Source organism: Streptococcus sp. HMSC10A01 (assembly GCF_001807785.1).
Lineage (GTDB): Bacteria > Bacillota > Bacilli > Lactobacillales > Streptococcaceae > Streptococcus > Streptococcus gordonii.
The window spans coordinates 135617-312868 of record NZ_KV790965.1; the positions used below are offsets into that span (position 1 = coordinate 135617).

171 protein-coding genes, 4 tRNA genes, 1 other RNA gene, 3 pseudogenes and 1 other annotated feature are annotated in these 177252 nt (G+C 40.1%); of the genes and pseudogenes, 148 read left to right on the forward strand and 31 right to left on the reverse strand.

The window, feature by feature from the left end:
* Positions 1 to 388: 388 nt before the first annotated feature.
* Positions 389 to 2587, reverse strand: coding sequence for an LTA synthase family protein (locus HMPREF3108_RS02260; RefSeq protein ID WP_070493130.1), 2199 nt, complete (start codon positions 2585 to 2587; stop codon positions 389 to 391).
* 239 nt (positions 2588 to 2826) lie between these two features.
* Between HMPREF3108_RS02260 and HMPREF3108_RS02265 the strand changes: the two genes are divergently transcribed.
* The 21 genes from HMPREF3108_RS02265 to HMPREF3108_RS02360 all read left to right on the forward strand — a co-directional run bounded on the left by HMPREF3108_RS02265 (position 2827) and on the right by HMPREF3108_RS02360 (position 22549).
* Positions 2827 to 3990, forward strand: coding sequence for a class I SAM-dependent rRNA methyltransferase (locus HMPREF3108_RS02265; RefSeq protein WP_060553432.1), 1164 nt, complete (start codon positions 2827 to 2829; stop codon positions 3988 to 3990).
* On the forward strand, positions 3987 to 4664 hold the full coding sequence (aroD, locus tag HMPREF3108_RS02270) for a type I 3-dehydroquinate dehydratase (protein WP_012130463.1): 678 nt from the start codon (positions 3987 to 3989) through the stop codon (positions 4662 to 4664). The genes HMPREF3108_RS02265 and aroD overlap by 4 nt, the downstream gene beginning before the upstream one ends.
* Entirely contained in the window at positions 4654 to 5511 is an 858-nt protein-coding gene (locus HMPREF3108_RS02275; RefSeq protein ID WP_060553434.1) for a shikimate dehydrogenase, read from the forward strand. The genes aroD and HMPREF3108_RS02275 overlap by 11 nt, the downstream gene beginning before the upstream one ends.
* A gap of 77 nt (positions 5512 to 5588) precedes the next feature.
* The gene (gene aroB, locus HMPREF3108_RS02280; protein WP_060553436.1) at positions 5589 to 6656 is read left to right on the forward strand and encodes a 3-dehydroquinate synthase; all 1068 of its coding nucleotides are present in this window, start codon (positions 5589 to 5591) and stop codon (positions 6654 to 6656) included.
* A gap of 88 nt (positions 6657 to 6744) precedes the next feature.
* The gene (gene aroC, locus HMPREF3108_RS02285) at positions 6745 to 7911 is read left to right on the forward strand and encodes a chorismate synthase (RefSeq protein ID WP_048778653.1); all 1167 of its coding nucleotides are present in this window, start codon (positions 6745 to 6747) and stop codon (positions 7909 to 7911) included.
* Between the two features lie 16 nt (positions 7912 to 7927).
* Entirely contained in the window at positions 7928 to 9034 is a 1107-nt protein-coding gene (locus tag HMPREF3108_RS02290) for a prephenate dehydrogenase (protein WP_070493133.1), read from the forward strand.
* 17 nt (positions 9035 to 9051) lie between these two features.
* Positions 9052 to 9390 (forward strand): YlbF/YmcA family competence regulator, encoded by a 339-nt coding sequence (locus tag HMPREF3108_RS02295; protein WP_008809305.1) that lies wholly within the window; start codon positions 9052 to 9054, stop codon positions 9388 to 9390.
* Between the two features lie 115 nt (positions 9391 to 9505).
* The gene (locus tag HMPREF3108_RS02300) at positions 9506 to 10420 is read left to right on the forward strand and encodes an L-lactate dehydrogenase (RefSeq protein WP_020992603.1); all 915 of its coding nucleotides are present in this window, start codon (positions 9506 to 9508) and stop codon (positions 10418 to 10420) included.
* A gap of 137 nt (positions 10421 to 10557) precedes the next feature.
* Positions 10558 to 11841, forward strand: coding sequence for a 3-phosphoshikimate 1-carboxyvinyltransferase (gene aroA / locus HMPREF3108_RS02305; protein WP_070493136.1), 1284 nt, complete (start codon positions 10558 to 10560; stop codon positions 11839 to 11841).
* On the forward strand, positions 11834 to 12319 hold the full coding sequence (locus tag HMPREF3108_RS02310) for a shikimate kinase (protein ID WP_048775197.1): 486 nt from the start codon (positions 11834 to 11836) through the stop codon (positions 12317 to 12319). Before aroA ends, HMPREF3108_RS02310 begins: the two co-directional genes overlap by 8 nt.
* A complete protein-coding gene (gene pheA, locus HMPREF3108_RS02315) occupies positions 12310 to 13137 on the forward strand; it encodes a prephenate dehydratase (protein WP_048775195.1) in 828 nt (275 codons plus the stop codon). The genes HMPREF3108_RS02310 and pheA overlap by 10 nt, the downstream gene beginning before the upstream one ends.
* Before the next feature lie 14 nt (positions 13138 to 13151).
* The gene (locus tag HMPREF3108_RS02320) at positions 13152 to 14483 is read left to right on the forward strand and encodes an LCP family protein (protein ID WP_048775192.1); all 1332 of its coding nucleotides are present in this window, start codon (positions 13152 to 13154) and stop codon (positions 14481 to 14483) included.
* An 85-nt stretch (positions 14484 to 14568) separates the two neighbouring features.
* Complete coding sequence (gene rlmD, locus HMPREF3108_RS02325) at positions 14569 to 15939, forward strand: 23S rRNA (uracil(1939)-C(5))-methyltransferase RlmD (protein ID WP_048775190.1); 1371 nt, start codon at positions 14569 to 14571, stop codon at positions 15937 to 15939.
* Positions 15940 to 16153: 214 nt separating this feature from the next.
* A complete protein-coding gene (gene aac(6') / locus HMPREF3108_RS02330) occupies positions 16154 to 16582 on the forward strand; it encodes an aminoglycoside 6'-N-acetyltransferase (RefSeq protein WP_048775188.1) in 429 nt (142 codons plus the stop codon).
* A gap of 57 nt (positions 16583 to 16639) precedes the next feature.
* Positions 16640 to 17248 carry a Type 1 glutamine amidotransferase-like domain-containing protein gene (locus tag HMPREF3108_RS02335; RefSeq protein WP_048775186.1) on the forward strand — a complete coding sequence of 203 codons (609 nt, stop codon included), beginning with the start codon at positions 16640 to 16642 and terminating at the stop codon, positions 17246 to 17248.
* Positions 17249 to 17426: 178 nt separating this feature from the next.
* On the forward strand, positions 17427 to 18170 hold the full coding sequence (locus tag HMPREF3108_RS02340) for a CPBP family intramembrane glutamic endopeptidase (protein ID WP_049489667.1): 744 nt from the start codon (positions 17427 to 17429) through the stop codon (positions 18168 to 18170).
* Positions 18171 to 18326: 156 nt separating this feature from the next.
* Positions 18327 to 19133: an alpha/beta hydrolase gene (locus HMPREF3108_RS02345; RefSeq protein ID WP_060970421.1), complete on the forward strand. Its 807-nt coding sequence runs from the start codon at positions 18327 to 18329 to the stop codon at positions 19131 to 19133.
* 11 nt (positions 19134 to 19144) lie between these two features.
* Positions 19145 to 19273 (forward strand): ADP-ribosylglycohydrolase, encoded by a 129-nt coding sequence (locus HMPREF3108_RS10435; RefSeq protein WP_082756380.1) that lies wholly within the window; start codon positions 19145 to 19147, stop codon positions 19271 to 19273.
* A gap of 104 nt (positions 19274 to 19377) precedes the next feature.
* Positions 19378 to 19995, forward strand: coding sequence for an SAP domain-containing protein (locus HMPREF3108_RS02350; RefSeq protein ID WP_048778687.1), 618 nt, complete (start codon positions 19378 to 19380; stop codon positions 19993 to 19995).
* Between the two features lie 40 nt (positions 19996 to 20035).
* Positions 20036 to 20890: an ADP-ribosylglycohydrolase family protein gene (locus HMPREF3108_RS02355; RefSeq protein WP_048778689.1), complete on the forward strand. Its 855-nt coding sequence runs from the start codon at positions 20036 to 20038 to the stop codon at positions 20888 to 20890.
* 117 nt (positions 20891 to 21007) lie between these two features.
* Positions 21008 to 22549 carry a streptosactin export ABC transporter GggC gene (locus HMPREF3108_RS02360; protein WP_070493140.1) on the forward strand — a complete coding sequence of 514 codons (1542 nt, stop codon included), beginning with the start codon at positions 21008 to 21010 and terminating at the stop codon, positions 22547 to 22549.
* Between the two features lie 236 nt (positions 22550 to 22785).
* Here the strand turns inward: HMPREF3108_RS02360 and HMPREF3108_RS02365 are convergent, their stop codons facing one another.
* The gene (locus tag HMPREF3108_RS02365) at positions 22786 to 23649 is read right to left on the reverse strand and encodes an Rgg/GadR/MutR family transcriptional regulator (protein ID WP_070493143.1); all 864 of its coding nucleotides are present in this window, start codon (positions 23647 to 23649) and stop codon (positions 22786 to 22788) included.
* 89 nt (positions 23650 to 23738) lie between these two features.
* Between HMPREF3108_RS02365 and HMPREF3108_RS10595 the strand changes: the two genes are divergently transcribed.
* The 8 genes from HMPREF3108_RS10595 (at position 23739) to HMPREF3108_RS02400 (ending at position 30779) form a co-directional block, all read left to right on the forward strand.
* Positions 23739 to 23891 carry a hypothetical protein gene (locus tag HMPREF3108_RS10595; protein ID WP_176744508.1) on the forward strand — a complete coding sequence of 51 codons (153 nt, stop codon included), beginning with the start codon at positions 23739 to 23741 and terminating at the stop codon, positions 23889 to 23891.
* A gap of 1 nt (position 23892) precedes the next feature.
* The gene (locus tag HMPREF3108_RS02370; protein ID WP_070493145.1) at positions 23893 to 25479 is read left to right on the forward strand and encodes an ATP-binding cassette domain-containing protein; all 1587 of its coding nucleotides are present in this window, start codon (positions 23893 to 23895) and stop codon (positions 25477 to 25479) included.
* A 191-nt stretch (positions 25480 to 25670) separates the two neighbouring features.
* Entirely contained in the window at positions 25671 to 26342 is a 672-nt protein-coding gene (locus HMPREF3108_RS02375) for a CPBP family intramembrane glutamic endopeptidase (protein ID WP_070493148.1), read from the forward strand.
* 274 nt (positions 26343 to 26616) lie between these two features.
* Positions 26617 to 28374, forward strand: a complete 1758-nt coding sequence (locus HMPREF3108_RS02380) for a glycoside hydrolase family 13 protein (RefSeq protein WP_070493151.1) — start codon at positions 26617 to 26619, stop codon at positions 28372 to 28374.
* A gap of 83 nt (positions 28375 to 28457) precedes the next feature.
* Positions 28458 to 28955 (forward strand): hypothetical protein, encoded by a 498-nt coding sequence (locus HMPREF3108_RS02385; protein WP_070493154.1) that lies wholly within the window; start codon positions 28458 to 28460, stop codon positions 28953 to 28955.
* A 46-nt stretch (positions 28956 to 29001) separates the two neighbouring features.
* Entirely contained in the window at positions 29002 to 29550 is a 549-nt protein-coding gene (locus HMPREF3108_RS02390; protein WP_070493282.1) for a ClbS/DfsB family four-helix bundle protein, read from the forward strand.
* 26 nt (positions 29551 to 29576) lie between these two features.
* Positions 29577 to 30422 carry a DUF4300 family protein gene (locus HMPREF3108_RS02395; protein WP_070493157.1) on the forward strand — a complete coding sequence of 282 codons (846 nt, stop codon included), beginning with the start codon at positions 29577 to 29579 and terminating at the stop codon, positions 30420 to 30422.
* 45 nt (positions 30423 to 30467) lie between these two features.
* A complete protein-coding gene (locus HMPREF3108_RS02400; RefSeq protein WP_070493160.1) occupies positions 30468 to 30779 on the forward strand; it encodes a hypothetical protein in 312 nt (103 codons plus the stop codon).
* A 96-nt stretch (positions 30780 to 30875) separates the two neighbouring features.
* Here HMPREF3108_RS02400 and HMPREF3108_RS02405 read toward each other — a convergent pair whose 3' ends face one another.
* The 3 genes from HMPREF3108_RS02405 to HMPREF3108_RS02415 all read right to left on the reverse strand — a co-directional run bounded on the left by HMPREF3108_RS02405 (position 30876) and on the right by HMPREF3108_RS02415 (position 33102).
* Positions 30876 to 31466, reverse strand: a complete 591-nt coding sequence (locus HMPREF3108_RS02405; protein ID WP_048775160.1) for a hypothetical protein — start codon at positions 31464 to 31466, stop codon at positions 30876 to 30878.
* 119 nt (positions 31467 to 31585) lie between these two features.
* Entirely contained in the window at positions 31586 to 32386 is an 801-nt protein-coding gene (locus tag HMPREF3108_RS02410; protein WP_048775159.1) for a hypothetical protein, read from the reverse strand.
* Positions 32387 to 32397: 11 nt separating this feature from the next.
* Positions 32398 to 33102, reverse strand: coding sequence for an ABC transporter ATP-binding protein (locus HMPREF3108_RS02415; protein ID WP_008809279.1), 705 nt, complete (start codon positions 33100 to 33102; stop codon positions 32398 to 32400).
* A 262-nt stretch (positions 33103 to 33364) separates the two neighbouring features.
* On the opposite strand from HMPREF3108_RS02415, the gene HMPREF3108_RS02420 reads away from it, so the two are divergent.
* The 5 genes from HMPREF3108_RS02420 to HMPREF3108_RS02440 all read left to right on the forward strand — a co-directional run bounded on the left by HMPREF3108_RS02420 (position 33365) and on the right by HMPREF3108_RS02440 (position 41423).
* Positions 33365 to 36466 (forward strand): DNA polymerase III subunit alpha, encoded by a 3102-nt coding sequence (locus HMPREF3108_RS02420; protein ID WP_048775156.1) that lies wholly within the window; start codon positions 33365 to 33367, stop codon positions 36464 to 36466.
* Between the two features lie 71 nt (positions 36467 to 36537).
* On the forward strand, positions 36538 to 37548 hold the full coding sequence (pfkA, locus tag HMPREF3108_RS02425; protein ID WP_045635228.1) for a 6-phosphofructokinase: 1011 nt from the start codon (positions 36538 to 36540) through the stop codon (positions 37546 to 37548).
* A gap of 52 nt (positions 37549 to 37600) precedes the next feature.
* Complete coding sequence (gene pyk / locus HMPREF3108_RS02430) at positions 37601 to 39106, forward strand: pyruvate kinase (protein WP_045635229.1); 1506 nt, start codon at positions 37601 to 37603, stop codon at positions 39104 to 39106.
* An 89-nt stretch (positions 39107 to 39195) separates the two neighbouring features.
* Complete coding sequence (gene lepB, locus HMPREF3108_RS02435) at positions 39196 to 39753, forward strand: signal peptidase I (RefSeq protein ID WP_045635230.1); 558 nt, start codon at positions 39196 to 39198, stop codon at positions 39751 to 39753.
* A 335-nt stretch (positions 39754 to 40088) separates the two neighbouring features.
* Positions 40089 to 41423 (forward strand): Nramp family divalent metal transporter, encoded by a 1335-nt coding sequence (locus tag HMPREF3108_RS02440; RefSeq protein ID WP_045635231.1) that lies wholly within the window; start codon positions 40089 to 40091, stop codon positions 41421 to 41423.
* Between the two features lie 321 nt (positions 41424 to 41744).
* Here the strand turns inward: HMPREF3108_RS02440 and HMPREF3108_RS02445 are convergent, their stop codons facing one another.
* On the reverse strand, positions 41745 to 42932 hold the full coding sequence (locus HMPREF3108_RS02445; protein WP_045635232.1) for a cation diffusion facilitator family transporter: 1188 nt from the start codon (positions 42930 to 42932) through the stop codon (positions 41745 to 41747).
* Between the two features lie 188 nt (positions 42933 to 43120).
* Between HMPREF3108_RS02445 and pcrA the strand changes: the two genes are divergently transcribed.
* The 19 genes from pcrA (at position 43121) to HMPREF3108_RS02540 (ending at position 61254) form a co-directional block, all read left to right on the forward strand.
* Positions 43121 to 45409, forward strand: coding sequence for a DNA helicase PcrA (gene pcrA, locus HMPREF3108_RS02450; protein WP_048777878.1), 2289 nt, complete (start codon positions 43121 to 43123; stop codon positions 45407 to 45409).
* The gene (locus tag HMPREF3108_RS02455; RefSeq protein WP_048777876.1) at positions 45406 to 45804 is read left to right on the forward strand and encodes an NUDIX hydrolase; all 399 of its coding nucleotides are present in this window, start codon (positions 45406 to 45408) and stop codon (positions 45802 to 45804) included. Before pcrA ends, HMPREF3108_RS02455 begins: the two co-directional genes overlap by 4 nt.
* Before the next feature lie 98 nt (positions 45805 to 45902).
* Entirely contained in the window at positions 45903 to 47183 is a 1281-nt protein-coding gene (locus tag HMPREF3108_RS02460; protein WP_048777873.1) for an O-acetylhomoserine aminocarboxypropyltransferase/cysteine synthase family protein, read from the forward strand.
* 36 nt (positions 47184 to 47219) lie between these two features.
* Positions 47220 to 47639 (forward strand): GNAT family N-acetyltransferase, encoded by a 420-nt coding sequence (locus HMPREF3108_RS02465; RefSeq protein WP_048777871.1) that lies wholly within the window; start codon positions 47220 to 47222, stop codon positions 47637 to 47639.
* A 173-nt stretch (positions 47640 to 47812) separates the two neighbouring features.
* Complete coding sequence (locus HMPREF3108_RS02470; protein ID WP_048777869.1) at positions 47813 to 48424, forward strand: TetR/AcrR family transcriptional regulator; 612 nt, start codon at positions 47813 to 47815, stop codon at positions 48422 to 48424.
* Between the two features lie 18 nt (positions 48425 to 48442).
* Positions 48443 to 50209, forward strand: coding sequence for an ABC transporter ATP-binding protein (locus HMPREF3108_RS02475; RefSeq protein ID WP_070493163.1), 1767 nt, complete (start codon positions 48443 to 48445; stop codon positions 50207 to 50209).
* Positions 50202 to 51947: an ABC transporter ATP-binding protein gene (locus HMPREF3108_RS02480; protein ID WP_070493166.1), complete on the forward strand. Its 1746-nt coding sequence runs from the start codon at positions 50202 to 50204 to the stop codon at positions 51945 to 51947. Before HMPREF3108_RS02475 ends, HMPREF3108_RS02480 begins: the two co-directional genes overlap by 8 nt.
* A 136-nt stretch (positions 51948 to 52083) precedes the next feature.
* On the forward strand, positions 52084 to 53214 hold the full coding sequence (gene hemW, locus HMPREF3108_RS02485; RefSeq protein WP_070493171.1) for a radical SAM family heme chaperone HemW: 1131 nt from the start codon (positions 52084 to 52086) through the stop codon (positions 53212 to 53214).
* Between the two features lie 3 nt (positions 53215 to 53217).
* Positions 53218 to 53958 (forward strand): acyl-[acyl-carrier-protein] thioesterase, encoded by a 741-nt coding sequence (locus HMPREF3108_RS02490; RefSeq protein WP_070493174.1) that lies wholly within the window; start codon positions 53218 to 53220, stop codon positions 53956 to 53958.
* Positions 53959 to 53969: 11 nt separating this feature from the next.
* The gene (locus HMPREF3108_RS02495) at positions 53970 to 54740 is read left to right on the forward strand and encodes a TIGR01457 family HAD-type hydrolase (protein WP_060553491.1); all 771 of its coding nucleotides are present in this window, start codon (positions 53970 to 53972) and stop codon (positions 54738 to 54740) included.
* On the forward strand, positions 54733 to 55353 hold the full coding sequence (locus tag HMPREF3108_RS02500) for a TIGR01906 family membrane protein (protein WP_060553492.1): 621 nt from the start codon (positions 54733 to 54735) through the stop codon (positions 55351 to 55353). Before HMPREF3108_RS02495 ends, HMPREF3108_RS02500 begins: the two co-directional genes overlap by 8 nt.
* A 23-nt stretch (positions 55354 to 55376) precedes the next feature.
* A complete protein-coding gene (locus HMPREF3108_RS02505; RefSeq protein ID WP_070493177.1) occupies positions 55377 to 56333 on the forward strand; it encodes a CPBP family intramembrane glutamic endopeptidase in 957 nt (318 codons plus the stop codon).
* Positions 56334 to 56439: 106 nt separating this feature from the next.
* Positions 56440 to 57129 (forward strand): hypothetical protein, encoded by a 690-nt coding sequence (locus HMPREF3108_RS02510; RefSeq protein ID WP_060553494.1) that lies wholly within the window; start codon positions 56440 to 56442, stop codon positions 57127 to 57129.
* Between the two features lie 123 nt (positions 57130 to 57252).
* Entirely contained in the window at positions 57253 to 57525 is a 273-nt protein-coding gene (gene rpsP, locus HMPREF3108_RS02515; protein ID WP_008809260.1) for a 30S ribosomal protein S16, read from the forward strand.
* An 18-nt stretch (positions 57526 to 57543) separates the two neighbouring features.
* Positions 57544 to 57783, forward strand: a complete 240-nt coding sequence (locus HMPREF3108_RS02520) for a KH domain-containing protein (protein WP_008809259.1) — start codon at positions 57544 to 57546, stop codon at positions 57781 to 57783.
* A gap of 176 nt (positions 57784 to 57959) precedes the next feature.
* Entirely contained in the window at positions 57960 to 58511 is a 552-nt protein-coding gene (locus HMPREF3108_RS02525) for a putative immunity protein (protein ID WP_012000708.1), read from the forward strand.
* Complete coding sequence (locus tag HMPREF3108_RS02530) at positions 58508 to 59857, forward strand: TrkH family potassium uptake protein (RefSeq protein WP_012000707.1); 1350 nt, start codon at positions 58508 to 58510, stop codon at positions 59855 to 59857. Before HMPREF3108_RS02525 ends, HMPREF3108_RS02530 begins: the two co-directional genes overlap by 4 nt.
* Positions 59858 to 59867: 10 nt before the next feature.
* Complete coding sequence (locus HMPREF3108_RS02535; RefSeq protein ID WP_045635245.1) at positions 59868 to 60533, forward strand: potassium channel family protein; 666 nt, start codon at positions 59868 to 59870, stop codon at positions 60531 to 60533.
* A gap of 166 nt (positions 60534 to 60699) precedes the next feature.
* Positions 60700 to 61254 carry a GNAT family N-acetyltransferase gene (locus HMPREF3108_RS02540; protein ID WP_012000706.1) on the forward strand — a complete coding sequence of 185 codons (555 nt, stop codon included), beginning with the start codon at positions 60700 to 60702 and terminating at the stop codon, positions 61252 to 61254.
* 253 nt (positions 61255 to 61507) lie between these two features.
* Here the strand turns inward: HMPREF3108_RS02540 and HMPREF3108_RS02545 are convergent, their stop codons facing one another.
* Positions 61508 to 61966 (reverse strand): hypothetical protein, encoded by a 459-nt coding sequence (locus HMPREF3108_RS02545; RefSeq protein ID WP_070493180.1) that lies wholly within the window; start codon positions 61964 to 61966, stop codon positions 61508 to 61510.
* Positions 61967 to 62164: 198 nt separating this feature from the next.
* Between HMPREF3108_RS02545 and rimM the strand changes: the two genes are divergently transcribed.
* From rimM to HMPREF3108_RS02565, 4 genes are all read left to right on the forward strand, one after another.
* Entirely contained in the window at positions 62165 to 62683 is a 519-nt protein-coding gene (gene rimM / locus HMPREF3108_RS02550; RefSeq protein ID WP_060553497.1) for a ribosome maturation factor RimM, read from the forward strand.
* Entirely contained in the window at positions 62673 to 63404 is a 732-nt protein-coding gene (gene trmD / locus HMPREF3108_RS02555; RefSeq protein ID WP_045635248.1) for a tRNA (guanosine(37)-N1)-methyltransferase TrmD, read from the forward strand. Before rimM ends, trmD begins: the two co-directional genes overlap by 11 nt.
* Positions 63405 to 63728: 324 nt before the next feature.
* Positions 63729 to 64661: a metal ABC transporter solute-binding protein, Zn/Mn family gene (locus HMPREF3108_RS02560; protein ID WP_045635249.1), complete on the forward strand. Its 933-nt coding sequence runs from the start codon at positions 63729 to 63731 to the stop codon at positions 64659 to 64661.
* A gap of 8 nt (positions 64662 to 64669) precedes the next feature.
* Positions 64670 to 68014 (forward strand): pneumococcal-type histidine triad protein, encoded by a 3345-nt coding sequence (locus tag HMPREF3108_RS02565; protein ID WP_070493183.1) that lies wholly within the window; start codon positions 64670 to 64672, stop codon positions 68012 to 68014.
* A 159-nt stretch (positions 68015 to 68173) separates the two neighbouring features.
* On the opposite strand, the gene pepT is transcribed toward HMPREF3108_RS02565, so the two are convergent.
* Complete coding sequence (gene pepT / locus HMPREF3108_RS02570; protein WP_070493186.1) at positions 68174 to 69400, reverse strand: peptidase T; 1227 nt, start codon at positions 69398 to 69400, stop codon at positions 68174 to 68176.
* 142 nt (positions 69401 to 69542) lie between these two features.
* On the opposite strand from pepT, the gene hemH reads away from it, so the two are divergent.
* Positions 69543 to 70637: a ferrochelatase gene (hemH, locus tag HMPREF3108_RS02575; RefSeq protein WP_070493189.1), complete on the forward strand. Its 1095-nt coding sequence runs from the start codon at positions 69543 to 69545 to the stop codon at positions 70635 to 70637.
* Positions 70638 to 70723: 86 nt separating this feature from the next.
* Complete coding sequence (locus tag HMPREF3108_RS02580) at positions 70724 to 70948, forward strand: hypothetical protein (RefSeq protein ID WP_048780199.1); 225 nt, start codon at positions 70724 to 70726, stop codon at positions 70946 to 70948.
* 153 nt (positions 70949 to 71101) lie between these two features.
* Here HMPREF3108_RS02580 and HMPREF3108_RS02585 read toward each other — a convergent pair whose 3' ends face one another.
* Both HMPREF3108_RS02585 and HMPREF3108_RS02590 read right to left on the reverse strand, forming a co-directional pair.
* Positions 71102 to 71749: a PAQR family membrane homeostasis protein TrhA gene (locus HMPREF3108_RS02585; protein WP_012000697.1), complete on the reverse strand. Its 648-nt coding sequence runs from the start codon at positions 71747 to 71749 to the stop codon at positions 71102 to 71104.
* Positions 71724 to 72188, reverse strand: a complete 465-nt coding sequence (locus HMPREF3108_RS02590) for a DUF1836 domain-containing protein (protein WP_048780198.1) — start codon at positions 72186 to 72188, stop codon at positions 71724 to 71726. The genes HMPREF3108_RS02585 and HMPREF3108_RS02590 overlap by 26 nt, the downstream gene beginning before the upstream one ends.
* 120 nt (positions 72189 to 72308) lie before the next feature.
* Here HMPREF3108_RS02590 and yaaA point away from each other — a divergent pair, with 120 nt between their 5' ends.
* On the forward strand, positions 72309 to 73037 hold the full coding sequence (yaaA, locus tag HMPREF3108_RS02595; RefSeq protein WP_048780195.1) for a peroxide stress protein YaaA: 729 nt from the start codon (positions 72309 to 72311) through the stop codon (positions 73035 to 73037).
* Between the two features lie 226 nt (positions 73038 to 73263).
* Here yaaA and HMPREF3108_RS02600 read toward each other — a convergent pair whose 3' ends face one another.
* Complete coding sequence (locus HMPREF3108_RS02600) at positions 73264 to 73812, reverse strand: NADPH-dependent FMN reductase (RefSeq protein ID WP_125397155.1); 549 nt, start codon at positions 73810 to 73812, stop codon at positions 73264 to 73266.
* A gap of 84 nt (positions 73813 to 73896) precedes the next feature.
* A complete protein-coding gene (locus HMPREF3108_RS02605) occupies positions 73897 to 74343 on the reverse strand; it encodes a MarR family winged helix-turn-helix transcriptional regulator (RefSeq protein ID WP_045504806.1) in 447 nt (148 codons plus the stop codon).
* Between the two features lie 81 nt (positions 74344 to 74424).
* On the opposite strand from HMPREF3108_RS02605, the gene HMPREF3108_RS02610 reads away from it, so the two are divergent.
* The 9 genes from HMPREF3108_RS02610 (at position 74425) to HMPREF3108_RS02650 (ending at position 84098) form a co-directional block, all read left to right on the forward strand.
* A complete protein-coding gene (locus HMPREF3108_RS02610; protein ID WP_048780190.1) occupies positions 74425 to 74913 on the forward strand; it encodes a cell wall elongation regulator TseB-like domain-containing protein in 489 nt (162 codons plus the stop codon).
* Entirely contained in the window at positions 74910 to 76088 is a 1179-nt protein-coding gene (locus HMPREF3108_RS02615; RefSeq protein ID WP_048780189.1) for a pyridoxal phosphate-dependent aminotransferase, read from the forward strand. Before HMPREF3108_RS02610 ends, HMPREF3108_RS02615 begins: the two co-directional genes overlap by 4 nt.
* Positions 76089 to 76238: 150 nt before the next feature.
* A complete protein-coding gene (locus HMPREF3108_RS02620; protein WP_256262213.1) occupies positions 76239 to 76553 on the forward strand; it encodes a hypothetical protein in 315 nt (104 codons plus the stop codon).
* 233 nt (positions 76554 to 76786) lie between these two features.
* Positions 76787 to 77257: a hypothetical protein gene (locus HMPREF3108_RS02625; protein ID WP_048780185.1), complete on the forward strand. Its 471-nt coding sequence runs from the start codon at positions 76787 to 76789 to the stop codon at positions 77255 to 77257.
* Between the two features lie 198 nt (positions 77258 to 77455).
* Positions 77456 to 77821: a VOC family protein gene (locus tag HMPREF3108_RS02630; protein WP_048780183.1), complete on the forward strand. Its 366-nt coding sequence runs from the start codon at positions 77456 to 77458 to the stop codon at positions 77819 to 77821.
* Positions 77822 to 77842: 21 nt separating this feature from the next.
* Positions 77843 to 79189 carry an asparagine--tRNA ligase gene (gene asnS, locus HMPREF3108_RS02635; RefSeq protein WP_048774645.1) on the forward strand — a complete coding sequence of 449 codons (1347 nt, stop codon included), beginning with the start codon at positions 77843 to 77845 and terminating at the stop codon, positions 79187 to 79189.
* 156 nt (positions 79190 to 79345) lie between these two features.
* Complete coding sequence (locus HMPREF3108_RS02640; protein WP_070493192.1) at positions 79346 to 80533, forward strand: MFS transporter; 1188 nt, start codon at positions 79346 to 79348, stop codon at positions 80531 to 80533.
* Positions 80534 to 80629: 96 nt separating this feature from the next.
* On the forward strand, positions 80630 to 82372 hold the full coding sequence (locus HMPREF3108_RS02645) for an ABC transporter ATP-binding protein (RefSeq protein WP_070493195.1): 1743 nt from the start codon (positions 80630 to 80632) through the stop codon (positions 82370 to 82372).
* Complete coding sequence (locus tag HMPREF3108_RS02650) at positions 82362 to 84098, forward strand: ABC transporter ATP-binding protein (protein ID WP_070493198.1); 1737 nt, start codon at positions 82362 to 82364, stop codon at positions 84096 to 84098. The genes HMPREF3108_RS02645 and HMPREF3108_RS02650 overlap by 11 nt, the downstream gene beginning before the upstream one ends.
* A gap of 75 nt (positions 84099 to 84173) precedes the next feature.
* Here HMPREF3108_RS02650 and HMPREF3108_RS02655 read toward each other — a convergent pair whose 3' ends face one another.
* From HMPREF3108_RS02655 to HMPREF3108_RS02665, 3 genes are all read right to left on the reverse strand, one after another.
* Positions 84174 to 85700, reverse strand: a complete 1527-nt coding sequence (locus tag HMPREF3108_RS02655; RefSeq protein ID WP_070493201.1) for an ATP-binding cassette domain-containing protein — start codon at positions 85698 to 85700, stop codon at positions 84174 to 84176.
* A 381-nt stretch (positions 85701 to 86081) separates the two neighbouring features.
* Positions 86082 to 87050: an NAD(P)/FAD-dependent oxidoreductase gene (locus tag HMPREF3108_RS02660; RefSeq protein ID WP_048780171.1), complete on the reverse strand. Its 969-nt coding sequence runs from the start codon at positions 87048 to 87050 to the stop codon at positions 86082 to 86084.
* Between the two features lie 112 nt (positions 87051 to 87162).
* Positions 87163 to 88479: an FAD-containing oxidoreductase gene (locus HMPREF3108_RS02665; protein WP_048780169.1), complete on the reverse strand. Its 1317-nt coding sequence runs from the start codon at positions 88477 to 88479 to the stop codon at positions 87163 to 87165.
* 192 nt (positions 88480 to 88671) lie between these two features.
* Between HMPREF3108_RS02665 and HMPREF3108_RS02670 the strand changes: the two genes are divergently transcribed.
* The 6 genes from HMPREF3108_RS02670 to rpsU all read left to right on the forward strand — a co-directional run bounded on the left by HMPREF3108_RS02670 (position 88672) and on the right by rpsU (position 92907).
* On the forward strand, positions 88672 to 89025 hold the full coding sequence (locus HMPREF3108_RS02670; RefSeq protein ID WP_045773326.1) for a DUF1304 domain-containing protein: 354 nt from the start codon (positions 88672 to 88674) through the stop codon (positions 89023 to 89025).
* 109 nt (positions 89026 to 89134) lie between these two features.
* On the forward strand, positions 89135 to 89512 hold the full coding sequence (locus HMPREF3108_RS02675; RefSeq protein WP_008809223.1) for a BlaI/MecI/CopY family transcriptional regulator: 378 nt from the start codon (positions 89135 to 89137) through the stop codon (positions 89510 to 89512).
* 14 nt (positions 89513 to 89526) lie between these two features.
* Positions 89527 to 90969, forward strand: a complete 1443-nt coding sequence (locus HMPREF3108_RS02680) for a M56 family metallopeptidase (protein ID WP_061602123.1) — start codon at positions 89527 to 89529, stop codon at positions 90967 to 90969.
* 209 nt (positions 90970 to 91178) lie between these two features.
* Positions 91179 to 91910 (forward strand): polyphosphate polymerase domain-containing protein, encoded by a 732-nt coding sequence (locus HMPREF3108_RS02685; protein WP_070493204.1) that lies wholly within the window; start codon positions 91179 to 91181, stop codon positions 91908 to 91910.
* Positions 91911 to 91920: 10 nt separating this feature from the next.
* A complete protein-coding gene (locus HMPREF3108_RS02690) occupies positions 91921 to 92604 on the forward strand; it encodes a DUF4956 domain-containing protein (RefSeq protein WP_045635274.1) in 684 nt (227 codons plus the stop codon).
* A 126-nt stretch (positions 92605 to 92730) separates the two neighbouring features.
* Entirely contained in the window at positions 92731 to 92907 is a 177-nt protein-coding gene (gene rpsU, locus HMPREF3108_RS02695; RefSeq protein WP_000048054.1) for a 30S ribosomal protein S21, read from the forward strand.
* Positions 92908 to 93018: 111 nt separating this feature from the next.
* Here the strand turns inward: rpsU and mscL are convergent, their stop codons facing one another.
* Entirely contained in the window at positions 93019 to 93399 is a 381-nt protein-coding gene (mscL, locus tag HMPREF3108_RS02700; protein ID WP_045635275.1) for a large conductance mechanosensitive channel protein MscL, read from the reverse strand.
* Positions 93400 to 93604: 205 nt separating this feature from the next.
* On the opposite strand from mscL, the gene dnaG reads away from it, so the two are divergent.
* The 8 genes from dnaG to HMPREF3108_RS02740 all read left to right on the forward strand — a co-directional run bounded on the left by dnaG (position 93605) and on the right by HMPREF3108_RS02740 (position 99747).
* Positions 93605 to 95386: a DNA primase gene (gene dnaG / locus HMPREF3108_RS02705; protein ID WP_305366742.1), complete on the forward strand. Its 1782-nt coding sequence runs from the start codon at positions 93605 to 93607 to the stop codon at positions 95384 to 95386.
* A gap of 2 nt (positions 95387 to 95388) precedes the next feature.
* Positions 95389 to 96501 carry an RNA polymerase sigma factor RpoD gene (gene rpoD / locus HMPREF3108_RS02710; protein ID WP_008809216.1) on the forward strand — a complete coding sequence of 371 codons (1113 nt, stop codon included), beginning with the start codon at positions 95389 to 95391 and terminating at the stop codon, positions 96499 to 96501.
* Between the two features lie 52 nt (positions 96502 to 96553).
* Positions 96554 to 96892, forward strand: a complete 339-nt coding sequence (locus tag HMPREF3108_RS02715; RefSeq protein WP_012000664.1) for a metal-sulfur cluster assembly factor — start codon at positions 96554 to 96556, stop codon at positions 96890 to 96892.
* A gap of 114 nt (positions 96893 to 97006) precedes the next feature.
* Positions 97007 to 97355: a transfer-messenger RNA gene (ssrA, locus tag HMPREF3108_RS02720) on the forward strand.
* A gap of 8 nt (positions 97356 to 97363) precedes the next feature.
* Positions 97364 to 97451: transfer RNA gene (locus tag HMPREF3108_RS02725), tRNA-Ser, on the forward strand.
* A 215-nt stretch (positions 97452 to 97666) separates the two neighbouring features.
* A complete protein-coding gene (locus tag HMPREF3108_RS02730) occupies positions 97667 to 98047 on the forward strand; it encodes a CidA/LrgA family protein (protein WP_008809214.1) in 381 nt (126 codons plus the stop codon).
* Positions 98040 to 98738 carry an LrgB family protein gene (locus tag HMPREF3108_RS02735; RefSeq protein WP_045504804.1) on the forward strand — a complete coding sequence of 233 codons (699 nt, stop codon included), beginning with the start codon at positions 98040 to 98042 and terminating at the stop codon, positions 98736 to 98738. Before HMPREF3108_RS02730 ends, HMPREF3108_RS02735 begins: the two co-directional genes overlap by 8 nt.
* Positions 98739 to 99177: 439 nt before the next feature.
* Positions 99178 to 99747, forward strand: a complete 570-nt coding sequence (locus HMPREF3108_RS02740; protein ID WP_008809212.1) for a TlpA family protein disulfide reductase — start codon at positions 99178 to 99180, stop codon at positions 99745 to 99747.
* Between the two features lie 150 nt (positions 99748 to 99897).
* Here HMPREF3108_RS02740 and mnmE read toward each other — a convergent pair whose 3' ends face one another.
* Entirely contained in the window at positions 99898 to 101271 is a 1374-nt protein-coding gene (gene mnmE, locus HMPREF3108_RS02745) for a tRNA uridine-5-carboxymethylaminomethyl(34) synthesis GTPase MnmE (RefSeq protein ID WP_070493210.1), read from the reverse strand.
* 232 nt (positions 101272 to 101503) lie between these two features.
* Between mnmE and rpiA the strand changes: the two genes are divergently transcribed.
* From rpiA to HMPREF3108_RS10445, 9 genes are all read left to right on the forward strand, one after another.
* Positions 101504 to 102181 carry a ribose-5-phosphate isomerase RpiA gene (gene rpiA, locus HMPREF3108_RS02750; RefSeq protein ID WP_070493214.1) on the forward strand — a complete coding sequence of 226 codons (678 nt, stop codon included), beginning with the start codon at positions 101504 to 101506 and terminating at the stop codon, positions 102179 to 102181.
* Between the two features lie 12 nt (positions 102182 to 102193).
* Entirely contained in the window at positions 102194 to 103405 is a 1212-nt protein-coding gene (locus HMPREF3108_RS02755) for a phosphopentomutase (protein WP_070493217.1), read from the forward strand.
* A 116-nt stretch (positions 103406 to 103521) separates the two neighbouring features.
* Positions 103522 to 104331, forward strand: a complete 810-nt coding sequence (locus HMPREF3108_RS02760) for a purine-nucleoside phosphorylase (RefSeq protein WP_070493220.1) — start codon at positions 103522 to 103524, stop codon at positions 104329 to 104331.
* Between the two features lie 200 nt (positions 104332 to 104531).
* Positions 104532 to 105518: a chloride channel protein gene (locus tag HMPREF3108_RS02765; protein ID WP_371106293.1), complete on the forward strand. Its 987-nt coding sequence runs from the start codon at positions 104532 to 104534 to the stop codon at positions 105516 to 105518.
* A gap of 598 nt (positions 105519 to 106116) precedes the next feature.
* Positions 106117 to 106830: a purine-nucleoside phosphorylase gene (gene deoD / locus HMPREF3108_RS02770; protein WP_012000655.1), complete on the forward strand. Its 714-nt coding sequence runs from the start codon at positions 106117 to 106119 to the stop codon at positions 106828 to 106830.
* Entirely contained in the window at positions 106827 to 107588 is a 762-nt protein-coding gene (locus HMPREF3108_RS02775; RefSeq protein WP_070493223.1) for a hypothetical protein, read from the forward strand. The genes deoD and HMPREF3108_RS02775 overlap by 4 nt, the downstream gene beginning before the upstream one ends.
* Positions 107589 to 107599: 11 nt before the next feature.
* Positions 107600 to 108331, forward strand: a complete 732-nt coding sequence (locus HMPREF3108_RS02780; RefSeq protein ID WP_070493226.1) for an NAD-dependent protein deacylase — start codon at positions 107600 to 107602, stop codon at positions 108329 to 108331.
* 130 nt (positions 108332 to 108461) lie between these two features.
* Complete coding sequence (locus HMPREF3108_RS02785) at positions 108462 to 109481, forward strand: hypothetical protein (protein ID WP_045773342.1); 1020 nt, start codon at positions 108462 to 108464, stop codon at positions 109479 to 109481.
* A gap of 38 nt (positions 109482 to 109519) precedes the next feature.
* Positions 109520 to 110494 carry a hypothetical protein gene (locus HMPREF3108_RS10445; RefSeq protein ID WP_052721552.1) on the forward strand — a complete coding sequence of 325 codons (975 nt, stop codon included), beginning with the start codon at positions 109520 to 109522 and terminating at the stop codon, positions 110492 to 110494.
* 53 nt (positions 110495 to 110547) lie between these two features.
* Here HMPREF3108_RS10445 and HMPREF3108_RS02795 read toward each other — a convergent pair whose 3' ends face one another.
* A complete protein-coding gene (locus HMPREF3108_RS02795) occupies positions 110548 to 111456 on the reverse strand; it encodes a LysR family transcriptional regulator (protein ID WP_012000652.1) in 909 nt (302 codons plus the stop codon).
* Positions 111457 to 111538: 82 nt separating this feature from the next.
* Here HMPREF3108_RS02795 and HMPREF3108_RS02800 point away from each other — a divergent pair, with 82 nt between their 5' ends.
* From HMPREF3108_RS02800 to nt5e, 10 genes and pseudogenes are all read left to right on the forward strand, one after another.
* Positions 111539 to 112450, forward strand: a complete 912-nt coding sequence (locus HMPREF3108_RS02800; protein ID WP_176744509.1) for a dihydroorotate dehydrogenase electron transfer subunit — start codon at positions 111539 to 111541, stop codon at positions 112448 to 112450.
* A gap of 11 nt (positions 112451 to 112461) precedes the next feature.
* Positions 112462 to 113400, forward strand: coding sequence for a dihydroorotate dehydrogenase (locus tag HMPREF3108_RS02805; RefSeq protein WP_070493230.1), 939 nt, complete (start codon positions 112462 to 112464; stop codon positions 113398 to 113400).
* A gap of 249 nt (positions 113401 to 113649) precedes the next feature.
* Positions 113650 to 114342, forward strand: coding sequence for an orotidine-5'-phosphate decarboxylase (gene pyrF, locus HMPREF3108_RS02810; protein WP_061582895.1), 693 nt, complete (start codon positions 113650 to 113652; stop codon positions 114340 to 114342).
* A 78-nt stretch (positions 114343 to 114420) separates the two neighbouring features.
* Entirely contained in the window at positions 114421 to 115050 is a 630-nt protein-coding gene (pyrE, locus tag HMPREF3108_RS02815) for an orotate phosphoribosyltransferase (RefSeq protein WP_070493233.1), read from the forward strand.
* 134 nt (positions 115051 to 115184) lie between these two features.
* Positions 115185 to 116735 carry a glycosyltransferase family protein gene (locus HMPREF3108_RS02820; protein WP_070493285.1) on the forward strand — a complete coding sequence of 517 codons (1551 nt, stop codon included), beginning with the start codon at positions 115185 to 115187 and terminating at the stop codon, positions 116733 to 116735.
* Positions 116736 to 116741: 6 nt separating this feature from the next.
* Positions 116742 to 117494, forward strand: a complete 753-nt coding sequence (locus HMPREF3108_RS02825; RefSeq protein WP_045635290.1) for a DUF4336 domain-containing protein — start codon at positions 116742 to 116744, stop codon at positions 117492 to 117494.
* 34 nt (positions 117495 to 117528) lie between these two features.
* A complete protein-coding gene (locus HMPREF3108_RS02830; protein WP_070493236.1) occupies positions 117529 to 118182 on the forward strand; it encodes a uracil-DNA glycosylase in 654 nt (217 codons plus the stop codon).
* 8 nt (positions 118183 to 118190) lie between these two features.
* Positions 118191 to 118655, forward strand: a complete 465-nt coding sequence (locus tag HMPREF3108_RS02835; protein WP_005589656.1) for an NUDIX hydrolase — start codon at positions 118191 to 118193, stop codon at positions 118653 to 118655.
* Between the two features lie 12 nt (positions 118656 to 118667).
* Positions 118668 to 119965 (forward strand): annotated as a pseudogene (locus HMPREF3108_RS02840) (dihydroorotase).
* Between the two features lie 141 nt (positions 119966 to 120106).
* Positions 120107 to 122287, forward strand: a complete 2181-nt coding sequence (gene nt5e / locus HMPREF3108_RS02845; RefSeq protein ID WP_008809190.1) for a cell surface ecto-5'-nucleotidase Nt5e — start codon at positions 120107 to 120109, stop codon at positions 122285 to 122287.
* 17 nt (positions 122288 to 122304) lie between these two features.
* Here nt5e and plsY read toward each other — a convergent pair whose 3' ends face one another.
* A complete protein-coding gene (gene plsY / locus HMPREF3108_RS02850; RefSeq protein ID WP_048780123.1) occupies positions 122305 to 122949 on the reverse strand; it encodes a glycerol-3-phosphate 1-O-acyltransferase PlsY in 645 nt (214 codons plus the stop codon).
* 162 nt (positions 122950 to 123111) lie between these two features.
* Here plsY and parE point away from each other — a divergent pair, with 162 nt between their 5' ends.
* The 12 genes and pseudogenes from parE to HMPREF3108_RS02905 all read left to right on the forward strand — a co-directional run bounded on the left by parE (position 123112) and on the right by HMPREF3108_RS02905 (position 132869).
* Positions 123112 to 125055: a DNA topoisomerase IV subunit B gene (gene parE / locus HMPREF3108_RS02855; RefSeq protein ID WP_008809188.1), complete on the forward strand. Its 1944-nt coding sequence runs from the start codon at positions 123112 to 123114 to the stop codon at positions 125053 to 125055.
* Positions 125056 to 125106: 51 nt separating this feature from the next.
* Positions 125107 to 125457 (forward strand): hypothetical protein, encoded by a 351-nt coding sequence (locus HMPREF3108_RS02860; protein ID WP_048780120.1) that lies wholly within the window; start codon positions 125107 to 125109, stop codon positions 125455 to 125457.
* Positions 125458 to 125495: 38 nt separating this feature from the next.
* A pseudogene (locus tag HMPREF3108_RS11050) lies at positions 125496 to 125582 on the forward strand (N-acetyltransferase); the annotation flags it as partial.
* 20 nt (positions 125583 to 125602) lie between these two features.
* A complete protein-coding gene (locus HMPREF3108_RS02865; protein ID WP_048780117.1) occupies positions 125603 to 126421 on the forward strand; it encodes an aminoglycoside 6-adenylyltransferase in 819 nt (272 codons plus the stop codon).
* A 242-nt stretch (positions 126422 to 126663) separates the two neighbouring features.
* The gene (gene parC, locus HMPREF3108_RS02870) at positions 126664 to 129114 is read left to right on the forward strand and encodes a DNA topoisomerase IV subunit A (RefSeq protein WP_061595894.1); all 2451 of its coding nucleotides are present in this window, start codon (positions 126664 to 126666) and stop codon (positions 129112 to 129114) included.
* Positions 129115 to 129266: 152 nt separating this feature from the next.
* On the forward strand, positions 129267 to 130289 hold the full coding sequence (locus HMPREF3108_RS02875; protein ID WP_048780111.1) for a branched-chain amino acid aminotransferase: 1023 nt from the start codon (positions 129267 to 129269) through the stop codon (positions 130287 to 130289).
* 98 nt (positions 130290 to 130387) lie between these two features.
* On the forward strand, positions 130388 to 130618 hold the full coding sequence (locus HMPREF3108_RS02880; protein ID WP_008809182.1) for a DUF2969 domain-containing protein: 231 nt from the start codon (positions 130388 to 130390) through the stop codon (positions 130616 to 130618).
* 53 nt (positions 130619 to 130671) lie between these two features.
* A tRNA-Tyr gene (locus HMPREF3108_RS02885) sits at positions 130672 to 130752 on the forward strand.
* A gap of 49 nt (positions 130753 to 130801) precedes the next feature.
* Positions 130802 to 130873, forward strand: a tRNA-Gln gene (locus HMPREF3108_RS02890).
* Between the two features lie 162 nt (positions 130874 to 131035).
* Positions 131036 to 132241: a 30S ribosomal protein S1 gene (gene rpsA, locus HMPREF3108_RS02895; RefSeq protein WP_008809181.1), complete on the forward strand. Its 1206-nt coding sequence runs from the start codon at positions 131036 to 131038 to the stop codon at positions 132239 to 132241.
* A gap of 85 nt (positions 132242 to 132326) precedes the next feature.
* Positions 132327 to 132398, forward strand: a tRNA-Arg gene (locus HMPREF3108_RS02900).
* Positions 132399 to 132451: 53 nt separating this feature from the next.
* Positions 132452 to 132869: pseudogene (locus HMPREF3108_RS02905) on the forward strand (NUDIX hydrolase).
* 46 nt (positions 132870 to 132915) lie between these two features.
* Here HMPREF3108_RS02905 and HMPREF3108_RS02910 read toward each other — a convergent pair.
* Complete coding sequence (locus tag HMPREF3108_RS02910; protein WP_008809179.1) at positions 132916 to 133902, reverse strand: L-lactate dehydrogenase; 987 nt, start codon at positions 133900 to 133902, stop codon at positions 132916 to 132918.
* A gap of 196 nt (positions 133903 to 134098) precedes the next feature.
* Between HMPREF3108_RS02910 and gyrA the strand changes: the two genes are divergently transcribed.
* From gyrA to radC, 3 genes are all read left to right on the forward strand, one after another.
* Positions 134099 to 136552, forward strand: a complete 2454-nt coding sequence (gyrA, locus tag HMPREF3108_RS02915) for a DNA gyrase subunit A (RefSeq protein WP_070493239.1) — start codon at positions 134099 to 134101, stop codon at positions 136550 to 136552.
* A 3-nt stretch (positions 136553 to 136555) separates the two neighbouring features.
* A complete protein-coding gene (locus HMPREF3108_RS02920; protein ID WP_070493242.1) occupies positions 136556 to 137311 on the forward strand; it encodes a class A sortase in 756 nt (251 codons plus the stop codon).
* Between the two features lie 83 nt (positions 137312 to 137394).
* Entirely contained in the window at positions 137395 to 138075 is a 681-nt protein-coding gene (radC, locus tag HMPREF3108_RS02925) for a RadC family protein (RefSeq protein WP_048780106.1), read from the forward strand.
* 19 nt (positions 138076 to 138094) lie between these two features.
* Here the strand turns inward: radC and HMPREF3108_RS02930 are convergent, their stop codons facing one another.
* From HMPREF3108_RS02930 to HMPREF3108_RS02955, 6 genes are all read right to left on the reverse strand, one after another.
* Positions 138095 to 138742: a redox-sensing transcriptional repressor Rex gene (locus tag HMPREF3108_RS02930; RefSeq protein WP_012000628.1), complete on the reverse strand. Its 648-nt coding sequence runs from the start codon at positions 138740 to 138742 to the stop codon at positions 138095 to 138097.
* A gap of 103 nt (positions 138743 to 138845) precedes the next feature.
* Positions 138846 to 139079: a DUF4649 family protein gene (locus tag HMPREF3108_RS02935; RefSeq protein ID WP_048780103.1), complete on the reverse strand. Its 234-nt coding sequence runs from the start codon at positions 139077 to 139079 to the stop codon at positions 138846 to 138848.
* 34 nt (positions 139080 to 139113) lie between these two features.
* Positions 139114 to 139461: a DUF1831 domain-containing protein gene (locus tag HMPREF3108_RS02940; protein WP_048780101.1), complete on the reverse strand. Its 348-nt coding sequence runs from the start codon at positions 139459 to 139461 to the stop codon at positions 139114 to 139116.
* On the reverse strand, positions 139451 to 140578 hold the full coding sequence (locus tag HMPREF3108_RS02945) for a cysteine desulfurase family protein (RefSeq protein WP_048780099.1): 1128 nt from the start codon (positions 140576 to 140578) through the stop codon (positions 139451 to 139453). Before HMPREF3108_RS02945 ends, HMPREF3108_RS02940 begins: the two co-directional genes overlap by 11 nt.
* Positions 140579 to 140587: 9 nt before the next feature.
* Positions 140588 to 141544: a ribose-phosphate diphosphokinase gene (locus HMPREF3108_RS02950; RefSeq protein WP_096755428.1), complete on the reverse strand. Its 957-nt coding sequence runs from the start codon at positions 141542 to 141544 to the stop codon at positions 140588 to 140590.
* Positions 141545 to 141615: 71 nt separating this feature from the next.
* Positions 141616 to 142185: a CYTH domain-containing protein gene (locus HMPREF3108_RS02955; RefSeq protein WP_070493245.1), complete on the reverse strand. Its 570-nt coding sequence runs from the start codon at positions 142183 to 142185 to the stop codon at positions 141616 to 141618.
* A gap of 98 nt (positions 142186 to 142283) precedes the next feature.
* Here HMPREF3108_RS02955 and HMPREF3108_RS02960 point away from each other — a divergent pair, with 98 nt between their 5' ends.
* The 5 genes from HMPREF3108_RS02960 to mutY all read left to right on the forward strand — a co-directional run bounded on the left by HMPREF3108_RS02960 (position 142284) and on the right by mutY (position 146859).
* Complete coding sequence (locus HMPREF3108_RS02960) at positions 142284 to 142949, forward strand: GTP pyrophosphokinase (RefSeq protein WP_048780094.1); 666 nt, start codon at positions 142284 to 142286, stop codon at positions 142947 to 142949.
* Positions 142933 to 143757 carry an NAD kinase gene (locus HMPREF3108_RS02965; protein ID WP_048780091.1) on the forward strand — a complete coding sequence of 275 codons (825 nt, stop codon included), beginning with the start codon at positions 142933 to 142935 and terminating at the stop codon, positions 143755 to 143757. Before HMPREF3108_RS02960 ends, HMPREF3108_RS02965 begins: the two co-directional genes overlap by 17 nt.
* Positions 143747 to 144634, forward strand: coding sequence for an RluA family pseudouridine synthase (locus HMPREF3108_RS02970; protein WP_048780090.1), 888 nt, complete (start codon positions 143747 to 143749; stop codon positions 144632 to 144634). Before HMPREF3108_RS02965 ends, HMPREF3108_RS02970 begins: the two co-directional genes overlap by 11 nt.
* 21 nt (positions 144635 to 144655) lie before the next feature.
* A complete protein-coding gene (gene pta, locus HMPREF3108_RS02975; protein WP_045635309.1) occupies positions 144656 to 145633 on the forward strand; it encodes a phosphate acetyltransferase in 978 nt (325 codons plus the stop codon).
* Positions 145634 to 145698: 65 nt separating this feature from the next.
* Complete coding sequence (gene mutY / locus HMPREF3108_RS02980) at positions 145699 to 146859, forward strand: A/G-specific adenine glycosylase (protein ID WP_061593164.1); 1161 nt, start codon at positions 145699 to 145701, stop codon at positions 146857 to 146859.
* 42 nt (positions 146860 to 146901) lie between these two features.
* Here mutY and HMPREF3108_RS02985 read toward each other — a convergent pair whose 3' ends face one another.
* The 5 genes from HMPREF3108_RS02985 to HMPREF3108_RS03005 all read right to left on the reverse strand — a co-directional run bounded on the left by HMPREF3108_RS02985 (position 146902) and on the right by HMPREF3108_RS03005 (position 151104).
* Positions 146902 to 147249, reverse strand: a complete 348-nt coding sequence (locus HMPREF3108_RS02985; RefSeq protein WP_061593163.1) for a DUF6568 family protein — start codon at positions 147247 to 147249, stop codon at positions 146902 to 146904.
* 110 nt (positions 147250 to 147359) lie between these two features.
* The gene (locus tag HMPREF3108_RS02990) at positions 147360 to 149078 is read right to left on the reverse strand and encodes a phospho-sugar mutase (RefSeq protein WP_070493248.1); all 1719 of its coding nucleotides are present in this window, start codon (positions 149076 to 149078) and stop codon (positions 147360 to 147362) included.
* A gap of 239 nt (positions 149079 to 149317) precedes the next feature.
* Positions 149318 to 149881, reverse strand: a complete 564-nt coding sequence (locus tag HMPREF3108_RS02995) for an ECF transporter S component (RefSeq protein ID WP_046165527.1) — start codon at positions 149879 to 149881, stop codon at positions 149318 to 149320.
* Positions 149865 to 150416: a phosphopantothenoylcysteine decarboxylase gene (gene coaC / locus HMPREF3108_RS03000; protein ID WP_070493251.1), complete on the reverse strand. Its 552-nt coding sequence runs from the start codon at positions 150414 to 150416 to the stop codon at positions 149865 to 149867. Before coaC ends, HMPREF3108_RS02995 begins: the two co-directional genes overlap by 17 nt.
* Positions 150391 to 151104, reverse strand: coding sequence for a phosphopantothenate--cysteine ligase (locus HMPREF3108_RS03005; protein WP_070493254.1), 714 nt, complete (start codon positions 151102 to 151104; stop codon positions 150391 to 150393). Before HMPREF3108_RS03005 ends, coaC begins: the two co-directional genes overlap by 26 nt.
* Before the next feature lie 151 nt (positions 151105 to 151255).
* Here HMPREF3108_RS03005 and HMPREF3108_RS03010 point away from each other — a divergent pair, with 151 nt between their 5' ends.
* The 26 genes from HMPREF3108_RS03010 to HMPREF3108_RS03135 all read left to right on the forward strand — a co-directional run.
* Entirely contained in the window at positions 151256 to 151780 is a 525-nt protein-coding gene (locus HMPREF3108_RS03010) for a hypothetical protein (protein WP_070493257.1), read from the forward strand.
* Positions 151781 to 151962: 182 nt separating this feature from the next.
* Positions 151963 to 153633 (forward strand): formate--tetrahydrofolate ligase, encoded by a 1671-nt coding sequence (locus tag HMPREF3108_RS03015; protein WP_070493260.1) that lies wholly within the window; start codon positions 151963 to 151965, stop codon positions 153631 to 153633.
* Positions 153634 to 153704: 71 nt separating this feature from the next.
* Positions 153705 to 154232 carry a GNAT family N-acetyltransferase gene (locus HMPREF3108_RS03020; protein ID WP_048780073.1) on the forward strand — a complete coding sequence of 176 codons (528 nt, stop codon included), beginning with the start codon at positions 153705 to 153707 and terminating at the stop codon, positions 154230 to 154232.
* Between the two features lie 5 nt (positions 154233 to 154237).
* A complete protein-coding gene (locus tag HMPREF3108_RS03025; protein ID WP_048780071.1) occupies positions 154238 to 154846 on the forward strand; it encodes a DUF5052 family protein in 609 nt (202 codons plus the stop codon).
* Positions 154847 to 154849: 3 nt separating this feature from the next.
* Positions 154850 to 155509 carry a DNA alkylation repair protein gene (locus tag HMPREF3108_RS03030; protein WP_048780069.1) on the forward strand — a complete coding sequence of 220 codons (660 nt, stop codon included), beginning with the start codon at positions 154850 to 154852 and terminating at the stop codon, positions 155507 to 155509.
* A gap of 472 nt (positions 155510 to 155981) precedes the next feature.
* Positions 155982 to 157058 (forward strand): aspartate-semialdehyde dehydrogenase, encoded by a 1077-nt coding sequence (locus tag HMPREF3108_RS03035; RefSeq protein ID WP_070493263.1) that lies wholly within the window; start codon positions 155982 to 155984, stop codon positions 157056 to 157058.
* A gap of 209 nt (positions 157059 to 157267) precedes the next feature.
* Complete coding sequence (gene dapA / locus HMPREF3108_RS03040) at positions 157268 to 158203, forward strand: 4-hydroxy-tetrahydrodipicolinate synthase (protein ID WP_045503149.1); 936 nt, start codon at positions 157268 to 157270, stop codon at positions 158201 to 158203.
* A 240-nt stretch (positions 158204 to 158443) separates the two neighbouring features.
* The gene (locus HMPREF3108_RS03045; protein WP_008808609.1) at positions 158444 to 158782 is read left to right on the forward strand and encodes an ATP cone domain-containing protein; all 339 of its coding nucleotides are present in this window, start codon (positions 158444 to 158446) and stop codon (positions 158780 to 158782) included.
* Between the two features lie 144 nt (positions 158783 to 158926).
* Entirely contained in the window at positions 158927 to 159778 is an 852-nt protein-coding gene (gene ylqF, locus HMPREF3108_RS03050; protein WP_048780065.1) for a ribosome biogenesis GTPase YlqF, read from the forward strand.
* Positions 159765 to 160529, forward strand: coding sequence for a ribonuclease HII (locus HMPREF3108_RS03055; protein WP_048780062.1), 765 nt, complete (start codon positions 159765 to 159767; stop codon positions 160527 to 160529). Before ylqF ends, HMPREF3108_RS03055 begins: the two co-directional genes overlap by 14 nt.
* A gap of 17 nt (positions 160530 to 160546) precedes the next feature.
* Positions 160547 to 161365 carry a PRD domain-containing protein gene (locus tag HMPREF3108_RS03060; RefSeq protein ID WP_048780060.1) on the forward strand — a complete coding sequence of 273 codons (819 nt, stop codon included), beginning with the start codon at positions 160547 to 160549 and terminating at the stop codon, positions 161363 to 161365.
* Positions 161362 to 161940: a sugar O-acetyltransferase gene (locus HMPREF3108_RS03065; protein ID WP_048780058.1), complete on the forward strand. Its 579-nt coding sequence runs from the start codon at positions 161362 to 161364 to the stop codon at positions 161938 to 161940. Before HMPREF3108_RS03060 ends, HMPREF3108_RS03065 begins: the two co-directional genes overlap by 4 nt.
* A gap of 126 nt (positions 161941 to 162066) precedes the next feature.
* On the forward strand, positions 162067 to 162909 hold the full coding sequence (dprA, locus tag HMPREF3108_RS03070) for a DNA-processing protein DprA (protein WP_048780056.1): 843 nt from the start codon (positions 162067 to 162069) through the stop codon (positions 162907 to 162909).
* Between the two features lie 83 nt (positions 162910 to 162992).
* Positions 162993 to 165086 (forward strand): type I DNA topoisomerase, encoded by a 2094-nt coding sequence (topA, locus tag HMPREF3108_RS03075; protein ID WP_141639689.1) that lies wholly within the window; start codon positions 162993 to 162995, stop codon positions 165084 to 165086.
* 109 nt (positions 165087 to 165195) lie between these two features.
* On the forward strand, positions 165196 to 165879 hold the full coding sequence (locus HMPREF3108_RS03080) for a SatD family protein (RefSeq protein ID WP_048780052.1): 684 nt from the start codon (positions 165196 to 165198) through the stop codon (positions 165877 to 165879).
* A complete protein-coding gene (locus tag HMPREF3108_RS03085) occupies positions 165863 to 166570 on the forward strand; it encodes a DUF3307 domain-containing protein (RefSeq protein ID WP_045503124.1) in 708 nt (235 codons plus the stop codon). The genes HMPREF3108_RS03080 and HMPREF3108_RS03085 overlap by 17 nt, the downstream gene beginning before the upstream one ends.
* A gap of 19 nt (positions 166571 to 166589) precedes the next feature.
* Entirely contained in the window at positions 166590 to 167084 is a 495-nt protein-coding gene (locus tag HMPREF3108_RS03090; protein WP_070493267.1) for a phosphoribosylanthranilate isomerase, read from the forward strand.
* 149 nt (positions 167085 to 167233) lie between these two features.
* Positions 167234 to 168568: a methylenetetrahydrofolate--tRNA-(uracil(54)-C(5))-methyltransferase (FADH(2)-oxidizing) TrmFO gene (gene trmFO, locus HMPREF3108_RS03095; protein ID WP_070493287.1), complete on the forward strand. Its 1335-nt coding sequence runs from the start codon at positions 167234 to 167236 to the stop codon at positions 168566 to 168568.
* A gap of 77 nt (positions 168569 to 168645) precedes the next feature.
* Positions 168646 to 168781, forward strand: a sequence feature (ribosomal protein L10 leader region).
* A gap of 37 nt (positions 168782 to 168818) precedes the next feature.
* A complete protein-coding gene (gene rplJ, locus HMPREF3108_RS03100) occupies positions 168819 to 169319 on the forward strand; it encodes a 50S ribosomal protein L10 (protein ID WP_012000594.1) in 501 nt (166 codons plus the stop codon).
* Between the two features lie 72 nt (positions 169320 to 169391).
* Positions 169392 to 169760, forward strand: coding sequence for a 50S ribosomal protein L7/L12 (gene rplL, locus HMPREF3108_RS03105; protein ID WP_008808621.1), 369 nt, complete (start codon positions 169392 to 169394; stop codon positions 169758 to 169760).
* Positions 169761 to 169981: 221 nt separating this feature from the next.
* Positions 169982 to 170443 carry a hypothetical protein gene (locus HMPREF3108_RS03110; RefSeq protein ID WP_048780047.1) on the forward strand — a complete coding sequence of 154 codons (462 nt, stop codon included), beginning with the start codon at positions 169982 to 169984 and terminating at the stop codon, positions 170441 to 170443.
* Between the two features lie 263 nt (positions 170444 to 170706).
* Positions 170707 to 172443 (forward strand): ABC transporter ATP-binding protein, encoded by a 1737-nt coding sequence (locus HMPREF3108_RS03115; protein WP_048780045.1) that lies wholly within the window; start codon positions 170707 to 170709, stop codon positions 172441 to 172443.
* Between the two features lie 9 nt (positions 172444 to 172452).
* Positions 172453 to 174231, forward strand: coding sequence for an ABC transporter ATP-binding protein (locus HMPREF3108_RS03120; protein WP_048780043.1), 1779 nt, complete (start codon positions 172453 to 172455; stop codon positions 174229 to 174231).
* A gap of 55 nt (positions 174232 to 174286) precedes the next feature.
* A complete protein-coding gene (locus HMPREF3108_RS03125) occupies positions 174287 to 174841 on the forward strand; it encodes a GNAT family N-acetyltransferase (protein ID WP_008808625.1) in 555 nt (184 codons plus the stop codon).
* A 149-nt stretch (positions 174842 to 174990) separates the two neighbouring features.
* Entirely contained in the window at positions 174991 to 176319 is a 1329-nt protein-coding gene (brnQ, locus tag HMPREF3108_RS03130) for a branched-chain amino acid transport system II carrier protein (RefSeq protein WP_070493270.1), read from the forward strand.
* 324 nt (positions 176320 to 176643) lie between these two features.
* Positions 176644 to 177252, forward strand: a 609-nt coding sequence (locus HMPREF3108_RS03135; RefSeq protein WP_141738446.1) for an SSURE domain-containing protein, incomplete at its 3' end; no start/stop codon positions are given.

Below are 177252 nucleotides of genomic sequence, written 5' to 3' on the forward strand. Positions count from 1 at the left end.
CCTTCACGGGAGCGTGGATTGAAATTTCTGCCATAGTAGGCCTCCTGCATTTGATATTCGTCGCTCCCTTCACGGGAGCGTGGATTGAAATAATTGATTCTTCTTTTCGTTGGCTAACAATATCTTGTCGCTCCCTTCACGGGAGCGTGGGAAATTTTGAATGGTGATTGAGAGGTGCGAACATCATGTGTCGCTCCCTTCACGGGAGCGTGGATTGAAATAAAATGATTGATCGTGTAACTCGTCTATGCTATAAGGTAGCTTCCTTCATTTTGAAAATTTTCATGAACCCAAGATACTTATTTATTATTTATATAATATATTTAGTTGTTCTCTTTCATATCTATCCAAAAAAAACCACCTATTAGGTGGTTTTTTTCAGTATCTATCACTGCTTACTAGAAGAACTTGAGCTGCTTGAGCTGTCGCTGCTGGATTCAGAACTGTCTTCTGAGGAGCTGGTGCTTTCAAATTGTTCTGGGTGGAGCGCTCGATAGCTTGGAGCATCAAAGAGGTCAATGGTCGATTCGCCCTTACGTTGGCTATAGAGACTGGTTGATTGGTCTCCTTTTTCTTCCTCGATTTTCTTCAATGCTTTGAAAGAGTGGTTGTAAGAGTATTTCTTGACATCTACCTTGCCCAAGTCATTACCCTCGTAGAAGCGAATCAAGTCACCGGTTTGAATAGCGTCACTAATCTTCAGCTGAGTATTGGCAGCATTACGAATGTCATCCAGTTCTTTTTTGATGGTTTCGTCTGGATTGGTAATTTCCTCACCGGTTTGAGTGTAGTAAGTCCGTCCATTGAAGCTAGTGTATTTTGGTGTGACAAAGTTATTGCTGGATCGGAAAGCTGTAATTTGCTGATGCTGAGTTGATAGCATATCCTGGCCGACCTGAAGGTAGTTTTTAGAGTCAATACCCAGCAAATGCTCCAATGTTGGCAGCATATCTACTTGACCACCGTATGTATCTATTATCTTTCCTTTGTCCATGCCAGGAATTACGACCATGTAAGGGACGCGTTGCATCATGGCATTGTCGTAGTTGGACCAAGTCTCAGAAGTCTTTCCTACAAGAGGGGCCAAGTTAGGATTACGGGTTTGGGAAATTCCAAAATGGTCTCCATAGAGAACGATAATAGAGTTGTCATAGAGGCCGGATTTTTTGAGATAATCAAACAAGGCCTTGACAGAAGAATCTAAATAGTTGGCAGTAGCAAAGTAGCCATTGATAGTCTCATCCTTGGTCTTAGCCAGCGGGAATCCAATCTCGTCACCAATCAAGCTAGTCGTGTAAGGATAGTGGTTGGAAACCGTGATATATTTAACATAGAAAGGCTGCTGTAGGCGCTCCAGGTATTTGATGGAATCTTTCAGCATAATCTTGTCATTTAAGCCGTACTGGAAGGAGTTAGTGTCGTCCTGCTTAGTAAAGTAAGACGCGTCGAAGAAATAGTTATAACCCCATTGTTTATAGGCTGTATTGCGGTTCCAGAAGCTTCCAGCATTACCATGGAAAACAGCAGAAGTATAGTCGCCGTTTTTGGAAAGAATAAAAGGTGCAGCTTGCTGGGTATTAGTACCACCGTAGTTAACCATGAAGGAGCCTTGGTTGAGACCGAAGAGCCCAGTTTCAATCATGGTTTCAGCATCAGAAGTCTTACCAGCCTTAACCTGGTTGAAGACATTTGAGAAAGCTAGAGTCGAATTGGAGTGGTAGAGGGAGTTGAGAAAAGGTGTCACCTCGTACGATTTTCCATCTGCCTGTAGCTTATAGTCGATCAGGAATTGCTGGAAGCTTTCCAGATGGACATAGATAACATTGCGACCTTTGGCAATACCAAAGTAATCCTTGTTAGGTTCTGCATAGTGATTCTGAATGTATTCTTCTACAGGCTTCAAATCTTCAGCAGAGGCTTTAGAGCGCTCTTTGTTGGCTTGATAGGTTTGATTTCCGCTGTAGCCTAGAAAGGCTGGAAGTCCTAATGCCCGAACGACATAGTAGTTTGAGAAACCACGGGTCAGGAGCTGAGGACGGTCAATTTCCGCCAAAAAGAGATTGGCTGTAAAGAGCATAGTAGAAAGTGCTGTGATGGCAAAGCTAGCTCTCTTATTAAATGGACGATGGTCAACCCTGATGAGCTTTTTATACATGAGGTAGCCCAGGATCGGAAAATCAATCAGATAGATGATATCCCATGGTCTAAATAGGCCGAGGGCAGCTTCACCCAAGCCAGCAGAAACACTGCTGGAAGCCATCATAGTATTGACGGTTACAAAGTCACTGAATTCGCGGTAGTATACGGCATTTGAAAACAGCCAGATAAAGAGCAAAATATAAACAAAAATTGAAAATCCATAGAATATGGTGCTTCTTTTGAAATAAAGCGCTAAGCCAATAAATAATAAGCCTAAGGGGATAGGATTTACAAAGGCTAAGAAGGCCTGATAAAATCCTTGGATATCCAAATTAAAGTCGACAGTGTATGCCCACATGGTTTTTAACCAGTAGAAGCAAAGCAAGGTCAAGACAAAACCTAGTCTGGTACTCATGAAATTGAGTAATTTCCTAGTCATTTTTTTCACAAAAGTACTTCCTTGTCTTATTTCCTAAATTTTTCTGTATCGTATTAAGTATATCACATTTTGTTTTATAGGGTGAACGAAAAGTATATGCTTTGTCTAAATTAACAATCAAGCAGAATTTGCTGAGGAAGATGGCTAAGAGGGCGTAGAAGGATAAAATAGAGGGAGCTAATGTTACTACGGGCTTGCTTTACGTAATTTTTTTGAAATATTTCTCAATATTTGATATAATTTAGAATATGAAAAAGCTTACGGTTTCTCGTTATAAGGAAGAAAAGATTCGGCAGGGTGCCCTGCTTTTAGAAAAAGAAGACTTTCCAGAGCTATCTTTTGATCATCAAGCTGTGGAGCTGGTATCAAGCCAAGGAAAGTTTCTGGGCTGCGGTTATATTTCAAAGCAGAACAAGGGACTTGGCTGGCTTGTTTCTAAGCAAAAAGTAGATTTTGATAAAGATTTTTTTATTTCCTTATTTGAGAAAGCCAAGGAAAAACGTCGTTTTTACCGTCAGGCGGAGGATATTACTGCATACCGCCTCTTTAATCAAGAGGGTGATGGTTTTGCAGGATTGACTGTTGACCAGTACGGGGACTATGCTCTCTTTTCTTGGTACAATCCTTTTGTCTTTTCTTTAAAGGAAGAAATCCTTCAAGCTTTTCAAGAAGTCTTTCCAGAATTAATGGGAGCTTATGAAAAAATTCGTTTTAAGGGGCTGGACTATGAATCAGCCAATGTCTATGGAGCTGAAGCACCAGAGGTCTTTACGGTTTTAGAAAATGGTGTGGCTTATCAAGTATTTCTAAATGATGGTCTCATGACTGGGATTTTTCTAGATCAGCATGAGGTTCGGGCCAGTCTTGTTGACGGCTTAGCCCTTGGGAAAAGCTTGTTAAATATGTTTTCCTACACAGCTGCTTTTTCTGTTGCAGCTGCTATGGGAGGTGCTAGCCAGACGACCTCAGTTGATTTGGCAAAACGTAGTCGGGAACTGTCCGAAGCACATTTTCAAGCCAATGGGTTGACTTTGGACAATCATAGGTTTGTGGTTATGGATGTTTTTGATTATTTCAAATACGCCAAGCGACATGGCCTCAGCTATGATGTTATTGTGCTAGATCCACCAAGCTTTGCCCGTAATAAAAAGCAGACTTTTTCTGTCGCGAAAGATTACCATAAGCTTATCAAAGAATCACTGGAAATTTTAAATCCAAAGGGAGTGCTGATTGCCAGTACCAATGCGTCCAATGTGACGCGTGCTAAATTTAAAAAAGAAATTGAAAAAGGTTTTGCAGGAAAGCACCATCGTTATATCAAAGAATATGGTTTGCCAGCAGACTTTAGTTATAATAAGAAAGACGAAAGTAGTAATTACTTAAAAGTTTTTACGATTAAGGTAGAAGAATGAAGTTAGTTGTCTCTGTCACCCCTAGAAATTTAGAAGAAGCTCAACAGATCGACGCGCAACGTTTTGTAGATGCGGATTTGATCGAGTGGAGAGCAGATTTCTTGGAAAAAGAAGAAATCTTAAAGGTTGCACCAGCTATTTTTGAAAAATTTGCTGGCCGTGAACTGATTTTTACACTTCGGACCAAGGATGAAGGTGGTCATATTCAGCTATCTGATGACGAATATGTGGAAATGATAAAAAAGGTAGCCCAGCTCTATCAACCAGATTATGTGGATTTTGAGTATTTCTCCCACAAGGACAAAATCGATGAAATGCTGGAATTTCCAAACTTGGTCTTGAGTTATCATAACTTTGAGGAAACTCCTGAAAATATGATGGAAATCTTGTCCGAGCTGACTAGCTTAACGCCTAAGGCTGTCAAAGTATCAGTGATGGCTAATAGTGGTCAGGATGTTTTGGACTTGATGAACTATACTCGTGGCTTTAAGACCTTAAATCCTGAGCAGGAATATGTAACCATTTCTATGGGAAGGGTTGGACGCATCTCACGAATTGCATCTGATTTGACGGGTTCTTCTTGGTCTTTTGCTAGTTTAGATGAAGCAACAGCGCCAGGTCAGATTTCTTTGAGCAGCATGAAAAAAATTCGGGATATTTTAAATGAAAATTGATGGACACACTCGTTTGGCTGCTGTCATAGCTAAGCCAATCAAGCACAGTATTTCGCCCTTTATTCATAATATGGCTTATGACCTTACAGATACCAATGCGGTTTATCTGGCTTTTGAGGTGGACAGGGAAAATCTGGAACAGGCTGTTGAAAATATTCGGCTTCATCAGATGTTGGGAGCCAATATTTCTATGCCCTATAAGCAAGAGGTGATTACTTATCTAGATGAGCTTGATGAGTCAGCCTTGCTTATTGGCGCGGTCAATACAGTAGTCAATCAAAATGGTCGACTTATCGGATATAATACAGATGGGCTTGGTTTTTTCAGAAGTTTGTCTAACTTTCATATCAAGGGAAAAAATCTGACAATTCTTGGCGCTGGAGGTGCGGCTTCTGCTATTATTGGTCAGGCTGTGCTGGATGGTGTAGAAAAGGTCTGTGTCTTTGACCTCAGAGATAGATTGGCAGGACATCAAGAGAAAATAGAACAGCTGTCTCGTCGTCTGGGTCATCCTATTCAATTACTAGCTGTTGAAGATCTAGTAGCTCTTTCTGATGCAGTCAATCAATCAGATTTATTTATCAATGCGACAGGTCTGGGAATGGATGGAAAATCACTACCTATTCCAAGCGATTTTGCTTTTCCAAAGGGACTGCTAGTAGCCGATATGACCTATTGTCCGGCTGAGACACCATTTCTGCGCTTGGCTAGAGAACAAGGCCTGCAGACTGTAAATGGTCTGGGTATGTTGCTCTATCAAGCAGAAAAAGCATTTGAACTAATGACAGGTAAAAAGATGCCATCTGAAGAAATCAAAAAAGCCTTGTTAGAAAAATTGGAAATATAGTTTATAGTAGATAGTGTGGGACATTCTTGGACTTTGTAGGCTTTGGGTGTCCATTTTCATATATAAAGGAGGCGCTTATGAAACTAAATGTAAATCTTCCTCATCATCCCTATGATATCATCATCGAAAATGGGGCATTATCTCAGGCTGGAAATTGGCTGAGTCAGCTTTGGCAGCCTCAGAAACTAGTAATTATCACAGATAATCGGGTGGCTAGACTTTACGCAGAGAAGGTTAAATTGAGTTTGGAAGCTGCTGGCTTTAAGGTCTTTACCTTTGATTTTCTTGAAGGTGAAGCTAGTAAAAATCTAACAACTGTTAATAAAGCCTATGAATTTTTGGCAAAGGTCGGTCTAACTCGTAGCGACGGTATCGTGGCCTTGGGTGGTGGAGTTGTTGGTGATTTGGCAGGCTTTGTTGCTTCGACCTACATGCGAGGCATTCATTTCGTTCAGATTCCGACCAGTCTGACAGCTCAAGTGGACTCCTCTATCGGTGGTAAGACAGGTGTCAATACGCCTTGGGCCAAGAATATGGTTGGGACTTTTACCCAGCCTGATGGAGTTCTGATTGACCCTCAAGTTTTGCAGACTTTGGGGAAACGTGAATTGATCGAAGGTATGGGCGAGGTGGTCAAGTACGGCTTGATTGAGGATAAGGAACTCTGGGATGAGCTGTCAGAAATGGATGGCAGTCCAGAGTCGATTTTGGAGCATGCGGAGAGCATCATTTACCATTCCTGCGATGTCAAGCGTAAGATTGTGGTTGAGGACGAGCTGGATAATGGCGTCCGCCTCTATCTGAACTTCGGTCATACCATTGGGCACGCTATTGAAGCGACAGCGGGCTATGGTCAGGTCATGCACGGTGAAGCTGTTGCAATTGGCATGGTACAGGTTTCTCGTGTCGCTGAAAAGCAAGGCCTTATGCCAGCTGGGATTACTGAAGACATCATCCATATGTGTCAGAAGTTTGGCTTGCCGGTGGATTACCAGCCATGGAATGAGAATGCTCTCTATCAGGCACTGACCCATGATAAGAAGGCTAGAGGCAACTCTATCAAGCTAGTACTGGTGCCCGAGCTAGGTTCAGCAAGCATTCACCAGATTCCGCTGGAAGAGATGAAAGAATTTCTGAAGAAATAAGTGCCAGATGGAACCTGAGACAATTGGGGAGTCTAGATGAAGACAAACGGGCTGCCCAGCTTTTCCATCCCAGAATAGGAGAAAATGTATGAGATACTTAACAGCAGGAGAATCCCACGGACCACGTCTGACAGCTATTATTGAGGGAGTGCCGGCTGGTCTTCCTCTGACCGCTGAATACATCAATGCTGAGCTCAAGCGCCGTCAGGGTGGATACGGCCGTGGAGCCCGCATGAAGATTGAAAGCGACCAAGTTGAGATTACGTCCGGGGTTCGGCATGGACTGACCATGGGCGGTCCAATCACTCTCAATGTCACAAATCTGGATCATCAGAAGTGGTTGGAGATCATGAGTGTGGCTGATGTGGATGAAAAGAAAAAAGGGCTACGTAAGATTACCAAACCACGCCCTGGTCATGCGGACTTGGTTGGTGGTATGAAATACCGCTTTGACGATTTGCGAAATTCCCTAGAGCGTTCTTCAGCTCGCGAAACGGCTATGCGTGTGGCAGTCGGAGCAGTAGCCAAGCGTTTACTGGAAGAAATCGGTGTAGAGGTAGCCAGCCATATCGTGACCTTCGGAGGCATTGATATTGATGTCCCGAACAATCTGACTGTAACAGAAATCAAAGAAAGAGCCGCCCAGTCAGAGGTTTCCATTGTCAATCCCGAGCGAGAAGAAGAGATCAAGGCCTACATTGATCAGGTTAAGAAAGACGGGGATACCATTGGTGGTGTCATTGAGACAGTCGTTGGCGGTGTGCCGGTCGGTCTAGGCTCCTATGTCCAATGGGACAAGAAGTTGGATGCCAAGATTGCTCAGGGAGTTGTGTCCATCAACGCTTTCAAGGGAGTCGAGTTTGGCGTGGGCTTTGAAGCCGGCCGTCTCAAAGGTAGTCAAGTCATGGATGAAATCCTCTGGTCCGAGGAGGATGGCTTCACTCGCAGAACCAATAATCTAGGTGGCTTTGAGGGCGGTATGACCAATGGTCAGCCAATCGTGGTGCGAGGTGTTATGAAGCCTATTCCAACCCTTTACAAGCCACTGATGAGTGTGGATATTGAGACCCACGAGCCCTATAAGGCGACAGTGGAGCGGAGTGATCCTACGGCTCTGCCAGCGGCAGGTGTTGTCATGGAAAGCGTGGTGGCAACAGTTTTAGCCACCGAAGTTCTGGAGAAATTCTCTTCGGACAATCTGGAAGAACTCAAGGACGCAGTAGCTCGCCATCGGGAATTTGTCAAGAACTTTTAGAAGTAAGGAGAAGGGCATGGAGAGAAAAACAGTCTATATCGCAGGCCTGGGACTGATTGGAGCTTCCTTGGCTCTGGGCATCAGGCGAGCTCATCCTGAGATTGAAATTCTCGGCTACAATCGAAGTGAGGAATCGCGAAGTGTTGCCTTGGAACGTGGAATGGTAGATCGGGTAACGGATGATTTTGTCACCTTTGCTCCATTGGCTGATGTGATTATTCTAGCTGTGCCCATCGAGCAGACCATAGCATTTATCAAGGAACTAGCGGAGCTGGACCTGAAAGAAAATGTTATCATCTCAGATGCTGGATCGACCAAGGCCGAAATTGTGGCAACAGCAGAAAAGTATCTGCAGAATAAGCCCGTCCGTTTTGTTGGTGCTCATCCTATGGCCGGAAGTCACAAGACCGGAGCCAAGGCTGCTCATGTCACCCTCTTTGAAAATGCCTATTATATCTTCACGCCCTCTAGTCTGACCAAGCCTGGTACGCTTGAGGAAATGAAAGACTTGTTGAGCGGTCTCCAGGCCCGCTTTATCCAGGTGGATGCAGCAGAGCATGACCGAGTGACCAGTCAAATCAGCCATTTTCCGCATATTTTAGCCTCCAGCCTTATGGAGCAAACGGCAGCTTATAGCCAAGAGCATGAGCTGACTCAGTCTTTTGCCGCCGGTGGTTTTCGTGATATGACGCGAATTGCAGAGAGCGAGCCGGGCATGTGGACCTCTATTCTCTTGACCAATCCTCAAGCCATCTTGGAGCGGCTGGAAGATTTTAAAAACCAGCTAGACAAGGTAGCTGCAGCGATTGAGGCTAAGGACGAGACCGCAATCTGGGAATTTTTCGATCGAGGACGGCAAAGTCGCAAACAGATGGAAATTCATAAGCGAGCCGGTGTTGACAGCTTTTACGATCTTTTTGTCGAGGTGCCTGATGAAGAAGGAGCCATTCTTAGCGTCTTAGAACTACTGAGAGGGATCTCTGTTGTCAACATTCGTATCAACGAGGAAAACCGAGAAGATATCAACGGTATTCTGCAAATCACCTTTAAAAATCGTCAAGATTTAGAAAAATCTGCTAAAATAGTAAGAGAAAATACAAGATATCAGGTATTTTTAAATTAAAGAAATGGAGAAATACTATGTCAAATATTTATGATTTAGCCAATGAACTCAACCGTACTTTCCGTGAACTACCTGAGTACAAGGCAGTTTTGGAGAGCAAGGCAGCCATTGATGCAGATAGTGAAGCCAAGTCTCTTTTTGACGATTATATTGCTTTTCAAGGAAAAATCCAGCAATTAATGCAGACAGGACAAATGCCGACACCAGAGTTGCAAGAAGAAATGAAGTCATTCGGAGAAAAAATCCAAGCCAATGCAATTGTGACTGAGTTCTTCACGAAGCAGCAACAACTTTCTGTTTACTTGTCTGATATTGAACGTATTGTCTTTGAGCCAATTCAAGATTTGATGAAATAAAAGCTGACAGTCTGTTTTCTCTTCTGAGTCTACAGGCTTTTTGCTTCAAAAACTTGATTTTTGATGCTTTCTGAGTATAATGAATCATAACGAAAAGGAAATGAGAGGAATTTCTATGTCACGAAAAGTTGCTATTATTGGGATGGGAAATGTTGGAGCTGCGGTCGCTCATGGTTTGATTGCACAAGGAGCTTTTGATGATTATGTGCTGATTGATACTAATGAAGCTAAGGTCAAGGCTGATGCATTAGACTTTCAAGATGCTGCAGCCAATCTCAATCATCATGCTAATATCACAGTTAATTCTTATGAAGCTTTAGCGGATGCTGATGTTATTATTTCAGCCTTAGGAAATATTAAATTACAAGACAATCCAAATGCTGACCGATTTGTAGAATTGCCTTTCACTTCAAAAGAGGTGATTGAAGTTTCCAAAAAAATCAAGGAAGTAGGCTTTAAAGGGATTTTGATTGCCATCACGAACCCAGTTGATGTTGTGACCAGCCTATACCAGCATTATACAGGCCTTCCGAAAGAAAGAGTGATTGGGACAGGTACCTTGCTGGATACTGCTAGGATGAAGCGGGCAGTTGGAGTCCGTTTTGGAGTCGATCCTCGTAGCGTTTACGGCTATAATCTGGGCGAGCATGGAAATTCCCAGTTTACCGCTTGGAGCCAAGTTCGAGTTAAGGGGCAATCTATTAGCAAGCTGACTTCAGAAGAAGTTTTAGAAGAAATTGCTACAGAAGCAATGAGGGGTGGTCACACCGTCTTTTACGGGAAAAAGTACACTTCCTACGGGATTGCTAGTGCGGCTATCCGTTTGGCTTTGGCTGTCATTTCAGATGCCCATGAAGAACTGCCTGTGACAAATTACTATGCACCGCTTGATACTTATCTAAGTTATCCTGCTCTTGTTGGTCGTTCAGGCATTATCGAACAGTTGCAATTGACTTTGACAGAAGAGGAAGAAGCTAAATTAGCTCGTTCGGCCCAATTTATTCAAGATAAGTTTTCAGAACATATTTAATCAGTCAAAAAAGGACCTAATCCTATAACACTCTAATAGATTTAGAGTGTTTTTTGTCTTTAGAAAAGGCTGATCTTCATTTGTTTTCATGCTCTATTTGTGTTAAAATGAAAGGAAACAATTGTGCGAGGTATTCCATGAAACTAAGGACAAATGCAAAAGGTTTAAGAGGAAGTTTGCGTGTGCCAGGTGATAAGTCTATCAGCCATCGCTCCATTATTTTTGGAAGCTTGGCCAAGGGTGTCACCAAAGTTCATGATATTTTGCGTGGAGAGGATGTCCTCTCAACTATGCAGGTTTTCCGAGAGATGGGAGTTCAAATCGAGGATAAAGGAGATCTTGTTGAAATCCATGGCTGTGGCTTTGATGGTTTGCAGGAACCTCAGCGTCCACTTGATATGGGGAACTCAGGTACCTCTATGCGCTTGATTGCTGGCGTTTTAGCTGGTCAGAACTTTTCTGCTCAGATGGTAGGAGATGACAGCTTGTCTAAGAGACCCATGGATCGTATCAGCCTACCTTTGCGACAGATGGGAGTTGAGATTGCTGGCCAAACAGAGCGCGATTTACCTCCTTTGACCATTCATGGCAATCCAAGCCTAAAACCCATTCAATATCAATTGCCTATTGCTTCGGCTCAGGTTAAATCAGCCCTCATTTTTGCAGCTCTGCAAGCACAAGGGGAGTCTCTGATTATCGAAAAAGACTTGACACGAAACCATACGGAAGATATGCTCTTACAATTTGGCGGTCAGCTAAAGGTGGACGGCAAGGAGATTCGAGTAGCTGGTAAACAAGAACTGCAAGCTCAGGAAGTTGTTGTTCCTGGAGATATTTCTAGTGCAGCTTTTTGGCTCGTAGCTGGTTTGGTTGTGCCCAACTCCAAAATTACTCTAACCAATGTCGGTATCAATGAGACTCGGACAGGCATCTTAGATGTGATCCAAGCTATGGGAGGCAAGTTGTCAGTGTCTGAGGTTGATGAAGTAGCCAAGTCGGCAACCATCACTGTTGAAAGCTCGGAACTTCATGGAACAGAAATCGGTGGAGAACTAATTCCTCGCTTAATCGATGAGTTGCCTATTATTGCTTTGCTAGCGACACAAGCTGAGGGACAAACCTTGATCCGAGATGCTGAGGAGTTGAAAGTTAAAGAAACGGACCGCATTCAGGTTGTAGCTGATGCACTCAATGGTATGGGAGCGGACATCCAGCCGACAGCGGATGGAATGATTATCCAAGGGAAAACACCTTTGAAAGGAGCTTCCGTTCATACATATGGAGATCATCGAATTGGTATGATGACTGCCATCGCAGCACTTTTAGTAAAAGATGGAAACGTGGAGCTTGAGAGGGCAGAAGCAATCAATACTAGCTATCCAGACTTTTTTGCTCATTTGGAGGGATTGTTAAGTGACTAAAATACTATTAGGTTTTATGGGAGCAGGAAAGACGACAGTTGGTCGTATACTGGATCCTAATTTTCACGATATGGACGAGTTAATCACTGATGAGATTGGTATGTCAATCAATGATTTTTTTGCCGTAAAAGGTGAGGACGCATTTCGAAAGATCGAAGCAGAGATGCTAGAGAATCTATTGACGAACCAGGCTGAAATAATTTCTCCTGGTGGAGGAATTGTGGTCAATCCACATAATCGAGGCCTGCTTGAAAAGAATCCATACAATATTTATCTACGAGTGGATTTTGATACTCTGTATCAGCGCATTGAGAATGATCTTACCATGCAGCGGCCGCTCTACTTAAACAACACACGAGAAGAATTTAAGAAAATATTTGAAGAGCGTTTGCCTCTCTACGAAGAAGTTGCCACGCATATTATTGATGTGGAAGGAAAAACACCAGAAGAAATTGCGGAGATGATTCGATGCTTGTAGGCTATCTTGGGCCCAAGGGCTCTTTTTCTCATCAAGTGGCTCAGAAGGCTTTTCCAGAAGCACATTTAGAGCCCTATCCAAACATCACAGAAGTCATCAAGGCTTATGAAAGAGGTCAGGTAGACCTATCCATTGTTCCAGTTGAAAATTCGATTGAAGGAAGTGTTCATGAGACTTTGGACTATCTCTTTCATCAGGCGCAGATTCAAGCTGTAGCAGAGCTGATTCAACCAATTAAGCAGCAGCTCCTAGCCTGTCAGACTGATGGACCGATAGAGACAATCTTTTCTCACCCACAAGCTCTTGCTCAGTCTAAGACTTATATTCAGGAGCATTATCCATACGCAAAGTTGGAAGTAACTGCTAGTACAGCTGCAGCAGCACGGCTAGTAGCAAAACATCCAGAGGAGCCTTATGCTGCTATTGCACCAGAAAGGGCAGCTGAGGAGTATGGCTTACAACTTGTGGCAAGAGATATCCAAGAAATAAGCGAAAATTTCACACGTTTTTGGGTTTTAGGACCTAAGAAACCTGAGTTCGCTTTGGAAAAACTTGCTCCCAAACAGACCTTGGGCTTGACCTTGCCGGATAATCTACCGGGGGCTCTCTATAAGGCCTTGTCTGTCTTTGCTTGGCGAGGGATTGATTTGACCAAGATTGAAAGTCGACCTCTAAAGACAGCACTGGGAGAATATTTCTTTATCATTGATGTCAATGGTGAACAGGAGTCTCTGCTCCAATTTGCTCTGGAAGAATTAACAGCTATCGGAATTACTTATAAAATTTTAGGACAGTACAGTGTCCATCTTATTGCATAAATGTCGGGGGAAATATGGCGAAACAACAAGACAATCTGAGCCATCATGAACAATTACGTTTAGATTATTTATATAAAAACTTTCATTACTTAAACGAGCGGGAACAGGAAGAATATAACTATCTGATGCGTAAGGCTCAGGGAGAAATTTTTGTGCCTAGCTACAGAGAAGAGGAAAAACCTGTTTCTGACAAGTTAAAAGAATCTTTACCTGTTTACCCAAATAGAACAAGCCGCAGAAAGGATCGGCAACAGTCTGAAAAAGCTGAGAGGCCTAAAAAACGGCGAATAGAAAAGCCAAGTCAGACTGAACTAGGTCCTGAGGGAGAGGAAAAGAAACCCAAAAAACGCAAGAAAAAATGGACCTTTGGTCGTGTCTTGAAATGGGTGCTTACTTTTATCGTTCTCGTATTGGCTGGAATGCTTGTCATGTTTATCAAAGGAGTCTGGTCAGTACCAGCTGAAAACAAACCGACAGCTGAAGTCTTTCATGGTGAAGATAGTCCAAATGGAACCAATATCCTTATTTTAGGGACAGATGGTCGTGTTGGGCAGACTTCTGATGAAACGAGAACTGATACCATCATGGTTCTCAATGTTGGGGGCAAAGATAAGAAACTGAAATTAGTCAGCTTCATGCGAGATACTCTCGTTAATATTGAAGGTGTTAGCCAGCCCGGCGAGTATGATCAGAAGCTCAACTCAGCCTATACCATTGGTGAGCAAAATAACCACCAGGGGGCAGAATTGGTGCGTGAAATGCTCAAGGATAATTTTGATATCAATATCAAATACTATGCTCTGGTAGACTTTTCAACCTTTGCGACAGCTATTGACACGCTCTTTCCAGAAGGCGTTGCTATGAATGCTCAATTTTCAACGATTGATGGCCAGCCTGTAACGGAAGTAGAAGTCCCAGATGACCTCAATATGAAGGATGGCGTGGTTCCCAATCAAACGATTAAAGTCGGTCCGCAACGGATGGATGGCAGAACCTTGCTTAACTATGCGCGTTTTCGTAAGGACGACGAAGGTGACTTTGGTCGGACCCGTCGCCAGCAGGAAGTATTGACAGCAGTGATTCAGCAATCCAAAAATCCAATGAAACTCTTTTCAGGCTCAGAAGCTTTGGGTAAGGTCTATGCAATGACCTCTACAAATCTACCTTACACTTTCCCTTTGACCAATAGCTGGTCTCTCTTGAGTGGGGCAGCTGGTGGAGTTGAACGTGTCACCATTCCTGACTTAGGCGACTGGCAAGATGCCTATGATATGTACGGTGGCCAAGGTCTCTTGATTGACTTTGAAGCCTATAAGGCCAAATTACAGCAAATGGGCTTGAGATAGATATCTATGATATAATGGAAGGTAGGACAAGTTTCTACCTTTTCTTTTTGGAAATGGCAGAGCGATAAAGCAGAAAGAGAAAAATATGTTAAAGAAAAATGATATTGTAAAAGTTGAAATTGTGGATTTGACCCATGAGGGAGCAGGAGTTGCCAAGGTCGATGGCTTGGTTTTCTTTGTAGAAAATGCTCTTCCAACTGAAAAAATCATTATGCGGGTTCTCAAAGTCAATAAAAAGATTGGTTATGGGAAAGTTGAGGACTATCTTACTAAATCCCCACACCGCAATCAAGACCTAGATCTCGCATATCTACGTACTGGGATTGCTGACTTGGGGCATCTTGCCTATCCAGAGCAGCTCAAGTTTAAAAGCAAGCAAGTCAAGGATAGTCTCTACAAGATTGCTGGCATTACCGATGTGGAGGTCGCTGAAACGCTCGGCATGGGACATCCAGTCAAGTATCGCAATAAGGCACAGGTGCCCGTTCGTCGAGTGAATGGTGTCTTGGAAACTGGTTTTTTCCGTAAAAATTCGCATGATCTCATGCCCCTTGAAGATTTCTTTATCCAAGATCCTGTCATTGACCAAGTCGTAGTAGCTCTTCGAGACCTGCTCCGTCGTTATGATTTGAAACCTTATGATGAAAAGGAACAGTCTGGCTTGATTCGGAACCTTGTTGTGCGACGCGGGCACTATTCAGGACAAATCATGGTCATTTTGGTGTCGACTCGTCCCAAAGTTTTCCGTGTTGAGCAGTTGATTGAACAACTAATTAAGCAGTTCCCAGAGATTGTGTCTGTCATGCAAAATATCAACGACCAAAATACCAATGCGATTTTTGGTAAGGAGTGGCGCACTCTTTATGGTCAGGATTACATTACTGACCAAATGTTGGGGAACGACTTCCAAATCGCTGGTCCATCCTTTTACCAAGTCAATACAGAAATGGCAGAGAAGCTTTATCAAAAAGCTATTGACTTTGCAGGGTTAAAAGCAGATGATGTGGTTATCGATGCCTATTCAGGTATCGGAACGATTGGTTTATCTGTCGCTAAGCATGTCAAAGAAGTCTACGGTGTTGAAGTGATTCCAGAAGCAGTCGAGAATAGCAAGAAGAATGCTGCATTAAATAATATCATAAATGCCCACTATGTCTGCGATACAGCTGAAAATGCCATGAAGAATTGGCTCAAGGAAGGTATTCAACCAACTGCCATTCTTGTTGACCCACCACGCAAGGGATTGACCGAAAGCTTTATCAAAGCAAGCGCCCAAACAGGAGCTGACCGCATTGCTTATATTTCATGTAATGTCGCAACTATGGCGCGTGATATCAAACTCTATCAAAAATTAGGATACGAGTTGAAGAAAGTACAGCCGGTTGACTTATTTCCGCAGACGCATCATGTTGAGGCGGTATCACTGCTTGTACGAGCTGATTCATCAGCGAAGTAGAAGTAGATGCTCCTCCCATGGGATAGGACTCGTAGAATGAGGAGGAAAACCGATGAAATGATACGGTAAGTCCGAACCGCTGAGTGCATGGCTCTGCTCTTCCGATCTGAGACAGTCGAAAAGTAGAAGGGGATGGTATTGGTATCAATCAATGAGTAACAAAGTAACAGCATGATTCGAAACATTTGCTTGTAATTTGCGGAGGAACATCTATATGGATGGAATAACAAAAGATTTTATAAAAACGGCTAAACTAATAAAACAATTATGGCCCCAATTGACCGATAAAGAAGCTTTTGATGAAGTAAAAAAATATACGAATGGCAAAAATACTGCAATCTTTACTGAAGTTGAAGGTGACACAATTGTAGGTCTAGCACTATGTTCACTCAGATTTGATTATGTTGAAGGTTGTAAATATAGTCCTGTTGGATTCTTAGAAGGGATTATTGTCGACGAGGAATATCGTTTAAAGAATATTGCTAAAAATCTCTGTACAAAATGTGAGGAATGGGCGAAAAATAAAGGATGTAAGGAATTTGCAAGTGACTGTAGTTTAACGAATACGGATTCTATAAGATTTCATCTCAATATTGGATTTCAGGAGGCAAATAGAATTATTCACTTTAAGAAGAAATTATAATTTAGAAACGTGAATAAACTTGTTTAAATTTTATGTCTCTTTAGAAAGTGTGTTAACTTGAAAGAACAAATTTTTTTGATGGGTGGGAATCCCCCAATAACGAAATATAGCATTGTTGATAAATTTGTATTATCAAGCAAGATTGAAAGAATTGTTATTTTTACAGTTTTTCGAGATAATTGGCAACCCTATATGAAAAAGTACACGGAAGTTTTCCAAAGTCAATTTCCTAATCTAAACACTGATTACTTACTTTTGGACACTGAGCAGATTGATTTTGATAGCTATTTAGATGCTGATCTAATCATCATCGGTGGAGGAAATACGGAAAAATATATAGCTACTTATGTCAATCAGGAGTTCAAAAATTATATCGATCATATGCTTAATAAAGGGGCAAAAGTTATAGGGTTTTCTGCAGGAGCCCTATTATTAGGAGAAAAAGTCTATGTCTCACCTAATGATAATTCAGATCATCAGATAAAGATAAAAAATGGATTAGGACTCTTTAGTCAGTTTTTAATTAGTGTCCATTATGATTCCTGGAATGATAAAGCTAATAAGGATAGAGCAGAAGAACTCGTCAGTGTTCCCATAATTCCACTAAATGATCATTCCTGTCTTGTATTGGATAAACTTGGAAACATTATTGAAAAAATTGACTAGTTTTAATCATGCGAATCTGAATCTACGAAACTAAAGTATTGACGAAATGAATAGTGAAAAGCCTTGATTGTAAGGCTTTTTTGTGTTTTTATGATAGAATATAGGTAGTTATAATCGATAGCAACTAAGAAGCAGTAAAAATATTATTCATAAAATAATCAAGATTAGGAAGAAAAAAATGACAGAAATTGATAAAAGGAATTTAAAAAATTATCTTTGTTTTACATTTGGAATTACTTATATATCTTGGGGGCTTCTTGCCATATTTACACAATCTTATATTTTGGGATTAGAGACATTTATAGGAAGAATATTACATATAGTTGGTGCACTTGGACCAGCTATTGCAAGTGGCTTTTATTTAAAAAGTAATAATATAAAATTTAAACATTTTTTATTTAATAAGATAGAAAATAGTAGTATTTATTTCATTTATCATATGTTAGCAATTTTGATACTATTTTCTGTATCTTCCTTAGAATTAAACGGAGTATCAATTTATCTTATGCCATTATTCTTTATACAACTAATTTTTTTTGGTGGTGGACATGAAGAATTAGGATGGAGAGGAATATTACAACCATTACTTGATAAAAAATATACTTATTGGCAATCTAATTTGATTGTAGGATCAATTTGGGGAATATGGCATCTGCCTTTATGGTTTATAGTTGGAGAAAGTCATCAAGGATTTCCTTTTATTTTATTTTTTATATATACATTATTTTTAAGTTTTGTTTTAGGGCTTCTTTACCGTCAAACGAAATCTGTGGGATACTGTGTATTATTTCATGCATTCGCAAATTTGTTAAATCTCTATTTTGTGTTAAAAATTAATCTTATTTTTATTATCATTTTTATTGGTTATTTGATTTATACTATATTGGCGAGTAATAGAATTAGTAAGGAAACAACATTTTAAAATTTAGATCAGGATATCCATTATTGAAAGTAACGTGTGGTCATTCTAGATAATCAATGTTAGAGACTTTTCTATTTGATGAGACATCACTGCTTGTACAAGCTGATTGAACAAGGGAAATTAGCTAGTGAAAGTCCTACAGTAAGGAGTTTAAACATGAAATTCCATGAATTTGGTAATAAGAATTTGCCTCCTATCTTACTAATACACGGTGGTGGCAGTTCTTGGTGGAATTACCTTCGTCAAGCACGTATCTTGTCAGAAAAATACCGTGTTATTTTACCTACTTTGAATGGTCACGGCGAAGAATATCAACTTGATTATGTTTCTACTGAAGATTCTGCTTTGGAGATTCTAGACTATATCAAAGCAAACTGTGGTGGGAAATTGTTTGCAATCGGTGGTGTTTCACTTGGTGGTCAAATTGCCATGGAGCTTTTGTCTTTAGACAGTGAAATTGCTGAGAAGGCCATCATAGATGGAAGCCTCTGTATTCCTCAACCAAGGTTAGCTAAAATCAGCATTTTTCTAGTGTCTCTATTTGGTAAACTGATGTTCAATAAATTCTCTTGCAAACTTCAGTTAAGCATGATGAACAAACTCTATCCTAAACTGGCTTATCCAGAGGAAATAAAAGCTTATTATTTAGAGGATTTGCCAAGGACGCCTGTCAAAACATTGGTGACCATTTACAAAAACTATATGGGATGTTACAAGCTGAAAGATATGATTTCTGCTAGCAAGGCTCAGGTTCTGTATATCTATGGTGAAAAAGAATTGAACTGTGTGAAAGAATCAGCGAAATTATTTCATCAGCTACATTCAAATACAATTTTGTATGAAGCAAAGGGCTATAACCACGGATATTTATCGGCTTATCTGCCTCAAGAGTGGATTGATTTGGTTGAGCTATTTTTAAACAGAAATTCATTGGAAATGTTTAATAAATCTGATATTCAATAGGGAGGAATCTGATGCTAGGAGCAATTATTGGAGACATTGTAGGTTCTGTCTATGAGTGGGATAATATTAAGACAAAGGATTTCCCTTTATTTCGGAAAGACTGCTTTTTTACAGATGATACGGTAAGTCCGAACCGCTGAGTGTGTGAGTTTGTTAGTGAAACGTAGCTAATCCTCAGAATAAAGAAACTAAAACTCCATTATTTTGAGATGAAAACCTAAATTGACTTTAAGGAGGTGTTATATTGATAGAGATCAGACCTGAGTTTGATAAAATCACATCCTTTGATGAATTTAATAAATACTATTGGTATCGTGATGAACTTTCACAGATATGCAAGTCATTAGGACTTGAAAATAGAGGTACAAAACAAGAACTCAATGATATTATTGAGCAGTACTTTAAGGGGAATTTGATTAAAAAATCATCAATAAAAAGCAAGAAGAAACGAGTAGAAGTCGTTACCTTAGATACGTCCTTACTTGAATGCGGATTCTCCTTTAACGCACACTTTAGAGAATATTTCTCAACTTTAACAGATGTTTCACCATTCAAATTTACTGCTGATATGGCTACTGCTTGGAGAAAAGTAAAAAGAGAACATGATTTAAGTTTTACCATTCAAGATATGCTAAAAGTTTATTATGGAAATTCAGACTATGCCAAGTATGATCATTCGGTTTGTCAATGGAATCAATTTTTAAAGGATTTCTGTGCAGACGAAAATAATCGTAATTACTCGAATAAACTAAAAGTAGCCTCTATTCTATGGAAAGAAGTTAGAAATTCAAGTAATGAAAAAATTTATTCAAAGAATCTTTTGACCGAATATGCTGATAAAGTAAAAGAGTATGGCAAGTAGAAATGTCAGTCGAAACCAATAGTTCACAAGGAGGAATCTGATGCTAGGAGCAATTATTGGAGACATTGTAGGTTCAGTTTACGAATGGAACAATATTAAAACGAAGGATTTTCCCTTATTTCGTGAGGATTGTTTTTTCACAGATGATACTGTTATGACCTGCGCCGTCGCAGAAGCAATCATGAATGGTGGTCAGAAAGATGACTTTATTGACGCCATGAAGAAATATGGCAAAATGTATCCCGATGCGGGCTACGGTGCTCGGTTTAGTAGTTGGATCAATAGTGACAATCGTGATCCTTACAATAGCTTTGGAAATGGATCTGCTATGCGTGTTTCTCCCTGTGCTTGGGTTATGGACTGTGGTTTTTGTGCCAGAACAGGAGCCTGGCCTTCTAGAAGATCTCTTGCACGACTTTCTGCTGAGGCGACTCATAACCATCCAGAGGGCATCAAGGGAGCTATGGCAACGTCGGATGCTATCTTTATGTGTCGCTATTACTTTGGAGGCTACTGTGGGGATTATGAGCAACCAATCAATGATAACACTTCAGAATGTAAGAGACTCATCAAGGAGCATATAGAGGAGGAGTATGGGTATAACCTTTCTCAATCACTAGATGAAATCCGTCCTACGTATCGTTTCAATGAAACGTGTCAGGATACAGTTCCTCAGGCAATCATTGCATTTCTGGAAAGTAGAGACTTCGAAGATGCTATAAGAAATGCCATCTCCCTTGGTGGCGATAGTGATACTCTTGCTGCAATAACGGGGAGCATAGCTGAGGCAGCATATGGTATTCCTGATTGGATCAAGGAAAAGGCCTATTCCTATCTAGATGAGCCGTTAAAGGATGTCATTAGCCGATGGAAAAAGTTCATTCCAGGAGGATAATAAAGGCTTTTGGTGTTACATACACATTTTATACAAAATATTAAGCCCTTATATCCCTGTCTAGAGATAAAAAAATCCCATCTAAGTTGGTAAATAACTTCAGGAGGTTGATACGCTATGCTTAAATCTTATGTAACTAAAAAGTATTTATTCTCCTATTTTGTGGCGATTATGATTACTTGGCTGGAGGCTGTCATTACACCAGCTTTAATTCAGTATATTGTCTCTAGTTTTACCAATCACCAGTTGCATTTGCTGTGGCAGGTCTTGATTTGGGGGATTGTGGGGAATTTGATTCTCTTACTAGGTTTGGCGGGGAAACGTTATTACTATGCACGAGTGCTGACGGACTTTAAGTCGGGGATTAAGCAGGCTATCTTTCAGACTTTCTTATATAGCCGTCGGATAGCGGATGAAGAGGTTTTGTCCGACCTGGAAAATGATGTGAAACAGCTAGAAGATAATTATATTGAGCCTACTGTCATTATCATTTCTTCTTTGGGATTTACAACTGTCTCTATCTGTTATGCTCTCTGGACTAATTTTTATCTGGGTTTGCTCTTTATCATTTTTTATTCGATACCTGTCCTTTGTAGTAGCATAGGTTCCAAACGCTTGGATGCGATTTCTGAGCAGAAGTCCATAGCTAACCAAAGCTATGTCTCTCAAGTGACCAATATGATTGCAGGTGCTCGTCCCATACGGCATTATCGGGGACAAAGCTTATTTTACAAACGGTTTAACAAAGATTTACACAAGACTTTAGAGCAAGAAGTCGCCTATGAAAAGCAACGGACTTTAAACAGTCTCTTTATCAATGGGATTGATGCCTTTTGCTCGGTTGCGCCTATTGTCATTGGTGGTTTCATGACTTATTATAACTACCTATCTGCAGCCAGCTTTGTTGGGATTTACCTAGTATCGCATAATATTGGCTACCAATTTCAAGAGCTATCTTACTTTATCAATACTAGAAAATCAGCCAAGTCTCTCTGTGATAAATATCAAAACTTGCTGGGAGATGAGTTGACGATGCCTTCTGTTCTTGAAGGTTCCGTCTTTCCTATCCAGCTAGAGCAGGTTAGTGTAGAGCGTGATGGTCAAGAAATCCTAGCCCCTTGTGACCTTACCATTGAGGAAGGGGAAAAGATTGCCATTATCGGAGAAAGCGGGTCTGGGAAAACAACCTTACTGAACCTCATCTATGGAGAAATTATGCCTAGTCAAGGTCGGATCCACTATCACGGACAAGAGCTAAGCTCAGATGAACTCTATCAGGCAGGAGCCTACATTCTCCAGTCTAGTCATGTCTTTGATGGATTGACACTAGAGGGAAATATTGCTCTGGGGCAAGAACTTGATTCTGTAAGGATGGAAGAGATTCTGCAGCAAACCGGATTGAAAGCTCTCCAAGGCAAAACACCCAGCAATCAAACCTTGTCAGGTGGTGAGAAGCAGCGGCTAGAAATTGCCCGCGCGCTTTATCACAATCGCCAATTTATCCTGGCTGATGAGGTCAAGGCCAATCTGGACCTTAAAAACCAAGAGAAAATCAGCCAGCTTCTCTTCTCTCTCCCACAAGCAGTCGTAGAAGTGATTCATCACTATAGTGAAGAGGACTTGAAGCGATATGATAAGGTGATAAAACTAGAGAGATAGGTGGAGGTATAGATTTCAAAAAGGAGTGGCAGAGGCCACTCCTTTTTGTGAGTTGGTGAATAGGATATGAAAAGTCTACACTATATTAGACATAGAATTTCCATTCTAGTGGAAAACATTTTCTATATGCTGTTGGTTAAGTGTAAACTATTTATTTTATGCTGAGTATGAATAGATCAGAGGTGATTGCAACTTGAAAACTAGTATAATTGCTGGAAATTAAAAAGATTTCTTCACTAACCCAAATTAGAATGTTGCCTAGTAATTTTTTTAAAGTAATCATCCCATTCATTCATTGTTTCAGGACTGAGAATGATATTAACTGTTTCTAGGATTGTACTATGTGTTTCTATGGCTTTTTCCCTATTTCCCCATAGATAGTCATACATAGCTTGAAGTTCATGTAGATAAAGCTTTTCAAATAAAAAGTAGTTTGGATATTTCTTTTGGAACAGTAAGCATAAAAGTTTTTGACTTGCTACTTGCTCTTTTCGTTCAATAAAAGCAGAAAGGCAGTTTAGGACTGTATCAATTTTGATTCGATCAAGGTTATTTTTTGGTGATTGAGGAATACTATCTAGAATGGTATTAGTAAATACTAGCAGAGCTTCAGTTGTGAAATATGGGACGAGATTTCCAAATAATCCTACGTCAAGGTTCGTCCAATATTCTAATGAAAAAAAGTAGTCAGTCAACTGAAGTATGACCTCTTGTCTAACTGTCTCCTGTTGTAGTTCACAGATCATAACCTCAAGAACGAGTGAGATAATAAGATAAATATATTGCTCTTTTTTCGAAGATAACTCAAAAAGCTCTTTTTTTACTTTAGAGAGTGTCTGAATATCGTTATTACTCAAAGCATCCTCTATTTGTTGTATTATTTTGTAAAAATCATCATCCTGAAAATCCTTCCACTCAAAAAATTCATTAATTTCAACTATCATGAATCCTAACAGTTTAAAGAGTACATCTTTAGAAAGGTTCGTATGGCCGTTTTCAAAGTCAGAAATACTTGTTGCAGAGCTAGCAATTTTGCCGAGTGTTTTCAGGGAAAGTTTTCTTTGCTTTCGAATAGCTTTAAATTTTTCTCGATTATTCATGTTCGGATTTCCGAAATTTCTCCTTTTTAAGTTTCTAACATTATATAATAGAAGCATTAAAAATGAAAGGAGAAGAAGCATGGTTGTAAATGAAATTATTAATACGCGCTTGTCCAAAGCGTGATATTTTTAACCAACGTAGCTTTGATGAAAAATGCAAACGAATGCAACAAAATATTATACAAAATTTTGAACTCGCTATCTTATCTAATAAAGTAAACTACAAATTAAAGGTTGAATGATATGAAGACAATTCTAGAGAATATCTCAAAATTAAAATTGTTTGTCTATATACTATTTTCTATGCTCTATTCTTTACAAGGCTTACTCACGTCTTTTCTCATACAGATTGCAGGGGAAATTGACGTGAATAATACTCAGATGGTTCTAACATTTGGACTGGGTGGAGTGCTACTATTTATATTTGTTTATGCTTGTATGTATATAAATAACATCTTAGTACGTACAATAATTGAAGATTTTAATGTCCTAATTTCTAAAAAGGCTATTGAAAATTTTTATCAAAAAAGATTAAATTATACCTCTGAGGAGCTAAACTCCTTTTTGACACAGGATATTCCAATGTTTTGGCAGGAATACTTAGTTCCTTTGATAGTTTATCCCATCTACGTATTATCTATTCTTGCTTCAGTGTCATATCTCCTCATACAAAATATCCAAGTAGGTCTGCTATATACAATCGGGGGATTTTTAATGATTATACCTCAGTTTATATTTAATAAAATGTTGCAGAAGAGAGGAGAGGAGCTAAGTACAGCGAGAGTAAATAGTATGACATCTATCACAGATTTTACAAAAGGAATAGATACAATTCGTAGTAATCAAGCAAGTAAACAGTTTTCATCCCATGTTTTGGACGAAATCAGGAATACGGAGAAAAAACAATACCGATATTTTACGAGTCATAATCTGGTCATGTTTTGGACGGGTCCTCTGAAAGGAATTGGATTAGTGATTCCACTAATGATAGGTTTGTTTTTAGTTAAGTCAACTTCTATCACACTTACAACTTTACTAGCCATGATGACTGCGTCCATGAATTTAATTTCTCCATTACAACAACTTTTAGAAGGAACCTCTAGCTTGCAGTCAGCTAAGTTTATTAGGGATAAGATGGTTTTCATTTTAAGTATGAGAAATAATGATGATGAAGAAATAGAAATTAAAACTTCAAAGGAAAAATTGAGGATTTATGGTAAAAATCTTAGTAAGTCATTTGAAGATAAGCTCATTTTTGAACGATTATCTTTGGACATTCCTTTTGGAAAAAAGATTTTACTGTCAGGAGTAAGTGGTAGTGGAAAAACAACCCTGTTTAAAATTTTAAGTGGTGAAGATACTGAATTTTCCGGAAATTTATATTTTGAAAATGAAAAAGGAACTTGTTATGAACCATCCTATAACAAGGTGTCTCTAATACATCAAAAACCGTATATATTTAATGGTAGTTTAAGAGATAATTTAACGTTATTTCAGGAAATTTCTGATAGTAATTTGCTTGATGTTTTGCAGAAAGTGAATCTTCTAGAAGAGATGGGGAATAATCTTGAGACTCAACTTGATGGTCAAAACTTATCTGGTGGTCAAATGATGAAATTAGAGATTGCGAGATGCTTGCTCAGACTTAAGCCGATCTTACTTGTTGATGAAGTGACTGCTTCATTGGATGATATGAATGCTCAAGAAATTCGTGCACTGATTTATTCCCAAAAATGTACTATTTTAGAAATTGCTCATAAATTTACAGAAGATAATTATGATGATATAATCAGGATAGAGGATTATAAGTCTAGTGATCCTAATCAATAAAAGGTTGCCGATAGCTATCAAATGCCTTGTTATTCTAAATTACTTGATATGACATTTCAACTAGACTTCTATATACAAAAAATGGTTATAAAGTAAGGTTCACAGCTATTGATCCCGATTAGGAAATTGGAATTTATATTGTTCGATAAAAATATTGATGTCGTCTTACTAAATCAAGGAGCAATATTGTTATGACTGATTCTGCTAAAATAGGTAAAAAGTATTTTTATACTACTATCATTGGTTTGTTTCTAATGGCAGTATTGTCTTTGACAAAGATAATACCTGAACTTTCTTTATCAGGTCTCACCGTACTGATTGGTATTCTCTTTTTCTTTGTTCTTGAACATTTTGATAAAAAATCACATATAGAATCGGGCTTGCGCTTTAAATCATTTTTCGATGATCTTAAAAAACAAGGAGTAATTCTTTTGGTCTTGTTTCCTGTAGGATCCGCTGTGGCAACATTGCTTATCGGCGATATGGTATTTAAGGGCGCTTTTACTAGTCATGTTCTGGGAAGAACGAATGGTATGTTATCCTTTGATAAAATACCACTCCTTATGGTTCAAATAGTAATCGCAGCCTTGGGGGAAGAAATTGCATGGAGAGGTTTCTTTCTTGGTAAGTCAATGAGAATTCTACCATTTTGGCTTTGTGCCATTCTGTCTTCTTTATTGTTTGCGATAGCCCATATTTCTAGTGGTAGTGTTGGACTTGTAAGCTATGATATTTTCATGATTTCTGTTGATAGTATCATCTATGCAATGATTTATAAAAAGTCTGGGAATTGTTTGATTTCTGCACTTTCTCATATTCTCGGCAATGCAACAGGAATTCTTTTGCTAATGATGTATATCTAGAAAGATTTTAATGTCATCTAGCTAATAAAGAATTTTCATTTTAGGACGGTAATGGCCACTATCAGTAAAAGTGGGCTAGATGACTTGATTTAGAAAAGTAAGGAATCTTTCTAAAAACTTGAATAACTAAAAGCCTTGTCTCCAAGGCTTTTTAATATTCCCTTTCCCAAACTTGAACAATAGCTTGCAATCATTTTTTTAAAATAGTATACTAGACTCAAGCTATGAAAACGTTTGCTTTAAAAATTGAAAGAGAAAGTTTAGGAGACAAAATATGGAATTAACAGCCATTTATCACAGACCGGAGTCAGAGTATGCCTATCTTTATAAAGAAGGTCAAGTGCATATCAGAATTAGGACTAAGAAAGAGGATATAGAGAAAATCGTTTTGCACTATGGGGATCCCTTTATCTTTATTGAAGATTCTTATGAAGACGCGAAAGATATGGTCAAGGTGACCTCTGATGCCTTATTTGATTATTGGCAAGTAGCTGTCTCTGTGCACTTTGCTAGGCTCCAGTATATTTTTGAGCTTAAGGATAAAAAAGGTCAAAGCGTCTTGTATGGAGATAAAGGTTTCACTGACAATAGTCCAGAAAACCTTCATTACGAAGGCAATGGCTTTAAACTCCCTTATATTCATGAGATTGATGGCTGCCAGGTTCCTGACTGGGTTTCAAAAACGGTCTGGTATCAGATTTTCCCAGAACGTTTTGCAAATGGAAATGCTGAACTTACGCCAGAAGGAGCTCTAGATTGGGATTCGTCAATCACACCTAAAAGTAGTGATTTCTTTGGTGGAGATTTACAAGGAATTATTGACCATCTGGATTATTTGCAAGACCTAGGTATTACAGGGCTTTACCTCTGTCCCATCTTTGAATCGCCAAGTAATCATAAGTACAATACGACGGATTACTTTGAAATTGATCGACACTTTGGGGATAAGGAGACTTTCCGTCAACTGGTGGACCAAGCTCATCTGCGTGGGATGAAGGTCATGCTGGACGCGGTTTTCAATCATATGGGCGATCAATCCGCTCAATGGCAGGATGTTCTCAAGCATGGTGAAAAGTCAGCTTACAAAGACTGGTTCCACATTCAAGAGTTCCCAGTGACGAATGACAAGCTTGTGAATCCCAAAGAACTGCCTTATCATACCTTTGCCTTTGCCAGCTATATGCCTAAGTTGAATACGGCAAATCCTGAGGTGAAAGACTATCTCTTAAGCGTTGCGACCTATTGGATTGAACAGTTTGATATTGATGCTTGGCGGCTTGATGTGGCTAATGAGGTTGATCATCAATTCTGGCGAGATTTCCGCAAGGCTGTTTTGGCCAAAAAGCCTGACCTTTACATTCTTGGAGAGGTTTGGCATACGTCTCAGCCTTGGCTAAAAGGCGATGAGTTTCACGCTGTCATGAATTATCCCCTATCCGATAGTATCAAGGACTACTTTTTGAGCAGGAGCAAGAAGACCAGTCAATTCATAGCTGAGATGAATTGCCAGTCCATGTACTACAAGCAACAGATTTCTGAAGTTATGTTTAATCTCTTGGATTCGCATGATACAGAGCGCATTTTGACGACAGCTCAAGGGGATATCCAGCTGATCAAATCCGCGCTTGTCTTTCTCTTTTTACAAAGAGGGGCGCCTTGTATTTATTATGGGACTGAGCTAGAATTGGGCGGAGGTATGGACCCGGATTGTAGAAGGGTCATGCCTTGGGACCGTGTTTCTAATAGCAATGACATGCTCAATTTTATGAAGGACTTGATTCAGCTTCGCAAGGAAATTGCGGACATTATTCAGCATGGGAAATTTACCTTAGAAGAAATCGCTCCTGATGTGCTGGCTTTAGAATGGCAACATGATCATCAAGTAATCCGAGCCATTTTTAATCAGTCCAATGAGAATTATCTGTTAGACAGAGATTCAGCTGATTTGGTGAGTCATTGCCAAACTGATGATGAGACACTTGTCATCTTACCAAAGGGATTTGTAGTTTATTGTGATGAGTCTAAAAGGTAATGGTGTAGAAACATAGGAACTCGGACAAACAAGATATTTAATCCTTCTTTTTTAAGTGTTGGAATTTTTCATGGTGGTGTAAGATGAAATCAAAAGAGCTTCTGAAGAAAAAGTTGATTAATCTAGCTAGCGGGGAATTGGCAGCTGTTTTAGTATTTTGGATGAATTTTTTCTTGCTTAAAAAGTGGATTCTCACTACTAAAGCCTTCGTTTCTATTTCTTTCTCTTTATTTCTGCTAACTTTTATCTTGATACAAGGTTCCATTTTTTGGTGGATTTTAATCAAGAGGATTTCCAATCCAGGATTTGCTGAAAAGTATACTGGAAAGATTTACAAGATATTGAAGAAATTGGATTTTATTTTACTAGCTACTGGAATTTTTGTGATATTATTGAATCACGGAGAAGTTTCCACGTTCATTATTTCTTTTTCGATTTGGATGTTTGCTCTTATAGAGTGGGTAAATTACTATCTATTGCAATTGTCCTACAGCTTGAATCCTGCTGTTTTATGTAGATACATCAGATATAGGAAATTGAAAAAGAGTAAAATAGCAAAGGAAATTGAGAAAATCTTATAATGCTGATGATTTCCAAGAACTGAAAGTTGCAAAGGAGTTCAATCTTATGCCTAGACCGAAAACTAAAGAAGATTTGATGCTAGCTGCTAAAGAAAACTTTGAGAAGTTACAAACTCTCATTTCCAAATTGTCTGATCAAGAGCTAAATACGCCTTTTGATTTTTCTCGGGATGAAAAGAAGAAAGAGGCCCATTGGAGACGAGATAAAAATCTAAGAGATGTTTTGATTCACCTCTATGAATGGCATCAGCTATTGTTGAATTGGGTGCATTCCAATCAAAAGGGTCAAGAGCAGCCCTTTCTTCCTGCGCCCTATAACTGGAAGACTTATGGAGAGTTGAATCTGGAATTTTGGAAGAAGCATCAAAAGACTTCTCTAAAAGAGGCAACTGAGATCTTTCATCAGTCCCATCAAGATGTTTTGGACTTAGCAGACACATTTACAAATGAAGAATTGTTTTCAAAAAATGTCTATAAATGGGTCGGAGGGACAGTACTAGGTTCCTATTTTGTAAGTGCTACCTCTAGCCATTATGACTGGGCCATGAAAAAATTGAAGGCTCATCAAAAAAATGTAAAGCAAAATAGTCTGTAGAAGACAAGAATTAGAGAGAAATAAGAATGAAGAAATACAGCAAAATAATCATGTCCTGCGCTTGCCTGGCTATGGCTTTGGGGCTGGCAGCATGCGCTAGTTCCCAGAAAAATAATCAAACAAACCAAAATACACCAACCTATTCAAATCTAAACAGTAAAAAGAGTGTCGAGGAAGTGAAGAGTTTGTTATCAGCTCATTTGGATAAAGACAGTGTCGATAACTTTGTCAATCTAGTCAATGACTACAATGGCCTTGTCGGATCGACCGGATTAAGGGGCGATTTCACTAAGTTTACCAAAACAGAATATGATGTAGAAAAAATCAATCCTCTATGGCAAGCCAAGAAGGGCGATTTTATCGGGACAAATTGTCGGATCAATACCTATACTTTGCTGAAAAATAGCATCGAAATCCCTCAAGTGAAAAAAGATGACGAACTCTTGTTCATAGATAATGACGCGATTGACAAGGGGAAGCTCTTTGATGCCAAGGATAAGGAAGAATTTAATATTCTGTTTTCAAGAGTCAAGACTGAAGCAACTCAAGATGTCAAAGTCCATGCTAAGAAGATGGAGGAATACTTCAAAAAGTTCAAGTTTAATGAAAAGGCACGAATGCTCTCTGTCATTGTTCACGATAATCTTGACGGTGATTCTCTCTTTGTAGGTCATGTCGGTGTCTTGGTTCCAGACAAAGACGGATATTTGTTTATCGAAAAGCTAACCTTTGAAGAGCCCTATCAGGCAATCAAATTTGCGACCAAGGAAGATGTCTACAAATACTTGCAGACCAAATATAAAGACTACACAGGGGAAGGTTTGGCCAAGCCCTTTATCATGGACAATGATAAGTGGGTAGAGGGTAAATAGTGTGCTCTGTTAGCATTAAGAAAATAGAAGAGGGAGATTTAGCGTATGGAATTAAAAGATTTTACAGAAAAAGAGCAGGAGCAGATCGATCAAGGGCTCAGCACTGCAGAAATTTCCGATAAGGAAGTTGCTAAAAAGATTCTGGCACTCGTGCCTGAGGAATGGATTAAGAGGATTCCTTTCTTCGTGAGAGGGCATGCGACGACCAAGACCGTTGAACGAGTTGCTAAGCAATATCCTGAACTATACGCTGTCGCTAAGCAACAAGGCGAACTTCCCGACAAAGAAAGAGAAGAATTGCGCGCCATTATGACAAGCATTTTTGAAGAAAAGATGAATAAACATAAGATTAAGTAAGCGAATTTCAAGGTGGTCTGAAAAAAGTCTTACTTAATACTTGCATACAAAAAACAAGTGACGGCATCAATAAAAGATGCGGTCACTTGTTTTATATTATTTATTTTCAACCTCGTTTTGGAAAACTAGGTTAGGTTTCAATTCTAGTACCTTTTCAAAAAAAGCCATCAAGTATTGGTATTTGTTAGGATCAATAATTCCCAAACCAATCTGTTGTTGCTCCGTCCCATTTTTTGCATAAAGGAAGAAATTTTTAGTTTTTACATTGCCAGCATGAACCCACTCTATCTTTAAAGTGATGGACTCAATTTCATCTAAGTAAACAGGCATAAGGAGTCTCTTTTTAACGAGAAAGAGAGCGTCTCGGTAGAGATAAAGAGAGTTAAAATCATCTTTAACGAGTGCCTTTTCTTGGATGAGCTGGTGCTGGTCTGCAAGCTCAGGATAGCGTTCGTAAATGCTTTGATATTTTTCTCGGATTTTTTGCGGTGCTTTTAATGCTAAGTGGCCAAAAGCAATAACGATTCCTAAAAGAATAATTCCAAAGATTCCAGAGAAAACAAGTCCAACAGTGTCATTCTTTTGGAGAGCAGATGGGAGATTAAAAAGAAGAAATATCAGGCCAAGACTCCCCAAAATGACCCAGATTAGTGAAGACGTAACAGAAGCTTTGATTTCTTTTTGCATGAAAGCAACTCCTTTAAATAAAATATACAGTCTTATTGTAACACGAATAAGCGCCCTTGAAAACTAGAGTAAAAGAACAATCAGAAATTTCTGATTGTTCTTTTGATGATTTAAGATTTTTATTCAAGGTTTAGCTTAGTTCGAGTAATATAGTAAACCCCAAAATAGAAAAGAAGAAGTTTTATAATCTCATAAGTATAAGCAGACAGGAATGAGAACTGAATAGGCGGTTCGGAATAAGAACCAACATATTGTGCATAGGTAATCGCATAGATGAAAGGATTTGTGAAATAAAGCTGACGATTCAGTACTCCTATTATAATCCATAGAACAAAGGCTGCTACAAAGGACATTAAAATGCGATGATTTTGGAAAAGCTGTCCAATGGAAATAGACAAGTATAGGAATAATACAAAAGAAATCGAACCTAGAAGCAAATAGAAGGCTATTTGAAGAGTAGGAATCAATGGAATGTAGGAAAGAAGAAGACCAATTTTATTGAGGACATCAACCCCTGAACCAAGAGCTACAAGAAAAGCCATCCAGATGATGCTTAGGAAAATTCCCAAGACGCTCGCAATATACCAAATAGTTGCCATTGTCATTTTTGAAAGGATGATTTGGTGGGCATTTGCGGGCAGTGTCCAAGTCAAGTATGCTTCACGACCAAAAATATTTTGATAGAAACGTCTAATGGTAATGACTAGGTTAGAAATAACAAGTGCTGTACAGGTTGAAAAGAATACAATAGTAAAGAATGAATAGACTGCTGAGACAGCATCATCTGACGTAATTCCAGTAGATATACTGTTAGACAGCATCAGACCAAATATTGATGAGACAATAGCCAGAATTAAGAACAAGACGCCATATAATTTTCCGGCTGCTTTAAATTCATATTTTAATAATTTCCCAAACATAAATCTCTCCTTTAAATTCTAAACTGATCACGGAAGATATGGTCAATAGTGTTGTCATGTTTTCTGCGAAGCTCATTAGCATCTTCCTGCAACAAGATTTCCCCATCTTTGATAAAGATGACATCATCAAGAATATCTTCGATATCGGAAATCAAGTGGGTAGAGATCAACACAGAAGAATTCTCTGAACGGTTTTGAATAATTGTCTTCAAAATATAGTCTCTGGCTGCCGGATCCACACCACCAATTGGTTCATCAAGAACGTAGAGATCAGCCTTTCGACTCATAACTAGGATCAATTGAACCTTTTCTTTATTACCTTTTGAAAGATTCTTCAAACGACTTTTTTCGTCTAAATTGAGATCTTCTAAAAGGTGGTTGGCCTTTTCTTCATCAAAGTCAGAATAGAAGTCTTTGAACATAGCAAATACTTCTTTAATTTTCATATTATCACCAAGATAAGTTGTATCTGGTAGATAAGAGACAGCCTTTTTCGTTTTTGGAGAAGGTTTTTCTCCGTTGATAAGAACCTGTCCAGAAGTCGGTTGCAGAAGACCATTGATAAGTTTGATGATAGTTGTTTTTCCACTACCATTTGGTCCTAGCAAACCAACAATACGTCCAGGTTGGATATCCAAGTTAACACCAGAAAGAGCTTCAGTCTTTCCATAATTCTTTTGAACATGCTCCAAACGAAGCAAAGATGAAGTTGACATATAAACCTCCTAAAAGATACAAAGCTAACAAGACAGCATCATGCGGTATTGATATTAGATTTGATTCTTAGTTGCCAGTACAATTAGTATTATTTGGGCTAAAAATCAATATGCTTTTAAGATATTATATAGTTTGTTAAAAAAAAAATCAAATTTGTTCGGAGATTCCATAGATTCTCTAAGGCTTTTTTTGTCATTGGTTTCTTCTTTTTTTAAATTCTAGTATAATAGGAACTAAAGATTACAAGCGAAGGAGAGGCCAGTGATTGCACAGTTAGATACTAAAACAGTATACAGTTTTATGGACAGCCTCGTCTCAATTAAAAAATATGTGGAAAAGGCGAAAGAATTTGGTTATAGTCACTTAGGGATTATGGATATGGATAATCTCTACGGAGCCTATCATTTTTTAGAAGAAACAAAAGTAGCTGGAATTCAGGGGCTTTTAGGTCTGGATTTGAACTTAGTCAAAGATGGACAGCCTTTGTCCTTACGATTGTTGGCGATAAACAGCCAAGGTTATCGGAATTTGATGAAGGTTTCAACTCTCATCATGCTTGATAAAAAAGAGTGGTCAGATATTCAGCATTTGATGCAAGGTTTGGCTCTGATTGTTCCTGCTTATCCTGGAATTGATGATTTAGATCTGGGAAAAGATTATTACATTGGGGTTTCTCCAACGACTCCTCTTCAAGATTTTTCAAGGCCTACGCTACCTCTTTATACTGTCCGCTATTTTGATACAGGAGACTTGGAAACCTTGCAGATGCTGAGGGCTATTCGAGAGAATGTTAGTCTGAGAGAGGTAGGGGATTTGCCAAGCGGTCAGCATTTTTTGCGACCCGAGCAACTTAGGGACGCTTTTGAGAAGACCTTTCCAGAGAGTTTGGAAAATCTTGAAAGACTAGTTCAGGATGTCCATTATGATATCGATACAGAGTTAAAATTGCCACGTTTTAATCCGGAGCGTCCAGCAGTGGAAGAACTACGTGAGCGCTCAGAAGCTGGGCTGAAAAAACGAGGCTTAACAAGCTCTCTCTATCAGGAACGCCTCAATCAGGAACTTGCTGTTATTCATCAGATGGGCTTTGATGATTATTTTCTCATCGTATGGGATTTGTTGCGTTTTGGACGTAGTCAGGGTTATTACATGGGAATGGGGCGAGGCTCTGCAGTAGGAAGTCTGGTGGCTTATGCTTTAGAAATCACAGGAATTGATCCTGTCAAAAATAATCTACTCTTTGAACGCTTTCTAAATCTGGAACGCTACACTATGCCTGATATTGATATCGATATTCCAGATGTATACCGGCCGGAATTTATTCGTTATGTCCGTGATCGTTATGGTACACTTCATGCTGCCCAAATCGTGACTTATTCGACCTTTGGAGCTAAGCAGGCCATTCGTGATGTTTTCAAACGCTTTGGTGTCGCAGAGTATGAGCTGACCAACATCACTAAGAAGATTCGCTTTGGAGATAGTCTGAGTACAGCCTATGAAAAGAATATTGCATTCCGACAGATTATCAATAGCAAGTTAGAGTATCAAAAGGCCTTTGACATTGCTAAAAAAATCGAAGGGAACCCCCGCCAGACCTCTGTTCATGCGGCGGGTGTTGTAATGAGTGACAATGATTTGACAGACCAGATACCACTCAAATATGGCGAGGATATGTATATTACTCAGTATGACGCCCACGGAGTCGAGAGCAATGGACTTCTCAAGATGGACTTTCTAGGTTTGCGCAATTTAACCTTTGTCCAACGAATGAAAGAAGCTGTCATAAAGAAATATGAGATAGACATCCAAATTGAGTCCATTGATCTGGAGGATAAAAAAACTTTACAACTTTTCGCTACTGGTGATACCAAAGGAATCTTTCAATTTGAACAGCCAGGAGCCATCAGTTTACTCAAGCGAGTTCAGCCTGTTTGTTTTGAAGAAGTAGTCGCTACAACCTCTTTGAATCGACCTGGTGCTAGTGATTATATTGACAATTTTGTCAAGAGAAAGCATGGTCGTGAAGCTGTTGTCTCAATTGATGAAAGCCTAGATGATATCCTGTCTCCAACCTATGGTATCATGCTCTATCAGGAGCAGGTCATGCAAGTTGCCCAGCGCTTTGGGGGCTTCAGTCTAGGAAAAGCCGATATCTTACGCCGAGCCATGGGTAAGAAAAATGCTGTAGAAATGCATAAGATGGAGGAAGAGTTTGTCTTAGGCGCAATGAAGCTTGGACACTCAGAAAAGAAAGCTAAAGAAGTCTTTGCCATCATGGAGAAATTTGCTGGCTATGGCTTTAACCGAAGTCATGCTTACGCTTACTCAGCCTTAGCCTTTCAGTTGGCCTATTTCAAGGCTCATTATCCAGAAGTTTTCTTTGATGTTCTCTTAAATTATTCTAGCAGTGACTATGTTACGGACGCACTTAGCTTTGGATTTAAGCTTGCTCCCTTGACCATCAATACAGTCCCTTATCGCGATAAATTTGAGGAAAATCAAATCTTTCTAGGTCTGAAAAATATTAAGGGACTTCCTCGTGATCTAGCTTACTGGATTATTGAAGAGCGACCTTTTACTGGAATTGAGGATTTTCTGCTACGCTTACCATCCCAGTATAGGAAAGAGTCTTCTTTGATTCCTCTGATTCAGATTGGCCTTTTTGATAGTTTTGAGTCTAACCGTCAAAAGATTATCTCCAATCTAACAAACCTCTTCATTTTTGTGGAAGAGCTGGGAAGTCTCTTTGCTGATAGCAGTTATTCATGGACAGAGGCTGAGGATTATAGTCAGTCTGAAAAGTTTGAGTTGGAACAATCTATTCTTGGCGTTGGCTTATCAGATCATCCTTTAATGACCATTGCCAAAGCGACAACAGAATCCTTTTCTTGGATAGGAGATCTAGCTGAAAACAGCAGGGCAAAAATTCTTGCTCAAGTCCAGTCTATCAAAGTTATTCGGACGAAAAATGGTGAGAATATGGCCTTTTTGCAGGTCACTGACACCAAAAAGAAACTGGATGTGACCCTGTTCCCAGAAACTTATAAGTTACTAGCGAATCGTATAAAAGAAAAAGGTATTTATTTTTTAACGGGGCGTATTCAGGAAAGGGATGGTCGTTTGCAAATGATTTTATCTGAGGCGGTAGAAGCTAGTTCAGAACGGTTTTGGATTCAGCTAGAAAACCATGAACATGATCTTCAGATTGCAGAAATCCTCCAACGATTTCCGGGATCGATTCCAGTTGTTTTACACTACGAAATTGATGGTAAAACAATCGCTGCACCGCATTTCCAAGTGGAAAAATCAAAGGATTTGCAAGAGGATTTACAAAAATTTACAATGAAAACGATTTATCGCTAAAAAAGGAAGAATTTTCCCTAAGATTGTGGTATAATCAGTTAGAATGTTAAAAGAAAAAGGAGCATAAACGAATGAAACGTATTGCTGTTTTGACCAGTGGTGGAGATGCCCCTGGAATGAATGCTGCCATCCGTGCAGTAGTTCGTAAAGCAATTTCTGAAGGAATGGAAGTATTTGGTATCTATGATGGATATGCTGGTATGGTTGCTGGTTCGATTCAACCATTAACAGCTGCATCGGTAGGGGATATCATTTCTCGAGGCGGTACTTTCCTTCACTCTGCTCGTTATCCTGAGTTTGCGCAAAAAGAAGGGCAACTTAAGGGAATTGAGCAATTGAAAAAGCATGGAATTGAAGGTGTCGTGGTTATTGGTGGTGACGGTTCTTACCACGGTGCTATGCGTTTGACAGAGCATGGCTTCCCGGCTGTTGGTGTACCAGGTACAATCGATAATGACATCGTTGGTACTGATTTTACAATTGGTTTTGATACAGCAGTAACAACAGCAATGGATGCGATTGACAAGATTCGTGATACTTCATCTAGTCACCGTCGTACTTTTGTTGTTGAAGTAATGGGACGTAATGCTGGAGATATCGCGCTATGGGCAGGTATTGCTACTGGTGCAGATGAGATTATTGTTCCTGAAGAAGGTTTCAAATTTGAAGAGATTGTGGCTAGCATCAAACGTGGATATGAGGAAGGTAAGAAGCACAATATCATTGTTCTTGCAGAAGGTGTTATGTCAGCGGATGAATTTGGTGAAAAATTGAAAGCTGCTGGTGATACAAGTGACCTTCGTGTAACTGAGCTTGGTCACATTCAACGTGGTGGTTCTCCAACTGCTCGTGACCGTGTTCTTGCTTCTCGCATGGGAGCACATGCTGTTGAATTGCTTAAAAAAGGAATCGGTGGTGTAGCCGTCGGTATCCGCAATGAGAAAATGGTTGAAAATCCAATTCTTGGAACAGCAGAAGAGGGTGCACTCTTTAGCTTGGCGCAAGATGGTAAGATTATCGTCAACAATCCGCACAAGGCAGATCTTGCTTTGTCTAGTCTAAATCGTAGTATTTCTATTTAATTTGTTATAAAGGTCAGAATGGCCAAATATATAAAAGGAGTTTCATAAGATCATGAACAAACGCGTAAAAATTGTTGCAACATTAGGTCCTGCGGTTGAAATCCGTGGTGGTAAAAAATTCGGTGAAGACGGATACTGGGGTGAAAAACTTGACGTTGAAGCTTCAGCTCAAAATATTGCTAAATTGATTGAAGCAGGAGCAAACACTTTCCGTTTCAACTTCTCACACGGTGACCACCAAGAACAAGGTGAGCGTATGGCGACTGTTAAACTTGCTGAAGAAATTGCTGGACAAAAAGTTGGTTTCCTTCTTGACACAAAAGGACCTGAAATCCGTACAGAATTGTTTGAAGGTGACGCAAAAGAATATTCATACAAAACTGGTGAAAAAATCCGTGTTGCAACTAAACAAGGAATCAAATCAACTCGCGAAGTGATTGCTTTGAACGTTGCTGGTGCCCTTGACATCTACGATGATGTTGAAGTTGGTCACCAAGTTTTGGTTGACGATGGTAAACTTGGTCTTCGTGTTTTCGCAAAAGACGATGCAACTCGTGAATTTGAAGTAGTCGTTGAAAATGACGGTATCATTGCTAAGCAGAAAGGTGTAAACATCCCAAACACTAAAATTCCTTTCCCAGCACTTGCTGAGCGCGACAATGCTGATATCCGCTTCGGTCTTGAGCAAGGAATCAACTTCATCGCGATTTCATTCGTACGTACTGCAAAAGACGTCGACGAAGTTCGTGCAATCTGTGAAGAAACTGGTAATGGTCACGTTCAATTGTTCGCTAAAATCGAAAACCAACAAGGTATCGACAACTTGGATGAAATCATTGAAGCGGCTGACGGTATCATGATTGCTCGTGGTGACATGGGTATTGAAGTACCATTTGAAATGGTTCCAGTTTACCAAAAAATGATCATCACTAAAGTGAATGCTGCAGGTAAAGTTGTTATCACAGCTACAAACATGCTTGAAACAATGACTGAAAAACCACGTGCAACTCGTTCAGAAGTTTCAGACGTATTTAACGCTGTTATCGACGGAACTGATGCAACAATGCTTTCAGGTGAGTCTGCAAATGGTAAATACCCACTTGAGTCAGTAACTACAATGGCTACAATCGACAAGAACGCTCAAACTCTTCTTAACGAATACGGACGTTTGAACTCAGATTCATTTGAACGTAACTCTAAAACAGAAGTTATGGCTTCAGCAGTTAAAGATGCTACCAACTCAATGGATATCAAATTGGTTGTAACACTTACTAAGACTGGACACACAGCCCGCTTGATCTCTAAATACCGTCCAAATGCTGATATCTTGGCGTTGACATTTGACGAATTAACAGAGCGTGGATTGATGTTGAACTGGGGTGTTATCCCGATGTTGACAGACACTCCATCATCAACTGATGACATGTTTGAAATTGCTGAACGTAAAGCAGTTGAAGCAGGTCTTGTACAATCTGGTGATGATATCGTTATCGTTGCTGGTGTACCAGTTGGAGAAGCTGTTCGTACAAACACAATGCGTATCCGCACAGTTCGCTAAACATATATATAAAACCAATGATTCTCTTGTAATCATTGGCTTTTTTTATTCTGTAAAAAATGGTATAATAGGGTGAAAAAGGAGAGATGATGGTTAAGAGAGATTTGATTCGTAATTTGCTGATCCTTGTGATAGCAATTTTCATTTTTGTTGCCTTGCGTCTATTAGTTTTTACTCCCTATACTATAAAATCACAAGATTCAAATCACTATCTTGCTGAGAATGATTTTGTATTAGCGATTAGAGGAGAAAAGATTCAGAGGGAAGATTTTGTTCTTTACGAAGTAGATGGTAAGGAATATGTAGGACGAGTGATTGCCAAAGGAAATGATGCATTCATCTATATGGATGATGTCTTATATCTGAACAATAAGATTAAAACTGAGAATTACTTATCTAGTTTAAAGGAAAAATACCTGGCAACACCTGGTAACTCAGGTTATTTTACGCATGACTTTAGCTTGCAGACGCTGACTGATTCAAAAACTCGTAAGATTCCGAAGGATTCCTACTTGATATTAAATGATAATCGGCAGAATACAAGAGATAGTCGAGAGTTTGGTTTAATTACTAGCAAGCAGATTCAGGGAGTCATTTCATTCAGAATTTCCCCATTAAAGAAGTTTGGTTTTATTGAGAATAAGTAGAAAACAAAAAAGAAGAGGCCTAGGCCTCTTCTTTCAGAATTCTGCTTTGTTCGCTTCTTGCATTTAATTATAGATTTGAAGGGATTAATAATTAAGGTTTTTAAAAATTGGAATCTTTTTGTCCCAAACTCTTTTTTGGAGATAAGGGACTATTGTCCCAGACTCTTTTACAATACTGATATTGCCTATTTAACTATCATTTCTTTTATTAGGAATCATTCTAAAATGTGATATAATAAGGGTGAATTGGAAATAGGTAAACTATTTTCATCATTCTTTCAAAAAATATTATATTAAGAAATATGTAAAGACAAGATTAGAAAGTGAATATTCCTATGTCTTCTTACAAAAAGGTCTCCCTTTCTGAGATCAATCAATCTATTGAAACTCCGAATAACAATCATTTTTGGCAAAATCTAAAAGCATTTTTAGGGCCTGGAGCTCTTGTAGCGGTTGGTTATATGGATCCAGGAAACTGGATCACCAGCGTGGTTGGTGGCGCCTCCTACAAGTACAGCCTTTTATTTGTTATTTTAATTTCATCCATCATTGCTATGCAGTTACAACAGATGGCTGGAAAGCTCGGTATCGTGACTAGGATGGACCTAGCGCAGGCAACAGCTCATCATGCTCCCAAGTGGCTTCGCTATAGTTTATGGGTGATTTTAGAATTAGCTTTAATGGCGACAGATTTGGCTGAAGTTTTAGGTTCAGCAATTGCCTTAAATCTTTTGTTTAAAATACCGATTATGATTGCTATTCTTCTAACCGTTTTAGATGTATTTTTGTTACTTTTATTGATGAAATTTGGTTTCAAAAAAATTGAAGCCATTGTTACGACTCTTATTTTAACCATATTAGCCATCTTTGCCTATCTTGTGGCCTTATCCAATCCAAGTATCCAGGGGATTATTGGTGGTTATTTACCAACTTCAACTTTATTTGAAACACCGTTACCAGGTCATGAAAGTCAATTGACCTTGGCTCTAGGGATTGTAGGTGCGACAGTCATGCCTCATAATCTCTATCTCCATTCCTCCCTATCCCAAACAAGGAAAATCAATCACAAAGATAAGAAGGATGTTCGGAAAGCAGTGCGCTTTATGACCTGGGATTCAAATCTTCAGTTGTCCTTAGCCTTTGTTGTCAATTCCTTGCTTCTTATTTTAGGGGCATCTCTCTTTTTTGGTCATGCATCTGAAATTTCGGCCTTTTCTCAAATGTACAATGCTTTACAGGATTCGACAATAGCAGGAGCGATAGCTAGCTCAACTCTGTCAACTTTATTTGCTCTGGCCCTCTTAGCAAGTGGACAGAATTCTACCATTACAGGCACTTTGACAGGTCAGATTGTTATGGAAGGTTTCTTGCATCTGAAATTACCTCAGTGGATTATCCGTATCGGGACACGTATTTTTGCCTTGCTCCCTGTGATTATAGTCGCCGTCTTGTTTGGACATCAAGAAAAAACCTTGGATCAGTTATTGGTCTATTCGCAGGTCTTTCTTTCAATCGCTCTTCCATTCTCAATTTTCCCCCTAATTTATTTGACATCTAAGAAGTCACTGATGGGAGAATTTACCAATGCCAAGTGGAATACAATCCTAGGTTACGCAGTTTCAATCATCTTGACCATTCTCAATATCAAGCTTCTTTTCGATATTTTTTAAACTTGTTTAAATCAGGTCTCGGCATCAGCTTGAGGATTGATAAAGAAATAATAGTAGTGGTTGGTTCATGAAAATTAAAAACAAAAAAGAACAGCTGAAACTGTTCTCAGATCGAAGACAAACGTCATTTTTGGCGTTTGTCTTTTTATCTTTTCAAAAATATTTTGTTCCATCATCTCCTAATCTATCCCAAAATCTGAATTTGAGAAAAATAAAAAGGGATACAGATTGAAGAGGCCTAAGTCTCTTCTTTTTTGGGTATTTAGATCTTATTCAAACCAATCTGAGTTAAAGCCTAGGATTATGTCACTTAGGAAATCTTTAATCTCCTTTTCTGGTTTCTTGGTGGAAGATATTTTGCCAGTTTTCGTGACGTCGCCAGATGCTTGTGTGAAGAACGTCATCAATTTGATAACGGATAAGCTTGGTTTTGTGGCTGATAGAAATCAGTTCAAAATTTTTGAACTTTTTTTCTGAGGATTTTTCAGCCTGAAATTCAGCCTTATTTAGCTGACGGCCATCTTGGGAAATGTAGAAGAATTCTTCAGAAAGTAAATTGTCTAACTGACTTCCTTGGTCAACTAGTTGTTCACGCATTAGGAGTTTTTTATAGACATTATCGAGTATTTCATCTTCTGGTATGGGAGCGGGTTCAATGTGAATATCAATGTCAAAAATCCCAAAGCGTTCCATTAACATCTCTTCAACTTGATCAGCAATTTCGTGACTCTCATAGACGGAAAGGTCCGGATTCATTTCAAGAATAATATCTAGATAGATATTGCTTCCATAAGTGCGGCCTCGCTGGGACTTAACTTGTGTGATTTTAGGAATTTCAAGGATGGCTTGCTTATAATCTTGCAAGAGGCTTTCATCGAATCCATCAGAAAGACTGAAGGAGGATTCCATAAAAATATCATAAGCAGTTTTTAAGATGAAGAAAGTAATAATAATGGCTACCAGCTGGTCAACTAGGGGATAGTTCAAGGCGCTCGCTATAATAGCAATTGAAGTACCAAGGGAAGTGATAGCATCTGATAAATTGTCTTTAGCCGCTGCTTCTAGGGCTTTAGAGTTGGCTCTTTTTGCAAGTTTTTTATTAAAGAGATAAACCCCAGTCATGATGATGGCTGAGATAAAACCTACGATTGCACCTAGAGGATCGATGGCTGTGACTTGTTTGGAAATAATCTTTTGAACGGTTTCAAATAAGACGTCCAGTCCAACAAAAAACATGATGAGGGAAGTGATTAAACTAGCCAGGTCTTCAATCTTCCAGTGACCAAACTTATGGTCCATATCAGCTGGTTTTCGAGCCATTCGCAGACCAATAAGAACTGCAATATTAGCGACGATGTCGGAAATGTTATTGAAACCATCAGCAGTCAAACTAGAAGAGTGTAGCATAGAGCCTGCAATCAACTTGGTAGTAGAAAGAAGGATATAGGTCACAATAGCTAGCAAGGCACCCTGCTCTGCCAGTTTGAGATTTTTTGAGGGATTGTTCATGCTTACTCCTTTCAGATAGTACATTATAGCGTTTTTTTGACTTTTTTTCAAATAATCATTGGTATATAAAGAGCTAGGAGATTGTTGTAAATTTCTTGCTTTTTATCTTTTGATTCTGTTGACTCGGTACACCCTTTGAAGGTATTTTTTGGTATAATAATAACATTGACTTTGAAAGAGGAAGAAAAATGCATCCTTTATTAAACGGTATGAATGACCGTCAGGCTGAGGCGGTTCAAACAACAGAAGGGCCTTTACTGATAATGGCGGGAGCTGGTTCTGGTAAGACCCGTGTCCTGACCCACCGCATCGCCTATTTGATTGATGAAAAGATGGTCAATCCTTGGAATATCCTCGCCATTACCTTTACCAATAAGGCGGCGCGGGAGATGAGAGAAAGGGCTGAAAAACTTAAAATGGAGGCCCAAGATTGCTTAATCGCTACCTTCCACTCCATGTGTGTACGCATCCTACGGCGAGAAGCAGACCATATTGGCTACAACCGCAACTTCACCATCGTTGATCCGGGCGAACAGCGGACTCTGATGAAGCGGATTCTCAAAAATCTCAATCTAGATCCCAAAAAGTGGAATGAGCGTGCCATTCTGGGGACTATTTCCAATGCTAAAAATGACCTGATTGATGAGGTAGCCTATGCGAATCTAGCTGGTGATATGTATACAGAGATTGTGGCTAAGTGTTACACGATCTATCAAAAGGAATTACGCCAGTCTGAGGCCATGGACTTTGACGACTTAATCATGCTGACCTTGCGGCTTTTTGATCAAAATCCTGACGTCCTGACCTACTATCAGCAACGTTACCAGTACATTCATGTGGATGAATATCAGGATACCAACCATGCCCAGTACCAGCTGGTCAAGCTCTTGGCTTCCCGCTTTAAGAATATCTGTGTGGTCGGAGACGCTGACCAGTCTATCTACGGCTGGCGGGGAGCCGATATGCAGAATATCCTGGACTTTGAAAAGGATTATCCAGAAGCTAAGGTAGTCCTGCTTGAGGAAAACTATCGCTCGACTAAAACTATCCTTCAGGCGGCTAATGAAGTCATCCGAAACAACCGCAACCGCCGTCCCAAAAATCTCTGGACTCAAAATGAAGACGGTGAGGAAATTGTCTACTATCGGGCTAATGACGAGCAGGACGAGGCTCTCTTTGTCGCTCGGACTATTGATCAGCTGAGCCGAGAAGGATACAGTCATAAGGATTTTGCAGTTCTTTACCGGACCAATGCCCAGTCACGTACGGTGGAGGAAGCCCTGCTCAAGTCCAATATTCCCTATACTATGGTCGGTGGAACCAAGTTCTACAGCCGCAAGGAAATCCGCGATGTTATTTCTTATCTCAATCTCATCGCTAATCCTAGCGATAATATCAGCTATGAGCGCGTAATCAATGAGCCCAAGCGTGGAGTCGGTCCAGGAACGGTGGAGAAAATTCGGGATTTTGCGTCTAGTCAGGAAATGTCTTTACTGGATGCGTCGGCCAATATCCTATTGTCGCCAGTCAAGGGCAAGGCTGCTCAGGCGGTCTATGATTTTGCCAATATGCTTCTGGATTTGCGGGAGCGCTTGGATGACTTTACAGTGACGGAGCTGGTAGAAGCCGTACTGGAAAAGACAGGTTATGCTGCAGCTTTGGCTGCGCAGGCAACCTTGGAAAGCCAAGCACGGATTGAAAATATCGAAGAATTCCTGTCTGTAACCAAGAATTTTGATGAAAGTCCAGACAATCCTACTGATGAGTCTGGTCTTGATAAGCTCAGCCGTTTTCTCAATGACTTAGCCTTGATTGCAGACACAGATGACGGAGATACGGAGAGTTCTGAAGTGACTTTGATGACCCTCCACGCAGCCAAGGGATTGGAATTTCCGGTCGTCTTTCTGGTTGGAATGGAGGAAAATGTCTTTCCTCTTAGCCGGGCATCTGAAGATGAAGATGAGTTGGAAGAGGAGCGGCGTCTGGCCTATGTCGGTATCACCCGAGCAGAGAAGATTCTCTATCTGACCAATGCCAATTCCCGTATGCTTTATGGTAAAACCAACTATAATCAACCTACTCGCTTTTTGAGAGAAATCAGCTCAGACCTGCTAGACTATCAAGGACTGGCTCGACCAGCAAACAGCTCCTTTAAGGTCAGTTACACCAATAGCGATACTAGCAAATTTGGTCAAGGCATGAGTCTGGCCCAGGCCCTGCAAGAGCGGAAACGTCAGGCGGCACCAAGTTCCATTTCTACAAGCAGTCTGCCTTTTGGAAAGAGCAGTCAGAGCCAGCCTTCTAAGCCGGAAGTTGCTTGGGCAATCGGAGATATTGCTCACCATAAGAAATGGGGCGATGGGACAGTTCTGGCAGTCTCTGGCAGCGGAAACAATCAAGAGCTTAAGATTAATTTCCCAGAAGTGGGACTGAAGAAGGTGCTAGCCAGCATAGCGCCGATTGAGAAAAAATCATGATGAGGCAGTCGATTGAAGCCTGGATCTATCATCCAGAGGAACGAGAAATCTTGCTCTTGAAAGTTGAGGATGAGACTGTTTCCTTTTGGCAGCCCATTACTGGTGGGATTGAGAGTGGCGAGAGTCCAGAAGAGGCCTGCCTTCGTGAAATAAAAGAGGAGACCGGCTTGGTCTTACATCGTTCAAACCTGACGAGTCTTGGAGATTTTATGGTAAAGATTGATGAAAATCTGTCCATCCACAAGAATCTTTTTCTAGTTCTGACAGAGCAGAAGGACATCCAGATTTCTGATGAGCATGTGGGAGCTCAGTGGGTAGCTTTAGACAAAGTTTCGTCGCAGTTGTACTGGCCCAGCAATCAGGCGACTTTTGAGATTATAACCGAGAAGCTATAAGATATAGCTTCTCTTTATTTCTTTTGATAAGGAAATTCTATTAGTCAAGCGGGGCGTTTAGTGGTAGACTTATCACATAACTATAGTGAGGTGACCTTATGACACGTGAATTTAAATTTGAAACCCTGCAACTTCATGCCGGACAGACAGTTGACCCGACAACCAAGTCACGGGCTCTGCCTATTTATCAGACAACTTCCTATGTGTTTGATGATACTCAGGAGGGTGAAGATCTTTTTGCCCTACGTAAGCCGGGCAATATCTACACTCGGATTACCAATCCAACTCTGTCTGCTTTTGAGGAGCGGATTGCGGCTTTGGAAGGTGGAGTCGGAGCTCTAGCAACAGCTTCTGGTATGGCAGCTGTTACCTACACCATTCTAGCTTTGGCCCATGCTGGCGACCATGTAGTAGCAGCCTCTACCATCTACGGTGGTACCTTTAATCTGCTCAAGGAAACCCTGCCTCGCTATGGCATTACCACGACTTTTGTGGATATTGAAAATCTGGCTGAAGTAGAAGCAGCCATTCAGGACAATACAAAGTTGGTTCTGATTGAAAGTTTGGGCAATCCGCTGATTAATATTCCTGACTTTGATGCTTTGGCAGAGCTGGTTCATGCCCATAAAATTCCGCTGATTTCCGACAATACCTTTGCTACCCCATATCTAATCAATGTTTTTTCTCATGGAGTGGACATCGCGGTGCATTCTGCGACTAAGTTTATCGGTGGTCACGGAACCAGCATCGGTGGTGTGATTGTGGACAGCGGTCGTTTCGACTGGGAAGCTTCTGGTAAGTTTCCGCAGTTTGTGGACCCAGATCCGAGCTATCATGATATCAGTTATACACGCGATGTCGGAGCGGCAGCCTTTGTCACTGCTGTCCGGACCCAGCTCTTGCGCGATACGGGCGCAGCTATGTCTCCCTTCAATGCCTTTCTTTTCCTACAAGGGTTGGAAACTCTCTCTTTGCGAGTAGAGCGCCATGTGTCCAATGCGGAGAAGATTGTAGATTTCTTAGCAGGGCATCCTAAGGTTGAGCAGGTTAATTATCCTAAGCTTGCTGACAGTCCTTATCATGCTTTGGCAGAAAAATATTTCCCTAAAGGTGTGGGCTCTATTTTCACCTTTAATGTAAAAGGTGGGGAAAAAGAAGCTCGTAAGGTTATTGATAGCCTAGAGATTTTCTCTGACTTGGCCAATGTAGCAGATGCCAAGTCCCTGGTTGTCCATCCAGCTACAACGACTCACGGTCAGATGTCACCAGATGCTCAGCTGGCAGCAGGCATTACACCAAATCAAATTCGACTCTCTATCGGTCTGGAAAATGTGGATGACTTGATTGAAGATCTCAAGCTAGCCTTGGATCAATTATAAGAATAGGTCAATCATAGTTTGAAGGAGGTGTTTGGTATGATCAGATATGACTGCAATCCACAGCTGGATTTTGCAGCTGTACTAGACCTCTATGCTTCAGTTGGTTGGAGCAATTACACCAATCATCCTCGGCGGTTAGAGCAAGCCTTCCATCAGTCCTTGTTTGTAATGGCAGCCTATGATGACGATGAGGAGTTGGTTGGTTTGATCCGAGCGGTCGGAGATGGGCTTACCATTGTCTTCATTCAGGATTTGTTGCTGTATCCACACTACCAGCGTCAGGGGATTGGCCGGAGCCTTCTTCAGCAGACGTTGGAACGATTTAAGGATGTTTACCAAATCCAGCTGGCAACGGAGCAGTCAGATAAAAATCTAGCTTTTTATCGAGAGCTCGGCTTTCGCCGACAGGAAGATTTCGACTGTACTGGCATGATTTATGCACCTAATAAAAAGTAAAATTCTAGAGGAGCTTGTTAATAAGCTCCTTTTCTCATGTTTATAAGAGAAAAAGGAATAGAACTAGACTGATGAAAATATTTTTCGGTCTCTTTTGTTTTTCCTTGACAGTTAAATTGTCAGAATTTATAATAAAAGAAGAAAGGTGATAACGGTGTTATCGAATTAAAATCATGAAAAAAGAAACAGATGAGTTAAACGAAAAAATCTTGGAAAGCGCGAGGAGTGAGTTCTTGGCTTATGGCTATCAGGATGCTTCACTGCGGAGAATTTGTCGCGCTGCTGGCTTGACGACTGGGGCACTTTATAAGCGCTATGAGGGTAAGGACAGTCTCTTTACTGCCCTGCTTGAGCCTACTCTGATAGCTTTAGATCAGTATGGACAAGAGCAGAAGCGACGTGACTATGCTTTCCTAGAAGAGGGGCACCTGTCTGATATGTGGGCCCATCGTTTAGAGGATCTCCAGTCCCTGATGCGGATTCTCTATGAGTATAAGGATATTATGCAGCTTTTGCTCTTTAAATCTCAGGGATCTTCGCAAGCGGACTTCAGGATGAGTCTCCCTCATTTGGCTGCAGACGAGACTTATCGCTATTTGGAGCTGGCTTACAAAGAGGGTAAGATTAATCATTTGCTCAAACACGAGTTTCTGCGATCGTGCATGACGGCTTATTACACAGCTGTATTTGAGCCCTTGGCTCAAGACTGGCCCCAAGAGCAGGCGCTGGAATTTTGCCATTCCATCATGGACTTGTTTGACTGGGGAGGTTTGCTCGGTTTTTGATAGAAAGAAGGACATTCTATGAAGAAAAAATCTGTCCTTGCTTGGATCTGGGACTTTGTTTCCCTTCATAAGATATATTTTGTGCTCAGTCTGATCTTTGCCTTTGCTTCTGTGATTTCAGGATTTCTGCCTTATTTCTTTATTGGTGGAATGATTAATCAGCTCTTGGCTGGCAATAAAAACTGGGATTTCTACCTGCAGCAGTCAGCTTGGGCAGGTCTGGCTTGGATTGGCTACTGGGGATTTCACGGTATTTCCACCATGCTGTCGCATACGGCTACTTTTAAGATTTTAGCGGAAATGCGGCGTCGCCTGACAGACAAGCTAGCTAGGCTGCCTCTAGGTACAGTGCTTAGTCAGTCATCAGGCAGTTATAAAAACATTATCGTTGAGCGGGTGGATGCGACCGAAACGACCTTGGCTCACCTGATTCCAGAGTTTACCGCCGGGATTTTTGGTCCGATTATTGTCCTCATTGCCATGCTAGTCATCGATTGGCGGCTGACCTTGCTGTCTCTCCTGACTATTCCCATCGTGGCGCTGGCCTATATACGGATGGCTGTCAATAGCGAAGCAGACTATCAAAATACTCTGGTCAAGACCAAAAAGCTCAATGATACAGCGGTGGAATACATCAATGGGATTGAGGTTATCAAGGTTTTTGGCAAGGAAAAGTTCTCTTACGATAAGTTTGTGATAGCTGCTAGAGAAGGAGCAGACTGCTTTATTGAGTGGATGCGCAAGTTCAATTTAGAGATGGGCATTGTGACTGCTTTTCTGCCATCAGGCTTGCTCTTTTTGCTACCGGCTGGCTGTTATTTTTATCTGCAAGGTAGTTTGACTGCCAGTAATTTCATTCTAATGATCATTCTTTCGCTCAGTCTTCTGACTCCTCTGATTTTAGTGGCTAGTTACATGGATGATTTACGGAAAATCGGCACTATTTTTGGTCAAGTCATTGATATTTTGGAAAAGCCTGATTTAAAAAGGCCTCAGGAGCTGAAAGAACTTCCAAAAGGAAGGGATCTGGTCATGACGGATGTCAGCTTTGGCTATACAGATGAAGAGGAAGTACTGCATGGTATTTCGCTAGATATTCAGGCTGGCAGCATCAATGCTTTGGTCGGGCCATCAGGCTCAGGTAAGTCTACAATTGCCAAGCTTCTAGCTTCTTTCTGGGATGTCAGTTCTGGCCAGATTACCTATGGTGGCTTGGACATTCGCCAGCTTCCACTAGACTATTACAGTCGGCAGATTGCTTACGTGACCCAGGATAACTATCTCTTTGATGAGACTATTATGGACAATATCCGGATGGGCAATCCAGCAGCTTCTGATGAAGAGGTCATCGAAATCGCCCGTCGCTGTGGCTGTTATGACTTTATCATGAACTTGGAAGACGGCTTTGAGACTCAGGTCGGATCTGGTGGTGGTCATCTATCTGGTGGGGAGCGTCAGCGGATTGCTATCGCTCGTGCCATGCTTAAGGATGCGCCGATTCTTATTTTGGATGAAGCGACTGCTTATACAGATCCGGAAAATGAAGCACGGATTCAGGCCAGTCTAGCTCGTCTGATTGAAGGACGGACCTTGATTGTCATTGCCCACCGATTGTCTACGATTATGAGTGCAGACCAGATAGTTTTAGTTAATGATGGCAGGATCGAAGCTAGAGGACGACATGAAGAATTGCTGACAGCAAGTCCGCTTTATGCTTCCATGTGGAAGGCCCATATTGCTACTAGGGATAATAGTGAGATGGAAGGAGGGCTGACTCATGCTTAATATACTGAAGAAATTCTTTGATTTCTGTACGGCAGAAGATCGTAAGAAATTTTATCAATCTATTTATCTGGGTATCATCAAGTCCTTTATTATCACTCTACGTATTCCAGCAATTGGCCTAGTCCTTATGGGACTGATTGAGAAGAATCTCTCTATGCAGACCTTCTGGCTGGCTCTGGGTATCATGTTGGTATCCACTGTGCTAAACGTCTGGATTACCCTGAAAATAACCATGCTTCAGACGGAAGCGGGCTATCATACCTGTGCTCAGAAGCGGATTGAAATTGCGGAGCACATGCGCTATCTGCCCATGGGTTACTTTAATCAAAATAGCTTAGGCAAGATTACCAGTGTTACGACCAATACGCTGGAAGGACTGTCTGATGTAGCTACGCGAGTGGTTATGATGACTGTGCAGGGCTTTCTGACGACTGGTCTCATCACCGTTTTAGTCTTTCTCTATGACTGGCGGGTTGGTCTGGTTCTCTTGGTGGGGCTCGTCCTCTTTCTCCTGCCGAATACCCTCATGCGTTGGCAAGTTGGCAAGGTTTCTGATGACAAGTATCAGGCGGATATGGACCTAGTAGCCGTTGTTTTAGAGTACAGCCAAGGGATTGCTGAAGTTAAGAACTACAATCTGGTCAACCGTTCTGCCAAGAAGCTGTCCAAGGCTATTGAAGGCAAGAGTCAGCTAGATACCAAAATGACACTCGTGACCTCACCTTACATTGCCCTCCAAGGCATGGTGACCAAGCTGACCGGTCTCTTTATGGGTCTTTTCTCTATCTATTTTTATCTCAATGGCAGTATGGAGCTGCTGGTAACCATTATGATGATTGTCAGTGGTTTTATGATTTATGAAAATCTAGACGGCGTTGGCTCTTTCTCTTCTCTCCTGCGCATCGTTGATTTGTCGGTTGATATGGTCAATCAAGTTTTGGCTATCCAGCCGATGGATATCAGTGGTCAGGATATTGAGCCTAAGAATAGCCGGATTGAGCTGAGAGACGTTAGCTTCTCTTATGGAAATAAGAAAATCATTGACCAGGTTTCCCTCACTATTCCAGAAAAAACAACAACTGCTCTGGTCGGACCATCTGGATCAGGCAAAACAACGCTCTGCAACCTCATTGCCCGTTTCTGGGATGTGGACCAGGGAAGTATCAGTCTGGACGGACATGATGTTAGAGATTATAGCTATGACAGCCTGATTCGTAATTTCAGCTTTGTCTTCCAAAGCGTCTATCTCTTTGAGGATACCATTGCCAATAACATTCGTTTTGGCAAGCCGGAGGCTAGTCAGGAAGAAGTAATAGAGGCTGCCAAGAAAGCTGCCTGTCATGACTTTATCCTCTCACTACCTGATGGCTATGATACCAAGATTGGTGAAGGAGGTGCCAGCCTTTCTGGAGGTGAGCGTCAGCGCATTTCCATTGCTCGGGCTATTATCAAGGATGCACCTATTATCATTCTGGATGAAGCAACAGCCAATGTAGACCCAGAAAACGAAGAAGCCCTCATGCAGGCTATTCAGGCTTTGACTCGCAATAAGACCATTATCATGATTGCCCACCGACTCAAGACGGTTGAGCATGCAGACCAGATTTTGGTGCTGGATCAAGGCCACATTGTCGAGCAGGGTAAACACCAAGATTTACTAGCTAAAAAAGGTATCTACAGTAAGTTTATCCAAGAAAGAAAAACAGCTGCCAGCTGGCGGATAGATACGGAAAGTTAAAGAAATATCTTAGCTAACAGGAAATTCACATCGTAATTAGAAAAGTAGCAAATAAATAGCTTGCTACTTTTTCTAATGCAAAATATAAGATAACTTTCTCCCTTAACTGTCTATAATATATGGTATAATAAGTACTATGCAAACCAAACCAACCTCTGCTTATGTGCACATTCCTTTTTGTACTCAGATTTGTTATTACTGCGATTTTTCCAAGGTTTTTATCAAAAACCAGCCTGTAGATTCTTATCTGGAGCATTTGATTGAGGAGTATCATTCGTACGATATCCAAAAGCTCCGTACCCTCTATATCGGTGGAGGGACTCCGACCGCTCTATCGGCGCCTCAGTTGGCTTTTTTACTGGAAAAGCTGACGGATAAGCTTGATTTGTCTTATCTTGAGGAGCTGACCATTGAAGCCAATCCTGGGGACTTAGATCAGGAGAAGATTGCTGTACTCAAAGACTCGCCTGTCAATCGGGTTTCTCTGGGCGTACAGACTTTCAACGACCGCATGCTCAAGCAGATTGGCCGCAGTCACTTAGAAAAAGACATCTATGAGAATATTGCCAATCTCAAAAAAGCGGGCTTTGACAATATCTCAATTGACTTGATTTATGCCTTGCCCAAGCAAACTATGGAAGATGTGAAAACCAATGTAGCCAAGGCTATTGCCCTGGACATTCCTCACATGAGTCTGTACAGCTTGATTTTGGAAAATCATACGGTATTCATGAATCGGATGCGGCGGGGGAAGTTGCCTCTACCCAAGGAAGATTTGGAAGCAGAGATGTTTGAATACATTATAGCTGAGCTGGAAAAGGCGGGTTTTGAGCATTATGAGATTTCTAACTTTTCTAAGCTAGGCTTTGAGAGCCGTCACAACCTCATGTACTGGGACAATGCGGAGTATTATGGTATCGGAGCGGGAGCGTCTGGCTATGTCGATGGTGTTCGCTATAAAAACCACGGGCCAATTCGTCATTATCTGCAGGCGGTGGAAGCAGGCAATACCCGTGTGCAGGAAGAAGTGCTGACGCTGAAAGAAAAGATGGAAGAAGAGATGTTTCTAGGACTGCGCAAGAAATCAGGTGTTTCTAAAAAGCGCTTCGAGGAAAAATTCGGTATTTCCTTTGAAGACCAGTACGGAGCTGTGGTGTCTGAGCTGACCGAACAGGGCTTGCTAGTGCCGGACAGAGATATCGTGCGAATGACCAAACAGGGTCTCTTTTTGGGAGATACGGTTGCTGAGAAATTTATATTGGAGTAAATCATGGGCTTAACTTATCAAATGAAAATGAAAATTCCTTTCGATATGGCGGATATGAATGGCCATATCAAGCTTCCAGATGTCATCCTGCTTTCCTTGCAGGTATCGGGGATGCAGTCAATCGAACTTGGCGTCAGTGACAAGGATATGCTGGATCAGTATAACCTAGTTTGGATTATCACGGATTACGATATCGATGTGACACGTCTGCCACGATTTGCGGAGGAAATTACCATCGAGACTGAAGCCTTGAGCTACAACCGGCTTTTTTGCTACCGTCGCTTCACGATTTTTGATGAAACGGGTGAGGCCATTATCCAGATGATGGCAACTTTTGTCCTTATGGATCGGGATAGTCGCAAGGTTCATGCAGTTGAACCTGAGATTGTCGCTCCTTATCAGTCTGATTTTTCCAAGAAATTACTGCGTGGTCCCAAGTATCCGGCTTTAGAAAATCCTGTCAGCAAGGACTACCATGTGCGCTTTTACGACTTGGATATGAACGGCCATGTCAATAATAGCAAGTATCTGGACTGGATTTTTGAGGTCATGGGAGCGGATTTCCTCATGAAGTATATTCCTAAGAAAATCCATCTCAAGTATGTCAAAGAAGTTCGACCAGGCGGCATGATTGCTTCAAGCTACGACTTAGATGGTCTACAAAGTAATCACCAGATTTCCAGTGAAGGTGAAGTGAATGCTCAGGCTTTGGTTACCTGGCAAGAGTTTAATCAGGAAAGTTAGGAAGAGTAGAAATGACTTATAAAGGATATTTGATTGATTTAGACGGTACGATTTATAAGGGCAAGAGCCGAATTCCGGCTGGTGAAGCCTTTGTGCATGACTTGCAGAAACGCAAAATTCCCTATCTTTTTGTGACCAATAATACTACACGCACGCCAGAAATGGTTCAAACCATGTTAGCTGAGAATTTCAACATTGAGACACCACTTGATACCATTTACACAGCAACTCTGGCTACCATTGACTATATGCAGGAGAAAAATCTGGGCAAGAAAGTCTATGTTATCGGAGATGTCGGGCTTAAACATGCCATTGAAGAAGCTGGCTATATAGAAGATACAGAAAATCCTGACTATGTAGTAGTGGGGTTGGATTGGGAAGTGGACTATGAGAAGCTAACAATAGCGACTCTGGCCATTCAAAAGGGTGCTCACTTTATCGGAACCAATCCAGATCTCAATATTCCGACTGAGCGAGGACTGCAGCCAGGAGCGGGTGCTATCAATGCCCTCTTGGAAGCAGCCACTCGGGTTGAGCCGACCTTTATCGGCAAGCCAAATGCCATTATCATGGAAAAAGCCATAGAGCATCTAGGACTGGCGCGTGAAGAAGTGGTCATGGTGGGTGATAACTATCTGACAGATATTCGGGCGGGAATTGATAATGGTATTCCGACCCTCTTGGTTACAACAGGTTTTACACTGCCAGAAGAGGTGCCAAATCTGCCGATCCAACCGACATATGTCTTGTCTAGCCTAGCGGAGTGGGACTTCGATGCGTGATAAGGTAAGATTTTCAGCCAGCGTCTTGTGCTTGCTGGCAACAGCTATCATGTTAACCATTTATCTGGCTTGGCTCTTATACCCAATAGAGATTTCTTATTTCAACCTGCCAGATAAAGTATATTTAAAATCAGAGACCATTCAGTATAATTTTAATATTTTGATGAATTACCTGACCAATCCTTTTAGTCAAAAATTGGCGATGCCGGATTTCCGTTCGTCGGCAGCAGGTCTGCATCATTTTCAGGCAGTCAAGTATCTTTTTCACTTGGCGCAAGCTATTTTTCTAGTTACTCTGCCTGCTTTGTTTTTCTTTATCAAAAAAGTAGTCAAAAAGGGATTTTTAGGTCTCTACAGACGGGCTTTTCTAATGATTAGTCTTTTGCCACTTGTTCTAACAGGACTGGTCTTCATGATTGGTTTTAACAATTTTTTTACGCTCTTTCATCAAGTTCTTTTTGTTGGTGATAGCACCTGGTTGTTTGATCCAGCCAAGGATCCAGTCATTTGGATTCTACCTGAAGAATTTTTCATGCACGCTTTTATTCTTTTTGCTTTGCTGTATGAGGGAATTTTTTCGACCTTGTATTTCCTGAGCAGAAAGGTTAAATGACTAACTTAATTAAGGAAATATTTATGCCAAGTAAAACTAATCAAGAAATCCGCAAGGATGTTGCTCGTTTTTCAGGCTTGTGTCTCTTGTATACTTTAGCTATGTCGGCAGTCGTGACTGTTTATTCAATTGTTACCCTGATGATTTTTATTTATCAGCATAGAGGGGGAGATTTGCAAGCTGCAAAGGAAGCTGCATCACAATTTCTAGCAAATGATGGGGGTATGTATCTTTGTGCGGTACCAGTTGGCCTCTTGATTTTCTGGTTATATCGTAAGAAGCAACTTTTTAGCACTGATCTTAAATATAAAAAAAGATCAATGACATCCAAAGCATTTCTTATTCTGACTAGCTTGCTTTTACTTGCCCAGACATTTTTTAACTTGTTTAGTCAGGTATTTGAATCCTTTTTGAATATTTTTGGCCTCTCATTAATGTCTTCAGTTGAGGCTGCTTCTGCAGATTCGACAACCTGGACGATGTTTTTATACAGTGCTATTGTCGGTCCTATATCAGAAGAGTTGATTTTCCGAGTTGCTGGACTAAGGACTTTTGAAAAATATGGAAAAGTATTTGCCATCAGTTTCTCTTCCCTTTTATTTGGAATTTTTCATGGCAATTTACCTCAGATCATTTTCGCTACCTTTGTTGGTTTCATTTTCTCTTACGTCACTCTAGAATATTCTGTATTCTGGGCTATAGGACTTCACATTTTCAACAATCTTGTCCTTGGAGATGGCTTAGCATTGCTTTATAGCCACTTACCGGGAGTTTTAGTTGGACTTGTGCACGTTATCTTACTCTATGGTGGAAGTGGTCTAGCCCTTTATTTCCTTTACAGTCTTCGTAAAGAGATTTCTGCCTATATCAAGACAAATAAACCTGAGAGAGGAAGCTTTCGTTCAGCTTTTATGTCTGTCTGGTTTTGGCTCTTTACGATTTTCATGATTGGAAATGCAATATATATGCTATTTCTTTAATAGTCTGAGAAGACCTTCTGGGAAATCCAAATCTTGACAATTTTACGGTCTGAGTTCTTGCATAGGAGCGAGTTGGAGGTTCATCGTAGATTCAAAGGAGTAAAAAATGAATGATAAAGTAGCTGAACTCCTAAAAGCAATTTTGATTGCTTTTGCGGTTTTTCTAACTATTGGACTTTTGATACTTTTTTCAACTTTTAATCCCTTAACTTTTAATCTTTTTAAGGCATCCCCTAGCGATATAAGGGAAGGTAATACAAAAATCGAAAAAATTTTTACTTCTCTAGGTTTGAAGCCAGAAAAAGTCGAATCTGATGGAAGCTATCATTATGAAGGTGGAGGACTTACATTTACTGTTCATTTTTCAGAAGAAATGATTCAGCGTCACCCTGTACTAAAAGAAAGTCCCAAACGAACAAACAACCGAATTGAGGTATATGTTGTACAGCTAGAGGATATTTCTTATGCTGAGGTCGGGGAAAATTTATTAAATACTGGTTTATATCAGTTTTTAGAAGAAAAAGGTAGGGACTACTATAAAGAGATTGGGAAAGATCAGTCTGTAAATTACTCAATTCTACAATGGAACAATCAGGAAAGACTAAAAAAAGGGATTGAATATTATGAGAAGGCTTTAACCTTGGTTGATATTCAGGATAATTCAGCCATAAGGCACATCGATACGATCACTGTAAAACCCGGTAAAGAATCTCAAATAAAACAATTGATTCGTGAAATGGATCAAGCTGGGTTATTAACTCAGACAACCGAAAAGAATGTTGCAGTTTCCCAGTGAAACAAAAATCAATCCTGTCAAGTTTTTTTCTTGACACCTTCATAAAACTATGGTAAGATAATATCTGTCAGTAAATAGCTTTGTTATTTACTAAAATATAAAACAGAAAAGAGAAATTTAAAAATGGCAGTTAAAATCCGTTTGACTCGTATGGGTTCTAAAAAGAAACCTTACTACCGTATCAACGTAGCAGATTCACGTTCACCACGTGATGGACGTTTCATCGAAACAGTTGGAACTTACAACCCACTTGTTGCTGAAAACCAAGTGACTTTGAAAGAAGACCGTGTACTTGCATGGTTGGAAAATGGTGCGCAACCATCTGATACAGTTCGCAACATCCTTTCAAAAGAAGGTGTATTGAAGAAATTCCACGATTCAAAATACTCTAAATAATAGAATTGTAGGTTGATTATGGACACGATTGAAAATCTAATTATTGCAATAGTGAAACCTTTGATTTCACAACCAGATGCCTTAACTATCCGAATCGAAGATACTCCAGAGTTTATGGAATATCATCTCGATCTTGATCAAACTGACGTTGGACGTGTTATCGGTCGTAAAGGTCGTACTATCTCTGCCATAAGAACGATTGTCTACTCTGTCCCAACCGAAGATAAAAAAGTTCGCATCGTCATTGATGAGAAATAAGAAGCAGCGGGGCTATGTGTCCCGTTTTTTCTATGGCCATTAATGAAACAAGCCTTTAGGCGCAGTTGAGTTTAGGACCATTGATACAGTTCGAGCTCTCCGAGAGCTGGGTACTCCATTTAAGAGAAGAACGAAATGCAGGGGCGAGTTTAGAAAAATTCGAAACTGGAGGACATATGAAGCCAGAAGATTATGCTTGGAACGCTCATGAGCGTACGTGTTATGAGAATAGCCAAGTGATTTTACCGAGTCCTTACAAGCTGAAAATCCTAGATGATGGTGAGAAGAGATTGGAATTGGAGCTTGTCTTGGAACAGCTTCCTCAGGGGCAACTGGCTCGATGGGCTATGAAAATGGCGTCAAGCTTTATACCTCTGATTGATGCGGAAGATGAGTCTGAAAAGCAGAAGATTTTGACTCAGGTAAGTGAGGTTTTTAAAGCTCGACTTGATGGGAGGGCATCTGCCTATGAACTAAGGACGGCTGGTTTCTTGGCTAACAAACTGTCGCAGCAAGCCCAATCACAAATCGGTAAATATGCTGCGCGTGTCTTTGCCCAAGCAGTCGCAACAGGCCACATGCGGGGCCATGCTATTGTCGCAGCGGATTATGCTATCAAAGTCAGAAACTTGCAGAGTCCGGATGATTTGCAACTGGCTGCCAAGGAAAGAGAAGGGCAGATAGAGCTAGCCTCTGCTTTTATTAGATCAGGAAAGGAAACTTTATGAAGCATTTATTTTCACGCTTATCACCAGCGCAAAAGATTATCTTGTCTTTTCTTCTGGTGATATTCTGTGGCTCCTTGCTACTCAGTCTGCCTTGGGTGCAGACGGCTAGTTCCCAAGCAGGCTATCTGGATCATCTTTTTACTGCTGTCTCGATGGTCTGTGTGACAGGGCTTTTTACTCGATCGGTCGTGGATACATACAATGTCTGGGGCCAGCTCCTTTGTATGTTGCTGATTCAGATTGGTGGTTTGGGCATCCTGACTTTTATCGGATTTTTCACCATGGAAAGTCGGAAAAAGCTCAGCCTCAAGGATCGTCGTATTCTGCGGGATAGTTTTAGTTATGGTCACAATCGTACCTTAGGTCAATTTGTCCGTTCGATTTTTATCACGACTTTTACTATCGAAGGACTGGGTGCGCTCCTTCTCATGATTCGCTTCATTCCCAAGTTTGGTCTGAGAAAAGGGATTTTTAATTCTATCTTTTTAGCTGTTTCTGCATTTTGTAATGCGGGCTTTGATAATTTTGGTAATGATAGCCTACTAGGCTTGCAGACAGATGTTTTGGTCAATATCACCTTGGCTCTCCTCATCATTACTGGAGGACTGGGCTTTATGGTCTGGTTTGACTTGGCGACTAAATTGGGAGGAAAACAGAAGGGGCTGCACTTTCATACTAAGGTAGTCTTGCTGCTGACTGCTGGTCTCCTCGTTTTTGGGACGGTCACGAGTCTCTGGACGGAGTACAATAATCCTGGAACGATTGGCAATCTTTCCTTTGGCAATAAGCTACTGGTTAGCTTTTTCCAGACAGTCAGTATGAGGACAGCTGGGTTTGCTTCCATAGATTATACGGCTGCTCGTCCAGTAACACTGTTTATCTATCTACTTCAGATGTTTCTAGGAGGGGCTCCGGGTGGTACAGCGGGCGGTCTGAAAATTACGACCTTCTTAGTTCTTTTGCTTTTTGCCCGAAAGGAAATTCTGGGCTTGCCTCATACCAATATGGGGCGGAGAACGCTGTCTCCTCAGCTAGTGCAGAAGGCTTTTGGTGTGACAGTGATTTTTCAGCTGACATTTCTGCTCGGACTTTTAGCACTGGGGCTAGTGACCGATAGCAGTCATCGCTTTATTTACCTGATATTTGAGACTGTGTCGGCATTGGCTACAGTTGGTGTCACGGCAAATATCACTACCAGCCTCAATACAGCTGGTATGATTGTGATTATGTTGCTAATGTTTATTGGACGGGTGGGGCCGCTGACGCTTATGGTCAGTCTTAACCATTATCAACCGAAGAATGCTGCAACCTTGCATTACAGCAAGGCGGACATTATGATTGGATAGGAGAAAAGAAATGGCAAATCAAACAGTTGGAATCCTCGGCTTGGGGATTTTTGGACAGAGTATCATTGAGGGCTTGATTTCTCAAGATGTAGAAATCATTGCGATTGATAATCACGAAGAGACAATCAATCAGTATGAAGACATGATTGCCGTTGGTGTGATCGGGGACATTACTGATATGGAGCTTTTAGAGGCGGCAGACGTTGGGGCGTGTGATACGGTCGTCGTAGCGACGGGAGAAAGTCTGGAATCCAGCGTCCTAGCGGTCATGCACTGCAAAGCATTGGGTGTAAAAAATGTCATTGCTAAGGTCAAGGATGAAGTAACTCAGCAGGTGTTGGAAAAGGTGGGAGCTGATCTGGTTATTCTGCCTGAAGTGGAGGCTGGTATTTCATTGGCCAAGACCATTCTCTTTAATCATTCGATTGAGGTTTTCCAGCTGGATGATGATGTAGTGGTGGCTGAGTTTGAACTGCCTGCTAGCTGGGTCGGGAAAACGGTCCGTGAAGTAGATGCTCGCAGGCTTTATCATCTTAATATTATCGGCTACCGTCTGAAAAAACATCAGCCTTTGGAAAGCCAGTTTACTCCAGACTTTGTTTGGCAAGAAGGTGTCAGCATTATGGCTGTGACTGATAACCAGCATTTGGATAATTTACGTGAAATAGTGAAGTAGCAGCTAGAATAAGTCCTCTTCGCTGGGAGTCCAACCGATTCTAACTAGGCATTCGGCACCTTTCTATTATATGAAGAAAAAATCGATACATAGGAGCTCTTTCAGGGCTCTTTTTTGAAACCAGTTGTAAAATTTGTTATACTACCACAAGAAAAGGAGTGATTTTATGAGCTTAACCAGCCAGATCATTACAGCAGATTTTCCAGATTTGGATAAGGTAGAAGCCTTGAATAATGAAGCTTTTCCAGAAGAGGAAAGGATACCGCCCAGTGAATTTTTACGATATGAGGAACAGGAAGATGCTAATTTTTTCGCCTTTTATCATGAAAAGGAATTTGTTGGTTTTGCCTTTGCCATCTCCAACGCGCAAGCCTTTTATGTTAGTTTCTTTGCGATTATGCCCCACCTGCGCAGCCATGGCTATGGCGGTGAAATCATCGAAAAGCTGGTCAATTTCTATCAGCAAACCATGATTTTAGAAATTGAGCGCTTAGATGAGCCGTGTGATAATATTGAACAGCGTCAAGCTCGCTGGGATTTCTATCACAGCAAGGGTTTCCGCTCGTCGAATGCATTTCTAGAATATGACGATCTTAGTTTTGAAATTCTTTATCGAGGGGGTTCTTTTGACGAAGAAGCCTACCGAGACATTTTCCACCGACTTCAGGAGGAGAATTATTTCGACTTTGAAATCAAACATAGACGTTTCAGCGATTATTAAAAGGAAGTTCTCAGGAGCTCAATTGAGATTTGGATCAATAAAAGATTGCTTTGTTTTTACTATTAGGTATTTTACCTTGTAAATAAGATGCCCACTTCTCATCATAGCAGACCCTCCTTCTTATATTTTTTCCATTACCTTAGCATAGATTTTTAGGAAAAACAAGATTTACAGTAATATGATACATTTTTAGGAATAGAAAATGACCGAGATAGAAACTCGGCCAATGAGTAAGCATTGTTTTAGGAATTTATCACCCTAGGATTTGTGCGACCGCATCTCGAACCTCCTGAACAGTTGCGGATTTGCTATGGTCACTAGTATCAAACTCAATGTAATTGCCATCAGTATCAACAGTTCCACCGACAGGCCCTTCGGATCCATCGACTGATGTTCCAATGGCTGGTGGTAGGCTTGTATCTGCATAGTCTATCTCAATAACGATGATGCGTGTATCCGCCTCTAAATCATCTATCATTGGAAGAGATGATGCGGAGGTCATGTTCTGACTAGCATAGTATTCTAGAAATGCTTTGATGGTTGGATTACCAATTTGAGCAATTTTTTCGTCAAGGGCTGAGACATTTCTAGTTTCTCTCGTTTCATTTTCCAGTGCTTGGCCTTTTTTGACCTGGGTCAAAGCAGTCAGACTGGCAGCTGTTGTGGCTAGAAGAGCAGTAGAGAGCAGAAGTTTGCTTAATTTTTTTCCCATAGGTATCACCAACTTCTTTCTAGTTTTGCGTAAACACACTTGGGTGTTTATAGTGTTGAGGCTCTATATGTATAATTATACGTCAAATAGCAACTTTAATCAAATAAATATAGGTAAGGGAATTCCCCCTTATCTCCCTTGTACAATCCTCTATATCATGATAAAATACTAGGCAGAGTATAATATGTTGGAGTCGAGATGAATTATTTTAATGTTGGAAAAATTGTCAATACCCAAGGTCTACAAGGTGAGATGCGGGTTTTGTCAGTGACCGATTTTGCAGAAGAACGTTTTAAAAAAGGCAATAGATTAGCCCTGTTTGACAAGAAGGATCAGTTTGTCATGGATGTGGAGATTGCCAGCCATCGCAAGGTTAAGAACTTTGATATTATCAAGTTTAAGGGCATGTATCATATCAATGACATTGAGAAATACCGTGATTTTAGTCTGAAAGTGGCTGAAGAGGATTTGACGGACTTAGAAGATGGTGAATTTTACTACCACGAAATCATCGGACTTGAAGTTTATGAAAATGACCTTCTTCTTGGTACGATTAAGGAAATTCTGCAACCAGGAGCCAATGATGTCTGGGTTGTCAAACGCAAGGGCAAGCGTGATTTGCTGTTACCTTACATTCCGCCAGTGGTTCTGGGCATTGACATTGAGCAAGGTCGGGTTGACGTAGAGATACCGGAAGGATTGGACGATGAAAATTGATATTTTGACCCTCTTTCCGGAGATGTTTGCTCCTTTAGAGCACTCAATTGTAGGTAAAGCGCGGGAAAAAGGACTCTTAGAAATCAATTACCACAATTTCCGAGAAAAGGCAGAGAAGTCTCGTCATGTGGACGATGAGCCATACGGTGGTGGTCAAGGGATGTTGCTTCGGGCCCAGCCTATTTTTGATGCCTATGATGCCATTGAAAAGAAGCAGCCGCGTGTGATTTTGCTGGATCCTGCTGGTCGGACTTTTGACCAAGCCTATGCTGAGGAGCTGGCTAAGGAAGAGGAACTCATCTTCATTTGTGGCCATTACGAAGGCTATGATGAGCGGATCAAGACTTTAGTGACTGATGAGATTTCACTTGGTGATTATGTCCTTACTGGAGGAGAGTTAGCAGCTATGACCATGATTGACGCTACAGTTCGCCTGATTCCAGAGGTTATTGGTAAGGAAGCCAGTCATACAGATGACAGTTTTTCGTCTGGCCTCTTAGAGTATCCTCAGTACACTCGACCCTATGAATATCGGGGTATGGTCGTTCCGGAAGTCCTCATGAGCGGCCATCATGAAAACATCCGCAAGTGGCGTCTCTATGAAAGTCTGAAAAAGACCTATTTAAGACGGCCTGATCTCTTGGAAGATTATGATTTCACAGAAGAAGAAACAGCATTTTTGGATCAAATAAAAGAATCTTTAGAAAGAGAAAATTTTTAAGAATAGTTTAAGACGCCTGTTCTATACTGTAACCATCAAATAAAAACTCCTAATTTTATTTGATAGTATCCTAATCTTTTTCATAATAATCTCCCCAAAAGTCACCATTGGTGGCTTTTTTGTTGTCATAAGGTTTCTGAGAAAAGACGAATATCTTTAAAAATATGAAAAAAATACTTGACAGGATAGCCCAAAAAGCGTAATATGTTAACTGGTTAATAAACTGGTTAAGAAAAAAATGGAAAAAGCTGTTTTTAAGACATGTTTTAGTGTTTTAGAAATAGCTGTTCATTTGACTAATTATTGAACTGGTTAAGGAGTTTTATGAAAATTAAAAGAATACTTCGTTTAATAGCTCTTGTGATAGTAGGGGTCTCACTTGTAGCTTGCACAAAAAAGGAATCGAGTCCACCTCAGAGTCATAAGGGGCTCAAAATTGTTACAAGTTTTTATCCTATCTATTCTATGGTGAAGGAAGTCTCGGGTGACTTGAATGATGTCCGAATGATCCAATCAAGTTCTGGGATTCATGAATTCGAACCATCTGCCAGTGATGTGGCAGCTATTTATGACGCTGATATTTTTGTTTACCACTCAAGAACGTTAGAATCTTGGGCGGGTAGTCTGGATCCAAGTCTTGAAAAGTCTAAGGTTCAAGTGGTTGAAGCTAGTGAAGGTATGCAGTTAGAAAAGGTAGCTGGCCTAGAAGATGTTTCTGCTGATAAGGGAATTGATGAAAAGACTCTTTATGATCCTCATACTTGGTTAGATCCTGACAAAGTAGCTGAAGAGGCACAATTAATTGCTCGACACTTATCTAAGTTAGACAGTAAGAATGCTACAAAATATGAGAAAAATGCCTTGAAGTTTGCTGAAAAGGCTAAAGAACTTAGTAAGAAGTATCAAGGAGTTTTTAGCGGAATTGAGAATAAGACTTTTGTTACGCAACACACAGCCTTTTCTTATCTGGCCAAGCGGTTTGGGTTGAAGCAGCTTGGGATTTCTGGTATTTCTCCTGACCAAGAGCCCAGTCCAAGACAATTAACTGAAATTCAAGATTTTATTAAGACTTATCAAGTAAAGACCATTTTTGTAGAAAGCAATGCTTCTTCTAAATTGGCAGAAACCCTCAAGAAGGCGACAGGTGTCAATCTTAAGGTATTAAATCCTTTGGAAGCTGACCCTGAAAATGATAAGTCCTATCTGGAGAATTTGGAAGATAACTTTAAAATATTAGCTAAAGAATTAAAAAATTGAGGTTTAGAATGAAAAAGAAATATATCATTGGTTCAGTTGCGGCCTTAGCGACCCTAACAATATGTGGATATGCTATTATGCAACATCAATCAGAACAGACAGAATCAAAAAATAAGGTCGCTTATGTAGAGAAAAAAGCAAATAGTAAACAAAATAGCAAAGCTAGAAAGGCTGAAAACCTAAAACCTGACCAGGTTAGTGCTAAAGAAGGTATTGCAGCAGAGCAGATTGTCGTTAAAATCACTGCGGAGGGCTATGTTACTTCTCACGGTGACCACTATCATTACTATAACGGGAAAGTTCCATTTGATGCGATTCTTAGTGAAGAATTGATTATGCGTGATCCCAATTATCAGTTGCAAGAAGCTGATATCGTCAATCAGGTAAAAGACGGTTATATTATTAAAGTAGCTGGGAAGTATTATTTATACTTGACGAATGCTAAAGAAACAACTAATGTTCGGTCAGTCGATGAAATTGCTCGACAACGTCAGCTTCATCCTGGTAAGGAAGACGAAGCTGGAGTCGAAACGGATGGTAAATCAAGTCAAAATCAATCCAGAAAGACGCAGGACTTCAGTCGCCCAAGTGCTTCGTTTGCTGCTGGGAAAAGAAGTACTTCGCCTGTGAATACTGCATCACAGAATAGGGGAGGAGCTTATACGACGGACGATGGTTATGTTTTTAGTCCTTCTGACATTATTTCGGATACGGGTGATGGCTATTTGGTTCCTCATGCTGGTCACATTCATTATATTCCAAAGGGAGACTTATCAGCTGGTGAATTAGCTGCTGCTCAAGCTTATTGGAACTATTTGCAAGGCAGAAATCAACAGGCTTCTTCAACTGATAAACCATCTGGAGAAGAAAATTCGAATCTTGCAAACAATTCTTCTCAAGACCAGAACACTGGCCATATAGCAAATTCTAATCATCAAGCAAATAACGATCCAGCTCCTGTTCCAAGTCAGCCTTCCAAGCCAAGTCAAACTGGAGGAGCAGGATTAGTAACTAAGCCGAGCGATGAAGGAACTAAGGTTAGCAAAAACTATCAGGATGAATTGCAGAAGCTTTACAGCATGCCGAAAGAAAAACGTTATGCTGAAAAAGATGGTTTGATTTTTGATCCTGCAAAAATTGCCCATAGGACAGCTGAGGGAGTGGCCATTCCGCACGGGAACCATTATCACTTTATCCCATATAGTAGCTTGTCATCTCTAGAAGAAGAGATTGCAAGAAATATTCCAATAGCAGGTCAAAAGACGTATCCTAAGTCAGCTACAAGTACACCTAGTCAGCCTTCTAAACCAAGTGAACCAACAAAACCAGTTGAAAAAGATGACCATGGTTTCCACGCTGAAAATGTCATCTCAAAAGATGAGGAAGGATACGTTGTTCAACATGGTGGTCATGCTCATTACTTCTTTAAAAAAGATTTGTCAGCAGATCAAATTGCAGCGGCTGAAGCACAGTTGACCAAGCATCAACATTCTGCTCAACCAAGTCAAGAGAAATCTGATTATGATCGTTTTTCTCGTGATGCGAGCGATGAAGAAAAGATGGCCTATATCTCTAAAACATATGGAGTTCCTCGTGAAGCCATTAAGATTTCCAAAGGTTTCTTCGTCTTTAATAATCCGGATCAGGCTTATGATCCAACCCATATCCATCCATATGCTGTTAGAAAAGAACATGTTCGTATTCCTTTAGAAACTGGAAATCCTGAGTTAGACTTCTTAAACGAACTCTACACAACGGCTCTTCGTTCAGGTTTGTCACCATACAGCATTCAAGTCGAAAACGGTCAGTTTGTCATTCCTCATGGAGATCACAATCATTACATCCGAGTTCAATCTAAAGGGGTTAACTTAGGCTTGAAGAATAAATTGCCTGCTTTACAATCAGCATATCAGGCCGGAGCTTATAGTGAAAAGGCAGTTTTAGAGAAAGTAGACTCACTGCTAGCTGCTAGTCGAACAATCTACGAAAATGATCTCTTGATGCAACGTCGAATTGAGCTTGCTTTAGGGAATTTTGTAGAAACCATGAAGCAGTTGCCGAGCAACTCAACGGCTGGTTATTTAGCAAGTTTAGAGCAGTTTGATAAGCATTATATCCATGTGGATAAAAATGCCCAGACTGAGCAACTGACAGAAGTAGATAAGAAGTATCAGGAATTAGTTGATAAGATCAAACGCTTGGAAACAGATAGCTACAATGTTAATAAAGCTTCCTTGTTAAGTGATTTGCAGATGGCGAAGGTTGAAAAAAATGAAGAAAAAATGAAAGAAATTGATCAGCTTCTGACCAGTCTTCAAGATTATCAAGACCGGACAGGTATGACCTCTGTCGAATATCTTAAGGCCTTCTATCTTGCTGTAGATGATGCTCGCCTGCAACCGGAACTACGTAAAAAAGTTGCCGATTTAGCTATGAAGCTCTACAAGTCGCAAGCCTTTATCGAGGCTGTGGATCTGAAAGCTTTATTCTTGGATCTCTATCAAACCAAACTAGAAGTTGATAAGGCTCTTGCTAGTGGAGAGGCAAGTCAAGCTAAAGATAAAACTATTCTGGATACCGAAAAAACGGATGATCAGAACTACAAAACAGCCATTTACGGTTTCTTAAAAGAACTTTATGGTGAATTTGCGCCACAACCAAAAGTGGAAATTCCTGATGCAACCTTCCAAGCACTCTTCCTGCAAGGACAAACACTTTTAGATAAGGTTAAAGATTCTACCAGTCAAGAAAACTACAAGAATCGATTATTGGCTCTTCAAACAGATCTTAAAGAAGGACGTAAGGATCGGGAGACCATCTTGGAAGAGCTTAAGTTACTCTTGTCTCAAATGGTTGATACTATTAAAGATCAGCAAGAAGAAACAAATCCAAAAGATCAAGAACTGTATAAGAAAATTTATGCTTTACTGATGGCAGCCCATAAGCTACTTGAAGAACAAAATGCGTCAGATGAGTTATTTACTAAAGTAGATACTTTATTTGATAAGCTTGCAGATAGCAAAGTCAATAAAGAAGAGTTGCTTGCCGAAGTTCAATCGTTTGTTGAAGGGCTTCAAAATCAAGGAAAGGTAGAAAAACCAGTTTCTGATACAGCTAAATCAGAAGAAAAAGAATCTGAGACTGCCAAACCTACGGAAACTTCAACTGATAGTTCATCTAATCAGAAATCCAGTGAGTCTAATGATTCTGCTGGTTCATCAAGTGAAAGTTCCAGTCCAACAGAAGCGGTTAGTCCTGTTTCAGAGCTAAAAGATCAAGGAAGCGAGGCTACTCAAGAAGAGCCAGCTCAGTCTTCTGAACAGGCATCCACGACAAATGAAGTAAGCAACTAATAAAGAAAAGATTTATTCTGTGAAAATTTTAATAAGATTACTAGGATTTATCAGACGAGATCTCATTCATAAAAGCCTAATCAAATTAGAAGAATAAAAAAACGAACAAGCTAATTTCGAAAAGAATTAGCTTGTTCGTTTTTTATGTTCAAGAGAGGTTTATTTTTCTTGATAAGAGACGATGCCGATGATGGTATCGACAGCGCGTTCCATGGTTTCTAGGCTGACATACTCAAAGCGGCCGTGCATGTTCTCGCCGCCAGCAAATAGGTTAGGTGTCGGGATGCCCATAAAGGAAATTTTAGAGCCGTCAGTTCCGCCACGGATGGGCTCGATGATAGGCTGGATGTCCAGACTTTCCATAACCGCCTTAGCGATATTGATTGGTGTCATATCCTTTTCAATGACCTGCTTCATGTTATAATACTGGTCTTTGAGAGTCAAGTTGATACGCTCGCTGCCCAGCTCTTGGTTCATCTTATCAGCAATGGCCTGCATAGTAGCTTTGCGATTTTCAAAAGCCTCTGTCTCAAAGTCACGGATAATGTAGCTTGCTTGGGCTTCTTCGACTGTACCAGTCAGATTCATCAGGTGGTAGAAGCCTTGGTAGCCATCAGTTTTCTCTGGTCGATCGGCTTCTGGTAGCTGGTTGTGGAAGTCAATAGCCAGCTGGAGAGCATTGATCATTTGATCTTTGGCAGTTCCTGGATGGACATTGCGGCCTTGGAAGGTCAGTTCTGCTCCAGCAGCGCTAAAGGTTTCGTACTGGAGCTCGCCTAGTGGTCCGCCGTCCACTGTGTAGGCAAAGTCCACATCGAAGTCTTCAGCGTCAAACTTATCAGCTCCGACGCCGATTTCCTCGTCTGGGCCAAATCCCACTCTGATTTCTCCATGCTTGATCTCTGGATGGGCAGACAGGTATTCGATAGCAGTCATGATTTCAGCAATACCAGACTTATCATCTGCTCCCAAAAGGGTGGTTCCGTCAGTCGTAATCAGGGTTTGCCCCTTGTATTTATGAAGACTAGCAAAGTCCGCAGGATCTAAGTTGAAGCCAGATTGCCCCAGCGGAATCACACCGCCGTCATAATTTTCAATGACCTGTGGCTGGATGTTTTCTGCGTTGAAGTCTGCTGTATCCATGTGGGAAATAAAGCCAATCTTGCGGGTAAAGCTGGGGTCATTGGCAGGCAGAGTTCCAATCGCAAAGCCGTTGGGCAGGTAGTAGACATTTTCCAAGCCAACTCGCTTCATTTCAGGGATAAGGACATTGTTAGCAAAGTCCACCTGACTTTGAGTGCTGGGTGTAGTAGTAGATGTCTCGTCTGAGCGCGTGTTGATCTTGACATATGTCAAGAAACGCTCTAAAAGATTAGGATATTTCATAAATGCTCCTTCTTTCTGTTTTCTCTAATCTATTTTAGCATATTGACATGTTTCTGACAAAATAGAAAAGAATAGAAAAGTCATACTTATTTTGACTGATATCATGTTATAATAGCAGAGAGCTTTAGAAAAAGAGGGAAATATGACTAAAAAAGCTATTTTGATGATGACCTTTGGTTCGCCAGAAGGTTATACTTTTGAAGACGTTGCTGCATTTTTCACCAATATCCGTCGAGGTGTTCGTCCAAAAGACCAAGAAATTCAACATCTTTACGATAACTATCAGTTAATTGGTGGAAGTCCTTTACAGGAAATTACGAGAGAAGAAGTCGAGCTGGTCGGACAAGTTTTATCAGACGAATATGCAGTTTATTTTGCGAATAAATTCTCATCCCCCTTCATTCCAGACCTTATTCGTCAAATGGAGTTAGATGGCATTGAAGAATGTATCTGTCTGATTTTGGAACCTCATTATTCTTTTTACTCGGTTATGGGATATGAAAAGTTCATCCATAGTGAGAAAATCCGTTTTAATATTATCAAGGACTGGTACCGTTCAGAAGATTTGTTAAACTTTTGGGTAGATGAAATTAGGAAGATTATCGATAAACAAGTTAAGGGTGAAAGCTTCAAAGTTATTTTCTCAGCACATAGTGTACCATTATTAGCTTTAGATTTTGAAGATCCTTATATTGATCAAATTGTTGACAATGCACAGATGATTGCACAGCGCTTGGGACTATCTTCTTTTGAATATACTAATACTTGGCAAAGTGAAAGTGATATCGGCCTTCCTTGGATCAAACCAGATGTGTTAGAATATCTTCGTGATCAGACTGTCCATCCTAAACACTATATTTTTGTTCCGATTAGTTTTATCAGTGAGCATATAGAAGTTCTTTTTGATAATGATGTAGAATGTCAAGAATTGTGTCAAGAACTTGGTGTGGCTTATCATCGTCCACCAATGCCTAATGCAGACCCTCGTTTGATTGCTGCAATCGTGGCGACCATTCGTAAGCATGAAGGAGATGATTTTCAGTATCTCTATCCAGAACAAACGACTTTTGATGAACTGGCTCCTTCTGAGACAAGCTCTAAGATATTAAAAGAAATTGATGAGCCTCAAATGCCTGAATTTGTAAAAAAACTAATTGAAAAAAAGGGAATTGAAAACGTAAAAATGCCCTATTTTGTTAAGAAAATGCTAGAAAAAAAAGGAAGAATCAATCATTAAAAATGAATGTATGTTATTCTATTTATTGTTAAATAATGAATTTTATCCTCTTGAAGAGGTAAAATACAAATTTTGAAGGAGTCGATATGTCTTTTAAAAGAGTTATATTTTTAATTTTAGCAGTTTTTGCTGTTTATCATGGTTTTGTAACTCCATTACCTGCTGATTCAGATGTTTCTTATAGGATGGGGGCTCTCGCAGCAAATGTGTTACTTCCAGTCTTATTATTCTATTTTGCTTTTAAAAAAGAAAAGCCTAAAAAAGAAAAGCCTAAAAAAGAAAAGCTTCAAAAAGAAAAAAATAAAGAATAATTCAACCGAAGTGATCTATGGATAGTCAAGAAGCTTGGAACTTATTGTATTTTTAACTATATTTGACTAAAAAGCTCTCTGAGAATTTTTCTCAGAGAGCTTTTGCTATGATTAGTATACAAGTTTAAAGTAATCATTTAAGATGAAAGATGGTTACATGGTAAAGACAATAGCGATGTATTGAAAGGCAGAGGCAGCAAGAATAAAGAGATGCCAAATCATATGAAAATATGGTTTTTTCTTGGCATAAAATCCTGCTCCAATGGTATAGCAAAGGCCTCCAGCCAGCATCAATCCCCAGAAAAGCGGGCTCGTTTGGCTAATAATTGGTGGGATAATAAAGACAACCAGCCAGCCCATCATAAGATAAAGAGCAAGACTAAACTTCTCATTGACTTTTTTGGCAAATATCTTGTAGAGAATACCAAAGATTGTTGTACCCCACTGGATTAGAATAATCAAATAACCTAACCAGTTATTCATCAAAGCCAAGACAACTGGAGTATAACTACCCGCAATGGCAATATAAATCATACTATGATCTATGATACGTAGGATATATTTATGAGTTGAGCCATAAGACATGGAGTGGTAGATTGTAGACGAAAGAAACATGAGAAAGAGACTGATGACAAAAATGGAGACGCCAATAGCTGATAGTAAGCCATGGACTTCATAGCTATAAATAGCTGATAAGGGAAGTAAGATAAGAGTAAGGACAGACCCTACTGCATGGGTAACAGCATTTGCCACTTCCTCGCCAAAACTCAAACGTTTACTTAATTTCATGGTTAGATTCATTTGGATGTGCTCCTTTCAATTCTAGAGATAATTGTCTGGTTTGATGGTAGAGTTTGACTGTCTGACAAGCAGATGAAACAAGTGGATGGATTTCCATATCCGGCTCTTCTTTCATATAGCTAACAAATTGATTGTAAAAGAGTTCGGAACTTTCTTGGTTTTTCACTAGATACTCCACTGTCTCAATAATATCCTGAATAGGAAATACTGGTTTTAGAGTTGTGAGAATAATTAGCCGAGCAATTTGTGTGCGATTGTATTTCTTCTTGATTGGTTTTTGAATGTGTGCATGCTTGACATAATTATTAATCATCGCTGCTGTTAAGACTTTTTCCTGTCCTGGAAAAGCCTTTTGATTGACTGAGTTAACATATAATAGGACCTGGTCTAAATATAAATCAAGATCAGGTAATTCTTGCCAGAGGGGAAAGGATATCATAAAATATCAACCTTTCTATAATCTAGTATCGATAACTAGATTATATGATATAAAATATAATTAGTCAAGAATAAATCATAAAGATAGTCAGGAAAATACAAGTTTTGTTATAATGAATCTATGAAAATTTTAATTCCAACAGCAAAAGAACTAAATACTCAAGTCACTCAGATTGAACCAGAAAGTTTGTCAGAAAAGACGAAATTAATTATTCAGGCTTTGAGTCAGTATTCAATGACTGACTTAGCCCAGCTATATCAGATTCGGCCAGAGAAAGCAGAAGAAGAATACCAACGTATTCAGGAACTTCAAAATGAGACTGCGCCAACCTATCCCGCTCTCTATCTTTTTGACGGTCTCATGTACCGAAACATTAAGCGTAAGGATCTGAGCAAGGAAGAAGAATGGTATATCCGAAATCATCTCTTGATTACCTCTAGCTTGTATGGAGTGATTCCGGCTTTGGCGCCCATTGCTCCCCACCGTTTGGACTTTATGACGAAGCTCAAAGTCGAAAAACAATCATTGAAAAAGCTATGGACAGAAACCTATGGTCAAGCAGTTGCAGATCAGGAAATTCTGCTCTCCCTCTTGTCTAGTGAGTTTGAAGATGTCTTTCCTAAAGAGGTGAGAGACAAGATGATTCGCTTCAAATTCATGGAAGAAAAAGATGGAAAACGGAAAATTCATTCGACTATCTCCAAAAAAGCGCGTGGCCAATTTTTAACTGCCTTAATAGAAGAACAAATTCAGAACATAGAAGACATCAAGAAATTAAGCTTTGCTGGCTTTGTATTCCAAGAAAATCTATCGACTGACCAAGAACTCGTTTTTATTAAGCAGGTTTGAAAAAGTGAGGCTTTATTATCAATGAGCTAATGAAGATCTGAAGTACGTTTTTAGAACTAGTCAATCGCTTATTGAAAGTTCTTTAAAATGCCCTGAACATCTAATTTAACAAGACGTATCGGACCTTGTATGATGAATACGGTCGATATGTCTGTGTCAGAAGTGCATTCTAAAACCCCTCGCAATATTTTGCGAGGGGTTAGTGTCTTATTGGTTGTTTTTGGATTTAATTGATAGCTGCAAGAAGAGCGTCCGCTTGAGCTTTTAGTCCTGCAAGAGTTTCTGAGCTAGCAATAAATTTACCATCGACCCAAGCAGAATCATTGACTTGAGCTGAGGTGAATTCGCCCACAGCAGTTGTCCGAATAAATGGCAGTAAGTCTTTATAGATAGCAAACATTGGTTCTTGTCCTGCATTGGCAACTGAAGAGACAGTCACAATCTTCTCGTTAATAGCAGAAGCGCCACGAGGATCAGAAAGATCAAGTGAACGAGAGAGCCAGTCTAACAGGTTTTTCACTGAACCAGGAATAGAGAAGTTGTAAACTGGTGAGAAAATCCAGATAGCGTCTGCAGCTTGGACTTCTTCGCGGACCTTAGCAACAGCTGAAGGCGTTGATTGTTCCAAATCTTGGCTAAAGATTGGAACTTGAGACCAATCAAGATAGGATACGTCAGCTTTACCAGCCAAAGCTTTTTCAGCTTCTTGTGCCAGTTGATTGTTAAAAGAACCTTGACGAAGGGATCCAACGATAAATAGTACTTTAGACATTATGAGTCCTCCATATTTTTTAATCAAAGAGGGTTAGACCTCTTGTTACCGAATATGTTACAACAAATATTACTAATTAGCAATTATTTAGCTTAGATTCTTATATTTTTTTAAAATAGCAATGAGAGTCTCTTTGTCTTCGTCTGATAAAATTTCTAGCGCTTCTTTTACACACAGGATATGTTGAGGGAAAATTTCTTCGATTAAGTCTTGACCTTTTTGGCTCAACTCAATCAGATAAGAACGGCGATCATTTGGATCGCTAGTCCGAGAAATCAAGCCGTCACGAACCATATTTTTGATGACGACAGTCATATTTCCAGAAGTCGCAAGCATATGGTCTATCAAATCCTGGATTCGCATTCTTCCCTTACTATAGAGAGTTTCCAGAACAGAAAACTGAGTAGGTGTTAGCTTATTTTCTTTGATGACTCTTTGTTCAATGGAGCGTATGGTCCGCTCAGCCTTCCTAAAAACAATCATAGTTTTAAGGTCTAGTTTATTTTCTTCTAATAATTCTTCTAGTGTTCTCATAGCCATATTTTATCAATAAATAGTATTAAAATCAATGTGAAAAAGATAGAAATATAGATAGAATTATAGTATAATGGACGAGTGAAAAATAGAAGAAAAAGAAATAAAAAAATCCTTATTTGGCAGTACGTCATTGGAATAGGTATTCTTTTAACGGTGCTTGCCTTTTCTCTGCTAAATCTATTTAATTTATCAATGGAGCCTTATCGGGCTGCTCGTTCTAATTCCATTGAGTTGGCTCGCAAGTATGCAGGAGTCAGTAAAGTTGATAGCTTTGCCATTTATAATGGGGACAAGACCTACTACAGCCTGCTAGGCGAAACTGATCAAGAGAAGAAAAAAGCCGTCCTGATTGAGAAGGGTTCTGACAAGATTTTCGTTTATGAGCTCAGTGATGGAGCTAGCAAAAAGGAGGCTGAAAGGATAGCAAGGAAAAATGGAGCTGATGCGATTGACAAAGTGACTTTTGGCTATTTGAATGGCCGGCCAATTTGGGAAGTCAAATCTGGAAAGAGTTACTATATTGTCGATTTTGAAAAAAGGAAATTGCTGAGCAAGGAGGGGCTATGAAATTATCTAATCGAGTTTTAAAAATGGAAGAAAGTGTGACCTTGGCTGCAGCGGCCAGAGCCAAAGCTTTAAAGGCTGAAGGCAGAGATATTCTGTCGCTAACTCTTGGAGAGCCGGATTTTCCGACTCCTAAAAATATTCAGCAAGCAGCTGTGGCAGCTATTGAAGATGGGAAAGCTAGTTTCTATACAGTGGCTAGTGGTCTTCCTGAGTTAAAAGAAGCTATTGTTCAATACTTTGCAAACTACTACGGTTATGAAATCAAACCGAATCAAGTGACTGTGGCAACAGGAGCTAAGTTCTCCCTCTACACCTTCTTTATGAGTGTTCTTGATCCAGGTGATGAAGCAATTATTCCTACGCCTTATTGGGTCAGTTACGGCGATCAGATTCAGATGGCTGAAGGAGTCCCTGTCTTTGTTCAAGCTACTGAAGAGAATGACTTTAAGGTAACTGTAGATCAATTGGAAGCAGTTCGGACTGACAAGACCAAGGTCTTGGTTCTGAATTCACCATCCAATCCGACGGGTATGATTTATACAGCAGAGGAGCTTTTGGCTATTGGAAACTGGGCCGTGGAACATGATATTCTGATTTTGGCAGATGACATCTATGGACGACTTGTATATAACGGCAATGAATTTACGCCAATTTCTAGTCTATCAGAAGCTATCCGCAAGCAAACAGTGGTTATCAATGGCGTTTCTAAGAGTTATTCCATGACCGGTTGGCGGATTGGCTATGCTGTTGGTGAACCGGAAATCATAGCTGCTATGAGCAAGGTTGCAGGCCAAACCACTTCCAATCCAACAACAGTTGCTCAATATGCAGCTATTGAAGCTCTAACTGGCAGTCAGGAGACAGTTGAAATTATGCGTCAGGCCTTTGAAGAGCGTCTCAATACGATCTATCCACTTCTAGCTCAAGTACCAGGTTTTGAGGTCATTAAGCCTCAAGGAGCCTTCTATCTCTTCCCTAATGTCAAAAAAGCTATGGAAATGAAAGGTTTTACAGATGTGACAGCCTTTACCACAGCTATTTTGGAAGAAGTTGGAGTGGCCTTGGTGACCGGAGCAGGATTTGGTGCTCCAGAAAATGTCCGTCTCAGCTATGCGACTGATCTGGAAACACTGAATGAAGCTGTTCAGCGTCTGAAGCAATTTATGGAGCGCTAAAGCATGAGGAAAATCTCCTGTTTTGCAATGTTGGCAATTAGCCTGTTTTGCTTGACAGCTTGCTCTTTTGTTCATCCAGAGCAGAGGTGGACCACTGTTTCTCAGTCTAAGGAGGGAGAACCCTTTTATAAGTTACAAGTGTCTGGAAAAATGTACCAGATTCTATACAATGACAATGGTTCAGCTAGAAAAACCTGGCATCTAGATAATTATAATCCGATTGAAAATCTTGAGTGTCATACTCTTAATCAAGAAGAGATAAAAGAGTTAGATGGAGCGACAGCCAAGAGAAAACTGTCTGGTCAAGGTTCTGCTAACTTTACTCTGGTTTATGAACATTATTCAGGTAGTCACAAAGAAGTAAGTTATTATCAAGTTGGAATAACTGCTGATAAGAATGGACAAATCAAACCTTCGGAAAGCAGTATGGTCTTAGTTAAGACTGAAAAGGATGATTCTAAGTAAACATATAAATGAAAAGCAATTATATTTTTAAAATAGGGATGGGCTTAAAGCCTGTCCTTTTTGCTTTTCTTCGACTCTAGCTGGTAAGAGGTTGTTTAAAGTGATAGAATAATTCTGAAAGCGTTTGTTCTAGGGCTTCCTTATGTAGAAGTTTAGAATGATGAAATATAGCCTTAATATCAGTTAAAGCGTATCTAATATATGTTTTGATTTCTATTAGAAAGGAATGTAGCATGAAACGTAGTTTGATATTTTTAAACCTAATAATATATTTGGTCCTATTGACGGCTTGTTCTTTCCTTAATGCTGAGCAAGGGTGGACAACTATTTCTGAATCAAAGCCTGGCGAACCTACTTATAGCTTACAAGCCAAGGGTAGGCAGTACCGGATCCTTTTTGAAGAAAATGCATCAACCCGAATGGATTGGTACTTGAACGATTATCAACCAGGGTTAGAATTAAAGTTACGAACTTTAAATAGCGAGCATTTGAAAAATTCTGTCGGTGGACCTTCAGAGCAGGAACTTTCTGGAAAGGGATATGCAGACTTTACTATGGTTTATGAGACTCGTTATAACCCTCAGATTGAGCGGACTTATTTTAAGGTACATATTGAAGTCAATGATAAGAGAGAGGTGAATACTAAGAAAAGTAGTATGGTTTATGAAAAGTCTGAGAAGCTTGAAAATAAGAAAGGAGACTGATTTTCCAAACAGCTGTTTTCTTTTTCTGATTTCTTATAGAATAGTATTTTTGGAAAAAGATAGCTTTTTAAAGAATTTTAAATTTTCGTCTCTTCAAGGATAGCTATTGCAATCGCTTTATGGTAAAATATAGAACAGATGTCCAAAAGATTTGTCTTGAAATAAAGTGACATTTAGCAACCAATCTAGGAGGCAGATATGATTGATCATTTTGGCATTACAGTCAAGGATTTGGAAGCCAGCAAGCTCTTCTATCAGCAAGCTTTAGAGCCTTTAGGCTACAAACTTGCCTTTGAAATTCCTCAGGCAGTCAGCTTTGCGGAGCCGCAAACAGCTCCAGCTGGAGATTTTTGGTTAAGTCAGGGACAATCAGATGCATCTCATTTTGCCTTTCGTGCTGAGACTAGAGAGCAGGTGGATGCTTTTTATCAAGCGGGTCTAGTAGCGGGTGGCAAAGATAATGGTGCTCCAGGAATTCGCCCTCAATATCATCAGCCTTATTATGCAGCCTTTGTCTTGGATCCAGACGGTAATAATGTCGAGGCAGTCTGCCACAAAGAATAAAAAATAGAAAAGAGAAAAAACGTGTCAAACAAATATGTAACGATTATTGATGTAAAAGACCATGTTGGTCAAGAAGTGACCATTGGTGCTTGGGTTGCCAATAAGTCAGGTAAGGGTAAGATTGCTTTCTTGCAGCTTCGTGATGGTTCTGCCTTTTTCCAAGGTGTCGCCTTCAAACCTAACTTCATTGAGAAATTTGGTGAAGAAGTAGGACTTGAGAAATTTGATACTATCAAACGACTTAGTCAGGAAACATCTGTTTTTGTGACAGGGATCGTCAAGGAAGATGAGCGTTCAAAATTTGGTTATGAGCTGGATATCACAGATATCGAAGTAATCGGAGAGTCAAATGACTATCCAATCACACCAAAAGAACATGGGACTGACTTCCTTATGGACAACCGTCACTTGTGGCTGCGTTCTCGTAAGCAAGTTGCCATGATGCAGATCCGCAATGCCATTATCTATGCTACCTATGAATTCTTTGACAAGAATGGCTTTATGAAGTTTGACAGCCCAATCTTGTCAGGAAATGCAGCAGAAGACTCAACTGAGCTCTTTGAAACAGACTACTTCGGAACTCCAGCATACTTGAGTCAGTCAGGTCAGCTTTATCTAGAAGCAGGTGCCATGGCTCTTGGTCGCGTCTTTGACTTCGGTCCTGTATTCCGTGCCGAAAAATCAAAAACCCGTCGTCATTTGACGGAGTTCTGGATGATGGATGCAGAGTACTCATACTTGACGCATGATGAGTCACTTGACCTGCAAGAAGCTTATGTTAAAGCTTTGATCCAAGGTGTTCTTGACCGTGCTCCTCAAGCTTTGGAAACCTTGGAACGTGATGTAGAACTTCTGAAACGCTATATTGCAGAGCCTTTCAAGCGTGTTAGCTATGATGAAGCGATTGATCTTTTGCAAGCGCATGAAAATGATGAAGATGCTGACTATGAGCATTTGGAACATGGAGATGACTTTGGTTCTCCACATGAAACATGGATTTCCAACCACTTTGGTGTACCAACCTTTGTCGTGAACTACCCAGCAGCCATCAAGGCTTTCTATATGAAACCAGTTCCTGGAAATCCAGACCGTGTCCTCTGTGCAGATTTGCTTGCTCCAGAAGGCTACGGTGAAATCATCGGTGGTTCTATGCGTGAGGAAGACTACGATGCTCTTGTTGCTAAGATGAATGATCTTGGTATGGATACGACAGAATATGAATTCTACCTTGATCTTCGTAAGTATGGAACAGTTCCACATGGTGGCTTCGGTATCGGTATCGAGCGTATGGTAACCTTTGTAGCAGGTACTAAGCATATCCGTGAAGCCATTCCATTCCCACGTATGCTGCACCGTATTAAACCGTAAAACAATGAAAACGCCCATGTGGCGTTTTTTCAACAGTAAACTATGAAATAATCCAAATACATAATTTTAGAGAAAGAAGAGGTAGGAGTCATGTAAACAGCAGATTAACAAGTGACAAAGGATAGAAATTAGAAAACACTTGTTAAAGGAGAAAATATGTTTAAAAGAAGTTATCGGAAAAATATCGGCCTGATGGCCGGAGTTGAATTTTTTGCCTTTTTAGGCATTACCAGTTTTTGGATTTTATTTCTAAGTCAAAACGGCATGTCCCTTTGGCAGATTGGGCTTTTGGAAAGTATTTTTCATGCGACTAGTGTCATCTGTGAAATTCCTTCTGGGATGTTGGCGGATCGCTTTTCCTACAAGACCAATCTTTATCTGAGCCGGATAGCTGGGATTGTGTCTTCTGTTCTCATGTTGGCGGGGCAGGCAAACTTTTGGGTTTATGCACTGGCTATGGTGATTAGTGCTTGGTCCTATAATTTTGATTCGGGGACAAGCGCAGCCATGGTCTATGATTCATCTGTGGAGGCCGGACTCAAGGAACGTTACCTGTCCATCTCCAGCTTCATGTCTGGAGTGGCCGAGGCGACCCGGTCTTTGGGAACAGTCTGGGCTGGATTTTTTGTCCATGGACAATTGCATCTGACCTACTATATCATGATTGGCACCTCTATCGTCGTTCTTTTCTTGACCTGGATGCTGAAAGAGCCAAGTGTCAAAGCAGAGAAAGCAGAACGCCTGACTATGAAAAAGATTATCTGGGCAGTCAAAGAGGAGTTGCAGAGAAATCCCAGCCTTTTTATCTGGATGATTCTTTCTCAAATCATCGGAACACTGATGTGTATGTTTTATTTTTACTATCAAAATCAATTGCCCGACTTAAAAGATTGGCAGATTTCGGTAGTCATGCTGATTGGCAGTGCTTTGAATATCTTAGCTGCCTATCTGGCGAGTGTGATTGGAAAGAAGTATTCTGCCTTGAAACTTTTTCCTTCAGTAGTTCTTCTAACTGGAGTGACTTACCTGTTTTCCTATTTTGGAACACCAGTCATCTATATTTTGATTTATCTAATCAGCAACGCCTTGTATGCACTCTTTCAGCCGATTTTTGACAACGATTTACAAAAGCAGCTGCCAAGTGAGGTACGGGCTACCATGCTCAGTGTCTATTCTATGATGTTCAGCCTGAGTATGATTGTTATTTTCCCTATGACGGGCTGGTTGATTGATCACTTTGGCTTCGATTGGACTTTTATAGCTTTGGGCGGCTTTTTATTTGCTGTAACCCCATTTTTACATATAAGTCTAAAGAAAATAAGCCAGAGCTTACAAGAAGTCTAATATCAATGTTCTCTTTCTGCTGGTCAGAAGGAGAATATTTTTTAGCCTTTAAAAATTATGGTAAAATAAATAAAGTTTAATGGAGAAGTAGGCAGTATGAAAGATTTATTGAAATATTTCAAGGGCTATATCAGGGAGTCTTTGCTGGGACCCTTGTTTAAGCTCTTGGAGGCCAGTTTTGAACTCTTGGTTCCGCTTTTGATTGCGGGAATTGTGGACGAGACCATTCCCCAAAAGGACAGCTCCCATCTCTACTGGATGGTTTTTCTTTTGATGGGCTTGGCTGCGCTGGGCGTGGTGGTAGCAGTGGTAGCCCAGTATTATTCGTCAAAGGCGGCAGTGGGCTTTACTCGTCAGATGACAAGCGAACTCTATCAAAAAATCCTGCGTTTGCCTAAGGCTAGTCGGGATGAGCTGACGACTTCTAGCTTGGTGACTCGGCTGACGAGCGACACCTATCAGATCCAGACGGGAATCAATCAATTTCTTCGTCTCTTTCTGCGGGCGCCTATCATCGTTTTTGGATCTATCATCATGGCCTTTACTATCAGCCCGGTCATTACCTTGTGGTTCTTGCTCATGGTGGCAATTTTAACGGCTATTATCGTTTTCATGTCTCGTCTGATGAATCCCCTCTATGCTAAGATTCGCCAACTGACAGACCAACTAGTCAATCTGACGCGTGAGCAGCTGCAGGGCATGAGGGTTATACGAGCTTTCGGTCAGACCCAGCGCGAGGTTCAGACCTTTCGCAATCGCAACGAGCTCTATAAAACCTGGCAAATCAGGACAGGAGCTCTGGCTAGTCTGATTAGCCCTCTGACCTTTCTCACAGTCAATGGTGCTCTGATTGCTGTGATTTGGCAGGGGAATAGCTTTATCGGCAAGGGCTTGCTGACCCAGGGGATGCTAGTGGCTTTGGTCAATTATTTATTGCAAATTTTGGTGGAATTGCTCAAACTGGCGATGCTAGTCAACTCACTCAATCAAAGCTATATCAGTGCAGGCCGCATCAGTCAAGTCTTCGAGCAAGCAGAAGAAGATGTCCTGCAGGAATTAGTGCAGGAAACAGCTCTGCCTAATCAAGCTATTAAAGTCCAGCAAGTCAGCTTTTCTTATCCAAATGCAGCTAGCCCAGCCTTGACTGGTCTGACTTTTGATTTGAAAAGAGGTCAGACTGTGGGGGTTATTGGCGGGACAGGTTCAGGGAAGTCTACTCTGGTCCAGCTGCTGGCTCATCTCTATCCTGTGGCTGCTGGTCAGTTGACCATCTTTTCCCAAGGACGCAGTCCCCAAAATCTGAGCGAATGGAGGTCCTGGATCAGTCTGGTGCCTCAGAAAGCGGAGCTTTTCCAAGGAACTGTTCGCTCCAATCTGACCTTGGGCATGTTAAGCAAGCCAACAGACGCAGACTTGTGGCAGGCTTTAGAGATTGCTCAGGCGGCGGACTTTGTCTCTCAGAAGGAAGGTGGCTTGGATGCGACTGTAGAGGTCTTTGGTCGGAATTTTTCTGGTGGTCAGCGTCAGCGTTTAACCATCGCCAGAGCTGTCTTGCGGAGGGCGCCTTTCTTGATTTTAGATGATGCGACCTCAGCTCTGGACTATCTGACAGAGGCTAGACTCTTGCAGGCTATTAAGAATGAATTGATAGAGACTAGTCTGGTCTTGATCTCTCAGCGGACCAATAGCTTGCGCTCAGCGGATCAAATTTTAGTTCTAGATAAGGGAGAACAGGTGGCTCTTGGTAGACACGAAGAACTCTTAGTCAGCTCTGCCATTTACCGAGAAATCCATCACTCACAGCATAGTCAAGGAGAGGAGGGCAAGCATGAAGCATAAGACATCACCTAGCAGCTTGAGGCGTTTGACTCGAGATTTGCTGCAGGCGCGCTGGCTCTTTCTCCTAGCTAGTCTGGGAACGGTGGCTCAAGTGGCTCTGACTGTTCTTCTTCCAGTTTTAATCGGGAATGCGGTCGATAGTGTTCTACTTCCTCAAGCGGAGCAGCATTTGATGCCGATTTTGGGTCAGATGTTGTTGGTCATCTTAGCCAATACTCTGATTCAGTGGCTTAATCCCTTGGTCTATAATCAGCTGGTCTATCGCTATAGCCAGCAGCTCCGTCAAGGCGTCATCAAGAAAGTACACTATCTGCCCTTGGCCTATCTAGATCGGCAGGGAACCGGAGACTTGGTTAGTCGGGTGACGACTGACTTGGAGCAGCTCAGCAATGGCCTGCTTATGGTTTTTAATCAATTCTTTGTGGGTTTGCTAACCATCTTAGTCACTATCATTAGCATGGCCAGATTGGACTTTTTCCTCCTGTTTTTGGTCTTGCTTTTGACGCCCCTTTCTCTCTTCTTAGCTCGCTTTATTGCCAGAAAGAGTTTTAGCTTTTTCCAACGTCAGACGCAGGCGAGAGGGGCACAGACCCAGCTGATTGAGGAAAGTCTGACCCAGGAAAGTCTGATACAGGCTTTTAATGCTCAGGAGCAGTTTGATACAGCTTTTGCTCGCAGCAACCAAACCTATGCAGACTATTCGCAGGCGGCTATTTTCTATTCTTCAACGGTCAATCCTTCGACTCGTTTTATCAATGCCCTAATCTATGCTTTGATTGTGGGCTTTGGGTCTGTCCGAATCATTCAGGGAACAGGCTTTACGGTTGGGCAGCTGGTAACCTTTCTCAACTATGTCAACCAGTACACCAAGCCTTTCAATGATATTTCGTCAGTCATGTCGGAATTGCAGAGCGCTTTAGCTTGTGCGGAGCGGATTTACAGCGTTTTGGACCAAGAAGAAATAGCAGAGCCCGGTCAGGAAATCCTCCAGTCGGAAGATGTCAAAGGACAGATTAGCTTTGAGCATGTGGCTTTTGGCTATGAGCCTGGAAAAGAGCTAATTCAGGATTTGAATATAAGGATTCCAGCAGCTAGCAAGGTCGCAATTGTCGGGCCAACTGGTGCGGGTAAGTCAACCCTGATCAATCTCCTCATGCGCTTTTACAATGTAGACAGTGGTCTTATTTCGCTAGACGGTACTCCCATAACGCATTACACCAGAGCCGCTTATCGTCAGCAGTTTGGTATGGTACTGCAAGAGACTTGGCTCAAGACGGCGACTATTCACGACAACATAGCTTTTGGCCGGCCAGACGCTAGCCGAGAAGAGGTTATTACAGCTGCCAAGGCGGCCAATGCGCATTTCTTTATCCAGCAGCTGCCTCAGGGGTATGACACCTATCTGGCGGATGCTGGGGACTCCCTGTCTCAAGGTCAGCGGCAGCTCTTGACCATTGCCCGTGTCTTCCTTTCCGTTCCTAAAATCCTAATCTTGGATGAGGCGACTTCCTCCATTGATACTCGGACAGAAGTCTTGATTCAGGAGGCTTTCAACAAGCTCATGGTGGGACGAACTAGCTTTATCATCGCTCACCGCCTGTCTACTATTCAAAATGCTGACATCATCCTCGTCATGGTAGATGGTGATATCGTCGAACATGGTAATCATCAGGAGATCATGGATGCCAGAGGTGTTTATTACCAAATGCAGACGGCGCAGGAGTAGAGGGGGAGCTTTATTAAAGTTCATAGATTGATGCTAAACAAAACTAAAAGAGTTGGAAATTCCAACTCTTTTTGCTTATAGTGTAACTTCCTCCAATCCTGTCTCTGTCAGTTTATAAATCTTCTGGCAGACTTCTTTGAGAAAGACGCGGTCGTGGGAGACTGTTATGATGGCACCAGGATAGGTCGTCAAAAGCTTGCGAACCTGAGGCTGAGAGGTGGGAGAGAAGTTGCGGGTTGGTTCGTCCAGAAGGAGGACATTGGGGCGGTCTAGTACAAGTTTGAGTAGGAGGAGCTTGGCTTTTTGGCCACCAGAAAGCTGCCCAATCGGGTGGCGGGCCTCGTCGCGCGTGAACTGGAGACTGGCTAGATGCGTCAGGATTTTCTCCTCCTGGGACTTGTCGCCAGAGGGAGCCAGAAAGTCCAAAGGGCTGCTCTCATCAGCCAGCAAGTCTCCATAATGCTGGGGCATGTAGCCGACCCGCATATCTGTCCGCTCACGCAGGATCTTCCATATTTCCTTCAGCAGAGTAGACTTGCCTGCACCATTAGCACCAATCAGTCCGATTTTTTCCTGACCGCAGACCTCCAGAGTTAGGTTCTTCGACAGTTGTCGTTCGTCTGTTTTCAGTTTCATTCCTTCTAATTTCAGGATTCTTTTGGTCAATGGCAGAGCTTCTATGTTTGAGAAGTGAAGGTTGATGGCATCTTCCTGTGTCGGGATTTCGGTCATTTCAGCACCTGCCTTTTCGAATCGCTTGCCCTGTGAGAGGACGTTTTTCATCTTTTTGGCTACCAGTCGACCTGCAGTAGCGTCATGAGTGTTTCGTAAAGTATGCTCCACACTCTGCTTAACCCGTCGGTGTTTTTCCATAGTCTTAGCGTGTTCTTCTCGCTCTTTTCGTGCTAGTTGCCCTTGTTTTTCAAAAGCCTCCTGACGCTGATGGCGATAATTTTCATAGTCCAGACTTTTGACGCTGGTTCTAGCTTCCTGCTTCTTTTTGATTCGCTCCAGATGAACAATCTTGGTCGCGGCTTGAGCGAGAAAGTGCTCGTCGTGAGAGACGAAAAGGACCGTTCTCTGGCTGTGGCTGATAAAGTTTTCCAGCCAAGTTAGAGTTTCGAGATCAAGGTCATTAGAGGGCTCGTCAAGAAAGAGAATGTCCCAATCACTGGCTAGTTTCTTGATGAGTTGGACCTTGAGCTTTTCTCCTCCAGATAGGCTAGAGAGCTGCTGCTGGCTAGCAAAACGCTGGCTGTCAAAGTTGAGCTCTCCCGCATAGCGATAGAGCTTGGCATAGTCCAGCTCGGTCTCAAAATCAGCAAAGAAATAGTCATTGAGCGTCAGTTGGGCATCCTCTGAAGGCAGCTGCTGGGGCAGATAAACAGCAGCAGTATAGGACTTATCAATCTGTCCACTGTAGCTGACATAGGAACTGACCAGTCGCTCGTCAAGTAGGAGCTTGAGCAAGGTGGACTTGCCATTGCCCTCCTCACCAATAATAGCGATCTTGTCTCCTTGATTGACAGTCAGTGACAAATCTTTGACTAACTCTTTCAGATCTTTTAGGTGGGTAATCGTTAGATTTCTTATTTGAAGCATAGATGTCTCCTTCATTTTTAAAACAAAAAACAGCTCTGCTTTATTTAGCAGAGCTGTTTTTTATTGCACAAATCAGACACAGGAGTGTCTAAGTAGGATTATTCGTCTATAGGCTTCCAGCTTGCACTGTCATAGGAGCGACAGGATTAAACTAAAGATAAGCAAATAGAAGCTAGAAAGCACAAAAAATGAACATCCCGCGGATATGCAGAAACATGACAAAATCTACTAAATAAAGTTTCCTTTAAAAAATAGACTTAATTTTTCATGTCTCCGTGTACCTCCGAAATAGTTCTGCCTTAAGTCTAGCAGAAGGAGCTAAGAAAGTCAATAGAAAAGAAGGCTGAGACAGGATATCCCAACCTCGATTGCGTTTTTATATTATAAGCTTGTAGAATGTTTGGGTTGGACCTTTTGATCAGGGTAGATATGGTTAATGGCATTGTTGACAGCAGTAGGTGCCTCACCGAGTCCAGTCGCAATTAAGTCGATCTTACCTTCGTAGCTGCAACAATCTCCAGTAGCATAGATACCTGGTACGGAGGTTTCTTGCTTGCTATTGACCAAAATCTTGTGACGGTTGAGTTCCAAGCCCCAATCTTTGAGATTGCCGACAGAGGATTTAAAACCGTAATTGACAAAGAGATGATCTAGAGGTAAAAGCTGACTTTCCTCTCCCTTGACCTGGCTGATTTCCAAGTGGGTAATTTTGCCATTTTCACCGACCAATCGACTGGGTACAAATGGTGTCTTAATCTCAACGCTGGAAGCCTTGAGTTCCTCCACACTATGCTCCAAAGCCCGGAAGTTGTCCCGACGATGAACCAGGCTGGTTTTTGCGATTTTTTCAAAAGCTAGTGCCCAGTCAACAGCCGAGTCGCCGCCTCCCAGAACAACAACCTTTTTGCCAGCGTACTGGCTGATATTTGACACATGATAGTGGAGGTTGCTGTAGCTTTCAGCATCATCTAGCTCCAAAGCTCTTGGTTTAAAGGCGCCACCTCCCATGGCAATGATAATGGTTTTGGTCTGATGTTTCGCTTTAGAAGTCGTAATAGTGAAGCCCTCTTCGCCTTTCACGATATCCAGCACTGTTTCGTTGAGACAAATCTCAGTCTGGAAAGTCTCCAGCTGCTCAATTAGACGCTGTGTCAACTCTTCGCCGCTTAGATTGGTAAAGCCAGGGACATCCAGAATCTTCTTCTCTGGATAGAGAATGGCTGGCTGACCGCCCAGCTGAGGCAGGGAATCAATAATTTTAACCTTGGCTTGGCGCAGATGAGCATAAAAAGCTGCGAATAGGCCAACTGGACCACCGCCGACAATCGTAATATCATACAGTTCAGACATAATTTTCCTCAATCTTTTTTAAAATAAACTAGCATTATTGTACCACAAAAAGGGGGAGAAATGTAAGTGAGTAAGTTTACCTAATATTAAAAGCCCCTGATGGGGCTTGAAATTAGATAGCAAATAAATCATTGAGGTTTTCAGCCAGCGTCGGGTGGGTAAAGATTTGCTTGCTCAAGTAAGTGTAAGGAATCTTATTATCCATGGCTACAGTCAGGATATTGATAATTTCCTGAGCTCCAGCTGAGAAGATAGTCGCTCCAACAATTTCCTTGGTTTCAGTGTTGACAACAGCCTTGAAGGCACCGCGTAAGTCAGCATTGACATGTCCGCGAGGCATTGCTGCGACTGGAATCTCTTTAACTGCAATCGGCAGTCCTTGCTCTTGCGCTTCCTTTTCAGTCAATCCGATTTGAGCCAAAGGCGGTGTGATGAACATGCTAGTAGGGACGTTTTTACGGTCTTCTAGTGTGTAGCTGCCATCCCCAGCCAGATAGCTATAAAGGATACGGAAGTCATCCAGTGAGATATAAGTGAACTGGAGACCGCCATTGACATCACCCGCTGCAAATACACCAGGTACAGATGTTTCCAAGTGTTTATCAACCTTGATAGCTCCGCGTTCTGTCAGCTCAATGTCAGTATTTTCCAAGTGAAGTGGCTCAATATTCGGTTTGCGTCCAGTAGCATAGAGCAGGGCGTCAAAGCGGAATTCTCCATCCTCTGTCACAACGACAACTTCATCACCATCATTTTTGACCTGTGTGGTACGAACATTTTGTAAGAGCTGGATTCCGTCTTCTTCCATGTACTTCTTAGCTAGAGTAGCGATAGAAGATTCTACTCGAGGGAGAAAGACAGGTGCAGCATCCAGTACAGTTACTTGACTGCCCAATTTGTTGTAGAGTCCAGCAAATTCTAGGCCGATATTACCGCCACCTAGAACTCCTAAGCGTTTAGGAAGTTCTTTCAGGTTTTGGATACCTGTTGAATCGTAAACATTTTTAGTATCAGTCAATCCAGGAATCGGTAGGACATTGGAAACAGCACCAGTATTGATGACAATAGTCTCAGCAGTCAGTTCCTCTTTTTCATCACCAGCTGTGATTTCGATGACTTTGTTGGAAAGGAAATGAGCTTCCCCATCGATAATGTCGACACCAGCACCGCTAACTCCTGCATAGTTTTTACTATTAAGGCGGCTAGTTACAGCATTCTTTTCAGCTATGACTTGGTCAAAAGTTAAGCCCTTTTCAGCTGCGACTAAGAGAGTTTTGGTTGGGATGCAGGCGATATTGATACAGGTTCCCCCATACATAGCCTTGCTTCGCTCAATCAAAGCAACTTTTTTTCCTTGGGTTGCCATTTTAGCAGCCAATGTTTTACCAGCCTTACCAAAGCCGATAACAATCAGATCATAAGTTAACATAATTTACCTCCATTTTTCAAAAAGATTGTATCACATCTAGTCAGAAATTGCTGATTTCTGCTACGCCTATTTTATTTATGCTCTTTATTTGACATTTAAAAGTGATATGTATACGTTTTGAGCAATATTTTCCTTTCATGTTGATTTCTATGTTATACTGATTAAATTAGGTTTTAAAAGAAGGAGGACAAGATGTCTATATTTACTATTATTTCAGCAATTTTAGTTTCTTTAGAATTTTTTTATATCATGTATTTGGAGACATTTGCAACAGCTTCAAAAATAACAGCTCGAGTCTTTAACATGACTCAGGAGGAGCTTGAGAGGGAATCGGTTAACACTCTTTTTAAAAACCAAGGAGTCTATAATGGTTTGATTGCTGTCTTGGTTTTACTAGCTGTTTTTACCCAAGATTCTTTTTGGATGGCTATCTTTATGATTTACATTATCTTAGTGGCGGCCTATGGAGCATTGACTAGTGATCCGAAAATCTTGCTTAAGCAGGGAGGGTTAGCTATACTGACCTTAATCAGTTTATTTTTCTAAAAAGAGTGGGAGTATTTTATTTCTCACTCTTTTTTGCATAAGGATTGACTTTTTAATTAGACAAGTGTAGAATAAAGATGAGAATAGAATATAGAAAGACGGGAAGACTATGAAAACATCCATTAAACGTTTGCCTGACGGAGAATTTACTATTTTAAAAGTAATTTGGCAATTGCCAAACCCAACAACTTCTGCCCAAATTATGGAAAAACTGGGCGAAGATAACCATTGGAAACCCCAGACCCTGTTAACTGTCTTAGCTCGATTGACGGAAAAAGGCTTTTTAGAAAGTGTCCGTAAGGGACGTGAAAGACAGTATACGGCCATTATCTCAGAAGATGAATACCTAGAAGTAGAAACTTCAGATTTTCTAAAGCGTTATAGTGGTCATTCCATGGGTGGCCTTGTTAAAACTCTCTTTTCATCTAATTCTTTGTCTGACAATGAATTAGATGAGTTGAGGAGTTTACTTGATCAGAATAAATAAGTGGAGTTATCACCATGAAGCAATTCCTTTTATCTTTTTTGTTAACTAGTGTTTCTACCTCGATTTTAGTAATCTTGCTTAGTTTACTTTTTGCGCTTTTTAAGACGAGGGTTTCAGCCAGAGCAAAATATGTCATTTGGTTTTTGGTTTTGCTTAGTTTTCTTTTCCCATTCCGCCCTCAGTTTGGTTCAGGTTTGATTCGGATGAATGCAGGATCGACGATCAATACAGTGGCTACACAGCTTCCTTCTGGAACGGCGCAAGTGCCTTCTCAAGTTTCTGAAAAAACGATTCAGCCCAATCTATGGCAAGCTTTTCTAAATTTGCCTTGGTTCGAGATTCTTATTGCTATATGGTTGCTAGGGTTTGTCTTTAGCATTGCACGATATGCTTATTCCTACATTCTTTTTAGAAAGATGCTGAAACGCTGGGGGACTCTCGTTGAAGATGAAGAAGCTCTGGCTCAATTACAAAAGATTCAAGAAGAGATGGGAGTAAAAAACAAGGTTCGTTTGCTTCACTATCCAATGTCACAAAGCCCTATGTTGATTGGTTTCAGAGATATATTGATTGTATTACCAGAGTCTGACTACACTGAAGAGGAGCTACAACTGGTTTTCAGGCATGAACTGACGCACTACAAACACTATGATGTTTTGGTTAATCTTTTGGCAATTCTTGTTAAAAGCCTTCATTGGTTTAATCCAATAGTCCGTCTAGCTTGTCGTGAAACCCAAGAAGTAGGAGAAATATATTGTGATTATGATGTCTTGAATGATCAGGATATGCATTACCGGACTTTTTATGGAGAGACCATTTTAACCATGATTGATCGCAGTAAAAAGACGCCGATTGCTTTGACGACCTGCTTTTACTCTGAGAAGTTTAATCTAAAGAGACGGATTATCAGCATTATGGATAGCCGTCTGCCTAAGAAGTTTTTGTCAACAGTTTTTGTAGTAGCCGTTTCAGTTCTCTTGCTTTTGACTAGCTCGGTCTTTGCTATTGAAACTTCTGCAATTAATGTTCAACAAACACAGAAAGTAACCAGTAAAAAAGTATCCAAAGAATTTAGTCAAGATCAGGCTTTGGCTGTCGCCTTGAAAGATTTAGGTCTTAGCGAAAAAGATATTAAAGATTTAAAGATTGTTCGAGATAAGGACAATTATCAAATCTATTTTTCTCACGGTCAAACTGCCCATGAGGTTCTAATCAATGCAAAGAATGGAAAAGTTTTAAAATCTAAACAACACACTGTAGTCGAAAAGACTGTGACAGTTGAGAAAGAAGTCCCAAGTTCGAATCATACTTCAACAGATACTAATCAGCCAGCTGTGACAACCCCTAGTAGTAGTCCAAGTGCCACAACAGTTCCATCACCAAGTAAGAGTCAGACTTCATCTTCTCGAGATGATGACGATAAAGACGACGATGATGATAAGGATGATGATGATTAAAATTAACTCTATTTATTTAGGTTTAATATGAACCTAAATAGATAGAGTTTTATATTTTTTGAAAAAATTTCTTGACAAACAAAAACTACAAGTGTAGAATATAACTATAAACGACAAATGTAGAAATAAAATTTTTAGGATTTGAGCAGTTGCTCTCTTTCTTTTAAATCATTAAACTACATTTGTAGAACAAAAAAAGGAGAATCCCCATGAAACAAAAGAAGATTCAAACAAACTTTCAGCGTATCGAGACTAAGTATATCTTAGACCGGGCCACATTAGAGCGTTTAGAGGCTGAGATGGCGCCTTATCTTATTTCTGATGACTATGCAAGATCCACTATAACAAATATCTATTTTGATAATGATGATTTTCAGATGATTCAAGATTCGATTGCTCGTAAAGGAGGACGTGAAAAGTTACGGATGAGAACTTATGCAGAGCAACCTACAGATGATTGTCAAGTTTTCTTAGAAATTAAGAAAAAGTCTGAAGAAGTTGGATTTAAGTATCGCCTAGTCTCTAATCCAGTTTCGGTTGTAAATTTCATTGAAAATGGATTAGTTGATGCGACTATTTCTGATGATCGAGTGAAGGCAGAAGTAGTCGCATTACAAGAACGCTATCTAGATTTAAAACCAAAAATGGTGATTAGCTATGATCGTTATTCTATGAAGGGATTAGAGGATAAGAAGGTGCGTGTGACCGTTGATTCAAATATTCGATATAGAGATTATGATGTTGAGTTGACTTCTGGACGCTATGGCTGGCCTTTGCTAGAAGATGGAAAAGTCATTATGGAAATTAAGGTTCCTGGTCAATATCCTCAATGGATGGCTGATATTCTTAATAAATTTGGTCTTATAGATCAATCCTTCTCAAAATATGGCAAAGCATATCTACAGACAAGAGAAAGATTAAGCCACACAGTCAAGTCTTAAGGAGATCTCAATGCTCAATCAGTTATTTAATAGTATTTATTCCTCGGCTGAAGTGAAAATTAATCCCTTAGCTCTGATTTTTTCAATGATCACAAGCTTGATTTTAGGGATTGTTTTAGCCAAGGTATATAAACGTCAAACGATTTATACAAAAGAATTTGTGATTACTTTGTCTCTGTTACCTGCTATTATTTCTATTATCATTTTCCTAGTTAATGGCAATTTAGGTACCAGTGTTGCTGTAGCGGGAACTTTTAGTTTGATTCGCTTTCGATCTGCTGCAGGAGGATCAAAAGAGCTCTTGGCAGTCTTTATGGGAACAGCCATAGGAATTACAACAGGGATGGGATTTGTTGCTTTAGCTGTCGTTTTTACCCTATCAATTTCCTTTGTTTGGTTGATTTTTGAAAAAATGAATTTTACTTCTGTTAGCCAGACAAGACGATATGTGGAAATGAAGGTTCCAGCTAATTTTGATTATGAATTGCTCTTTGAAGCTATTTTTTCAGCTAACTGTAAAAGTGTTGAAATGATATCAATTGAATCAGCAGAAAAGCAATTGATCAAGTTGGAATATGTGATTGATTTACTGCCAGAGATAAGTGATAGTAAGCTCATGCAGCAGTTTCTCGTCTATGATAAGGTTTTGTCAATGACTATTTCCAAAGCTGCTAAAAAGAAAAAAACATTATAAAGTGAATTTTAGAGTAATTTTCTGAAATCTCAAAAGAACAGACACATAGTATTCAATAAAAACTTGACATGAATTCCCTAATATGATATCATTAACTAGATTCTGAACTTGAAGGGAGTGAAAAACATGTCAAAAACAGTAGTACGTAAGAACGAATCTCTTGATGACGCTCTTCGCCGTTTCAAACGCGCTGTTACTAAAGCTGGTACTCTTCAAGAAACACGCAAACGTGAATTCTATGAAAAGCCTTCTGTAAAACGTAAACGTAAATCAGAAGCAGCTCGTAAGCGCAAGAAATTCTAATTGAAATAAAAAACAGCCTCAGGGCTGTTTTTTTGTTAAAGAACTATTACGTTATTGTAGGAAAGCAATAAAAAAAAAACCTGAACATAAACTTTCAGGTTTTTTGTTATATTATTTTTTTTCAAGTAAAGCTTTGATTTCTTGAAGAACTTCAAGTTCAGTTGGAGCTGGTTCTTCTTCAACAACTTCTTCTTGTTTTTTACCCAAGCTTTGAGCTTTCTCAGCAGCCTTAACAATGAAGAAAAGAACTGTTCCGATAACAAGGAAGTTAATAACCGCACTTAGGAAGTTACCATAGGCAATACCATTCCAAGATAATTCAGCAATTTTATCTACACCAGCAGCGCTCAAGGCTGGGTTTAAAATAAGTGGTGTGATAATGTCATTTACCAATGAAGTAACAATTGCACCGAAAGCAGCACCAATGATAACAGCAACAGCTAGGTCAACTACGTTACCGCGAAGTAAAAAGTTTTTTAAATCTTTTAACATAGAAATATCTCCTTTTTTTAATCAGCCTCTATTATAATGAAAATAACAACCTTTTGCAAGTGGTTGGTTTTATAGGATTGTTAAATTTTCATGTCTTTCTTTTAAAGTTTATTTATTTGTAAATCTGTAGCTGATATTTTACTTTTCTGTTAATTTATTATAAAATATAACATAGTATTCTATGGTAAATTGGAGGTATTGTCGGGTGATTGATAAAGAAATCATTTCTGATATTAAAAACAGCGTCAATATCGTCGAAGTCATAGGAGAAGTTGTTGCTCTGACTAAGGCTGGACGCAACTTTCTTGGACTATGTCCATTTCATGGAGAAAAGACACCTTCCTTTAATGTCGTTGAAGATAAGCAGTTTTACCACTGTTTTGGTTGCGGCAAGTCGGGAGATGTTTTTAAGTTTATCGAAGAATATCGTGGCGTTTCATTTATGGAAGCCGTCCAAATAATTGCTGAACGATCGAGTATTCAACTTGCAGTTGATAAAAATGATCTATCCCAACCAAAAAGACAACACCCGCATCAAGCTCTCTATGATATTCATACTGAGGCTGCAAAATTTTATCACGCTGTCTTGATGACGACCAAGATGGGAGAAAAAGCCAGATCTTATCTTTACAAACGTGGATTGACTGATGAGATCATTAAGCATTTTCAGATTGGTTTAGCCCCTAGTGAGGGCAACTATCTTTATCAGAGTATGGTTGGAAAATTTGATGAAGCAACCATTATGAATTCGGGTCTGTTTAATCTAGCAGAAAGTAATCTAGTTTATGATGCTTTTCAAAATCGTATCATGTTTCCTTTGGCCAATGATAATGGCCAGGTAGTAGCATTTTCCGGAAGGATTTGGGAGGAATCCCCTCCGACTGATGGTCATCAAGCTAAGTATAAAAATAGTCGTAGCACAGCTATTTTCAATAAGAGCTATGAACTCTATCATTTGGACAAGGCAAAACCAACCATAAAGAAAAGTCATGAAGTCTATCTGATGGAAGGTTTCATGGATGTCATTGCTGCTTACCGGGCAGGTATCGAAAATGCAGTCGCTTCAATGGGGACGGCCTTGACACATGAACATGTTCAGCATCTTAGCAAGTATTGTAAAAAGGTTATTTTATCTTACGATGGTGATAAGGCTGGACAGGCAGCAACTGTTAAAGCTTTGGATGAATTAAAAGATTTATCTGTTGAGATTGTCTCTATTCCAGATCAGATGGATCCAGATGAATTTGTTCAAAAAAATTCTCCTGATGAACTGCAATATTTGCTAACCAAAACTCGGATAAGTGATGTTGAGTTTCTAATTCGCTATCTAAAACCGGAAAATACTGAGAATCTACAAGCTCAGATTGAATTTGTTGAGAAAATGGCTCCGATTATTGCTCAGGCCACATCGATTACGGCGCAGAATTCGTATATTTATATGCTGGCAGAGCTTCTACCAGACTTTGATTACCAGCAAGTTGAGCAGGCGGTTAACAATAGTCGCTTAAGTAATCGAAAGAGTCAGCAGGAACAGGTTTATCAACAGCCTCGTTTTCAGACAAATCTTCCGCTTTCTAAGCAAGTGTCTCGTTTAGTAAAAGCTGAGAATCACCTTCTTAATCGAATGGTTGAATATCCTATAGTTTTGAATGATTACCGTTTGAGAGAAGATTTCCAGTTTGCAACACCTGAATTACAGATTCTATACCAGATACTTTGCGAAAATGGTGAGGTGACATCACACGATTTGTCTGAGCAATCAGATGGAGTCCAGCAAGCCTGGTATCGTATTTTAGAAGAAGATTTACCTAGCGAAATTGCGGATAATGAGTTGGCAGAAGTAGAGTCTATCAGAGATAAAGAATTGCTCCGTAGGGAAAATCAAATAATTGGGAAAAAAGTCCGAGAAGCATCTCATAATGGTGATGTTGATACGGCTATTGAAGAACTGGAGCGCTTGATCGCTCAGAAAAGAAGAATGGAGTAGGAATGGCTACAAAACAAAAAGAAGTAACAACATTTGACGTACAAGTTGCAGAATTTATTCGAAACCATAAAAAAACTGGTACGGCAATTGATGATGAAATTAATGATAAATTGATTATTCCTTTTACCTTAGATGCAGATGGTATCGAAGATCTATTGCAACGTATCCAAGATGCAGGGATTTCTATTACAGATAAAGAAGGGAATCCAAGTGCACGTGTTTTACACAACGAAGAGGAAGAAGCAGAGCTAACTGATGAAGAACTTTTAGGTAGCAATTCAGCTAAAGTCAACGATCCTGTTCGTATGTATCTGAAAGAAATTGGAGTCGTTCCACTTTTGACAAACGAAGAAGAGCAAGAATTGGCAATCTTGGTAGAGCAGGGCGATACTGAGGCTAAGCAACGTTTGGCTGAAGCCAACCTTCGCTTGGTAGTTTCTATTGCTAAACGTTATGTTGGACGTGGCATGCAGTTCCTTGACTTGATCCAAGAAGGAAATATGGGCTTGATGAAGGCCGTTGACAAGTTTGACTATACCAAAGGATTTAAGTTTTCAACGTATGCAACTTGGTGGATCCGTCAGGCCATTACCCGTGCGATTGCTGACCAAGCTAGAACAATCCGAATCCCAGTTCACATGGTAGAAACGATTAACAAGCTAGTTCGTGAGCAACGCAATCTCTTGCAAGAATTAGGCCAAGATCCAACGCCTGAGCAGATTGCTGAGCGTATGGATATGACACCAGATAAGGTTCGTGAGATTCTCAAGATTGCCCAGGAGCCAGTTTCTCTGGAAACACCTATCGGTGAGGAAGATGATAGCCATCTGGGTGACTTTATCGAAGACGAAGTAATTGAAAATCCAGTTGATTACACAACTCGTGTTGTTCTTCGTGAGCAGCTGGATGAAGTTTTAGACACTCTTACAGATCGTGAAGAAAATGTTCTTCGTCTGCGTTTTGGTTTGGATGATGGTAAAATGCGGACCTTGGAAGATGTTGGTAAAGTTTTCAATGTGACACGTGAACGCATTCGCCAAATTGAAGCTAAAGCTCTACGTAAACTACGCCACCCAAGCCGTAGCAAGCCACTCCGTGATTTCATTGAAGATTAAAAAATGATGAAATCTAGATTCTATAGATATGAACTAAATAGGAGATGATAGGATGGCAGAGCAAAAATATACAGCAGAAGAAATTGATGGCATTAAAAACCGTATTCTTGAAAGTTTGGAACAAGTCATTGACCCTGAGTTGGGTATTGATATTGTCAATCTGGGACTCATTTATGAAATTCGTTTCAACGAAGAAAATGGTGAGACAGAAATCGACATGACTCTAACAACTATGGGATGTCCTTTGGCTGATCTACTGACAGATCAAATCCACGATGCTCTTGAAGAAATTCCAGAAGTAACTAAGGTTGAAGTTAAGCTAGTTTGGTATCCTGCTTGGACTGTTGAAAAAATGAGCCGTTACGCAAGAATTGCACTTGGAATCAAATAATAATTAATCTCGAATCTAACTGGGTTCGAGATTTTTTATTAAAGTAAATCATAAATATCTGATCTGAAAAAATTGCAATTTTGCTGAAATATGATATAATAATTTTATTGTCTTGGGGTCGTTACGGATTCGACAGGCATTATGAGGCATATTTTGCGACTCATCTAGCGGATGTAAAACGCCAGTTAAATATAACTGCAAAAAATAATACTTCTTACGCTTTAGCTGCCTAAAAACCAGCGGGCGTGACCCGATTCGGATTGCTTGTGTCTGATGACAGGTCTTATTATTAGCAAGCTACGGTAGAATCTTGTCTAGTGATTTTACAAGAGATTGATAGACTCGCTTGATTTGGGCTTGAGTTATGTGTCAAAATCAAGTTAAAACAATACATAGCCTATGGTTGTAGACAAATGTGTTGGCAGATGTTTGGACGTGGGTTCGACTCCCACCGGCTCCATATTTAAAAATGGAAGATTACTCAAGAGGCTTAAGAGGCTGTGTTGGAAACGCAGTAGGCGTGTAAAAGCGTGCGTGGGTTCGAATCCCATGTCTTCCGTAGTATTTAAGGCACCCAATGGCGTTTTTTTTGTTGGCTTAAAAGGATTGGAATTTTTTGCTGATTGGGTGACTAAATATAAAATGGGACTACTATTTAGACTTTCTGATACGCAGAAGAAAGATGGATTCGTTTCCATCTTTTTATTTTTGTAAAACATATTGAAATTTTTCTGAAAAGTAGTAGACTGTTACTTAGAAAAGTGAGGGGGCTTCATGAAATTATACGTACAACTGATGATTATCTTTTCGATTTCTTTGCTTGGAGAGGGAATTTCAACTATTTTTCACTTACCGATACCAGGTAGCATCATTGGATTAATTTTGTTATTTTTAGCTTTAGAATTCAAATGGCTACGCCTACGTCATGTAAATATGGTTGGTAATTTTTTACTGGCAAATATGACTATTCTTTTTTTGCCAGCAGCAGTAGGTATTATGGATAAATTCCATATCATAGCACCTTATCTCTTGCCCATCATTTTGATTGTTGTCTTGGCAATTGTTCTGAACGTTGTGGTCATTGCCTATACAGTGCAGTTTATTAAGAGACGTTATGAAGGTGATTATGAAGAAAGGGGAGCAAGACATGACTAGTGTAGTTACTAATCCTTTGTTTGGCTTGGCTTTGTCTATCTTAGCTTATCTTATTGGAATGTTGATTTTTAGACGTTTTCCACATCCTTTGACAACGCCTCTACTTTTGGCAACAATTTTAGTGATTCTCTTTTTATCTTGGACTGGGATTTCTTACAAGGATTATTATATCGGAGGATCATATTTGAATAATCTGATTGTTCCTTCGACTGTTGCATTAGGGATTCCGCTTTACAAGACTTTCCATTTAATGAAACACCACGCTAGAAGTATCTTATTAGGTATCTCTTTATCAGTTTTGGTAAATACAAGTTTTACGGCACTTGTAGCAAAATTTTTTGGAATGGACTTTTTCCTTGCTATTTCTTTGTTTCCAAAGTCAGTAACCACTGCAATGGCAGTTGGTATTGTTGATAAGATGCAGGGGATCACAACAATTACTTTAGTAGTTGTTGTAGCGACAGGGATTTTGACAAGTGTTATGGGGCCGACTATTTTAAAACTTCTTAAAATTGAAGATCCTGTTGCTATTGGCTTAGCACTTGGGGGAACAGGTCATGCAGTCGGAACAGGAGCAGCCTTTAAATATGGTCAAGTTGAGGGAGCTATGGCTGGTTTGGCCATTGGAGTGACAGGTTTAATGTATGTTTTTGTCAGTCCTTTAATTGCTGGACTCATTTTAGGAAAATAAGAGGGATAACCTCTTTTTTATTTTTGATGATTTCTTATCTTGTTGAAATGTTGTTTTAAGTTGCTATAAAGCGAAATACTTTTAAGAAGTTGGATACGAAGATGGAAGTCAGTTTTAGAAATAAATAGAGAGAAGAATGGGAATGGTACTCAATATCTATAGACTAGCCAAGTTATAAGTGAGAAAACTCTGACAAATCAAGTCTTTTAATGGATGAATTAGCCGAAAGAATGATGTTATGAATTTTACAATACTATAGTATATCTTTTAAGTTAAAGTTGTTGATGTAGTACTGTGAAACTGATATAATAATTTTTACAACTGGCGCGTTATACAAAAATATTTTCAATAGTTTAGAACAATATTTGATGAGCGTGTATAGATTGCAATCTCTTATATTTATTAAATAGTTTGAGATGGATTATTATGAGGTGAGAAAATGTTAAAAGATAAATGGTGGTTGCCCTTTCTGACTGTAGGAGTTATTGTTGCGGCAGTTTTTGCTATGCTTTATTTTTCTGGAACTAAAAAGAACGATAAAGCTTCTACACAGACAAGTGGAAGTGCAGCTGTAGAACATGTATTGACAGGTCAGCAATTGCCAGAGTTTGAAATGGAAGATCAGCTAGGGGCTTTAAAGAAGAGTTCAGAGTTTTATGATAAGCCTATGCTGGTAGTAGAGTGGGCTAGCTGGTGTCCTTATTGTCAGCGACAGTTACCGGAGATTCAAAAAGTTTACGAAAAGTATAAAAACAAAATAAATTTTGTCATGTTGGATATGCTTGATTTTCATAAGGAAACAAAGGAACAAGCGGATCAGTATGTCAGTGAGAAAGGCTATACCTTCCCCTATTACTATGATGCAGGTGAGAAAGCAGCGGATATCCTCCATGTGCAATCAATTCCTGGAATTTACCTAGTAGATAAGAATCAAAAGGTAAGAAAAGTGATACTAAACTTTCACGACGAAGCAGCGCTCGAAAAAGAGCTAGAAGAGATTTTAAAATAAAGAACTAAATGGAGAGCTTATAATAGACTCTCTAAGTAGCTTTCGATAAATAATAAAAGGTATGAATCTTTGTTGGACACAAGATTCATACCTTTTATTTTATTATAGATAGGTGTTGTTAAAATAGAGTTTAATGCCTATATAGAAATCTTATTTACCCAAGCAGAATTGGCTAAAGAGTTGGGTGATGAGTTCGTCTGGAGCAGCATCACCAGTGATTTCACCGAGGATTTCCCAAGTACGGGTCATATCAACCTGGAGAAGGTCTACCGGCATACCCATTTCCAATCCTTGGTTGACGGCTTGAAGGCTTTCCAGAGCTTTTTCAATTAAGGAGATATGGCGGGCGTTAGACAGGGAGGTGGCGTCTTGTTCGACGATACCAGCATTTTCAAAGAAGAGCTGATTGATGCGTTCTTCAATTTTATCGATATTTTGGTTGTGGAGGACAGAAATTTTAATGGAATCAGTTGGTAGTTGCTCCAGTTCAATCTTTTCTTCCAGGTCGGTCTTGTTAAGTAGGACGATACGATTGCTATCTTGGCTGATTTCAAGCAATTGTCTGTCCTGATCTGTCAAAGGTTCGCTGGCGTTGAGAACTAAGAGGACCAAGTCGGCTTCCTGCAGAGCTTTTTTAGAACGCTCAACTCCAATCTGTTCTACAAGGTCATCTGTTTCCCGGATTCCTGCGGTATCGATTAGCTTGAGCGGTACACCCTTGATATTGACATACTCCTCAATCACATCCCGAGTAGTTCCAGCAATATCTGTCACAATGGCCTTGTCCTCGCGCAGAAGATTATTAAGCAGGCTTGATTTTCCAACGTTTGGGCGCCCGATGATAGCAGTGGAAATGCCTTCGCGCAAAATCTTACCACGTCGAGCAGTATTGAGAAGAGATGTCAGGAGTTCCTCGAACTCGGCTGTTTTCTCTCGCATGAGCTGTGTCGTCATTTCTTCCACATCATCGTACTCAGGGTAGTCAATATTGACCTCTACCTGAGCCAGTGTGTTGAGGATTTCCTGACGGGTGTTGTTAATGAGGTTAGAAAGAGAGCCATCGAGCTGTTTGACAGCGTTGTTCATGGCTTTATCGGTCTTGGCACGGATGATGTCCATAACGGCCTCGGCTTGAGTCAGATCCACTCGACCATTAAGAAAGGCCCGCTTGGTAAACTCACCAGGTTCTGCCATTCTAGCTCCTTCTCGAATAGCTAGTTGCAGGATTTCATTAGTAACCGCAATTCCCCCGTGAGTGTTTATTTCAATGATGTCCTCGCGTGTAAAAGTCTTGGGTGAGCGCATAGCACCGACCATAACTTCATCTAGTACTTCATGGTTTTGAGGGTCGACAATATGGCCGTAGTTGAGTGTATGGCTAGCTACCTTGCTCAAATCTTTTCCTTTGAAGATTTTTTGGGCAATAGCAAAGCTGTCAGTCCCGCTTAACCTGACAATACCGATAGCCCCTTCGCCAAGAGGCGTAGAAATCGCAGCGATTGTATCAAATTCTCTGGTAATCATACTGTATTTTTCCTTGTGTTTTAAAATCAATTACCCTAATTGTAACGCAAAAACGAAAGGGGGGCAAGATTTTGATTTAACTATGGCAATTTTCAAAAAATTATTAGAAATTAGGAAAATGCTTTCATGTTCTATAAAATAGTGCTATACTATAAATAGATTGATTCTTTTGGCTGGGCAAAGGACCTTTTTTTTACGGTTCAAAAGCCTGAAAAATGCAAAGGAGGTCAAAATGGAGAATCTAAAGAAGATGGCAGGGATTAAGGCTGCTGAGTTCGTGACAGATGGTATGGTAGTTGGACTTGGAACGGGTTCGACCGCTTATTATTTTGTTGAAGAAATTGGCCGTCGTATAAAAGAAGAAGGCCTGCAAATTATTGCAGTAACAACTTCAAGTGTAACCAGCCAACAAGCAGAAGGTTTGGGAATTCCACTCAAATCCATTGATGAAGTTGACTTAGTTGATGTGACAGTTGATGGGGCAGATGAGGTTGATCCAAACTTTAATGGTATTAAAGGTGGTGGGGGCGCTCTCCTTATGGAGAAGGTCGTTGCAACACCGACAAAAAGCTACATTTGGGTAGTTGATGAGAGTAAATTGGTCGAGAAGCTAGGAGCATTTAAGCTTCCAGTCGAAGTTGTCCAGTATGGTGCAGAGCAAGTTTTCCGTCGCTTTGAACGTGCAGGTTACAAACCAGCCTTCCGTCAGAAAGATGGTCAACGCTTTGTTACAGATATGAAGAATTTTATCATTGACCTAGATTTGGGTGTGATTGAAAATCCTGTCGAGTTTGCTCGTGAATTGGACCATATCGTTGGTGTAGTTGAGCACGGTCTCTTTAACCAAATGGTAGATAAGGTTATTGTAGCAGGAAAATCTGGTGTTCAAGTTTTAGAAGCTAAAAAATAAAAGGAGGAACTTATGGCAAAATTTAATCGTATTCACTTAGTAGTTATGGACTCAGTTGGTATTGGTGCAGCACCAGATGCTAACAACTTTGTTAATGCTGGAGTGCCAGATGGGGCTTCAGATACTCTGGGACATATTTCCAAAACAGTTGGACTTACCGTTCCTAATATGGCTAAGATTGGTCTGGGAAATATCGAGCGTCCTGTTCCTTTGAAGACAGTTCCTCAGGAAGCAAATCCAAGTGGCTATTATACTAAACTTGAGGAAGTATCACTCGGAAAAGACACGATGACTGGCCACTGGGAAATCATGGGACTAAATATTACTGAACCATTTGATACTTTCTGGAATGGCTTCCCCGAAGAAATTCTTACTAAGATTGAAGAGTTCTCTGGTCGTAAAGTTATTCGTGAGGCTAATAAGCCATATTCAGGAACAGCAGTTATTGATGACTTTGGTCCTCGTCAGATGGAAACGGGCGAGCTAATTATCTATACTTCTGCGGATCCAGTATTGCAGATTGCTGCTCATGAAGAAGTGATTCCATTGGAAGAACTCTATCGCATTTGTGAATATGCTCGTTCAATTACTTTGGATAGACCTGCGCTTCTAGGACGTATCATTGCCCGTCCATATGTTGGTGAACCAGGAAACTTCACCCGTACTGCTAATCGTCACGACTACGCAGTATCACCATTCGAGCCAACTGTACTTGATAAGCTAAATGAAGCGGGAATCGATACATACTCTGTTGGTAAGATCAACGACATCTTCAATGGAACTGGAATCAACCATGACATGGGCCACAATCAGTCCAATAATCATGGGGTAGATAATTTAGTTAAAGCATTGAAGGACGAAAACTTCAAACATGGCTTCTCCTTTACTAACTTAGTAGACTTTGATGCTCTTTATGGTCACCGTCGTAATCCACATGGCTATCGCGACTGTTTGGAAGAGTTTGATGCTCGTATTCCTGAAATCATTGAAAATATGCGTGAAGATGACTTGCTCATGATTACTGCTGACCATGGTAATGACCCTACCTACGCTGGTACTGATCATACTCGTGAATATATCCCTCTCTTAATTTTTGGAAAATCTTTAAGCGGTCATGGTCATATCCCTGTTGGACACTTTGCCGATATTTCAGCTACTGTTGCTGAGATCTTTGGAGTGGACAAGGCAATGATTGGTGAAAGTTTCTTAGATAAATTGGTGTAAGAAGATAGGACTAAGCTAATCAAAATAGCATCATAATAATAGGGTAGTAGGCAATAGAAATACCTTTGAGAATTAGTTTATTGCTTTATAAAACAATAGATAGGTGAGGAATATTAATGTCATTATTAGAAAAAATCAATGAAACAGCTGCTTATTTGAAAGGTAAAGGAGTTGAAGCTCCTGAGTTCGGTTTGATCCTTGGATCAGGTCTTGGAGAATTAGCTGAAGAAATCGACAATGCAGTAGTGGTGGACTATGCTGAGATTCCAAACTGGGGTCGTTCAACTGTCGTTGGCCACGCTGGTAAATTAGTCTACGGTGACTTGGCGGGTCGCAAAGTATTGGCGCTTCAAGGCCGTTTCCACTTCTACGAAGGAAATCCGTTGGAAGTTGTCACTTTCCCAGTTCGTGTGATGAAAGTTTTGGGATGTGAAGGGGTTCTTGTAACCAATGCTGCTGGTGGTATCGGATTTGGACCTGGTACATTGATGGCTATTAGTGACCATATCAACATGACTGGTCAGAACCCATTGATCGGTGAAAACTTGGATGACTTTGGTCCACGTTTCCCTGATATGTCAAAAGCCTACACACCAGAATACCGCGCTACTGCCCATGAAGTGGCTAAAAAACTTGGTATCAAGCTTGATGAAGGTGTCTATATCGGTGTAACTGGTCCAACTTATGAAACACCAGCGGAAATCCGTGCCTATAAGACCTTGGGAGCAGATGCAGTCGGCATGTCTACAGTTCCTGAAGTGATTGTGGCAGCACATTCTGGCTTGAAAGTCCTTGGTATTTCATGTATTACTAACTTTGCGGCTGGTTTCCAAGAAGAACTCAATCACGAAGAAGTAGTAGAAGTAACTGAACGTGTCAAAGCCGACTTCAAAGGCTTGCTTAAAGCGATTCTTGCTGAATTGTAATTATTTTGAGAAAATCGGTTAGATGTCATCAGGTATACCCTTATAACATAAGATTAGTCCTGGCAATCTTTTTGCTAGGGCTAGTTTCGGGTTTAGTGGGTATTTTCCTTCATTATCTTTTAGAAATCATTGAGAAGTTAGTTTTTGGACATTCAGAACACGATGTTGCCTTTTTAACAAATGGAGTTTCTCCTCTTAGAATGACAATTGATTTACTTCTAATAGGTCTTGTTTCGGCTTTGATTTGGTTTGTCTTACAAAGAAAGACTAAACTCCTTTCAATCAAAGGTCAGATGAAAGAAGATGATCAATTTCTTGAGTCAAAAGGTCGTTTCATTAAGCAGTTGCTCCATTCTGTTTGGCAAATTGTTGTAGTTGGTGGTGGAGCTCCTGTTGGGAAAGAAGGGGCACCGCGTGAGATTGGAGCTTTATTAGGAAGGCCGATAGCTAATTATTTCGGTTTAAAAGCTAGCGATAGGCTATTTATGATTGCTAGTGGTGCTGGAGCAGGTTTGGCAGCGGTTTATCAGGTTCCATTGACCAGTGTTTTCTTTGTCTTTGAAACCTTGGGCTTGCTTTTTTCCATCAAACGCTTTGTTTTGCTTGGAATGGCGACCTATGTCGCAGCTTTTACAGCTCGTTTAGTTATTTCTAGTAAGCCTCTTTATCACGTTTCGGCCATATCATGGTCCATGCATTTAGTTTGGGTGCTACCAGTGGTAGTCGTCATCATAACACCTATGGCTTATTTATTTTCTTGCTTAACTAAGAAAGCAATAAATTATAGAATTAAGGATCAGAGAATTTTTTTCAGTCTTCCTTTGACCTTCATCTTTATCGCAATTCTTGCAAATTTTTTGCCACATTTACTTGGAAATGGTCGGATGATGGCTCAAGAAATACTTAAAGGGACATCGATTAGGAGTGCTGTTATTTTGTTCATCCTAAAGTCTTTGCTAGTCTTTTTGACTCTCTGGGCAGGTGCATATGGAGGGACCTTAACACCTTCTTTTGCATTGGGGATATGCGGAGGATTCGTTTTAGCAATGGTAATGGGAATAGAGGGAAATAATGCAATGATGCTTCTAGGGGCAGTTTGCTTTTTGGCTGTTAGCTTGAGGGCCCCTTTATCTGCGACTGGACTGGTTTTTGCATTTACTGGTCAAGATTTAGTATCAATGCCATAGCTCTTGGTGACAGCTCTACTTGCTTATAGACTTTCCCAAGCGCTAGATCTTATTTCTTTGGATCGTTTGATGGGACGAGATTTAGTTAAGCCAGAAAGTAGATGAGAGTCGACCATTTTTTCTAGTGTTTGATTTACCATATAAGATAGATGACTCCTGTCTTCTTATGGTATAATTAATTAAACAAAATAATAAAGTCAAGGTTTAGCATTTTACCGAAACTCTTTAATGCCTAACCAATATTATTTATAAAGAAAGGAAGGGTAGTTCGGGCTTGAATTGAACCCGTGCTAGTCTTTCTTTGGAATATTAAAATTAAGAAAGAAAGGAATTGAACCCACCCTAAAAGCAGTGGGAAAAAGATAGTTGGTCTAGCGAGCATCGCTCACTGCACCCAACTCCTATTTTCCCTTCGCTTTTTGACGGGTTTGGTATCTTTTTGACTATCACATTTAGAATAAAGAAAGGTAGAGTGAAGTGTTCTGATTTGAACACGAGCGGAAAACTTGGAAAATAGATAATCTGACTGAGAAATCAGGGTTTCTCGTCAGATTCCTAATTTTCAGTCGTTTTCTTCTCGCTCTTTGTATCATAAATTATGTCTATCCATATTGCTGCTCAGCAGGGTGAAATTGCTGATAAAATTCTTCTTCCAGGGGATCCTCTTCGTGCTAAATTTATTGCGGAGAACTTCCTTGAAGATGCTGTTTGTTTTAACGAAGTGCGTAACATGTTTGGTTACACTGGTACTTATAAAGGTCACCGTGTATCTGTCATGGGAACTGGGATGGGAATGCCTTCGATTTCTATCTATGCGCGTGAGTTAATTGTTGACTACGGAGTGAAGAAATTAATCCGCGTGGGAACTGCGGGTTCTTTGAATGAGGATGTCCATGTCCGTGAATTGGTTTTGGCGCAAGCAGCTGCAACTAATTCAAATATCATTCGTAATGACTGGCCACAGTATGATTTTCCGCAAATTGCTAGCTTTGATTTACTAGACAAGGCTTACCATATTGCTAAAGATCTCGGTATGACCACCCATGTTGGGAATGTTTTGTCCTCAGATGTCTTTTATTCAAACTACTTTGAAAAGAATATCGAGCTTGGAAAATGGGGAGTTAAAGCTGTTGAAATGGAAGCAGCAGCTCTATACTACTTGGCGGCTCAACACCATGTGGATGCTCTTGCTATTATGACTATTTCTGACAGCTTGGTCAATCCAGAAGAGGATACAACTGCAGAAGAACGTCAAAATACCTTCACAGATATGATGAAGGTTGGTTTGGAAACCTTGATTGCTGAAGCATGAAAGTAGATGCTAAAGAAGCTATTCTCTTTGCGATTTCTCGCTATGACTATGCTTATGCCCTTAAACTGGCTGAGCGAGCAGGAAAGTCTACCCATTCTGACTTGCTTCGCCTTCTTAGGGCACTAGCAGAGCGAAGAGAGCTCAACATCCAATCTATCATGAATCTAAAGTTGGAAATCACTGGAATGAATCCAGCTGATTTTCAGCTTTTTTGCCATGAAAATGAAGCAGACGAGCAGCTGGCCAATTACCTTTATGACCTAGATGCAAAATTGAGAAATGAACAATTGATTGACTTTGTTCGAGCTGTTAGTCCGGCCATTTATAGGGTTTTTATGCGGTTGATTCGCATGCAGTTGCCGGATATTGACAGCTATATTCATAATTCTAGAGAGGCCAGTTACGACCGTTGGAAGTTTGAGAAGATGAGAAATTCTGATCATCCTATTTTGCAAAATTTCCATACGGAAAGCACGGTTAATTCTTCTAGTTTGACGGAGCTGATTTTGCAGTTGGATTTGTCCGAATCTGTCAAAAAATCGGCAGGGCAACTAAGAGAGTTGGAAAGATCAGTCCGTAATCCGCTTGCCCACCTTATCAAGCCTTTTGATGAGGAAGAATTGCACAGGACGACGGGTTTCTCGTCTCAGCACTTTATGGAGCTTCTGGTTGATTTGGCGCAGGAGACAGGCATAGTTTATCAGAGGGAGCCTTTTTACTTTGACCGAGCAAATGCGATCGTAGAAAGTCTCTTATAAGGAGTAGTAGGATGGATAAAATTGTAAGGCTGCAAGAATTGATAGACCAAAGTCAAAATATAGTCTTTTTCGGTGGTGCGGGTGTTTCGACTGAGTCTAATATTCCGGACTTTCGAAGTTCCGATGGGATATACAGTGTCAAGCTAGGACGGCATTTTACAGCAGAGCAGCTAGTTTCTCACACTATGTTTGAGCGCTATCCGCTGGAATTTTTCGACTTCTACAAGAAGTACCTGCTCTATCCATATGCTAAGCCCAATGCAGCTCATGCCTACTTGGCGGATTTGGAGAAGGAAGGCAAGCTCAAGGCTGTTGTGACTCAAAATATCGATAGCTTGCATGAATTGGCTGGTTCGAAAAAGGTTCTTAAACTTCATGGCAGTGCGGATAGAAATTACTGTCTGAATTGTCAGCGATTCTATGATTTGGATGGTTTTCTGGCTCTGGACGATACAATTCCTCACTGTCTTGACTGTGGAGGCATTGTCAAACCAGATGTGACTCTTTATGAAGAACCTCTAGATATGGAGGTTTTTCAGCAGGCTGCTCAAGCTATCCATCAAGCGGACCTGCTGATAATTGGTGGCACTTCCTTAGTCGTCTATCCTGCAGCCAGCCTCATCCAGTACTTTTCAGGAAAGCATCTGGTCGTCATCAACAAGACCAGTATTCCTCAAGACAGTCAGGCGGACCTGGTCATTGAAGGGAAGATTGGCCAAGTATTTTCTCAATTAAGACAATAAAAGAACACCTGAAAGAAGTGGAAATCCACTTGTTTCAGGTGTTTTTTGATTAAATGTTCTCTCATTAAGAAGTCTATAATAATGATGGTGATTATGATATAATGAAATTAATTTCCCAGGAGGTGAGGAGTTGAAAAAGGTAAAAAAAGTGAAGCGTAAAATTCCACTTACTATTAAAGTTTTAGTTTGTTTTGCTATTGGACTTTATATTTTGCTTCGATATTATGTTGCTCCTGGCTTGTTTGATAGCAAAAATCAATACATCAAAGTATATAACTATCAAACTAGTTCGATAAAAGCTAGACAGTCAACCATAAAAGAAATAAATCTAGAATTTATTTATGAGAAAGAGGCTGAAGTTCCTGAGGGACTAACTTGGTCAGAAATGACTTTGACAAATGCTGATCGCTATTATAAAAGTAGGGTCATTTTGAATGCTAAATTGGATGATGGGACAAGTGTTTGGATTCCGCTAAAAAAATTTTCTGAAACGGGTCCAGCTTTTAGCGATAAATTTTACATTGATGATAAACTTTTTCTAGACATGACCCAAAGATTTCCAGGCTTAAATAAGGCATATATGTCTGGTTATAGGCTCGTCTTTCTCTCTGGGATGCTATATACTGGGGATACATTATACCAAATTCCAAAAGCATCCGATGTAACTCGTTTTGACCTCAAAAATCCTAAAACAGGTAAGTTACAGACCTATTATGAGTATGGAAATCCTCCAGGAAAAACAATATTTCCGATTTATTTGAAAGTTGAAAGAAGAGCGAATCAGGACGGATTGCAAGAATTTTATGATGATTATAACACCAGTAGTCTTGGTTATTGGGATAAGAGCTCTGACATCCCTAGAAAAATGCTTAGTCATGATTTTACTTTTCTATATGCTAAATGGTATTATTCCGATGCTTTAACTAATCTTCCTGTGAGTGTCAAACTGACGGGTTCAAAATTTAAAATCTCTGTTACAAGGACTCAACTACTGGATTATGGTTATGGTAAAGTAAAAGTACGAAAGGCGACCAAGTTATATTCAGAAGAAAATAAAGACGAATACATCAAAGAAGTTCTAGGCGATCTTGATACTTTTGTAAAATCCAATGATGATGCTTTAACAAAAAGATATAAAAATAAAAAATAAGCTATCATTTTATGAAATTAATTTCCCAGGAGGTGAGTATGAAGAAGGTGAAGTTTGAGAGAAAATTTATCCTCCTTGCTTTAGTTAGTTTGTTTATTGGCTATATTGGTCTTCGTTACTATATCAGGCCGGATTGGTTTGATTCAGAACACATCTATCACAAAGTTTATAATTTAAAAGTTACTTATAGAAAGAATCCTAAAAAGACTATTCGGGATATTAATATCGAATTTATTCATGATAAACACGAAGAGAAACCTTCTGATGGTCAATGGACAGAATCAACCAGAACAGATTTAAAATCTGATAGGGATCATACCATTTTACATTTATCATTCACTGATAAAACGAAGTTGGATATTTTATTTGACACTTTAAATAGTGGTTCACTGTTTAAATCGGATAGTTTTAATTATCGACAGTTTAATGAATTATCACGTCGTTTCCCAGGGATTGAACAAGGTGATGGTAGCGGATATAGAAACTATTTGATGATTTATCAAGGTGATACATTATTCCAAAATTTAGACGGTCAATATGTAGTAACTAGTTTCCAGTTAAAAAATCCAAAATCTCACAAACTACAAACTTACTATGAATATGGAGTTGTACCCGAATTTAATTTTTTTCAACCAATTTACTTTTTACAAGATAAGTCACATTCAGTAGCTGAACGACAAGATTTTTTTGATGACTATCAATCTGATGGTATGGTGAATTATTGGATACGTAACTCTAACAGAATATATGGTGGTTATGATAGTCTATTGAATAATAGGTTAAATATTGAGCTTGATGAATATCCGTATCAATTATTTTATTCTGAACAATTTGCTAATTTACCAATTAATCTTAGTACAACTGGAGATAACTTTAAAACGACAATAACGGAAACCTATGTGATCGATAGTAAAGGCGATAATAAAAAAGAAATTAGAGTTCAGTCTAGGTCGAAAACTTATACAAATGAAAATAAGGACCAATATGTAACTGAAATTCTTAATAAGAAGTAAAATAACTCCAGATTGCAGTATGCAATTTGGAGTTATTCTTTTATAAAGTTTTCTTACTTATCAAACTTCACTTCCTCAATCAGATATTCTATAAAGCGTTCTCCCATCTTGGATAGGCTGGCTTTTTCATGTTTGATGTAGACTAGCTCAATAGGATCATCGATATCAAGTGGAATAGAGACAATGTTGTCACCATTGAGGTTGCTGTTGAGGATACCAGTAGCAATCGTGTATCCGTCCAAGCCAATTAAGAGATTAAAGAGGGTTGCTCGGTCACTGACGACGATAGACTTTTTATGGTGTTCTTGGGAGAGGATCTCCTCAGAAAAGTAGAAGGAATTGTGAGTTCCTTGGTCATAGCTGAGATAAGGGAAATTTTCTAAATCTGACAGTTGAACCAATTTTTTCTTAGCCAGAGGATTGGACTTGCTGACAAAGATATGGGGCTGAGCTGTGAAGAGATGAGTAGCAATCAGATGATTATCATCTAGCATTTTGGATAGAACATCACGGTTATACCCGTTTAAGAAGAGAACACCGATTTCGCTACGGAAGTTTTTTACGTCGTCAATGATTTCCCAAGTCCGAGTTTCCCGAAGGAAAAGCTCATATTTTTCCATATCACTTTTCTTAAGGAGGGAGACAAAAGCATTGACTACAAAAGCATAGTGTTGGGCAGATACGCTGAAGAGTTCGCGATGGGCGACAGGGTTCTTGTACCGTTCCTCTAGAAGTTGTGTTTGCTCAACCACCTGACGAGCATAAGATAGAAATTCCATGCCGTCTTTGGTTAAAGTGATTCCCTTAGGATTTCGTATGAAAATATCAATCCCCATCTCGTTTTCAAGGTCTCGTACTGCATTAGAGAGACTAGGTTGGGTAATAAATAGTTGCTTGGCAGCTTCATTCATGCTACCAGTTTCGACGATTTTGATAATATAGTGTAGTTGTTGAATTCTCATAGGTCTATTTTATCATAATAGGATTGACAAAACATCTATTTAGTTGTAGAATATGATAAATTTAAACCTTTAATCAAGTCCAGTGAGGCTGCAAGGTAGGAAAAACGATATAAGAGGCAGTTGGCTGCCTTGTTTTTTGCGAAACCTTGCTGCGGCGAGGTTTTTTCTTGTAGAAAGTGAGGTTGTCATGGTTAGTGACAGTTGCAAAAAGAGATTTGGTAAGATTATGCTGGAGCAGATGGAGCTTTTGGAGCAAGTAGAAATTGCACCTAATATTTTTTCCATGATCCTAAATGGCCAAATGGTCAGCCAGATGCAGGCTGGGCAGTTTTTACATATTCGGGTACCCGATGACAGCAAACTTTTGCGCCGGCCGATCTCAATTGCTGAGATTGACAGAGATAATCTGACTTGTCGTATCATTTATCGGATAGAAGGTGGCGGGACGGCTATTTTTTCTCAACTTCCAGTTGGGTCTTTTCTTGATGTTATGGGACCTCAGGGCAATGGCTTTGATTTGAGTCCTGTAAGGGCAGGTGACCACGCTTTGATTATCGGTGGTGGGATTGGCGTTCCTCCCTTGCTTGAGGTTGCTAAAGAATTGCATGCCAAGGGAGCTCGAGTGACAGCTGTTATGGGATTTTCTGATAAATCTGCTGTTATTTTGGAAGAAGAAATGAAAAAATACGCTGATGTCATTGTCACGACGGATAATGGTTCTTATGGTCGCAAGGGATATGTATCAGCAGTTGTGGATGAGTTGATACAAGACTATGCAGCCGTCTATTCCTGTGGAGCGCCAGCTATGCTTCAGTATGTCAATCGTAAGTTTCAGGACCATCCGCATGCTTATCTCTCAATGGAATCACGCATGGCTTGTGGTATGGGCGCTTGCTATGCCTGCGTCGTTCATGTGGCAGGTCAGGACGAGTCAGTCAATAAGCGGGTTTGTGAAGATGGTCCGGTCTTCGAAACGGGCACGATTATTGTCTAGAAGGGGTAAGAATGAGTGATAAACGTTTAAGAGTTTCCTTGCCAGGCTTGGACCTAAAAAATCCAATTATTCCAGCATCTGGCTGCTTTGGCTTTGGACAAGAATATGCCAAGTACTATGACCTAGACTTGCTGGGTTCTATCATGATAAAGGCTACGACTTTGAAGCCCCGCTTTGGTAATCCTACACCGCGGGTGGCAGAAACGCCAGCTGGTATGCTTAATGCTATTGGTTTGCAAAATCCTGGCGTTGAAGTTGTACTGACTGAAAAACTACCCTGGCTGGAAAAACATTATCCCGGCCTGCCAATCATCGCTAATGTAGCGGGATTTTCCAATCAAGAGTATGCAACAGTGGCTGGGAAAATATCTCAAGCTCCTAATGTCAAGGCTATTGAGCTCAATATCTCTTGCCCTAATGTTGACCATGGAAATGCTGGACTTTTGATTGGACAAGTTCCAGAGTTGGCTTACGAAGCAACTAAGGCAGCAGTAGAAACCTCTACTGTACCAGTCTATGTCAAATTGACTCCGAGTGTGGCAGATATCACTCAGATAGCCAAGGCTGTTGAAGATGCTGGAGCTGCTGGATTAACCATGATTAATACCTTAGTAGGTATGCGATTTGACTTGAAGTCACGCAAACCTATTATCGCTAATGGCACAGGCGGTATGTCGGGTCCAGCTGTCTTTCCGGTAGCGCTCAAGCTGATCCGTCAAGTGGCGCAGGCAAGCAAACTTCCTATCATTGGTATGGGGGGAGTTGATTCGGCGGAGGCTGCTCTGGAGATGTTTATAGCGGGCGCCTCAGCCATTGGGGTGGGCACTGCCAATTTCACGGATCCTTATGCCTGTCCGACCATCATTGAAGATCTGCCTAAGGTTATGGACCAGTACGGTATCGAAAGTCTTGAAAACTTACGTAAAGAAGTTCGAGAGAATTTGCTTTAAAGTTATATTTTTACTTGACAATCCCGCTGTGAAATTATAGAATGAACTAAATATAACCTTTAAAGAAGTCCAGAGAGGCTACTAAGGATCATACGTTTGAATGGCATATTCTGCCACATTTTCGTGTAACCTTGCTCTCAGGCAAGGTTTTTTCTATATTTCCGAGTCTAGCGTGAAGATAGAGTTAACATCAGGAGTACCTGCCGGAGTTCTTTAAAGCTAATAATCAAAAAAGGAGATTATCCCTACATGCGTGAAGAACGTCCTATTATCGCCCTTGACTTTCCATCTTTTGACGATGTCAAAGCTTTTTTGGAGCATTTTCCAGAAGATGAAAAACTTTTTGTAAAAATCGGTATGGAATTCTTCTATGCTATCGGTCCAGAAATTGTTCATTATTTGAAAGGGCTTGGACACAGCATTTTCTTAGATCTAAAACTGCACGACATTCCCAATACTGTGCGCTCAGCTATGTCTGTCTTAGGAACTTTTGGCATCGACATGGTGACGGTTCATGCGGCTGGCGGTGTGGAGATGATGAGCGAAGCTAAGAAAGTTTTGGGAGACAAGGCTAAACTGGTTGCAGTGACTCAGCTGACCTCGACCAGTGAAGAAGATATGCGTGATTGTCAAAACATCCAGACAACGGTTCAGGAGTCTGTTGTAAATTATGCGCGTAAAGCTAAGGAAGCTGGTTTGGATGGTGTAGTTTGTTCAGCTCAAGAAGTTGAACTAATTAAGGCAGCAACAGCCAAAGACTTTCTCTGTGTGACGCCGGGTATTCGACCAGCTGGAGCAGAAATTGGTGACCAGAAACGGGTTATGACCCCGCAGGAAGCCCATCAAATCGGTAGTGATTATATTGTAGTCGGACGTCCGATTATTCAAGCTGAAAATCCTTGGGATGCTTACCACGAGATTAAGAAACAGTGGAATAGCTAAGCAAAACAAGAAATTCGGTTTCAATCGTTATTCGAAATTAACAGCATCATAAACATTCAAATTTATAAGGAGCAAAAAATGACTTTAGCAAAAGAGATTGCACGTGATTTATTGAAAATCAAAGCAGTGTATTTGAAGCCAGAAGAGCCTTTTACATGGGCATCAGGCATCAAGTCACCTATATATACGGACAACCGTGTGACCTTGGCTTATCCAGAGACTCGGACCTTGATTGAGGTTGGTTTTGTCGAAAAGATTCGGGCAGAATTTCCAGATGTAGAGGTCATTGCTGGAACTGCGACAGCCGGTATTCCCCACGGAGCCATTATCGCTGATAAGATGAACCTGCCATTTGCCTACATTCGCAGCAAACCAAAAGATCACGGAGCAGGCAATCAAATTGAAGGACGCGTAGCGCCAGGGCAGAAGATGGTTGTCATTGAGGACTTAATCTCGACAGGCGGTTCTGTTTTAGATGCTATTGCTGCTGCTAAACGTGAAGGTGCTGATGTGATTGGTGCAGCAGCTATCTTTACCTATGAATTGCCAAAAGCAGAAAAGAACTTTAATGATGCAGGTGTGAAATTGGTGACTTTATCAAACTATACAGAGTTGATTCACTTAGCTGAGCAAGAAGGCTATATCAATGCTGAAGGATTAGCCTTATTAAAACGCTTTAAGGAAGATCAAGAAAATTGGCATCTGTAAGACTTTGTTCTGCTTGAGTTTAAACGTTATTTCATATCGAAACAGATACTTTATCTTTGCCAAAAGAAAAGCAGCAGTCTTTTGATTGCTGTATTTTCTTAGCTAAAAACCTTGATTTTTGCTATAATAAGCCTATGTCAAAGATTTATCGTCTATCATTTTCCATTTTACAAAAAATCATGTTAGTCCTTGTGGTGCATTGGTTTTTTGTTTCAATCTTTTATATCAGTGAGATGAGTTATTGGGCTTATCCAATTTTTGCTATCTTACTGCTTGGGGCTTATTATTACCGTAAAGAAGTTTTGAAAATATACCGCTATTTGATGCGACATAAGATCGCGATTATGGTGGCTGTAGTAGTCTTTCAGCTCATTATGATTTGGGCGGCTGAGTTGCTGGTGCGTCGGGATGCAGCAGTTGTTCTGAACGGGGCATTTCGCTTACTCAAAGAAACATCGATCTCAAGCTATATCACACGTAACCCAAATAACTTACCTCTCTTTCTCTACGAACGCTTTTTCTACAAGCTGTTTGGGGAGTCGTCTGCACTTTGGATAATGCAGGGACTAAACATGGTGTATGCTAATCTAACTGCGTGTATTTTGTATAAGGGTAGTCAAAAATTCTTTAATCAAAAAACAGCTGATATCGTTTTTAGTCTTTATATACTTTTGACTGGATTTTCCCCTTATTTCTTCTCTATGTATACGGATATTCCGCCACTACCCTTTATTGCTTTGCAGATTTTCTTAATTTTTGGAATCTTTAAAGCTAATACTGTTAAGAAATTGACTGCCTTAAGTATTTCGTTGGGGTTGCTAACAGGCTTCTTGTATTTTGTTCGCCCGACAGTCATGATTCTCTTGATTGCCTTCTTCGTAACATTCTTTTTGCAGAAGCAGTGGAAAAATTTTCTTTTGGTTTTATCAATATTTGTCCTTGCTTTTGGCATAACCTATAGTGGACTTCATACGGCTATTAAGAACCAGAATGAAGTGACAATTATTCAAAAAGAAGGATTAGCTAAGGGACCGCTTCTCTTTATCAATTTGGGGCTTACATACATAGGTCATAATCAAGCAGATATGAAAGAAGGGTTGCTCCAATATATTGAACCCAACAAGAGAGATGACTATAATAATGGCATGTTTGCTAAGGAAAATGTCATTAAGGAAATTAAGCGTCGCTTGAAGGAATATACACCCGCGACATTTTGGGGGCACTTATATTACAAGCAATCTCTAACGGTGGCAGAAGGGACTCTGGGTTGGCTCTATCGGGATGTTGAAAATGAAAAGACACCATTTATTAATCCTTTATACGAAATGACCAAAAACAATCCACTTGCTCAGTTTGTTCGAACATTCTTTTTAAGCATTGATAAGAAGGAGTATGTCTATTACGCTCTGATCAAGCAGTTCGTTTGGATTGTTATGAGTCTAGGTCTCGTTATGACTTTGTGGAAGTACCGACCAGATGCTCACGTCAATTTTTTGAATCTTGCTGTTTTTGGAGGCTTACTCTTCCTACAGATTTTTGAAGGTGGGAAAACCCGTTACCTTATCCAATTTTTACCACAGATTTTACTGGTTTCTGCTCTTGGTTTAAGTCAGTATTCTAAAGATTTGAAGAAAAGCCGTTTGTGGCCTAAAATTTTCAAAAAGAAAGTCGTTGAAAAGGAATGATTAAAGATGAAAAGACCTGTTCCAATCTATGAACCGCTTTATATCTTGAAGCCCATTGCTGAGAATATCTGGATTGTCGACGGTGATTTGATTGAGATGGATATGGTGCTGACAAAGTTGCCTTTTTCTACCCGCATGACGGTCATCAAGTTAGCAAATGGCCAGCTCTGGTGCCATTCACCAATCCAACCAAATCAAGCCTTGTTTGACCAGTTGGACGCTTTGGGACCAGTTGCACACCTCGTTTCATCTAATAAGATTCACTATGCTTATATAGCTGACTGGAAGAAGCGTTATCCTGAGGCAATTGCTTGGTCTAGCCCAGGAGTTGAAGAGAGAGCAGGCAAGCAGAAAATTCCAGTCTCTTTTGATGAAAAGCTGACGAATGAGTCTCCTGAAGCTTGGACAGACCAGATAAATCAGTTGGTTTTCAAGGGAAGTGCTTATATTAAGGAAGTTGTCTTTTTTCATAAGGACAGTCAAACCTTGATTTTGACAGATTTGATCGAGAATTTTGAAACAGAGCATTTTCCAAGTCCGCTTCGCAGCAAGGCTTATAAATTAGTTCGTGTTGCGGCTCCGGATGGGCAGACTCCTATTGACTACCGTATGACCTTTATCGGTCATCAAAAAGAAGCCAAGGACTGTCTAGAGCAGATGTTAGCATGGAAACCAGAAAAAATCATTCTGGCTCACGGTCGCTGTTTTCTGGGAAATGGAGCAGCAGAACTAAGAAGAGCACTTAGGTGGATTCGATAAAATATCCAATCGTAGGAAATGAGAGGAGACATATATGCAGCATTCAGCTTGGCACGCTTTGATTAAGGAGCAGCTGCCGGAAGGTTATTTTGCAAAAATCAATCATTTTTTAGATGAAGTGTATGCTTCGGGGACCATTTACCCACCTAGGGAAAAGGTGTTTAATGCGATTCAGACGACAGATTTAGCGGATGTTAAAGTGGTTATTTTAGGGCAGGATCCTTACCACGGACCGAGACAGGCACAAGGCTTAAGTTTTTCGGTACCTGATGACATTCCAGCTCCGCCTTCTTTGCAGAATATTCTCAAAGAACTGGCTGATGATATTGGAGTGAAAGAGTCACATGATTTGACTTCCTGGGCTCAGCAAGGTGTTCTCTTGCTCAATGCTGGTCTGACTGTGCCTGCTGGTCAGGCCAATGCGCATGCTGGCTTAATCTGGGAGCCTTTTACGGACGCTATTATCAAGGTAGTTAATGAGAAGACTGATCCAGTTGTCTTTATCCTATGGGGGTCTTACGCTCGCAAGAAAAAAGCCTTGATAAGCAATCATCAACATTTGATAATCGAGTCAGCTCACCCAAGTCCGCTGTCTGCGTATCGTGGTTTCTTTGGTAGCAAACCTTTTTCTCGTACCAATGATTTCTTAGTGGCTAAGGGCTTGGAACCTATCAGTTGGTTAGCTTAGGAGGTAATATGGTTCAGTTAGCAACGATTTGTTATATTGATAATGGCCGAGAGTTTCTCATGCTACACCGCAACAAAAAGCCCAACGACGTTCATGCTGGGAAGTGGATTGGTGTCGGTGGCAAACTAGAGCGAGGAGAAACCCCGCAGGAATGTGCTGCGCGCGAGATTCTAGAGGAAACAGGTCTAAAGGCAAAGCCTGTCCTCAAGGGCATTATCACTTTCCCAGAGTTTACTCCCGACTTGGACTGGTACACCTATGTTTTCAAGGTGACTGAGTTTGAGGGGGAACTGATTGACTGCAACGAAGGGACTTTGGAATGGGTGCCCTATGACCAGGTTTTATCTAAACCAACTTGGGAAGGCGATCATACTTTTGTTGAGTGGCTTTTAGAAGACAAGCCTTTCTTTTCAGCAAAGTTTGTTTATGACGGGGATAAGCTCTTGGATACGCAGGTGGACTTTTACGAATAAGGAGATAAGACGATGCTATTAATCAAAAACGGACGAGTTATGGATCCTAAGACTGGTTTTGACCAAATTACTGACCTCTTGGTTGAGGGGAAGAAAATTATTAAAATTGGACAAGATTTGCAGGCGAAAGATGCAAAAGTTATTGATGCCAGTGGTTTGGTTGTGGCTCCTGGTTTGGTGGATATACATGTGCATTTCCGGGAGCCTGGCCAGACTCATAAGGAAGATATTCATACGGGGGCTTTGGCAGCAGCAGCAGGTGGCTTTACGACAGTTGTTATGATGGCTAATACCAATCCGACCATCTCTACAGTTGAAACCCTGAAAGAAGTTCTGGAGTCGGCTAGTCGGGAAAATATCCATATTAAGTCAGTCGCAACGATCACTGAGAATTTTGATGGTCAGCATTTGACAGATTTCCAAGGTCTCTTGGCAGCTGGTGCAGTAGGTTTTTCTGATGACGGTATTCCATTGACCAACGCTGGCATTGTCCGCCAAGCCCTCGTAGAAGCACGTAAAAATGACACCTTTATCAGCTTGCACGAGGAAGATCCCAATCTCAACGGCATACTCGGTTTCAATGAGCATATCGCTAAAGAGCATTTTCATATCTGTGGCGCGACAGGTGTGGCAGAATATAGCATGATTGCTCGCGATGTCATGATTGCTTATGATGCAAAGGCTCATGTGCATATCCAGCATTTGTCCAAGGCTGAGAGTGTAAAGGTTGTGGAATTCGCTCAGAAGCTATAAAGGTTGTGGAATTCGCTCAGAAGCTAGGTGCTCAAGTCACTGCTGAAGCAGCACCTCAGCACTTCTCAAAGACAGAAGCTCTACTATTGACCAAGGGCAGCAATGCTAAGATGAATCCGCCTCTGCGCTTAGAATCGGACCGTCTGGCGGTTATCGAGGGGCTCAAGTCTGGTGTCATTTCTGTTATTGCAACCGACCATGCTCCACATCATGCTGACGAGAAAAATGTTGAAGACATCACTAAAGCGCCTTCTGGTATGACTGGGCTTGAGACTTCGCTTTCTCTGGGACTGACCTACCTAGTTGAGGCTGGTCATCTGAGCTTGATGGAACTTTTGGAGAAAATGACAGTCAATCCAGCTCAGTTGTATGGTTTTGATTCTGGCTTCATTGCTCAGGATGGTCCTGCTGATTTGACAATATTTGACCCAGAAGCCGATAGACTTGTGACTAATCACTTCGCCTCCAAGGCTGCCAATTCGCCTTTCGTTGGTGAAAAGCTTAAAGGCCAAGTGAAGTTTACCATCTGTGATGGGGAAGTTGTCTTTGAAGGATAAACTAAAGAAATCTGAGATAAATAAGATCTCAGATTTTTTTGTTTAGATACGAACAAAAATAGGTAAATCACAGAAAATAATTCACTTTTACTCTCTTTTTCGATATAATAAAACTAATAAAAAAGAAAAAGAGGACGGTTTATGCAAAAGAAAAAAATTCTTTTACCGCTTTTATTGCTTGCTCCAGCATTTCTAGCTCATCAGGCATATGCAGATGAACAAGTAGCTTCTGAACCTAGTCAAGAAGTTGCAGCAGCAACTTCAGCTCAAGAAGGGAATGTCCCAGATGGAGCTATTGATACAAGTGCGCAGGGTGAAGAAAGCGCTTCCGGAAAACAAAGTGATTTACCTGAAGCAAATATTATCCATACAAATGACGTTCACGGACGTATTGTTGAAGAAAAAGGAGTTATTGGAGACGCTAAATTAGCAGCCGTTATTGAAGAGGAACGAAAAAACAATCCTTCAACTCTTGTAGTTGATGCGGGAGATGCCTTTCAAGGTTTGCCAATTTCAAATAGTTCCAAAGGTGAAGAGCGTGCTAAACTACTAAATGAGATGGGCTACGATGCGATGGCCGTTGGGAACCATGAGTTTGACTTTGGTCTAGATGAAGCTAAGAAATATAAAGAAATTCTTAATTTTCCTCTTTTAAGCTCTAACACCTATGTAAATGGTGCCCGCTTATTTGAAGCATCAACTATCGTAGATAAAGATAAGAATGTTGTAGGTGATGAGTTTGTGGTAATCGGTGTGACAACACCAGAAACTGCAACCAAGACTCATCCCAAGAATGTTCAAGGCGTAACTTTTAAAGATCCAATTTCAGAAGTTAATTCAGTTATTGATGAAGTAGAAGCTCGCGCTGCGGCAGAGGGGAAAACATACAAGAATTATGTGGTTTTGGCTCACTTAGGTGTTGATACGACTACTCCAGTAGAGTGGCGTGGATCTACTTTAGCTGAAGCTCTTTCAAATAATCCAAAGCTCAAAGGCAAACGTGTAACGGTTATTGACGGTCACTCTCATACAGTTCAATCTACAACCTATGGAGACAATGTTACTTATAACCAAACGGGAAGTTATTTGAATAACATTGGTAAAATTACTTATAAGGCTAATCAATTATTGGGAAATCCACAACAAATCTCTGCAGCTTCTACTAAAGATGTGGTACCAAATGCTAAAATAGCAGCTATGGTCAAAGAAATTAAAGAAAGATATGATGCTGAAAATGCTAAAGTTGTTCGTGACAATAGCCCAGTTGAATTGAACGGTCAGCGCGAGAATGTGCGGGTTCGTGAGACAAACCTTGGTAATGTGGTAGCGGACGCCCTCTACGAATACGGGCAAACTGGATTCAGCCATAAAACAGATCTTGCTGTGACAAACGGTGGTGGTTTGCGTGAAACAATTGCCAAAGATAAGCCAATTACAAAAGGTGATGTGATCGCTGTCCTTCCTTTTGGAAACACTATTTCTCAAATCAAAGTAACGGGACAAAACATTGCTGATATGTTTGCTAAATCTCTTGGATCTATTTTACAAGAAAAAAATGGTCAGCCTGTTTTGGATGAAAATGGCCAACCCCTTCTTGAGCCAAGCGGAGGCTTCCTACAGGTTTCAGGTGCTAAGGTTTATTACGATACAACCTTGCCTGCTGAAAAACGTATTTTGCATATTGAAATTAAAAACCCAGAAACCGGTAAGTATGAAAACTTAGATCCTGCTAAAGAATACTATTTGACAACAAATGATTTCTTAGCAGCCGGTGGTGATGGCTACACCATGTTGGGTGGTGCGCGAGAAGAAGGCCCTTCTATGGACGTTGCTTTTGCCGATTATTTAGCTAAAGCAGATTTAAGTGCATATTCGGTTATAAATCCAAATTCCCGTACGATTTCTATTTCTTCTAAAAAAGATAGTGATGGAGATGGAGTTTCTGATATTGAAGAAATCAAAAATGGAACAGATCCATCTGATCCAAAATCTTATCCTGGCAGAACAGATGTTCCAAATGGACAGTCTAATCAGAATCCAAGTGGCCAAAACTATCAACCTCTTCCAAATTACTCTTCAAATGGCAATGTAGTTCAACCGTCTCCTAAACCAGCAGTCACAGTAGACCCTGCAAAAGAAGAGAAGAAGGGGGAAGTTGCTACAAACAGTAAGCCTTTGACAGTTAATGTTGCTAAAACATTTACATCATCTAAGGCTAGACTTCCTGAAACTGGAACAAAAGAGTCACCAGCTTTACTTATTGTATCCTTGTTTACTGCTTTCTTGGGAATCCTTGGTTTCAAGAAGAGTCAAGAAGACTAAAAAATAAGCCCTAGGGCTTATTTTTTTGGTACTTGTTTAGTGACATTGATTCCCCAGGGAATAAGATTCTCTGATTTATTTTTAATTCTTTCCATATTATCCCTATGTCGAATCAGAATAATAGATGCTAGAAGAATAATGATTAGAGTAAAAAGAAGATCGTAACTAGGAAGGATAATTCCTAATAAAGGAAATATAAGAACGGAAATAATCGCAAAGCCAGCTACAACAATGCTAGCCAAAGAAATCATACTTCCCAAGTAAAGCGTTACAATAAAAATAATAATCAGATAGGAAAAGAAGAGGGGAGAAAATCCAAGAACAACACCTGCACTTGTAGCAACGGCCTTGCCTCCCTTAAATTCAGCAAAAATAGGAAAGGTATGACCAAGGACAGCAAGCAATCCAAAGATCATTGGGGAAATACCGTTGATATGCAATAAAAGAGGAAGCAGGGTTGCAAGAGTTCCTTTTAGGAAGTCGAATACAAAAGTAACAGTTCCGGCTGTCTTTCCTAAAATACGGAAAGTGTTGGTTGTGCCGGTATTGCCACTACCGTATTCTCGTAAATTCTTTTTAAAGAAAATCTGTCCAATCCATAAACCAGTTGGAATTGAACCCAGTAAATATGCCAAAATTAGGCCCAAAATTGTATTTATCATAATTTTATTATATCACGAATTTTGCTTTGTATTTAGCAATCTAGTAAATTATTTGTCTAATCCGATAAAAATGTTTATTTCAAGGCTTTTGTGACAAAAACTTTTGCAAAATTTTATAAAAACTTGTAAGATAGTAAGGATGAATAATGCAGGAGGTTCCTTGTGGCAAAGAAGGAAATCAATATTAATAATTATAATGATGATGCCATTCAAGTATTAGAAGGGTTGGATGCGGTACGTAAACGTCCGGGTATGTATATCGGATCCACCGACGGGACAGGACTCCATCATTTAGTATGGGAAATCGTGGATAACGCGGTTGATGAGGCTCTATCAGGCTTTGGTGATCGGATTGATGTCACTATCAATAAAGATGGGAGCTTAACAGTATCTGACCATGGACGCGGGATGCCAGTTGGTATGCACGCTATGGGAATTCCTACTGTTGAGGTAATTTTTACAGTATTACATGCTGGTGGTAAGTTTGGTCAAGGTGGTTATAAAACTTCGGGAGGACTCCACGGGGTTGGTTCTTCGGTCGTTAATGCCCTATCTAGCTGGTTAGAAGTAGAAATTACTCGTGACGGTACAGTCTACAAGCAGCGCTTTGAAAATGGCGGAAAACCAGTTACCACACTCAAGAAAATCGGTACTGCACCTAAGTCCAAGTCTGGAACCAAAGTGACCTTTATGCCGAACGATACGATTTTTTCAACGACAGACTTCAAGTACAACACTATTGCCGAGCGGCTTAAGGAATCTGCTTTCCTTCTTAAGAATGTTCGCTTGTCTTTGACCGATGAGCGAACTGGCGAAAAAGTAGAGTTCCATTATGAGAATGGTGTTGAAGACTTTGTCAGCTACCTCAATGAAGATAAGGAAACATTGACTCCAGTTCTCTATTTTGAAGGAGAGGAAAGTGGTTTCCAAGTTCAAGTGGCTCTCCAGTATAATGACGGTTATTCAGATAATATCTTATCCTTTGTTAATAATGTCCGCACCAAGGACGGTGGTACTCATGAGACGGGGCTCAAGACCGCTATTACCAAGGCTATGAACGACTATGCCAGAAAGACGGGTCTGCTCAAGGAAAAGGATAAGAATCTGGAAGGTTCAGACTACCGCGAGGGTCTATCTGCCGTCTTATCAATCTTAGTTCCTGAGGAGCATTTACAGTTTGAAGGCCAGACCAAGGACAAGTTAGGTAGTCCCTTGGCTCGTCCTGCTGTGGACTCCATTGTCTCTGACAAGCTGACTTTCTTCCTCTTGGAAAACGGTGAGTTGGCATCAAACCTCATCCGCAAGGCTATCAAGGCTAGAGATGCGAGAGAAGCGGCCCGCAAGGCGCGTGACGAAAGCCGTAATGGCAAGAAAAATAAGAAAGACAAGGGCTTACTCTCTGGTAAGCTAACTCCGGCCCAATCTAAGAATCCAGCTAAGAACGAACTCTATCTGGTCGAGGGAGACTCTGCCGGTGGCTCTGCCAAACAAGGACGTGATCGTAAGTTCCAAGCCATCCTGCCCCTGCGAGGTAAGGTTATCAATACCGCCAAGGCAAAGATGGCCGACATTCTTAAGAACGAAGAAATCAATACCATGATCTACACAATCGGAGCTGGTGTTGGGTCAGACTTTACACTTGAAGATGCCAACTATGACAAGATCATTATCATGACCGATGCGGATACTGACGGTGCCCATATTCAAACCTTATTGCTAACCTTTTTCTACCGCTATATGCGTCCGCTGGTTGAAGCTGGTCGTGTCTATATCGCCCTTCCTCCTCTTTACAAAATGTCCAAGGGCAAAGGCAAGAACGAAGTTGTTGAGTATGCCTGGACTGATGGTGAGCTGGAAGACCTGCGTCGCAAGTTTGGCAAAGGAGCTATGCTTCAACGCTACAAGGGGTTAGGTGAAATGAACGCCGATCAACTCTGGGAGACCACAATGAACCCTGAAACTCGCACTCTCATCCGTGTCACCATCGAAGACTTGGCTCGTGCAGAACGCCGTGTCAATGTCCTCATGGGAGACAAGGTCGAACCACGCCGTAAGTGGATTGAGGATAATGTTAAATTCACGCTTGAGGAAGCAACAGCTTTTTAAAATTTATTTAACGAATCATTATAAATAATTACAATATTTAGGAGTTTTATTATGAAAAAAATCTATACACTGGCATTGCTTGTATTTTCAGTATTTATCCTAACTGCTTGCTCTTCGCAGGAAGCTTGGCTAAACGGTACATGGAAGAGTGAAAAAACAAAAGGTACCTATGTTTTTGAAGAAAAGCAAGGTAAATGGAACATTTTAAACGGTAAGGAAAAAATTGCTGAAAAAGGGGAAGTAAAAGATAAAAAAGGGGATCAATTCACCATTGTTGATACTAATGGTAATCGTCATCAGATTAAAAAAGTTGATGAAAATACTATTGAATATCAACCTTTTACATCTGATGGCATTTCTGCAACTAATGGAGAAAGTTTTAAATTTAAAAAGGATAAGTAGAGTTATTTTTAGATTTAGGTGAGCAGAGGAGTGATTAGTTGACAATGCTTGAAACTGACCGTCTAATCTTGCGAGACTTGCAGGAATCAGATTTGCCAGCTTTGATTCTATATAAAGAAGTTCCACTGAAAAGATAGGTATTCCCATGAAAACTAAAACCGAGATGTTTGATGTGATTTTGCAAACTGCAAAAGTGCTACAAGTCAACGCTGTCGCCATGTCCGGCTCACGGACAAACCCAAATGCCCCCAAGGACGAGTTCCAAGACTATGATGTGGTCTACATTGTGGAGGATTTGGATGGTCTGGTAGCTGACCTTGCTTGGTTGGAAAGGTTTGGCAAGCGCATCATCGAGCAGCATAACCTACTTGACCATCGCCGCCTCTATCTCATGCTCTTTGAAGATGGCAATCGGATAGATTTGACCCTTTGCCCCAAGGAGCACATCAAAGAATGGGTGGATAGCGAAGCGGATTTCACGGTGCTGGATGACCCGCAGGGATTGTTTGCTCCTTATGCACCGACACCAAAGCGCTATTGGACGGCACCAGCCAGTGCGACTGACTTTGACAAATCCTGCAATGAATTCTGGTGGGTGTCAGCTTATGTAGTCAAGGGCATTCATCGAAACCACCTTGTCTATGCGACGGATCATCTGTATGGAATCTGCCAGCAAGAATTGCTCAGGCTTTTAGCTTGGCAAGTGGCAGCAGAAAAGGGGACGGTTGACGTTGGCAAGAACTACAAGTACCTCTTTCAGTATTTACCTGCTGAGAAAGAGAAAGAATTTACAGCCTTGCTTGACTTTTCTGACCAGAAAAACCTCACCAAGTCTCTCTTAGCTACCATGGACTTTTTCCACAAAGAAGCACAAGCTTTCTCTCGCAAAACTGGTTTCCCTTATGACAAAGCAACTGCAGAGAAGATGCTTGAGTATGCTGAGGCAAGACTTACCGATCACTGACTAAATGAAGAACGTAATTTAAAACATTAAACTACAGAAAGGATAGTTTGGTTACTTATAGTAACTGAACACTGGACTAATTTCCGTAATATATCCTTTATTTTATAAAAAACTACTCTACATTCTTTGAAAGGAGTTGAACACGCCCTAAATACTGTGCGAAAAAGATAAATTCTCTTGTGAGCATCGCTCACTGCAAGAATTTCTTATTTTCACTTTGTATTTTACGGGCTTAGTATCCTATGAGTAACATTCAAAACATGTCCCTTGAGGACATCATGGGAGAGCGCTTTGGTCGCTACTCCAAATACATCATTCAAGAGCGGGCCTTGCCGGACATTCGAGATGGCTTGAAGCCTGTGCAGCGCCGTATTCTTTATTCCATGAACAAGGACGGCAACACCTTTGACAAGGGCTACCGCAAGTCAGCCAAGTCAGTCGGGAACATCATGGGGAACTTCCACCCCCACGGTGACAGCTCCATCTACGATGCCATGGTTCGCATGTCTCAGGACTGGAAAAATCGTGAGATTCTCGTTGAGATGCACGGGAACAATGGTTCCATGGACGGTGATCCACCAGCGGCTATGCGTTATACTGAGGCACGCTTGTCTGAGATGGCTGGTTATCTTTTGCAGGATATCGAGAAAGATACCGTTCCTTTTGCTTGGAACTTTGACGATACCGAGAAGGAGCCGACTGTTCTGCCAGCAGCCTTTCCTAATCTTTTGGTCAATGGAGCAACTGGGATTTCTGCTGGTTATGCGACGGATATTCCACCTCATAATCTAGCTGAAGTCATTGACGCGGTCATCTATATGATTGACCATCCGTCTGCCAAGGTGGACAAACTCATGGAGTTTCTGCCTGGTCCAGACTTTCCGACAGGAGCTATTGTCCAAGGTCGTGATGAGATCAAGAAAGCCTACGAGACTGGGAAAGGTCGCGTCGTAGTGCGTTCCAGAACTGAGATTGAAAAGCTGAAGGGCGGTAAAGAGCAAATCGTCATTACTGAGATTCCTTACGAGATTAATAAGGCAGTCTTGGTCAAGAAGATTGACGATGTGCGGGTCAATAATAAGGTGGCTGGTATTGCGGAAGTGCGGGACGAATCCGACCGTAACGGTCTTCGCATTGCCATCGAGCTCAAGAAAGATGCCAATACCGAGCTGATTCTCAACTATCTCTTTAAGTACACTGATTTGCAGGTCAATTATAACTTCAACATGGTTGCGATCGACAACTTTACGCCTCGTTTGGTGGGGATTGTGCCAATCTTGACCAGTTATATTGCCCACCGCAAGGAGATTATTCTGGCTCGCAGCCGCTTTGACAAGGCCAAGGCTGAGAAACGGCTCCATATCGTGGAAGGATTGATTCGGGTTATTTCCATCTTGGACGAGGTGATCGCCCTGATTCGTGCTTCCGAAAACAAAGCAGATGCCAAGGAAAATCTTAAGATCAGCTATGATTTCACCGAGGAGCAAGCTGAGGCTATCGTCACTCTCCAACTCTACCGTTTGACCAATACAGACGTAGTGGTTCTGGAAGAGGAAGAAGCAGAGCTGCGCGAGAAGATTGCCATGCTAGCTGCTATTATCGGCGATGAGCGCACCATGTATAATCTTATGAAGCGTGAGCTCCGCGATGTCAAGAAGAAGTTTGGCAATCCGCGTCTCAGTGAGCTGCAGGATACAGCAAACGCTATCGAGATTAATACAGCTAGTCTCATTGTTGAGGAAGAAACCTATGTCAGCGTGACACGTTCTGGTTATATCAAACGGACCAGTCCACGTTCCTTCTCAGCATCGACCTTAGAAGAAATAGGCAAACGTGATGATGACCGACTGATTTTCGTCAGCCCGGCCAAGACGACCCAGCATTTGCTAATTTTCACAAGTCTTGGAAATGTCATTTACCGGCCTGTTCATGAGCTGTCAGACATACGCTGGAAAGAAATAGGAGAACACCTCAGCCAGACCATCAGTAACTTTGATACCAAGGAAGAAGTTATCTATACAGAATTACTGGACAGCTTTGAGGAAGGCACTTACTTTGCAGCGACTAAGTTAGGTCAAATCAAGCGAGTGGAGCGTAAGGAGTTCAGTCCTTGGCGGACCTACAAGTCTAAGGCGCTCAAGTTTGCTAAGCTGAAAAATGAAGACGATCAGGTTATTGCTCTGGCGCCGATTAAGCTGGATGATGTTATGCTCGTGACCAAAAATGGCTATGCCCTTCGTTTCAATATTGAGGAAGTACCTGTTATTGGTGCTAAGGCAGCTGGGGTTAAAGCCATCAATCTTAAGAAGGACGATGTTCTAGCGGCAGCCTTTATCGCCAACACAGACTCGCTTTACATCCTGACTCAGCGCGGTTCGCTCAAGCGTATGGCAGTCGCAGATATTCCTGTTACCAGTCGGGCAAATCGTGGTCTCCAAGTTCTGAGAGAGCTTAAGACCAAGCCACATCGTGTCTTTGCAGCTGGACCAGTCTATGGCGAAGCAGTGGACTTTGACCTCTTCACAACAGAAGCAGAAGCCAGCGAGGAGCAGATTTTGCAGGTGCTTTCTAATAAAGGAACTGTCTATGATGTAAACCTAGCTGAGCTCGGCTTATCAGAGCGAACAAGTAACGGAAGCTTTATCTCTGATACCATTTCGGACGAAGAAGTCTTCTCAGCTTATATTAAGTAATTTTCAAACCAGTTCAAACGAGCTGGTTTTTTCAAACTATAATTTAATAACAAAATTTTCTGAAAATTGAAAATAATGCTTGAAAATTTCTTAAAAAGGTGTAAAATAAGGAGTATCTAAAAAATGAAGTTTGGAAGTAGAGGAGTAAGATTATGACTGTAAATCTCGACTGGGAAAATCTAGGATTCTCATATATGAAATTGCCTTATCGCTTTTTAGCTTATTACCGCAATGGTCAGTGGGAGGAAGGCAAGCTGACAGAAGATGCGACCCTGCATATTTCTGAGTCTTCACCAAGCCTTCACTATGGTCAGCAGGCTTTTGAAGGACTTAAGGCCTATCGAACCAAGGATGGCAGTGTCCAGCTTTTCCGCCCAGATGAAAATGCTAAGCGCCTACAACGAACTTGCGATCGCCTCTTGATGCCGCAAGTTTCAACAGAAATGTTTGTGGAAGCTTGTAAGGCTGTTGTCCGTGCAAATGAAGAATATGTACCTCCATATGGAACAGGAGGAACTCTCTACCTTCGTCCACTTTTGATTGGTATCGGAGATATCATCGGGGTAAAACCAGCAGATGAGTATATTTTTACGATCTTTGCTATGCCAGTTGGAAACTACTTCAAGGGTGGTTTGGTTCCAACCAACTTCTTGATCCAAGACGAATATGACCGAGCGGCTCCACATGGTACAGGTGCTGCTAAGGTAGGTGGTAACTATGCAGCCAGTCTCCTACCAGGTAAGATAGCTAAGTCTCGTAACTTTTCAGATGTCATCTACCTAGATCCATCAACTCATACTAAGATTGAAGAAGTCGGATCAGCTAACTTCTTTGGAATTACAGCAAATAATGAATTTGTAACACCGCTGAGTCCATCTATTCTACCGTCCATTACCAAATATTCCTTGCTTTACTTGGCAGAGCACCGCTTGGGCTTGACTCCGATTGAAGGCGATGTTCCGATTAATGATTTGGATCGCTTTGTTGAAGCCGGAGCTTGTGGTACAGCGGCAGTTATTTCGCCAATCGGAGGTATCCAGCATGGTGATGATTTCCATGTATTCTATAGCGAGACGGAAGTTGGTCCAGTCACCCGTAAGCTTTATGACGAATTAACAGGTATCCAATTTGGTGATGTTGAAGCGCCAGAAGGTTGGATCTACAAAGTTGATTGATAGGAAGAGCCTAAAAGGCTCTTTTCTTCTTATTTGCAGGAAATCACTTGCCAGGTTTTTGCTTTTTGTGTAAAATAGTATTTTGAAAGAGGTAAGAAATGAGTAAAAAAGATAAGAAGATTGAAATTCAAATTAATGATAGTAAGGTCAAAGTAGGAGCAGATTTATTTGATGGCTATTCACTCGTTATTGGTAAAAAAGTAATTGGCGAGATTGCAGAATTAGACGGCCAGTATGCTATAATTAAAAACGGCAATGCGGATGCTTTCTATAAAAAACTTGAAAAGGCTGTAGAAAATTTAATAGAAACCTATAATTTAGGCAAATAAGGTGTTGATTTTCCATTTTTTTCGTGTTATAATAGATGACGTTGATTGTATACGGAGAGATAGCGAAGAGGCTAAACGCGGCGGACTGTAAATCCGCTCCTTCGGGTTCGGGGGTTCGAATCCCTCTCTCTCCATTAGCGTTCATTTTGACGATGATAAAGTGACTATTGTCAGCGCTCTTTTTGGGGTATAGCCAAGCGGTAAGGCAAGGGACTTTGACTCCCTCATGCGTTGGTTCGAATCCAGCTACCCCAGTTCTTAGGTGATATATCAGATGAGGGGTTAAAATATCTTAGGGTATTTTATTTCTTTATAAAAGGTATAAAAACGGTAAAGATAAATTAACATGTCGTTGCGGGCGCTTAGGAAAATAAAATGGATGTCAAGTGAAAACTTGATTGTTGGAGGATTTTTTAGATGAATGAATTTGAAGATTTGCTAAACAGTGTTAGCCAAGTCGAGCCAGGTGATGTTGTTACTGCTGAAGTATTGACAGTTGATGCAAACCAAGCTAATGTTGCAATTTCTGGCACTGGTGTTGAAGGAGTGTTAACTCTTCGTGAGTTGACTAATGATCGTGATGCTGACATTAACGACCTTGTAAAAACAGGCGAAACACTTGAATTGCTCGTTCTTCGTCAAGTAGTGGGTAAAGATACAGATACAGTTACTTACCTAGTATCTAAAAAACGTTTAGAAGCTCGCAAAGCATGGGACAAATTGGTTGGTCGTGAAGAAGAAGTTGTTACTGTTAAAGGAACTCGTGCAGTTAAGGGTGGACTTTCTGTTGAGTTTGAAGGACTTCGTGGTTTTATTCCAGCTTCAATGCTTGACACTCGTTTTGTACGTAATACTGAACGCTTTGTAGGTCAAGAATTTGATGCTAAGATTAAAGAAGTTGATCCAAAAGAAAACCGCTTCATCCTTTCACGTCGTGAAGTTGTTGAAGCTGAAGCTGCTGCAGCTCGTGCCGAAGTATTTGGTAAATTAAATGTTGGTGATGTTGTAACTGGTAAAGTTGCTCGTATCACTAGCTTTGGTGCTTTCATTGATCTTGGTGGTGTTGATGGTTTGGTTCACTTAACTGAGTTATCACATGAGCGTAACGTATCACCTAAATCTGTTGTAACAGTTGGTGAAGAAATTGAAGTGAAAGTCCTTGACTTAAACGAAGAAGAAGGTCGTGTATCACTTTCACTTAAAGCTACAACACCTGGACCATGGGATGGTGTTGAACAAAAACTTGCTGCTGGTGATGTAATTGAAGGTACTGTTAAACGCTTGACAGACTTTGGTGCTTTTGTTGAAGTATTGCCAGGTATTGATGGTTTGGTTCACATCTCACAAATTTCTCACAAACGTGTTGAAAATCCAAAAGATGTCTTGTCAGTTGGCCAAGAAGTAACTGTTAAAGTTCTTGAAGTTAACCCAGCTAATGAGCGTGTATCACTTTCTATTAAAGCTCTTGAAGAACGCCCTGCGCAAGAAGAAGGACAAGAAAAAGAAGAAAAACGCCAATCACGTCCACGTCGTCCTAAACGTCAAGAAAAACGTGACTTTGAACTTCCAGAAACTCAAACTGGATTCTCAATGGCTGACTTGTTTGGTGATATCGAATTATAAGATAATTTAGAAGTTGAGTTTTCTCAACTTCTTTTTCTTTTTTGACTTGTATTTTTAGTGAAAATTAGTTATAATAAATGAGTTGCCACCCTTAGTGTAATGGATATCACGTAAGATTCCGGTTCTTGAGATGGGAGTTCGATTCTCTCAGGGTGGATGACTTAAAATTGGACTCTTCGGAGTCTTTTTTCTTTCTTGGAGGAACATGCAATGACAGTAAAATTAATTGCCCATAGCTTGATCGAGAAAGACGGGAAGTATTTGCTTATCAAACGCTCGAAAATAAAGCGAGGCCTCCCTAATGTCTATCCATCTTATTGGGATATTCCAGTCGGAAGTGTAGAAGAGAATGAACTGCCTAGAGAGGCCGCTCTACGTGAGACTATGGAGGAGGTTAATCAAAACCTTCGGATTGATAAGATTATCCATGAAGATAGTCAGTTTGATGCTAGCAAAGATACTGTTTTCACACGCTTAGTTTATGCGGGTAGAATTTTTGGAAGAGCGTGATATTATATTAGATCCAGAAGAGCACACAGACTTTGTCTGGATTTCTTCTTTGAAAGACCTAGAGAGCGAGCTCATCGTACCTTATTTGATAGATATTTTTGCTGACAAATCTGTATAAAGCAAAAAAAAAAAACATCCCCTTTTAACAAGGAGATGTTTTTTTCTTAGTTTTTAGAAGCTGCTTGGAATTCTGGATTTTTCCATGCTTCATCAATGATTGCTTGTAACTCTTTAGCAGAAGCTTGCATTTTTTGAGTTTCAGCATCGTTCAATGGGATATTTACTGGACGTACGATACCGTGAGCACCAACGATTGCCGGTTGACCGATAAAGACGTTTTCAACTCCATATTGGCCTTCTTGGAAGACAGAAAGTGGTAGAACGGCATTTTCATCATCAAGGATAGCTTTAGTAATACGAGCAAGGGCAACTGCGATACCGTAGTATGTAGCACCTTTTTTATTGATGATTGAGTAAGCGGCGTCACGGACTGAAATGAAGAGGTCTACAAGATCCGCTTCGTTCAAGTCACGGTTAGCTTGTAACCATTGTTCTAGTTTTACACCAGCTACGTTAGCGTGTGACCAAACAGCGAACTCTGAGTCACCATGTTCACCCATGATGTAGGCATGGACTGAACGAGCATCAACACCGATTTTAGCTGCCAAAGCTTGACGGAAACGAGCTGAGTCAAGTGATGTACCAGAACCAATGACACGTTCTTTAGGGAAGCCAGAGAACTTCCAAGTAGAGTAAGTTAAGACATCAACTGGGTTAGCAGCTACGAGGAAGATACCATCGAAACCAGAAGCAACAACTTGCTCAACGATAGATTTGTTGATAGCAAGGTTTTTACCAACAAGATCAAGACGAGTTTCGCCAGGTTTTTGGGGAGCACCAGCTGTGATAACAACAAGGTCAGCATCCGCGCAGTCTTCGTATTTTGCTGCATAAATTTTCTTAGGTGAAGTAAATGCAAGCGCATGACTAAGGTCCTCTGCGTCACCAACTGCTTTTTCAAATAATTGTGGAATTTCAATAATACCGAGTTCTTGTGCAATTCCTTGGTTAACAAGAGCAAATGCGTATGAAGAACCTACGGCACCATCACCGATAAGGATTACTTTTTTATGTTGTTTTTCAAGAGTCATCTCTAAAATCTCCTTTTATTTTTTTACGGGTTTGTCCCAAACAAGTCTATTCTATCACTTTTAACATGCTTTGTCACGGCAGATGGTCATCTTTAAAAGATGTAAACGTTTTTAGGATCAAGGCTATTTACTGAAAAAATGTTTAAAATATGATATAATAGTACAGTTATATAAAGTGAAAAGAGGCATTTTTTTAATGCAAGATAAGAATTTAGTAAATGTCAATCTAACGAGTGAAATGAAGACAAGTTTCATTGACTATGCTATGAGTGTTATCGTTTCTCGTGCACTTCCAGATGTTCGTGATGGATTAAAACCGGTTCATCGTCGGATTCTTTATGGAATGAATGAGCTGGGAGTTACTCCTGATAAACCACATAAAAAATCAGCCCGTATTACAGGTGATGTTATGGGTAAATACCATCCGCATGGTGACTCATCGATTTATGAAGCTATGGTTCGGATGGCACAATGGTGGAGCTATCGCTACATGCTTGTTGATGGCCATGGAAATTTTGGTTCCATGGACGGAGATGGAGCTGCTGCTCAGCGTTATACAGAAGCACGTATGAGCAAAATTGCTCTTGAGATGCTTCGTGATATCAACAAGAATACTGTTGACTTTATCGATAACTATGATGCTAATGAGCGAGAACCAATAGTCCTTCCTGCCCGTTTTCCAAATCTTTTGGTTAATGGTGCAACTGGTATTGCTGTTGGTATGGCGACTAATATTCCGCCGCATAATTTAGCAGAGTCTATTGATGCGGTTAAGCTGGTCATGGATAATCCTGAAGCAACAACCCGTGATATTATGGAAGTTTTGCCTGGGCCTGATTTTCCAACAGGAGCCCTAGTTATGGGCAAATCAGGTATTCACCGTGCCTATGAAACGGGGAAAGGCTCGATTGTTTTACGTTCTCGTACTGAAATTGAAGAAATGAAAAATGGTCGCGAGCGGATTGTTGTAACCGAGTTTCCTTATATGGTTAATAAGACTAAGGTTCATGAGCACATTGTTCGCTTAGTACAAGAAAAACGTATTGATGGTATAACAGCTGTCCGTGACGAGTCTAATCGTGAGGGTGTCCGTTTTGTCATTGAGGTTCGTCGGGATGCGTCTGCTCATGTCATTCTAAATAATCTCTTTAAATTGACACAAATGCAGACCAATTTCAGCTTCAATATGTTAGCTATCCAAAATGGTGTTCCTAAAATACTCTCTCTTCGTGAGATTCTTTTAGCTTATATCGAGCACCAAAAAGAAGTTGTGACTCGTCGAACAGCCTTTGATAAAGATAAGGCCGAGGCTCGCACTCATATTTTAGCAGGTTTGCTGATTGCTCTTGACCACATCGATGAAGTTATTCGCATTATTCGCAACAGCGAGACGGATGCTGAAGCACAGGCTGAATTAATGGCTAAGTTTGAATTGTCTGAACGTCAAAGTCAGGCTATTCTCGATATGCGCTTGCGTCGTTTGACTGGTTTGGAACGCGATAAAATTCAGTCAGAATATGATGAATTGATTGCTCTAATAGCTGATTTGGCAGATATCTTAGCTAAACCTGAAAGAGTTCTTACAATTATTAGAGAAGAATTGGATGAAGTGAAGCGGAAATTTGCTGATGAACGTCGAACAGAGCTTATGGTAGGAGAAGTTCTCTCTCTAGAAGATGAAGATCTGATTGAAGAAGCGGATGTTTTGATCACCTTGTCAAATAAAGGATATATCAAACGTTTAAACCAAGATGAGTTTACAGCTCAGAAACGTGGAGGTCGTGGTGTTCAAGGGACAGGCGTCAAGGATGATGATTTCGTCAAGGAACTTGTTTCGACTAGTACTCATGATCGTCTACTCTTCTTCACTAATAAGGGACGAGTTTATCGTCTGAAAGGATATGAGATACCTGAATATGGCCGGACTGCAAAAGGTTTACCAATTGTGAATCTCCTGAAATTGGATGAAGGAGAAACAATTCAAACTATTATCAATGTGGAACAGGATCATAGCCAAGACTCTTATCTCTTCTTTACGACTCGTCTAGGGGTAGTCAAGCGTACTAGCGTAGCTGATTTTGCTAATATTCGTCAGAATGGACTCAAGGCTTTGAATTTGAAGGATGAAGACGAGCTGATTAATGTTTTCCTAACTGATGGAGCTGCTGATGTTATTATCGGAACAAAATTTGGTTATTCTGTTCGCTTCAATGAGACAGCTGTTAGAAACATGAGCCGTATTGCAACTGGCGTACGTGGTGTTAACCTAAGAGACGGTGACCAGGTCGTTGGTGCAGGTGTTGTGTCTGACAATGATGAAGTTCTTGTTATTACTGAAAAAGGTTATGGTAAGCGAACTCTTGCTAGTGAATATCCGACAAAAGGCCGTGGTGGTAAAGGGATTAAAACAGCTAATATCACAGAAAAAAATGGTCCTTTAGCTGGTTTGATGACAGTCAATGGTCAAGAAGATCTGATGATCATAACTAATACTGGTGTAATCATACGGACCAGTGTTGCAAATATTTCACAAACTGGTCGCTCTACAATGGGTGTTAAGGTGATGCGTCTTGATCAGAATGCTCAGATTGTTACTTTTACAACTGTAGAAGCAGATGATAAAGAAGAGTTGCAAGACGAGAAGGAGTAAAATATGGCCAGAGGATCACGAAGAGCCAAGAAGAAACGCAGTAAACGTAATATTATATTAAATATTCTTTCAGTTATCTTACTGTTAGTTGCACTTGCCCTAATTTTTAATTCTTCAATTAGAAATATGATTATGGTTTGGCATACAAACAAGTACCAAGTTTCTAAAGTATCTAAGAAAGAAATTGAAAAGAATAAAGCAAGTAAAGGTAGTTTCAATTTTGAAAAGGTTGAGCCTTTATCGACTGAAGCTGTCTTAAATGCCCAATGGAAAGCACAACAACTTCCTGTTATCGGTGGGATTGCGATTCCTGAACTGTCTCTAAATTTACCAATTTTTAATGGACTTGAGAATGCAGGTCTTTATTATGGCGCTGGTACTATGAAAGAAACTCAGCAAATGGGAAAAGGAAACTATGCTTTAGCTAGCCACCATGTTTTCGGGATTACGGGAGCCAATGAAATGCTCTTCTCCCCTCTTGATCGAGCAAAAGCTGGTATGAAGATTTATCTGACAGATAAAGATAAAGTTTATACTTATTCAATAACTAGTATTGAAAACGTGGAACCTGAAAGGGTAGATGTGGTTGATGATGCAGCTGATGGTACAGCAGAGGTTACTTTGGTAACCTGTGAAGATGCTGCGGCAACTTCTCGTACAATTGTTAAGGGTGTTTTAGAAAGTGAAACTCCATACAAAGAAACACCGAAGAAGATTTTGAACTACTTCAATAAATCATACAATCAAATGCAACTATAAATCTTATAATAAAAAAGAAGGAAGCATAAGTTTAATGCTTTCCTTTTTTCTTTTGCGAATAAATAGATTGTAAGGAGGTTTTTATGTACAGTATATCATTTCAAGAGGAATCATTATTACCACGGGAACGATTAGTAAGACTAGGAGCAGAGCAGTTAAGCAATCAGGAATTGCTGTCTATTCTCATTCGTACAGGAAATAAAAAAGAGAATGTATTCCAAATAGCTAGTAGAATTTTAGCATCAGTATCAAGTCTGACTGAACTGCGTCACATGACTCTATCTGAACTACAGGGGATATCTGGTATAGGGCAAGTAAAGGCGATTGAGCTACAGGCCATGATTGAGTTGGGTAGTCGTATTTCAAAAGCGGAGAATTTTGAAGGAGAACGTATACTGAGTAGTCAAAAACTTGCTAAGAAAATGCAACAGGAATTAAGTCATAAAAAACAGGAGCATTTGGTTGCACTTTATTTGAACACACAAAATCAGATTATTCATCAACAAACTATTTTCATTGGAAGTCTGACTCGGAGTTTAGCAGAACCTAGGGAGATTCTTCATTATGCGATTAAGCATATGGCGACATCAATTATCTTGGTCCATAATCATCCTTCAGGCGCGACTAGGCCAAGTAGGGATGATGATCAGGTGACAGAGAAAATAAAAGAAGCCTGCGAAATGATGGGCTTCATTTTATTGGATCATTTAATTGTGGGAGGGGATAGCTATTATAGTTATCGAGAGGAAACAGACCTCATTTAAGGACGGTTAGCTATAGTGCTTAATCATGCTCTTTTTTCATAAAGTAGAGAAGAGTTTGTAGTTCGCTTGTCAAATCGACATACTGAACAACAATTTCTTTTGGTAGATGAAGATGCACAGGTGAAAAACTCATAATCCCTTTTATTCCAGCATCGACAAGAATATTGGCTACTTCCTGGGCTTTTACACTTGGAACAGTTAAAATTGCTGTCTTGATGTCTGCATCCTTGATTTTTTCTTTGATTTGAGAAATGCCATAAATTGGAATACCATCAGGGGTTTTTGTTCCAACTTCTTTGTGACTATCAACATCAAAAGCCATGACAATTTTCATCTTATTTCTTTCATGGAAGCGGTAGTGGAGAAGAGCGTGCCCCATATTACCAACTCCTACAAGCATGACATTGGTGATTGAGTTATCATTAAGCAAATCGGCAAAAAAATTCATTAATTTCTTAACATCGTAGCCAAAACCTCTGCGTCCAAGTTCACCAAAATAAGAAAAATCTCTTCGAACAGTAGCAGAGTCAATACCAATTGCTTCTGCAATTTGTTTGGAACTGGCTTTTTCTATTTTTTCTGCATTAAAGCGTTTAAAAATACGGTAGTAGAGGGATAAACGCTTGGCAGTTGCACGCGGAATAGTTGAATTTTTTTCGGTTTTCACAAAATCACGTCCTTTCATTTCTATTTTATAGAAAGTTTGTGAAAAAATCAACTATTTTAAAAGAATCTAAGGAACTAAAAATAAAAAAAGAAAACTAAAATCCTTAGTTTTCTTTTTTACTTTCGTAAGCCGATAAATCAAACTGTAACATGGTTCGATAAAGATTGCCTATTTTTCCTTCATAGGGAACTTCTATCCCCTTATATGTCAATGAGAGGACCGTTAAGTCATCTGGGATAGTGACACAGCCTGAAAAAGCTAACATGAATTCATCAAAATCAAGATAACGAACGATTCGTTCGACCTTATAAGAATCTAAGTATTTAAGTTCAATCATGGATATTCTCTGTAATTCTTGAATAAATGTTGGATTATTGTTCCGTCTTTGTAAAAATCTCTCTTTCAACTAAGCTATCCATCAAAAAGTAGAATTTCTGCTGGAGAATCTTTTGATCTTCTGATTTAAAAATATTAACTAGACGAAGACCTGATTTATCTGTGATATTAATTTTAAAACCAGACAAGTCTTTATTGAAAATAATTTTTAATAAAAATCCTTGACCACTATTTGGAATTTCCTCTAAAAGGCGAGTTAGCTCAAAGTTTCCTACTTTTGTTTCGGCAAAGGTATTATCTTTTAATGTAAATTTTTTAACATTTGGATTTATTTCATAACTGTATAAACAATCTTTTAATGCTACTGACTTTTCAAAGGCCATGTGTTTCTCCTAAAATTTCTTTTAATTTTTTTGTTAAAATTTGTATTTCTTGAATTGTATTTTGATCAGAAAAACTGATTCTGAAGGATTCTTTTAATTTGGGGGAAGTCTCACCATAAAAAGCTGACAAAACGTGGCTTGGCTCAATCGCTCCAGCAGTACATGCTGATCCTGTGGAGACAGAAATTCCTGCCATATCTAACTTCATCAGCAGGATATCGTTTGCCTGGCCTGGAAATCCCATGTTAACCACATGAGGTAAATGAGGCTCCTGTTCATTGAGATAATAGTCGATAGTACCAAGTCCTTGCAAAAGTTCGTATCGAAGCTCTTGAATATGACTGAAGTTTTCGGCTATATGTTCAATATTATTTTCTAGTGCTGTAGCCATTCCAGCAATGGAAATGATGTTTTCCGTACCTGCTCTTTTTTTATCTTCCTGACTTCCACCGTGAAGTAGATTTTCAAAGTGGAAATCTTTAGCATATAAGAAGCCAGTTCCCTTCGGCCCGTGAAATTTATGAGCTGAAGCACTTAAAAAATCAATTCCTAATTCTTCTGGATAGATAGGAATCTTCCCCATAGCTTGAACCGCATCTACATGAAATTTTGCTGGATGAGCTTTTAAAACTTCTCCAATTTCCTTAATAGGTAGTAGATAACCGGTCTCATTATTAGCAAACATGGTAGAAACAAGAATTGTGTCAGGACGAAGTGCATTCTTTATATCTTTTACTCGTATCTTTCCGTCGACTGGTTGGATAAAAGAAATCTCAAATCCGTATTTTTCGGCTAAATGGTGTAAGGGTTCTAAAACAGAATGATGCTCAATTGCTGTCGTAATAATGTGTTTTCCTAGATCTTGATGCTTGAGAGCATAGCCTTTTAGTATGGTATTATTGCTTTCGGTAGCACCAGAAGTGAACAGAATATTTTTGGCATTAGTTCGCAATACCTGAGCAATAGTCTGCCTGGCCTGTCTAAGAATCTTGCTAGCCTCTCGTCCATGTTGATGAGTGCTAGATGGATTTCCATAGACCTGTACCATTAAGTCGGTCATCTTTTGGATAGCTACAGACGAAAGAGGGGTCGTGGCTGCATTGTCAAAATAAATCATTTTCAGTCCTTATTTTTTATTATATGCAAAGAGAGGACTGACAGGTTTTCTCTCTTGGATGCGGACAATAGCATCAGCAATCAACTCACTTGCTGTAATGTACTGGATGTTTTTTGGAGTTTTTTCTTTGGTGTCTACAGAATCGGTTACTAAAATTTCTTTGATCGGAACAGCATCTAATTTTTCAGCGGCACCATCAACGAAGAGACCGTGGCTTGAAACCGCATAGATTTCGGTTGCTCCTTCTCGATCGACAATTTTAGCAGCTTCAGTAAAGGTACGTCCAGTATTCAAGATGTCATCAATTAAGATCGCTTTCTTACCAGCTACCTCACCAATAATATATCCTTCATTGCGGTGAGCATCGTCTTGAGCATAGTCAATAATAGCGATAGGAGCATCTAGATGTTCTGCTAAACTGCGAGCTCTCTTAACACCTGAGTTCTTTGGACTTACAACGACAACATCATCACCTGTTAAGCCTTTATCGCAATAGTGTTTTGCAAAAAGAGGAACAGTGTAAAGATTGTCAACAGGAATGTCGAAGAATCCCTGCACTTGAACAGCGTGTAGATCAAGAGTCAGTACTCGATTCACACCTGCTTTTACTAACATATTTGCTACTAGTTTTGCTGTGATTGGTTCCCGTGGTGCTGCTGTACGGTCTTGACGAGCGTAACCAAAGTATGGAATTACAACGTTTACTGAGTTAGCACTGGCACGATTACAAGCATCTACCATGATGAGCAGTTCCATCAAATGGTTGTTTACCGGAAAACTTGTAGATTGAATGATGAAAACATCAAAGCCACGTACGCTTTCTTCGATGTTGACTTGGATTTCTCCATCAGAGAACTGACGTGATGAAAGTTTCCCAAGCGGTATTCCAGCAGCTTTTGCAATCTTCTCAGCGATAGCATGATTTGAGTTGAGCGAGAATAATTTCATGTTCTTTTTGTCATTGATTGAACCAAACATACCTAAAGATAACTCCTTTAATTTTCTGATTACTATTTTATCAAAAATATAAGAATTTTTCAGCTATTTGGCAAGTTTTTAGCAAATCTAGCGATCTTGCTTTTTAGGGGTGTGTACGGGAGATTGTTTTCTTGTAGAAAGTCAAAGAAATTAACTTTTCCATCTTCAGCATCTTGAACTTCAAGTTCGATTTCATAATCGTGAACATCAAAATAAAAATTTTCATCCAGAGCTAGAAGTCCAAACTCATGTTTCATTTCTCTGCGAATGGTGGTTAAGTGGCCTAGGATGGTTAATTGATTTAGCTGAATCTTCGTTTTCTTCAAGTTTTCAAGAATCTCTCCCTCTGGTAGAGTCATATTCTCAATTATAGAATTAACTTCATCTGCTGATAAAGCTTGGTTGTATTCCATTGTTCCTACCCCTTGTGATACCTTCAAAGTCAGCTCAGCTGAATCCTCAAAACGACGGATACGTAAGGCCATTTTGTGGTCTCTGATAAAAAAATCGGGAGTATCGATATAATAGTTTGTTTGTTTTACTGGAGTAATATCTTTAAAAAGTGGTAGCAGACTGTCGAATTGTTCTTTGTTTAATCCGGATTTGTATTCAATCTCTAAATGGTTCATTGTTGATCCTTTTCTTTCGTTTGAAAACGATTTATGTTATAATAATAGACGTATTTATTTTATATAAAATAATTAAAAATGACAAGGTGAGCGCGTTTATGGAGTGGGAACAATTTTTAGACCCTTATGTCCAAGCTGTTGGTGAGTTAAAAGTCAAACTGCGTGGGATTCGAAAGCAATACCGCAAGCAACAACGACACTCACCTATAGAATTTGTAACCGGTAGGGTCAAATCTATTGAAAGTATCCAAGAGAAGATGGTTATGCATGGAATAAGTTTAGAAAACTTAGACCGTGATATGAATGATATTGCAGGACTTCGAATTATGGTTCAATTTGAGGATGATATCACTGAGGTTCTAAAAGTTTTGCATCAGCGAAAAGATATGAAGATTGTTCTAGAACGAGATTATATCACTTATAAAAAGCCAAGTGGATACCGCAGTTATCATGTGATAGTTGAATATCCTGTTGATACAATTGACGGTAATAAAGTTGTCTTGGCTGAAATTCAAATTCGGACCTTAGCCATGAATTTTTGGGCGACAATTGAGCATTCTCTGAATTATAAATATAAGGGAGAATTTCCTCAAGAAATTAAGGAAAGGTTGGAAATAACAGCTCGAATTGCCTATGAATTGGATAAAACAATGGGTGAAATTCGCCATGATATTCAAGAGGCTCAAGTTCTGTTTGATCCGCCTTATCGGAAGTTAAATGATGGCGTAGGAAATAGTGACGATACAGATGAAGAATATAGATAAAAAGATTGCAGTTTTTAGCAATTATAAACCTCAAAGTAAAGAAGTCTGCCAATTATTGATTAAGAAACTAAGGCAGAATCGTTTCATTTTAACCGATAAAAATCCTGATATAGTTATTTCTGTAGGTGGAGATGGCATGCTCTTGTCAGTTTTTCACAAATATGAAAAACAATTAGATAAAGTTCGTTTTGTCGGTGTTCATACTGGACACTTAGGGTTTTATACTGATTATCGAGATTTCGAAATTGACAAGTTAATAGATAATCTAAAATTGGACACAGGTGCTCAGGTTTCCTATCCGATTTTAAATGTTAGAATTTTTCTTGAGGATGGTTCTGTAAAAACTAAACTAGCTTTGAATGAAGCTACGATAAAGCGATCAGATCGGACTATGGTCGCTGATGTCATGATTAACCATGTGGCCTTTGAACGCTTCCGAGGGGATGGGATTTCAGTTTCTACTCCGACAGGCAGTACGGCTTACAATAAGTCCTTAGGTGGAGCAGTTCTCCATCCGACAATAGAAGCCTTGCAAATTGCTGAAGTGGCTAGTCTTAATAATCGTGTATATCGTACTTTGGGCTCGTCTATTATTGTTCCCAAAAAAGATAAGATTGAAATATTTCCAACTCGAAATGATCAGCATACGATTTCTGTGGATAATAGAACTTATACTTTCAAGCATATTTCTAAGGTTGAATTTCAAATAGATAATCATAAAATACATTTTGTCGCTAGCCCAAGTCATACGAGCTTTTGGAACCGAGTTAAGGATGCCTTTATTGGAGAAGTAGACGATGAGATTTGAGTTTATTGCAGATGAGCATGTCAAAGTCAAAACTTTTCTCAAAAAACATGATGTTTCAAAGGGGCTTCTTGCTAAAATTAAGTTTAGAGGCGGAAGTATTTTAGTAAATGACGAACCGCAAAATGCAATTTACTTGTTAGACATTGGTGATAAAGTTACGATCGATATTCCCAAGGAAGAAGGTTTTGAAAGTTTAGAAGCGATTTCGAAAAAACTAGAAGTGGTTTTTGAGGATGATCATTTTTTAATACTTGATAAACCAGCCGGCGTCGCAAGCATTCCTAGCGTGAACCATTCTAATACTATGGCTAATTATGTCAAAGCTTATTATATAGATTCTGGTTATGAGAATCATCAAGTCCATATTGTGACACGTTTGGACAAGGATACTAGCGGTCTTATGCTATTTGCCAAACACGGCTATGCCCATGCACGATTGGATAAACAATTACAAAAAAGAGCTATTGAGAAGCGTTATTTAGCCCTGGTTAAGGGAGATGGTCTTTTAGAAAAAGAAGGGGAAATTATTGCTCCGATTGCGCGTGATGAAGATAGTATTATTACACGAAGAGTTGCCAAAGGAGGTAAATATGCTCATACTAGTTACAAGGTGATTGAGCAATTGGGCAACATCTATCTAGTGGATATTCACCTTCATACAGGAAGGACGCATCAGATTCGAGTTCATTTTTCACATATCGGCTTTCCACTTTTGGGAGACGATTTATATGGTGGAAGCTTAACTGAAGGTATCAGTCGCCAAGCTCTTCACTGTCATACTTTGAAATTTTACAATCCATTCAGTGGAGAGGAAATTGGACGTGCCAGTCCTCTTCCAACAGATTTTGAACAAGTAATTCAGATATTTAAAAATTAATTAATAGGAGATGAACTAGATATGAAAATTTTTGATGATATTCGTGAGGCCTTGCAGGATAAAGAAGTGAAAATTGTCCTGCCTGAAGGCGAAGAACCTCGTATTCTTCAAGCAACTAAGCGCCTTGTAAAAGAAACTAGCATTACTCCAGTTCTTTTGGGTAATCCTGAAAAAATTCGTATTTATTTAGAAATAGAAGGAATAACAGAAGGGTACCAGGTCATTGACCCTACAAACTGTTCTTGCTTTGAGGAAATGGTGGAAGCTTTTGTTGAGCGTCGTAAAGGAAAAATTACTGCAGACGAAGCGCGTCAATTGTTGAAGGAAGATGTCAATTATTTCGGTGTTATGCTAGTCTATCTTGGTAAGGTTCAAGGAATGGTTTCAGGCGCTATTCACTCTACAGCAGCGACTGTTAGACCTGCTCTTCAAATCATCAAGACTTTGCCATGGGTTTCGCGCACTTCTGGTGCCTTTCTAATGGTTCGTGATGATGAGCGTTACATTTTTAGTGACTGTGCCATCAATATTGATCCAGATGCCAATGTTTTAGCAGAGATTGCTATTAATTCAGCTTTGACAGCACAAATTTTTGATATTGATCCGAAAGTCGCCATGCTAAGCTATTCTACCAAAGGTTCTGGTTTTGGAGAGAAGGTTGATAAGGTCGTAGAGGCAACTAAGCTGGCTCAGGAAATGCGTCCAGATTTGGCTATCGATGGTGAATTGCAGTTTGATGCGGCTTTTGTACCTGCAACAGCAGAACTAAAAGCACCTGGTAGTCCTGTGGCTGGTCAAGCGACTGTCTTTGTCTTCCCTAGCATTGAAGCTGGTAATATCGGCTACAAGCTGGCAGAACGTTTAGGTGGCTTTTCTGCAGTAGGCCCTATCCTACAGGGGCTTAATCATCCAGTTAATGACCTTTCTCGTGGATGTAATGCAGATGATGTCTATAAGCTGACCTTGATTACAGCTAGTCAGGCAGTTGGTCATTATTAAACGATATGAGATAATTGGGGGGCGTACGCTCTCCAATTTTTTTATCCTTATGCTATACTAGATTTATGATAGTTTTGAGAGAATACGGGATTGAAATGTGGGAGGCAGATAAAATCGCCTCTTTTAGAGAGAAATTATTAACTTGGTATGATGAAAACAAACGCGATCTGCCTTGGCGCAGAACAAATAATCCTTATCATATCTGGGTTTCTGAGATTATGCTGCAGCAGACTCGGGTGGATACGGTGATTCCTTATTATGAGCGCTTTATTGACTGGTTCCCCAGTGTAGCTGATTTAGCACAAGCGCCAGAGGATAGACTGCTCAAGGCTTGGGAAGGGTTGGGATATTATTCGCGTGTGAGAAATATGCAAAAAGCGGCCCAGCAGATAATGATGGATTTCGCTGGAAAATTTCCTGATAGCTATGAAGGAATTGCTAGCCTCAAAGGGATTGGACCTTATACAGCTGGTGCCATTGCTAGTATTGCCTTTGGCCTAGCTGAGCCTGCGGTAGATGGCAATGTCATGCGAGTGTTGAGTCGCTTGTTTGAAGTTGATTTAGATATTGGCCAGGCTAGTAATCGTAAGGTTTTTCAGGCTATGATGGAGATTCTGATTGATCCTGATAGACCAGGAGATTTCAATCAGGCACTGATGGATCTGGGGTCAGATATTGAAGCTCCTGTTAATCCTCATCCAGAAGACAGTCCAGTAAAAGAGTTTAGTGCAGCTTATTTGCACGGAACTATGGATAAATATCCAATCAAAGCACCTAAAAAGAAGCCTGTTCCAGTCTATCTGCAGGGCTTGATTATCGAAAATGAACTGGGCCAATTCTTGCTTGAAAAGAATGAGGCTACTGGCTTGTTATCGGGTTTTTGGCATTTTCCCTTGATTGAAGTTGAGGAATTTCAAACTGAAAATCAGATGTCCCTGTTTGAAGTCGCTGAAAATCAGCCCAGTCTGGAACTGTCTCCTCAAGAAAGCTTTGAGCAGGATTATGATTTGATTGTCAATTGGCAGCAGGAGTCTTTTCCAAAGGTGCAACATGTCTTCAGCCATCGCAAGTGGCATATCCAGCTGGCTTATGGTCGAGTTAAAGACAGTCAGTATACAGCTGATGGGGAGGTCATGTGGCTACATCCAGATGAATTTGAGAAGTACCCTTTTGCCAAGCCCCAGCAGAAGATGTGGGAGGCTTTTCAAGATGTTAGAAATAAATAAAAAATCTGAGACTAATTTGGTCTCAGATTTTTTGAATCAATTTTACAAGTTTGCAAAAGCTTTAATGTCATCTGCAGTCATAGAAGAATCACAACGAACTGCTACTTGGCCGTCTTGAACATGAACAAAACCAGGAACCGTCGGAATACTGTATTCAGAGCGGAAGGCTTGCAGTTTATCTAATTCGCTAGCTTCTTCACTGTTAATGAAGTAGATATGTGCTTTAGTTTCAGCCACAACACCAGCCAATGTTCCAGCAAATTTACGGCAGTAAGGGCAAGTTTTACGACCTACAAAGAAAGTTGCAGTCTCTTTGTCAGCAATCGCTTGACGAGCACGATCAACAGTTGTGACTTCCAAGTCTTTAATATTTTGAGCAAATTGTTCCATAAATCATCCTCATTTCTTTTGATAGAACTAGTATGCCATAAAGTTTCTAAAATTGCTTAGATTTGATACGAAAAAAAGATGAGATTGGTTGGTCTCATCTTTTATCTTGCTTATTTTACAAAAGCATTGATTTCCGCTTCGATGTTTGCAATCTTAGCTTGTGAATCTTCGTTGCTTTCACCAACCACTGCAATGTAGAACTTGATTTTAGGTTCAGTTCCAGAAGGGCGAACTGCAATCCATGAACCATCTGCAAGTGTATATTTCAAAACATCGCTTGGAGGAGTTGTCAAGTTTGTAACAGTACCGTCAGCAGCAGTAGCAGTTTGAGCTTTGAAGTCTTCTACGACAGTGATAGCTGTTGTGTTCCATTCTTTTGGAGCATTGTTACGGAACTTAGCCATAATCGCTTTGATTTGCTCAGCCCCGTCTACACCTGAAAGAGTCACAGAGATAGTCTTTTCAGCGTAGTAGCCGTACTCTTTGTAGATTTCTTCGATACCGTCAGCAAGGGTCAAACCACGTGAACGGTAGTAGGCAGCAAGTTCAGCAACGACAAGAACTGCTTGGATCGCGTCTTTATCACGTACGAATGGTTTGATCAAGTAACCGAAGCTTTCTTCAAATCCCATCATGTAAGTGTGATTGTGTTTTTCTTCAAATTCTTGAATTTTTTCAGCGATAAATTTGAAACCAGTCAAGACGTTGAACATGGTTGCGCCGTAGCTTTCAGCAATCTTCGTTACCAAGTCAGTTGATACGATGGATTTGCAGAGAGCAGCATTATCAGGAAGAGTTCCAGCATTTTTGTGGGCTTCCAAGATGTATTTAGCCATGATAGCACCGATTTGGTTGCCTGAAAGGTTAAGGTAGCTACCATCTTTTTGAAGAACTTCAACACCAACACGGTCAGCGTCAGGGTCAGTTGCCACAAGAACATCTGCACCAACTTGACGACCAAGTTCTTCAGCAAGGGCAAAGGCTGCTTGGTTTTCTGGGTTTGGAGATTTTACAGTTGAGAAGTCTGGGTCAGCAGTTGCTTGCGCTTCAACAACTTGAACAGAGTCAAATCCTGCTTGGGCAAGGGCACGACGGGCTAACATTTCACCAGTACCATGAAGTGGTGTGTATACAATCTTCATGTCTTTACCGAATTCTTCAATCAAGGCTGGGTTGATGTTTACATCTTTGACTTCTTTAAGGTATTCTGCATCAACAGCTTCGCCAATGACTTCAATCAAACCAGAAGCTTTTTCAGCTTCGACATCAGCAACTTCTACAGCGAATGGATTTTCGATAGCACGAATGTATGTAGTCAAAGCGTCCGCATCGTGTGGAGGCATTTGCCCACCGTCTTCACCGTAAACCTTGTAACCGTTAAATGGTGCAGGGTTGTGGCTAGCAGTAATCATGATACCTGCGAAACAGTTGAGGTGACGAACAGCGAATGACAGTTCTGGAGTTGGACGAAGGCTTTCAAATACGTAAGATTTGATTCCATGTTTTGCAAGAACTGCAGCAGATTCAAAGGCAAATTCTGGAGAGAAGTGACGACTATCGTAGGCAATTGCCACACCGCGCTCTTTTTCGTTTCCACCTTTTGACTCAATCAAACGAGCCAAACCTTCAGTTGCTTGACGAACAACATAGATATTGATACGGTTTGTACCAGCGCCGATCAATCCACGCATACCTGCAGTACCAAATTCAAGATTGGTATAGAAGGCATCTTCCTTTGTTTTTTCGTCCATATTGTTTAAGTCTTGGCGAAGATAGTCTGGTAAATCAGCAAAATCAAGCCATTTTTGGAAGTTATCTTGATAAGTCATAGATGCAGTCTCCTTTGTTTAAAAAATGAAGAGAGGAAAATCATGATAAATCATCCCACTCTTGAATATATCTAATCGCTTTCATTGTAGCATATTTTCACTTATTTTGAAAGGTCAGATATAGAAAATGATGAAATACTTTTGAAAAAAATTTTTTCAAGAATTTCAAATAAATCATATAGAGAAATTAGAAAAAGGACAGATAGATAACTGCCCTTACAAGATTATTGATTAGAAGATTATTGCTTAGCTTTTTCAAGTGCAGGGACGATAGTTGTTGTCAAGACTACCGAAATAAGTAACTCTGCAATTGAATTTGCGGATAAAACAACAGCAAGCATAGCTTGGATACTTCCTTGATAGACATTTGAAAATAGAAAGAAGATTCCGCCCAAGACAAAGATGGTATTAGTAGCAGAACCAACTGCTCCAGCTATAGCTAAACCAAGTTTGTTATGTAGGACTTTGTAGACAAGATAAGGAGTGAGACCGATTAAAATGCGGGGCACCATAGCGATCATAAGCGAATGTAGATTTCCGTTTGGTACAAAAGGGCTAAAAAGATAGCTACTAGGAATAAGCACTATGGTGTTAGTAATCACACTAATACATCCCATAAGGAAACCTAAGACCATTCCAACCTGAGGACCGTAAAGGATACTAGCGATAATAATAGGTATATGAATAATCGTTGGTTTAATTGGTACTGGCAGAAGGTTGAAAATCACTGAGCTAAGCAGATGTAGTACCAACATAATGGCAAAGAAAATAGCAATTTGTGCAATCTTAGATTGTTTTTTCATAAATAAGTTCCTTTACAGTATCTATAATTGTATCAATCTCAGCCAGAGCGCCTTTTCCTTGATCGCCACAGGCTAAAATCGCTTCACGCGGTTCAATAGTCTTCCAGCCAGTTAGTTTAAGCCGGTCTATGTTTTGTTGTGTTATAGGATTTTCATACATTTTTGTGTTCATAGCTGGTGCTAAAACTTTCTTAGTATGAGTCGGTAAGGCCAGAGCAGTAGCTGTTACCATATTATCTGCTAGACCATTTGCTAATTTAGCAATCGTATTTGCCGTTGCAGGAGCTAGTAAAAAGAGATCAGTCTCCTTGGCAATGTTAATGTGGTTGACCTTGCTAGGATCAGGCTCTTGTATGATGTCGAGACCAACCAACCTTTGAGATAAGACTTGCAGAGTTAGAGGTGTGATAAATTCTGTCGCAGCTTGAGTCATGAGGACAGCCACATCAAAGTTCTCTTTCTTTAGGCGACTAGTAATATCTGCTGCCTTGTAGGCTGATATGCTACCACTAACTGCTAGAGTAATCTGAATCATGTTTTGCCTCCCTGTGGATATATTGGTAGAGGAGTTGAGCAATCTCAAGCTTGGAATGTGCTTTCGTCACCCTATCTTTTTCAACTAGATAAGCTTCATGCCCTTTCTCAGTAATTTTATTTAAATCATTGGCAACAATAATATCTGCTTTGTTTTTTTGGAGACTGGCTCGCGCAGTCTCAAGTAACTTTTCCTTAGAAACATCAACCAAGAGTTTGAATCCAATCAAGCGAATGTCGGGATTCCATTGTTTTACTAAGGAGATGATTTTTGGTGTTTTTTTAAGGAAAAGTACCTGGACATCATCCTGAGAAGAAATCTTGCTTTCTGAGTTAGACTTATTCAGTAATTCTGTAAGGTCAGAGCTAGCTAAAACTTCATCAAAGCCTGTCATATAAACTGGAGTGTAGTCAGAAACTGCCATAGCATGAATTAGTACATCGTGCGTGTGTACAAGTTTCTCCAGCTTTTCATGAAGCTCTGCGACATTTTCAATTTCTACTGTAGTAAGATTGGGATGTAGTAGAGGACGGACAGCCTTGGAAGTCGTTACTAAAGTCACTCGGTCACCCTTATTTAGGAAAGTTTCAGCTATAATTTTTCCTAACTGCCCAGTTGAATGATTGGTAATAGAGCGGACCCGATCGATTTTTTCGCTTGTTCCGCCTGAAGTAATCAATATATTCATAGCCTTATTTTACAAGAAAAAGTAAATTTAGTAAAATATTTATATTTACAGAAAGCTACTGAGAATTAAAATTTTGAAAACAGCTTGAAGTTACTTGTTTCTTATCAATAATCTATAGGAATGATTGTATGTCATTGAAAAAGGAGAGAGTATGGAGAAAGAGAAATATCAGTTTGAATATTACGCTGGTTCGAATTTTTATTTCACAAATTTGATGTTTATATTGGTCATGTTTGGATTTGGAATTGTTGCTTTTATAAGTATATACATGGATATTGATAAGGGCATAGAGCATGATTTGTCGCACTCTACCTTAATGATTATATTCTTAGCAGCGATCTTTGGCGGAATCATACTCTATCTGATAAAAAATATATTTAAAGAAAAAGAAAGCAAGGTACCAATTCTAGCTGGGACAATAGATGAGTTCGTCTTTCGCATTGATGATGAACTAATTAGCATTCCATGGAAAGATATTCAAAGAATTTTTTATAAGAAACGTTCCGAATATAGTTCTGAAGGACATAGAAGTGTAAAGCATTATATTTGCCCCTATACCCAAGCTGGTCCTGATTACGAAATTTCAATTGATAAATTAGATGAAGATCAGTATGATATCTACGATGTTTTAAATAAATACCATCCTGAGATTCTTTTGAGCGGATTTTTTGATTAAAGCTATTACAACTTAATTTTTAGGTTACTATAGAGATTCATGTAAATTTCATAATTTTATCTGATGAATCCTAGTATTCGTAAAACAAAACACGAACAATATTTTTTAAAAAGAGTTAAATTGTGTAGATTCTACTCTTTTTTTGTTATAATCTATATACTAAATGGATGAAGGAGAATTTGATGAAAACAGATATCGAAATTGCTCAAAGTATTGAATTACAGCCTATAGTGGATGTGGTGAAAAAAATTGACATCGACTATGATGACTTGGAACTATATGGTAAGTACAAGGCTAAGCTTAGCTTTGATAAGATTTCTGAAGTAGAGAAAAATCCTGTTGGCAAGCTGATTTTGGTAACAGCGATTAATCCAACTCCAGCAGGTGAAGGGAAATCAACTATTACCATTGGTCTTGCGGATGCCTTGAACAAGATTGGCAAGAAAACGATGATTGCTATCCGCGAACCTTCTTTGGGCCCTGTTATGGGGATCAAAGGAGGAGCAGCTGGTGGTGGCTATGCGCAGGTCTTACCTATGGAAGATATCAACCTCCACTTTACTGGGGATATGCATGCCATCACGACTGCCAACAATGCCCTGTCTGCCTTGATCGATAACCACTTGCACCAAGGAAATGTATTGGGAATTGACCAACGTCGTATTATCTGGAAACGTGTTGTGGACCTGAATGACCGAGCTCTTCGTCATGTTACTGTTGGCTTAGGTAGTCCAGTCAACGGTATTCCGCGTGAAGATGGCTTTGATATCACGGTTGCTTCTGAAATTATGGCGATTCTTTGTCTAGCTACGGATATTGAAGATTTGAAAAAGCGCTTGGCAAAAATTGTCATCGGTTATCGATATGACCGCTCACCAGTCTATGTTCGTGACCTTGAGGTAGAAGGAGCCTTGGCATTAGTCTTGAAAGATGCGATTAAGCCAAATCTAGTTCAGACTATTTATGGGACACCAGCCTTTGTTCATGGAGGACCGTTTGCCAATATCGCCCACGGCTGTAACTCTGTTTTGGCGACTAGCACTGCGCTGCGCTTGGCTGATTATACGGTGACTGAAGCAGGATTTGGGGCAGATCTTGGAGCTGAAAAATTCTTAGATATTAAGACTCCAAACTTGCCAACCTCTCCAGATGCAGTAGTCATTGTCGCAACCCTTCGTGCTCTTAAGATGAATGGCGGTGTTGTGAAAGATGCACTGACAGAAGAAAATGTAGAAGCAGTTCGTGCAGGTTTTGCTAATCTCAAACGTCACGTTGAAAATATCCGTAAGTTCGGTATTCCAGCAGTTGTTGCTATTAATGAATTTGTATCTGATACGGAAGCTGAAATTGCGACTCTGAAAGACCTATGTGCAGAAATGGGAGTACCGGTTGAGCTTGCTAGCGTCTGGGCAGATGGCGCTGAAGGTGGTGTAGCTTTGGCTGAGACTGTAGTCAAAACCATTGACGAAGAGCCTGCTCGTTACACTCGACTTTATGACAATGAACTCTCTATTGATGAAAAGATAGAGAAGATTGTCACAGAAATCTATCGTGGTTCAAAAGTGAACTTTGAGAAAAAAGCGCAGACTCAGATTCGGGAAATTGTCAAAAACGGCTGGGACAAACTGCCAATCTGTATGGCCAAAACGCAGTATAGCTTCTCAGACAATCCAGCTGCTCTGGGTGCGCCAGAAAACTTTGAAATCACCATTCGTGAATTGGTACCAAAACTTGGGGCAGGCTTTATCGTGGCTTTGACAGGAGATGTCATGACCATGCCAGGATTGCCGAAACGCCCAGCTGCACTCAATATGGATGTGGCAGCAGACGGTACAGCGATTGGTCTATTTTGATCATGGTTTAAAAGACTCGTTACGAGTCTTTTTTGGTATAATAATGAAAATACTGAGAACATGGAGTCATTATGGAGATTAGGTTAGCTAAGCCATCAGATGCTAGATCCTTGTTAGATATTTATGCGCCTTATGTCGAGAATACAGCCATTACTTTTGAATATGAAGTTCTGACCATTGAGGATTTTGCAATTAGGATTGAGAAAACATTGGAAAAATATCCTTACCTGGTGGCGGAAGAAGACGGTGTAGTCTTAGGTTATGCTTACGCTTCGACTTATTATGCGCGTGCAGCCTATGATTGGGCGGTAGAATTATCTGTCTATGTCAGTCAAGATGCTAGAGGGAAAGGAGTCGGCAGTAAGCTTTATGATGCTTTGGAAGAAATGTTAGAGCAGATGGGTTATATCCATTTTCTAGCCTGTATTTCTCTGCCAAACGAGGCTAGTCTAGCTTTGCACCGAAAAAGAGGCTATCAGCAGGTGGCGCATTTCCCTAAAATTGGCTATAAATTCAACCGTTGGCACGATATTGTTTGGCTACAAAAGTCTTTAGACAAGGAAGCTAGACCAATCAAGCTTTTAAAAGAAAAGGAGTAGGAAGTATGAAAAAGAAATATCTAATTATTTTGTTGTTAACCATTGGTTTAATTACCTTATCTGGTTGTCAGATGATTGAAAACTGGCTTAAAAATGCCAAGGAGGAATGGATTGGTTTAGAGATGACAGTTCGCACCTATGATGAAAATTCTCAGCTTATTGACCAAATGTCGGGCAAGTCTCTATCCATCTCTCGTAACGAGGAGTTTGACTCAGTTGATGCGGAAGGAAATTCCAAGGAGGACTCTTCTGTTCTCAAAATCACCTTGGGTAAGTATGAGATTGACCATGTGGGCTCTTCCCTGATTGCAGAAGAAAAAGGTTTGAAAGATGTCTTTGCTCAATATCAAAAGACAATAGATGTTGAGGAGAATAGCCATTCTGTTCCCGTTTTAAATCGCATGATTTCAGCCTTTAAAAACGACTTTACCGGAAAGAAAAAAGTCATTTTGATTCGCTCTCAAAACGGAACTCCGCTAGCAGCTTATGCTGGCGACCGTGTCTCTCTAGATAAATCCGATGCTCCTAAAACCTCTGAATTGTTGATTGACGGCAAACGTCTCGTGATTTACCGCTGTGACTACACTATTTATGACCGTGAATTGCTGGAGTAAGCTATGAATGTAGAGGAATTGGTAAAAGAGTTAAAAGCTGTAGCTAACCCTGATGATGCGGTGGCTATGAAAGCCTATATGAAAAATAAATTTGAGTTTCTAGGGGTCAAAACTCCAGCCAGACGGAAGCTCGTAAAAGCTTTTTTCAAACAACAGACTGACTCCGACATTGACTGGAATTTTATAAATGAAGCTTGGAATAATCCCTATCGAGAACTGCAGTACACCGCACTAGATTATCTGGAGATTCGCAAGAAACTATTGACACCATCTGACTTGCCTTGTTTGAAAAAGCTGGCCCAAACAAAATCTTGGTGGGATACAGTTGACTTTCTAGACCGCTTGGTCGGATCCATTATTGCCCGATTTCCAGAAACCAAAGCTACTATTTTATCCTGGAGTTGTGATGAGGATATCTGGTTGCGTCGCTTGGCTATTGATCATCAGCTATTGCGAAAAGAAGAAACAGACACGGAGCTCTTGGAGAAGATTTTAGTAAATAATTTGGGCCAAACAGAATTCTTTATTAACAAGGCTATTGGCTGGGCGCTGAGAGATTATTCCAAAACCAATCCAAACTGGGTCAGAGATTTTATCGAGCGGCATCAGGCAGAAATGGCTGCACTTAGTATTCGAGAGGGAAGTAAGTATATATCTTCTTGACAGATTGAGTTCCTTCATGGTATATTAGGTTCATGCGATGAGTCGATTGGCTCCTAGGAGCCTTTTGCGCTGAGGAGGTCTACATTTAATTGTAACGCAGGAGCGGACCTTGAGCAGTTGTGTGAACCAGCTGTTCTCATCGAAAGATGCCTCGAATCCCCAGTCTACGGATTGGGGATTTTTTATTGCTCTTGATGAAATGACTTCGCAGAAGGCAGTTGAGTAATAGAGCAATGGATGCAGTTTTGTTCGTGAGGGAAAAGCAGTAACCATATAAAGATTTATTTATAAGGTAAGAGTTGTTGTGTATGTTGATATAGATGAATCATTTTATGTAAAATATATAACATATTTAAGATCAAAAAAATTCAATTTTATCCTTTTATAGTCTCAGATTGGATTTACAATTTTTTTAAAAAATAGTATAATTATAGAATATACAAAATTTTTAGAAAATTCAGAGGTAGTTTGTATGGGATATACAGTTGCTGTAGTGGGTGCTACTGGAGCCGTTGGAGCTCAGATGATTAAAATGTTGGAAGAATCAATTCTTCCTATCGATAAAGTACGCTTTTTGGCGTCTGCACGTTCAGCAGGAAAAATTTTGAAGTTTAAGGGGCAGGATATTGTAATTGAAGAAACTACTGAAACTGCTTTTGATGGCGTTGACATTGCTCTTTTTTCTGCTGGTGGCTCGACTTCAGCAAAGTATGCTCCTTATGCAGTTAAGTCTGGGGCAGTAGTTGTTGATAATACTTCTTACTTCCGCCAAGACAGCAAAACTCCATTAGTAGTACCAGAGGTTAATGCCCATGCATTGGACCATCACAACGGAATTATTTCTTGTCCAAACTGTTCTACTATCCAAATGATGCTTCCATTGAAAGCAATCGCTGATAAATGGGGAATTGAGCGCGTGATTGTATCAACCTATCAGGCTGTATCTGGTGCTGGTATGGGTGCAATTTTGGAAACGCAGGATCAGTTGCGTCAGGTATTAAATGATGGTGTTGATCCAAAGGATTTGACTGCTAATATCTTGCCTTCTGGTGGGGACAAGGAGCATTATCCAATTGCGTTTAATGCATTGCCACAAATCGATGTTTTCACGGACAATGACTATACTTATGAAGAAATGAAAATGACCAAGGAGACTAAGAAAATTTTAGAAGATGACTCTGTTAAAGTTTCTGCTACCTGCGTCCGCATTCCAGTCTTGTCAGCGCATTCTGAATCTGTCTATATTGAAACTAAAGAAACTGCCTCTATCGAAGAAATAAAGGCTGCCATTGCAGCCTTTCCGGGTACAGTCTTAGAAGATGATGTTGCTCATCAAATTTATCCGCAAGCTGTCAACGCAGTTGGTAGAAAAGAAACTTTTGTTGGTCGGATTCGAAAAGACCTTGATATTGAAAATGGCGTTCATATGTGGATCGTATCTGATAATCTTCTTAAGGGAGCTGCTTGGAATTCAGTACAAATTGCTGAAAGCTTGCATGAGCGTGGCTTAGTTCGTCCGACTGAAGAGCTTGTTTACGAGCTAAAATAAAAGGTTGATTAGAAGACTTAATAGTTTTCAAAACAGGATAAAGCTAGTTTGAATTTTAATGTTTCTGGTTTTTTCAGATTCTAGATGAGATAACTGATAAATGACTAGTTTCATTAAGTCAATTAAACCTCAAACAAGTTTTGCTATAACAAAAAGAGGCTAAGAAGAAATTCTTTAGGCCTCCTTTCCTTATATAGAAAGGTTTTCATATGGCTTATAAAGATTTGCTTAATTGTAAAATAATCACTGCTTTCATTACACCCTTTCATGAAGATGGATCAATTAATTTTGAAGCTATTCCTGACTTGATAGAGCATCTTCTGGCTCACCACACGGATGGGATTTTATTGGCGGGTACAACAGCAGAAAGTCCCACTCTTACTCACGATGAAGAATTGGAATTATTTGCGGCTGTTCAAAAGGTTGTTAAAGGCCGTGTCCCTTTAATAGCGGGTGTCGGTACCAATGAAACACGTGACTCTATCGAATTCGTCAAAGAAGTAGATGAATTTGGTGGTTTCGCAGCCGGTTTAGCTATTGTTCCTTATTACAATAAACCTTCACAGGAAGGCATGTACCAGCACTTTAAAGCTATTGCGGATGCTTCAAACCTGCCTATCATTATCTACAATATACCTGGACGGGTAGTAGTTGAGATGACTCCTGAGACCATGCTGAGGTTGGCAGAACATCCAAATATTATCGGTGTTAAAGAGTGTACTAGTCTTGCTAATATGGCTTATTTGATTGAGCATCGTCCAGAGGAGTTTCTGATTTATACTGGTGAGGACGGTGATGCCTTTCATGCTATGAATCTGGGGGCTGATGGAGTTATCTCTGTTGCTTCTCACACAAACGGTGATGAAATGTTTGAAATGCTGGACGCAATTGAGCACAATGACATCAAAAAAGCAGCAGCTATTCAACGGAAATTCATTCCCAAAGTCAATGCACTTTTCTCTTACCCAAGCCCTGCCCCAGTCAAGGCTGTTCTTAATTACTTGGGCTTTGCGGCAGGCCCAACTCGCTTACCACTTGTGCCTGCACCTGAAGAAGATGCCAAACGCATTATTAAGGTCGTGGTTGATGGTGACTACCAAGCAACCAAAGAGACTGTTAAAGGTGTCCTGAGACCGGATTATTGATTGATGAAATTAAAACAAACTATTTTTTAGAAAGGATTGCCAAGTGCTTTCCTTTCTTTTTCGCTTTTTAAAGTCTAAAAAAGAAAGCTACCTTTGAAAAATATTGGAAAAAATTATATAATGTTAAGGTATGGTCTAGCTTTGAGTTTTCTTTTTGAGCAGGCTGTAAAGAACTAGATTGGCAGAAGTCATGTCAGTGACTTACATTATATTAGAAATAGATAAATAAAGGAGTTTATTATGCAAGTAATTAAGCGCAGTGGTGAAGTTGTAGATTTTGATCCGGATAAAATCTATCAAGCTGTCTTAAAGGCTGCTCAGACAGTCTATGTTTTGACTGATGATTTACGGCAAAATTTGGCACAAGTTACAAAAAAGGTTGTTCTTGATTTGCAAGAAGCAAAAGTAGAGAGAGCAACTATTAGTATGATTCAATCAATGGTTGAAAGCCGTCTCTTGGGAGCAGGCTACATTACTATTGCTGAACATTACATTTCTTATCGCTTACAACGTGATCTAGAGCGTAGTGGTTATGGAGATCATATTGCAGTTCACCTTCACTTTGAACAAGTTAGATAAATGCTAAAGCCCATAGAGGCTTTTTTCTTTGTTTTAGGAGATGTTGAGTTGTCCGTTTTGGATTCTCCCTCTTAAATTCTAGAAATATGTTAAAATAGTTAAAGATGAAAATATTCTGAAAGATATTCGCTGAAAGGAAAAAATATGGCAACGATTCAATGGTTTCCTGGGCATATGTCCAAAGCTCGGAGACAGGTCCAAGAAAGTATTAAGTTTGTTGATTTTGTGACTGTCTTGGTTGATGCCCGTCTCCCTTTATCTAGTCAAAATCCCATGCTAACTAAAATTGTAGGAGAAAAGCCCAAGCTTTTGGTTTTAAATAAAGCGGATTTGGCTGATCCTGTCCGTCTCAAGGAGTGGCAGACTTATTTTGAAGGTCAAGGAATTCCTACTTTGGCTCTTAATTCTAAAGAACAGTCTGCCGTTAAAAAGGTGACAGATGCCGCTAAGAAACTGATGGCTGACAAATTAGCTCGTCAGAAGGAGAGGGGAATTCGCATAGAAACTCTGCGTACCATGATAATCGGCATTCCCAATGCTGGAAAATCAACTCTCATGAATCGCTTGGCTGGTAAGAAAATTGCTGTTGTAGGAAATAAACCCGGTGTGACAAAAGGTCAGCAATGGCTCAAGTCAAATAAAGATTTGGAAATCTTGGATACACCAGGTATCCTCTGGCCTAAGTTTGAAGACGAGACGGTTGCTCTCAAGTTAGCTCTGACTGGTGCAATTAAGGATAATCTGTTACCTATGGATGAAGTGACGATTTTTGGACTTAATTATTTTAAGGAGCATTATCCTGAAGAGCTAGTAGGTCGCTATAAACAGTTAGATCTAAATCAAGAAGCTCCAGAGATAATTATGGATATGACTCAAAAACTTGGTTTCCGTGATGACTACGATCGTTTTTATAGCTTATTTGTCAAAGATGTTCGTGATGGTAAGCTGGGCCGTTACTGCTTGGATATTGTTGGAGAATTAGATGGCAACGATTAAGGAGATTCAGCAGCGTTTGGAGTTGGTGACTGAATTGTCTGATTCTTTTTTAGAAGAGGTGGCGAAGGATCAGCGTAGTGGAGTTCAAAAGGCTGTTGAAAAGCGTAAAAAGGCTATTCAAGCAGAGTTAGATGAAGATTTGCGTTTGGATCAGATGCTACGGTATGAAAAAGAGCTCTATCAATCTGGCTACCAAGCTATTGCTGGAATTGATGAAGTTGGTCGCGGTCCTCTAGCTGGTCCAGTTGTCGCTGCAGCTGTCATCTTACCTCCAGGATGTAAGATTAAGGGGCTCAACGACAGTAAGAAGATTCCCAAGAAAAAGCACCAAGAAATCTATCAAGCAGTTATGGATAAGGCCTTGGCAGTAGGTATTGGTCTGATGGATAGTGATATCATAGATAAAGTCAATATCTACGAAGCGACCAAGCTTGCTATGAAAGAGGCTTTGTCAAAACTTCCTCTCAAGCCAGATTATTTGCTGATTGATGCCATGAAATTAGATGTTGAGATTCCGCAAGAGTCCATCATCAAGGGCGATGCTAATTCACTATCTATTGCAGCAGCTAGTATCGTAGCTAAGGTCACTCGAGATCGGCTGATGGCAGACTACGATAAAGAATTTCCTGGTTATGCCTTTGCGCAGAATGCTGGCTATGGAACAAAGAGCCACTTGGAAGGCTTAGAACACTATGGAGTGAGTCCAATTCACCGAAAGACATTTGAACCAGTTAAGTCTATGCTTGGCTAGTTATGAAGAGGTTGGAAATGCAGATTATTAAAATTTTAAACAATAATGTCGTTATTTCTGAAGAAAACCAAGAAGAAATTGTGCTCATGGGAAGAGGGCTGGCTTTTGGTAGAAAAGTGGGTCAGGAGATCTCGCTTGATCTGATTGAGAAAAAATTTATTTTGTCAGCAGACAGGAAGCAGTTGATTAACGAAATTGATCCTGAAATTATAGAAATAGCTGGCGAAGTTATTGCATTTGCCCATAAAAAGATTTCTAAAGAGTTAAATCATCATGCCTTTATAGCAATGGCTGACCACATGCATGGAGTCGCCTTGCGAGAGAAGGATGACATCTATTTGAAAAATTTTCTTATGTGGGATATCAAGCGATTCTTCCCGGAGGAATTTGAAGTTGGAAAATATGCTAATCAGCTTCTAAGTCAGTATTTTGGTAAAGAATTACCGGATGATGAGGCTGGTTTCATGGCGTTAACAATTGTGAATGCAGAATTAGAGAACGGTGCAGCTGCAAGAGATTTGACCATGTTGATGGAAGAAATCATGACCATTGTCAAGTACAGTTTAGAAATTTCTCTAGATGAGGAAGATATTTATGTACAACGCTTTGTGACTCATCTGAAATTTTTTTGCGAGCGTGTTTTAACAGGCTCTGGATATAGAGACTTAGAAGACAATGAGATGTTTATACTGATGAAGTCTAAATACCCTTGTGCTTTTGAAACGGCTCAAAAAATCGTTGACCATCTTGAAAAAACTCGAAATTACACCACATCAGAAGATGAACAGCTCTATTTAATCATCCACTTATCTCGTATGAAAAGGAAGGTGTCATGAAAACAGAATACGAAAAAATGATTGCTGGTGAACCCTATCGCCCTCAAGATCAGGAATTGAGACAGCTAGCTGCTAGGTCAAGAAATTTCCAGTATTCTTTCAACCAGGAGCAAGACGTTCGAAAACGTAGTGCTATTATTAAGGAATGGTTTGGCTCAACTGGTGAAAATATTTCAATGAATCCTAACTTAGTATGTGACTATGGAGTGAACATTCATTTGGGAGAAAATTTTTATTCTAATTGGAATATGACGATGCTGGATGTTTGTTCGATTAGGATTGGAGATAATGCCATGTTTGGTCCCAATTGTCAATTGTTAACGCCATTACATCCATTGGATCCTATAGAAAGAAATTCTGGCATTGAGTACGGAGCTCCCATTACCATTGGTGATAATTTCTGGGCTGGTGGTGGTGTGACTATTCTGCCTGGCGTGACACTGGGAGATAATGTTGTTGTTGGGGCAGGATCTGTTGTAACAAAGTCTTTTGGAGACAATGTTGTTTTAGCTGGAAATCCAGCTCGGATTATCAAAGAAATCCCTAAAACTAAGTCAAATAAAGCCCTGAGCTAATTAACATCCACCTATTTACTTTAAATGCGAACAGATGTTTTTTAGAGAAATTAGTCAGGATATAAAAAAGACTGTAAAACAGTCTTTTTTTGTTGTTTTTTGCGAATATAATAGTGAGGTGAAAAAATGAAAAACTATGATATTTATAAAATGAAACATGCTGGACTGACTAATGGACAAGTTCTTAATGTCTTGAGATATGCTGAAAACAAGGAAAAGGAGCTTTCTTTGCGTGATATAGCGGTGGTTTCAGAGTGTCGTAATCCTGCCCTGTTTATGGAACGCTATAAGCAAATTGACGACGATTTCTTAAAGAAATCCTTTGAGGAATTTCCCTCTTTTTCTATCTTGGATGAAATTTATCCTTGGGATTTGAGTGAGATATACAACCCACCTGCTCTTTTGTTTTATCAGGGAAATATTGATCTACTTGAATTGCCAAAAGTAGCAGTAGTCGGAAGTCGTGATAGTAGTAAGCTTGGAAACCAGTCTGTTCAGAAAATTATTAAAGAATTGAATAATGAATTAATCATTGTGAGTGGATTAGCGCGTGGGATTGACACAGCTGCTCATATGGCAGCCTTACAGAATGGCGGTCGAACTATAGCTGTTATTGGGACTGGATTAGATGTTTTTTATCCTAAAGCCAATAAAAAACTTCAGTCTTATATTGGCAAAAATCACCTGGTTTTATCAGAATACGGTCCAGGTGAACAGCCCTTGAAGTTTCATTTTCCTGAGCGTAATCGAATTATTGCAGGTTTGTGCAGGGGCGTCATTGTTGCTGAAGCTAAGATGAGATCTGGCAGCTTGATTACTTGTGAGCGAGCAATGGAAGAAGGAAGAGATGTATTTGCTATTCCTGGATCTATTCTTGATGGAAAGTCTGATGGTTGTCATCATCTGATTCAAGAAGGCGCTAAGTGCATTATGTCAGGCTCTGATGTTCTATCTGAGTTTGATTTTTAAAACAAGTTTTCCTATAGGAGAATTTAACAGTTGACAAGCCTAAAAAAATAGTTTACACTCTATGAGATTTATTCTGATAGAAGGTGTATAAATTGGTAACAAAAACAAGTAAAAAGTCCACAACCAAGAAAAATCTGGTTATCGTGGAGTCGCCTGCCAAGGCAAAAACAATAGAAAAATACCTGGGAAGGAACTATAAAGTTTTAGCCAGTGTTGGGCATATTCGTGATTTGAAAAAGTCAACAATGTCTATTGATTTTGAAAATAATTATGAACCACAATATATCAATATCCGAGGCAAGGGACCACTCATCAATGATTTAAGGAAAGAAGCAAAAAAAGCTAAACAAGTCTTTCTGGCAAGTGACCCGGACCGAGAAGGAGAGGCTATTTCATGGCATTTGGCACACATTCTTAACTTGGATGAAAAAGAAAAGAATCGTGTGGTTTTTAACGAAATTACTAAAGATGCAGTCAAGAATGCTTTCAAAGAGCCTCGTCAGATTAATATGGATTTGGTCGATGCGCAACAAGCTCGTCGTGTTTTAGACCGTTTAGTTGGTTATTCTATTTCTCCTATTCTTTGGAAGAAAGTCAAGAAAGGTCTATCAGCTGGTCGGGTTCAGTCTGTTGCTCTCAAGTTAATTATTGACCGGGAAAATGAAATCAATGCTTTCAAGCCTGAAGAGTATTGGACCATTGACTCTACCTTTAAAAAAGGAAGTCGACAATTTCAAGCTAGTTTTTATGGCATAAATGGCCGAAAAATGAAACTGACCAATAACGATGAAGTGAAAGAAGTTCTTTCCCATCTTAAGGGAGATGACTTTAAGGTAGAAAGTGTCGAAAGAAAAGAACGTCGCCGTAATGCTCCCTTGCCGTATACGACTTCTTCTATGCAACAGGATGCTGCTAATAAGATCAATTTCCGGACTCGTAAGACTATGATGGTGGCTCAGCAACTCTATGAAGGTATCAATATCGGTTCTGGAGTTCAAGGTCTTATTACTTATATGCGTACGGATTCAACTCGTATTAGTCCAGTTGCTCAAAATGAAGCTGCTAATTACATTACTGATCGTTTTGGAGCTAAGTATTCAAAACACGGTAGTAAGATTAAAAATGCTTCCGGAGCTCAAGATGCCCACGAAGCTATTCGACCTTCGAGTGTCTTTAATACACCAGAAAGTATTGCAAAGTATCTGGATAAAGATCAGCTGAAGCTCTATACACTGATCTGGAACCGCTTTGTAGCCAGTCAAATGACAGCTGCAGTCTTTGATACTATGAATGTTAAAATTGAACAAAATGGTGTTCAATTTACGGCCAATGGAAGTCGGGTCAAGTTTGATGGTTATCTAGCTATTTATAATGACTCTGATAAAAATAAGATGCTTCCAGATATGGAAAAGGGTGATACTGTCAAACGTGTCAATACTAATCCAGAACAGCACTTTACTCAGCCACCTGCTCGCTATTCTGAAGCTACTCTTATCAAGACTCTCGAAGAAAATGGAGTTGGCCGGCCGTCTACTTACGCACCGACCATTGAGACCATTCAAAAACGTTATTATGTTAAACTGGTTTCTAAGCGTTTTGAACCAACAGAACTTGGTGAAATCGTCAATTCTCTAATTGTTGAATTTTTCCCAGGTATCGTGAATGTGAAATTTACCGCTGAGATGGAAGCAAAACTGGATGATGTAGAAGTCGGAAAAGAGCAATGGCAGAAGGTTATTGACGAGTTTTACCGACCTTTCGAAAAGGAAGTAGCCAAAGCTGAGTCTGAAATGGAAAAAATTCAAATCAAGGATGAGCCAGCTGGTTTCGACTGCGAGGTTTGTGGCAGTCCGATGGTCATCAAGTTGGGTAGATTTGGGAAATTTTATGCCTGCAGTAATTTCCCGGATTGTCGTCATACTCAGGCTATTGTCAAGGAAATTGGCGTGACCTGCCCGCAGTGCCAAAAAGGCCATGTTATTGAACGTAAGACTAAGAGGAATCGTATTTTCTACGGATGTGATCGTTATCCAGACTGTGACTTTACATCTTGGGATAAGCCAGTCGGACGAAACTGTCCAAAATGTGACCACTATCTGGTTGAAAAGAAAGTCCGTGGTGGCGGTAAGCAGGTAGTTTGTAGCAATGGTGATTATGAAGAAGAAAAGGTCAAATAAGTCTTTTTACCAATCAATTTAGTCCATTTTAACGGCAAAAACAAGAAATGTCTGTTAAAATGGACATTTTTTGTTTTGTCTGTTATAATAGACAAAAGGGGGTGGTGAAGTGTATATAGCCTTAATTGCAGACGTCATTGACTCAAAACTATTTAAAGAGAGATCAGACTTACAAAAGAAGTTGGAAGCAGTTCTCTTTCATATGAACAATCGCTTTGAAACTTATTTAGCTTCGCGATTAACTTTGACTCTTGGAGATGAATTTCAGGCTCTGTTTAGTTTAGATGCACCAATTTTTCAAATTATTGACTCCCTACGTCAAGAGTTGAAGCCTGCTCAGCTACGCTTTGGGATTGGTTTGGGGAAAATAGTGACTGACATTGACCCTTTACAGAGTATCGGTGCTGATGGACCTGCCTATTGGAATGCACGAGCTGCTATTAATCTCGTTCATCAAAAGAATGATTATGGAAATACTCAGTTGTATTTTTCTAGTGGAAAAAAGGAAGAAGATTTTCAAATAAATGCTTTATTAGCTGCAGGAGAGGCAATCAAATCAGACTGGCGAGAAAGTCAGGAAGAACTTTTAAGGGGCTTACTCAAACTATCCATCTATAGTGAGGATTTTAGTCAGCAAGAGCTGGCTCAGGCACTTTCATTAAATCCCAGTGCCCTTTCTAAACGCCTAAAAAGTAGTAGCATCAGAGTCTATCTTCGAAGTAGAGCGGCTGCACTTGCAGCTATCCAAGCCATTGATGTTACAAAAGGAGGTCAGAATGAACGGATTTTCTAGTATGGATTCATATCACCTTTTCGTACTTCTGTTGATTTGTCATTTGTTATCAGATTATTACTTTCAAAGTCAAAAAATGGCTGACAAAAAGGACAAAAACATTCGAGTCCTTGCATTTCATATTTTACTTGTAGGACTACCTTTATTTGTCTTAACTATTATAATACCAAGTTTGTGGTGGAAGACTTTCATTGTTTTCTTAAGCCATGCTCTTATTGATTATTTCAAACCAATCCTACAAAGGATATTCAAGTTAAAAGTGTCAATCATTTTTGTGCTTGATCAACTCCTTCATTTGGCTATTATCTACGGACTCTCTAATATGAATACTGAGTTTTTGCCAAGTTTCCTTCCATTAACTTTCTTAAAAACCGTTTTGTTTGTCTTATTGGTAGGAAAGCCAACCAATATTGCTTTTAGAATTTTATTTGGTAAATTTCAACCAGAAACGAGTCAGGAGTTGGATACAATAGATGGAGCAGGAGCCATGATTGGTTTCTTAGAGCGCCTGGTTATCGGAGCTTGTCTTCTTTATGGACAGTTTGCTTCGATTGGTCTAGTGTTTACAGCTAAGTCTATTGCCCGCTATAACAAAATATCGGAAAGTCCAGCATTTGCAGAGTATTACTTGATTGGGTCCTTGGTCAGCATTTTATCAGCCTTGCTTGCCGCCTGGATTGGTATAAAATAAAGTTTTGAAAGAAAATAGTATGAATAATAAATTTACAGAATTTCTAAAAATCGCGTCTCAACTGAACAAGATAGGAATTGTTCCATTGCTAATGGGCTCTTTGGGGCTGGAGCAGGTTACTGGTCAGGACTGGCAGGCGCGGGATATTGATATCCATGTTCACGGTGATGAGCGCGGTTGGGAAGCGCCAGATGAAGAGCGGATTTATGATATGGACAAGATTGAGCCCATGATGGAGAGCTTAGGCTATCGTTTAGTTGATCTACACGAGCATGAATTTCAAAAAGAAGGTCTGTCTATTGAATTTGGAGCCATGGAAACCTTGGAGGCATTTTCAGGTGTGCCACTGGAGAAGCTGACTAGAAAAGAAGTAGAATGCGTTGAGTTTTTACTGCCAACTGCAGAGCAATTTTTAGCTATCTACCGCGCCTCTTCCCAAGATTCTTACCGAAATGATAATAACAATCATAAGGATTTTGCTAAGATTGTTTATTTGGAAAAAATGACACAATGATGGACAGACTAGAATTCTCCTGTCTGTCTTTTTTACTATCTTTTTGTTATAATGGACCAAGTATTAATTTAGAAAGATTTGTGGGTGCAAACAGTTCAGTAGATTATTTTGATATGGACTTAGGTTCCACCCAAAGAGGTATTAGTGTCGTGTCTCAATCTTATATCAATGTTATTGGTGCAGGCCTTGCTGGCTCAGAAGCTGCTTACCAGATTGCCAAGCGTGGAATCCCAGTCAGACTCTATGAAATGCGGGGTGTTAAGTCAACGCCTCAACACAAAACTGCGGACTTTGCAGAACTGGTCTGTTCTAACTCTTTGCGAGGAGATGCGCTGACCAATGCAGTCGGTCTGCTCAAGGAAGAAATGCGACGGTTGGACTCAATCATTTTAAAGTCAGCAGAAGCGACTCGGGTACCAGCAGGTGGTGCTCTAGCGGTCGATAGAGAAGGTTTTTCTCAGATGGTGACGGAGCTAGTGACTAATCATCCATTGATTGAGGTCATTCGAGAAGAAATTACTGAAATTCCGAATGATGACATCACAGTCATTGCGACAGGACCCTTGACCAGCGATGCTTTGGCCGAAAAAATCCACGCGCTCAATGGAGGTAACGGTTTTTATTTCTACGACGCAGCAGCGCCAATCATCGATGTCAATACCATTGATATGACCAAGATCTATCTCAAATCCCGCTATGATAAGGGCGAAGCAGCCTACCTCAACGCTCCCATGACCAAACAAGAGTTTATGGATTTCCATGATGCTTTGGTCAATGCCGAAGAAGCACCGCTCAATTCCTTTGAAAAAGAAAAATACTTTGAAGGATGTATGCCTATTGAAGTTATGGCCAAGCGGGGTATTAAAACCATGCTTTATGGACCGATGAAACCGGTTGGTTTAGAATATCCAGATGACTACCAAGGACCTCGAGATGGTGAATATAAGACGCCATACGCTGTAGTGCAACTTCGTCAGGACAATGCAGCAGGCAGTCTTTACAACATCGTCGGCTTCCAAACTCATCTCAAGTGGGGCGAGCAAAAACGAGTCTTTCAAATGATTCCTGGCCTTGAGAATGCAGAATTTGTTCGCTATGGAGTCATGCACCGAAACTCCTATATGGACTCTCCAAATCTGCTAGAACAGACTTTCCGCTCTAAGAAACAGCCAAATCTTTTCTTTGCAGGTCAAATGACTGGAGTTGAAGGCTATGTTGAGTCTGCAGCTTCTGGTTTGGTAGCTGGTATCAATGCCGCTCGGCTCTTCAAAGGAGAAGAAGCACTTGTCTTTCCAGAAACAACGGCTATTGGTAGCTTGCCACATTATGTTACCCATGCTGACAGCAAGCATTTCCAACCCATGAATGTCAATTTTGGCATTATCAAAGAGCTGGATGGCCCTCGAATTCGTGATAAGAAAGAGCGCTATGAGAAGATTGCTGAGCGCGCCCTGCAGGACTTGTCTCCTTATCTTGATAAATAAGAGGTTTGATTAAAAAAATATTTTAAAAAGATTGCATAAAAGTCTTGCAATCTTTTTTTATCTATGATATGATTATCAATGGTTTGAAAAAACTGCCTAAGACAGTAGGGGAGCTCGACTCATAAAGATCCTACCGAGGACAAAACGTATCATTTAAAAAGAAGCGTATTGTACTTTCGTGTCTAGGTTTGGGCGCGTTTTTCTTTTGGAAAAATCCCCAAGCAAAATAATTACGGAGGTGAAACACTAAATGAGTGAAGCAATTATTGCTAAAAAAGCGGAATTAGTTGACGTAGTAGCAGAAAAAATGAAAGCTGCTGCATCAATCGTCGTTGTTGACGCTCGTGGTTTGACTGTTGAACAAGATACAGTTCTTCGTCGTGAGCTTCGTGGAAGCGAAGTTGAGTATAAAGTTATCAAAAACTCAATTTTACGTCGTGCGGCTGAAAAAGCTGGTCTTGAAGATCTTGCATCAGTTTTTGTTGGACCATCTGCAGTAGCATTTTCTAATGAAGATGTTATCGCACCAGCTAAAATCTTGAACGATTTTGCTAAAAACGCTGACGCACTTGAAATCAAAGGTGGTGCAATCGAAGGCGCTGTCGCATCAAAAGAAGAGATTCTTGCACTTGCAACTCTTCCAAACCGCGAAGGACTTCTTTCTATGCTCCTTTCTGTACTCCAAGCGCCAGTGCGCAACGTTGCACTTGCTGTCAAAGCAGTTGCAGACAACAAAGAAGACGCAGCTTAATTTTAAGCTACGCAGCGTAGCCTAGCTACGAAAAAATATTTAAAATAAAAAACTTATTTGGAGGAAATAACAATGGCATTGAACATTGAAAACATTATTGCTGAAATTAAAGAAGCTTCAATCCTTGAATTGAACGACCTTGTAAAAGCTATCGAAGAAGAATTTGGTGTAACTGCAGCTGCTCCTGTAGCTGTAGCTGCTGCTGGTGCTGCTGACGCTGGTGCTGCTAAAGATTCATTTGACGTTGAATTGACAGCTGCTGGTGACAAAAAAGTTGGCGTTATCAAAGTTGTACGTGAAATCACTGGTCTTGGTCTTAAAGAAGCTAAAGAGCTTGTTGATGGTGCACCTGGTATCATCAAAGAAGGCGTTGCAACTGCAGAAGCTGAAGAAATCAAAGCTAAATTGGAAGAAGCAGGCGCTTCAGTTACTCTTAAATAATAGAGTTTCCAATGAAAATGAAAACCAGAGTTTAGGCTCTGGTTTTTTTGTAATTTCTAGTATGTATCTTTTGCCTTGTATCATTATTTAAGGTTTGAGAAAAAGAATCTTCTCTTTTAATCAGACTATATAACTTCCAAAAATCAATTTTCCTTTTCGGGCTATTGTTAGATAGTGAAATTTTTGTTATAATAGCAATATCAAATTTATAGGAGTATACAATGAAATCTATCAAACGTATTGTTTTAGCTGCGATTTTTGCAATTGGTGCTATTATCCTTGTAGCATGTTCAGGTGCTGCTAAGAGCGACAACGGAACCTATGTTTATGAAGCTTCTAAGGATTTTATTAAGAACACACTTAAGGAGCAAGGTGCTTCAAGTGAAGAAGCAGAAAAATACGCTGATCAATTTTCTTTGAAAATGACGATTGAAATCAAAGATACCAAAGGTGAAGTAACTCTTGAAGCTAAAGCTATGGGCAATAAGAAAAATCAAGATTATAAATTAAAAGTTGATCAAAAGAATAAAACTCTTGAATCAGAAAAGGGTGGCAACGACAAAGTTAAGTACAAAATTGAAGGCGATGTCTTGACATTGGATCTTTCTCAGTTGGAATCTGGTCAAGCTGACAAAGCTACTCTGGCAATCTTCAAAGATGCTAAGTTTAAACGAACTAAATAGTGAACGAAGTGAGATTTATAATCTCACTTTTTTCAATGATTTATGGCTTGTTAAATGAATGGCCGCTAGGAGTTGATTTATTAAAACTACAAACTTTCAAATCAAAAAGGCTCTTGTTTTCTTCAGATTCCTCTTGCAGGAATGAGACAGCTTTTGGTATAATATTGATGAATTGAAGCAAAGGAATTCAATTTTTCAGTTGTGTATGAAAAAGTGCTGGGGAGTGCTTTTTTATTGTTTAAAAATGATTTTTAGGAGGAGAGATGAAATATATTTGGTCTTATTTAAGAAGATATCCTAAATGGCTCTTATTGGATTTCCTAGGAGCGATTTTCTTTGTCGTTGTAAATTTAGGTCTTCCTACAGTTCTTGCTCGTATGATTGATGAGGGGATTAACCAAGGAGATACCAGTCGTCTGTATTTTTGGGCATTTATAATGTTATTAGTTATTGTAGCAGGCGTCTTTGGAAGAATTGTCCTGTCCTATGCGGCTGGTAAATTAACAACTAGTATGGTTCGTGATATGAGAAATGATCTTTACGCTAAGCTACAAGAGTATTCTCATCATGAATATGAACAGATTGGTGTGTCTTCGCTAGTGACACGGATTACAAGTGATGCTTTTGTTCTCATGCAATTTGCTGAGCAGAGCTTAAAAATGGGGGTTATTACACCCATGATGATGCTTTCAAGTGTTTTTATGATCTTTTTAACAAGTCCGTCCTTGGCTTGGATTGTCGCTATTTCCCTTCCTTTTTTGGCGGTAGTGGTTTGGTATGTGGCTGTTAAGACACGTCCTCTATCAGAGAAGCAGCAAAAAACTTTGGATAAAATTAACCAATATGCTCGGGAAAATTTAACAGGTTTACGGGTCATTCGTGCATTTGCAAGAGAAGAGTTTCAAGAGGAGCGCTTTGCTTCAGAAAATGAAATCTATGCTGACAATTCCAATAAATTGTTCAAACTGACAGGATTAACAGAACCTTTATTTGTTCAAATCATTATTGCCATGATTGTCGCTATTGTTTGGTTTGCTTTGCAGCCTTTAGGAAGTGGTGAATTAAGAATTGGTGACTTGGTTGCCTTTATTGAGTACAGTTTTCATGCTTTACTGTCTTTCTTATTTTTATCAAGTCTCTTTACCATGTATCCTAGAACAGCCGTCTCTAGTGAGCGTCTAAAGGAAGTTATGGATATGCCTATCTCCATTAATCCTAATGAAGATGGTATTACTGAAACTGAAAGCCATGGTTATCTAGAGTTTGACAATGTAACCTTTGCTTATCCAGGGGAGACGGAGAGCCCGGTCCTTCATAATATTTCTTTCAAGGCCAAACCTGGTGAAACTGTTGCCTTTATTGGTTCTACAGGATCAGGTAAGTCTTCCTTAGTACAATTGATACCACGTTTTTATGATGTTACTCTAGGGAAAATTTTGGTAGATGGAGTTGATGTTCGAGACTATCAACTTAAAGCCTTGCGTCAAAAGATTGGTTTCATTCCCCAAAAAGCTCTGCTATTTACAGGTACCATCGCAGAAAACTTGAGGTATGGTAAAGAAGATGCCAGTCATGAAGAACTAAATCAAGCTGCAGATGTGGCTCAAGCTAAAGAATTTATCGAAAGTCGTGAGGAGCGATTTGAAACACACCTGGCTGAAGGAGGAAGCAATCTTTCTGGAGGTCAAAAACAACGTCTGTCAATCGCTCGTGCTGTTGTAAAAGAGCCGGATATATATATATTTGATGATTCGTTTTCAGCTCTCGACTACAAGACGGATGCTATCTTACGTCGTCGTTTGAAAGAAGTAACCCAGAATGCAACGGTTTTAATCGTTGCCCAGCGGGTTGGCACGATTATGGATGCAGATCAAATTATCGTTTTGGATAAGGGTGAAATCGTTGGTCGGGGAAGACATGAAGAACTCATGGAATCCAATGCCATTTATCGAGAAATTGCCCAATCCCAGCTTAACAGTCAGTCATTAACAGAAGAATAGGAGGGAAACATGGAGAAAAAACATTCTTTTGCTCGTTTATGGAGCTATTTAAAAGTCTATAAAGTATCTGTCATTTTAGCTGTTTTCCTCAAGATTCTTAGTGTCGTTATGAGTGTTTTGGAGCCATTTGTGTTGGGGCTTGCAATTACAGAACTGACTAGCAATCTTTTGGATATGGCTAAGGGAGTTGAAGGAGCTCACATTAATGTCAGTTATGTTGGTTGGGTCATGGTCTTGTACTTTGTTCGAGCACTCTTCTATGAAATCGGTTCTTACTATTCCAACTATTTCATGACCAATGCAGTACAAAATACCATTCGGGATTTGAGAAATGAACTCAGCCATAAAATTAATCAGATTCCCGTATCTTATTTTGATAAGCACCAGTTTGGGGATTTACTGGGCAGATTTACTAGTGATGTAGAGACAGTATCAAACGCCTTGCAACAAAGTTTTTTGCAAGTAGTGAATGCTGTATTTACTATTTCCTTGGTTATGTTTATGGTTCTGTATCTAAACCTGTCACTTGCTCTGCTTGTGATTATCAGTATTCCTTTGACCTATTTTGCGGCAAACTTTATATTGAAGAAATCTCAACCTTACTTTAAAAAGCAGGCTGATATTTTGGGAGAAATGAATGGTTTTGTCCAAGAGAATCTAAGTGGTTTTAATGTTTTAAAACTTTACGGAAGAGAAGAGGCTTCCAGTCAAGACTTTGAAGCTATTACACAAAATCTTCAAGAAGTAGGTTTTAAGGCTAGTTTTATTTCAGGTTTGATGATGCCTGTTTTGAACGCGATTTCTGATTTGACTTATTTACTTGTAGCAGTTATTGGTGGATTGCAAGTTATTTCTGGTCAATTAACAATTGGGAATATGCAAGCTTTTGTTCAATATGTTTGGCAGGTTAGTCAGCCAATTCAAAACCTAACACAGTTAGCAGGTCAATTGCAAAGCGCCAAGTCTTCTTTAGACCGGGTTTTCCAAGTGCTGGATGAGGCAGACGAAGTCAATGATGTGTCTGAAAGACTGGAACATGATTTAACTGGGCAGGTCAGCTTTCATGATGTAGACTTTCAGTATGTGGCAGATAAGCCACTCATTCGGAATTTCAATCTGGAAGTCAAACCTGGAGAAATGGTAGCCATAGTCGGTCCGACTGGTGCTGGTAAGACCACATTGATTAATTTGCTCATGCGTTTCTACGATGTGACCAAAGGTGCGATTACGGTGGATGGTCACGATATTCGAGATCTTTCCCGTCAGGACTACCGCAAACAGTTTGGTATGGTGTTGCAAGATGCTTGGCTTTACGAGGGAACGATCAAGGAAAATCTTCGTTTCGGGAACTTAGAGGCTACTGATGAGGAAATTGTAGAAGCGGCCAAGGCAGCTAATGTGGATCACTTTATCCGTACATTACCAGGTGGATATAATATGGAAATGAACCAAGAGTCCAGCAATATCTCGCTGGGTCAGAAACAGTTGCTTACGATTGCACGAGCGCTTTTAGCAGATCCTAAGATTCTGATTTTGGATGAAGCAACTTCGTCTGTCGATACACGTCTGGAGCTCTTGATTCAGAAGGCTATGAAGACACTCATGCAAGGGCGGACCAGTTTTGTCATTGCTCACCGACTGTCGACCATTCAGGAGGCAGATAAGATTTTGGTGCTCAAGGATGGTCAGATTATCGAGCAAGGCAATCACGAGAGTCTCTTGGCAGATAAAGGATTTTATTATGACCTTTATCAAAGTCAATTTTCTAAGAAAGCAGAAGAAGCTTGAAAAACTTGCTAAAATGTTTGGTAACTGCTAGAATATTAAACGAAGTGAGGTAGCAATGTCTTTAACTAGTCAAATTATTACAGCAGAATTTCCTGATTTAGATAAGGTAGAAGCTCTTAATCGAGAAGCTTTTCCTGAAGAAGAGAGAGTTCCTATTAGTGAATTTCTCCGCTATACCAATGATGAGCAGTCCCATTTCTTTGCTTTTTACAATGAAGAAGAGTTTGTGGGCTTTGCTTTTGCGATCTACAATGAAAAATGCTTTTATGTTAGTTTTTTTGCGATTATGCCACATCTTCGAAGTCACGGTTATGGTGGAGAAATCATCCATAAACTAACAGAGTTTTACCAAAAAACCATGGTTTTAGAAGTAGAACGTTTAGATGAAGAGTGTGATAATCTAGAGCAACGTCAAGCACGTATGGATTTCTATAAAAGAAATGGATTCAAAACGAGTAATGCTTTTCTAGAATATGATGACCTAAGCTTTGAAATCTTATATTTAGGCGATCACTTTGATGAGGAAGCCTATCGGGATATTTTTCATATGCTCCAAGAGAAGAACTTTTTTGAATTTGAAATTAAGTATAGAAGATTTAGTGATGCGTAAATAAATAAGACCTCTGAACTGTTTTTCAGAGGTCTTTGTCTGAATGTACTTGTCTTTTTTATGATTGATTTGTTCTTGATTTCACTTGTTTTGCAAAATATAATATTTTTGTTATAATGTGAAAATGTTATAAATAAAGAGGAGTTATTATGATAAAAAAAGGTGCCTTAACAGGCTTGCTCTTGTTTGGAATATTTTTTGGTGCAGGAAACTTGATTTTTCCACCATCTTTGGGTGTTCAGTCGGGTTCTAATTTTTGGCCAGCTATTGGTGGCTTTGTCTTATCAGGAGTAGGGATTGCGATTATTACCTTGATTTTTGGTACACTCAATCCTAAAGGGTATATCCATGAGATTTCACGTAAAATCGCTCCTTGGTTTGCTATCGTCTATCTGGTTGCTCTCTATTTGTCCATCGGTCCCTTCTTTGCGATTCCGCGGACTGCAACAGTAGCCTATGAAGTTGGGATATCTCCTTTACTTCCTAAAGATATGACTGGTCTTGGTTTGATTGTTTTCACGACAATTTATTTTGCTGCAGCGTATTTGATTTCTTTAAATCCATCAAAGATTTTAGATCGGATTGGTCGCATTCTAACTCCAGTTTTTGCAATTTTAATTATTATTTTAATTATACTGGGTGCCTTTAAATATGGCTCAGCAGCACCTCAGCAGGCTTCAGCTGCCTATGCTGCATCAGCATTTGGACAAGGCTTCTTGGAAGGATATAATACTTTAGATGCCCTGGCTTCAGTAGCTTTTAGCGTAATTGCTGTAACTACACTGAATCAACTGGGTTTCAAAAATAAAAAAGAATACATTTCAACTATTTGGATTGTTGGATTAATTGTTGCCCTTGCCTTTAGTGCTATGTATATTGGCTTAGGATATCTAGGTAATCATTTTCCAGTTCCTGCTGAAGTGATTGTAAAAGGCAACCCTGGTGTTTATGTCCTATCTCAAGCCACTCAAGCTATTTTTGGTCCTACAGCACAAATCTTCCTGGCTGTTATGGTTACAGTGACTTGCTTTACAACTACAGCTGGTTTGATTGTTTCAACAGGAGAGTTCTTTAATAATACTTTCCCCAAAGTATCTTATAAAACTTATGCAACCATCTTTACTTTGATTGGTTATGCCATTGCGAACCTTGGTTTAAATGCGATTATCCAGTATTCAGTACCAGTTTTGCAAATCCTTTATCCAGTTACGATTGTGATTGTGATGATTGTTATTGTAAATAAATTCTTACCCCTGTCAAAAATTGGTATGCAAGTGACAGTTGCGCTAGTGACTTTGATTGCTCTTGCAAGCATTTTGGGCTCTTTATTCAAAGTCAAGGAAGTTATGGATACAATAAATACTTTGCCTTTTTCACAAGCTTCTCTGCCTTGGCTACTTCCAGCTCTTTTAGGAATTATTTTGTCACTCATTTTGCCTGATAAACAAAAGAGTGAATCTTTTGAAATTGAAGCATAAAAACTTAAATTCATCACGATAGTGATGGATTTTTTTGTTGAGTGTCAACAGTAGAAGATGTTTTATAATTAAATACGAACACAAAGCAATTTGGTGGCTTCTGTTAACCTTTGTTAAGAGATATAATGTTTTTTAGTTCCAGATTATATTCTTGGAGAATAGCTAGTATATATAAAGTGTAGAAGCTTATTCTCCTATTTTTTGATGGGTGAAAAAAATATAAGTATTTTATAAGAAGGATTTAAGAAAAAATTTAACTTTTTCTTATTCCTTTTTAATTTTATGATTTTATACTAGAGTCATAAAAAATATAAGGAGGATCCTATGAGATTCAATTCAAATCAAAAATATACTCGCTGGTCAATCCGTCGCTTAAGTGTTGGTGTGGCTTCTGTTGCAGTTGCCAGTGGTTTTTTTGTCCTAGTCGGTCATCCAAGCTCTGTACGTGCGGATGAAGTCAATTTAACACCAGCACAAGTTGTACCAAATCCTTCATCAGTAACAGAAAAAAGTGAGTTACCAGAAAATGTTCTTAAAGAAGCTGTGGATACGGCTCTTCCAGAAAATCAGACGATTCCAAGTTCAAAGGAAGCAGTTGATGAAACTAATTCCTCAGAGAAGACTAGTACTGATTCTAAAGAAGAAGTTGCAAAACCGAAAGAAGAACAGGATACACCAAAAGCCAATAATCCAACAGAAGAACAAAGCAAACCAGAGGTAGCTCCTGCGACAGTTGGTAGCCAAGATCGTGAAGCACCTACTCCTCAATCAGTAACAACTCCAGAGGAAGTTAAAAAAGGAGTTGCTGAGAATACGAAGGAAACAGTAGATGTTCCAGCCAGTTATCTTGAAAAAGCGAACGTTCCTGGTCCATTCTTGGCCGGAGTTAACCAAGTCATTCCGTATGAAGCTTTCGGTGGTGATGGTATGTTG

Coding starts and splice junctions, on each gene's coding strand:
- HMPREF3108_RS02265 (WP_060553432.1), top strand. CDS start 2,827: ATGAAAAAGCTTACGGTTTCTCGTTATAAGGAAGAAAAGATTCGGCAG.
- aroD (WP_012130463.1), top strand. CDS start 3,987: ATGAAGTTAGTTGTCTCTGTCACCCCTAGAAATTTAGAAGAAGCTCAA.
- HMPREF3108_RS02275 (WP_060553434.1), top strand. CDS start 4,654: ATGAAAATTGATGGACACACTCGTTTGGCTGCTGTCATAGCTAAGCCA.
- aroB (WP_060553436.1), top strand. CDS start 5,589: ATGAAACTAAATGTAAATCTTCCTCATCATCCCTATGATATCATCATC.
- aroC (WP_048778653.1), top strand. CDS start 6,745: ATGAGATACTTAACAGCAGGAGAATCCCACGGACCACGTCTGACAGCT.
- HMPREF3108_RS02290 (WP_070493133.1), top strand. CDS start 7,928: ATGGAGAGAAAAACAGTCTATATCGCAGGCCTGGGACTGATTGGAGCT.
- HMPREF3108_RS02295 (WP_008809305.1), top strand. CDS start 9,052: ATGTCAAATATTTATGATTTAGCCAATGAACTCAACCGTACTTTCCGT.
- HMPREF3108_RS02300 (WP_020992603.1), top strand. CDS start 9,506: ATGTCACGAAAAGTTGCTATTATTGGGATGGGAAATGTTGGAGCTGCG.
- aroA (WP_070493136.1), top strand. CDS start 10,558: ATGAAACTAAGGACAAATGCAAAAGGTTTAAGAGGAAGTTTGCGTGTG.
- pheA (WP_048775195.1), top strand. CDS start 12,310: ATGCTTGTAGGCTATCTTGGGCCCAAGGGCTCTTTTTCTCATCAAGTG.
- HMPREF3108_RS02320 (WP_048775192.1), top strand. CDS start 13,152: ATGGCGAAACAACAAGACAATCTGAGCCATCATGAACAATTACGTTTA.
- rlmD (WP_048775190.1), top strand. CDS start 14,569: ATGTTAAAGAAAAATGATATTGTAAAAGTTGAAATTGTGGATTTGACC.
- HMPREF3108_RS02340 (WP_049489667.1), top strand. CDS start 17,427: ATGACAGAAATTGATAAAAGGAATTTAAAAAATTATCTTTGTTTTACA.
- HMPREF3108_RS02345 (WP_060970421.1), top strand. CDS start 18,327: ATGAAATTCCATGAATTTGGTAATAAGAATTTGCCTCCTATCTTACTA.
- HMPREF3108_RS10435 (WP_082756380.1), top strand. CDS start 19,145: ATGCTAGGAGCAATTATTGGAGACATTGTAGGTTCTGTCTATGAGTGG.
- HMPREF3108_RS02355 (WP_048778689.1), top strand. CDS start 20,036: ATGCTAGGAGCAATTATTGGAGACATTGTAGGTTCAGTTTACGAATGG.
- HMPREF3108_RS02360 (WP_070493140.1), top strand. CDS start 21,008: ATGCTTAAATCTTATGTAACTAAAAAGTATTTATTCTCCTATTTTGTG.
- HMPREF3108_RS02365 (WP_070493143.1), bottom strand. CDS start 23,649: ATGAATAATCGAGAAAAATTTAAAGCTATTCGAAAGCAAAGAAAACTT.
- HMPREF3108_RS10595 (WP_176744508.1), top strand. CDS start 23,739: ATGAAATTATTAATACGCGCTTGTCCAAAGCGTGATATTTTTAACCAA.
- HMPREF3108_RS02370 (WP_070493145.1), top strand. CDS start 23,893: ATGAAGACAATTCTAGAGAATATCTCAAAATTAAAATTGTTTGTCTAT.
- HMPREF3108_RS02375 (WP_070493148.1), top strand. CDS start 25,671: ATGACTGATTCTGCTAAAATAGGTAAAAAGTATTTTTATACTACTATC.
- HMPREF3108_RS02380 (WP_070493151.1), top strand. CDS start 26,617: ATGGAATTAACAGCCATTTATCACAGACCGGAGTCAGAGTATGCCTAT.
- HMPREF3108_RS02385 (WP_070493154.1), top strand. CDS start 28,458: ATGAAATCAAAAGAGCTTCTGAAGAAAAAGTTGATTAATCTAGCTAGC.
- HMPREF3108_RS02390 (WP_070493282.1), top strand. CDS start 29,002: ATGCCTAGACCGAAAACTAAAGAAGATTTGATGCTAGCTGCTAAAGAA.
- HMPREF3108_RS02395 (WP_070493157.1), top strand. CDS start 29,577: ATGAAGAAATACAGCAAAATAATCATGTCCTGCGCTTGCCTGGCTATG.
- HMPREF3108_RS02400 (WP_070493160.1), top strand. CDS start 30,468: ATGGAATTAAAAGATTTTACAGAAAAAGAGCAGGAGCAGATCGATCAA.
- HMPREF3108_RS02405 (WP_048775160.1), bottom strand. CDS start 31,466: ATGCAAAAAGAAATCAAAGCTTCTGTTACGTCTTCACTAATCTGGGTC.
- HMPREF3108_RS02410 (WP_048775159.1), bottom strand. CDS start 32,386: ATGTTTGGGAAATTATTAAAATATGAATTTAAAGCAGCCGGAAAATTA.
- HMPREF3108_RS02415 (WP_008809279.1), bottom strand. CDS start 33,102: ATGTCAACTTCATCTTTGCTTCGTTTGGAGCATGTTCAAAAGAATTAT.
- pfkA (WP_045635228.1), top strand. CDS start 36,538: ATGAAACGTATTGCTGTTTTGACCAGTGGTGGAGATGCCCCTGGAATG.
- pyk (WP_045635229.1), top strand. CDS start 37,601: ATGAACAAACGCGTAAAAATTGTTGCAACATTAGGTCCTGCGGTTGAA.
- lepB (WP_045635230.1), top strand. CDS start 39,196: ATGGTTAAGAGAGATTTGATTCGTAATTTGCTGATCCTTGTGATAGCA.
- HMPREF3108_RS02440 (WP_045635231.1), top strand. CDS start 40,089: ATGTCTTCTTACAAAAAGGTCTCCCTTTCTGAGATCAATCAATCTATT.
- HMPREF3108_RS02445 (WP_045635232.1), bottom strand. CDS start 42,932: ATGAACAATCCCTCAAAAAATCTCAAACTGGCAGAGCAGGGTGCCTTG.
- pcrA (WP_048777878.1), top strand. CDS start 43,121: ATGCATCCTTTATTAAACGGTATGAATGACCGTCAGGCTGAGGCGGTT.
- HMPREF3108_RS02455 (WP_048777876.1), top strand. CDS start 45,406: ATGATGAGGCAGTCGATTGAAGCCTGGATCTATCATCCAGAGGAACGA.
- HMPREF3108_RS02460 (WP_048777873.1), top strand. CDS start 45,903: ATGACACGTGAATTTAAATTTGAAACCCTGCAACTTCATGCCGGACAG.
- HMPREF3108_RS02465 (WP_048777871.1), top strand. CDS start 47,220: ATGATCAGATATGACTGCAATCCACAGCTGGATTTTGCAGCTGTACTA.
- HMPREF3108_RS02470 (WP_048777869.1), top strand. CDS start 47,813: ATGAAAAAAGAAACAGATGAGTTAAACGAAAAAATCTTGGAAAGCGCG.
- HMPREF3108_RS02475 (WP_070493163.1), top strand. CDS start 48,443: ATGAAGAAAAAATCTGTCCTTGCTTGGATCTGGGACTTTGTTTCCCTT.
- HMPREF3108_RS02480 (WP_070493166.1), top strand. CDS start 50,202: ATGCTTAATATACTGAAGAAATTCTTTGATTTCTGTACGGCAGAAGAT.
- hemW (WP_070493171.1), top strand. CDS start 52,084: ATGCAAACCAAACCAACCTCTGCTTATGTGCACATTCCTTTTTGTACT.
- HMPREF3108_RS02490 (WP_070493174.1), top strand. CDS start 53,218: ATGGGCTTAACTTATCAAATGAAAATGAAAATTCCTTTCGATATGGCG.
- HMPREF3108_RS02495 (WP_060553491.1), top strand. CDS start 53,970: ATGACTTATAAAGGATATTTGATTGATTTAGACGGTACGATTTATAAG.
- HMPREF3108_RS02500 (WP_060553492.1), top strand. CDS start 54,733: ATGCGTGATAAGGTAAGATTTTCAGCCAGCGTCTTGTGCTTGCTGGCA.
- HMPREF3108_RS02505 (WP_070493177.1), top strand. CDS start 55,377: ATGCCAAGTAAAACTAATCAAGAAATCCGCAAGGATGTTGCTCGTTTT.
- HMPREF3108_RS02510 (WP_060553494.1), top strand. CDS start 56,440: ATGAATGATAAAGTAGCTGAACTCCTAAAAGCAATTTTGATTGCTTTT.
- rpsP (WP_008809260.1), top strand. CDS start 57,253: ATGGCAGTTAAAATCCGTTTGACTCGTATGGGTTCTAAAAAGAAACCT.
- HMPREF3108_RS02520 (WP_008809259.1), top strand. CDS start 57,544: ATGGACACGATTGAAAATCTAATTATTGCAATAGTGAAACCTTTGATT.
- HMPREF3108_RS02525 (WP_012000708.1), top strand. CDS start 57,960: ATGAAGCCAGAAGATTATGCTTGGAACGCTCATGAGCGTACGTGTTAT.
- HMPREF3108_RS02530 (WP_012000707.1), top strand. CDS start 58,508: ATGAAGCATTTATTTTCACGCTTATCACCAGCGCAAAAGATTATCTTG.
- HMPREF3108_RS02535 (WP_045635245.1), top strand. CDS start 59,868: ATGGCAAATCAAACAGTTGGAATCCTCGGCTTGGGGATTTTTGGACAG.
- HMPREF3108_RS02540 (WP_012000706.1), top strand. CDS start 60,700: ATGAGCTTAACCAGCCAGATCATTACAGCAGATTTTCCAGATTTGGAT.
- HMPREF3108_RS02545 (WP_070493180.1), bottom strand. CDS start 61,966: ATGGGAAAAAAATTAAGCAAACTTCTGCTCTCTACTGCTCTTCTAGCC.
- rimM (WP_060553497.1), top strand. CDS start 62,165: ATGAATTATTTTAATGTTGGAAAAATTGTCAATACCCAAGGTCTACAA.
- trmD (WP_045635248.1), top strand. CDS start 62,673: ATGAAAATTGATATTTTGACCCTCTTTCCGGAGATGTTTGCTCCTTTA.
- HMPREF3108_RS02560 (WP_045635249.1), top strand. CDS start 63,729: ATGAAAATTAAAAGAATACTTCGTTTAATAGCTCTTGTGATAGTAGGG.
- HMPREF3108_RS02565 (WP_070493183.1), top strand. CDS start 64,670: ATGAAAAAGAAATATATCATTGGTTCAGTTGCGGCCTTAGCGACCCTA.
- pepT (WP_070493186.1), bottom strand. CDS start 69,400: ATGAAATATCCTAATCTTTTAGAGCGTTTCTTGACATATGTCAAGATC.
- hemH (WP_070493189.1), top strand. CDS start 69,543: ATGACTAAAAAAGCTATTTTGATGATGACCTTTGGTTCGCCAGAAGGT.
- HMPREF3108_RS02580 (WP_048780199.1), top strand. CDS start 70,724: ATGTCTTTTAAAAGAGTTATATTTTTAATTTTAGCAGTTTTTGCTGTT.
- HMPREF3108_RS02585 (WP_012000697.1), bottom strand. CDS start 71,749: ATGAATCTAACCATGAAATTAAGTAAACGTTTGAGTTTTGGCGAGGAA.
- HMPREF3108_RS02590 (WP_048780198.1), bottom strand. CDS start 72,188: ATGATATCCTTTCCCCTCTGGCAAGAATTACCTGATCTTGATTTATAT.
- yaaA (WP_048780195.1), top strand. CDS start 72,309: ATGAAAATTTTAATTCCAACAGCAAAAGAACTAAATACTCAAGTCACT.
- HMPREF3108_RS02605 (WP_045504806.1), bottom strand. CDS start 74,343: ATGAGAACACTAGAAGAATTATTAGAAGAAAATAAACTAGACCTTAAA.
- HMPREF3108_RS02615 (WP_048780189.1), top strand. CDS start 74,910: ATGAAATTATCTAATCGAGTTTTAAAAATGGAAGAAAGTGTGACCTTG.
- HMPREF3108_RS02620 (WP_256262213.1), top strand. CDS start 76,239: ATGTACCAGATTCTATACAATGACAATGGTTCAGCTAGAAAAACCTGG.
- HMPREF3108_RS02625 (WP_048780185.1), top strand. CDS start 76,787: ATGAAACGTAGTTTGATATTTTTAAACCTAATAATATATTTGGTCCTA.
- HMPREF3108_RS02630 (WP_048780183.1), top strand. CDS start 77,456: ATGATTGATCATTTTGGCATTACAGTCAAGGATTTGGAAGCCAGCAAG.
- HMPREF3108_RS02640 (WP_070493192.1), top strand. CDS start 79,346: ATGTTTAAAAGAAGTTATCGGAAAAATATCGGCCTGATGGCCGGAGTT.
- HMPREF3108_RS02645 (WP_070493195.1), top strand. CDS start 80,630: ATGAAAGATTTATTGAAATATTTCAAGGGCTATATCAGGGAGTCTTTG.
- HMPREF3108_RS02650 (WP_070493198.1), top strand. CDS start 82,362: ATGAAGCATAAGACATCACCTAGCAGCTTGAGGCGTTTGACTCGAGAT.
- HMPREF3108_RS02655 (WP_070493201.1), bottom strand. CDS start 85,700: ATGCTTCAAATAAGAAATCTAACGATTACCCACCTAAAAGATCTGAAA.
- HMPREF3108_RS02660 (WP_048780171.1), bottom strand. CDS start 87,050: ATGTCTGAACTGTATGATATTACGATTGTCGGCGGTGGTCCAGTTGGC.
- HMPREF3108_RS02665 (WP_048780169.1), bottom strand. CDS start 88,479: ATGTTAACTTATGATCTGATTGTTATCGGCTTTGGTAAGGCTGGTAAA.
- HMPREF3108_RS02670 (WP_045773326.1), top strand. CDS start 88,672: ATGTCTATATTTACTATTATTTCAGCAATTTTAGTTTCTTTAGAATTT.
- HMPREF3108_RS02675 (WP_008809223.1), top strand. CDS start 89,135: ATGAAAACATCCATTAAACGTTTGCCTGACGGAGAATTTACTATTTTA.
- HMPREF3108_RS02680 (WP_061602123.1), top strand. CDS start 89,527: ATGAAGCAATTCCTTTTATCTTTTTTGTTAACTAGTGTTTCTACCTCG.
- HMPREF3108_RS02685 (WP_070493204.1), top strand. CDS start 91,179: ATGAAACAAAAGAAGATTCAAACAAACTTTCAGCGTATCGAGACTAAG.
- HMPREF3108_RS02690 (WP_045635274.1), top strand. CDS start 91,921: ATGCTCAATCAGTTATTTAATAGTATTTATTCCTCGGCTGAAGTGAAA.
- rpsU (WP_000048054.1), top strand. CDS start 92,731: ATGTCAAAAACAGTAGTACGTAAGAACGAATCTCTTGATGACGCTCTT.
- mscL (WP_045635275.1), bottom strand. CDS start 93,399: ATGTTAAAAGATTTAAAAAACTTTTTACTTCGCGGTAACGTAGTTGAC.
- rpoD (WP_008809216.1), top strand. CDS start 95,389: ATGGCTACAAAACAAAAAGAAGTAACAACATTTGACGTACAAGTTGCA.
- HMPREF3108_RS02715 (WP_012000664.1), top strand. CDS start 96,554: ATGGCAGAGCAAAAATATACAGCAGAAGAAATTGATGGCATTAAAAAC.
- HMPREF3108_RS02730 (WP_008809214.1), top strand. CDS start 97,667: ATGAAATTATACGTACAACTGATGATTATCTTTTCGATTTCTTTGCTT.
- HMPREF3108_RS02735 (WP_045504804.1), top strand. CDS start 98,040: ATGACTAGTGTAGTTACTAATCCTTTGTTTGGCTTGGCTTTGTCTATC.
- HMPREF3108_RS02740 (WP_008809212.1), top strand. CDS start 99,178: ATGTTAAAAGATAAATGGTGGTTGCCCTTTCTGACTGTAGGAGTTATT.
- mnmE (WP_070493210.1), bottom strand. CDS start 101,271: ATGATTACCAGAGAATTTGATACAATCGCTGCGATTTCTACGCCTCTT.
- rpiA (WP_070493214.1), top strand. CDS start 101,504: ATGGAGAATCTAAAGAAGATGGCAGGGATTAAGGCTGCTGAGTTCGTG.
- HMPREF3108_RS02755 (WP_070493217.1), top strand. CDS start 102,194: ATGGCAAAATTTAATCGTATTCACTTAGTAGTTATGGACTCAGTTGGT.
- HMPREF3108_RS02760 (WP_070493220.1), top strand. CDS start 103,522: ATGTCATTATTAGAAAAAATCAATGAAACAGCTGCTTATTTGAAAGGT.
- HMPREF3108_RS02765 (WP_371106293.1), top strand. CDS start 104,532: ATGACAATTGATTTACTTCTAATAGGTCTTGTTTCGGCTTTGATTTGG.
- deoD (WP_012000655.1), top strand. CDS start 106,117: ATGTCTATCCATATTGCTGCTCAGCAGGGTGAAATTGCTGATAAAATT.
- HMPREF3108_RS02775 (WP_070493223.1), top strand. CDS start 106,827: ATGAAAGTAGATGCTAAAGAAGCTATTCTCTTTGCGATTTCTCGCTAT.
- HMPREF3108_RS02780 (WP_070493226.1), top strand. CDS start 107,600: ATGGATAAAATTGTAAGGCTGCAAGAATTGATAGACCAAAGTCAAAAT.
- HMPREF3108_RS10445 (WP_052721552.1), top strand. CDS start 109,520: ATGAAGAAGGTGAAGTTTGAGAGAAAATTTATCCTCCTTGCTTTAGTT.
- HMPREF3108_RS02795 (WP_012000652.1), bottom strand. CDS start 111,456: ATGAGAATTCAACAACTACACTATATTATCAAAATCGTCGAAACTGGT.
- HMPREF3108_RS02805 (WP_070493230.1), top strand. CDS start 112,462: ATGAGTGATAAACGTTTAAGAGTTTCCTTGCCAGGCTTGGACCTAAAA.
- pyrF (WP_061582895.1), top strand. CDS start 113,650: ATGCGTGAAGAACGTCCTATTATCGCCCTTGACTTTCCATCTTTTGAC.
- pyrE (WP_070493233.1), top strand. CDS start 114,421: ATGACTTTAGCAAAAGAGATTGCACGTGATTTATTGAAAATCAAAGCA.
- HMPREF3108_RS02820 (WP_070493285.1), top strand. CDS start 115,185: ATGTCAAAGATTTATCGTCTATCATTTTCCATTTTACAAAAAATCATG.
- HMPREF3108_RS02825 (WP_045635290.1), top strand. CDS start 116,742: ATGAAAAGACCTGTTCCAATCTATGAACCGCTTTATATCTTGAAGCCC.
- HMPREF3108_RS02830 (WP_070493236.1), top strand. CDS start 117,529: ATGCAGCATTCAGCTTGGCACGCTTTGATTAAGGAGCAGCTGCCGGAA.
- HMPREF3108_RS02835 (WP_005589656.1), top strand. CDS start 118,191: ATGGTTCAGTTAGCAACGATTTGTTATATTGATAATGGCCGAGAGTTT.
- nt5e (WP_008809190.1), top strand. CDS start 120,107: ATGCAAAAGAAAAAAATTCTTTTACCGCTTTTATTGCTTGCTCCAGCA.
- plsY (WP_048780123.1), bottom strand. CDS start 122,949: ATGATAAATACAATTTTGGGCCTAATTTTGGCATATTTACTGGGTTCA.
- HMPREF3108_RS02860 (WP_048780120.1), top strand. CDS start 125,107: ATGAAAAAAATCTATACACTGGCATTGCTTGTATTTTCAGTATTTATC.
- HMPREF3108_RS02865 (WP_048780117.1), top strand. CDS start 125,603: ATGAAAACTAAAACCGAGATGTTTGATGTGATTTTGCAAACTGCAAAA.
- parC (WP_061595894.1), top strand. CDS start 126,664: ATGAGTAACATTCAAAACATGTCCCTTGAGGACATCATGGGAGAGCGC.
- HMPREF3108_RS02875 (WP_048780111.1), top strand. CDS start 129,267: ATGACTGTAAATCTCGACTGGGAAAATCTAGGATTCTCATATATGAAA.
- HMPREF3108_RS02880 (WP_008809182.1), top strand. CDS start 130,388: ATGAGTAAAAAAGATAAGAAGATTGAAATTCAAATTAATGATAGTAAG.
- rpsA (WP_008809181.1), top strand. CDS start 131,036: ATGAATGAATTTGAAGATTTGCTAAACAGTGTTAGCCAAGTCGAGCCA.
- HMPREF3108_RS02910 (WP_008809179.1), bottom strand. CDS start 133,902: ATGACTCTTGAAAAACAACATAAAAAAGTAATCCTTATCGGTGATGGT.
- gyrA (WP_070493239.1), top strand. CDS start 134,099: ATGCAAGATAAGAATTTAGTAAATGTCAATCTAACGAGTGAAATGAAG.
- HMPREF3108_RS02920 (WP_070493242.1), top strand. CDS start 136,556: ATGGCCAGAGGATCACGAAGAGCCAAGAAGAAACGCAGTAAACGTAAT.
- radC (WP_048780106.1), top strand. CDS start 137,395: ATGTACAGTATATCATTTCAAGAGGAATCATTATTACCACGGGAACGA.
- HMPREF3108_RS02935 (WP_048780103.1), bottom strand. CDS start 139,079: ATGATTGAACTTAAATACTTAGATTCTTATAAGGTCGAACGAATCGTT.
- HMPREF3108_RS02940 (WP_048780101.1), bottom strand. CDS start 139,461: ATGGCCTTTGAAAAGTCAGTAGCATTAAAAGATTGTTTATACAGTTAT.
- HMPREF3108_RS02945 (WP_048780099.1), bottom strand. CDS start 140,578: ATGATTTATTTTGACAATGCAGCCACGACCCCTCTTTCGTCTGTAGCT.
- HMPREF3108_RS02955 (WP_070493245.1), bottom strand. CDS start 142,185: ATGAACCATTTAGAGATTGAATACAAATCCGGATTAAACAAAGAACAA.
- HMPREF3108_RS02960 (WP_048780094.1), top strand. CDS start 142,284: ATGGAGTGGGAACAATTTTTAGACCCTTATGTCCAAGCTGTTGGTGAG.
- HMPREF3108_RS02965 (WP_048780091.1), top strand. CDS start 142,933: ATGAAGAATATAGATAAAAAGATTGCAGTTTTTAGCAATTATAAACCT.
- HMPREF3108_RS02970 (WP_048780090.1), top strand. CDS start 143,747: ATGAGATTTGAGTTTATTGCAGATGAGCATGTCAAAGTCAAAACTTTT.
- pta (WP_045635309.1), top strand. CDS start 144,656: ATGAAAATTTTTGATGATATTCGTGAGGCCTTGCAGGATAAAGAAGTG.
- mutY (WP_061593164.1), top strand. CDS start 145,699: ATGATAGTTTTGAGAGAATACGGGATTGAAATGTGGGAGGCAGATAAA.
- HMPREF3108_RS02985 (WP_061593163.1), bottom strand. CDS start 147,249: ATGGAACAATTTGCTCAAAATATTAAAGACTTGGAAGTCACAACTGTT.
- HMPREF3108_RS02990 (WP_070493248.1), bottom strand. CDS start 149,078: ATGACTTATCAAGATAACTTCCAAAAATGGCTTGATTTTGCTGATTTA.
- HMPREF3108_RS02995 (WP_046165527.1), bottom strand. CDS start 149,881: ATGAAAAAACAATCTAAGATTGCACAAATTGCTATTTTCTTTGCCATT.
- coaC (WP_070493251.1), bottom strand. CDS start 150,416: ATGATTCAGATTACTCTAGCAGTTAGTGGTAGCATATCAGCCTACAAG.
- HMPREF3108_RS03005 (WP_070493254.1), bottom strand. CDS start 151,104: ATGAATATATTGATTACTTCAGGCGGAACAAGCGAAAAAATCGATCGG.
- HMPREF3108_RS03010 (WP_070493257.1), top strand. CDS start 151,256: ATGGAGAAAGAGAAATATCAGTTTGAATATTACGCTGGTTCGAATTTT.
- HMPREF3108_RS03015 (WP_070493260.1), top strand. CDS start 151,963: ATGAAAACAGATATCGAAATTGCTCAAAGTATTGAATTACAGCCTATA.
- HMPREF3108_RS03020 (WP_048780073.1), top strand. CDS start 153,705: ATGGAGATTAGGTTAGCTAAGCCATCAGATGCTAGATCCTTGTTAGAT.
- HMPREF3108_RS03025 (WP_048780071.1), top strand. CDS start 154,238: ATGAAAAAGAAATATCTAATTATTTTGTTGTTAACCATTGGTTTAATT.
- HMPREF3108_RS03030 (WP_048780069.1), top strand. CDS start 154,850: ATGAATGTAGAGGAATTGGTAAAAGAGTTAAAAGCTGTAGCTAACCCT.
- HMPREF3108_RS03035 (WP_070493263.1), top strand. CDS start 155,982: ATGGGATATACAGTTGCTGTAGTGGGTGCTACTGGAGCCGTTGGAGCT.
- dapA (WP_045503149.1), top strand. CDS start 157,268: ATGGCTTATAAAGATTTGCTTAATTGTAAAATAATCACTGCTTTCATT.
- HMPREF3108_RS03045 (WP_008808609.1), top strand. CDS start 158,444: ATGCAAGTAATTAAGCGCAGTGGTGAAGTTGTAGATTTTGATCCGGAT.
- ylqF (WP_048780065.1), top strand. CDS start 158,927: ATGGCAACGATTCAATGGTTTCCTGGGCATATGTCCAAAGCTCGGAGA.
- HMPREF3108_RS03055 (WP_048780062.1), top strand. CDS start 159,765: ATGGCAACGATTAAGGAGATTCAGCAGCGTTTGGAGTTGGTGACTGAA.
- HMPREF3108_RS03060 (WP_048780060.1), top strand. CDS start 160,547: ATGCAGATTATTAAAATTTTAAACAATAATGTCGTTATTTCTGAAGAA.
- HMPREF3108_RS03065 (WP_048780058.1), top strand. CDS start 161,362: ATGAAAACAGAATACGAAAAAATGATTGCTGGTGAACCCTATCGCCCT.
- dprA (WP_048780056.1), top strand. CDS start 162,067: ATGAAAAACTATGATATTTATAAAATGAAACATGCTGGACTGACTAAT.
- HMPREF3108_RS03085 (WP_045503124.1), top strand. CDS start 165,863: ATGAACGGATTTTCTAGTATGGATTCATATCACCTTTTCGTACTTCTG.
- HMPREF3108_RS03090 (WP_070493267.1), top strand. CDS start 166,590: ATGAATAATAAATTTACAGAATTTCTAAAAATCGCGTCTCAACTGAAC.
- rplJ (WP_012000594.1), top strand. CDS start 168,819: ATGAGTGAAGCAATTATTGCTAAAAAAGCGGAATTAGTTGACGTAGTA.
- rplL (WP_008808621.1), top strand. CDS start 169,392: ATGGCATTGAACATTGAAAACATTATTGCTGAAATTAAAGAAGCTTCA.
- HMPREF3108_RS03110 (WP_048780047.1), top strand. CDS start 169,982: ATGAAATCTATCAAACGTATTGTTTTAGCTGCGATTTTTGCAATTGGT.
- HMPREF3108_RS03115 (WP_048780045.1), top strand. CDS start 170,707: ATGAAATATATTTGGTCTTATTTAAGAAGATATCCTAAATGGCTCTTA.
- HMPREF3108_RS03120 (WP_048780043.1), top strand. CDS start 172,453: ATGGAGAAAAAACATTCTTTTGCTCGTTTATGGAGCTATTTAAAAGTC.
- HMPREF3108_RS03125 (WP_008808625.1), top strand. CDS start 174,287: ATGTCTTTAACTAGTCAAATTATTACAGCAGAATTTCCTGATTTAGAT.
- brnQ (WP_070493270.1), top strand. CDS start 174,991: ATGATAAAAAAAGGTGCCTTAACAGGCTTGCTCTTGTTTGGAATATTT.